Source organism: Streptomyces sp. NPDC091281, assembly GCF_044757425.1.
GTDB lineage: Bacteria > Actinomycetota > Actinomycetes > Streptomycetales > Streptomycetaceae > Streptomyces.
Window position 1 is genome coordinate 112,047 of record NZ_JBIVUY010000014.1, and the last position, 180,250, is coordinate 292,296.

The following is a 180,250-nucleotide window of genomic DNA, read 5'->3' on the forward strand; positions in this document are numbered from 1 at the left end:
ACCGTCGAGCGGCCGTATCTGCCGTTCACCCCGACCGAGTTCGCGCGGGCCCGCGCCCTGGTGGAGCTGGACGCCCGGCTCGGCCCGCGGGTCCCGCGCGGCCAGGACGTGCTGACGCTGCCGGAGGGCAACGACATCACGGTGCGCCGCGCCGACCCCGGTGACCTGGCGGCGGCGAAGGAGATGCACGAGCGGTGCTCGGCGCGCACCCTCGGCCTGCGCTACCACGGGCCGGTGGGCGACGCCGACCGCTACCTCAACCACCTGCTCAGCCCCCGTTTCGGCCGCACCCTGGCCGTGCAGTCGCCGTCGGGGCGGATCGTCGGCCTCGGGCACCTGCTCTGGGACGGGGACGAGACGGAGGTGGCGCTGCTCGTCGAGGACGCCTGGCAGCGGCGCGGCATCGGCTCGGAACTCCTCGGCCGCCTGGTCGCCCTGGCCGCCGAGGCGGGCTGCGACAGCGTGTACGCCGTGACGCAGGCCGCCAACACCGGCATGGTCGCCGCGATGCGCGGACTGGACCTCCCCCTCGACTACCAGATCGAGGAGGGCACCCTCGTCATCACCGCCCGCCTGGAACGGACCGGTTCGCCGTCGGCGGCACCGGGGGTGTCCGGCGCCCCGGGCGGCGGCGGGAGCGCACGGGACTGAGCGGGACCGTACGCGAGCGTACGGGGCTGAGCGGGAGCGTACGGGACGGGCGGCGGACCGTTCCGTACGGCGGCACGGCATGAGGGGCCCGGCGGTACGCGACCGCCGGGCCCCTCGTGCCTGTGCGTCCGGCGCCGCCCCCGTCAGGCCGGGCGTCCCCCGGCGAGGACCTGCCCCGCCGCGCCCGCGGCCCCGACCGCCGCCGCGTCCCCCGGCAGCGCGCCGAGTGCCGTGTCGAGGTCGGCCCACAGGTCCGCCGCGTCCTCCAGCCCCACCGACATGCGCAGCAGCCGGTCGCTGACCCCGGCGTTGCGGCGGTCGTCGGCGTCGACGACGCGGTGGCTGATGGACGCCGGGTGCTGGATGAGGGAGTCGACGCTGCCGAGGCTCACCGCGGGGGTGATCAGGCGGACGCCCGCGATCACCTCGTGCGGGTCGCCGTGCGTCTCGAAGGCGATCATCGCGCCGCCGATCCGCGGGTGGTGCACGCGCGCCACGCGCGGGTCGGCGCGCAGCCGGGCGACGAGGTCGGCGGCGGTCGCGGAGGCGGCCCTCACCCGCACCGGGAGCGTCGACAGGCCGCGCAGCAGCAGATAGCCGGCCAGCGGGTGCAGCACCCCGCCGGTCGCGAACCGGACCCGGCGCAGCACCCCGGCGAACTCCTCGTCGCAGGCCACGACCCCGCCGAGGACGTCGCCGTGGCCGCCGAGGTACTTGGTCGCGCTGTGCAGCACCAGCCGGGCGCCCTGCTCGGCGGGGCGTTGCAGGACCGGGGTGGCGAAGGTGTTGTCGGCGAGCAGCGGCACCGAGCCGCAGGCGTGGGCGACGGCGCGCAGGTCGACCTCGGCGAGGGTCGGGTTGGCCGGGGACTCGACCATGACGAGGCCGGTGTCCGGGCGCAGGGCGTCGGTGATCCCGGCCGGGTCGGTCCAGGTCACCTCGGTGCCGAGCAGCCCGGCGGTGAGGAGGTGGTCGCTGCACCCGTAGAGCGGGCGGACGGCGACGACGTGCCGCAGGCCCGTCGAGGCGCGCGCCAGCAGCACCGCGGTGAGGGCGGCCATGCCGCTGGCGAAGGCGACGGCGCTCTCGGTGCCCTCCAGGCGGGCGAGCGCGGTCTCGAAGCGGGCCACGGTCGGGTTGCCGAGCCGCCCGTAGACCGGCGGGCCGTCGGGCTCGGCGCCGGTCGCGGCGAACGCGTCGATCCGGGCCGCCTCGCCGCGGCTGTCGTAGGAGGGGTAGGTGGTGGACAGGTCGATCGGCGGGGCGTGCAGGCCCTGCCGCGCCAGGTCGTCGCGCCCGGCGTGCACGGCCTCGGTGGCCAGTGCGCGGGGGGCTCCGGACGGGCGTACGGCGTCGTACGCGGGCGTGCTCGCTGCGGCTGAGTCCATGGACGGCAGAGTGAACACCGAGCGGTTCCGGTGGGAAAAACACCGTGCTACGTTCGGCCGATGGCCGAATCCGTCGTACTCGATCCGGTGGACCTGCATCTGCTGCGGGTGTTGCAGAACGACGCCCGGACCACCTACCGCGACCTCGCCGCGCAGGTCGGGCTCGCGCCGTCGACCTGCCTGGACCGGGTGACCCGGCTGCGGCGGTCCGGGGTGATCCTCGGGCACCAGCTGCGGCTCGATCCGGCCAAGCTCGGGCGCGGCCTCCAGGCGCTGCTGTCGGTCCAGGTCAGGCCGCACCGGCGGGAGCTGGTCGGCCCGTTCGTGGAGCGCATCCGGGCCCTGCCGGAGGCGCTGACCGTGTTCCACCTGACCGGTCCCGACGACTACCTGGTCCATGTGGCGGTCGCCGACATGGCCGACCTCCAGCGGCTGGTGCTCGACGAGTTCACCGCCCACCGCGAGGTGGCCCGGGTCGAGACGCGGCTGATCTTCCAGCAGTGGGACTGCGGTCCGCTGCTCCCGGCGGCGCCTCCCGGCCCCCCGCATCCGGTGGCGGCGCCTCCGGTTCGCCCGGTTTCCGGACCGAAGACTTCGGGACAGACACCGTGACGTGCGACGTCGTCCCGTAAGAAGATGGTGTTCATGTCAGAGACGTCCCCCACCCTCAGTCCCCTGCCCCGTGCGGTAGCCGACGCCTACGTCGACGCCCTCATCGCCCTCGACCCGGTGACCGGCACCTTCCTCGGCGTCCCGGAGAGCTCCAGCCGGCTGCCCGACCTGTCCCCCGCGGGTCAGGACGCCCTCGCCGGGCTCGCCCGGGACACCCTCGCCCGGCTCGACGAGGCGGAGCGCGCGCCCGGCGCCGACCGTGACGTCGAGCGCCGGTGCGCACGCCTGCTGCGCGAGCGGCTGACCGCGTTCCTCGCCGTGCACGAGGCCGACGAGGGGCTGCGCGCCATCGGCAACCTGGGGACCCCCGCGCACGAGCTGCGCGAGGTGTTCACCGTGACGCCGACCGCGACCGACGCGGACTGGGCGGCGATCGCCGAGCGGCTGCGCGCCGTCCCCGCCGCCGTGGCCGGTTACCGCGAGTCCCTCGCCCTCGGCCTGGAGCGCAAGCTGTACGGGCCGCCCCGCCCCACGGCGACCTTCGTCGCGCAGCTCACCGAGTGGACCGACACCGACGGGTCGGGCCGCGGCTGGTTCGAGGACTTCGTCACCCCCGGCCCCGAGGCGCTGCGCACCGAGCTGGAGGAGGCGGCCCGCGCCGCCACCGCCGCGTTCGCCGCCCTGCGCGACTGGGTGCGCGACGTGTACGCGCCGACCGTCGAGGGCGCCCCGAACACCGTCGGCCGGGAGCGGTACGCCCGCTGGTCGCGCTACTACAACGGCACCGACCTCGACCTCGACGAGGCGTACGCCTACGGCTGGGCCGAGTACCGGCGGCTGCGCGCCGAGATGGAGCGCGAGGCGGAGAAGATCCTGCCCGGCGCGGCGACCCCGTGGGAGGCGCTGGCCCACCTCGACGCGCACGGCACGCACATCGAGGGCGTCGACGAGGTCCGCGACTGGCTCCAGGGGCTGATGGACCGGGCGATCACCAACCTGGACGGCACGCACTTCGAACTCGCCGAGCGGGTACGGGCGGTGGAGTCGCGGATCGCCCCGGCGGGCAGCGCGGCGGCCCCGTACTACACGCCGCCGACGGAGGACTTCTCCCGGCCCGGCCGCACCTGGCTGCCCACCATGGGCCAGACCCGGTTCCCCGTCTACGACCTGGTCTCCACCTGGTACCACGAGGGCGTTCCCGGCCACCACCTCCAGCTCGCGCAGTGGGTGCACGTCGCCGCCGACCTCTCCCGCTACCAGGCCTCGGTGGGCATGGTCAGCGCCAACGCCGAGGGCTGGGCGCTGTACGCGGAGCGGCTCATGGACGAACTGGGCTTCCTGGAGGACGCGGAGCAGCGGCTCGGCTACCTCGACGCGCAGATGATGCGCGCGGTGCGGGTCATCGTGGACATCGGCATGCACCTGGAGCTGGACATCCCGGCCGACTCGCCGTTCCGTCCGGGCGAGCGGTGGACGCCGGAGCTGGCCGAGGAGTTCTTCGGCGCGCACAGCAGCCGGCCCGCCGACTTCGTCGTCAGCGAGCTGACCCGCTATCTGACCATCCCCGGCCAGGCCATCGGCTACAAGCTGGGCGAACGGGCCTGGCTGCTGGGCCGGGAGCGGGCGCGCGAGCGGCACGGCGCGGACTTCGACCTCAAGTCCTGGCACATGGCGGCCCTTTCGCAGGGGTCGCTGGGGCTGGACGACCTGGTGGAGGAGTTGTCGCGGCTCTGAGCCGGACGGGCCCCGCGCGGGGCCGGTGAGGCCGGGCTCCCGGGGCGCCCTTCGAGGCTCCCGGGGCGCCGCTCGACGTCCTGGGAGCCCCGTCGGCGGTGGCGGACCGCGGTGCGTTCAGCAGCCGCAGTCCTCCGCCACGGCGGGGGCGGTCAACGGGTCGGCGGGGCGCCGCTCGTCGCCCTCCCAGGTCTCGAACGCGAAGCCCTCGCGCACCCAGTACTCGAACCCGCCGAGCATCTCCTTGACGTGGTAGCCGAGTTCGGCGAGCGCGAGGGCGGCGCGGGCGGCGCCATCGCAGCCGGGACCCCAGCAGTACGTCACCACCGGGACGTCCCGGTCCAGGAGGCGGGCCGCCTCCTCCGGGACGAGCGCGGTGGGCAGGTGGACGGCGCCGGGAACGTGGCCCTGGTCCCAGGCGGCCGTGGAGCGGGAGTCCACCAGCACGAACCCGGCGTCCCCGTCGGCCGCGAGCGCGGCGGCCACGTCGGAGACGTCGGTGTGGAAGCGGAGCGAGGCACGGAAATACGCGGCGGACTCGGCGGGGGGCGCGTAGGCGGTGCGAACGGCACCGACGGCGGAGGGGGCAGGGGAGGTCATGGTCGGGTGGGTCCTCTCGGTCTGGCCGACGGCCGGATTCCGGCCGCCGGTCGGTTCCGGTGGGGCGATGACCGAAATCTACGAGCGTGCGGGCGCCCTATGAAGGTGTGATCCACGGCAGCCGCCTTGCCTCGCCGGGGATTCCCCTGCTACATGTCGGTCATGACCGTGTATTCCCCGGACGCCACCGACTGGCGCATCCTCGATGTCCTCCAGCGCGACGGGCGGGCCAGTTTCGCCGACCTGGCGCGGGCCGTGTCCATGTCCCCGAGCGCGGTGACCGAGCGGGTGCGGCGGCTGGAGGAGGCGGGGGTCATCCAGGGGTACGCGGCGGTCGTGGACCCGGAGCGGCTCGGCCTGTCGATCCTGGCGTTCGTGCGGCTGCGCTACCCCAACGGCCACTACAAGCCGTTCCACGACCTGGTCGCCGTCACGCCGGAGATCCTGGAGGCGCACCACGTGACCGGTGACGACTGCTTCGTCATCAAGGTCGCCGCCCGCTCGATGCGGCACCTGGAGGAGGTGTCGGGGAAGATCGGCGCGCTGGGCTCGGTCACCACCAGCGTCGTGTACTCGTCGCCGCTGCCCCGGCGCCCGCTGGGCCGCTGACCCCCTCCGCCGACCCGCCCCCGTCCCCGTCCGCCCCGTGCCCGTCCGCGCCGTCAGACGCCGCCGCGCCGCCGGACCACCGACCCCGACCGCCCCTTCACGACCTCCAGTTGGGCGTGGATGCGGCGGCGCAGGTCGGCCACGTGGCTGACGATGCCGACGCTGCGGTCGCGTTCGCGCAGCGAGTCGAGGACGTCGAGGACCTCGTCGAGGGTCTGGTCGTCGAGGCTGCCGAACCCCTCGTCGATGAAGAGGGTGTCGAGCCGCACCCCGCCCGTCTCGTCGGTGACGACGTCCGCGAGGCCGAGGGCGAGGGCGAGGGAGGCGAAGAAGGTCTCGCCGCCGGAGAGCGTCGCGGTGTCCCGCTCGCGGCCGGTCCAGGCGTCCACGACGTGCAGCCCGAGTCCGCTGCGGCCGCGCCCGGCACGGTCGTCGGAGTGGACCAGCGTGTACCGGCCGGAGGACATGCGCCGCAGGCGGACGGTCGCGGCGGCGGCCACCTGCTCCAGCCGCGCGGCCAGCACATACGCCTCCAGCCGCATCCTGCGGTCGTTGTCGGCGGCGGTCCCGGCGGTGAGTCCGGCCAGGCGGGCCACCCGGTCGTGCTCCTCGCGCAGCGGCGCGAGCCGGCGGACGGCGTCGGCGGCGCGGGCGGAGAGCCGCTCCAGGTCGGCGCAGCGGCGCTGTGCGGCGTCCCGCGCGGAGGCGGCCCGGCGGAGCCGTTCGGCGGCGGCGGCCGCGGTGTGCTCGGCGGCGGCGAGGTCGGCGGGCGGGCGCGCGGCGGCGGCCGCGGTGTCGGGCTCGGCGAGGACGGCCCGTACGGCGGCCTCCTCGGAGTGCCGTTCGTCCAGGCGCCGTTGGAGCGCGCGGTGGGTGGCGGCGTCGAGGAGGGCCGCGGCGGCCGCGCGCGGGGTGTCGAACCCGGCGCGGAACGCGGCCTCGTCGAGGCGGCCGTCGGCCTCCTTGCGGCGGACGGCGCTCTCCTCGGCGGTACGGGCGGCGTCGGCGGCCTCGGTGAGCAGCGCGGCGCGGCGCTCCAGGCGGTCGGCGCGCGCCGCCACGCTGGGCGCGTCACCGCGGGCCTCGGCCAACTCCCGCTCCAGCGAGGCCCGTTCCTGCTCCAGGCGGTCACGCTGCCCGACCCGGGCCGCGACCCGTACGGCGGCCTCCCGCTGGGCGGCGACGCGCTGTTCGTGCTCCTGCTCGGCGCGGCGGAGTTCCTCGCGGGCGGGGTGCAGGTCGGATGCCTCCTGCCGGGCCAGCGCGCAGGCCGCCTCCACCTCCTGCGCCTCGGCGGCGAGTCGGTCGGTGGGGGCGTCCTCGGCTTCGGCTGCGGCGGCGGCGAGGGCCTCCCGGAGGGTGCCGAGGGCGCGTTCGTCGGCGGTGCGGTGTTCCTCGGCGCGCTGGTGGGCGGCGAGGGCCTGTTCCTCGGCGGCGCGGTCGACGTGGGCGGCGGTGCGGCGGGCGGGGGCGGGGTGGTCGGTGCCGCCGCAGACCGCGCAGGGTTCGCCGTCGCGGAGGGTGGCGGCGAGTTCGGCGGCGATGCCGTCGAGGCGCTGTTCCTTGAGGTCGAGCCAGTGGGCGCGGGCCTCCGCGGCCCGCTCGGCGGAGGCGAGGGCGCGCTGGCGGGCCTCCTCGGCCTCCTGGCCGAGGCGGTCGCGGTCGCGGGCGGCGGCCAGTCGGCGCCGGGCCGGTTCGCGTCGTTCGGCGAGCTGCTCGGCGCGGGTGGCGGCCTCCTGGGCGGACTCGATCCGCTGCCGCAGGGCGGTGCGGGTGGTCTCCCAGGCGGCGAGCCACCCTTCCGTGTCGGTGAGGGCGTCCTCGTCGGCGCGCTCCTGACGGTCCAGGCGGTCCCGTTCGGCCAGCAGGCCGGCGAGGCGCTGTTCGCCGCGGCGGGCGGCGTCGAGACCGCCCAGGTCCTGTGCGGCGCGGCGGGCCGCCGCGGCGAGTCCGGCGGCTCCCGCGTCGGCGTACTCGCGCGGCAGGCGGGCGCGGGCGCGCGCGTCGGCGTCGGTGGCGCGGCGGTGTTCGGCGTCGGCGGCGTCCCGCAGCTCCAGGGCGGGCGCCACGGCCTCCGCCTTGCGGGAGCGCTCCATCCGGGCGCGCGTCTCCTCGTACTCCCCGGCGCGCTCGGCCAACTGCCGGGCCCGCTCCCGCGCGTCGGCGAACCGCCGCTGCGACCGGGCGAGTTCGCGTACGTCCGTCAGGGCGCGGTCGGCGGCGGCACGGGCGGAGTCGGCGGCGAGCACACCGCACTCCGCGATCGTGAGGCGTTCCCGGGCGGTGCTGCGGGCCTGCGCGGCGGCGGCGAGCACGGTGTCGGCCAGTCCCGGCTCGCCCGGCGTGAGTTCGGGGAGGTCCAGGGTGCCGTCGGCGGCCTGCTGCATGCGGTGGGCGTCGGCCAGGAGCGCCGCGTCGCCCTCGCGCACCCGGGCCTCCGCGGTGCGGCGGCGGTCGGCGAGGCGCTTCTCCACCTCGGCGAAGCGGCGGGTGTCGAAGAGGCGGCCGAGCAGGCGGCCCCGGGCCTCGGCGTCGGCGCGCAGGAAGCGGGCGAAGTCTCCCTGGGGCAACAGGACGACCTGGCAGAACTGTTCGCGGCTCATCCCGAGGAGCTGGGTGATCTCCTCGCCGATCTCCTGGTGGGACCGGCTGAGGCTCTTCCAGGCCCCGGCGGCCGGGTCGTACTCGCGGAGGGTGCTCTGCGCCTTCTCGACGGTGGTGCCGGGCCTGCCGCGCTTCTTCGGGCGTTCCCAGGGGGGTTGCCGGGTGATCTCCAACCGGCGTCCGGCGACGGTGAGTTCGAGGGTGACCTCGGTGCGGGTGACGGGGTCGGCGTGGTCGCTGCGCAGGGTGAGGCCCTGGCCGTTCTGCCGGGCGCCGGGGACGGAGCCGTAGAGCGCGTAGCACACGGCGTCCAGGACGGAGGTCTTGCCCGCGCCCGTGGGGCCGTGCAGGAGGAAGATCCCGGCGGCGGAGAGGTCGTCGAAGTCGACGCTCTGCGGGCCGCCGAACGGGCCGAAGGCGGTGAGGTCGAGCCGGTGCAGCCTCATCGGGCGACCTCGCGCAGGGTGTCGTCGGCGCGGACGGCGTCGAAGGCGTCGCGCAGGACGCCGCGTTCGCGGGCGTCGGGGCCCGCGCCGCGCACGTGCGCCACGAAGTCCTCGGCGATCTCCTGGTCGCTGCGGCCCGCGAGGCGGCGCGCGTACGACACGTCCGGGTCGTCGGGGGCGCGGTCGGGGGCGAAGACGAGGCTGAGCGTGTGCGGGAAACGCTCGGTGAGCCGGGCCATGGGGTCGGCGGGGCGGACGGTGTCGGTGAGGGTGGCCTCGACCCAGTCCTCGGTGTGACGGGCGAGCGCGGTGTCGGTGAGCAGGTCGTCGAGGGTGCCGCGCAGCCGGGCCAGGCCGCGCGGGACGGGGCAGTCGACGCGCTCGGCGGCCACCGCCCCGTCCGCGCCGAGGTCGATCAGCCACACGCTCTTGCGGTGCGTGGCCTCGGAGAAGGAGTACGGCAGCGGGGAGCCGGAGTAGCGGACGCGCCCGGTGAGGGTCTGGCAACCGTGGAGGTGGCCGAGGGCGACGTAGTCGACGCCGTCGAAGACCCCGGCGGGCACGGAGTCGACGCCGCCGACGGTGATGTCCCGTTCGCTGTCGCTGGGCTCGCCGCCGGTGACGAAGGCGTGGGCGAGGACGACGGAGCGGGTGCCCGGCGGGCGGGCGGCGAGGTCGGCCCGGACGCGGTCCATGGCGGCGCCGAGCACACTCTCGTGGCCCGCCTTCTCGACGCCGAACTCGTCCTTCACCAGGGCGGGTTCGAGGTAGGGCAGGCCGTAGAACGCGACCTCGCCGAAGGCGTCCCGCAGCAGGACGGGGGTGCCCGCCCCGGCCGGGTCGGTGCGCAGGTGGATGCCCGCGCGGCCGATCAGCCCGGCGCCGACGCCGAGCCGCCGGGCGGAGTCGTGGTTCCCGGAGATCATCACGGTGGGCACACCCAGCCCGGCCAGCCGGTGCAGCGCCCGGTCGAACAGCTCGACGGCGGCGAGCGGCGGGACCGCCCGGTCGTACACGTCGCCCGACACGACGACCGCGTCCACGTCGCGCTCGCGCACGGTGGCGAGCAGGTGGTCGACGAACGCGGACTGGGCACCGAGCATGTTCACCCGGTGGAACGCCCGGCCCAGATGCCAGTCGGACGTGTGCAGGAGCCTCATGACTCCCGAGCGTAACGGGCGGGTCCGACAGGCCGGTCTCCTCCTCCGGCGATCCGGCCGTGCGCACGGGCCGCTTCGGGGCGGTGACGGTCATGGAGGGGACTGCGCTCATCGGGCCCGCCGGGCGCGTGCACGGCGCGCACAGCGGCCGACTGGTCGTCCGCGCCGCGGTACCGGCGCTTCCCGAATCTCCGACGTCAACGGTACTTTACTGTACGTCCACAGACGTTTCCCCCTACGCGAGCCAGGAGCTTCGGTGAGTGATCCGAGCGGCACTCTCCCTGAGACACTCACGCGTCTCCGCGCGCTGATCACGGAGAGAGGCCTCCGTGAGGAGGCGGTCTTCGACATCCCCGGACTGTCCCGTGCCACCCTGCTCGACGAGGCCGAGGTCCGGGCGCTGCTGGCCGGCGGGGAGCCGCACGCCGGGGGCAGCAGCGAGGAAGCGGTCAAGGAGCGTGTCCGCAACCGCCTGGCCCGCGCCTATCAGACCTATCTGGACACGGACCGGATCTCTTTCGCAGCGGGCATCCGCACCGTGGCCGCCGCGCTGGACATCTCGGAGATGTGGGCACGCCAACTGGTCAAGGGCGCCAAAGTGCCGAGCATCGGCCACCTGTCCCAGCTGGCCGAGTTCTTCGACGTCGACCTGCACGTCTTCACCGACACGGATGCCGACAGCCTGAACAGGGCCCTGCAACCGCTCCTGGGTGAACTGCGGTCGGAGGATCCGGTGGCCGAGCTGATGAGTGAGCACGGGCTGGCGGGCATCAGCTTCCGTGGACTGGCCCCCGAACGCCGCGCCATGCTCGCCGGAGTCATCAAAGCCGTTCTGGAGCCGGAGAAGTGACCATGAACCGCCGCGGCGTCTCGTCCCGACCGTACGACGGCGTCCACACCGTCCACGACTCCAGCGCACGGACCATGAGGCGGCTGACCGGCGGCATCGTCGGCCGCATGCGGCCGTTCCGAGACGACGACCTGGCCCCGGCGCTCAGCGACGCGCTCACCCGTGTGCGCGGCCGGCCGGTCCGTCTGCGCCCGGCCGCGTTCCCGCCGGAGACCGCCAGCGGCCTGTGGGTCAACGCACCCGACTTCGACCTGATCGCCTACGAGCAGAACACCGCCCCGGTGCACCAGCGCGTGATCATCGGACACGAGGTGTGGCACATGTTCGCCGGGCACTGCGATGCGCAGATGACGCACGGTGTCGCCGCGGCGCGGACCCAGGGCGGCGACCCGGCCGGCCCGCTGGAGGACCTGGTCCGGCGGATCACCCGGATCGACCACGCCGAGTCGCCGTCCGTGGAACGGATGGACCTGGGCCTGCACGTGGCCGCGCTGAGGGCCGAGAGCGCGGTCGCCGAGGAGACCGAGGCGGAGATGTTCGGTTTCCGGTTCGCCACCGCCCTGGAGGCGCTGCTCGCCGAGTCGCACACGGCATCCGACCCGGAGGGCGTCGCGGGCCGGATCCAGGTGTCGATGGCACACCGGAAGCATCCGTCCTGACGGACTCCCGGCACCCGCCTGCCACCCCGCCCGGACCCAGAAAGCGCACCCCCATGGAACACGGACCGAACAACCTCGCCTTCTACATATGCGGCTGCCTGCTTCTGCTGATCGGGCTGATCAAGCTTCCGGCGGCCGTCCGGCGCCGCCACGACACGGCGTTACGCGCGGCGGTCGCCGTCCTCGTCACCGGGGCCGCGGTCTTCTTCCTCACCGCGCCGGACTCCATCGCGCTGGTCAACCAGGTGACGGGCATCCAGAACTTCGCGGCCCCCCTGGCCTACTCGGCACTGATGGCCAACTCGGGGGCCAGTCTGCTGCTCATCATCAACTGGCGCGCGGCCCGGCCCGAGCAGACGCGTCGTGCCTCCCGGATGTGCGTCGCGGTGTCCTGCGCCGCGATCCTGGCGCTCCACGTGCTGTTCTGGCTGGGTGACGCCCCGGTGGAGCAGCGGACCCTCTTCGACGGCTACTACGCCGAGACGCCGTACATCCGCGAGATGATCCTGCTCTATCTCCTCGTCCAGGGAGGGGCGACCCTGACGGCGAGCGTTCTCTGCTGGCGTTGGTCCCGCGAGGTCACCGGCTCCCTACGGGCCGGACTGCTCATCCTCGTCCCCTCGTTCCTCCTGCACGTGGCGTACGACATCGTGAAGCTCGTCGCGGTGGTGGCGCGCTGGACAGGCCGCCACTGGGACTTCCTCATCGATCAGGTCGCCCCGCTGGCCGCCGCACCGTCCGCGCTGCTCGCCGTCACCGGCTTCGCGCTCCCCCTGGTCGGCCCCCGGCTGGCCTCGGCCCTCCACGCCGTGCGTCGACTGCGGGAGCTGACTCCCCTGTGGAAAGAACTCCAGGCCGTCCCGGCACCGGTATCGGTCCGCATCGCGCTGCCGTGGTTCTCGACACCGGCCGTACGGCTCACGGCTCGCGTGACGGCGATCTTCGACGCCCTCCTCTCCATCGCGCCCTACTACGACGCCGAGGCGCGCGACCGGGCGTTCGAGACGGCGATCCGCGGCGGAGCATCGCGTGCGCAGGCCGCGGTGAGTGCCGACGCGGCCATGATCGTCATCGCGGTGGACCGCCGACGGAGCCAGACCCGCCCGGGTGAAGCCGCGGCCGGCCCGACGTGGAGCACCGACGACGTCGTGCGCCTTTCCAGAGACCTCACGTCACCCCTTGTCCTTCAATTCCGCCGGCTGAACGGCGCTGCTGAAAGTAGATCGATATGAGCGACGCATCGTCGCGGACACCCGGAAGAGCCGTGATCATCGGCGGCAGCATCGCGGGCCTGCTCGCCGCGGCGGCGGTCGGCGGCCACTTCGACGCCGTCGACATCATCGAGGCCCACGAGCTGCCGAGCGGCCCTGAGACCACCAGGGCGGGCGTTCCGCAGGCGGCGCATTTCCACACCCTGCTCTCCGGTGGCGCGCGAGCGATCGACGAAATACTGCCAGGCACCGTCGACGAGATGGTCGCCTCGGGTGCGAATCGGGTTCCCGTCACCACGGACATGGTCATGTACTCCCCGGAAGGCTGGTACCGGCGCTGGCAGAACGCCACCCACCATCAGGTCACCGCTAGCCGCGACCTGACGGACTGGGTCATCAGGCAGCAGCTCCTCAAGAACGTGGACGTGACCATCCATCAGCGCACGAGAGTCACCGGTCTGCTCGGTGACGAGCGCCGTGTCACGGGCGTCCGGCTGCGCTCCTCCACCGGTGAGGAGCGGGAGATGTCCGCCCGGCTGGTCATCGACGCGTCGGGGCGGTCGTCCCGGACGCCCCGGTGGCTGGCGGAACGCGGCATCACCGGCCTGCGGGAGAAGCGCGTCGATTCCGGCCTCAGCTACGCGAGTCGTCTGTATCGGGCTCCTGTGCCGACGCGCGGCTGGCCCATCGTGAACGTGCAGGCGGATTTCCGGAACGGTCAGCCACGGGCGGGCTGCATCGGTCCGGTCGAGTGCGACCGGTGGCGCGTCAGCCTCTTCGGTCCCGCGATATCCGAACTGGGCCGGAACCCGGACGCGTTCGAGCAGTACGCCAGGGAGCTGCGCCACCCCGTCGTGGCCGATCTGATCGCCCGGGCCGAGCCGCTCGGCGAGGTGGTCGTCACCCGCACCACCGCCAACCGCCGCTATTTCTACGAACGTCTCCGCGGCTGGCCCGACGGGCTCGTGGTGACCGGCGACGCCGTCGCCGCCTTCAACCCCGTCTACGGGCAGGGCATGTCGGTGGCCGCGCTCAGTGCTCTCGCGATCCGGAACACCCTGTCCCGCGGCGGCTCGGAGCGCGGGCTCGCCCGTCGGGCCCAGCGTGCCGTGTCCCGTCCCGTCGACGCGGCATGGTCCCTTTCCGTCGGCACGGACATCCACCGCCCGGACATCGCGGGCAGGGGACCCAACCTCGCGGACCGCGTCCTGCAGCGGTACGTGAGCCGTCTGTCCCGCACCGCCACGGGATCCCACCTGGTCGCGACCGCGCTCACGGACGTGCTCATGCTGGAGGCACCGCCTGCCTCGCTGCTCACGCCCAAGGTGCTTCTGGCGGCGTGGCGGGGCCCCCAGCGGCCGCAGCTCGACGGGCCGCCGCTCTCGCCCGCCGAGCGGGGCGTCCTGACCGGCGACACCGTGACCGCCCCCGTGGACGGTGCCTGACCACCGGCCGGGGCCCCATCCCGCGAGCCTTGCGGGCCGCGGGACGCCTCACACGTCCCCGTACGCCTCCCCGCCCACCTCGAAGCCCGCCGTCCCCGCGGTGGCGTCCGCGAGCCAGGCACGGAAGGCGGGGACGTCGGCGTCCGGGAGGGCGATCTCGATGGTGACGTCCTCGGCGTAGCGCACGTCGCGGACGGTGCGGCCGGTGGCCCGCAGGTCGTTCTGGACCTTGCCGGCGCGCTGGTGGTCGACGGTGACCGTGGCGAGGCGGAAGCGGCGCCGGGTGCGGGTGCCGACGGCGTCCAGGGCCTCGCCGACCGCGCCGCCGTACGCGCGGATCAGGCCGCCCGCGCCGAGCTTGACGCCGCCGTAGTAGCGGGTCACGACGGCGACGACGTACCGCATGTCGCGGCGGAGCAGCATCTGGAGCATGGGGACGCCCGCGGTGCCGCCGGGTTCGCCGTCGTCACTGGCCTTCTGGACGGCGGCGTCGGCGCCGATGACGTACGCCCAGCAGTGGTGGGTGGCGGTGGGGTGCTCGCGGCGGACGGCCGCGAGGAAGTCCTGGGCCTCCCGCTCGGTGGCGGCGGGGGCGAGCGCGCACAGGAAGCGCGAGCGGTTGACCTCGGTCTCGTGCACGCCCGGGTGGGCGACGGTGCGGTACTCGTCGGGCATCCGCCCAGCTTATGCGCTGGTCGCGGCGGTGCCCGGGGCCGGGCTCAGGCGTCCTCGCGGCCCCGCGGGACCGCCGTCCAGGTGAGCCGGGCGGTGCCGGGGGTCAGGTCGGGCCAGCCGGGACCGTCCCAGGTCAGCTCGGCGACGGCGGAGGTCGGGAACTTCTCGCGGACGGCCGCCAGGCCACCGCCGGTGGCGTCCCGGTCCGGGTCGGCGAGGGCGAGGACGAGGTCCTGGAGGCCGGGGTTGTGGCCGACGAGCAGCAGGGTGCGTACGGCGGCGGGTGTCTCGTGGACGACGGCGAGGAGATCGGGCACGTCGGCCGCGTACAGGCGGGGGTCGTGGCGGACCGGGGCCGGGGTGCCGATGCGGCGGGCGGCGGCGAGGTCCCAGGTGCGGCGGGCGCGGACGGCGGTGGAGCACAGGGCGAGGTCGGGATGCCGGTCCGGGGCGGCGAGGGCGTCGCCCGCGGCGGGGGCGTCGCGCAGGCCGCGCGGTCCGAGCGGCCGCTCGTGGTCGGGCACGCCCGGCGGCCAGGCCGACTTGGCGTGCCGCAGCACGAGGAGACGGCGCGGGGTCCGGTCGCCCGCGGCGGGGGCGGGGCCGTCGGGGCCGGGGGGCGGGTCGTCCGGGGCGCGGTGCACGGTCCGAGCCTACGGGCGGTCGCGGGCGTACGCCGTGCCGCGCGGCGGAATCCGGCCCGGTCCCGCGGTGTTGTCGTGGGGGACGAGGGACGCCGGGCGGCGTCCACCGGTTGGCGTTGGCACGAGGAGGCACCAGGTGTACGGCGACGAGGCGACCATCCGCAGGATCCTGACCGAGTCCGGGGACACCTGGGCGGTGGTCGGACTGTCCACCAACCCCGAGCGGGCCGCGTACGGCGTCGCGCGGGTGCTCCAGCGGTTCGGGAAGCGGGTCGTGCCCGTGCACCCGAAGGCGGAGACGGTGCACGGGGAGCAGGGCTACGCGTCGCTCGCGGACATCCCGTTCGCGGTGGACGTGGTCGACGTGTTCGTCAACAGCGCGCTCGCCGGGGCCGTCGCGGACGAGGCGGTGGCCAAGGGCGCGAAGGCGGTGTGGTTCCAGCTCGGGGTGGTCGACGAGGCGGCCTGTGAGCGGACCCGGTCGGCGGGCCTGGACATGGTGATGGACCGCTGCCCGGCGATCGAGATCCCCCGCCTCGGCTGAGCCGTACGCGGCGCGGGCGACCGTTCCGGGCGGCGGTCGGCGCGTGCCTTCCCGGCCGCCGCCGGGGGCCTTCGGGGCATACCGGACCGGGCCCGCGACCGCCCGCCGGACCACGCTGACACCCCCGTCGGCGGGACCCATAATGTGCGGGGTGACAACGATCTCCCCCCACCCCGAATCCCGTTCTCTGCCGCATGTCCCGGTCGTCGTGGTGGGGGCGGGGCCGGCCGGCCTCACCGTCGGCACGCTCCTGCGCGACGCCGGAATCGACTGTGTGGTCCTGGAGACCGAGAGCCGCGAGACCGTCGAGACCCGGCCCCGCGCCGGGGTGTTGGAGGAGTGGGCGGTGCGCGCGCTGGAGCGGCGCGGGCTCGCCGGGCGGATCGTGGAGCGGGCCCAGGCGCACACGGCCTGCGAGTTCCGCTTCGGCGGCGAGGCGTACCGCTTCCCCTACGAGGAGTTGACGGGCCGTCACCACTACGTCTACCCGCAGCCGCTGCTGGTGGCGGACCTGGCGCGGGAGTTCGTCGACGTGCGGGGCGGCGACGCCCGTTTCTCGGTGCGCGACGTCGAGCTGCACGACCTGGAGACGGACCGGCCGTCGGTGTCGTACACCTGCTCCCGGACCGGTCAACAGCGGCTGCTGCTCTGTGACTTCGTGGTCGGCGCGGACGGGGCGCAGGGGGTGAGCCGGGCCGCGATACCCGAGGGGGCGGTGCGGATCGCCCGGCACGACTACGGCGTGGGCTGGCTGTCGCTGCTCGTCGAGGCGCCGCCGTCCAGCGACTGCGTGGTGTTCGGCATCCACCCCAACGGGTTCGCCGGGCACATGGCGCGCAGCCCCGAGGTGACCCGCTACTACCTCCAGTGCCCGCCGGGCGACAGCCCGCACCACTGGACCCACACGCGGGTCTGGCACGAGCTGCGGACCCGGCTGGAGGCGGCCGGGAGACCCCCGCTCACCGAGGGGCCGCTGATCGAGAAGCGGGTGCTGGACCTGCACGACTACGTCGTGGAGCCGATGACGTACGGGCGGCTGTTCCTGGCCGGGGACGCGGCCCATCTGGTCGCGCCGATCGCGGCGAAGGGGCTCAACCTGGCGCTGCACGACGCGTTCCTGCTGGGGGACGCGCTGGCCGCCTATCTGACCGGGGGCGACGGGGAGGGCCTGGACCGGTACTCGGAGACGGGTCTGCGGCGGGTCTGGGACTACCAGGAGTTCTCGCAGTGGCTGTCGGACGTGTACCACGGCACGTCGGGCGGCGATCCGTTCCGCGCGGGCACCACGCTGGCCCGGCTGCGGCGGCTGTTCACGTCGCCCGCCGCCGCCGCGGCCTTCGCGGAGCAGTACCTGGGCACCGCCGCGCACTACTGACAGCCGTACATCGCCATGGCGCGGGCACGGTTGACGGCCTGTCAGACCGGCAGGCCGAGGCCCTCCAGCACGACGGCGCCGGGCAGGTCGGTGAACGCCTTGCCGGGCACGAGGAGTTTGCCGCGGCGGCGTCCGCTGCCGACGAGGACGTAGGGCAGGTCGACGACGGCGGGGTCCACCAGCACGGGCCAGTCGGCGGGCAGGCCGAGCGGGGTGATGCCGCCGTACTCCATGCCGGTCTCCCCGACAGCCGTGTCCATCGGGGCGAACGAGGCCTTGCGGGCCCCGAGTTGGCGGCGGACGGCGCCGTTGACGTCGACGCGGGTGGTGGAGAGCACCAGGCAGGCGGCGAGGGTGGTCTCCCCGCCGCGCTTGCCCGCGACGACCACGCAGTTGGCGGATCGCTCCAGCAGGTCGCGCCCGTAGTGCTCGACGAAGACGGCGGTGTCGGCCCACTCCGGGTCGGTGTCGACGTAGACGATCTGCTCCGCGGGGACGGCGCCGCTCCAGTGGCGTACGGCGTCGGCGACCGGGGCGACCAGGTCGTCGAGGCGGTCGGGGGCGGGCCAGGCGTGCGCGAAGGTGCCGATCGGTGCGTCCATGGCGGCACGCTAACAGCCGCCCGGCACCCCCGGCGGACCGTCTCGCCGCGCGGGCGACGGGCCCCGCCGCGCGGGCAGTCAGGCGGGCGGCGGGGGCGGGTCAGTGCGCGGGCGGCGGTACGGAGACGGTGAGAACCAGTTCGGTGGGGACGTCGCCGGTGTTGCCGTAGACATGGGCGGCGGCGGCCTCGAAGGTGACGCTGGCCCCGGCCGGGACCCGGTACTCGGTGCCCTCGACGGTGAGGGTGAGTTCCCCGGCGGTGACGTGGGCGATCTCGACGGTGCCGGGCGGGTGCGGGTCGGAGGCGCTGCTGTCGCCGGGCATCAGCCGCCAGTCCCACATCTCCAGCGGACCGGGCGCCTCGGTGCCCGCGAGGAGGCGGCTGTAGCTGCCCGCGTCGGTGCGCCAGAGGCGGACCACCTGGTCGGCGGGGACGACCCGCACGCGGGGGCCCCGCTCGTAGTCGAGGAGGGTGGTGACGCTGATGCCGAGCGCGTCGCCGATCTTGACGACGGTGCCGATGCTCGGGTTGGTGCGGGCCTGCTCGATCTGGATCAGCATGCCCCGGCTGACCCCGGCGCGGGCGGCGAGCGCGTCGAGGGTGAAGCCCCGCTCGGCGCGCCAGCGCTTCACGTTGCGCGCCAGCGACTGGGTCAGCAGGTCGAGGTCCGCCACGTTCCGTCCGTTCCGCCGTCACGCCGTTCTCCGGGACCGGGTCCACCCCGCCGCCGCACCACCGTGCACTGCACCCGGCGGTACACCGAACTGTACTGCGGACACCGCGCCCCCGACGGCGGCGCCCAGGCGTCCGGGCAGGGTCAGCGCCGGAACCGGGACGGGCCGCGTCCGGGCAGGGTCAGCGCCGGAGCTGCGAGGGGCCGGGTCCGGGCCGGGCTCAGCGCTCCGGTTCCAGCTCCGCCAGCCGGGCCGCCGTCTCCTCGTCCAGCCCGGACAGCGCGACGAGCTGGTCCGGGGTGACCCCGTCGGGGATCGGCACCGGGGCCGGGGTGCGCAGCGGCGGCTGCCAGCCCTCGCCGGGTGTCCAGCGCCGGACGACGCGGGCGGGCGCGCCCGCCACCACGGCGTGGTCGGGGACCGTGCCGCGCACCACCGCGCCCGCGGCGACGACCACGTTCCGGCCGACGCGCGCGCCGGGCAGGACGACCGCGCCGGTGCCGATCCAGCAGCCGGGCCCGATCTCCACCGGCTCCATGCGCGGCCACTGCTTGCCGATGGGCTGGTGGGGGTCGTCGTAGGAGTGGTTCGTGGAGGTGACGTAGACGTACGGGCCGAAGTAGCAGTCGCTGCCGATGGTGACGGTGGTGTCCGCGATGACGTGGCTGCCGCGGCCCAGGACGACGCCGTCGCCGATGCGCAGGATGGGGTCCGGGCCGAGGTCGAGGTCGGGCATCAGCCCGGCCGTGAGGGTGACCTGCTCGCCGACGATGCAGTGGGAGCCGAGCCTGATCCACGGTTCGCCGAAGACGGTGCCGAGCGGGAACGCCAGCCGGGTGCCCGCGCCGATCGAGCCGAAGCGCAGCCGGCCGGGGCGCTCCGCGGTGACGGAGCCGGTGCGCTGCACCCAGGCCCAGCCCGCGTGGACGGCGCGCTGCGCGAGGCGGCTCCGCCAGGACGAGAACGTGTTCTTGCGCTTCGGCACCCGCTCACCGTACTCAGCGCGCGGCGGCCCCAGGACGCCGTCACCCTGTGATCTTCACCCCAACGGGTGCGGGTAGCGTGCGGGGGGGCGGCGGACCGGACGGCGGCCGACGACGGTGAGGAGACGGTGATGACGCACAGCGCGCTGGTCAAGGGCATCGGCGGCCGGGAACCGGACATCGACGCGGAGGCGTTCGTGGCGCCGAACGCGACGGTGATCGGGGGCGTGACGCTGGAGGCGGGCGCGAGCGTCTGGTACGGGGCCGTGGTGCGCGGCGACGTCGAGCGGATCTCCGTCGGCGCGCGCAGCAACGTCCAGGACAACGCCACGCTGCACGCCGACCCGGGGTTCCCGGTGACGATCGGCGAGCGGGTCTCCGTCGGGCACAACGCGGTGGTGCACGGGGCGACCGTCGAGGACGACTGCCTGGTCGGGATGGGCGCGACCGTGCTCAACGGCGCGGTGATCGGGGCGGGTTCACTGGTCGCCGCGCAGGCGCTGGTGCCGCAGGGGATGCGGGTGCCGCCGGGGTCGCTGGTGGCGGGCGTCCCCGCGAAGGTGCGCCGCGCACTGACGGCGGAGGAACGGGAGGGCATCACCCTCAACGGCACGCTCTACGCCGACCTGGCGAAGGCACACCGGGAGATCCACGGCTGAGGGACGCAGGGCTGAAGAACGCACAGCTGACGGACGCAGGGCTGAGGGACGCACGGCTGAGGGCCGGGTGCGGGCGGGGCGCCGGGCACGGTCGCCCTCGGCGGTCCCGCGTCAGCGGGTCGGTTCCCCGAGGGGTTCGGCGGTCCCGGCCGCGTCGGTCGTCCCGGCCGTGTCGGTCGTCGTGGCCTCTTCGGTCTTCCCGGTCGCCTCGGCGGTCTCGGCGTCCCGCACGGTCTTCGCCGCCTTGCGCTTGAGGACCAGCATCGAGGTGAGGCCGATGAGGACGGCCAGGACCAGGCCGAGCCACGAGAAGCGCTTCAGCCAGGACTCGGCGACGACGCCGACGTAGTAGATGACGGCGGTCGTGCCGCCCGCCCAGACGATGCCGCCGAGGACGTTGGCGATGAAGAACTTCCAGTACGGCATGCGCAGGACGCCCGCGAGCGGTCCGGCGAAGATCCGCAGCAGGGCGATGAACCGGCCGAAGAACACGGCCCACATGCCCCACTTCTCGAAGGACCGCTCCGCCGTGGCGATGTGCGCCTCGCCGAAGTGCCGGGGGAACTTCCCGCCGAGCCACGCGAGGAGGGGCCGGCCGCCCTTGCGGCCGATGGCGTAGCCGATGGAGTCGCCGATCACCGCGCCCGCGGTGGCGCAGGCGCCGAGGATCACCGGGTCGATCTCGCCGTGCTGGGAGGCGAGCAGCGCCGAGGAGACGAGGATGATCTCGCCCGGCAGCGGGATGCCCAGGCTCTCCAGTCCGATGACGAGGCCCACCAACGCGTAGATGGCGAGCGGTGGTACGGCCTCCAGCCACTCCTGGACGTGCACCGCAGGTTCCTCCCGTTCGCGTCCCCGCCCGACCGGCGGACCGGTGCCGCCCGGCCCCCGGCGTTCCCCGCCGCAGGGGCGCGGGGAACGCCGGGAAGCCTACCGGGTCGGCATCGCACGCCGGTCCGCCGCCCGGGGGCCCGGCGCCGACGGACGGCGCGGGGGGACGCTGGCGGCCGGGCGGCCCCTCTCGGCCCCATCCGCCTTGTCTTCCTTGCCTGCCTTACCTACCTTGCCCGCCTTCTCCGACTTCTTTGCTTTGACCGCCTTGTCTGTCTTGTCTGTGGGCGGCTTCGTCGTGGTGGGGGTGGCGGACTCCGTGGGGGCAGCGGACTCCGGGAGCTGCCGTACGGCGACGGGTACGTCGAACACCCAGCGCCGTCCGCCGGTGCCGTCCCGGTCGACGACCGCGACGGCGGTACGGGCACGGTCCGCGCCGGGGGCGAGCTGGAAGCCTCCGCCGCCCCGGCGCAGCACGAGTTCCCCGCGCACGGTCAGGTCGAACAGGACCTCGCCGGAGTGCACCAGGCACCCGGCCAGCGCGACCGTGCCGCGCACCGGGTCCGCGGCGAGGCAGAGCGCGGGCGCGCCGACGCTGCGGAGCAGCCCGTCGCCCTCGTACGACCACTGCTGCGAGGTCGCCGAGGAGCAGGCCGCGAGGACGGCGGGCGTCCCGCGCTCGGTCCGCCCGCCCGCGAGGTCCAGACACAGTTCGACGGAGGTGGCCCGCAGCCTGCCGTGGGCGACCTGGGCGGGCCGCACACCCGTGCCCGGGGAGGCGGTGGTGCCGGGCGCGGCGGAGGTCGGGCCGCCGCTCGGCGCGGTCGGTACGCCGCCCGGCATGCCCCAGGTGGGGCCGCCGCCGGGGACGCCGTGGTCGTCGGAGCCGTCACGTGTCACCAGAACCGCGGCGAGCACCACCAGGGAGGTCACACCGACCCCCACCAGCACGACCCGGGTCCGCCGGAACGGCGGGGCGGTGCGGTGCCGGCCACGGCTCCCGGACCGCCGGGACCCCCCGCGCCGGACCTGCCGTACGGGAGCGGGCCGCACCGGTGTCGGGCGCCCCGCGGCGGGCTGCGGAGAGGGGGACATGGCCGGAGCCGGAGTCCGGGGCGGAGTCGGGGCGGCGTACGGCGGGGGCGACGCGGCGGGGGCGGCGTACGGCGGCGGGGTGGGCACGGGTGCCGGGGCCGCCGCAGGGACGGCCGGTGAGGTGAAGGGCGACGCGGCCCGTCGTGGCCGGGTGTCGAACGCCCGCCGGGAACGGGCGTCGGAGGCGCGGCGCGAACGGACCTCGCCCGTACGCCGGTTGCCCCGGCCGAGGACGCCGCCGGAGAGGGCGAGCAGGGCGAGCCGCCGGTCCCGCAGCCCCGCCGAGGCCCGCCGGACGGACGCCACGCGGCCCGAACCGGCGCGCCCGGGGCGGGAGTCGAGGTAGCGGCGGGCGCCCCAGCCGAGCACGGTCTCGGCGAGCAGCACGCCCGGCGCGTCGTCGGCGAGGCTGAGTTGTTCGACGGCGTAGCGGCAGTAACGGCACCGCGAGAGATGCCGTCGCACCTCGGGCAACAGTATTTGTTTACGGCGCAGCGGAATGTCGAGGAGCCGGTTCTGAAAGCGGCATTCACCGGTCGGCGCGAGTTCCCCGTGCGCCCGTACGCACCCCGACCGGAATTCTTCGCGGGCCAGTTCGAGTCCGGCCGCCGCGGTGGCGTCGTCCATGCCGAGCAGTCCGGCGGGGACGGAGATCGGCTCGGCCTCGACCTGCGTATGCCACAGAAGGCATTGGGCGGGGGCGGACAGGAACTGGAAAGCGCGTTCGGCGAGAATCCGCCTTTCGGACGTGACCAGTCCGTCCGCGCGGGGGCCCCGGCCGCCGAAGGAGGTGCGCAGTTCGGGCAGGACGGCCGTCACGCCGTCGACCTCGGCCCAGGAGCGGACCGTCTCGCGCGCGGCGACGAGGAACTGGGGGCGCAGGGCGCCGCCGGGGCGGCCGTTCGCGAGGCGGGCGAGCACGTCGTGGAAGGCCGCGGCGGCGGCCAGCCGTGCCGTGTCACCGGGGCCGGACAGGCAGAGGGCGGCGTACTCGTGCGTCGCCCTCCAGTGCCGGGAGAAGAGCAGGGCGACGGCGCGGGGGTGACCGACGGCCCTTCCGACCCGGGCGGCGAGGTCCTGGTCGGCGTCGCCCGCGGTCCAGCCGGGCAGGGACACCCGGGGCGGGCGTGGGGGGTTGGGGGATTGCACTGAAGCATTTCCTTCCAAGCCGACGAACGGCACACGGAATGCGTTCGCCGGAAAGCAGGTGCCTGATTGGTGCGTACTTTTGGTCCGACCTGGCGTGTTGCCCATGATCCGACCGGCCCCGGGGTGGCTCACCTTTGCACAAGGGCGTGACAGGAAACAAGAAGTTCGTGAGTCCGAATGAGGAAGTCTGGTGGATTCGCGGTGAGTTGCTCGCGCGGTGAGCGCCAATGTGCCACATATGCCGGGGCGGGCCGCGTCAACTCATCTGCCCGAAAAGGCAGAAGGAACGGCACGGGCGGATTCCCGGAGGGCATGCGTACCGCAGGCGTCACGTACCGCGGGTGTCGTGTGCTGCGGGCGTCACGTACGGGAGGTGCCACGTACCGCGGGTGCCACGCACCGCGGGTCTCACGCGAAGGGCCACGACGGCAAGGGCCCCGGTCGCGGCCGGAGCCGTGACCGGGGCCCTGGTGACCCTGGCGCCCGCCGCGCGGGCGGGTGTGCTCAGCCGTTGGGGCGCAGCGTCCAGACGACCGTCATCTCGCCGGTGACGGCTCCGTCGCCCCGGCGGATCTCGATCCGCACCGGGAACTCGGGCCGCTCCCCCGCGTCGAGCTGGGCGACGACCTCGGCGGCCGGGCGCCCCAGCGTCGCCGTCGCGGTCACGGGGCCCATCGCGAGCTTGCGGTAGGCGATCTCGGCGCTGACGGCGAGCGGCACGGCCCGGGTGAGCTGGTCGCCGAACGCGGCGAGGACGATCGCGCCGCTGGCCGACTCCCCGAGCGTGAACATCGCCCCGGCGTGCGGGCCGCCCACGTGGTTGTGGAACTCGGCCTGGTCCGGCAGCGCCACCACGGCCTTCTCCGGTCCGGTCTCCACGAACTCCAGGTTGAGGGTCCGGGCCATGGGCACCGTGGCGGCGAGCATCTCGCCGATGGACATCTGGTCTGCGCTCATGACCGTGATGTTACCCACGGGTAGCGGAGACTGACCAGGGTCCCCGCGCCCGGTGTGGGACGGCTCTCCTCCCGGTAGGCCCGTTTCGGTACGTCCCTGACAAGGGGCGGTGACCCTTTCGTGTCCCGGACGGGACTAGGGTTTCTGGCCATGTGGCCAGGACAGCAGCCGCCCGGGGGAGAGCAGAACCCGCAGGCGCAGAACAATCCGTACCAGCAGCCGGGATACCAGCAGCCGAACCCGTACCAGCAGCCCGGCGCGCAGCCGCCGGGGGCTCCGCAGCCCGGCGCGCAGCCGCCCGGCTACCCGCAGCAGCCGGCTCACCCGCAGCAGCCCGGCGGCCCTTACGCGCCGACCCCGCAGTGGGGCTCCCCCGCCGTGCCGGGCGCCCCCCAGGGCGGCGGGGGCGGGAACCGGACGAAGGTGGTGGCGATCGTGGCGGCCACGGCCGTCGTGATCGCCGCCGGGGTGACCGGGTTCCTGGTGCTGGGCGGTGACGGGGACGACGACAAGCCCACGACGGCCGGTGGCGACCGCAGCGCGAGCGCGTCGGCGTCGACGCAGCCGAGCGCGTCGCCCTCCGCCTCCGCGGGCACCGACGACAACCCGCGGAGCAACGAGAAGGAGGAGCCGACCGTCGCGGGGTGGAAGGTCGTCATCAACGCGAAGTGGGGCATCGCCTTCGACGTGCCGCCCGACTGGGAGGTCCAGTCGCCGGGGCTCAGCCAGGGCTTCGAGTGGAAGGACAAGGAGAAGCCCACCGGCTACGACTCGATCATCCAGTCGGGCACGGCCGAGTACCGCTCCAAGTGGTGCACCTCGGACGAGGACAAGGACGGCAGGACCGACGACACCCCACTCGCCGTGGTCGGCAGCAAGGGTGCCGAGGGCGCGAAGAACACCGACGAGATCGCCCTCAACACCCCCGCCTGGTGGGTCTTCGGCGGGTACACCGAGCCGGACAAGAAGAGCCTCACCTTCGACAAGAAGGCCACGCCCTTCACCACCACCTCGGGAATCAAGGGCAGTTACTCGTGGGCCCGCTCGACGAACACGCCGCAGAAGGGCAAGTGCGCGAGCGACGGCAAGGCCATCACGTTCGGGTTCAAGAACTCCAACGCCGACTTCGTGTCGTGGAACCTGTACGGCGCGAAGGGCGTGAAGGACGAGGTGTCGGAGGAGACCGTCCTCAAGATCCTCGCCACGGTCCGCCTGCACGGGACGCCGACGGGCGGCTGACCGGGGCGGGTGGATTCGGCCGGTACGGGGTTTGGCAGACGGGGGCGCGGGCGGCGATAGTCGGCCCGTGACCTCCCCCACCGCCCCCGTCCCCCCGGCCGGCCGCGCCGACCGGTCACCCCGGCTGCGCCGACCCGCCTGGGCGGGGCGCAACTACAGCCTGCTCACGGGCGCCGCGTTCATCACGGGTCTCGGCAGCAACGGAGCGCTGATCGCCGCCGCCTTCGCCGTCCTGGAGGCGGGCGGCGACGGCGGGGACGTCGGTCTGGTGGCGGCGGCCCGCACGCTGCCGCTGGTGCTGTTCCTGCTGATCGGCGGTGCGGTCGCCGACCGGCTGCCGCGGCACCGGGTGATGGTCGCGGCGAACGCGCTCAACTGCGTGTCGCAGGGCGCGTTCGCGGTCCTGGTCCTCACCGGCGAGCCCCGGCTGTGGCAGATGATGCTGCTGACCGCGCTCGGCGGCACCGGTCAGGCGTTCTTCAGTCCGGCCGCCGAGGGCATGCTGCTGTCGTCGGTGGAGGGCGAGCAGGCCGGGCGGGCGTTCGCGGTGTTCCGGATGGCGATGCAGGGCGCGGGCGTCGGCGGCGCGGCCCTGGGCGGCGCGATGGTCGCGGCGACCGGGCCGGGCTGGGTCCTCGCGGCGGACGCCGCCGCCTTCGCGCTCGCCGGGTCGCTGCGGGCGTTCCTCGACGTCAGCCACATCCCGGCGCGCGGCCGGGGCGACGGGGTGCTCGCCGATCTGCGGGAGGGCTGGCGGGAGGTCAGCGGCCGTCCCTGGCTGTGGAGCATCGTGCTCCAGTTCTCGATCGCGAACGCCGTGGTGGCCGCCGCCGACGCGGTGTACGGCCCGCTCGTCGCCCGCGACCACCTGGGCGGCCCCGGCCCCTGGGGCGTCGCGCTCGGCTTCTTCGGCGCCGGGACGGTGGCGGGCGCGCTGCTGATGACGCGCTGGAAGCCCCGCCGCCTGCTGCTCGTCGGCACGCTGGGCGTCTTCCCGCTGGCCCTGCCCTCGGCGGCGCTCGCCGTACCGGCGCCGATCACGGTGCTCTGCGCGGTGATGTTCCTGACCGGCGTCACCCTGGAGGTCTTCGGGGTGTCCTGGATGACGGCCCTGCACCAGGAGATCCCGGAGGAGAAGCTCTCCCGCGTCTCGGCCTACGACTGGTTCGGCTCGGTCGCGATGGTGCCGCTGGCGACCGCGCTGACCGGTCCGGCGGAGTCCGCGTTCGGCCGTACGGCGGCGCTGTGGGGCTGCGCCGCGCTGGTCGTCGTGGTCACGGCGGCGGTCCTGTGCGTGCCGGACGTACGCGGCCTCACCCGCCGTACGAGGCCGGTGACCGGCCGGGCCGCCGCGCCGCTCACCGGGAACGGCCCGGCACCGCGACCGGGCGCCGAGGCCGACGCCGAGTCCGGGGCGCAGGCGAAGTCGGCCCGCCCACCGGCCGGTTGAGTCTCCGCCCCGCCGCACACCTCGGCCGACTCCCTCAGCCGATCCCGAAAGCCCCCGCCGGAGGCAGCGGTGACGCCACCGCCTCCGTCTCCTCCACGGGCCGGGCGTCCCCGGTGAACTCCCGCAGCGCGGACCCGTGTTCGACGCGGGCCGGGAACGGGTCGGAGGCCGTACGGCGGGCGAGGGCGGTGAGATCCAGGGGCCGGTGGGAGGCGATCAGGACGGCGTTGCCGAACCGGCGGCCCCGCAGCACGGCAGGCTCGGCGACCAACGCCAGCTCACCGAACACGGCCGCGAACGTGGCGAGTTGGGAGCGCAGGAAGGCGAACGGCGCGGAGTCCGCGAGGTTCGCGAGATACACCCCGTCGGCGCGCAGCACCCGCCCGGCCTCGCGGGCGTAGGCGAGCGTGGTGAGGTGGGCGGGCACCTGGGAGCCGCCGAAGACGTCGGCCACCAGGACGTCGGCCGTGGCGTCCGGGGCGGCCTCCAGCCAGGCCCGCGCGTCGGCCGGGTGGACGGTGACGTCCGCGTCGGCGTCGGCGTCGGCGTCGGCCGGGAACGGCAGGTGCTCCGCGACCAGCGCCGACAGCCCCCGGTCGGCCTCCACGACGTGCTGCCGGGAACCCGGCCGGGTCGCGGCCAGGTAGCGGGGCAGGGTGAGCGCGCCGCCGCCGAGGTGCAGCGCGTCCAGCGGCCGTCCGGGCTCGGCGAGGACGTCGAGGACGTGCCCGAGGCGCCGCGTGTACTCGAACTCCAGGTGCGTGGGCTCGTCGAGGTCGACGTACGACTGCGGGGCCCCGTCCACGGTGAGCAGCCAGGCCCGCTCCCGATCGACGTCCGGCATCAGCTTGGCGGTGCCGTGGTCGACGGCACGGGTCACGGGTATCGAGTCGCTCACCAGCCCATTGTGCCGCCGCCCGCCACCCCGGACGCACGGGCAGACGGGCAGACGGGCAGACGTACGGGGCGGACGTACGGCGGGGAACCGGGCCGATGGCATGGCCCGGTTCCCCGCCCGCCCTCGGGACGCGGTCGTCACGCCCCGTCTTCTTTCACAGCACGACCGTCACCGTCCCGGCCCCGACGGTCCGGCCGCCCTCGCGGATCGCGAAGCCGAGGCCCGCCTCCAGGGGCACGTCCCGTCCCAGCTCGACGGTCATCCGGACGTGCTGCCCCGGCCGGGCGGCGGCGACCTCGCCCAGGTCGACGTCCCCGACGACGTCGGCCGTCCGGATGTAGAACTGCGGCCGGTAGCCGGTGGCGATCGGCGTGGTCCGGCCGCCCTCGCGGGCCGACAGGACGTACACCTGCGCGGTGAAGCGGCGGCTGGGGACCACGCTGCCGGGGGCGGCGACGACGTGGCCGCGCCCAACCGCGTCGCGCGGGACGCCGCGCAGCAGCAGCGCCACGTTGTCCCCGGCCTGCGCCTCCTCCATCGGCTTGCCGAAGGTCTCCAGGCCGGTGACGACGGTCTCCAGCCCAGCGCCGAGCACCTCGGCCCGGTCGCCGACGCGGACCGTGCCGCGCTCCAGCGCGCCGGTGACGACCGTGCCGCGCCCGGTGATGGTGAGCACGTTCTCCACCGGGAGCAGGAACGGCGCGTCGACGTACCGCTCGGGCATCGGCACGTACGTGTCGACCGCGTCGAGCAGCGCGTCGACCGACGCCGTCCACCGCAGGTCGCCCTCCAGGGCCTTCAGCCCGGAGACCCGGACGACGGGCGCGGCGTCCCCGTCGTAGCCGTGCCGGGTGAGCAGGTCGCGGACCTCCAGCTCCACGAGGTCGGTCAGCTCCTCGTCGCCCGCGTCGGCCTTGTTGAGGGCGACGACGATGTGGTCGACGCCCACCTGCCGGGCGAGCAGGACGTGTTCGGCGGTCTGCGGCATGATCCCGTCGACGGCGGAGACGACGAGGATCGCCCCGTCGAGCTGCGCGGCGCCGGTGACCATGTTCTTGACGTAGTCGGCGTGGCCGGGCATGTCGACGTGCGCGTAGTGGCGGGTGTCGGTCTCGTACTCGACGTGCGCGATGTTGATGGTGATGCCGCGGGCCGCCTCCTCGGGCGCGCGGTCGATGCGGTCGAACGGCACGAACGTGCCCGCCCCGCGCTCGGCGAGGACCTTGGTGATGGCGGCGGTCAGGGTGGTCTTGCCGTGGTCGACGTGGCCCATGGTGCCGATGTTGAGGTGCGGCTTGGTGCGCACGTACGCGGTCTTGGACATGGCGGTTCCTGGAAGCCTCTCGGGATGCGGTGCGCGACGGCCCCGGCGGCGCGGGCGCGCGGCCGGGACGGGGACCCCGGGAACCTCACCGACCCTCCCCCTGCGGGGTCCGCCGGTCGATCCGGAGAGGGTCAGCTTCGGGCGCCGTCGGCGGCGGCCGTGTGTGCCGCGAGTGCGGTGGGAGGCGTGGGAACGGCAGCCTTCGGCGCATCCGCGAGGGCGGATGCCGCGAGGAGGAAGGCGTACCGGAACATGGTGCCGATCCTCGCCGACGCGTCGGCGGGTGTCGAACGAATTACCCGGCGGGACCGGGCGGAACCGTGAAGAACCGGCGAGGAACCGGGAGAAGGGGGCGTGGGCACGTGACGGCCGACGGCGAGGGCCGGGGCGGGCGGACGGCCGCCGAGTGGTGGGAGCTGCTCCCGGCCGGGGTGCGCGGCCAGGTGGACCGCCTGGTCCTCCAGGACGCCTGGCTGCCCGCCGTGCGCGCGGTGTGGGAGGCGGGCCGGGCCCGGGGGCTGGGGCTGGCGGAGGCGCAGTACGTGGTGCACGCACGGCTCCTGCACCACGGCGACCGGGTGGCCCGTACGCCGCCGGACCCGCTGGACGCGGAGTCGCTGGACGCGCGGGCGGCGGGCGCGCCCGGCCGGGTGGTGGCGGTGGAGGCGGTGTGGGACGGCGACACCGTGCACGACTGGTTCGTGAACCTGATCGCCCTCACCGAGGCGCCGGAGGGCGAGATGCGGCTGGCGACCGTGTACCGGTCGGCGGCGACCGCGTTCCTCGGCGACGAGGCGGCGGGGGCCCGGCATCCGTCGGCGGTGGTCGCCGCACGCGTCGGCGGGGCGCTGGCCGGGCGGCTGTCGGTGCCGTTCCACTTCGGGAGCCCGGCCGAGCCGGACGACGAGGCGCCCCGGCTGCGCCGCTGACGCGGGGGTGGGCACGGGGGGTGGGCCGACGGCGCCTCAGTCGCCGACGTGTTTGAGGGCCTCGCGGACCGACAGCGGGGCGAACCGGCCGCGTTCGCGGGCCAGGAAGGCGCGGACGGCCTCGGGGTCGGTGCGGGCGTACTGGCGCAGCGCCCAGCCGATCGCCTTGCGGATGAAGAAGTCGGGGTGCCCGGACTGGCGCAGGCAGTAGGCGAACAGCCGGTCGGCGTCGGTGCGTTCCTTGTAACCGAGCTGGTGGAGGAGGGCGGTGCGGGCCACCCACAGGTCGTCGTCGCCGATCCAGGCGTCCATCTCGGCGACGAGCCGCGGATCGGCGGCGACGAGCGGGCCGACGACGTGCGCGGCGAGCAGGTCGACGGTGTCCCACCAGGGATCCGTGGTGATCAGGCGGCGGGCGACGGGCAGGAAGCCGGAGGAGCAGCGGCCGACGTGACGGCGTACGTAGTCGACGGCGAAGTACCGGTACTCGCGCTCGGGCAGCGCCCAGCAGCGCAGCGCGATCGCCGCGCAGTCCGCCTCGTCCGGGCGGGGCGTCCCGGCCAGCACGGTCCGGGAGAGGGCCCGCCGCTCGGGGGTGGGCAGGCCCAGGAAGGGGCCCACGTCCTTCATGTAGGCCCGCATGGCGGCGGCGCGCTCGGGATCGGCCGCGGTCGGGTACGCGGCCGTCAGCCGGGCGAGGACGGTGTCGGCGAGCGGGCTGCGCGGTCCGTCCGGTGCGCTCGCGCCTGTGACGGTCATGAGACGCACCATACGGCGATCACACATGTCCTTCGGTTACTGTCGCCGGATGCTCGATGCCACCACCCGCTCTGGGGGCACCGCCACGGCCACTCCCCCGGCCGCCGCCACGGAGCCGGCCGTCCCCACGCCCTCGCTCATCCCCGCCCAGGTCACACCGGGCCGGGCCACCAGACCTGCCGCGGCGGCCACCGCGCCCGCCCCGGCGGGCTTCGCCGCCCGCTGCACCAGAACCCTGCGCTCCAGAGCCCTTCTCTCCCAGGCTCTGCTCTCCCCGTGGGCGCGCTTCGCGCTGCTGGTGGCGCTGCTCGCGGCGGCCGGGTCGTGCGTGCTCGCCTTCGAGCCGCAGAAGCTCCTGGCCGACGGCTGGCCGCCGCAGCTCGGCGGCGTCGGCGCGGTCCTGGTCTTCGCGGTGGTGTACGGGCTGTGCACGGTGGCGTTCGTGCCACGCCCGCTGCTGAACCTGGCAGCGGGGGCCCTGTTCGGCTCCCAGTGGGGTCTCGGCGCGGCGCTCACGGGCACCGTCCTGGGCGCCGGGATCGCCTTCGGCCTCGGCCGGTTCCTCGGCCAGGACGCGCTGCGGCCCCTGCTGCGGGGCCGGCTGCTGAAGGCGGCCGACGGCCAGCTCAGCCGGCACGGACTGCGCTCGATGCTGGCGGCCCGCCTCTTCCCGGGCGTCCCGTTCTGGGCCGCGAACTACTGCGCCGCCGTCTCCCGCATGGGCTGGACCCCGTTCCTCCTCGCCACCGCCCTCGGCTCGATCCCCAACACGGCGGCCTACGTCATCGCCGGAGCCAGCGCCGACTCCCCCGGCTCACCGGTCTTCCTCCTCTCGGTGGCCGCGATCGTCGTCCCGGCCCTCGCGGGCACGGCGATGGCCTGGCGGAAACGGCACCATCTGCGGGCGGCGCGGGCGCACTAGCCTCCCGGCGGGTGCGGTGGGGGGGCGAATCTCACCCTGACCCCTGGGCAGCCCCTACCCCGCCTGGCCCGCCCCTCAGCTCCGGCGCAGGCGAACCCCGCCCGCTCCCGATCCCGCTCGGCCGCGCTGCGCCCCTCACAGCGCCTCCAGAATCATCGCGTTGGCGAGGCCGCCCGCCTCGCACATGGTCTGGAGGCCGTAGCGGGCGCCGCGTGCGCGCAGGGCGTGGACGAGGGTGGTGGTGAGGCGGGTGCCGCTCGCGCCGAGCGGGTGGCCGAGGGCGATCGCGCCGCCGTGGACGTTGACCTTGCCGAGGTCGGCGCCCGTCTCCTGCGCCCAGGCGAGGACGACGGCGGCGAAGGCCTCGTTGACCTCGAAGAGGTCGATGTCGGAGAGCCGCAGGTCCGCCCGCCGCAGCACCTTCTCGGTGGCCGGGATCACGCCGGTGAGCATCAGCAGCGGGTCGGAGCCGGTGACGGCGAAGTCGCGCAGCCGGGCCAGCGGGCGCAGGCCGAGGCGGGCGGCGGTGTCGGCGGAGGCGATGAGGACGGCCGAGGCGCCGTCGTTGATCGGGCTGGCGTTGCCCGCGGTGACGTTCCACTCGATCTGGGGGAACCGTTCCGCGTAGGCGGGGTCGTGGTAGGCGGGCCGCAGTCCGGCCAGCACTTCGGGGCCGGTCCCCGGCCGGACGCTCTCGTCGCGCGCGACGCCGTCCAGCGGGGCGACCTCCGCGTCGAAGAGGCCGCGCGCCCAGGCGTCGGCGGCGCGGTGGTGGGAGGTGACGGCGAACTCGTCCATCCGCTCGCGGCCGATCGACCACTTGGCGGCGATGAGTTCGGCGCTGATGCCCTGCGGGACGAGCCCCTCGGGGTAGCGGGCGGCGATGCCGGGTCCGAACGGGTCGGCGCCGGGCGGCACGTTGGACCACATCGGCACCCGGCTCATCGACTCCACCCCGCAGGCGACGACGAGGTCGTAGGCGCCCGCCATGACGCCCTGGGCCGCGAAGTGCACGGCCTGCTGGGAGGAGCCGCACTGCCGGTCGACGGTGGTCGCGGGCACGGTCTCGGGGAAGCCCGCCGAGAGGGCGGCGTAGCGGGTGGTGTTCATGGCCTGCTCGCCGACCTGGTCGACGGTGCCGCCGATCACGTCGTCGATGAGCGCGGGGTCGACGCCGGACCGCTCGACGAGGGTGCGCAGGGTGTGGGCGAGGAGTGCGACGGGGTGGACGTGGGCGAGGGCGCCGTTCGGCTTTCCCCGGCCGATGGGGGTGCGTACGGCTTCGACGACGACTGCGTCACGCATGTGCGGGCCTCCTTGGCCGCCGGGCGGTACCGGACCGCGGGCCTCCGCCGCGGGTGCGGCGAGCGGCAGCACGATTACCGGTGAGTAGGAAATCCGGACCCACCATAGCCTGGTGAGTTGGAATTTCAAACCCTCTCCTACACTGGCCGGTATGGCCGCCCCCACCGACGTCACCGCAGCCCGCCGCGACCCCCGGAACCCCAGGGACCCGCGCCCCTGCTCGATCGCCGACGCCCTCGCCCTGGTCGGTGAGAAGTACGCGCTGCTGGTGCTGCGCGAGGTCTGCCTGGGCAACGGCCGCTTCGACCAGCTGGTCCGCAACACGGGCGCCCCGCGCGACGTCCTGGCGGCCCGGCTGCGGCGGCTGCTGGACGCCGGGATCCTCACCAAGCGCGCGTACAGCGAGCGCCCGCAGCGGTTCGAGTACCGGCCCACGCGCGCGGGCCTCGAACTGGAACCGGTCCTGATGAGCCTCATGGCCTGGGGCGACCGGCACGTCCGCCGGGGCGAGAACCGCCCGATGATCGTCGAGCACGCCTGCGGCCACGAACTGGTCCCCCAGGTCACCTGCACCGCCTGCGGCGACCCCGTACGCCACGAGGACCTCACCGCCCGCCCCCAGGCGCCGGGGTGGGACCTCAGCGGCCCCGCGCCCGCGCGCACTCCGGGCGCCGCGGAGCCCACGGCACCCTAGGTGGCCTCCGGCCAGCCCTGTCCGCCTCGCGATGCCCGGCCCGCGCTCCCGCCGCACCGCCTCCCCCGCGGGCCACGGCCCTGCCCTCTCCCCCCGCCTTCCAAACCCTGGTGACGAACCGGCCGACCGGGGGCGCTACGCTGCCTTTCGGCACATGACTTGATCACCTCGCACCATCCGTCACGTGCCGGGCACCACCCAGCGCACCACCCACCCCGCAGCACCGCCCGAGCACTTGCTCAGCGCGCGCGGCAGCCCGCCGTGAACGTCGCCTCCCCGATCGGCACTTGGACTCTCTGACCTCATGTCTTGGTTTGAATCACTCATCCTCGGACTCGTCCAGGGGCTGACCGAGTTCCTCCCCGTCTCCTCCAGCGCGCACCTGCGGCTGACCGCGGCCTTCTCGGGCTGGGAGGACCCCGGCGCCGCCTTCACGGCGATCACCCAGATCGGTACCGAGGCAGCGGTGCTGATCTACTTCCGCAAGGACATCGGGCGCATCCTCTCCGCCTGGTCACGGTCGCTCTTCAACAAGGAGATGCGCCGGGACCACGACGCCCAGATGGGCTGGCTGGTGATCGTCGGCTCGATCCCGATCGGCGTCCTCGGCGTGACCCTGAAGGACCAGATCGAGGGCCCGTTCCGCGATCTGCGGATCACCGCCACGATGCTCATCGTGGTCGGCATCATCATCGGTGTCGCCGACCGCCTCGCCGCCCGCGACGAGCAGGGCGGACGCCACCGCGCACCCAAGCAGCGCAAGGGACTTGAGGACCTCGGCGTGAAGGACGGCCTGATCTTCGGTCTCTGCCAGGCCGCCGCGCTCATTCCGGGCGTCTCCCGTTCCGGCGCCACCATCAGCGGCGGCCTCTTCATGGGCTACCGCCGCGAGTCCGCCGCCCGCTATTCGTTCCTGCTGGCCATCCCCGCGGTCCTCGCCTCCGGCACCTTCGAACTCAAGGACGCGATGGAGGGCGGCCACGTCTCGTGGGGCCCGACCGCCTTCGCCACCGTCATCGCCTTCGGCACCGGATACGCGGTCATCGCCTGGTTCATGAAGTTCATCAGCACCAAGTCGTTCATGCCGTTCGTCTACTACCGCGTGGTGCTCGGTGTGGTCATTATTGCGCTGGTCAGCGCGGGTGTCTTGAGTCCTCATGCCGCCGAATCGGCCCACTGATCCGGTCGTAGGGCGGCCCCCGGAGTGGGCAACCGGATGCGCGAGAGCGCGTAGATTCACGTAGGAGCACGCATCGAAGCGTGGGCTTTTGCGGGTCGATTCTCCCAGTGCTCTCCCATGCCGAGGCGGGAGAGAATGCAGAGCCGCCCTCCGGCCGCCCACTTGGGAGGTGGGACTTGGCAGACCGGAGGGCGGCATCGCGGCCGGCGGGCATCAATGGTGCTCGCCGGCTGCTCATTGGGGGCGGGTGAATCATCGGTGCCAGCTTGGTGCCCCATCACCTTCCCTGGCGGGCTGCTGGAACGCTTGAGATCGGCTGCGTTCACCCGAAAGAGCGAACGCGTGTTCGATGCCTGGACACTACATGGAGCCCTGCGGCATATGCCACCAGGCCGCAGGGCCTGAACCTTCACGACACCTGATCGATCAAGATCGATGAAAGCCTGGTGGTACCAGGCTGACGAATGATCATGATGGTCAGAGCGTTTGTCGGATGCAACGCGAGCTGGAGGACGACGACTGGCTGAGGAGCGAGCGCCAGCGCATCGGCCGGTCCATCAAGGCTGCCCGCGAGTACGCGGGCAAGACGCAGGAGCAGGTGTTCCTGGCGGTCCCGCTTAACCGGTCCCACTACCAGGAAGTCGAGGCCGGGAGGGCTAACCCGTCACTCAACACTCTGCTCGCCATCGCACGGGCCATTGGGGTGTCCGTGGCCGACCTCCTTAGGCAGCGTTGACGTTGAGTCAACAGCCAACATTGAGCCACACTCCGGCGCAAGATCTTCGCCGCATATATCTGAGCGGATGCTGTGCGCCCCGAGTGAAACTGTGACCCTCCGTGGAGACCCTGGCCAGGACTGACCCGGTTGCGGACTGTCCCGTCGGTCAGGAGCCGGAGGCGAGCTGCCTGGCTGCTTCGGCGGCTATCCGCCACCATTCCCGCCACAGTTCCAAGGCTGTCTCGCACTGCTGGTCGACGTCACGGCAGGCCGGACAGTTCACGGCGTGCCCCGCATAGTCGGCGTAGGCCTGCTGGGCAGGGGGGAGCCGGCTGCCCGCGACTGCAAGGGGTGTGGCGGGTTGGAGTGGTTCTCTACGCTCTTCCATGTCGACGCTCCGTTCGTCGGCTGCCTCCGGGGCTGCGCGGCCCGCGGCCTCGGAGGCTCGTGAAATTGCAGGCTACCGCTACACACTGCTTCATGCCGCTATATGGAGCACCGTGGCGCTACCTGCCGGTACGTGACGCGTCAAGCGGCTCTACGTTCGGATCATGGGTGACCAGCAGCCGATCGATCCGTCCCGGCCCGTCTACGTCTGGCAGCAGGTCGCAGACCACATTGCGCGCCGCATCCAGACTGGCGAACTGCGTGCGGGCGCCCGGCTGGAGGGTGAGCGGGAGCTTGCCGAGCATCTGGGTGTAGCGGTGGGCACAGTACGGCGCGCCATCGAGGACCTGCGGGAGCGCGGCCTGGTCGTCACGTTGGCGGCAAAGGGGACCTACATCGCCAACGATCCAGCCGAAGAAACCGGGCAGCCCTGACACACTGGCGGCATGACTGAACCCCGGCCCGGTGTGAGCCAAGACGCGATATTCCGGTGCAGCCTGGACGTCGGCGGGGAACGCGTCACAGCCCACCGGCAGGTTGCCCGCATGCTCCTGATGGCCCATCCGGAGGCGCGAGACCACGTCGAACGCGAGCTGCGCCTCGAGCTAGCCCAGGAGATCGTGAAGAAGCTGGACCCTCCGGTGGAAGAGGTCGACTGGTGCGGCCGAGAAGTCGACCGCGGGGTCAGCCGGGATGAGGCCCTTCGGCTGGCCACGACGCAGGCCCAGGCTCTCTCGCGGCTGGCTTCGCAGCTTGAGGAGGCGGGTGAGAACTACGCTCTCCCGGATGCGTGGCAGGCGCGGGATGCCGCCCTGGCGTTGGTGGCGAAGCTGGAGGGTGACGATGGCAGGCTTCCGACCGACCCGAGGTTCTGGGCTGCTCGCCGCCGCTGACAGACCCGGCCTCTAGACTGATCGGCATGACCCCCACCTGCCCGGACCGGGCTCCTGTGCGGCCTGCTGCCATGGTGGATGCGGAGATCCGTGCCCTGATGGCGGAGACGGGTGGCTGGTTGTGGGGGCCGACGCGGGCCCGGTACGAGCGGCTGCGGGATGAGTGGGTCGCGGCTGTGCGGGCGGAGGAGGTGACAGCGGCGGCGTGATGCCGTCCGGGTCCCGCCGTCGGACGGCCGCAAGGGGTGGGCGTAGGACAGCTCTCTCGTTCGAGCCCGGCCGCCGCCGGGACCCCGGTCCCCTTGCTCTTGAGGGCGCGCGCTGGCCAGCCACGCACGGGACGCCCCTACGAAGGCAGGATAGCCACAGCCGTGCCGGGCGTTCCGTCGGTTTCCGCTCGGGTGGCGCTTGGGCTGTGCCATAGTGGTCGGGCCGCCGGGCAGTTGGGCGGATACTCCCCGCGTGAGCGGGGGTGAACCGAAGCTCTAGGTTCCGGTCACGCTGTTCCCCGCCTGTGCGGGGGTGCTCCAAAGTTCCAGGCTCCCGAGCGCTGCTCCCCGCACCTGCGGGGATGGTCCAAAGTTTCAGGCTTCCAAGTCCTTGGACTGCTCCCCGCTCTCGCGGGGATACGAAAGCCCCACCCGCTCGGGTGGGGCTTCGTCACTTCCGCAGGTCGGTACGCGCACCCCGGCCGGGCCGGGCCGCCTGCGCCGCCCTCACCTCGTCCGGGTCGAACAGGCTGTAGGCGCGGCCGCGGTCGTCGATCTGCCGCTCTGTCGCCTTCACTCCCAGCCGGGAGAGCGTGCCGCGCGCGCTACCCGGCCGCACGCCGAGGTGTGCGGCCACCTCGGCGATCGTCCACAGCTTCCTCTCGGTCACAGGTCGGCCGTGATCTCGTCGATGGTCTGCTGGATCTCGGGCAGGGCACCGTCGATGAGGTCGTCATCGGCGTCGTCCCCGATCCAGTCGACGATCTCGTGTCGGCGGGCGACGATGCGACCGGCCCGCACGTATGCCTCGTCCCACACGTCCAGCTCCGGCCCCTCCGGGGAGGTCTTGACGTAGAGCACGGGGTTCTCGCTGGTGCCAGCCAAGAGGTGGCGGATGTCCGAGGCGATGACGGTGATGGCCATGGTGTTCCTTCCGTGGGGGTTGGGTCAGGCGTAGACGGCGGCGAGCGCCTCGCGGATCTCGGCGGCGGTCTCGTCGGACACGACCAGCCAATGGTGCACGTCGACGTCGGCGGTGTTGCTGGCGAGCAGCTCGGGGCGGGCGGGCCGCCGCTCCAGGATGACGGTGTCGCCGTCGGTCTCGATGATGCCGTCGAGCATGGCGTGGATGGCGTCGTGGGCGTCGGTGCGGCTGAGGCCGTAGCGCTCCTGGGTCTCGTCGAGGAGGTCGTAGCTGCTGATGGTGCGGCCGTGGGTCTGGTTGAAGATCTCGCTGGTCATGTGGTGCCCCCCCTGGGTTGGTGCCGGGGTGGTGTCCTCGGCGCTGACCCAACTATGCATCACGTGATGCGTAGTTGTCAAACGGGAGATCCCCATCATGACCGAGCCCGCAGAGGGTCGACCGCATGTCCGTCCGCAAGTGGACCGGCAAGCTCTAACGCCATACAGTCGGGAACTGCCGAGCGATCGGCGGTCCGGCCGCCGCCTCACCGGCATGCCGGTGAGGCGGCGGGTGGTTCCCGCTCCGTGACAGCGGTCGAGAACCACCATTGGCTGAGACCGGCCGTTCTTGGCACACTCATTGCGCCAAGAACGGCCATCAGGCGAAGTGGTTGATCACCCAGCCGACTACTGCAGCGAACAAGATGAGAACCAGTCGTCTCCACGTCGTCGACCCCGGACACGCGAAAGCGGCCCCGCCCTCCCGGAGGAGAGCAGGCCCGCCGCGCGGAGGAGATGACGACAGCGGCGTGATCACTTTACGGGCGTCCGTAAAGTGATCACCGCCCCCGCACGAGGGCGACCGGGGTTTCGCTCAGGCCGAAACCCTTGGAGCCCCGTCTCTCCGCGCGAGGGTGTCCGGCTGGTACGCAGATTGTGCGGGCCGCGCGGCACCCCGGTAACCCCGGCCCGTAAGATCCGCCCATGCCTGTCATCGCCCTCCCCGCCACCCTCCTCAACGTGGAGCGCGCCGCCTGGACCGAGATCCAGGCCGGACAGCTCACCGTCCCCACCGCGCACGCCGTACAGGCCGCAGTCACCCAGTTCGCGGCCGCGGGCGGACACGACCGGTACCAGGTCGAAATGGGACTCAAGCAGGCCGTGCGGCACCCGGATCAGTAGCGGCGATTCCGGAGCGGCGGGAACCGCACCTCCAACTCAGCCGGCTCGACACGCCCCCTCTCCAGCGCCTGCCGGGTCGCCTCCGGCACCTCCACGCCAGTCGCAGCGGCGGTGTCCAATGCCTGCTGCGGCACCTCCAGATCGCTCAACTGATCGATACTGAACAGCCCCGTCGCAAGGCCGATCGCGAAGGCGTGCGCGATGTTGCGGGCACCCAGCTTGGCGACCGCCGCGTTGATCACATTGGTCGCCTGGCTCGGGCCGATGCTTTCCTCCGCGCCCGCCTCCGCCCTGGTGGCGCCCTTGACGCACGCCAGCAGCAACGCGGCCTCGCGCGGGGTGAGATACAGGACCTTCACACTGCCTCCTGGCGCCGTCGGAGCGGCCATCGTGACGGGCGGCCGCGCGGATCGGCAAGAGGTCCGCTTTTCTGCGGGATCGGCTAGAACAGGTCGCGCCAGTCAGCCGGATACCCAGGTCGTTCACGGCGGATCTCCCGCCACGCGGCATCCGCCTCAGTATCCCGCGCGGCCTCGGCAGCACGCGCATCCCGGCGGGCCCGCTCCGTAGCGGCCCGCTGCTCGGCAGTCACAGGGGCAGGACGATGCCGGTACAGGTAGGCGCCGTCATCCGCCCGGCACGGCCCGCCCCATCCAACCTGCGGCTCATACTGAGCCTTCGGGATCGGGACGATCGACGACGCGCCCACAGCCCAAGCCGGGACCGGAGGGAGTTCCGGGACGAGGTACAGCGGCGGCGGCGAGACGTCCGGGATGGCGAGAGTACGACCATCAGCCGGACCATCAACGAACCTGATAGTGATACCCACAGCCCCCCTCTCGTTGCGGCCCCGCCCGGCGCTGTTCGGGCGAGGCCCCAGCAACAACAACCCGACTGCTCGTAGTGTCGGACGCGGTCAGGCTACCCGCCACCACCGACAACCCCAGCGTCCGCCGACGTGGTCGGCCACTCCGTCAGCACGGCGCCCGTCTCATCGTCAGCCAGCGCGACCCGAGCACCCGGCCTCCCGCCGTACTCGCCATACCAGGCGAGGGCCTTCCTCCGGGCCGTCGCCTCCGACGCCCACCAGCCATGCCGCGCCGGACGGCCACCCAGCCACAGCGTCACGTGAAACCGGTCGCCGGTCATACGAGGCGAATCCCGCGGGTCCGTCGCCGGTCCCGGACGATCGCGCCCTTCGCCTCCAGCTCCCGCAGGTGATAGTGCACCGTCGACCTGCTCGACAGGCCCACCGCGGTCCCGATCTCCTGCAATGTCGGCGCCTCCCCGCGGTCCGCGATCGCCTCGCGGATGTGGCGGAGGATGCGTTCCTGCATGTCAGTGGGGTGCTCGGCGCGGCGTCTTACCATCACTCCAGTAGAAACCTTGTTCGAATAATGGTGCAACCTGGAACCGTGCCCGACCTGCCACCCGACCTCCCCCGACTCCGCACACTGGAGTCCTACCTCCAGCTGCTCCTCGCCGAGGTCCAGCAGGCCATCACCCGCCGCGAACACGAAGCCGAAGCGGCCGAACGCGGCAGACAAGCACGCCCACCCAGCCCCGACTGGATGCTGTCCTTCGGAATCGGCGGACGCACCAAACCCCCCACCGCCGTCCACGAAGGCCACTGCACCATGGCCGGAGACCGCACCCGCGGCATCACCCGAGAAGACGCACTACGCTGGCTCGCCGAAGGAATCCCCGCCTGCACGTTCTGCCGCCCCGACACCGAACTCGGCTACCTCGACGGCTAGACACTGGGCCCGATGTCAGTGCCGCCCGCCACAATGCCTCCATGACCAGCACACTCCAGCACTACGGCCTCACCTGGACCGACCCCCAAGGCATTCCGCGCGCCTCCGCCGTCGGCTACGACAAGCCCTCCGCCGAACACCGCCGCACCGAACTCGCCGCCGCCGGATGCACCAGCATCGAGACCGTGCCCATCCAGCCCGGACAACTCCCCGCACCCAAGGGCTGACCCCGCGTCTCGCGTCGCCGACATGAGAACGCCCGACCCTGGAAGGGGTCGGGCGTTTACCGACACGACGGCTTCTCCCGCGAACGCCGGTAGCGGATCAGAGGATGCCCTCGCTCGCGGCGTCGGTCCACTTGTCGGCTTCGCGGATGTAGCCCCAGAAGGCGGGGCTGTTCTCGGCGTGACCGGACTGGGCTCGGATCTTCTCTTCGCGCTTGCCTGCCTTGCGGCTGGTGGTGATGAACCCGGCCCGCATGCTGTGCCCGGTGAGTCGGACGGCGACTCCGGCGCGTTCGGCGTTGCGGGCGATGATCTCGCGGACGGCTTCCGGCGAGAGGGCGCGGTTACCGAGGTGGCCCCAGACGTCGATGGGCAGGAAGGCGGGCCCGTTGGTGATGCCTGCTGCTGCCCGCCAGGTGAGCCATGCTCGGACGGGGCAGGTGTCGACGTTCTTGCCGTAGTGGACGACGACGTCGCGGGGCGGGCGACCCTTCACGGCGGGGACGTGGACTTCGAGCCCTTGGCTGACGTGGACGATGGTGTCGGCGCGGAGTTCGGCGACTTCGGCGGAGCGTCCGGCGATGCCGAAGGCCATGAGCCAGAGGGCGCGGTCGCGGAGTCCGGTGAGGCTGTCGGTGACGGCGGCGTTCATCTGGCGGAGTTGTTCGGGGGTGACGGCTGCGGCTTTCCCTCGGCCGCGCGCCATGCGTTCGGGGTCGTTCTTCATGGGCTTGAGGGCTTGCCGGGCGGCGACGGTTGCGGCTTTGGGGACTTCGACGCCGAGTCCGCGCGCGGTGACGGTGACCCCGGTGATCCGCCGGTCGATGCTCGTCGGTGCGGCGAGCTTGATGGTGTCGAGCCAGACGACGAAGCCGACGAGGGTGCCTTTGGTGACGTCGGTCAACGTGAGCGGGTGGCCGGTCTGTTCGGCGAGCCAGTCGTGGAACTCGGTCCAGAGGTTCCAGTCGTTGGCGTAGCCGCGCTTCGTGTTGTGGGGGCGGATGGCGTCGAGGTGCTTCTCGGCTGCCTGCTCCATCGCGGCGAGGACGGCGAGCGTCGCGGCGTCGCGGACGGCGGGGGTGGCGTCCGGCTGACGCGGGACGAGGTCGGTCACGGCCGCCACTCCTCGCGATAGCCGGGCCGGTCCGCGTAGGCGGCGGCGAGCACCTTCGCCGCCTCGTAGGCGCCACAGTCGAAATGATGCTCTAGTGGCGTCGTCCAATTGGTATCCGGGTTCATGGGTTCGTTGACCGGCTCGCCGCAGTTGCTGGTGCAGAACGGGCCGCCCCGCGCGATCAGCGCCCGCTTCGCGTCGACCTCCCGCAGCACCCGTGCCGGATCATGCCGGACGATGTGGCCGCCAACAGCCGACGACACCTCCTCGGAGTACCTGATTGCGAACTGCGGCAGCTCGCCGACACCCGAAGTAGTTGGCCATGTCTCACGACTACGGAGATCTACGGCCGCCTCGGCCATCTCGCCGACGTAGCTCTCTCGCTCCGGGGCCGGGACGATCTCCTCGTCGGTGGCCGTGTTCATCCAGCGCCAATGCACCCCGCCCTCGACTGACGACCCGCCGCTCCGGCGGCTCGCCTCGATAGCCCACAGCTCATCCTCGTCCAACTGCTCACCCAGCCACCACATAACATCAACGCTGGTCACAACTCGCCCCGGGTGCGAAGCTCGTCAAGATACTCGTCGGCAAGCAGGTGGCAGATGTTCTCGTGCACCTTCGGCCCGGTCTGGGCGTAGCGCTTCGCGTCCTGACTGGTTCGAGCAAGGGCTCCCCTGAGGAGCGGCGTAGGCACCGACTCGTGCGGTCGCTTCGGACGGTTGGCCATCGCGTCCTTGAGTGGATGGGGGTGCGTCATGTCGGGCTCCTTCACTGTCGTTCAGGTCGGGCATACCTCTCAATTATAACCCGCGATATGGCATGTTATCGAGAGCTGTTACTGATCAACCGGCGTGCATCACCCTTCTCCTGGGCTACCGTCCGCGCCCGGGAGATGGACCGGACGCGGCCCGGCCTCTGGATGACGGGCAAGACGATGGATCAGTGGCAGGAGGACCATCTCGGGCACCCCGTCCGGCTCGTCATCACCTGTCGGGTCGGTGACCAGGAGTGGGTGCTGGCTAGGGCCCTGCCGAACGAGCCGTGGTGACAGGTCGAGACGGCGGCACCGCGATTTGTCACGACTGAGTCACTGAGGCCCGCTACTTCCCCGCGCCGGGTCTACGGTGTGCGGACGTTCAACCTTGGGGGTTTCATGCGGGTTCGTGCCACCGTGGCCGCTACGGCACTGCTTCTGGCTGCACTCACCGCCTGCGGGAACGGCGGCGACAGCGGGGACACCGAACAGTCTGTCGCGTCGAAGCCAGCGGCGGCCGACACGAAGGCCGTCGACTGTTCCGACGAGTCGCTGAGCCAGTCCGAGTGGACCGAGAACTGCGCCGAGCAGGGCACCGGCGGGGACGGGACGGACGGTGAGGCGACGGGGTTGAAGTTCGGCGGCTCGTACACATGGCCGGATGGGTTGAAGGTGTCCGTCGTGGAGGCGCGAGTGTTCACCGATTTCGACCCCGAGGTGCTGGAGTCGCCGGAGCCGGGCCAGACGGAGTTCCGCGTCAAGCTCAAGCTGGAGAACACCGGAAAGAGCCCGGCGGCCTTGGATGACCTGTCGATGATCATTGAGGGGGCGACGAACGGCGGGGAGGCCGCACTCACCGAGTTCAGCCGCGGCTCCGCACCGCTCCAGGGCCGGCTCGCTCCGGGCGTGACCGCTGTGAAGACAGGCGACCACGTGCTGGAGACCCGCTATGGGAAGCGGATCGTGGTGACGGTGCAGCGGGCGAGCGAGGACTTCGACCTGGACTTCCCCGAGTTCGAGGGTGAGATCGTCGGCTGACTCCTCTCAGTCGCCTGTGCTGGTGCGGTGTTCGCGTTGGGCGCGGATCAGCATGCGAGTGCGCAGCACCATGAGGGTGGCGACGGCAAGGAGCAGCGTGGTGCGGAGGGCTCGGGCGACGATGACGAAGCAGCCGGTGGGCCACAGCATGACGAGCACGGTGTAGAGGCAGAGCAGCCCGACTGCGGCGGCGAACGACATCAGGTTCCACCCGATTTCTGAGCGCCACCATGTGGCGCGTAGGTGGTAGGTGATGGCGAATGCGGCGCAGGCGGTGAAGGCGAGCAGTGAGGCGGCGACGTTGGTCCATTGGTCGACGCTCCAGCTGGTCATTGGGCTGCTCCTCTGCGTGCTGCTGCGTAGGCCGCTTCGATGCGTTCGGCGAAGTGGTTTTCGGTGCGGGCTTGTCGCAGTTTGGCGACGAGGGCTTCGACGAGGGGCTGTCGTGCTTCGGCTGCTGCCCGTGCTTCGCGGGCGTGGGCGAGTGCTTCTTGGGAGGGTGTCTGTTCGTCTTCAGAGTCGCGTGCGCGGCGCCTGTTCCAGGCGATCACTGGCGTTCACCTCCTCATCGTCTGTGTTCCCTGGTCGGGGCAGGGCGGTGAGGATGTGGCCTCCGAGGCGGGCCATTTCGATGAGTTCGCCGGTTTGGTCGTGTTCGACTTTGCGGGCTGCTTCGGATTCGAGGTAGGCGGCCCGCCAGTTGTCGCGGTCGGTGATGACGTCCTCGTGGGTTTTCCTGGGGATGAGGCGTCCGGTGAGGATGAAGAGGACGACGAGGGTGAGGAGTGCGACGGCTCCAGCGTCGGTGGGGTTGACGCCGAAGATCTCGTTCACTGGAGCCTCCGCAGGTTGTGGGCTGGTGTCAGGCTGCGGACTTGACGGGACTGGCCTGTTCGAGGCGGGTGGTGGCGAGGGGCGGGGTGACGATGAAGCGTTCGATGACGGCGAGGGCGGCGGCGATGGTCGCCATCCACAGGGCCTGCCGGTCGGCGGACCAGTCGAGGCCGAGGCCAACGAACAGCGCCATGACGGCCTGGGCGGTCTGGAGGATGGCGGCGGCCCAGGCCCCGTTCTTCGCGACGAACGCGATGATGACGGCGACGACACCGGCGGCGATGGCGTTGATGGCGGTCTGGACGCCGTCGGAGACGTCGAGTTCGTAGCCGACGAGCTTCACTCCGGCGGCGATCAGGCCGAGGAGGAGAGCGGGTTCTCTGCCGAACAGCATGGTGGTGGTCCTTTCGGATCAGACGGGTTGGGCAAGGCTGCGGCAGCCGATGACGGTGCCGGTGGAGTTGCGTACTTCGCGGTACGGGACGAGGAGGTCGCTGCGTCGGTCGGCGAGGGCGAGGGCGACGACGAGGGAGACGATGTACTGGTAGCCATCCCGCTTCGGCGGGAGGTGCTGGGCGTGCCCGAACTCCACCAGCACGGGCCACATGCCGCTGCTCACCTCGGTTGTGGTGAGCCGCGCGGGCGTGTCCTCAGGCTCGATGACCTCGCGGAGGTGTGGCGTCAGGTCGTCGCTGCCGTCCTCCCGTTCCGCGGCATACAGGCGGATCGGGTGCGGGGTCAGGTTGAGGATCACGCGTCGCCCCGATCTGTCTCATGCAGCTCGCGGCCGTCCAGGGAGTTGTGTACGACCACCCAGCCGACCGAGCCGTCTTCTCGCTTCACGGGCCGTTCCGTGGGGCCGCAGACGCACGGATTGCCGCTGGTGTCGTGCTCGATCAGGTCGCCGACCGGCTCGACGTGCATTGTGGTCAAGACGCCTCCCGCGCTCGTTCGGCGAGCCAACGCCGGACTGCCTGGTTGTGGCGGGCGTCGGAGAGGGCGTTGTGCTCGCCGGACTCCTGCTTGGGCAGCTGGTCCCAGCCGATACCGAGGCGGCGGGCTTCCTGCTGGATGTCGTGGGTGAACATGGGGACGCCGGGGGGCAGGTCCGGCATGAGGCCCCACAGCCAGCAGAGGCGGACGTGGTCGTAGGCCCCGTAGTTGGCCCATAGTTCGGCGTCGTCGGTGTTCTGGATGAAGGCAGCGATTTCGGTTGCGATGGTCGTCTGATGCTTGACCCGCTCGTCGGCGTAGTGGAACAGCCAGCGCTTCGGCATGTGGATGCGCTGGTCGCCGTGCCCCTTCGGGAGGGACGGGACGACGTTCTCCATGAGCCACTTGTGCTTGCGGATGCGCCGGACGGGCATGTCGCGGTTGACCGCGTAGTACGTTCGTCCGTCGTCGGCGACGAGTGCGATGGAGATGAGGTCGATCGTGTACCGCTTCCGGAGCCAGCCGCTGCGGTACTCGACGAACTCCAGGTCGTAGTCGATGGCGGTCACGAGAAGAGTCGCCTCCACGTCTCGGGTCCGGGGTAGCCGTCGGCGTCCGAGCCGGTCCAGCCCTGCGCGCGCTGGAACGCCTCGACGGCGCGCCGGTCCGCCTCACCCCAGCGAGGTCCGGGGCCGACGGTGTAGAAGCGGCCGTAGCCCTTCTTCACCAGCTGCTTCCCGAGCTGGGTGACGTGCGCGTTGTCCGCGCCCGGCCGGAAGTACTGCTTGCCGGGGAAGGCGGGCGGCTTAGGGGTGTTGGGCTGGGTGGGCTTCGTCGGGGTGGTGGGTTCGTCGTCCTGGTCGGCTTTGGCGAGGGCGATGACGCGGGCGAAGTTCATGCTGCCGGGGTCGCCGTGGTCGTTCTCGGGGACGTGCTGGTGGCCGCACCAGCCTTTGAAGGCGCGCCAGGCGCTCATGGACATGCGGGCGGGGCTGGTGCCGTAGGAGGCGGGGGTGATGCCGGGGCGGCGGGAGTCCTTGCCGTAGGCGAGCCAGTCCTTCACGCAGGTGAGGGGGATGCCGTGGTTGGCGTTGAGCCAGCGGACGAGCCAGGCGACTTCGGCGAGTGCCCACTCGGGGGCGGTCGGCCAGTGCAGGTAGTCGACTCCGGCCTTCGCGGAGCCCCACGTCTTGGCGTACCTGTCGTCGCAGGTCCCGACCAGCTCGACCTGGAAGGCGTTCGCTGTGTTGGTTTCGACGCCGCCGAGCTTGTTGGCGAGGGCGCGGGCGGACTCGTCGACGTCGTAGTGCTGATACCAGCGGATCTTCCGCGCCTGGAAGTCGGGGACGCCCGTGACGGTGGGCGCCATCGCTCCGCGTCGGCCTTGGCTGTCGGCGTAGGTGGGTAGCGTGCGCCCCTCGGTGGTGTGGATGACGCCGCAGTTCACCTCCATGTCGGAGCCTGAGAACGTTCCGCCGCCGTAGAAGTTGGACTGGTTGGCGCCTGGGATCTTTTGGGGTCCCGTTCTGGTCATGGTGACCTCCGGTGGGCTGTGGTGCGGCAGTTGTGTCCCCTGCACAGCACTTGACCTTTGAATCATAGGCCAATGCCTGCATATAGCCTACGAATCCATGGCGCCTAGGGTATGGTGCTGGCGAGGGAGGCGACATCGGCTCATGTCCCCCCGGTGCGGCGGGCTCCTTCTGGCAAGGGGCGAGCCCGCCGCCTTCCACCCTTGCCAACGCCCTTGCCGCAGGAGTCAGCCATGACCGACACACCGGGAACCACACGCCGCCCCCGGACACCCACGCCCTATGGCGTGACGGGGCATCAGGTGGCAAACAACATCGGGAGATTGCGGAAGCGGCGCGGCCTGTCCGTGTATGCCCTCTCAGATCTGGTTCACCGACTGGGGCGCCAAGTCAGCCCGGATGCCGTCTCGAAGATCGAACACTGCAAGCGGCAGGTCACGGTGGACGACCTGTCCGCGCTGGCCGCCGCACTCGACGTGGAGCCCCAGTACCTCCTCAGTCCGCCGCCCCCGTGCGAGGCGTGCAAGGGGGCGCCGCATCCCGGCTTCACTTGCAATACCTGCGGGGTGAGTGCATGAGCACGCTGAGGCAAGGGGCGAAGGCCCTCGGGGGTGCAGGCGAGCAGGCGTCAGATCACACCCGGAGCGTCAGCCCCGCGACCGTGCACAGCGCTCTCAAGCCGACTCCACGGGAGACGGCTGATGATGGCTGCGGCGCTGAGCCCCCAGCGGACGGCACCTGGGGTGACTGCTGGTGCACCCTAGCGCCTGCGCACGACGGAGAGCACCGATGCCAACCATGCACCGAACGGTACGGCGCGCCCGGATGGACCGACGAACAGGGTGGCGTCTCGTGAGTCGGCGCCCGCCGAAGCTGCGGCTGGCCGACCTTCGCGCGCCCGCCCAGCCGGTGACAGTCGCGGAGTGGGACGTGACGCCCGGCCTGCACGCGTGGATCGAAGAGCAGATCAAGCGGCGGGAAGACGCGGCGCGGTCTCACGGAGACGGGCCGCTGTGGGAGTACGACGACTCGCTGATGATGGTTCGCGACGCCACCGAGCGCGGAGGAGCGGCGCGCGTCTTCTCTCACGGCACGGGTGATCACATCATGCTCAACGACCCCGACAGCGTCCTACGCCGCTGCGCCGCTGACCGGAAGATCCTCTCCGCCCACCCGTACACCACCCGCGTGATCAACCCCGGCTACGGCGGACACTCGGCCGGGTTCGGGTGCGAGACCTGCCACGACTGGGACGGCGTCCCCGAAGGGCGCGGCAACTGCGCCACCATCCTCGCCCTCGCCGAGGGGTACGGCCTCGAACCGGCGGACGAGGCCGACACAGAGGTGATCCGGTGATCTGGCGCAAGGTCGCAGGGGTGGCTGTGCTGTCGCTGATTCCGCTCACATTCATCACTCTCGCGGTGCTTGCTGGGCAGCTTGTCGAGCTTGCGATTGGTGCGGCGATCTCCTTCTTCCTCATGCTCTGCGCTTGGGGCGGCGTGCGGCTTCTGATCGGCAAAATCGGTAGGGGGGAGTCGCCATGACTGATGTGCACGTCAAGGTGGCTGATGGTGTCCGCGAGGTCAGTGTCGAGGTCAACGGCAGTCCATCGACCTACTGGCACAGGCATTCCCCCAACCGCCTCGGCTTCACCACCACCTGGGACACGGACTGCGCCCGCCCACGCGAGTTCTGGAACGACCGGGCCCGCCTCCTCGTCGCCAACCGGAAGCTTCCCGCCACCGCCTACATCTACGACCAAGGGCTCCGGTTCGAGTCCTGGGAGCAGACCCTCGCCGCGCTGGATGTTCCGTGAGCTACCAGCCGAACGCCGAACTGCTCCATGACGGATCACCGCTCAACGAGCCCGGATATGCGCCGAGGTATCCGCCCGTGAATGGTCAGGTCCCGGACGTAGTCTCTCGATTCGGCCCGCGCACGCAGGTCCGCTGGTTCCGGCGATTCCGGAAGCAACTCTGGGAGGAGCGGGACCGACGTCATCCAGTGGACGCCAGCGCCTTCCACGCCGAGTCACTACTGCATCGAGGTCCTTGCTGTTGGCAGTGCACCGACCATGACGATCCGAACGAGTTGTGGGACGGCCCTGAGTGCTGCTGCCGCAGCATCAGCTAGACCTGGCGCCCGATCATTCCTCAACAGGCCGTGAAGGCGACGAACGGAGCGCACCATGACCGACCAGCCTTGCCCCTTCTGTGAGATCGTCGCCGGGCGCGCGCCCGCCACCTATGTCCACGAGTGGTCGGACGTGATCGCCATCGTGCCGCTGAACCCGGTCGTCGAAGGCCACACCCTCGTCATCCCGAAGCGGCACGTTGCTGACTTCACCAGCGACCCCGCCGTCTCCGCCGACGCGATGCTCCACGCCGCGCAGCTCATGCGCTGGACGGACCGGCCCATGAACCTGATCACCAGTCGAGGTGCCGAGGCAACGCAATCCGTCTTCCACCTCCACCTGCACCTCGTGCCCCGCACCGAGGGCGACGGGCTCGCACTGCCCTGGCACAGCGGACGACGAAAGACCCACATCCACGTGCACCCCGACCCTCCCGCCATCAGGGACGCCATCCGGGACATCCGACGCCACGGGCTCCCACCCGCACGGTGAACTGCTCCCCGTAGGCGGCCCGGTACTGGTCCGGCGTGAACGCCCGCCCTTCCACGAGGAACACCGGCTCGACCCGGGCCCCTCCCGCCGCGTCAACGTCCGCGACCAGCACCCAGTCCACCACCGTGCCGCCCGGCGGGATGCCCTACACATCCGCCCCCGGCGGCGCGGCCACCAACACCGACAGGCCCGGCCCGGCAGGGACGAGACCGACGATCCCGCCCGTCACGCGGCGACACCCGCCCACACATTGTTCGCGTCCGGCGTCGCCCCCGACATCGTGAAGCTCGACGGCAGCGACGTCTGCCCCGACCCCGACCGGCAGAACCGGTAAGTCCCCGCCGTCAACCGCGCATTGCCCGGCGTGAACGCGGCACCCATCGTCGAACCGCACGCAAAAGTCGGCGACGTCGACCCGTTGACCAGCAGCGCCACGTAGTACCTCCCCGCCGCAGCCGCATACGGGGCCGTCAGCGCCATCGTCTTGTCGCCCGCCGAATTCCACACCGTCGACTGGTCCGCCGTCACCCCCACCCGCGACCCCGCCGCCGTGTACAGCCCCGCCAAGCACTGCCCCGACGTCAGCCCACTCCCCGCCGTCCCCACGAACCCGCACAGGTTTGCGATCGTCGCAGGCGCCCGCAGGATCACCTGCATGAAGTATATGTAGCCCAGGCTCAGCGTCGTCCCCGCCGCCGTGCACGAGGCAGGGTTCATCGTCCACGCCAGCATGTTCTGATCGGCTGGCCGCCACTCCCCCGGATTCACCGACGACAAGATCCGGCCCGCCCCGTCGATCTCAAACACGCTGTTGCCGTTCGGGTCCCGGAACCGGGCGATCGACGCAGCCGACGACGACAAACCGATGACGTCCAAGCCGATGCGGGCGAGGTCGGTCTGCTGAATGAACGCCCGCCCAGCGTTCAGTGCACCATTCACCGACAGCGACTCCGCGACCAGGCTGCCCACCGACAGGGCCGCCTTGAGGAGCATGCTCGCAGTCGGCCCGCCATGCGCCGCCGCATACGTGTACCCCGACACCCCGCTCAGTGCCGCATCGGCGGTGATGATGCCCTCCGTGTAGGCGGGCAGCCCATACCCGTACACCACCGCGTCGGCGCGGCGCCGCTTCCGCAGATAGACCCCGTCGCCCTCGGACGAGCCGTTGTCGTTGGTGTTAGCCTCGATCGTCCAGATGTGCGTGGCATCGTAGGCGTACACGATGCCCGTGTGATCCTGACCCGACGTCCCGTAGAACACCTGCGCGCCGACCGCCGGATACCACGACCAGCGAGACGCCGACGTGAACCAGGTGACGCCCGCCGAACAGTCCACCCCCCGCGGAAACAGCGACGGGACGCCGGCCATCATCGCCACCCACGACGTGAACGTCATGCACCACGACTGGCCCTGGTAGCCGGACAGGCCCGGTACCTCGTCGGCATAGCGGGTGACGTTGTTCCAGCCGCCCTCGGTGTAGCCCTCGCGGTAGCCGGTCTGGCTACGGGCGACAGCGATGACCTGCGGCATCTGCGGATTCGGCATAACGGGTCTCCTTAGCTTTGCAGCAGAGCCGCGAGGACGCCCGCGGTGTAGGTGTGGCCTGCGTCGGACATGTGGACGGCGTCGGTTCCTGCCGGGCCGGGGTTGGCGGGGTTGGCCCAGTAGCCGAGGCCGTTCCAGTAGTTCCACGAGTTCCGTCCGGCGCCCCACAGGTTGACGAGGGCCGCTTCGAAAGTCAGGGCGAGGCTGTGGGCGCGGTCGATGTAGTCCTGGTAGCGCTGCCCGAGGTCCGCGGTACCGATGTGCGGGAGGACGATGACGATGTCCGAGGCTCCGGTGAGGCTGCCGCCGTCGCGGGCGTTGGTGAGGAACTGGCGCGCCTGCGCCGCCCAGGAGTCGGCGCTGGTCCCGTTGGTGACGTCCTCGGGGCTGACCGCGTACACGATGAGGTCGGCCGGGTAGTTGTGGCCGCCGCTCCAGCCCGTGCGGAGCGTGGTGTTGTAGTCGGCCGCGGTCGCGTTCTTCCGGCCGAAGTTGTTCAGCACGACCCCACTCGCGTTCTCGCCGGACACACCCAGCACAGACAGGTACTGGCCTCCGCTGCCCGCGTGCTTGACGCGGACCGTGTGCGACCCCGCCGACAGGCCCGTGATCGTCCGCTTCAGCACCGCCAGTCCGGTCGTCGCCGAGTCCGTCACCGTCGTTTCGGCGCCGCCGTCGATGCTGTACGTCCACGACGGGCGGCTGCCGTCCGCGCCGAGGACGTAGACGACAGCAGTCGTGCCGCGCACCGTGAAAGTGAGGTGGGCGCCGTTGGTGGAGGCGTACAGGTAGCCCCAGCCTGGCCCCGCCGGGAAGCCGCCGATCGTCCACGTCCCGGACTGTGCGACGAGGTTGCCCGCGTTGGTCCAGGCGGTGATGGTGGCGGAGTCGTTCCCGGCGATCCCGCTCGCGCTGAACAGGGCCGAGGAGTAGCCGCTGCCGCCGTCGCTGTACGCGGTGCGCAGCGTGGCACCGAGCAGGGCGGGCCAGTTCTTCGTGACGAGGTTGCTGGCGTACCAGCCGACAGTGCTGCTCCCGCCGACGACCGCGATGGTGGCCTTGCCTCCAGTGTTGGTCGCGTCGCGTGCGGCCCGCCAGAACTGGCCCCACCCCGGCCGGACGTACAGGCCGGGCGTCTCGATCGCCGTGGACGTCTTGGGGGCGTAGTTGGTGAACCAGCTGATGTCGACCTGGCCGGGCAGGAGGTGGCCGCTCTCGTCGAGCTGCGCGTAACCGCCGGGCTGGCCGCCCTGGTCGATGAAGTCGCTGAGGACATCACCGAGGTCAGTGGCCATGAACGTGTATCGGCGGGCGTACCCGAAGTCGACGTAGCAGAAGGTGACACCGTCAGGCCCGTAGAACGCGACTTCTCCGTCGCTGCCCGCGGTGACCTCGGCGATGGGTGTGCCGGACAGGTCGGTGAGGTCGGTGATCTGCGTCCCGCCCGCGAGGGCGTCCCAGACGGTGCCGGTGACGCCTGGGCGGAGCTGGAGTTGGGTGCCGACGCGCTCTGTGGCGTAGTCGGCGGGGCTTCCGCCGAACAGGTGCCTGGCCATGCTGTCTCGCTTTCTCGGCTCAGGCGAGCCAGTAGGAGCCGTCGACGGTGAGGACGTCGCCCTCGCGGATGTTGAACGGCTGGTTCGTCAGCAGGTTCAAGCTGTTGACGGGCGAGCTGACGCTGGTGCCGCCGGATGCCGGGTAACGCAGGCGGGCGATCTTCGTCGTGGACTCCGTCGGGAAGATCATGCCGACCCCGACCGCAGACCCCTCACCGTTCCCGCTGGTGAAAATCCAGGTGAACGAGGACCGCATGCGGGGATCGCACGGCAGGCCCGGTGGCAGGGACACCCCGATCGGCTCCGGGTAGGCGGGCGGGTTCGCAGTCGGCACGACATGGATCGTCAGGTCGACGCGCTTGTTGACAGCCTGAAAGCGGCCAAGGTTGGTGGCCGAGGTGCCCCAGTGGAACGACGTCGGGCCCGCAGTCCACTTCGGCGAGTAAGTGCCGTCCTCGACACCCGCGGACGCGAGCCACCGCCAGTCGCTGCCGTCACCCACATACAGGCTGGTGCCCTCAACGAGGAGCTGGCTGCGGATGCTGGGTCGGCGCGCGCCAGGGATGGAGGGGAGCGCGCCGCGGTCGGTGAACCAGCGGCGGTCCGACACCGCGGTCGCGGCGACGACGGACGATCCGGCGGCGACGGTGCACTGGGCGAGGGGAATCTCGTAGATGCCGCTCTCGTCGGCGGCCAGGGTGGGCGGCAGGGTCCCGCCGGTTTTGTACTGGGCGGTCACGGTCTTGGCGGTCATGTCGCAGCGGAGGATGACCATGTCGGTGCGCGCTGCTCCCCCAGCGTTGGGGGTGACGTTGACGGTGCGGGGTGCGTCGTTGCTGTAGTAGAAGCCGTTCACGAACGCTTCGCCTGCGGCGACGGTGACGGTGCTGATGCCAGACGCGGTGACGCGCAGGCCGTTCTGGGTGGCGTCCTCGGCGTGGACGCCGTCGATGCCCCAGCGGCGCGCCATGCGGGACCACTGGGCTTGTGTTGCGATCGGGGAGCCGTCAAACGGCGCGGAGAACTCGGCCATGTCAGGCGGCCTTCCTTGTCTTGACGCGCCCAAGCTCCCGCTTGAGCTGGGCGATGTACTGGTAGATCCGGCTGACGGCGTTGCTGCCGGTGTCACCGCCGACCGTGGCCTTCACGGACGCTTCGGAGGCTGACGATGTGAGGGTGACTTCGCGGACGACGTCGGCGAACCAGTCGCCGCCTCGGAGTTGCGCCGCTACGGTGTCGCCGACGTTGTAGTCGCGGCCGTAGCGCAGGTTCGGGATGTCGATCGGGCTCACCGATAGGGAGCCCTGGCCTGCTCCGCTTGCTAGGGCCTCTGCTCCGGCCTGGTCCATTTGGGCGGCGAGGTCGACGGAGGCGGTATCGACGCTGGTGAGGTCGACGAACTGCTCCAGGACGAGGCCGGGAAATAGGGGGTCGGCGCGGTCGTAGGTCTTGCAGACGCGCGGCGAGGAGGAGCCGCCCGCGACGACGACGGCGCGGGTGCAGGTGGGCGGGGTGGTGGTGTAATTCGCGTCGGCAAGATTGCCGAGACCGAAGGAGAGTCTGGCTGTCCCGGACCGGTCGACGGGCGCGTACACCTGGAACTGGAGGCCGCCGCCGACTTGGATGACGCGGAAGCCGAGTCCGGCGGCGGCTGCGATGTCCTGGAGGGTGACGAGGAGGTTGTCGAACTGGTTGACCTGCCTCACCAGGGCGGGGCCGTGGAGTCCGTTGGTGGCGAGGGTGAGCAGTGGGTTCTTTCTGGTGACGAGGGCTCCGGGTCCGGCGTTGAGGTTGACGAGGTCGCGCATGCCGGTCTCCACCGCCGCCGTATTGATCTTGTAGATGGCGGCGGACTGTGAACCGATCGCCAGGGCCGGGGCGGGCCAGCAGGTGTAGCGGGCGAGGATCTCATCGTCAGAGACCGCCCCGACGGTGAGTTTGCCGCCGCCGCTGTCGGTCCTTGACCGTGACCAGTCCACGGTGCGGATCGGCCCCGACAGCACGGTCTGACCCGATGAGGTCTTCACGATCAGCCCGTTGCCCTCGACAAGCAGCGGAGCCGACGGCGAGTCCGCAGACACCTCGAGGACCATCGCGCCAATCGCGTTGAAGCGGGGCACGCACGTGATCTGGGTATGGTCGGTGACCTGTCCGAGCCGCTGAAGCGACGGGTCGCGGATGTAGACGCGGAGCGCGGTGGATTCCATCAGCCCTCCTAGGACGCCAGGTAGCGGGGCTGGTAGGTCATGGACACGCTCGTCGCCGAGGTAGCGCCGGCCACCGTCAGGTTCAGGTCGTTGATGCCTTCCTGGAGGGCCCACAGTTCGGACGCGTCGGACAGGTCCGGCCACAGGTTGGTGAGGCTGTTGAGTAGGGCGGTCTGCTGGCGGTCGCGGCAGTCGATGACGATGGTGTCCGTGCCGGTGATGGTGCGGGTGAGGACGAGAGTCTGCCCGGAGGTGTCGTTGGTGAGGGTGATGCTGGTGGCTGGGCCTTGGATGGTCCAGATGGGGTAGGCGTCGTCGTCACCGGCGTTGTCGACGGTGATTGCGCCGAGGACTTGTGAGTCGCCTACAGCTAGCGGCAGGACGGGGTAGAAGTCGCCGCCTGTGCTGATCTTCCAGGTCTGGGTGACGGTGTCGCCCACCCAGAATGGGCTTGGGCAGCCGAAGGTGATGGCGTTGATGCACCAGCGCTCCCCTGCGGCGTCGAGTGCTTCGTCTCCTTCGATGCCGCCGGTGTAGTAGGCGTCGATGCTGCGGGTGGCGCCGTCTGGTTCGGTGAGGGTGAGGGTGCCGACGCCGCGCTTGGGGTTGAGGCTTTTGATGAAGGCGCGCCGCCGGGTCTTGTATGCGGTGCGGCTGTCGTTCGAAAAAATTGCGAGCGGCAGGACGATCTCCTTGCCGGTTGCCCGGACATCGCGGAGCGCGTACCCGTCCACACCCGGTGTCTCGTCGGTGGTGAAAGCGAAGGCGGGCATGTCGAGGCCCTTGGCGCCGGGCTGGAGGAGCCACCCGTTCTCCCAGTCCGACAGATGAGTCGTCACCCCGCGGGGGTCCGTGAAGGCAACAGCCGGCATCTGGTTGATGAGGGTCGGCCACGGCACGCCCGGCTGGACTTCGGGGGGCAGGTAGGCGGGAGGGACCAGGATGGGCATGTCAGCCTCCCGTCACGGTTGTTGCGTGGAGCAGGTCGTCGATGGCGAGGGCGTCGAGGATGGACTGGCGGGGGGCGACTTCGCGGACGGCGGCGTTGTAGTGGAGGTGGCGGTCGCCGCGGTTGTTGACGGTCTGCTGGCTGTGGATGCGTGCTGCGGTCACGGCTGCGGCGGCGCGCACGGTATTGGCCATGCGGGAGGCGGCGGATGCGGCTTGGGGGACGGCGTCTTCGACACCGCGGGCGTAGCCGAGTCCGGTGAACCAGCCGAGGCGGCGGAGCTTGCGTGCAGGCGAGCGGATTTCCAGCTCCACTTCGATGGTCTTCTGGACCGCCTTGGCGAGCTTCATCATCTGGGCTTCGATCAGCTTCTGCGTGGACGCGAGGCCGGTGAGGTAGCCCTTGCCGGAGTCGACGCCCACGTCGTACATGGAGTCGGCGGCGTCTTTCCCGAAGGCGCTGGTGGCTGACGCGATCGCGGTCTGGGCGAGGTTGATGTTCTTCAGTTCGGTGGGGGTGGCGTCGACGAGAGCTTGCGCGTAGGCGGCGCCCTGCTCCGGCCCGGCGGTGATGATCTGCTGGAGGAGCGTCTTGTTGAGTCCGCGCTGCCCCAGGAGTTTGAGGTTGACGCCGAACTTCTTCAACTGGCCGAGCCGTGTGTTGAGCCCGGCGAGGATGCCTCCGGCGCCGAAGGGCTGCCCGGAGTTGGGGAGGCCGGTGAGGGCCGTGTACTGCACGGCCTGCCCCGTTGCATCGGCGGCGAGCTGGCTTGCTGCGGCGATGCTGGTTTTGATGGCGTCGCGCTGCCTGGCGAGGGCCTGGAGTTTGGTGTTGGCGGTGGAGATCTGCTTGAGGAGTTTGTCGTCGAGGCTGGTCTTGACGCCCTTGAAGGCGTTCTTCACCGCTGTGGCGACCTTGGTCATGGCGGTAGAGATCGCGGACGTGGTGCCGGTGAGCTGCTTGAGGAAGTCGCCGCCCACCGCCGCAGCGAGCGGGCCGGTACGGATGTCACGCCCGGCGACACGGATGATGCCACCTGAGGCGTAGCCGCGGCCTCGATGGATGATCCCGCCGAGAGAATAGCCGCCGGGCCGGTTGTACGCCTTGGACAGACTGCCGTAGCGGGCGAGCGCGTACCGCATGGACGCGTACACGTTCGCCATCGGGTCGACTGAGACGCCGTACAGGAACGGGCCGGTCTTCCGGTACTTGTCGGCGTAGGCGGCGAACGTGCCCTTGATGACCTGCATCAGGCCGACGCTTGGGTGTCCGGCCTTCCAGTTGGAGTCGGTGCGGTTGACGGCGCGCGGGTTGCCGCCGGACTCCTGGTTCATGCGGCGCAGCGTCGTCGACACCAGCGTCGTCGACTGCTTGAGCTGGCCGAGGGCCTGCTGCACGATGCCCGTCCACCGCTTGACGCCGCTGCCCCCGGCGTCGCTCCACCCGCCGGAGATGTAGCCCATCGGGTCGACGGAACGGCCGTTGATGCGGGCCTCGAGGTGGAGGTGGGGGCCGGTGACGTTGCCGGTGGCGCCGACGGAGCCGATGCGGGCGCCCTGTTTGATGCCCTGCCCGGCCTTGGCGACCATCGCGGACATGTGGGCGTACAGGGAGGCGAGTCCGCCACCGTGACTCACGAGGACGTGCTTGCCGTAGGGGCCGCCGGACTGGACGGACTGGACGGTGCCGTTGTCGACGGCGACTACCTTGGTGCCGGTGGCGGCGGGGAAGTCGAGGCCGGTGTGCCGGCCGGACGACCACATGCGGCCCGCGACACCGAAGCGGGTGCCGTAGGGGGCGTTGACCGGTTTCATCCAGGCCCCGGACGACGGGGGGATGTCCTGGCCGCGGATGTAGTCGATGGCCCGGTTGATGAGGTGGAGGGGGCCTCCAGCGATAGCTCCGGGCCAGGTGCCGTCCTTGCCGCCGAGGGTGCGGCGGATGCCGGAGCGGACGGGTTTGAACGCGGACTCGGCAAGGTCTGCGAGGCCGCCGCGGACTGCGCCCGCGCCCTTCTTGAGGGCGCCTCCGACTTTGGATGCGATGGCTGATCCGGCGTCGGTGATGGCGCCGAAGATGCCGCCCTCGGCGAACCCGAGCTGTGCGCGGGCGGCGGCAGGGTGTGTGCCGCGGATGGCGGCGGCGTTGAGGGCGTGGAGGCGGGCCCGCTCATACGGGTCGCGCATGACCTCGGAGACGTAGACGCCCTCGCCGCGGCGCATGGGGACGAGTTGGTCGTCTCCGTCGCGCCATGTGGACCAGCCGGGGAGGACGCCGCCGCGGGCGAAGCCCTTGGGGAGGGCCATCTTCGGCATGTCGGGGATGCCGGGGATCTTGGCGGCGGTCTGGTTCCAGACGGAGACGATGCCGCGGTTGTAGACCGTCTCGATCCAGAACCGGATGGGGGCTTTGACGAGGGCGCGGAGCCCGTCCCAGATGTCGCCGATGCCGTCGCGGGCACGACGGAAGGCGCTTTCGAGTCCTTTGGCGAAGTCGTCGAAGCCTTGCCGGACTGCTTTCCAGGCTCCCGTGGCGGTCGACCGGATGCGGGACCAGAAGGAGTCCCAGACTTTGGTGGCGCCGTTTTTGAGGTTGGTGAAGAGTTCGACGCCACGCCGCCACAGTGACGTGAACCAGGAGATGGCGCCGTTGACGATGTCGGGGATGACGGAGTGGCCGAGGAGATGGTCGTACACCCAATCGAATGCGGCGGCGATAGCGGAGGTCAGCCACTTCACTGCGTCGACAGCAGGCTGGAACGCCTTACGGAGACCGCCCAGGAAGGTGATCAGCCGGGTCAGGACCGGCACGACAATCTTGAGAATCACCCATGTGGCGAGCTGGGTGAACATCAGCGACAGCTGCGCGAGGGGCGGCACGAGCGGCAGCAGGGCGGGCAGCAGCTGGGACAGCAGCATGACCCCGACCAGCATGATCTGCGGGATCAGCGGGGCGAGTGCTACCAGGATCTGCCCTATCGACTGGGCGAGCCCGACAACGACCGGGACCAACTGCGGAATGACCGGCAGGAGCTGACGCAGCACAACCAAAAACTGGCGGGCAAAGGCTTGCGCGATCGTCACGACCACGCCTGTGAGTCCGGTGAGGATCGGCTTGAGAGCAGCCCCCAGGACGCCGGCGACGATGCGGATCACGGGGGCCAGGGCGGTGAACAGTCCGCCGATCGTGGAGATCAGCGGGACCAGTGGCGGCAGGAGTGCCGCCACCAGGTTCCCGACCACGGGCAGTAGCGGCGACAGCGCGGCGACGAGTTGGCCGATCGCCTTCGCGGTGACGACCAGGACGGGCCCGAGGGCGGCGGCGATGGGGGCGAGTGCGCCGCCCAGGTCGCTGATCAGTTGGCCGATGACCGGGCCGAGGAGCTGCGTGATCTGGACGATCGTCGGTGCGAGCGTCGCCAGCAGCGGCAGCAGCGCCTGGATGGTCTGGCCGAGGACCCCGGCGATGAGCCCGGCGACGGCGTTGATCGCGGTGAAGATCTGCGTGAGCGCCCGCTGCACCTCGGGGAGTTCGATGATGCGGCGGATTTCCTTGACGGCGGCGCCGATGACGCCGAAGAAGTCACCGCCCGCGGCGGAGGCCGCCTTGAAAATGCCGAGGAAGATTCCGCCGATGTCGGCGAGGAACCCGCCGAGTTTGACGGCGACGTCGAGGGCGGTGTTGATGGCCTCGGTGAGGCGCCCGGATTCCAGGCCCTTGGCGAGCTTGCCCATGATCCGGTCGACGGCTGATGCCGCGCCGGACGTCATCCGGTCGAACGCGGGCTGCGCCGCCACCGACAGCTGGGCGAACCCGGTGACGAGCTGGCCTGGTATGCGGCGGAGGTTGCCGAGGTTGGTGCGGATGCCGTCGAAGACCTTGCCGAGGGTGCCGGTCTTCTCCAGGTCGGATACCGCGGTGAGGGCGGTCTTGCCCATCAGGTTGGCTTCGCCCGCGACGTCTCCGAGGCCGCGGCGGACGGTGGGCAGGATGCGCGCGCCAACCTGCTCCAGGCGTGTGCCGAGTCCGGCGAACAGGCGGTCCTGAACGTCGAGTTTCATGTCGCGCCAAGCGGGTGCCATCCGTTGGAGTGTGGCGACGAATCCGCGCGCATTCGGGCTGAGCTTGGCGAGCGCGTCATCCAGCTTCGAGGTTTGGGAGGCGGCGTTCTCCTGCGCCTCGGCGACCTGCCGGACGGCGTCCGCTACGGCCTGCTGGGCGTCGGCGACCTGCCGCTGTCCTTCCGCCTGCGCCCGCGTAACACCCTGCTGAGCGTCGGCAAGAGCACGCTGGCGGTCGGTGACCTGCTCGTCGGCGGCGGCGATCTGCTGGCGGGCCTGCACCACGGCCTTCGACCCGTTGACTCCGGCCCGGTTGGCAGCAGCCGTGTCGGTTTCGAGGCGCTTGAGTTCGGCGCGCTGGTCCTCGAGGGATTGCACGGCGCGGTCGCGGGCGAGTTCGGCCTGCTGGATCTGGAGTTGTGTGGCGGCCGGGTCGGTGCGGGTCTGCTGGAGGTCGAGTTCGGCCTGCTGGACAGCGAGGGTGGCTTCCTCTTCGGAGAGGCGGCCGGACTTGAGCTGCCGCTGCATGTCTTCGAGGTCGCGGGTGGCCTGCCTGCGGGCGGCGGTGAGGTCGGCTTGTGCCTGGCGTGCGTCGCGCTGGGCACGGGAGAGGTCTCGTTCGGCGTCTGCGACTTGCCGGTTGGCTTGCGCGACACGCTCGGCGGACTGGCGTTGCGCGTCCTGTACGGAGCGTTGTGCGCGGGCGAGGGATCGCTGCGCGTTCTCGACCTGCCGGGTTGCGGTGGCGGCGGCCTTGGCTTCTCCGGCGACGGGCTGGAAGGCCGCTTTGACAGCGTCGCTGACGCCGGAGGTGCCGACCTTGATGGCGGCGAAAAGGCCGATGAGGAGGCCGAGGGCTGGGGCGGCGGTGGCGGCGAGCGGCCCCATCTGGGCTATCGCCGAACCGAGGGACGCGATGGTCGGGAGCGCGGCTATTGCGGCCCCAGCGATCATGACGATGCGGTTGGAGAGAATGCCGAGGCCGCCGCCGCCTCCGCTGCCGCCGAGGCTGGACAGGCCTGCGGTGAGGGCGCTGAGCCCGGAGGCTCTGATACGGACGTTCATGGTCCGGTCGCGGGTGAGATGGTTGAGCGCGGTGTTCGCGGCGGCGGTATCGGCGCGGGCGGCGACCGTCATCTGCCGCCGACGGGTCAGGTTGGCGAGGGAATCGGCGGCGACGCGGGTGTCGACGTCAACGCCGATGCGGACCTGGCGGCGCTGTAGGAGGTTGCGGATCTCTGCCGCACCCACGCGCGTGTCCACGCTGGCCCGGATGTTGACGACGCGGTCCTTGCACAGCTTGTCGAGAGCGGTCTCGACCTTCTTCTTGGCGGTGTCATTGAGGACCGGACTGACGTCGACCGTGACGGAGGCGTCGCGGGTCAGCTTCTTGAGTGTGAACTCGGCGCCACTGATGTCGAGGTCCGCTGTGACGTCGATCGTGCGGTCTTTGACGAGATTGTCGATCTTCTTCTTCGCGTCGGCGGTGTCGACGTCGAAGTCGATGCTGATCGTGCGGGCGCTGGTCAGCTTGTCGATGTTCTTCTTGGCGTCGCTGTCGTCGACATCGAAGCCGAGGTCGACGGTGCGCGCCTTGGTGAGCTTGTCGAGTTCGAGCTTGACGCTGGCGGTGTCGAGGCTGATGTCGACCTTGACGGTGGGGGTGAACTTGGCAAGCTTCTCTTTGATCTTGTCGGTGATTTCGTCGCCTGCGACGTCACCTGCGTCGCGGGCGGGCTGGCGAATGGCCTTCGGGAGTTCGATCTTGAGTAGGTCGCCGAACTTCGACGTGTCGGGGATCAGTGAGACGCGTGTGCGTCCGACGACTGTCGGCTCAGCCATTCCGCCCTCCCTCCGCTATCCGTGTGCGTTCAGCTCGGCAAGCCGGGCCTGCCACTGCTCGATCTCTGTCTGGTCCTGTGGCGGTGCGCCCGGCGAGAACGTGTCGAGGTACTGCTCGGCGTCCTGCCTCGCCCGCGTCTGGGCTTCGCTGTCCGTCCCGTCTCCTTCCAGTTGTGGCGGCTGGACGGGCTCCATGTCCGGCGGGCTGCCCTTGAGGTGGGCGGCCCACAAGATGCGGACCAGCATCAAGAGCGCGTTGTACTGGGCTGCTTGGAGGAAGGTGCCGCTCGTCCAGCGGCGGCCCTCGATATCGCCCGCGAGGGCCGACTTGGTTGCGGAGTCCTCCGGTAGGGCGGTGACCAGATCGCGGAGTTCGGCCCAGTTCATTGAGCCCTCCCCCCACGACATGGCCCAGAACTCCTCTAGGCGACGGCCTGGGTAGTAGCGCTGGAGGTCGGCGCGGACGGCTCCTGCGTGCTCGGCGAGGACGTCGAGGAGCCAGAGCCTTCCCCCTCCGAGGTCCCGGCCTCCGCGTCCAGTTCCTCGACGATCGCCTTCAGTTCGCCGACGGTGAGCTTGCCGACCTTGATGAGCCGGTCGAAGCTCTCGGGCGGGCGGGCGAGTTCGCGGAGCAGGCCGATGTTGGCGTCGCCGCCCTTCTCCTGGATCTCCTCGATGACCTCGACGGGCCAGTCGTCCTGGGTGGGCAGGGTGCAGACCTCGTCGACGCCGTTCTCGTTCTCGAAGTAGATGTCGACGAACTGGACCTTGGCGGCCTGGGCGCGCTGGGCGCGCATCTGCTGGAGGCGGACGATCTTCCGGTTGGGCTTGGACACGGCGTGTTCCTTCTTGGGCGGGGGGCGGGGCGGGGGCTTGTCAGGTGGCCTGTCGTGCCGCCCCCGCCCAGGGATTGGACACGGCAGGCCACCAGTCGGGGGGATCAGGTCGGCTTCGGCACGTCGGTGATGAAGTGCTGCACGGACTGGGCGCCGCCGGGAGCGGCGAGGGCGGTGAAGGTGAGCCCGTAGTTCGAGGAGTCGTCGGCGGAGTGCTTGATCGCTTCGCGGTCGGAGACGCCGCAGCGGGCGATCATGATGCGGTGCCGCTTCCCCGACATGATCACGTCGAGGCCCAGGGCGACCTCCACCGTGTCCGCCAGGCTGCCGGACCCGAAGGACAGGAACTGCTTCCGCACGGCGGGGGTCGTCGTCGCCGCCGTCGATGTCATGTTCGCAACGCTGACCTGGTAGTACAGGCTGAGGAGGTACGCGGTCGTCTGCCGGAACGTCAGCTTGAACGTCTGCGTCCGCTTCTTCGCCAGGTCGACGACCGGAGCATCCTCGCCCCACGCGTCGAGCTGAGTCCGCTCCTCGGCCAGAGCCTCCTCAAGGCCGTCCGGCGTGACGAAGCCGAGGTCGGTGAAGTCGGCCCCCCACACCTCTTCCGGGCCGGTCGGGAACGTGCTGCCGACGTCGGCCATGTAGGCCTTTCCGGCGGTGCCGACGATGATGGTGGATGCGTCGCCCACGGTGGGCCTCCTAGCTGGACACTCGGGGTGGGCAGACGCTCATCCCCAGGATCATCCCGACGCGGTAGGCGTCGGAGTTGAGGTCTTCGGGCCGGTCCTGCGGGCCGGTCTCCTGGCTGATGCCGGTGACGATTCCGTCGGCGGTGGCACGGCCGGGCAGCACTTCCCACTCGGCGCACACGCGGCGGGCGAGCTGCATCGCCTTCTCGTCGTCGGTGTCGTAGCAGTCGATGGAGAAGCGGGGGTTGTCCCGGCCGGCGGGGTCGGCCCAGCCGCGCATATCTGCGGTGCCGCCGGCGCGCAGGACACGCACCACAGGCAGAGCAGCCGTGAATGCGGCGCCCTCGGGTGTCGTCGAAGTGACGAGGACGCCATCGAGGGCTACGGCCAGGAGATCGATGGCGATCTTCTTGCCGTCCGGGAGGACAACCGGTGTGGTCATGGCTACGCCTGCGCTCCGGCGGTGGTGGTGTCGGCGTAGGTGATGAGGTCGGCCTTAGTGGCCTTGTCGGCGTCGCCGCGTTCCATGCCGAGTCCGATGGCGTAGGTGCGCCAGTCGTCGACCTTGGCTCCGTCGGCGGGCCGCGGGTACTCGGCCTGGGCGGCGGTGGGGGTGGTGGTCTCGCCGGACGGGTAGGGGTCGCCTTCCTGCACGGCGAAGCCGTCCCAGCGGTGGACTTCGTCGGCGGGGATCTCGATCACGTCGCCGGGCTTCTTGTTGTCGCGCCAGAACGTGAGCCGCATCTTCACGACGTCGCCGTCAGCCATTGGTGGTCTCCTTCGAGTCGTCTCCGGGCCGGACCACGCCCTCTTCGAGGAGCCGTGCGACGACCGCGATCATCAGGTTCTTGTTTTGCTCCGGCACATCCGCCCAGGGCTTCCGGGACGCCTCTCGGGTCTCGTAGCCATGACTGGGGGCCAGATCCTCGTAGGCCTCGTGGAACCTCTGAGCAATACGCTCGGGCGTGCTCATCAGTGGTCGCCTCCTGCGGCGTCGAGCGCGTGGATCATCGTGAAGTGGGGGCGGTGGATGGCGTGCCCGTGGCGGTCGCGCTGCGTGGTGCCGTGCTCGACGTAGATCGAGTGGGGTGCGTCGGCGTCGACGTGGCGGGTGCCGTCCGGGTCGGGCTCGTTGACGATGTGGATGCTGTCTCGGTACTCGCCCGTGTAGACCGGCGCCGTAGCGATCGCCACCGCCTCCACTCGCTTCATGCGGGCGGTGAAGTCGTCCTGCACCTGCGGATCTAGCGGCAGGTCGAATTGGATTGCTTCGTCGTCCAGTTCGACTTCGATCTCGACTTCGGTGGCCATCAGCCCGCCACCTCCTTGAGGTCGACGACCTGACCAGACAGGGGTCCTGCCGCTTCCGGGGTGGAGGGGACGCCGTCGACTTCCCAGGTGCGGCCCTGCCAGCGGACCCGCATCCACTCCGTCACCTGCGGCGCTCGCGGCGGCAGGAACAGGCGGGCGGCGGTGACCGTCTGGTCCCCGGCGGTCTTCGTCTCCGTCGACCCGCTGACGTCCACCGTGCAGCGCCGCACCACGGTCTCGACTGCGCTCGGCCAGTCCCGGACCTGCTTGTTGTAGCCGCCCGTGACGAGAGGAGCGTCGAGCACGATCACGGTCTGACGCCCGATGTGGCCCGGCATCTCAGCCCACCACCCAGGCGAAACCGTGGAAGTGCCCGCTGGTCAGGAGAACGTCCGCAGCAGACGCCGCCAGCCGGGGCGCCTTACCCGCGCCCTGGCCGGTGGTGCGGCGCACGAAGGACCGCTGACCCGTCGACATGGACTGGAGATCGTCCATGGCGCCGGTTTCGTCGTCGCGGTCGATCATCCACTGCGCCTGCTGCACACACGCGGCCAGCAGGGTCTGCTGCACATCGGGGTCGTCCCGGTCGTATGCGAGGCCGAACAGCGCACGGTCGATCGCCGTGGACGCCCTCGTCAGCAGGCGCACGGCGTTCCCCGGGGCGGGCTCAGGGTCGAGCCACGCCTCAAGGTCGCTGACGGTCGCATACGGCACAGGTCAGTCCCCCGGCCCGTCGCCGCTGTGGGCGCCTTCGTGGGTCTCCACCCAGTCCTGGAGGTCGCCCTTCGTCGAGTCGGCAGCCTCGTCGGAGGGCATGCCGAGACTGACCGCGTAGGTCCGCCACTCGTCGACTCGCGCGGTCTTGGCAGGCTTCTCCAGCAGAACCTCAGGTTCGGTGACCGCGTCATCGGCGGCGAGCGGCTTCTCGTCGCCGCGGGCGTTGTTGGGGCGGCCTTCGACACTGGCGTGCTCCGGGCCTTCCACGCCCTCACCGGCGTCACCGACCGTGCCCGTGCCGACAGCGTCGACTGCCTGCACCCACTCGATGAGCTGCTGGCGGGACATGGTGGACGCCTTCGTGGCGAGCAGCCCGAGACGCACCGCGTAGGTCGCCCAAGCGCCGGCGTGGGCGTCACGGTCGGGGAGTTCCGGGACGCCGGGGGTGTTGCGGCCGACGCGGGTTGCGGCGGGGGCGTCGGTGCCGTGCTGGATGACCTGGGGCTGCATGCTGCGGTCCGGGTCGAAGAGGGGTTCGCCGTCGTCGGCGAGGCGTAGTTCGCCCTTGTCGAACTGGGCGGCCATCTCCGGGGACAGCGGCTCGTCGAGGTGGAGTCGCATGCCGCCCGCGCCGATGTACTCGCGGGCCGCCATCACAGGCTCCGGGCCAGCTTGAGCGCGGTGATGGTGCCGGTGAACCCGGACTCGAAGTCGATGTTGAGCTTGCCGCCGTGCTGGAGGTAGCGGGCCTCCGAGAACGGGCCGAGGAAGCGGGTGCCGGAGGCGGCGACGGACACTTCGGTGTCGCCCTGGGTGCGCATCACGGCCGGGCCGTCCTTGCCGCCCGCCCGCACGGTGACCTTCTTCGCGGCTACCGCCGAGTTCGTGACCCGGAGCACTGTGCGGGACGGGTCGGCGGTGTTGATGACGACGCCGTTGGCGACGAGCGTGGAGTCGATGGTGGTGCCGGCCGGGTCGGCGACGTCGCCGCCGGACAGGCTGGTCGGGGTGAGAGATGTGCGCGGCATGATTCCTCCTGGGAGAACGCCGACGAGGATCACGGAAAGGGAGGGATCAGGCGGACGGGTCGATGTAGGCGACGGCGATGCCTTCGGGGCGCAGGAGCTTCGCGCCGTACACGTGGAGGCCGCGGACGGCGTCGGCGATCGTGGACTCCAGTCGCAGGGCCTCGGTCTCGAGGATCTGGTCGACGAAGGTGATCGCGCCGGGGTATCCGGCCTGGATGACCTGGGTGTCGCCGCTCGGGACGGGGGTGACGTTGGACTCCAGGACGTCGAATCCGGCGGCGCGGCCGACGATGCCGTTTCGGAGGCCCTGCTCGTTACCGGAGGCGTCGACGCGGACGAACCGGTCGTCCTGGAGGAGGGCGCCGGTGAACTCGGGGCTGACGACGACGTACCGGTCGAGCGCGGGCACGTTGGCCCGGTTGAGTCGGGTCCGCAGCGGGATGAGGACCTTGTCCCAGGCGTCCTTCGGGTTGGTGGTGATGTTGATTGGGGCGCCGGTGGTGCCGACGACGTTCGCCGGGGCGACGCCGGTGTAGAGGTTGGCGACGTAGGTGTCGGCCTTGGCGGCGAGCTTACGGGCGGCTCGCTGGGTGGTCTTCGCCATCGGGTTGACGGCGACCTGGGTCTTGTCGACGTCGTCGAGCTTGAACGCGAACGCGTCGCCCTGGTCGATGGGCAGGTCCAACCCCGCGGTGTCGATGTCCTCGTAGTTGATCGTGTCGCCGGACTTGTACGGGAACACGCTCGGGTCGCCGATGGTGACGATGCGGACCGACTGGCCCTGCGAGGTGATCTCGCCTTCGTAGTCGCGGTTGACGATCTGCGGCTGGGCGTAGACGAGGGCTTCGTCCAGGCCGGTGAGGATCTGGGCGGACCAGACCTGGGGCTTGAACAGCGCGACGGACATGGAGGCTTCCTATCCGGCCTTGCCGCCCAGGTAGCTGTTGAGGCGTCCTTCGGCGATGGCCTTGGAGATCTGGGGAGGAGTCATGCGGTCCACTTCCGCCGCCGTGTACTGCCGCTTGCCGCCGGGGGCCCCGTCCATGGGTGCGCCGCCCGCCGGGGTGGGGTCGGGCTGCTTGGGCTCGGGCGCCTTGGCCGCGAGCTTGGCGTTGCCGTCGACCGCCGCCTTCACGGCCTTGCCGACTGCCTCGTTGAAGTCGTCCGCGGCGGGGTCGAGCTTCGTGATGGCGGTGGCGAAGGCGCGTGAGTCGAGCAGTGCGTCGGGGTCGCCGCCGTGTTTCCCGGCCGTCTTGTAGACGGCGAGTTCGACCTGCGTCTGGCGGGCGCGATCGTCGGACGCCTTGGTCCGGGTCTGCTCCTCGGCCAGCTGCTGGGCGAGTTCTTCGGGGGTGGGCGGCTTGGCCTCGTCGGTCTCCAGGCCGAACGCCTTGGCGACCCGCTTCATCAGGTCGGTCTGGTCGTCCTTGGCCTTCTGTTCCAGGGCTTCGCGCTTGGCCTTCTCGGCTGCGACGTCGCCTCGGAGGTTTTCGACGAGCTTCTCGAACCGTGTGGGGTCGAAGTCGCCCTCGAACTTGGGCGCCTTGGCCTTGGGTTCGCCGGCGGGCTTCGGCTCGGTGGCCGGTTCGGGGGTGGCGGGTTGGGCGGGTGTGGTCGGCTCTGGCGGAGTCGGCGCGGGGGTGCCTCCGGGCGTGGGCGGGGTGTCCGGCTGGGTGCCGGGGTCCGTGGGTGCGTTCGGGGGCTGGGCGGGGGTCGTCATCGGTGCCTCCTTGGGCGGCCTGCGCGGTGTGGCGATGCCTTGATCGCGTCGCGCTGGCCATGATGTTAACCCTGAACCCGCCTCAATGCTGCACAATCAAAGGCGAAAAGGCAAGATAGCCTTAGATTCCAAGACTTAGAGGGGGTGGGTGATGGACGCCGAGCGGATCGCAGACCTCGCACAGCAGCAGACCGAACGCCTCCGCCTCCTCGAACAGCGCAGCATCGCCACCGCCACCCACCCCCTCGCCTCAGCCCTCACCGACGCCCAGGCCGCAGCCGTCACCCGCTGGGTCCACGAAGCCACCGGCGCGCAAATCCCCACCCGACTGGCCGAGTTCATCGACTGGGTGCGTGACCTCATCAACCGCGCCTTCAACAGCAAAGGCGGGCAGGCGAAAGCGGCAGCCGAGCGAGCAGCCTTCACCGCCGCCTCCCTCGCCGCCCACCAAACCGGCCAACTCGCCGCGGCCATGACCGGGCAGCACGTCCCGCCCATCGCCCCAGACGCGGGACCGGAAGCCCAAGCCGCGGCCGACCGCATCCCTGTGGCCGTCCAGGAAGAACACGGCCAAGCCATCGCCCTCCTCACCGCGGCCGGGCTCGCAGCCACCGGACTCGCCGGACTCAACAGCGCCTTCAAACGGGCACGCAGGGCCGTCGGCCGTATCGCACAGGGCGTGGCCGTAGCAGTCGGCGCCGCCGCCAGCCACGCCGTCACCCTCATCACACGCACGCTCGGTCCCGGCGTCCGCCTCCTGTGGGTGACCGAGCGCGGTGCATGCGCCGCGTGCCGCGCCTACGCCGGCCGTCACATCCGCCCCGGCGGCCAGTTCCCCGGCGGCCTGAGCCTCGATCCGCGGCGGACAGTCTTCGCCAGCCCCGTCAGCGGCCCCCCGCGCCACCCTCACTGCCGCTGCACTCTCATCCCCTGGTCTCCGGCATGGCCGGTGTCGGGGCTGCCCCTTCCTGCGGTGCTGCGGCGCCGCGCCCGAGCCGACTGGAGGCCCGCATGAGCCGAGGTTGCAGGAACCACTACGGCCTGATGCGTGAGGAGAAGTGGGACGAACTCCGGGCCCTGCACGCGCAGGGCATGTCCCGCAACGCGATCAGCCGCGAAATGGGCATCACCAACTCGGTGGTGTCCCGCACCGCCGAACACCTCGGGCTCGCCTTCGACCGCGCCGCCACCAAAGCGGCCATGGAGGCCCGCCGGATCGATCTGGCGGAACGGCGGTCGCTGCTTGCCGAGCAGTTCGTTGCGGTCGCCGAGGACTCCCTCGACCGCGTCTACGCGGAGACCACCGTGTACGCCTTCGGCGGCAAGGACAACGAGTACAACGACCACACCTTCGACGAAGCCCCGATCGCCGAACGGCAGAAGCTCGTCACCACGGCGGCGATCGCCGTCGACAAGTCGCTGAAACTCGTGCCTGCTGACGCTTCCTCCGGGGTGGATGAGGCGAAGTCGATGCTGGGCAACCTGGGCCAGTTGCTCACGGCGTACTCGCAGTCCGAGACCGATGACAGCAAGGCCGGAAGCGGCGAGGCGTAGCCGTGCTCGACACCCTTCCTCTGTCGCGGAAGCAGATCCGGTCTGTCGCTGAGTCGACGACGAAGATCTCCTGCTGGGAGGGTGCCATCCGCTCCGGGAAGACGATCGCCAGCCTGCTCAAGTGGCTGATCTTCATTGCGAATGCGCCGACTACGGGCGAGCTGGTGATGATCGGGAAGACGTCCCAGACCATCCACCGCAACCTGTTCCTGCCCATGCAGGACCCTGCCCTGTTCGGGCCGATCGCCGCCCACATCCACTACACGCCTGGCGCCCCCACAGCCGTCATCTTGGGGCGGACCGTGCACGTCATCGGCGCCAACGACGCCAAGTCGGAGCCGAAAATCCGCGGCATGACGGTGTGCGGGGCTTACGTCGACGAGGTCACCCTCGTCCCGCAGATTTTTTTCGAGCAGCTGTACGGCCGCATGTCGGTGCGTGGCGCCCAACTGCTGTGCACCACCAACCCGGACAACCCGGCGCACTGGTTCATGCGCGACTGGCTATCCCAAACCGGCAAGAAGCCCGTCAGCAGGTTCAGCTTCACGATCGACGACAACCCATTCCTCGACCCCGACTACGTCGCCGACATGAAGGCCTCCCACGAGGGCCTGTTCTACCGGCGGTTCATCCTCGGTGAGTGGGTGGCCGCAGAGGGCGCGATCTACGACTCGTGGGACCGTGAGCGGCACATCGTCACCAGCCTGCCCCGCGAAGGCATCCACAAGTGGATCAGCCTCGGCGTGGACTACGGCACGAGCAACCCGTTCCACGCAGTGCTCCTCGGTCTCGGCCGGGACCGCCGGCTGTATGCGGCGGCTGAGTGGCGGTACGAGGCGCGGCAGACGAAGAAGCAGCTCACCGACACCGAGTACTCACAGCGCCTACGCGGCTGGCTGGGCGACGTTCCTGGACTCGGCCCGGTGCGCCCGCAGTTCATCACCGTCGACCCGTCCGCTGCCTCGTTCGTCACCCAGCTCAAGCGGGACCGGCTTACCCCGACCCCGGCGAAGAATGACGTCATGGACGGCATCCGCGTCGTCAGCTCCCTGCTGGCGTCCAACAAGCTCCTCGTCCACGAGTCCTGCAAGGCGCTGATCACGGAGATCGGCGGCTACAGCTGGGACGACAAGGCCGCCCTGCGCGGCGAGGAGCAGCCCCTCAAGGTCGCCGACCACGGCGTGGACGCCCTCCGTTACGGCATCTTCACCACCCGCCCGCTTTGGCAGCGTCAGCTCGCCCTCGCCGCATAGAAGGAGTCTCCCCATGCCGCTGCCCCAGCCCGGAAGTGAAGTCGCCTGGCCGCCGACCCAGTTGGAGGTGCCGCACGCCGACATGGACGTGTGGCGTGCCTGGTATTCGGGTGACCCAAACCATCTGGCAGCCGTGTACGGCGGGGTGGCCGCCTACACGCGGAATGGGACAGCGCGCGAGTATTTCGAGGTGGACCGTCGGCGGGTCGCGGGCAGTGAGCTGCGCATGTTCTGGGGTCAGGACCCGTCACCGGGGCAGACCGCGGCGAAGCTGCATGTGCCGATCGGCGCGGACATCGCGGAGCTGTCGGCGAATCTGCTGTGGGCGGACGTGCCGCGGGTGACGGTGAACGCTGATTCGACGGACCGCGCGGAGTCGACACAGGCGCAGATCGGCCGGTACCTCGATGACCGTGGGCACGCGAAGATGCGGGAGGCGGCCGAGCTGACGGCGGGCCTCAGCAACGTGTATCTGCGGGCCGTGTGGGACACGACGCTGCGCCCGAGGCCGTGGACGGACGTGGTGCAGCCAGAGAACGTGGTGCCGACGTGGCGGTGGGGGGCGTTGGCGGAGGCGATCGTGTGGCGGGAGCTGGCCCCGGTGAGGGATGGGGGCGAGGTGTGGCGGCTGCTGGAGCTGCACACTCCCGGCTGGATCGAGTACGGCCTGTACAAGGGGCGGATTGGTCTGCTGGGCGAGCTGATGGACTTGTCGGATCATGCGGACACCGAGTACCTGGTGAAGCGGACGAACGGTCAGGGCAGGCAGGCGACGGGCATCGACCGGCTGTTGATCACGCATGTGCCGAATGTGCTGCCGAACCGGGTGTGGGACGGCATCCCCGACACTGCGCCCCTCGGCAGGTCGGACTTCTCTGGGATCGAGCCGCTGATGGACGCTCTGGACGAGACGTGGACGTCCTGGATGCGGGACCTACGCCTCGGCAAGGCTCGGGTGGTGGTCCCGCAGTCGATGTTGGACACGGACGGGCCGGGCAGCGGCGGATCGTTCGACCTGGACCGCGAACTGCTGGTGGCCCTCAACCTGCTGGGCGAGGAGACCGTGAAGGACTCCATCACCGAGGTCCAGTTCAAGATTCGGGTGGAGGAGCATGAGCAGACCGCGAAGGCTTTGCGCCGCCAGATCTTGAGCAGTGCGGGGTATAGCGCGCAGTCCGCTGGCGAGGAGGGCACCGTGGCGGTGACGGCGACGGAGGTCACTGCCCGCAAGGAGGAGTCGTTGACGACGCGCGGGACGAAGATCCTCTACCAGCGGCCTGCTCTGCTGGAGCATCTGACGGTGCTGATGATGGTCGACGTCACGCATTGCGGCGCGAAGGGTGTCGATCCGGTGGCGGAGCTGACCGCGTCGTGGCCGCAGGCTGTGCAGCCCGATCCGGAGGCGACAGCCCGCACCCTGTCGCTGCTGGACGCGGCGGGCGCCATCAGCACGTTCATGAAGGTGAAGTGGCGGTCGCCTGAGCTGACGGATGCTGAGGTGCGGGCGGAGGTGGCTCGTATCCGGACCGACCAGCGGCACACCGACTCCCCCGCCGGTGACCCGTACAACACGGGGGGCGGACAGCCCGCAGGCGGCAGCCTGGGCGAGGACGTCGAGGAGAGTGACGGTTCGGAGGCCGGCTCGGACGAGGGCCAGGACGAACCCGCGGATGAGCGCCGGCTGGAGGCGGCGTGAGTTGCGGGGCGACGCTGAAGCACGCGCACGGTACAGCAGTCTGCGACCTGGAGCAGGGGCATGGCCCCGATGAGCAGCACAGCGCGTTGTGCGGGTACTGCCTGGAATCTGATCCCGAGTACGGCGATCCGAGCGACCGGCTGCGCTGGGATAGGGATGGCGTGAGTTGGGTGGGCGGGGGCTCGCGCGGGGTTTAGCGGCGGCGGGCGCCCTTACGCGCGGGGAGTCGGCGGTAGCGGGTTACGGGCCCGCCTTTCGTGGCGTGCACCTTGTCTCGTGCGAAGCGGCGTAGCCGCGGGTTGGCAAAGAAGTACCGCCACTGCGCCTTTGATTTGAATCCGGTGTGCCTGCGTCCCGGCATTACTCCTCCTCTCGTTGGCCTTCCCTTGAGTGTGCCCGCTACCTGGGCGATCAGGGCGTGTGTGAGGGCCGCTCCCGGATGGTGGGAGCGGCCCTCGGTGGTGGTGCGGGCGGGTAGTCAGTCGCTGTCGAGCACGGTCAGGTGGACGTATGTGATCGCAACCTGCTCGTCTGCCGAGTGGTCGAACCAGTGGGCGACCCTGTCCACTTTGAACGGTTGGCGCGGGCGGGTGTTCCACAGGTCGACGCGCTGGCCGACTGCGGGGATGGGGAGGGGGCCGTCGAATACCGCGAGTTCGATGTCGTGGCGAAAGCCGTTTTCGTCGGGTCCGTCGTAGCGGAATGAGATGACGGACCGAACGTTGTACCCGTAGTCGCCTTGGGAGAGACGCTGGTCGCGTGCCTGGAGGGCTGCCTTGACCGCTTCGGGCAGGGACGGGTCGTCGTAGTCGTGGGCGAGGTCGTCGGGGTTCATGCGGCTTCCTGTCGTGTGGCAGTGGTTCGGGCGGTGTCGGTCAAGGTGCGCCCGGCAGGCTTGCGGGCCCCATCCCGACGCCTCGGCAGTTGGGGAGTCCTGTGGCGGCTTGTCCGTCGTTGTCGCGGGCCCAGTGTCGGGGGAGGAATCCGGCGCGGGTGAGTTTGTAGTCGCGGCCGCAGACTCGGCATACCCCGCGCGGCGCGGTGGACGGCTTCGACTGGTTGGTGTTCACGAGGCTCCCTTCACCCAGGCGTTCTCGTAGCGGGTCCAGCGTTGCGTGTCGACGTCCCACTGCTCGACGGTGATGCGGGTGGCGCGGCTCAGTCCTGCGCCGACCCGCTCAATGTGGTCCTGGACGGCGCGGTATGCGGCGGTCTTGGAACGGAATTTGATGTAGGCGGGCGCGCCGGGCGTGGTTACGACGAGGCGCCACGGCTGCGACGGCTTCGTCGGGGTCACTGCTTCTCCTGTTCGTTCCATTCGATGCGGAGGGCACGGAGTTGGTTGCAGATCGTGTCGTAGGTGACGCGGGCCCGGTTGAGGGTGTTCCGTGCGTCTTCGGCGTCGGCTTCGAGGCGGCGGCGCTGGGCCTCGTACTCATCGCGGGTCACTGTGTCTCCAGGATGTATCCGGTGCGGCGGGGTGCCCCGTCGCGGGTGGTGGGTGTGGTGTGGAGCTTGTCGACTCGCATCCATCGGGTTCGGATCTCACGGCCGTCGCGGGTGAGGGTGACGACCTGAACCTTCCGCATGCCGTCGAGGTCGGTGGCGCCGATCGGGGCGTTGGTGATCCGGATGCGGGTGGGCCCGTCTGACGGGTGGTGGCGGTTGCTGAGACTGCGGTAAATCTGTCCGGGCTCGATGGGCATGACGGTCCTCACTTCTCGGCGTAGGGGGTGGCTGGTCGGATCATGCGGTACGGGTCGCCAGGGAGGGGCGCCGAGGTGAAGCCGTGCCGCCGGTACCAGCGCTGCAAGTCGTCGTGGTCGAGGCCCTGCTGGCGCCATGACGGGAACGGGGCCGCGGCTAGACCGATCACGCGGGTGCTGTACTCGGCCAGAACGGCGGACAGGAGATTGTTGGCGAGTCCCTGCCCGCGGTACTCCGGAGCCACGCCGATGTGACTGATCCAGACACTGTCCCCGTCCAGCGCTTTCAGGTAAGCGGCGGCCTCGGTCGGGGTTCGAACCTCCCACTCGATGTGGGGCCAGCCTGTCTCGGTTCGGATCAACCGCAGGGTGCCCGCGCCGCGGGCGCGGAGTTCGTTCGGGGTGCTCATGGTCGGTTCCTCACGTCTCGGTGGTCGGGTGGTCGGTTGCCCGTTCGCGGCGGGCCTGTTGGCGCGCGGTGCAGTTGTGCGGGGGCAGGGTCTCCAGCGTCTTCGTGCGGACCACCGTGCCGCAGTCCGAGCACGGGATACGGCCCGTCCGCCACCAGTCGCGCTCCTCGTTCTCGGCCAGCGCATCAGCGTGCAAGCGGGCCATGATCAGGTCGGTTACTGAGTCGTTCATCGGTCCTCGCTCCGGTAGTCGGTGGGTGCGATGCCGGTGTTGATGGCGGCCCGCAGCCACAGTCGGGCCTCGGTCACGGCCTGCTCCCGGTGGGACAACGGTAGGTCGGGCCAGGGTGGGAGGCGGGTGGCTTTCTGCCGTGCCAGTTCGTGCACCGCCTCAGCCAGCCGCCGGGCACGCGGATCAGCAGGCACGGCCTAGTCCTCGTCCTCGTCTCGGTTCGCGAAGTGGTCCTCGACGGCGCATCCGCCGTTGGGGTGGAAGGGGCAGTAGTCGTCCGGAACGTCCACGTGCTCGAAGTCCTCGTAGTTGTCGTCGTCGCTCATCGGTCACTCCTCATCTCGGTCGTACTGGTCTTCCCAGTACTGGTCGTCTGCTTGGGCGGCTTGGGCGGACGTCTCCTCCCACCAGCCATAAGGCAGCGGGGCGGGCGCGGGCGGGGCAGTCACTGCGGGAACACCTCCGGGTGGGCGGCCTTCCACTCCGCCCACGGCTTGCTCGGATACTCGCTGTCCATGCCGCGGTCACGGTCCATGACCTGCGCGAGGGTGAGCGGCCCGGTCTTGACCTCGTCGTACCGGCTGCCCCGCAGGCGGGGTGCCCTGGGAACCCAGAACGGCCCGTACTGCCAGGTGTCGACTCGGTAGGACCAGTCGTTGTCGCCCCACTTGTGGAAGATGCGGGTCACGGCGTCAACGTCGAGGGGGCGTTTCATCAGCTTCGCCTTGTACGAGTCGTTGAACCAGTACTCCTTGTAGTGCTCGATGTAGGAGGCAAGCTGCGCGGCTTCGAGGTCGGTGGGGCGGGCTTCGGAGTCGCGGTCGAAGGTGGCGATGTAGCGCCACACCGGGTGGGCTCCGGTGACGGGAATACGGAGCGCGGTGAGCGGGTCGTGTTCGTCGGCGTCCGTGCCGAACGGCCAGGCGGTAGTCACTGGCCCGCCTCCGCAAGCCGCTTGAGCATGGCTGTCTGGTCGCCGCTATTGGTGACCCAGGCCCCGCCGGGGCCGTAGGCGGTGGTTCGGGTCGGCAGGTACCTTCCCCGCCCTTCCGGCGAGATCAGAAGGTGCCCTCGGAAGGCACCGTCGGTGGGCGTGCTGCCCTTGTACAGGCAGAGCCGCAGGAGGCCGAGGAAGTCGACGCCGAGGACCAGGACGTGCCCGGTCGACGTGGTGTCGTCGACGCCCGTCCAGCGGACGTCCAGGTCGATGAGCCTGATCGCGGTCACTGTGTGGTTCCCTTCTCGGCGGCGATCCACTTGCGGTACTCGCAGACGCTGCACGCCTCACCGAGGGTGTACCCGGCTCCGCACTCGGTGCAGGTCTGGATGGAGGCGGGCGTCAGCTTCTCCAACTCGGCGATGCGGCACCACGGGCATCCGCGCCCGTCGCCCTTCGCGCGCAGCCATGTCGGATGGCTCGGGTCACCGCACGCTGCGGACACTCGGCCGTCAGGGTCGCCCAGCTCCAGCGCGCGGAAGGACTCCAGCTCGGCGGTCGCGGCGGCGAGCAGTTCGTCCAGTCGGGCGTCGAGTTCGCGGGTGACGAGGCCATCCGGGTCGGACAGCATCGCGTGGACACGGGCACGGGCAGTGGACAGGTCAGACACCAGGGGCTCCCTAGGCGGTGGTGAGGCGGGCGGCGGCGGTCTTGAACTCCTGCTTGCGCGGCCGGTACAGGGCGGCGATGAGGGCGACGGCGGCGCGGGTGAAGCGGGTGCAGGCGCGGGCGGCGCCCTTCCGGAAGGTACGCCCGACCGTCCCGGCAATCCCGGCCTTGGCGGCGTTGCGGCGGAGACTGCCCGCGACGGTCCGGGCGTCCCGCGGGGTGAGGCCGACGGCGAGGCAGTGGGTGGCGAGGGTGCCGACGCCTCGGCGGGTGATGCGGCGAGCGGCGCGGGTGGCGGTGGTACGGGCCTTCACCGTGGCACGGCGAGCGCGGTTCGAGCTGATCATGCGGGTCCCCCTGGGTGCGGATGTTCGGTGGGGCGGCGGGCCCGGCCTCCCCTGGCCGGGCCCTGGGGCCGGTCAGGCCGGGATGACGGAGATGGTGTCGAGGAACGCCGGGTCCTGGATGCGGACGATGCGCAGCTGGTGGCCGTTGCGGTCGGTGACGTGCCACTCGTCGATGGTGGCCCCGCCGGCGCTGGCGATGGCGGCCTCGGTGGCGGTGAGGGTGTCGTAGCCCCAGAAGCTGCCGTGGTTGTCGTAGTTGGCGACGACGGCCGACTCGGGGGTGGCGGGCTCGGGCTGGGGCTCGGCGGGCGGGGTGTTGAGGTCGCGGATGGGCTGGGGGTCGATGGGGGCGAGGACGAGGGCGGTCCCGGCGACGACGGTGGCGGCGAGTTCGATGGTGGTCATTGCGTCTCCCTTGTCGATTCGCTTGGCGATGACTCCAAGTTAGTCCAAGCCGCTTGGACAAGCAAGCGGTCCAACAAGATTGCCCAAGCGACTTGGATTGCAATACCGTCCAGACCGGCGCGAGCCCCATGGCCATGGCCAAGCGGCTTGTGCAACCATGTGGGAATGACCGCCTACACGCCCAGCCCCGAACTGACTGAGGCTCTGACCGCCTTCGATAGGGCGCAGGAAGCAGCAGAACAAGCGCGCATCGAACTACGTGCCGCAGTCGCTGCCGAGCTGAAGTCCCACGAGGTGACCAACGACGCCCTGGCGGCCCATCTCCCCTGGTCTGGCGAGACGGTTCGCGGCATCGCCCGCGAGTACGACGTGCCTCGCAAGAGGCAGCCCACCGTCCGCTCCATCAAGCCCAAGAAACGCGTCGGGGGTAGCACCTCCGGCTGAACGGAGGACCGTGGCCAGGCACCCCGGACGCACCGCCCTGTACCGCCTATTCGATGGAGCTGGAATCAGCAGCAAGAGCGACCAGGAGGGTGAAGCATGAAGACAGTTCAGGAAGTCGACGCGTTCGCAGCTGGAGCGCACGCGGGCCAGGTCGACAAGATCGGTGTCCCATACGTCGAGCACGTCCGTGCGGTCGCGGCCGGGCTCGCACTGTTCGGCGACGACTTGGTGATGGCCGGGCTGCTGCACGATGTCATCGAGGACACCGACTGGACTGCCGAGCAGTTGCGCGGGGCTGGCGTCCCGGACTACGTGGTCGCGCTGGTGGAAGCGGTCACGAACGAGCGGGGCGTCCCCTACGAGGAGCAGGTCACGCGCATCACCGGGCGGGGGCGTGACGCAGTTCTCTTGAAGATCGCGGACAACGCCCACAACTCCCATCCCGACAGGGCCGCCCAGCTTCCCGAGGAAAAGCGGGTACGGCTGGCCGCGAAGTACCGGGCCGCCCGCGATATCCTGTGGCCCGCCGCCGACAACCGCGACATCAAGGCCATCATCGCCATCGTCAACCCGTCGCTCATCGACGAGCTTCGCGAACGACAGGCTGGGGAGGCGCAGGATGGATGAGCTGACACGCTGGCTGGGTCAGCAGCTCGACGAGGACGAGCGGATCGCGCGCCGAGCTGGTGACACCTTCTGGCAGATCGGCGAGACAGGCGTCATCGTCGCCACCGAAGGCGATCGTGCGGAGGAGTGCGCTTCCGTCAACTGGGCCGGGGTCGCCGAGCACATCGTCCGGCATGATCCGGTGCGGGTGCTGCGCGAGATCGACGCCAAGCGGCAGGCGCTCGCCCACTACGAGCAGGTCTTCCAGCAGGCGGCCGATGGTGCCGACTCCTACGTGAAGATCGTGGCAGCACTCGGCAGGCAGGTCCGCATCATGGCCTCCGTCTACGCGGACCGTCCCGGCTACCGCGCCGAGTGGCGCCCGTAGCCGTATCGGCAAACCTGCCCCGCCCAGACCGTGGGCGGGGCAGACTGCGTTCATGGGTGACGTCGTCTATATGGTGCGGGCCGCGACACGAGCCGCCTGCCAAGCCGAACTCGACCGCCTCTGCCGCCTCCTCGACGCGCAGCCTGCGACACTCCCCACCGACGCAGTCGGGCGCGGATGGACCGCCCGCGCCGTGCCCACACCCGTCGTGGCCTCGACCGTCACTGATGGCCAAGGCTCCGACAGATAGTCAGACGTCAGTCGCTGTAGCGCGGGCCGGAGATGTGCCGGGATCGCGAGCCCGTCAGGCCGTGGAGTTCCCACACCTCGGGTTCCGCGTTCAGGTCGACGGTGTACCCCTTCGCGGCGAAGTCGGGGTCGATGCTGTAGGTTCCGGCGTCCGCCTTGCGGGTGGCCTCGGCGGGGCTGGCGGCTCGTACCTTCGCGGTGATGACACCGGAGGGCCGGACGGGGCGGGTGATCGTGTAGGTGGGCATTGCGGTCTCCTAATGGTTGACGGGGCTGTCGTATTCGACGGCGTGGATTCGAGCGGTGGGGTGGTCGGGCGTCAGGTCCACTCCCAGTTCTGCCCTGCCCGTGCGGCTCGCTCGGCAGCGCCCGCGAGGAGGTTGGCGAGCTGTGCCCATTCCGGATCCATCGCCTGGCTCCGGGCCGCCTTGGCGAGTAGCACGGCGATCCGCGCCGCCTGGGCTGGCGGGGTGAAGACCGGGGTGTAGAGCCGCCCGTCGAACAGGCCGCTGACCTCCCGCCATTCGCTGCCGCTGAGGACGTGCGCCAGGTGCTGGCCGAGGTTGGCGATGGTGGTGGCGGACCGCGTCGACGGCACACCGTGGCTGATGCTGACTCCCATGCGAGTCCTCCTACTGGTTGCGGGTGTGGGCGAGGTGGGCGGCGAGGTCGAGGTAGCGGGCCGCGGCTGGGGCGGTGCCGTGGCGGTCGTTCCAGTCGGGCACGGACACGACGTGGGGCAGGTCGCGGCGGATCACCTCCAGCAGCACCGCCATCACCCCGTCGACAGGACCGGTCCCGGCTGCGGCGGCACGGATCGCCCCGTACAGGCACACCTGCCGCCCCTCGCCGCGCATCGAGCCGGCGCACCAGCCGTCGGTCTCCAGGCGGATGCGGGCGTCGTGGAGCAGTCGGGCGACGGGGGTGCTGTACGGGTTGGCGGGCGGCGGGATCGGCGCTGCGGTGATGTGCGGGACCGGGTCGCCGGCGGGCAGGTGGGCGGTGTTCACCTCGAAGGCGACCGCGGCCTGGTCGAGGCGGACGGCCATTGCCGCGTCGACGAGCGCGAGTCGGGTGTCGAGGTCGAGGTCGAGGACGGGCGGCTGGGTTGCGGGTGGTCGGGTGATCGTGGTCATGTAGGGCTGCTCTCTGTGCGCATGCGCGTAGTCGGGTGGAAGGGGCGCCCCTGGTCGCTTCCAGGCATTCGAGGGGCGCCCCGGCACAGCTAGAAGTCGATGAGTCGGGCGTTCGGCGGGAACTGCGGTTCGGGGTCCTCGATGTTGCGGATGCCGGGCGGCGGCGCGTCATACAAGGGGCCGAACCTGCGCAGGAGCGTGGCCGCGCTGTAGCCGCCAGCCGTGCACGGCGTCGCGGTGAACGGCAGGTGCCCTGTGAAGATGACCGTGTGGGCGAGGCGGGAGTCCTTCGCCCATGCCTGCTGGGTCACGTAGTAGTACTCCTTGCCGAGTTCCAGCTCGCGGCAGAAGCGCTTCTCGTCGCCGGGCCGCCAGGACTTGATCTTGGACATGGGTGATCTCCAATTCGGGTTTGGGGTGGTTTGTTCAGGCGGACATGGGACGTTTTGCCCCGGACTGCACCCCGGACAGGGGCGGGTACAGGGCGGACGGTGTCCGGACAGCGTCCGGGTGCTGTCCGGGCTTTCCGGGTGGACCGTCCGGGGCATTCCGGGCACTGTCCGGGTACCAGTCCGGGGCAAATCTCACATATCGACGGATGGATCAGTGGCCTTCGAGGAGGCTCAGCGCGTCGGCGATGTCGGATCTCTGGTAGCCGTTCACGCGCCCCACGCCGTCGATGTCGACCTTGATGGTTCCGCCCGCTCCCCCATCACGCAGAAACTTGCCGAGGCGGGTCTCCGTCATGCCGCCGCCGATGATCTCGGCCATCTCTTTCACCTGGGCCGCGTCCCGGCCGAGATCGTTCATGGCGATCAGGCAGCCCCGTAGCGCCTCCGTCTGCATGCGCTGCTCCGGCGTGTGGTTGAGGACGTTCCGCCCCGGCTGCCCGTCCCGCTTGGGGCCGCCCGCCGCCGAGGAGAGGCCGGTGGCGTTGAGGAGATGCTTCTCGATCGGGTCGTCCCACTGCCCGGCCAGACGCCCCGCAGCATCGCGGATCTTCGCAGCCTTATCCAGCAGCATGGTGATCTCGCCGCGCTCGTCCTCGTCCAGATCGAAGGAGCGGGCAAGGTCGGTGACCCCGGCGAACGGATTCACCAGCCATCCGAAGCCGGGACGCGGAGGATCAAACTTGGATGCGTCGCGTCCAGCGCCCGCCTGTCCAGCGCCGAGGATCGCGTTGGACTGGGTGGGGTTCTCCACTCGCATCGCCCACTTGGCCCCGAGGTTCGCGGACAGGGCCTGCGGGATGACGTCGACCTCCGGGTACTGGGTGATCAGTACGAGGATGATTCCGGCGCCAAGCGCGACTGCGGACAGCTCGATCAACGCTTCCAGGATCTCGTCGCGCAGCGGCTTGCCAGGCCGGGTGTAGGCGGCGACCTCGTCGATGACGACTACTTCCAGGCCGCCGATCATGTCGATGATGGGGGCGACCAGCTTGCTCTTGCCGAGGTCGTTGAGCGCCCGCTCGCGCCGATCCTTGTCGGCGAGCAGGGCCTGGAGGAGCGCCAGGAGCCGGGCCGGGTCGGGCTTGAAGTAGGTCGAGGCGACGCCGGACTTGGCGTAAGGGTTCCATTCGGCGTTCTGCTTTCCGGCGACGATCCGCAGGTTGATCCGCGGGTCGAAGCTGGCGCCGACGACCAGGTTGGAGGCACCGACGCCCTTGCCGGACCGGCTCGTTCCGGCGATGACGAAGGACTGGTTGTTGATCGCAAGCCGGATGGTGATGCCGCGCTTGTTCCAGCCGACCGGCACCCCGTCCTTCCAGGCGTCCAGCTGGGTCGGCTGCTTGATGAGCGGCGAGGGCCGGGTGTCCGCGAAAGGGTCCTTGTCGGTCATCCACAGGGATGTGCGGACCTCTGTGCCCGCCTTCTCCACGTCGACCATGGACACGTCGCGGCCGAGCGCTCCTGCCAGCTTGGGCAGCTTCTTCTTCAGTTCGGCGACGGTGGTCCGGGGCGGCAGGTCGAAGACGACGGTGGTGTTTCCGTCCGTGTCCCGCTGAGGTACCGCGAGGATCTGCAACTGCTCCTCGCCGCGCACTTCACCGATGGCGCGCAGCGCGTCGCCGAGTTCCTTGATCGTGAGCGCGGGGGGCGGTGGTGCGTTGAACTCACGCTGCCCAGGCTGCTCTTCGGGCTTCGTCATGTTGACGGGGGTGGCCAGCTGCTGCGCCTCCATGCTCGGGGCAGGGGCAGGCTGGCCGTCGCCGAAAGGGCGGCTGACGAGGTACCAGCCGTAGCCTGCGGCGGTGCCGAGGGCGGCGAGCAGCATGGGCTGACCGGCCGCGGCCTGTTCGAGTCCGGCGCCGAGGGCGGGGAGGGTGGTGAAGCCGCCGACGGCGAGGGCCGCAGCGCGTCCGGCGCGCTTGCTGGCGCGGGCCATGCCGATCTCCCGGTCGGTCGGCGGGAGAAGCGGCGTGGCCTGCATGGCGGCCAGCTTGGACTCCTCGGCAGCCACCCGGCCGGAGAGGGAGGCGAGGGTGCCGGGGCTGCTGGCTGCGGGGTTGGTGTCGGCTTGGGCTTTGGCGACGGCGAACCGCGCGTGGGATTCTGCGACGAGCCGCTGCTGCTGGGCGATCGTGCTGTTGTACTTGCGGGTCTTGGTGTCGGTGGCCAGCTGGATCGCGGTGACGGGGTCTATGTCACCGCCCTCCAGCCAGTCACGGGTACGCGCGGAGGCGTGGGCCCACTGCGCGGCGAACGCCTTGGTGGCTCGGGCTCCGCGGCTGGGCTCGGGGGTGGTGGGCGGGGTGTCGGGCTTGGGCGGGATCGCCTGCTCGACGGGCGTCGGATCGGTCTCGGTGGCCACGCGGCCTCTCCTTTCGGGTCGGGGGCGGGGCCCGGTGGTGGGCCCCGCCGTAGAGGGGTGGCTAGCCGAGGCCGCCGAGCATGGTGCCGAGCGATCCGACGAGGGAGTTGGTGAGCTGGCTGCCCATCGCGCCGATCACCGTGCCGGACAGGGCGATCCCGAAGAGGACGCCGATGGTGGCGTCGACGGGCTTGAGTCCGCTGTGCTTGACCTTGACGAACACGATGATCGCGAGGATGAGGATCGACACGATGCCGATCCCGATCGCCCCTCCCCCGGCCTGGGTCTGGATCTGCTGCGGGTATCCGATCGGCGCCTGCTGCTGGGGGCTGTTCGGGCCCTGGAGGGCGGAGCCCGCTCCCCCGTCGGGGGTGATGCCGGTGACGATCCCGGACGGGTCGGGGTCCCCGCTGGATGCGGCGATGGTGACGACCGTCGACTGCTGGGCGGGGGTGGCGTGGTGGCCGGCGGTGTCGAGTCCGGGGACGCGCATCGTGCGCCCGTCGGGGAGGGTGACGGGGGCTCCGGTTGCGTGGGTGATGCGGGCCTGGAGTTCGACGGCGGACGCGGTGTCGGGGGTGGCGACCGTGATGGCGGCGGCACCGCCGAGGAGGGCTGCGGCGGCACTGCCCGAAACGGCGATCCGGCGGACGACGGAGTTCATGACGAAGGTCTCCTGTAGGGGTGTCAGTTGGCGTTCGGGCGGGCGTTCTTGGCGGTGCTGCGGGCTGCGATCGCGGCCTGGTTCCGGGCGGCCTGTACGTACCTCTGGGTGTCGCCGGGTTGCCGCTTCGGGGGCTTGCGAGCGGGGCCTCGCTGGGCTCGGGGCATTTGGTCAGCGCGCTGCGCGTTTGTGACCTTGCTGACGGTGTTCACGGGGGTGCCGGTGAGGGCTGCGGTGACCCTCGCTTCGGCCTTGCGGCGGGCAGTGATGGACTCGATCGACTCGCCCGGATCGCAGCCCTCGACGTTGCGGTAGGCGCGCGGCCAGACAGCCGGGTCGTCGGGGCGCTTCCCGAGGGCCGCGCCGATCCTCACAGCCTCCGCCCACACCCTCGGGAACTCGCGCTGCCGGTCGTTGATGAGCCGCAGCCGCTCGACCTCCGCGGCCTCTTCGGCGGCCTGCTGGTCGGCGGCCCGCCGCGCCTCTTCGGCGGCGTTCCGCTTCGCCTCCGCCTTGGCTGCCTTTCGGGCTGCGCGGCGCTCCCGCCGCGACAGCTTCCCGTCGCGCTTGCGGATGCGGCCGTGCTCGTGGAGGTCCCACATCCCCGGCCCGGCGATGGAGGCGAGCGCCGTGCCGAACGCGGTCGCCGCGTCGTACTCGGCGAGTCCATGCACGATGTTGATCGAAGCGGCGGTGAGAGCACCCGCCCAGGCGACGGCCCGGTAGTGCCAGTGCGGGCGGCCCGCAGTGACTGCGGCGGCGGCACCGACGAGGGCGACGAGGGCGATCACCTCGATGAACACGGGGGCGATGAGGAGGTACTTGGCGGTCGGGTCGTAGAAGGCGTTCATCTGGACGGGCAGGGCGACTGCCGCACACAGCCCGTAGAAGCCGAGGGCGACGCGACGCCACCGCTTGCTCGACTTCTTGACGGCGTCGGCGCGGTCGGCTCGGCTCTGCTGCTGCTCTTCGTCCGTGCGGGCGGCGTGTTCGCGGGCGCGGTCGGCGTCGTCGCGGCGCCGCTGGTGTTCGGCGATCCGGGCGTCCGAGGCAGCCTGCTCTTCGGCTGCCTTCCTCTCGGCGCGGTCGTTGGCGAGGCGCTGCTTCCGGGCGTCCTCCTCAGCGCGGACCCGGATCGCATCCGCCTCCGCCGCAGCGAGCTGGAGTGCGGCTTCTTTCTCGGCTTCGGCGGCGAGGCGCTGCTTCTCCGAGTCGGCCCACGCCTGCGCGCGGATCGCCTCGGCCTGCGCCTGGGCGACAAGGTCACCGTCCGGCTCGGGTGCCGGGTTGGGGGTGGGGGCGGCCTGTATGGGCTGCCAGTCCCCCAGCACGGGCGGGACGGGCCGGGGGTGGCCGTTCACCTGCGGGCTGGCAGTCATGGCGGATCAAGGTCCTCTCAAGCAGGGCGGGGTGGGGTGGCTGGTCGGATGACCTGGGCGGGCGCTCCGAGGGGGGCGTCCGCCGAGGACTACCGGCCTGTCACTGGCCTTGCTGGCGCAGCGTGGCCTCGTTCATGGCCCGCATCGTCTCGTTGAGCGTTTCGCCGCCCTCGACCACGGCGTAGGCGATGGCCTTGGCGACGGCGTCAGGATCTCCGGCGGCAACGGCGGCGATCGCCTCGCGGTTCTTGTCCTCGATGAAGTCGCTGTAGGAAGACATGCGTTCTCCTTAGGGGTTAGCGGTTGACGACCGGCAGGTGCAGGTCGCGGTGGTGGATGGTGACGGTGTGGCCTCGTCGGCGGAGGCGGCGGGCCAGGGTCTCGGCGACGACGACTGACCTGTGGCGGCCTCCCGCACATCCGGACCCGACGACGATGCGGCTAGCGGCCGGGCCGGATGCGTAGGCCTGTACCTGCCGGGTTGTTGCCCGCAGGAGGCGGCGGATGCCAGGGGTGCGGAGGACGGCGTCCTGGACGAGCCGGTCGTGGCCGGTGAGCTGCCGCATCCTCGGGTCGACGTGCGGGTCACGGAAGGCCCGCCGCAGGTCGAGGGTGATGTCGGTGTCGGTGGGCGGCTGGTCGTGCAGGTAGCCGAATGACACGATGCGGATCTCCGCCACAGCCGTCACTCCTCGTCGGTCTGGTTGCGGCGCGGCGGGAGGCTCATGGAGAAGGTGACGGTGTAGTCGCCGTCCTCCTCGCGCTCGATCTCACTGCCGGTGTCGGGGTTGATCTCCTTGCCCACGGCGGGCTCCTCTCGGGGTGGCTGTCTGCTGGATGGGGGTCGTGTGGAGTTGGTCGGGGCCGTCGGCGGCGTGGTGGCCGCAGAAGCCGCAGATGGTGGCGGTGGGCGGGTTGTCGTCGCAGCCGCAGAACCAGCAGGCAGCCCGACCAGCCGTCACGGGCTGTCCGTGCGGCGGGTGACGATGCGGGCGATCTGCGCCTCGGGCAGGCTGACCGTCCAGCCGTCGGACAGGTGGACGTCGACCCAGTCCCCGGACGGGGTGAACGACTCGACGTCCAGCGCCGGGGCCCACTTGCCGCCGCCGACCAAGCCGTGGGGGACCTTGCTTCCCTTGCTGAGTACCTGGCCGTCGGTGGTGACGATCTCGAAGAAGTCGGTGCTGTCGCCCATGACGGGCTCCTTCCGTGGGTTAGCTGGAGGTGACGCGGAGGCGCCGGTTCATGCGGACGTCGATGCCCTGCCGCGATCCGTCCGCTGTCGGATGACGGCCGTTCCAGTCGTGGTCACCCGGCGCGGTAGCGGCGTTCGGGCGGGCCATTCCCGGGCGGCGGCTGTCGTCCGTGCGGCCGGCGCCGCCCTCGGACCTGTTACGCCAGCCGTCCATCAGGCGGCCCGCAGGTGCAGGTGAGCGCAGTCGGCCACCCAGTCCAGGTGGTTCGGGCAGGTGGACCGCTCCGAGTCCGGGACGCTGTACACGGTCTCCCGGTACAGCGCCCGGTCGAATTCACTGCCGAACAGGTCGGCGACGTTCGTCGTCGCACGGACCCGGCGGCCCAGATCCGTGACGGCCAGATCGGCGTTGGAGATGAACGGAGACATGGGGGTGCCCTTCAAGGGGTGATCGGAGGGTGAAAGGAGGGAAGCTTGGGGCCGTGCCGACGGGGGCCGCGGGGGATCGGAACTTCCCCGCCGACACGGCGATCTAGGGGGTGGCGCTAGCGGCGCTGCTCCGCGGCCCGACGGGCGGCCTCAGCGGCAGCAGCAGCCACCTTCGCCGCCTCCATGCTCTGCCGGGCCTGTGCGGCCAGGGACTTGGCGCGCGGCCCCTGCTCCGCCGGACTCACCGCGCACCGGCCTGCGGGTAGGGGTGCGGGCCGCGGGGACGCTGCGGCAACGGCTCCTTCGCCCGAGCGTGATCCTCGGCCATCACACGCCACCCTCGACTTCCATCGGCGGGTAGATCGCGGCCCGGATTGCCCCGCCCACGCCGTAGCCCACGGCCAGCCGAAACGTGCCATACAGGTGGACCACACCATCGGAGTCGGTGCGCTCCGGGACGGTCTTCGCGTTCAGCTGGCGGGCCCACGAGGCGAACACTTGTCGCTGCTCAGTCGGCGTCGATGTCAGCGTGTCAACGTCGCCCACCAGGGCGCCCGAGATCGGGATTGTCCACGACACGACCGGCATGCCATCCAGTGACAGCAGGGTGTTGAGCGCGGCAAGCGCATCACGCTGCCAACGCAACTTCGACGAGTTCGGCACCTCCATCACGCGCCGCCGATCAGCCGCAGCTGGCCCGCCTCGGTGAGGACTTCCCGCGCCCACGCCATCAAGTCCTCGGCGTGCGCGAGGCTCCGCGCGTCCAGCGCCGAGAGGGTGCCGGCCTCGGCGCGGGCCGCCAGCTCCGCCGCGTGCAGCGCCGCCGACTCGTGCACCGACACCGCCCGCACCAACGGAAACTGCGGCAGGAGAGACGCCAGAGCCTCGGCGGCAGCAGGCGGAAGTGGAGCCGTCGGGGCGGTCACGCCCTCACCGCCGGACCGGTCAAGTCCTGCACGCTGTCCGCGTAGACGCGGGCCTTCGCCAGCAGAGCCGGAACGCCGTCGAGGTCGTCGCCGCCCCACCCCGCGAGGACACCCCACACCTTCGGGGCCATGCCCTCGTCGCACTCGGGGTCCGTGTCGTCCGCAGTCGGGATACGGAAGGCGTCCACGTGGTAGCGCGACCAACGGTTGCCGGGCTCCTCCGACGCGACGATGAACACGGTACCGACACGCTGCACGTCGAGGATGCAAGCGTCCACCGGGACACCCATCACCGTCAACGCGCGACGGGCGATCGACTCACGGAGCCGGGAGATACGGGCGTTCGACGAGCGCGAGGCGACGGGGGTGACGGGGCGGGTTGCCGTGGCCATCAGGCCACCTCCTCAGTGGGTACGGCGGGTAGGTCCGTCGAATTCAGGACGGACTCAGGTATCCGCAGGGCACCCGCCGCCTTGTCGCCCGGCGTGTACGGCCGACCGTTCCTGTAGGCGGGAAGAAAGCCCTGGTGAATCCATCTGTAGACGGTCGCGGGATGCACTCGGAAGTGCGTCGCGACGTCACGAACTCGCAGCATTGCGCCTCCGAATGAGTGCTTCGCATCTGTCAGCAGAAGTTAATAGCTTACGTATCTAGGTAGCAAGCCTTGCGGCCCAAATCTGGCCAGCCACCACCCGGCAGGCGTAAGCATCAAGGGCATAAGGTGGGGAGGTCAGCAGCGCCGCACGCACCCGGAGAGGAGGCGCCAGAGATGGCCGATATGCAACGGCAGTCAGACTCGCTCGCCTACGTAAAGCCGCAGCAGCCCGCACACGCCGACGCCTGGACCAGCGAAACCGGGCAGCGAGGAGGACAGCGGCTCACCGCAGTGGCGGAAGCACCTCCGCCCCTGCCCGTAGCGGAGGCACTTCGCCTCTCCCCCGGCGAGCCTGCTGTCACCCGGCGCCGCGTCATCTTGCTAGACGGGGATGTGATCGAACTCGCCGACTCGTACTACCCGACGGCCATAGCTCGCGGCACGGCGCTTGCCGACGCGCGCAAGATCAAGGGCGGTGCCCCGACAGCGCTGGCGGCGCTCGGCCACAGGGCGCACTACGTCGCAGAGGACCTAGACCTCCGAGCGGCCAGCCAGCAGGAAGCTGAGGCTTTGTCAGTTGCCGCAGGCTCGACCGTCCTCAGCTTGCTCCGCACGACAGTCACCGCAGACGGGAGCCCCATCGAAGTGCAACACATGGTCATGAAGGCGCCTCGCCGCCTCCACTACGAGTTCGAGGTCGACTGACATGGCCGAACACAAGGACGGGCGCCCCCTTGGGGAGCGCATCGCCGCCGAAATCAGAAAACTGATCATGGATGGCGACCTGGAGCCTGGGGCGCCGCTTCCCACCACCGAGCAACTGTGCAAGCAGCACGACACGACGAACGTCACGATCCAGCGCGCCACAAAGATCCTCAAGGATGAAGGCCTCCTCGTAGGGCGTACTGGCGTTGGGGTCTTCGTCCGCGACGAGGGGGCGCAAGCCATCGCGCCAGCCCACAGCTTGGCACCATCCGAGCCAGGGCAGCCCTACCGCTGGCTGACCGAAGCCACGAAGAATCAACAGAGCAGCAAGTACCAGATCTTGTCTGTCGCGGAAGTGCGACCACCTAGGCAGGTCCGAAACGCTCTCGGCCTGGATGAGAGCGGGACAGCGGTGCTCCGCTCCCGCGTCGGCTACCTGGACGGCAAGCCAGCAGAACTGGTGCACTCCTACTACCCCGTCGAGCTGGCCCGCGGTACGCGGCTGGAGCAGCGGCGCCTCATTCCGGGCGGCTCACCACGCCTCCTCGAGGACCTGGGTTACCCGACTCGGTCTCAGGACGATGTACTGGGCGCGCGTCCAGCGACCACCGAGGAGTACGTGCACCTGGAGATCCCGCGCGATGTTCCGGTGATCGAGGTTTTCCGGATCGTCTACAGCGACGGCCAGAGGCCGATCGAGGTTTCGCTACTGACGAAGCCGGCCCACCGCTTCAAGATGGCCTACAGCATCGACTGCCCGTAGTTCGATGCCTGCTCTACCGCCAACCCCCGGCCCTGTCGGGGGTTTTGCGCACCCTCTCCGCCCGCTTGATACCTAGAGGATTAAGCCTTACGGTTCTGAGACGTGAGAGTGGCCGAGGCCACACGCGCCGTGAGGAGTGGCATGCCTGAACCCGCCGAGCGCACCGCGCTCTACCGCCTCTACGACGCCGACGATCGTCTTCTGTATGTCGGCATCACCAGCAACCCGAAGACTCGCTGGGGAAGACACGCCCGCGACAAGCACTGGTGGCCCGAGGTTGCCCGCAAGGCCATCGAGTGGTTCGAGACCCGCAAGAGCGCCGAACGCGTCGAGAAGATCGAGGTCGAAGAGCAGCATCCGAAGTACAACCGCACCTTCAACGGCACGCGCCGCCGGGAGCTGCAGAACGAAGACGCCAGGCGCGAGGGAAGAGTCCAGCCCGCCCACAGGGAGGCGATCCCCGAGTGGGTGTATCGATCCTGGTTCGACGAAGCCGACTAGGCGACCAGTTCCAATAGCCACTACCAGATCTGGCGCCCCGTTCTGGCCGTAGCACCTGTCTCGGCAAGCCAGGCTGCACGAATGCGGACTGCCAGACGCTGTGAAGGCCTGGCCAATCCAGACCACGGACCAGCACCTCGCTCTAAGCGCAAGCGAACGCGTCACCTCATCCCACCCTTGTTCCGTCTTTGATCTCGGGACATGCCGCTCTTCCGTCGGGTCCGCGTCCTGCGCGAGGCTGCGGATTGCAGACCCCCCGAGCGGGTGCGGTGTCTTCTGTTCTACGTTCGTGCGTAGCGGCGAGTTCCGGCCGTGCTTACTGCGGCTTGTCCACCTGCGGGTCTACGAGGGGAGTCAGGGGTGACTGTTAGCGCGTTGATCGACCACCGCCGCTGACCTGTGTTTTCGCAGGTCAGCCACCCTAACGCACCCATAGGTGCGTTGCCGGATACCGCCCGCTTGGCCCGTGGGGCAGGCTAGGTTCCTGGAACGCGAACGGCCGGACGGTCGCCACCGTCCGGCCGAAGTACCGCGAGTCGCCACTCGCGATCAATCAACCCATCCCTGAGAGAATGAGGTCTGTCATGACTTTAGCCTGCCCGGGTCCGCGTCGTCCGTCGGTGGACGAGATCCTGGATACTCCGCTCGCCGAGTTGCTGGCTGGCCTGGAGGTGGAACTCTTCGTGAGTTCGATCGCGGACCGGTCGTTCTTTGGGGCGGTGGTGGAACGCGTCGATGGGGAGCTGGCGTTGGCGCTGCCGGAGGGGCGGCCGGAGTTTGAGCGTGACACGGTGGCCCGCTATCTGCTGGCTCAGGCGTTCGGCGTGGATCTTCCGGGTCTGCCGCCGCCGTTTGTGACGTCGCGCCCGTAGCGTGCATGGCGGGCCCCACCGCTCGGTGGGGCCCGCGTCGTTTCCAACTACCTTGAGGAGGGGTCTCATGCGTCCCGAAGCGTTTCGCGACCATCTGGTCGCGCTGCTGAAGGACTCGCCGGACGTCCAGCGTGTGGCGGTGGTGGAGGGTGGCCCGCTCCCGTATGCGCTGTCCGCGATGGTGGCGGGGAGGGAGCAGGTGTGGCAGGTGATCGGGCAGCTGGCGGACGGCGCGAAGCACGACACGCCGACGGCTCCGGTCCATGGTGAGCCTGCCGTGTACACGGCGGCGTCGGTGTCGGGCGCGCCGGATGCGTGGCTGGGTGGGGTGATCGGCGCGGCGGAGGCCAGCGTGGTGGCGCGGGTCGAGGTGTGGTCGGTGCGGGGTCGGCGGTCCGCGGGGGTGACGGTGTTCTTCCACAACGGGGAGCGGGTGTTCGTCCGGCTGGTGTGACTTGGGGTTGTTGTGGGCGGTTGGTGTGGGGTTCAGTTCACTCTTTTGGCTCTACCCGTTTGCGCCGCTGGCGACCAGTGGTCTTGTTTTGGGGTGGTATGAGTTCTTTGGGTGGATGGTTGTCGAGTGGTGTGGATCTAGGTGTGGGCAAGCACACAGTCACTATCTGTTCCGGAGCGGAAGCACATCGTGTAGGCGCTATGCAGCCGTGAACACTTCTGATCGCTTTTAATCAACGTTGGACAACATGCCACTTTGAAAGTACCTTCAAAGTCATGACTACCGTGCCTGCTGAAGCGAACTTCTCGGAGCTTCTCAACAAGCCCCTGGACACCGTCGCCCGCTTGCACGTAAATGCACGCAAAGGACTACGCCTCCACCGCCGCGACGCCGAAGATCTGTACCTGACAACCGCAGCACGCGCGGACCAGGTCGTGGAGGTACTCGACACGACGACACGCATGTTCGTCGCCTTGCTCAGAGAAGGCCCGTCGTCCATCGACCTACTGGCACAGGCATTCCCGGAGGCGTTCCCCTGGGTACGGTTCCTGCCGCCTGCTGCGATGCGGGAGTTCCTCGTCGAGTTCGTGGAGACTCTGCGGGCCAGCTCCGATCTGGGCACGATCGAGCCCATCACGCAGATCATCACGGAGTGGAAGCATACGGCGGAGATCTACGCCGATCCGGAGCTGTACGCTGCCCTCACCGCCGATCACGGCGATGCTGATCATGGCGATGTGCCAGTACCGAAAGTAGCCAGTGAGTGACCCTAGGTCGAGGTGATCCAGTTCCGCCCCCGCCCGCGAAGGGCGAGTACCACATCAAGTTCGCCAACCGTCAAGCCGCCGAAGGCTGGCACGAGCTGACGAACCAGGCACCGGGCCCCACCCTGGACGCCTGGATATTGATGCGCACGGCCCCAGCCCCCGCAGTACACAATAAGCGCCACCATCCCCTCAAGCACGACCTCGCCACAGGCGTGCGTAACGGCAAGACCTACCCCCAGTGGCAGATCGAGGTCACTGGAGGCGGCCGAGTCTGGTATCTCCACGACCAGAACGGTTCCACCTGCTGGGTGACCCTCGCCAAGACAGGTCACCCGAGGCAGACCGACTGACTGTACGGCCGAAGAGCCGACATCACGTCAAGTGATGTAATGCCCCGCCCTGCGCGGGGCTTCGTCATGTCTGGGTGACCGTCCGCTCACCGCGGCTTCTCCCCCGTTGCGCTGGATGCTGGTGGGGTTGTCGGTTTGTGGCCCCGGCCACACTCGCCTCGACCTGGTTGCCGAGGTGCCGGGTTGGGCGTGAGGCTGCTGGCCCTGCCTGTTGCCGCACGCGTGAGGTTGCCGTGAACTGCCCGAGCCCCAAGTGTGGATCTTCGAACGTTCAGCTCATGTCGCTCTACTACTCGTCGCTGGCTCCGGGTGCGCCGGCCCGGAAGGACATCGCACCGCCTTCCGTCGCGGCCCCGTCGTTGGGCGCCCCACTGATGGTGGGTCTTCTCGGCATAGCTGCGGTCATCTCCGGCGCGTTCCTGATCGGCCTCGGGGCAGTTGCTGCGGCCGGCGTCTGGGGCTGGGTGGTGCGCCAGATGGCTGAGGATGTGGCGCGGCGGCGGGCGGAGTGGGAGTCGAAGCGGATCTGTGTCGCCTGCTCGGAGAAGTGGGTGCCCTGAGCCCTACGGCAGAGCGCCCCGCGGCCGTAGTGGTCGCGGGGCGCTTCACTGTGCCGGCGGGTTCACCGCCGTCTGGGCGGCCCGTAGGGGGACTGCCAGGCGGGCCGGTCGCGAGGCCGTAGGGGCTTGCCGCGGTCGTCGCAGAGTCCCGCCTTCTGCGCTGCCTGCATTACTGCGTCGACAGCGCGGACGTCTTCTTCCACGGCGGGCGCCATCCGGCGAAGCGTCTCCGCGATCACTTCGAAGAGTTCGCTGGCTTGGCGTGCTCGAGCGATCTGCGCTTGGTGAACGCTCTCGCGGAACCGGGCCCAAGTGCGTGCGAACTCGGGGTCAATCTCAGGCGGTTCGAAGTGGAGCGCACTGCTGGAGACCCTACCGACTTCCTGCCACTCCCCCGCCTCGTCCTCGATGTAGAGAGCGGGGGTGAATCCCTGGAAGGGGATTCCGCTGCTCCCTTCCTCGCGTGGCGGCTGGCTGCGCATGGCGTCTTCGCTGACGGTCCAGTCCTCGAGGGCTCCGTCGATCTGTTCGAGGATGTGGCTGGTGCTGGTCATGCGGCGCCCCTGTCGCTGCTGTCGAGTTCGTTGAGGTGGATGGCGCCTTGCTGGAGGGCGAGGATGACGGCGTGGGTTCGGGATCGGGCGCCGAGGCGGCGGGTGGCGTCTTTGAGCCGCTGGTGGATGCCTTGCTCGGTGGTGGAGAGCCGGGCGGCGATCTGGCGGCTGGTGTAGCCGTCTGCGGCGAGGCGGAGTGCGGCGATCTGGCCAGAGGTGAGGGGCTGTCCTAGGGTGCCGGGGTTTCTCATGGGCGGGTTCTCCGGTGGGTGCTGATTTGCCCCCGCCCGTTGAGGATGCCGTCGGCTTGGGCGAGGAGGCGGAGGGCGCGGCGGAGGATCGACGGGAGGGGTTCGCGGGTGCGGCTGGTGGGCTGTCCGCTGATCCACGCCTCGGACATGTCGGTCAGGCGGAGTTCGCCTAGCACGTACCCGCCGCCCTCGGCGGAACGGGTGCGGGGGAAGCCGTTCACACACGCCTCTCATGCTGCTCGTCGGCCATGGTCACTTCCCCTTCATGTACTCGTGGAGGGCATCGGCGGCGTCCGAGCGGAGGCGGTACTTCTCTCCGACGTGGCCGTCCGACGCGGCGTAGTACCACCAGCGGCTGACGCAGAACGTGATGCCCTTTCCGGCGGCGTAGCCGAAGGAGCCCGCGATGGGGTACGCCGCCATGATCAGGCCCTGGAGCGCGCCGATCGGGTGTGGGCCGCTCTTCGTCGGAGAGACCCAGCCCGTCGGGTTCTGCTGGTCCATCAGGCGCTGGCCGGTCTCCCAGCCCCACAACTTGATGAGCTGCGGATACTCTGGTTCGTCGATGCAGTACCCCTTGCCGGGGCAGGCTTCACCAGTGCGGGGATCGTCGTGGGCGCGCAGCCGCTGAGTCCGAGTCAGGATGACCTCATCGCGGCAGCCGGGGCAACGCCAACTGTTGATCATGGTCAGTTCCCCTTCATCGTGGGCAGGTTCGGTCCGACGTCGGCGAGGTTCACCTGTCCGAACACGGTAGGCGGCGAGGATGGCCGCGGATTGGTCGTCGGGCTGCCAGCGAAGCGGCGGACGCCCGGTCACGGCTGGGTCCGCTTCGGCGGGTTGAGGAGCCCAGCGTCGTCGAGGGCGCCGAGTGCCTGTCGGGCTGCCGCGTCGGGGTAGGTGTCGGCGATGGCGGGGTCGGGGGTGTGGGCGTAGGACTGGCCGCGGCTGACCCACCGGGCGACGGTGATCAGCCCGTCGAGCGCGGACAGGGGGATGCTGATCACCGCGTCATCATGTGGCGCCGGGGAGACGGACCGGATCGGTGCGGGCCACGCTTCGGGGTCGGCCATGAACGCGTGCGCCCAGTCCTGCGTGTACTCGCAGGCCGGGTCCGGGCAGATCCATCCGGAGTGCGTCGCGTCCAACGGCGGGCTCTGGTCGTGACGGTCACTGCCGCAGGTGAAGGGGTGCATGTCTCCCCGCTCTTGGAACAGGTTGAGCACGGTCACCTGCTCCGAGGTGAACGGCGCGCGGATCATCTGGGTCATTACTGCTCCCCGTGGGGGAGGTCGTCGGTGGTGGTGCGGTTGAGCCAGCCGTTGACGGGCGGTCGTCCGCCGACAGCCCGGACGTACCGGAGCACGTCCTGGATCTGCTGGCAGTCCTCGTCGCGGTCGTCGGCGTAGAGGGTGGCGGCGAGGTGGGTGAGCGCGGTGTGGAGTCCGGGGCCGATCTCGCCGGTGGCGTAGAGGCGGCTGATGGGGCCGCCGTCGCGGTGGGGGCGGAGGATGGTGCGGACCCGGGCGTCGGTGAGGTTCATGCTGTCTCCTTGCGGTAGTTCTCGTTGGCGGGTGTGCCGTGGCCTGCCGGGATGTCGAGGGCGCGGCAGCAGGGGGTGCAGCGGCGGAGTCCGAGGCGGGAGCCGATGCTGGGCATCCACCAGCGGCGTCGGAGTCCGCAGGCGGCGCGGGCGGGTATCGGCTCGTTGGTGTCGATGCTGTCGCGCATCTGGTCGCGGCTGATCCGGGCGGCGGGGATGGCGTGGAGGACCCGCCATTTGCCGGTGCAGAGCCACCAGTGGCCAGCGTTCTCGGGGATGGGGTGGCAGCTCATGGGGCGGCGCCCTCCTTCGGTTTGATCATGATGGCGAGGTCGGTGTCCAGGTCGAGCCACACAAGGAGCGTCACGAGGGCGTCTGCGTCGGGGCGGTGGCCGTCACCGATCCGGGAGAGGGTGGACGAGGACAGGTCGAGCCGGTCGGCGACCTGGCGCCAGGTGAGCCCTTGCGCCCGGCGCTTGGCGTCGAGGCGGCGGTGCAGTTCGGGCACGTCGAGTCGGTAGGTGCTCACGCTGTCTCCTTGAGGTGGTGTGCGATGAGGGCGAGGGCCTGCCGCTCCTGCCGGGTGAGGCCGCTCGGCGGCGGGGGCTCCAGGGCGCGGAGGCGTGCGAGGCGTTGCGTGGTGGCGCGCTGTCGGTGGTCGGCCCGGTAGCAGCCGGCGGCCAGGACGGCGAGGTGCGCGGCCCCGGCGGCGACGGCGATCGCGGCAGCCGGTCCGCCCGTGCTGGCGGTGTACGGGAGGGCAACCGCGAGTGCGGCCGTGGTGGTGGTGAGGGTGTGCCCTGCCACCCGCCAGCCGGTCACCGGGCGGTCCCGTTGATCTGGCGGGCGACGGCGAGGGCGGCGGCCATGTCGCAGGTGTCCGGGCTGCACCAGCGCTGGCATTCCTCGTGGTCGGCCTCGCGGGCGGAGGACAGGACGCCATCAAGGAGGGCGGCGATCGGTAGGTCGTAGTCGATGTGGATGACGAGCGCGCCGCTGCGCAACTTCTTGGCGGCGGTGCGGAGTTCGTCGGTGGGGGCCATGGTGGTCCTCGGGTTGGGGCCCGGCCTCGCCACAGGCCGGGCCCAGACGGACGGGGTGACGGTCAGGCGCCGCGGTTGCGGCGGCTGTACGTGGTCTGCCGCGGCGGTGCGGCCGGGAGCGGGTTGTCGGGCCCGTTGAGCTGGAGGCGGACCCAGTCGGCGTCGGACTCGGCGACGTGCGCCCCGGCCGAGCGGGCGACGATCAGATGGGTGGGCTGCCCGTCCCCGTCCCGGTCGGCGGCGACCCAGGCGCTCCAGGGCTGCGAGCCGCTGGTGGGCAGGGTGTGGCCGTCGGGGCAGTGCGGGCAGTCCATGTCGGGCGCGGGCTGCTCGGGGTCGTCCCAGACGATGCGGGTGTGGCCGCCGTGTCCGTGGACGTGGAGGGCGTCGTCGAGGGTGTCCCAGTGGACGGTGGAGGGGCGGTCGCCGAGCCAGCGGACGGACGCGGTGCTGTCGGTCCAAAGGATGCCGTCGGCGACGCGGCCGGTGCCGGAGACGCCGGTGATGTCCACGGTCCTTTGGAGGTGGAAGCGGCGGGGCTGGGTGCTCATGGGGTTCTCCTTGCTGGGGTTGGTGGAGGCCGTGTGTGCCGGTCAGGTGGTGATGCGGCGGACGGGGATGCCTGCGGCCTCGGCGAGGCGGGCGCAGTGGCTCGCCCCGTGGCTGGGGTGCGGGCGGGGCCTGTGGCAGCGACTGCTGGTGCAGGGTCCGATGAAAGCGATGCAGAGGTCGGCGCCGAGTTGGACCATGTGCTTGTTACGGATCGGTCCGCAGGCGGGCCACGGTCCGAAGTCCTCGGCGCGGTGGCGTTCGATGGTGAGCCCGTAGCGGCGCGCCCACTGTTCGGCGAGGGCGTCGGCTCCGCGAGGGCAGGCGCCGCTGACAAGGACGGTCTCTTGGTCGACAGGGATGGAGTGGACGGCGTCGGCAAGGGCTTCGGCGATGGCCTGTTGGTCGGTCCAGTCGCGTGAGCCTGTCACCAAGATCCTGTATGTGTTGGTCACTGTGGTCCGTTCGGTCGAGGGCGTGTGCGCCCGCGTGGCGCCCGAACTTGGGTGCCGGGCGGCTCGGGTGCGTCGGCCGGGTCTGCGGCTGCCTGTGGCCCCGTGTGGCGGTGTGGCGGGGGTGTGTGGCGGGCCGGGGCAGACCCGCCACACACATCACGGGGCGGGCGCGGTGCCCTTCGCGGCTTCGTACCGCTTCCGGGCGGCGATGAACTCGGCGGTGCTGCCGCCTCGGTCGGGGTGCGCGTCCGCCATCGCCTTCCGCAGCTCGGGCAGGGACGGCTTCGCCTTGCCGGGGAGTTTTGGCGGGACGAGGTACAGCGTCCGGGCGATGGGCCGGTAGAAGATCTCGCCGTCCGCCTCGATCCGCACGCGGTCGACGAAGGCGAGTCGGCGTCCGTCGCGCTTGAAGTAGATCCGCTTGGGTGTCTTCCTCGTGATCGGGTGCTTGCGGATCCGGTAGTTGCCGAGGGGGCCGTCGTCCCAGTTGGCGTCCCACGGCTCGTACAGGTACTCCGTCTGCTCCAGGTCAGCCACGGCCGTCCTCCTGTGTCTCGCCGCGCCCGCCGTCGCCCCGCTCCTCGGTGCGGCAGGTGTCGGGCGGCTCTACGACGGTGTCTGCGTCGAGCGCGTCTCCGGCGAGCGGAGTGACGTTCAGGTCGGGCCGGGTCTCGATCTCGGCGGCACCGAGCGCCGGGGTGCCGGGTTCGGCGGGGCACAGGAACGGGTAGGGCGGGTTGCTGCGCTCGCGGCAGGCGGGGCAGGTTTCCGCGTTCGCCCGCCCACCCACATGCACAGGCGCGGCGTCCGGCTCGTCCTGGACCTTGAGGGTGAGTGCCATGCCGAGGTAGCGGAAAGCGGCTTGGACGGTGGAGATGGGGTGGTCGCCGATGTGCTGGGCGAGCGCCCACGCGGTGGGGTTGTCCGGCTCGGTCAACTCGGCGGGCTGCTCTTCGTCTTCGAGGTGTGCGATGGCGGCCCGCATGTCGTCCGCCCACTCCGCCGGGGCGTGGAGGGGCACGTTGTCGCTGCGGCAGGGGGTGGTGGCGAGGTGGCCGTTCGTGCCGCGCCAGCACCACCAGCCGACCTGAACCAGCGGTGAGGTGTTCTCCGAGTTCAAGGTTGGCGCCGCAGCCTTGAAATCTGCCGCCCCGATTTCAAGGCTCGCGGGCTGCGCCTGCCCGTCCGGGTTGTGGGCGGAGCAGTGGTGCCCGCATCCGTCGCAGGGGCAGCGGCACGGGTTCGGGCTCGTCTCGTAGCCGGGGCAGGACGCCGGGTCGCCGTTCTCCTCGGCGGGTGTCTCCGGGGCGGCGGGCTGCGCCTCGTCGGCCATGCGGCGCAGCCTGATGGCGGCTTCGTACAGGCCCTGCGGAACGTAGTAGTCCTCGTGCTCGTCGGCCGCCTTCTCCAGGGTGTCCCCGGCTTCCCGGAGCACGGCGGCCCGGATGGCGGCCGGGCTGCCGGACGGCGCGACGGCGGGGTGGTCGGCCGTGCGGCGCAGCTCGGCACGCAGGCGGGCGTTCTCCTCATGTGCAGCCCTCAGGTTTCGCCGCCCGAGCTTGCGCCAGGTTTCATGCTCTTTCCGCAGTCGATCGGCCTCGGCGGCCGGGCTGCCGGACGGCGCGACGGGGTGCAGCGGGCAAGGGCCGCCGTTGCAGGCGCCGGTGCTGCCGCACTCCGGGCACTCGGCGGCCGGGTTGTCGTGCCCGGCGAGCAGCGCGTCGGCGAGGCGGTGGTACCGCTCGATGACGCCGCTGGGCAGGCTGCTCTTGCCGGGCCCCCAGTCGTGGCCGCCCTCACGGGCCAATGCCGCGGCGATCTCCTCGCGGAGCGCGGGCCGGGACGCGGCCGTCTTTGAGTCGACTTTGGGTCCACCCTTACCGTGCAGGTCGGCCTCAAAGGCGGCGTCGTAGGCGGCGAGGAGGGCTTCCGGCGTGTCGTGGTCGTTCAGGCTGGCGCAGTACGAGAAGTCCAGCGCGTCCAGCATCTGCTCACGCAGCGCCGCCAGAGCGGGGGTTGGCGCGGGCCGGGACGCGGGCGTGGGCGGCTCGGGCCACACGACACGCCCCTGCCCCCCATGCGCCAGCCGCACCGCCGTCTCCACGTCCGGATGCGTGGTCGTGAGGCCGAAGTGCCGGTGGTGCAGCGTCACCGCCCCGTCCGGCCACACGACGCCATCGTGCGAGGGCACCGACCCGTCGGACGCGTCGAGCCATAGCACGAAGCTACGGAGCACGGCGGACGGCGCGGGCCGGGACGCGGGCAGCGGCGGGACAGCAGCACACACCTCCGCCAGCTCGGCTACCCGCTCCAGCACCGCCTCCCACGACGCGCCCGACCCCAGCCCCAGTGCCCCGGACAGGGCGACACGGCGCGTGTCCGCTTCCTCGGTGTCACGGATGCTGGAGTCCAGGACGCGAGCGCACGAGGCGCAGGCGGTGTGCCAGGTGATCCGGTTCTCGTAGTCGAGGACGCGGGCGCGCAGTTCGGCCTGCTCGGCGTCCGCCACGGCCATCACCGCGTCGACCATGTGCTGGCCATCGTCAAGGACCCATCCGGCGTTCTCGCGGATGGCTGCCGCGTACCGGTCGCGGCGCCCGTCGGGCTGGGTGACGGGCGGGCGAACGGCGGCCTCGTCCGGGTCGACGTCGAACTCGTCCCGCAACGGGTCGATCTGGTTCGCCGCGTCACGGCACGGCCGGAAAAGTTCCGGCTCCAGGACACCGTCGGCCTTCGCGCGCCGGGTCTCCGCGCGAATCTCCTGGGCGAGCTGGTGGGCGTGCAGGGCGAGCGCGCCGTCGATGACGTCCTCCGGCAGGCCATGCCGGTACAGCAGGGCACGCGCCGTCTCGGGTCCGTGCTCGTCGGGCTCGGGCTGTGTGGGCTTGGTGGGCTGGGTCATCATCGGTTCCTCTCGATACGGTGGGGTACCGGCCGCCCCGATTCCCGCGGGGCGGCCGGCCTGCGTGCGGGGCTGTAACCGGGGCATCACCCCGCGGCGAGCAGCGGCTGCTGCCGCAGACGGCCGGCGGCGATCCGGTGACACGCCGGGTCGAGATCGGCGCCGATGTAGTCGCATCCGGTTACGGATGCGGCGACACCCGTGCTGCCGGAACCGGAGAACGGATCCAGCACCCGCCCACGCCGTGGTGACTCGTGGCCGCAGTCCGTCCAGCCGACTGTGCGGCGCGGGCCGAACGTGAACTCGCGGAAGTAGCCGCCCAGCGCCTGCTTGGCTTCCGCGGCAAGGCGCTGCACCTCGGACGAGTTGCGGCCCGTCCCCGTCTGGATCGCCTGCGCTTTGCCCGCGTCCGAGATGCCTGTCGCCCGGATCGCGGCCAGGTGCTGCTCCGTCAGCCCGGACTCCGCAGCAAGGGCCATCGCCCGCCGGGCTTGCGGGCGAGATGGGTCCAATTCGCCCGACGGGGCGAGGATCCGCTGCGCGGTGTGCCCGCACATGGTGCACACCGTGCGGGGGCAGCCCAGCAGGATCGCCCGGCGAGCCAGCTCGGTGGGGAACGGGGCCAGGTGCGGGGACAGGCTGCGTTCCGGCTCGATGTGCCACACGTCGCCGGGGTTCGCGCCGCGCCCGTATTTCTCGGCGTAGCCGGGCAGATCGTAGAAGTAGTGGCGGGGGGTGAGGTGCAGGACGTACTCGTAGCGGGGAGCGAGCCGGTCCTTCGCGGGGTCGGGGACGCCACGGGTCTTCGCCCACACGATGCGGTTGCGGAGTAGCCAGCCCGCGTCGGCGGCGGCAGCTTCGATCCGTCCGGGGATCCCGGCGAGGGCGCGCTGGCGGTAGCCGTCACCGACGTTGAGGAACACGCTGCCGGTCGGGGTGAGGACGCGTCGCCACTCGGTGAGGCAGTCGAGGATTGCTGTGGTGTAGGCGGCCGGGGTGGCCTCTTGGCCGAGCTGGTGGTGGTGGCCGTAGTCGCGCTTGCGCCAGTAGGGCGGGGAGGTGACGACGAGGTCGATGGTGGCGTCGGCAAGGGGGAGTTGGCGGGCGTCGGCGATGAGGTGTCGGATGTTGCAGGCGACGGTGATGCAGGTGTGGGGCGTGGTGGTCATGGGGTGGGCCTTTCGTGGGCGGGTGGGCGGGGGGCGGCGTAGATGCGTGCGGCTTCGTCCCACGACTTCCAGACCCAGGCTTCGGGCTCGCCCACTGGCCAGCCGATCGAGCGGCCGACCAGCTCCCAGATGCCGCCCTCTTCGTGGAGGGCCTGACTGAGGCCCGGCATCCAGGCGGTGACGTAGCGGTCTTCGGAGGTGAAGTACATGGCTTCGAGGAGTTGCCGCCGCATCGCGGGTATGTCGCTGCCGGTCATGCCGTTTCCTCGAAGGCGAGGACGCCTTGGTTGAAGTGCTGCCGCATAGCGAGTGCGTGGTAGTCGGGGTTCAGGTCGATGCCGGTGTAGCGGCGGCCGAGGCGGAGGGCTGCGGCGCCGGTGGTACCGGACCCGGAGAACGGGTCGAGGACGGTCCCGCCCGGACGGCATCCGGCGGTGATGCAGCGGATCGGCAGGTCGATCGGGAACGTCGCAAAGTGGGCCTGCGGGTTGGGGCGGGTGGCGATGGTCCAGACGTCGCCGGGGTTGCGGCCCTTGGCGTCGACCTTGTCGACGCTCCACGTGCCGGTGGCGGTGTTGGCCTTGTTGGCGGTGGTGTGGGCGCGGCGGGAGGGTGCGCGGTCCCCGGTGTATTGCTCGCGGATGCCGTCGAGGTTGAAGTAGTAGTCGGTGCCCTTGGTGAGCAGGAACAGGTGCTCGTGCCTGCCCGAGAGGCGGTCGCGGCAGGACTCGGGCATGGCGTTGGGCTTGTTCCAGATGATCTGGTTGCGGAGGGTCCAGCCGTCGGTTTGCAGGGCGAATGCCACGCGCCAGGGGGTGCCCAGTAGCTGCTTGTCGGGGCCGTAGCTGTCGCCGAGGTTGAGCCAGAGGGTGCCGTCGTTGGTGAGGACGCGTCGGGCTTCGTGGAAGGTGCGGCGGAGTTGTTCGGCGTAGGCGGTGGGGGTGGCTTCTTGTCCGTACTGGCCGGGCTGGCCGTAGTCGCGGAGGCCGTAGTAGGGCGGGCTGGTGACGATGCAGGAGACGGACTGGTCGGGAAGTTCGGCGAGCTGTTGGGTGGCGTCGCCGAGGAGCAGGGTGACCTGGTCGTCGGCGTAGTACTCGGTCAAGTCATCCTCCGGGGGCGGTTACGGGCGAGTTGGGTGGTTTGGGCGGGGCACACCGGGTCCTCGGGCTAGAGGGACCAGAGGGTGGGTTGGTGGTCGGTGAGGGGGAGCAGGGTCTGGCCGGGGATGGGCGGGGCGGCGTGTGGCCGCGTGACGGCCTGTGGGGCTGTCGCCGGGCGCGGGGCCGCCGGACGGCGTTTCCGCCCGCCTGACGCCGCTCCTGCCAGCTTCTTGGCGCATACGGGGCCGAGGCCGGAGACGGTGGGGTGAAGGAGGCGTCGACCGCACGCCCCACAGCGGGCGGTCACGCGGCTGCTCCTTCCTCGGTGCGGCGGACAGGGCTGGCGGGGGTGGGCTTGGATCGCCAGCGGTAGACCGTGCGTTCGGTGACGCCGAGGATTCGGGCTATCTCGGTGGCGGGAAGACCGATCTGGCTGAGGCCCTGGCCGACCTTGATTCGTTCGAGACGGGTGAGGCCGGGCGAGGGCCGCTGCTCCGCGATGATCAGTTCGACGTCGGCCTCGTCGGCGACCGTCCACTGCGTGAAGTGGGGGTCTCCGTAACGGGCGAGCCGGTGCCGGTGCGTGGAGCAGATGCGGCGTCCAGGGCGCGCGGCCTTGGTGCAGCCGCCGATGTTGCAGTGCCGGGTCACGCTGCCTCCTCGAGAGTGCTGGCGGTCTCGGCGGGCTGGTGGAGGCGCCGGTCCGCTTCAGCTACGAGGGCAAGAAGTGCGGGGCGGCACCGTGCCGTGTTCATGGCGCCGACGCAGTCGGTGGCGGGCGGGATGTGTCCGTTCCAGTGCTCGGGTGCCGTGAACCCGATGGGTCGCCGGGTGAGCTGTGCGGCCAGGTCGGGGTAGCGGAGTACGAGGCCGCGGCGGTGGGCGGCGGCGCGGCGGGCTTCGGCCATGTGGTGCTTGATGAAGCGGCCGATGTCGCCTTGGTCGGCGAGGGTGCGGGCGTCAGCGAAGGTCAGGGGCTCACTCATGCCGCCATCCCCTTGCGCCGGTCGTCGCCCTTGAGGGCGATGCGCTCGCACATTTCGGTGAGGCGGGAGGAGATCCGCTCCCCGAGGACATCTCGTAGCTGGGCGGGCGGCACGTTGCTGGTGAAGATGCTGGGCCTGCACTGCTCGTACCGGTGGTTGATGAGCCGGTAGGTGACCTCTTCGGTCCATTCGGTGAGCTTGGCTGCGCCGAGGTCGTCGACGAACAGGACGTCGGTGCTGGCCATCGCCTCGAAGGTGGCTTCGCTGTCGCGGCCTGTCCGGGGCCGGAGTTGGGCGTACAGGTCGGCGGCGGTGTAGGCGGACCAGCCGGTGGGTGCGCCGGTTTCGGCGATGGCGCGGAGCACTCCGTAGGCGTAGTGGGTTTTGCCGGTGCCGGTTGGTCCGACGATCAGCAGGGACCGGGTCTCTTCGGGGCTGGCGATGACGGATTGCGCCCACGCTTGGGCGATGGCAGTGGGCTGGGCGGTGCTGTAGCGGCGGGGGACCTTGTTGGTGAAGTAGGTGATGCTCTTCTGTCGTTGCTCTTCGACGCAGCGGAGGAAGTGCTGGCGGATGAAGGCGACTTCGGCGGGCTGGAGGGTGGCGAGGTCAGTTTCGCGGTGGAGCCAGGCGTCGATGCGGGCGGCGCCGTCGCGGCTGCCGTCGGGGTTCGTGAGGTAGTCGGTGGGGTCGGGCAGGGGGTAGCGGCCGGAGGGGATGCCGAGTGCGGCCAGGTCGAGGCTTCGGCGGTTCTGGCTGGGGGGAATCCACTGGTCGGGCACAGGGGCTCCTAGATGAGGGGTTCGTCGTAGACGTCGTGGTTTTCGGGGTTCTGGAAGGGCCGCCAGCCGCCGGACACGGCACGGAGGGGTGGGCGCTCGGTTCCGGGCGCGGGCATGGGAGGGAGTTCGCTCCAGCCCTTGAGGAAGTAGTTCGCAGATTCGACGTTGGTTCGGCTGGCGGCCTTGAGTGCGTGGTCGACCATGGCGGGCACGCCGCTCTTGGCGATCATTGCCAGTACGGGGAACCAGCCGTTGCCTTTGAAGGGCCAGCGGACGTAGACGCCTGCTGCTGTGATCCCGTCGACGAGGGGGCGTGCGGATTCCGGGATGCCGTCGCCGCGGTTCTGCTGCTGGCTCTCTCGCTTGCTAGCTAGAGGGGTTGTAGTTGAGGGGTTAAGAGGGGTAGGGGTCCCGGATTCCGGGACACTGACGTCCCGGATTTCCTGACACTGAGATGGCTCAGTGTCCGCGTTTCCCTGACACTGAGCGCTCGGGTCAGTGTCAGGAAATCCGGGACGCTGAGCGTCGTCAGCGTCCCGGATTCTGGGACGCTGAGAGGGCGGCTCAGTGTCAGGGATTTCGGGACGCTGAGACTCCGGGAACTCGGCGATCTGGTACTTGGCGGTCCCGTTCTTCTGTCCGGCTGCCAACTTCGCGAGAACGCCTTTGGCGGCCAGTGACTTGAGGACCGCGTAGAGCTGCGAGCGGCTGAGCTTCGCACCGCGGAGCACCTCGGGCCGCTCAACGCTGTTCCACGTGACGCGGGTGTCATCGTTGGCGTCCTCGGCCAGGACGACGAGGAGAAGCTTCTCCCTGTGCGTCAGGGCCTCGGGTGCGCTGGCGAGCACCTCGACGATCAGGCGGATTCCCACGGTGTCTTCTCTCGATCGCAACTGCTTGCAGGGCTGGCGGTGTTGGCAGGGCCGGTCCTCCGCTGCCATACTACTTTAAAGATTGGAAAGAATGGAAGGATCTACCATGGCTTACACTCTCGACATGGCGTCTGATCTGGAGCCGAAGATTGCGGAGGACGGCATTCAGGACGTGCCGCTCACTCGGGCACGCGCGCTGCTCACCCGACTCATTGAGCAAGTGCGCGAAGACGGCCTGGTCAGCGCCCTGACCGTGCGAGGGCGACGGCGCGCCTACCTGGTCACCCCAGCCGCATTCGAGACAGCGCAGGCAGACCGCCGAGTAGTTGAGGCGTTTCACCTCGCTGCTGGTGAGAGGCCCAAACCAAAGGACACCGACAGCTTCATCCAGCTGATGGGCATGAAACTCATGGAGATCGAGGACCGAGACGCAGCAGCAGCCAAGCGCTTCCAGGACTACGAACCTGACTGACATCGCCTCCTCCTTTCGTCTCCTTCGGCCCCGCTGTGCGGGGCCGTTGTCGTGTGGGCTATTGGCCGATGGGGTGGCCGCATTTCCCGCAGAAGCCGCGGTTGGGTCCGGTGGGGGCGCGGCAGCGGGGGCAGGTCATGCGGCGGGCTTCCGCTGTCGGCGGGTGCCGGTCCGCCAGTCCTGGACGATCTTCCGCACCGTCGAAATCGACACCTCACGGTTGAGGCGGTCCCGGATCTGGTCAGGGGTGTGGCCGAACTGGGCGAGATGGATGACCTCCTCGCGGCGGAGTGCGGCGAGCTGATGCATGTCGAGGGGTTCGTCGCGGTACGGCCCGGCGGCGGGGTCGTCGATGGTGTCCGCATCCCAGGCTTCTGGCCCAGGCCAGTCCTTTGCCGCTGCCGCTATCCGGGCCGGGCTGGATGGTCCGGGGGACGCTTCGTGGCGGCGGTACACGTCAGCGAGGCGGGCGGCGATCGCAGCGTTGACCTCGGCGACTGTGCCGTTGAGGATTTCGAAGATGTAGCGGTTGGAGCAGCCGGATTGCTGGGCGGTCCAGACGATCGGGTATCCGGCGCGGGCGAGGGCGCGGATTCGTCGGATGCTTCCGGTGGCCGGGCGGCGGTGGTTGTTGCGGGGGGTGACGGCAAGGAGGCGGAGGGCGTTGTCTCGCTGGACAGTGGGCTGGCCAGCGAGGATGTAGTGGATGGTCCGGTAGGAGACAGTGGTTTGAGCTGCGATCTCCAGTCGGGTCCACCCGGAGCTGATGCAGGTGTGGAGGTGTGCGGCGACGGTGGCTCCGGGGATGAGTCCGGGGATGCCTTGTTCGCGGCGGATGCGGGCTCGCTTGTGGCTGGGGTGCTTGACGCGGTTGGGGCTCATGGCTGGTCCTCCGTCCGGTGTGGGTGGGTGCGGTGTGCGGGGTGGTTGGCGAAGTGTTCGAGGCGGCGGAGGCCGTTGCGGCGGTCGCGGCGCTGTTCGTACCTGTGGAGTGCGGCGCCGAGTCCGCACCAGCCCGCGAGGATGGCCGCGGCGTGCACTGCGGCGAAGCCGGCGGGGTTTTCGGCGAGGAGGAGCAGGTAGCCCCAGAACACGCTGTCGGCGGTCTCCCTCACGGCTGCCTCCGCTTCCTGCGGGCGGCTTGTGCGGCGAGGACGGCGACGGCGATGCACACGATGGTGAGGGAGCCGACGACCACGGCCAGGCCCGCCATCATGCTGCGGTCCTTCTGGCTGCGGTGGTGCCGCGCCAGGTGCGGACGCCGGAGTGATGGGTGGTGGGCCGGTCGGAGCACGCCCATCCGGCGGTGCGGATGTAGCCCTCGTCTTTGAGGAGGGTCATCAACCTGCCCCAGTGAGCCTGGGGGTTGGGCGGCGTGGGGAGCCGGTGGGTGTCGGCGATCTGGTAGGTGGTGAAGGTGCGGCCCGTCGCGGCGGCGGCTATGAAGATCGGCCAGACTTCGGCGAGCCACGTCTCGTAGTCCTCGGCCTGACGCTGGACCTTCGTCTGCCGCGGGGAGGGGACGCTGCCGTCGAGAGCCGGCTGCACAGGAGCAGTCATGCTGCACCGCCGTCCAGCGCCGAGCGACCGATCGCGTCGAGCTCCAGCGCCGTCTGTATCCCGACCTGCGCCTCGGCGAGGCGGTACAGCTCCCTCGTCACGCGACCAGCGAGGATCGGCAGGGCGTGCGCGTGGATGTCGAAGCGGCGGCCGACCGGCCAGAACAGGTCGCGGTACTCCTTGCAGGGGACGCCGCTCTGGCGGAGGATGCCGGCGTCCATGAGGCGTTCGCGCATCTCCATGGCGTCGTCGATGGGGAGGCCGTAGCGCTGGCGAAGGTGTGCGGCGGCGCTGTCCCAGTTGAGTACGACTGGCTCAGGGAAGTTCCCGGGGACCATGGGAGCGGTGTACTGGCCGGTCTTCCGGAGAGACGGAAGGACATCGTCGTAAATCCAGTCCTGGAACCGCTCGACTTGCCCACGGATCAGCTCGTTCTTGATGTGCATGGGCTTGCGTTGACCAAGCGCTCGGTAGAACCCGGACTCCGTGACGTGCCATACCTGCTGGTCACCGCCAGGGGTGGGCACCAGCGCCCACCCTTTGTGCCGGTCGGGGATGCTGCGCAGCATGTCCTTCGCGCTGCCGTAGCCCAACCCGCGGGCGAGCCCTGGCGCGAGGACGATGAACGATCCCTCCCGGGGCAGGACTTCGATGTCGAACTCGGCGTTGGTGAAGCGTTCGATGTTCATGACGCGGACTCCTCGGTCGTGCCGTGCTGCTCCAGCTCGGCGTCGGTCATCAGCGGGTGCGGGATCTGGCCGGTGCACAGGACGTCGCGCAGGTCGACGGCTGCGGTGCGGTAGGTGTGAGCGCGTTCGATGCGTGCGGACTCGGCGGGCGTGACCTCGTCGACGAAGAGCCCTTCGCTCGGGTCTGGCGCCGGGCCGGCCATCTGGTCCCACCGCTCGGCGAGCTTGGTGAGCGTGCTTCGCAGGTCGGCTTCCGTCTGGTGCATGGTCTTCGCGGGCACTGCGTGGTCTCCTGTCTGGTGGCGACCGGCCCTATTTCGGGTAGGGCCGGCCGCCGAATCGGGTGGGGTTACTGGTTGCTGTCGACGAGCTCGACGGGATAAGCGCCGTCCTGATCGGGGCCGGGGGCCTCCGCCTTCTTGCGGTCGGAGATTTCCTTGAGGTCCGCGATCAACGCGTCGTTGAGGTGGCCGGCCGCGTTCGCCTGGCGGTACACGTCGCCGACGTCGTCCGGGGTGAGGGCGCCTTCGGCGAGGGCCACGTAGTCCGGGCGAGGCGCCTCAATCGCGGCGACCGCTTGACTGGCGATGCCCGGGTCGAGGGCTACCGCGGTCGGCAGCGGTCCGGCGAGGGCCTGCCGCGGGGTGACCCCGCGCAGCTCGACCACGACGACCGGGAACTTCTTCGTCTCCCCTTCGCGAACGACCTGCCGGGGTTCGATCCGCAGGGTCACCGGCACGAAGCCGCGGCCGTCGGTCCCGGCGAGGACCATGTCGACCATGCCGCCCCACTCGGACGCGGCATAGAAGGAGTGGGTCTCAGCCCGCCACATGCCCATCCCGGATAGGTCCGGGAGCATGACGTTCAGGCGTGACGTGGTCGAGCAGACGACGCCCTTCCTCTGCTGGTGCCAGTTCTCACCGAACCGGGCCGCGCACAGGCACGCCTGCCGCGAAAGAAGTTCGGTCTCGCCGTCGCAGCGGCGCTGGCATCCGCCCTTCGTCCACAGCTCGTTGTACTGGTTGAGCGGGTCGCCGGGCGTGATCAGCGCTTCGATCGAGGCCGCCTTCGTGATGACGCGCCACTGCTGGATCGTCGAGTTGAGCGGCGCCCACTGCTCGGGCTTGCCGCCCCACAACTCGGCGGCGGTACGGACGTGCTCCTCGGAGTGCGAGGTGACGACCCAGGTTGCGGACCGCATGGGCCGGTTGCCCTGCGTGTAGCCGGTGCGGAGCCGGCCGTGCTCAGCGGCGCGCGCCTGGATGTTGCGGAGTCGGGAGCCCACGGTCAGGCCACCTTTCGGAAGTTGCGCCACCGGGCCGGGACCGGCTGGTCGGGGGCGAGGAGAGCGGGGTAGGAGGACGGGGCCGCGTGGTGCCAGAGCGCGTTGACGAGGGCGCCGCGGAACGCTTTGTGCGCGTCGCGTCCGGCGGGCATCTCGACGAGGGCGTGGGACTTGGCCCGCAGGTTGAGGACGCCGGTCTTCTGGATCTGCGGCATCGGCTGCTCGGTGTCGTCGGGGAGCAGGACGGTCTCGCAGTAGCGGAGCGCGGCGAGCTGCTGCGTGTTCTCCGGGTAGACGGACTTCGCGGAGCGGGTTGCCGACGTCTTGAAGTCGATCAGCCACAGTTCGAGTTGGCGTCCTTCGCCGGTGGGCAGCCAGATCATGAGGTCGGCGGTGCCGGCGTAGCCGAGGCGGCGGTGCAGGCAGGTGATCTCGGCGGCTTCGACGTGCTTGTCGATGTCGACGCCCCAGAAGGCGAGGAACCGTTCGAGCTGGTGGAGGTAGGGGGCGACCTCGCGGGACACGGCGAACGGGGCGCCGAGGAGTCGCTTCTCCGCGGCTTGGTGGATGACTGTTCCGAGGTCGGAGGCGGTGTCGCGGGCGTCGACGTGGATCTGCTTGAGCTGCTTGGTGAGTTCGGCCCGGTCGGTGATGGCACGGCGGGCGACTTCCATGCGGTGGTCGAGGATCCATTCGACGGTGAGCTTGACGGCCCACGGCATCAGGGCGTGCTTGTGGACGCTGGTGCCGAGGACGTTGGTGACGGAGACGAGGTCCGGGCCGCCGGTCGGGTCTGTGTAGTACCGGCCGTTGTCGGTTTCGTGGGCGTGGCGGGGCTCGGTCATTCGTTGTCCTCGGTCTGGGTGTCGGCGCAGTCTTCGCAGCGGCCGTCGGCGGTGAAGGGGCCAGTGGTGTCGCCGCACTTGCGGCAGGCGAGGGGCGGCATCAGAAGGGGTTCTCCCGCCGGTTGGCTCGGGACCAGAGTGGGATTCGCCAGGTCCGGAGTTGCCTGCCGCAGGTGCAGTCCTCCCAGTCGGCGTCGCCGGTCTCCGTGATCCACCCGTGTCCGCCGCTTCCGAGGCAGTAGGCGCACGCCGGGTCGGGGCGCGGGTGACGGGTGATGTGGATTGCCCGCTGCTCGTACTCGATCTGAACGGGGCCGATGGTGTGAGTGAGGTACATGTGACCTGCTTTCAGGTGTGCCGAGTGGGGGCCGCCAGCCCCCGAGGGGGGTGGTTGGGGCTGGCGGCCCTGGGAAGGCCGTGGAGCGGGAGGGCGCTCACACGGCAGGCTGAGAAGTCACGCCGCGGTGTCCGCCGAGATCGGCTCAGGCTCGGGCTGGTCCTCCCGCACACCCGTGAAGTGGTAGCGGCGGACCACCGCCTTCAGCGCCGCCTTCGACCTGTCCGTGAACTGGTCGGCGTCCGCGTCCATCCAGTCGATGTACGGCAGGACCCGCGCGATCGCGGCAGCAGCGCGAGCCGCGTCGTCCCGCGCCCACCACCCGGAGACCAAGCGCCACCCCGAGCCGGTGACGATGGCCCACTCCTCACCGAAGAAGCCGTTGTTGGACGCGCGCAGGAACAGACCGTCGACGTCGGTCTTGTACGCAAGCTGCCAGAACTGGCGGGGCTCCGGGTCGTCCCCGTCGTGGCCGAACATCAAGATCGGGACGGCGCCCTGCGTGTCGGCGTCGAAAGTCGTCCGCAGGAGGCAGGCGATGGCGACCCCCATGACGCGGACCTCTTCGTTCTCGGTGAGTTCGTCGGCCTTCTTGCCGTAGATGGCGTGGGCGAGCGGCGCGTGGAGCGGCTGGTGCGGCAGGAGCCGGTCGGTGGAGGCGTTCGGCGAGTGGACGTAGGGCCGGTAGCCGGGCGGCAGGTCTGCGGCGTCCTTCGGCTCCTGCGAGGTCTGCCAGGCGTCGTAGCCGTCGGCGAGGGTGCGGTACTCGTCGCCGCTGAGGATGACGGCGATCCGGTTGTCGTTCTCGTCGTAGACGCTGCGGCTGTACCGGTTGCCGCGGCTGTCGACGGCGTCCTTGCCCGTGAGGAATTCGTCGAGGGCCTGGTGCGCCTTGTCGAGGGAGAAGCTGATCTGGGGCATGGGTGTCTCCTGTGGAATCCTGGGATTGGACCCCCGTCGGCTTGGCCCCGGCGGGGTTCTTGCGTGGTCGCCGCACGCGGGCCCGGTCGTCATCCGGCGGGCGGCGGGTCAGAGGGCGCGGGCCCAGGCGGGGACGTGGGCCTGCGGGGAGTGGTGGAGGCTGCGGACGGGCCCGTCGGCGAACCGGGCGCGGAGGCTCCGCACGTCGAGTTCCTGGGTGGCGGTGACGACGTTCTCGGCGTGAGCGCGGACAGCTGCCGTGCGCTTCAACCGGGCGATCTCCTCGTCTCGGAGCCGGATCGCCTTCTCCGCCTGCTCCAGTTCGGCCTCGGCTGTGGTGCGCCGCTCGCGTTCGTCGGTGAGTTCGCCGCTGACGAGGGTGAGTTGGCCAGAGATGAAGGCGATGAAGTCGTCGGCTGCCGCTTCACGGATGCGGAGGCGTTCCACCTCATCGACTGCGCGGCGGCGACCGGGGCCCCGAAACATGCTCACTGCCGCTCCTTGCTGATGCGGTTGCAGAAGTCCTCGAAGGACTCGGTGAAGCCGCCGTCGATGGATGCCTGGAAGTCGGGGTCGGCGGGGCGGGTGACGCCGAGGGCGCGAAGCAGGCCGGGGGCGAGGATCGGGTCGGCGTCGTCCGGCATCGGGGGCAGGTCGAGGATGCTCACGACGTCACCACCCAGCCGGGGTCGAGGCGGGCCGCGTCGAGTCGCAGCAGGTACTCGCGGTGCTGGCCGGGCGTCCACACGCTCTCGTCCGGCCCGAACTCGCGGTGCACTTCGGTCCATACGGCGGCGAGGGCGTCCTCCACCACATCGGCGGCCACGGTCGGCGACGCCATCTCAGGCCACCGCCTTGAGGGCCCGCGCTCGGGCGTCGGCGGCGGCTCGCGCGGTGACGACGGCCAGCTTGTCGAGGGCTTCCAGGCTGGACAGGCTCAGCGCCAGTGTCACGTGGCCGAGGACGATGAACGTCTGGCCCATCTGTTCCTCGAACTTGATGGCGTCGGGGTTGTCGCCGAGGGCCAGGAGCTGGTTGAGCATGCGTGTGGGGTTGTCACTCATTTCGTCTCCTGGGGGTTGGTGGGTGCGAGGAGTTGCTGGAGGCGGCGCGCGGACTGTTCGGCGGCAGCCTCCCGCTGGCGGGCGACCAGGTCCCGGATCTGCTCGCGGAGGGTGGGGAGGGGCACGTCGAGGTCGGCGATCGGGCGCGTCACGAGACGGCCTCCGTCCCGGCTGCCTCGTCGCGGGCGGTCGCCTCGTAGGCGGCGTGCGCGATCAAGATCTCCTGCACGCGCGGCAGGTCCTCCTTCCGGAGGGCTGCCACCCGCAGGTCCCTCACCCGCGCCCGCAGCCGCTGGAGTTCGCCGGGGTACGCCTCGCCGTCGGGCAGCCGGTAGTCGGCGATGTCTTCCAGCGTGCGGATGCAGTCCTTCCAGCCCTCGCCGTACCAGATCGGGCCGGTGAGGGCGGTGCAGTCGACGGGGATGGCTTGGAGGCGGGCGATGGCATGGCCGATGGCCTCGGCGGCGTGGGCGTCCAGCTTGCGCTGGGCCATGGCGCGGTTGCCGTCCTCGTGGACCTTGCCGACCATCGCGAACAGGTAGAGGTCGTCGCGGGCGCTCACGCGGCACCGCCCTTCTGGCGGCGGGCCTGCTTGCGACGGGCTGGCCGCAGACGACCGACGCGGCCTGCCCGTCGGATTCAGCCCCACACGATCCGGAGACGACGGCTCCGGCTGCTTCTTGTCGGTCGTCACGACGCCTCCCCCAACTGCTGCTGGGCGGGGTAGCGGTCGGAGTAGAACTCGCTCCAGACCTTGTCGAACATGGGGCGGTCCGCCTCCGTGTACGACTTCACCGCGCGCTCGCGGCCATCGACCAGGCCGATCGAGTCCTTCGGCTTCTCGCCGTGCTGCATCTCGTAGGCCAGCGAGACGCGGCGACCGAACGAAGAACGCACCGAGCGGCGCTCATCAGACGACAGGCCACGGTCCTTGAGGTACGTGTCGACGAGCAGCGCCCTGTCCTCCGGGGCGATCTCGGCGACCTCGCCGGCCGCCTCCGCGTAGTGGTGCAGCTGCCGTGAGCGCTTCCACTTCGGGTCGACGTTGCCGTCCATCGCGGCGATCAACTGGACCAGGCCGAGTGCGCGACGGATGCGACGCTCCTCGATCCGCTGCTCCAACGCGTCGAGCTGATCGTCCGTGGCGTTCGGGTTGATGGCGCCGCCCCGCGTCCAGTACGCCTCGATCGCGTCCGCGGTCTCACCCTGGAAAGCGATCAGCGTCTTGCGCAGATCCTTGGCGACGCGATTTTCGTTGATGGTCGCCAGCAGCATCAGGAAGGTACGGACCGGGACGATAACCATGGCGCGCACCTGGTCATCGCCCGGCATCTGCATGGGGCTCTGCCCCACGGAGGCCCACGAGCGAGTCTTCAGCTTGGCCAGTTGGGTCGAGTAGTCGAGGCCGAGTTCCTCGATCGCGGGCTTCAAGACGATCTGGGGGGCGCCATCGACCATTACGGTCTGGACGGAGCCCGCGGTGAGGTCGAGTTTCACGACCTCGTGGGAAGATGTGGACAAGGTCCACTCCTGTTCTCTCAGGGATGTGGGTGGATCGCGCGGCCTAGCCGCTAGCCCCGGCTGCCGGTGTGTCAGAGCCCGGTAGACGGGGCGACACACGCCGCTCAGGCGGCGCGGGCCGAGGGCCTGGGCTTCGCCGTCGACCGGCGAAGCCGCGAGATCTTCGCCGGCTCGGCCGGGATGCGGCAGAGCTTCCGGATCTCCTCGCGGTCTTCGGGGCTGAGCCACTTCGCCCGGCCCATGCGGGTGTGAGGGAACCCGTGGCGGTTGAGGCCGTCGAGGAGCCAGCGCTTGCCGCAGCCGAGGTCTCGGGCGGCTTCGTCGGGCGGGAGGTATCCGTCGCGCCGCATCATGCTCTCGGCGTCGGGGGTGGGGGTGGACATGATCACCTCTCTTCGGTGGGTATCTCGGGTGGGGGTGAGATTTGGTCGTTCGTGGCGTTGAGGGCTGTGCGGAGCCGGGTGTAGCGCTTGGGTCCCATCCGCTCCCGGATGCCGGTCTCCAGCCGCTGGAGGTAGCTGCGGGAGATGCCTGCCTTGTCAGCGGCTTCCTGGACTGTGAGGCCGAGCGCCATGCGCCGTTTACGGAGCGATGGCCCGTGCACCGGATAGGTGGCGGCGGGTTGTTCCATGGAGAGAACCTACGCGTTCCTACGCGTTTCTGCTACCCGTACCAATCAGTAACACGCTGGATCGCGCAGAAACACGTAGGCACAGCCACTTGAAAAGCCTCAAGGCAGATCACGGTTCAAGCCAGAAACGGAAGTGTTCCTAGCTGTTCCTACGTGCTCCTGCGATGATGTGCGACATGGCACCCCAGTCGACCGAAGCCGCACGTCAGAGGCTTGCGCTCCTCGTGAAGAAGCGCCGCACACTCCTCGGCCTGTCCAAGAAAGGCGCCGCCGACGCCGCAGGCATGCAGGTCAACACCTACAGCCGTGTCGAAGACGGCCTCTCTGTCGACCCGAAGACCTACGCAAAGATCGAACCCGTCCTCGGCTGGACAGCCGGGACCTGCCTCGACGTCATCGAAGGCACCACGGATCAACCCAGCCTCACCGGAGACTCAGGACCGGCACTGATCTCGCCCGTCCACACGGAAGACCTCGCCGCAGATGTAGCGGTCGCCGTGCAGAACGCGGCGGTCGCCGTCAGCGACGGCCTGACAGCCGCCGAGATCCGGGCGCTGAAGCAGCGAGCGGTCTCCGAGGTCCTGAAGTTGTGGGAGAAGCGCGGAATTGACCGCAATTGATCAGCCCCGCCGTACAACCTTTCGCCTATACCGTTTCGTAACCTGATCTCTAGCGTCACTTAGGGCCAACCCGGTCACAACAGGGCGTCAACGTGGCAGCATCGACCAGTACTTGGGAGGTTCCCTCTCACCCGAAAGGGGGGACCATGCACGAACTGCTCACGGTCGACCTAGGCCCGGACTTCTACGGATTCCACGGCCAAGTCACTGGGAGAATCGTGTGTGTTGCGACGCCGAGAGTCGAACACGACGTAGAAGCACGACGCGCCGTGCGGCAACTCATCGAGCGTCAAGGAGGCGACTGCGCCGCCTGCAAGGCCTGCATCATCGGCCAGCACGCGTAACGCAGCCGCAGCGGAGGGGCCGGCGGCAGGGGTGCCAGCCGGCCACCCGCACCCGGACCCAAGGGGCAGCCCATGGCCTACGTCGAGTGGCGCGGCGGTACGTGCCGCGTTGTATGGAACACCCGCAAGAAAGACGAACGCGGCAAGTGGATCTACGACCAGAAAGGCGGCTTCACCGACGAGACCGCGGCCAAGAACTACGGCCTCGACCGCGAAGCCGAGATCCGCAACGATGACTACATCTCCCGCCGCGACGGGTCCGTGACCGTCGGCGAGTACGCAAAGACGTGGGTCGACACCCTCGATGTCGGACACCTCCGCGACAAGGCCATCCGTTCCATGCTGCGGCTCTACATCGAGCCCCGGTGGGGCGAAACGGCTGTCGCCGACGTGCAGCCCACCACGTACCGGGCGTGGAAGAAGCAGCTCAAGGCCCTGCCCAGCGTGGGCGAGAAGTACAGCGAAGAGATCCTGACCGTGTTCTCCATGCTCATGGATGACGCAGTGGACGATGGGCTCCGAAAGGCCTCTCCCGTCCCCAAGGGCCGCAAGCAGCGCCGCGGCCGGTACAAGAAGAAGCCGCGGGAGCGGAAGCGCGAGATGCGCATCGAGGACGTCCATCAGCTGGCCTGCAACGGGCTCGCCTTCTGGGGACTCGACGGCTTCGTGTTCATCTGGACGATGGCCACCACCGGCATGAGACCCGCAGAGCTGTACGCGCTGCGCCGCGTCTACTGCCACCCCGCCTGGCCGTCCTCGGACCCGCTGGACGACCCTGAAGAGCCCGACCGCGATGAACGGCATGCCGAGGACGTTGAGCGCTACGGCCCGGACCTGATGCCCGCACTGCGTGTGCAGTGGCAGCACCAGCGGGAGGACGGTGTACTCAAGGAGTTCCCGCCCAAGTACGAGTCACGGCGCACGCTAGTTGTCCCGCCCTTCTTGGCGGACCTGCTTGAGCTGCTGCTTGCAAGCCACGATGACGCCTACGTGTTCCGGTCCATCAGTGGTGGGCTGCTGGCCAACGCCAATGTCACCTACTACTACTGGCGGCCCATCGCTGGCGGGCGGGAAGCATCCAAGGACTTCGAACGGATCCGGCTCGGCAGGCACCAGACCGTGGTGTCGAGACGGCCACTCCCGGAAATCCCGGCAACGGTGTACGCGCGCAAGCGGCTCTACCTCCTCCGGCACGGGCACAAGGAGTGGATCGATGAGGCCGGGGGCGAGCACGCGCGGATCGCGGTGGAGACCCGCATGGGGCACGAGGTGGCGGGCGTGGAGGGCCTGTACGCGAACGTGACAACTGCTATGGAGCGGCGGATGATGGACTCGCTGCAGGATCGCTTCGAGCGATTCGCTCGGGAGACCAAGTGGGATGCGGCCACTGCTTCTCCCAGTGCTCTCCCAGATGGCCTCGCCGAGTGGTGGAAACGGCAGGTCAAGTCGCCCGTAGAGGCGGACTGATGTACTGGTTCATGAAGTTCATCAGCACCAAGTCGTTCATGCCGTTCGTCTACTACCGCGTGGTGCTCGGCATCGTGATCATCGTGCTGGTCGCTACGGGCGCGCTGAGCCCGCACGCGGCCGAGTCCGCGGGCTGACGCGAAAGCGCCCCCGAAGGACCCCGCGCGATCGAAGGGCCCGTACAGCAAAGGCTGTACGGGCCCTTCCGCACGAACTCCCCCTCGTCCTCGCCCCGTTCTCCCCCTCGCCACGTCGGACGTGACCGAGTCCATACGGTCTGTGTAGCGACTCGGTGGCGCAGTGTCAGTACCTGGCCCTAGGCTGGTCCGCATGTCCCCCAGTTCCATGGCCTCTGGTTCCCTGCGCTCCGCAGCCGAGTTGAACGAGCTGATCCGGGCGCTGTGGCTGCGCGCGGGCGGTTCGCTGTCCGCCGAGGAGCGCGCGGAGTACGAACGGCTGGTCGTGGCATGGGCCGCCGCGATCCGGGGCGACCTGCTCCAGGCGGCCTGAGCTTCGCCCCGTCCCAGCGGCGGGACGGCTACGACAGGACGGCCGCCGGAGCCCCCGGCTCACCCGGTCCGGGCACCGGGTCGGTCCCGGCGTCGGGACGGCCGGGCCCCGCGCCGGACGACGGATCGGGGCCGGGCCCGGAGGACGGATCGGGGGCGGCGTCGGCGTCCGGTTCCGTCAGCTGTTCCCGTACGTAGTTCCAGACCACCGCGATCAGCGCCGCGACCGGCACCGCGAGCAGGCTGCCGACGATGCCGGACAGGCTGCCGCCGAGCGTCACCGCGAGCAGGACGACCGCGGCGTGCAGACCGAGCCCCCGGCTCTGGATCATGGGCTGGAAGACGTTGCCCTCCAACTGCTGCACCACCACGATGATCGCCAGCACGATCAGCGCGTCGGTCAGCCCGTTCGACACCAGCGCGATCAGCACCGCCACGAACCCGGCGAACAGCGCGCCCACGATCGGCACGAACGCGGTCACGAACGTCAGCACCGCCAGCGGCAGCACCAGCGGCACGTCCAGAATCCACAGACCGAGACCGATCAGCACCGCGTCGAGCAGACCGACCACCGCCTGCGACCGGACGAAAGCCCCCAGCGTCTCCCAACTGCGGGCCGCCACCTCGGGGATGTCCGTGGCGAGACGGCCCGGCAGCTGACGGCCGAGCCACGGCAGGAAACGCGGGCCGTCCTTGAGGAAGAAGAACATCAGGAACAGGGCGAGGACGGCCGTGATGAGACCGTTCACCACCGTGCTCACCCCGGTCACCACCGCCGAGACCGCGCTGCCCACGCCGTCCTGGGCCCGGTCCACCGCCGAGTCGAACGCCTTGCTGATCTGGTCGTCGCCGATGTTCAGCGGCGGCCCCGCGGCCCACTCCCGCAGCCGCTGGATGCCCTCGACCACCCCGTCCGTCAGCTCCCCGGACTGCGAGGACACCGGCACCGCGATCAACGCCACGACACCGGCCGCGACCACCAGGAAGAGCACGGTCACCACCGAGGCCGCGAGCGCGGGCGGCCAGCCGCGCCGCCGCAGGAACCGCGCCGGCGGCCAGGTCAGCGTCGTCAGCAACAGTCCGACGGTGAGCGGCCAGACGACCGACCACATCCGTCCCAGCAGCCACAACGCCACCGCGAGCACCACGAGGATCAGCAACAACTCGACGGAGAGACGCGCCGATGTGCGCAGGGCGACCCGCGTGCGCGTGGAACTCAACCTGGCAGACATGGAGATCACCCTATGGGTACACCGGCCCGACTCCGGCCGCCCGGGCCACGAACCCCGCTGACCAGACCCGCGCACCCGTCGCTCCCGCCCGTCGACGGGGCGCCCGATCCGCCGGTCGTACCCGCACGGCCCTTGGCGTCGCGGGCGTGATGCCCAACACTCGGGCCATGACGCAGCGTGTGGAGCTCGCCACCGTGATGGACCGGCTGGCCGTCGACAGCCTGATCACCGACTACGCGATCGCGGTCGACGACGGCGACTGGCCGTCGTACCGGGACCTGTTCACCCCCGACGGGCGGGCGGACTACCGCTCGGCGGGCGGCATCGAGGGCAGCGCCGACGAGATCACCGCCTGGCTCGCGGAGAGCCTGCGCGTGTTCTCGATGCGGCAGCACCTCATCGTCAACCGGCGGGTCCTCTTCGGGGTCCTGGAGCAGGACCGCGGCGACACCGCCCGCGTGCAGGCCGACTACGTCAACCCGATGCGGCTCGCCGAGGGCGGCGCCCCGGGGACCGGGCCGGACTTCGTGTGCGGCGGCCGGTACGTGTTCGGCCTGCTGCGCACCGACGACGGCTGGCGGCTGCGCGAGGTGGCCGTCACCGAGAAGTGGCGCCGCCCGCCGGGAGGCAACAGCGCGGGGTGACCGGAATGCGTTCCTCCCGGCCGCCGGTGCGCCGAGGCCATCTGGTCGGAGATCGATTCGGGCGCGCACACTGAAGGCACCAGCGGGAAGGGGTGCCGTATGACAACGTTCGGTCACTGGCTCTCCTCACCGTGGCGGCGTTCGGCGGTCGTGGCGCTGGCGGGGGCGTTGCCCGTGCCCGCCTACCCGGTGCCCGCCCTGTGGTGGTGGGCGCCGGTCGCCCTGGTGCCCTGGCTGCTGCTCGCCCGCACCGCGCCGACCGGCCGCCGCGCGCTGTACGACGGCTGGAGCGGCGGCTTCGGGTTCATGCTGGGCATGCACGTGTGGCTGGTGCCGAGTCTGCACGTCTTCACCCTGCTGATCGCCGCGCTGATGGGCGCGCTGTGGGCGCCCTGGGGCTGGCTGGTGCGCCGGTTCCTGGGCGGGCTGCCCTCGGGCGGGCGGGTCGCGGCGGCGCTGGTGGTGCTGCCGTCGGGCTGGCTGGCGATCGAGCTGGTCCGCTCCTGGCAGGCGCTCGGCGGACCGTGGGGCATGCTCGGGTCGAGTCAGTGGCAGGTGGAACCGGCGCTGCGGCTGGCGTCGGTGGGCGGGGTGTGGCTGCTGAGCCTGCTGGTGGTGGCGGTGAACGTCGCGGTGGCGGTGCTGGTCGCCGTCCCCGCGCACCGGATGCCGGGGGTGGCCGGGGTGGTGACGGTGGCGGCCGTGACGTCGGCCGCGTGGACGGGGGCGCCGCGGCCCGACTCGGGGGGCCGCACGGTCCGGATCGCCGTGGTGCAGCCGGGGGTGATCGACGGGGCCGACGCCCGCTTCGACCGCGAGGAACAGCTCACCCGCCGCCTGGTGGGCGAGGACGTCGACCTCGTCGTGTGGGGCGAGAGCAGCATCGGCTACGACCTGGACGACCGCCCGGACCTGGCGCGGCGGCTCGCGGCGCTGTCCCGGGCGACCGGCGCGGACCTCGTCGTCAACGTGGACGCCCGGCGCTCCGACCAGCCCGGCATCTACAAGAGTTCGATGCTTGTCGGACCGGAGGGCCCGACCGGTGACCGGTACGACAAGATGCGGCTGGTGCCGTTCGGGGAGTACGTGCCGGCCCGCTCGCTGCTGGGCTGGGCCACCTCGGTCGGCAAGGCGGCGGGCGAGGACCGCAGGCGGGGCACGGCGCAGGTCGTGATGAACACCTCGGCCGGGGTACGGATCGGGCCGATGGTCTGTTTCGAGACAGCCTTCCCCGACATGAGCCGGCATCTCGTCGAGGACGGGGCGTCGGGGGCGGGCGGCGCGGGCGGCGGCTCGGACCTGCTCGTCGCGCAGTCCTCGACGTCGACGTTCCAGCACAGCTGGGCCCCCGCCCAGCACGCCTCGCTCGGGGCGCTGCGCGCGGCGGAGACCGGACGCCCCTTCGTGCACGCCACCCTGACCGGCGTGTCCGCCGTCTACGGCGCGGACGGCAGGCGGCTCGGGCCGTGGCTGGGCACCGGGGCGAGCACCACCGAGGTCTACGAGGTGCCGCTGACGACGGGCGTGACACCGTACGTCCGCTTCGGGGACTGGCCGGTCCAGGTGGCGCTGCTGGTGCTGCTGGCGACCGCGCTGGTGGAGGGCGCGCGGTCGGTCAGGACGCGGCGGAGCGCTCCCGCACCGCTCGGACCACCTGCTCGCAGAGGGCGTGCGTGGCCAGTGCGTCACGGGCGCTGAGCACCTTCCCGGCCCGTACGGCGTCCAGGAAGGCGAGGACGGCCTGTTCGATGCCGCGCTGGCGGGCCACCGGCACCCAGTCGCCGCGCCGCCGCACCGTGGGCTGGCCCTTGTGGTCGACGATCTCGGCGAGGTTGACGACCTGACGCTTGGTGTCCTGGCCGGAGACCTCCAGGATCTCCTCGTTGGAGCCGCTGAGCCGGTTCATCACGCCGAGCGCGGTGAAGCCGTCCCCGGCGAGCTGGAGCACCACGTGGTGCAGCAGCCCGTCCACGACCCGGGCCCGCACGGTGACGTCGTCCACGGGGCCGGGGGCGAGGAAGCGCAGGGTGTCGACGACGTGGATGAAGTCGTCGAGGATCATGAGGCGGGGCTCCTCGGGCAGCCCGACGCGGTTCTTCTGGAGGAGGATCAGCTCGCGCGGATGCTCGGCGCACTGCGCGTAGCCGGGCGCGAACCGCCGGTTGAAGCCGACGGCGAGGGACACCCCGGCGTCCTCGGCGAGACCCACCAGCCGCTCGGAATCGGCGAGTTCGTACGCGAGCGGCTTGTCGACGTACGTGGGGACGCCCGCCGCGAGGAGACGGGCGACGATCTCGGGGTGGGCGGCGGTGGGGGCGTGCACGAACGCAGCGTCGAGGCCCTGCGCGAGGAGCGCGTCGAGGTCGCGGTGGCGCTGCCCGGCCGGGAGGCGCAGGGTGTCGCCGACCTGGTCGAGGGTGGCCGGGGTGCGGGTCTGGAGATGGAGTTCGAGGCCCGGCAGCGCGCCGAGCACCGGCAGGTACGCCTTCCGCGCGATGTCACCGAGTCCGATGCAGCCGACCTTCACGGGGGCTCCTTCACTGCTGGTCCGCGCCTGCTCCTGCCTGCACCGCAGCATACGGGGGCCGCCGGGAGGGGCCGCGGGCGGCCGGAAAACCGTTGGTGGGCGCGGGCGCGGTGGGTGATCATGCGGGGATGACGACTCAGCGCCGCGAACCCGCCCAGAACGCCGACGAGCGCACGATGCTGGAGGGCTGGCTGGAGTACCACCGGCAGACCCTGGCCTGGAAGTGCGAGGGCCTCACCGACGAACAGCTCCGCACGGCGTCGGCGCCACCGTCGACGCTCTCTCTGCTGGGGCTGGTGCGTCACATGGCGGACGTGGAGCGGGGCTGGTTCCGCCGCGTCCTGGTCGGCGAGGACGCGGGCCCGATCCACTACAGCGACGAGGACCTGGACGGCGAGTTCCGGCTGACGGAGGCCGACACCTGGCAGGAGGCGCACGCGACCTGGCAGGCCGAGATCGACGCGGCCCGGCGCAACGCCGCCGGGTTCGGCCTGGACGACCTGTCGCACGGCAGGCACCGGCACTCCGACGACCCGTTCAACCTGCGCTGGATCTACACCCACATGATCGAGGAGTACGCCCGCCACAACGGCCACGCCGACCTGCTGCGCGAACGCATCGACGGCGCCACCGGCGACTGAGACGCCCTGGCGCGGGGTCACCCGTGCGGGGCAACCTCCGCCTGTCCGGCCGGTCCGGGCGGGCCCGACCCAGCAGAGTGGCGCGCGTGCAGCGAACGACGACCACCGCAACGCTCCTGCTGACCGTGACCGTCTCGGCCCTCGCCGGATGCGTGACCGTTCAGCACCCGCCCGCGCCCGGCGCGTCCGGCACCCCGGACCGGCCGTCCGTGCCCCGGACCGACGGCCGCGCCGGCACCCGGGTCGTGCAGGCCCCGGCGCAGGAGGCCCTGGAGAGGGTCGCCCCGGAACGCCGGGCCGCCACGGTCGCGACCCCGGCCGCACCGCCCTCCCCCGCGCCCCCGCCGCGCCCCCACCGGGCGGCCCCGGCCGCCCCGCACCACGAGCGCCGCACCCACCCGGACGTCCGCCTCCCGGACGCCGACGCCCTCCGCGACCAGGTCCGCCGCACCACCGACGTCTGCGCCCTCGGCGAGCAGTACGGCGGCTGGCGGGCGGACAGCCCGGAGGCGGTGATCTGCGGGGAGACGTACGGGCGGTGAGAGAGGGGCGTGCAGCGGCGGTGGCGAGTTCGTGGGCTACTCCGCCCGCAGGTTCTCCAGGCCCCCCTCGCCGAGTCTGAGTTCCATGCGGCTGATGGCGCCGCGGACGCCGTCGGCGTAGGGGTCGTCGCCGAGGGAGCGGGCGGCTCGGCGGGCCTTGCGGACATGGGTGCGGGCGGCTTCGGTGCGGCCGAGTTTGACGTAGTCGGCGGCGAGGTTGAGGTGAAGCGAGGGGTAGAGGGAGCGGACCTCGGGGGATCTCTCCCGTTCCTCGGCGGCGGTCAGGGCGCGCAGGTCCCAGGCGAGTTCGTCGAAGGGGTCGTCCTGGGTGTCGGCGAGGTAGTGGGCGACGGTGCAGCGGTGCAGCGGGTCGCCGTCCTCGCCCAGTTCGGTCCAGAGGGCGAGCAGGCGCCGCCGGGCCTCCTCGCGGTCCCCGCCGTGGTGCAGCATCACGATCTGGCCGATGCGGGTGAGCACCGGGTCCGGCGCCGTCCGCTCCTGTCCATGCTCCACCACGAGCCCTCCTTGCGTAGATGCGACGACGCTAGCCGCAGGCGGCGGGATTCCCGGTCAGGCGGCACCGGGCCGGTCCGGGGGGACCGGCCCGGCGGTGGTCAGGCCAGGTTCGGGACGGTCCAGTCGATCGGGTCGTGGCCCTGCCGCGCGACCGCCTCGTCGATCTGGGTGAAGGGGCGGGAGCCGAAGAACTTCTTCGCCGACAGCGGCGACGGGTGGGCGCCCTTGACGACGACGTGGCGGGTCTCGTCGATCAGGGGGAGCTTCTTCTGCGCGTAGTTCCCCCACAGGACGAAGACGGCCGGGTCGGGGCGGTCGGCCACCGCGCGGATCACGGCGTCCGTGAAGCGCTCCCAGCCCTTGCCCTTGTGGGAGTTGGCCTCGCCGGACCGGACGGTCAGCACCGCGTTGAGCAGCAGGACGCCCTGCTGGGCCCACGGCATGAGGTAGCCGTTGTCCGGGACGGGGGTGTCCAGCTCGGCGTGCATCTCCTTGTAGATGTTGCGCAGCGACGGCGGGATCTTCACGCCGGGCCGCACGGAGAAGCACAGCCCGTGCCCCTGCCCCTCGCCGTGGTAGGGGTCCTGGCCGAGGATCAGGACCTTCACCTGGTCGTACGGCGTCGCGTCGAGCGCGGCGAACACCTCTTCGCGCGGAGGATAGACGGGCCCCTTCGCGCGCTCCTCCTCGACGAACTCCGTCAGCTCCTTGAAGTAGGGCTGCTGCAGCTCGTCACCCAGCACCCCGCGCCAGGACTCGGGCAGCATGGCGGTGTCGGTCACGTCAACGTCCTTTGTCGTGCGGTCACTTCCAGGACACAGAACCTACAGGTGACCACTGACAACGGGGGCCCCGTCCGGAGACCGGGCCCCCCGGGGACGGCTACCAGCTCGTCTTGCGGCTCAGTTCCCACACCATCATGATCGTGGAGGGGTCGAGGGAGCGTTCGCCGCCGGAGACGTCCTCGTTGGCGGCGATGTACTGCTTGCCCTGCCACAGCGGCAGCAGCCGGGCGTCGTCCACGAGGATCTGCTGCGCCTCCTGGAAGTCCTTGACCACGTTGGCGCGGTCGCTCTCCTGCCGGGAGCGGGGCAGCAGCACCTGGGTGATCTTCTTCGCCGGGTAGGGGGTGCCGAGGGCGTTCTGCTCGCCGACGAACGGGGCGATGAAGTTGTCGCCGTCGGGGAAGTCGGGGGCCCAGCCGCGGCCGAACACCGGGTACTCGCCCTTCTGGTAGCCGACGACGTAGGTGTTCCAGGGGCGGCTCTTGAGGGTGACCGTGAACAGCTTGGAGGCCTCCAGCTGCGCCTTGATCTCCTTGAACTCCACGGCGGTGTCGGAGCCGTAGCGGTCGGTGGTGTACCAGAGGGTGAGCGGGACGGGCTCGGTGATGCCGGCGTCGGTGAGGATCTCGCGGGCCTTGGCGGTGTCGGGGTCGCCGAAGTCGTCGAAGAAGGCGGTGGTGTGGCCGGTGAGGCCCTTGGGGACCATCGAGTACAGCGGGTCGACGGTGTCCTTGTAGACCTTGTGGGCGATGGCGGCGCGGTCGACGACCTGGGCGACGGCCCGGCGGACGGGGAGTTTCTCGGCCCACGGGTCCTTCGGGTTGAACACCAGGTAGTTGATGTTCGTGGCGGCGCCCTCGACCAGTTGGAGACCTTCGTTGCCGGGGCCCTCGTTCTCCAGGGCGACGATGTCGTCGGCGGCGAGGCCCTGGTAGGTGATGTCGATGTCGCGGGCGCGCAGGGCCTTGACCATCTGCGCGGAGTCGGTGAAGTAGCGGATCGTCACCGCGTCGTTGCGGCGGTCGGCGGCGCCCTTGTAGCGGCCGTTGCGCGCCAGTTCGGACCGCTTGCCCTGCTCGTACGTCTTGAGGGTGTAGGGGCCGGAGCCGACGATGCCGTCGCCCTTGCGGAGCTTCTTGGCGGGGTACTCGTCGGGGTCGACGAGGGAGAGGCCGGGGGTGGCGAGAACGAACGGGAAGGTGGCGTCGGGCTTGTTGAGGTGGAAGACCACCTGGTGCTCGTCGGGTGCCTCGACGCGGTCCAGGCTGCCGAGCAGTCCGGCGGGGCCGGTGGCGGCGTTGATGGCGAGGATCCGGTCGACGGAGTGCTTCACGGCCTCGGCGTCGAGCTTGTCGCCGTTGGAGAAGGAGAGGTCGTCGCGGAGTTCGCAGCGGAAGACGCGGTTGGCGGAGTCGGTGAACTCGCATCTTCGGGCCGCGTCGGGCTGCGGTGTGGTCGCGCCGTCCGGGTAGGACAGCAGGGTCTGGTAGACGTTGCGGAACAGTTCCCAGGAACCGTCCCAGGCGGCGGCCGGATCGAGGGTGCTGGGCGCGCTGGTGGTCCCCACGACGATGGGTCCGGAGTCGTCGGAGCCGTCGGCGCCCAGGAGGCCGCATCCGGCCACCATGGATATGGACACGATCGCCGCGACCTGCTGCAAGGATCGCTTCCGGTTGAACACGTGCACGCTCCTCGATCTGCCTTGCCAAGGGTTGGCAGACCATACCGCAGCGCCGGGGGCCCTGAATGCCCCTGTCTCAGCACATCTTGATCACTTCCGCGGTGACGACGTTGTCATAGATACGTGTACAAGTCGCCCACACGGCGAGGGCGCCCCTTCCGCTACGGAAGAGGCGCCCATGTCCCTTATGCGGCCGGGGTGTCGGTCAGCCCACACCGGCGTTGAGGAAGATGCCGCCGTCGACGACGAGGGTCTGTCCGGTGACCCAGTCCGACTGCTCGGAGGTGAGGAACGCGGCGGCCCCGCCGATGTCGGAGGGGACGCCGAGCCGGCCCAGCGGGTAGGAGGCGGCGGCCTCCGCCTCCCGGCCCTCGTAGAGCGCCTGGGCGAACTTGGTCTTCACCACGGCCGGGGCGATGGCGTTGACCCGCACCCGGGGCGCGAACTCGTGGGCGAGCTGCTGGGTGAGGTTGATCATCGCGGCCTTGCTGACGCCGTACGCGCCGATGAAGGGCGAGGCCGAGAGGCCCGCGACGGAGGCGATGTTGACGATGGCGCCGCCGTTGTCCTTCTGCCAGGCGTGCCAGGTGCGCTGGGCGAAGCCGAGCGCGGAGACGACGTTGGTCTCGAAGACCTTGCGCGCCACGTTGAGGTCGAGGTCGGCGATGGCGCCGAACACCGGGTTGGTCCCGGCGTTGTTGACCAGGTGGTCGACGCGGCCGAAGGCCTCCATGGTGCGGTCGACGGCGGCGGCCTGGTGGGCCTCGTCGTGGGCCTTGCCCGCGACGCCGATGACGCGGTCGGCGCCGAGCCGTTCGACGGCCTCCTTGAGGGCGTCCTCGTTGCGGCCGGTGATGCAGACCCGGTCGCCGCGGGCGAGGAGGGCCTCGGCGACGCCGTAGCCGATGCCGCGGCTGGCGCCGGTGACGAGGGCCACCTTGCCGGAGAGCGGGGGGAGTTCAGTCATGGTCGGAATCCCTGGTGAGTGCTAGTCGAGCGGTCCGCCGGCCACGTACAGGACCTGGCCGGAGACGAAGCCGGCGGCCTCGCCCGTGAAGAACGCGATGGCGTTGGCGATGTCGTCGGGCTCGCCGACCCGGGCCACCGGGATCTGGGTGGCGGCGGCGGCCTTGAAGTCGTCGAAGTCCATGCCGACGCGGGCGGCGGTGGCGGCCGTCATGTCGGTGGCGATGAAGCCGGGGGCGACGGCGTTGGCGGTGACGCCGAACTTGCCGAGTTCGATGGCGAGGGTCTTGGTGAAGCCCTGGAGACCGGCCTTGGCGGCGGAATAGTTGGCCTGGCCGCGGTTGCCGAGGGCGGAGGAGGACGACAGGTTGACGATCCGGCCGAACCCCGCGTCGACCATGTGCTTCTGGACGGCCTTGGTGACGAGGAACGAGCCGCGCAGATGGACGCCGAGGACGGTGTCCCAGTCGGCGGCGGTCATCTTGAACAGCAGGTTGTCGCGGAGGACGCCCGCGTTGTTGACGAGGATCGTCGGGGCGCCCAGCTCCGCGACGACGCGCGCGATCGCGGCCTCGACCTGGGCCTCGTCGGAGACGTCGGCACCGACCGCGACGGCCCGGCCGCCCGCCGCGGTGATCGTCTCGACGGTGTCCTTGCAGGCGGCCTCGTCGAGGTCGACCACGGCGACCGCGCGGCCCTCGGCGGCCAGCCGTACGGCGGTGGCGGCGCCGATGCCGCGCGCCGCGCCGGTGACTACTGCGACCCGCTGTTCGGTGGTGGACATGTGCTGGATCTCCTCGCCGTCGAGAAAGCCGGAACGCCTGCCGGTCCGCGCGGCTCCCGCTCCGCCCCTTCGGTGAGCGACCGCTTAGTACCTTCGGCACAGGTGACGCTAGAAGCCATGGCACCCGGTGTCAACGGCACACCCTGACGGTGTGATCCATTACCTCACCAGGAGGTCCAGCAGCCGCCCAATCTCGGCCTCGGGGTCGGCGGTGAGCCCGGTGTGCACGGGGCCCGGCCGGACCACCGTGGAGCGGGGCGCGATGAGCCAGCGGAACCGGCGCCCGGCGTCGTCCCCGGCGGCCTGTCCGGCGCCGTCGCCGCCCGCGCAGACCTTCTCGACCGCAGCGAGGGCGGCCCGGATGCCGGCCGTGTCGGCCGCCGGGTCCAGGGCGCGCAGCCGCGCCTCGTCGAGATGGGTGCGGGCGGCGACGTAGCCGAGGGCGCGGCAGTAGACGAGGACGCCCGCGTTGATGCACTCGCCGCGCTCGACGCGCGGGACGACCTGGAGGACGGCGTACTCGTAGACGTCGCGGTCGTTGGCCTCGCTGGGCCGGATGATGTGGCGCTCGGTCATGCGGCGACTCCCTGGACGCGGGTGTGGATGACGGCGGCGCGCGCGAGGAGGGGGGCGGCGTGGGCCCGGCGGAGCGCGTCGGGGGTGTCGAAGCCGGGCTCGTCGGCCAGCCAGGCGTCGGGGACGCGGGCGGTGACCTCGGCGAGCAGGTCGGCGGTGACCAGGGGGGCCAGTTCGGCCGCGGCGGCGGCCACGTCGGGCCGGAAGCGGGCGAGGGCGTGGTCGGAGGCGTCGTAGGGGCGGGCGGCGGAGGTCTCGGCGGCGGGCCAGTTGTGGTGCCAGATGAGGGTGGCGCCGTGGTCGACGAGCCAGAGGTCGCCGCGGTGCATCAGCAGGTTGGGGTTGCGCCAGGAGCGGTCGACGTTGTTGACGAGGGCGTCGAACCAGACGATCCGCCCGGCCTCGCGGGGGTCGACCGTGAAGGCGAGCGGGTCGAAGCCGAGCGCGCCGGAGAGGAAGTCCATGCCGAGGTTGAGGCCGCCGCTGGAGCGCAGCAGCCCCTGCACCTCCTGGTCGGGCTCGCCGAGTCCCAGCACCGGGTCGAGCCGGACGGCGGCCAGTCCGGGGACGCGCAGTCCGAGGGCGCGGGCCAGTTCGCCGCAGACGACCTCGGCGACCAGGGTCTTGCGGCCCTGTCCGGCGCCGGTGAACTTCAGGACGTACAGGCCGAGGTCGTCGGCCTCGACCAGTCCCGGCAGCGAGCCGCCCTCGCGCAGCGGCGCGACGAAGCGCGTCGCGGCGACCTCCTTCAACGTCTTCCCAGGCCCCACAGCTCGTCCGCCCCGCCTTCCTCGCCTCCGTCACGGAGGTGATCCGGAAAGACAGTGAGCATAGTGGGCGGCCGGGGTCAGCGGATCGGGCGGCCCGCGGCGCGGCGGGTCCAGCGGAACGCGGCGAGGGCGAGGGCGCCGACCAGGACGACGACGCCGATGACCAGCAGGTAGCCGAGGCCGTGGGCGGCGACGCCGATGATGCCGAGCACGACCGCGACGAGGACGAGGAACAGGAACAGCGCCATGACGCCCGTGTCTCCTTCGGCGGGGGCCGGTCAGCGGCGGGCGAGCTTGCGCGCGCCGTCCGGGGAGGTCTCGTAGGCGAGGTCGTAGTGCTGGAAGATCGCCGCCTCGTCCTCGGCGGGCAGGACGTCGTCCATGCCGATGGAGGGCGCCTTCTTGACCAGCGCCTTGTCGTAGGGGACCTCGACGTAGTCCGGGCCGAGGACCGCGTCGGTCACGGGGACGAAGCTCAGCCGGTGCCGGGTGGGCAGGCCGGTGCGCACGGTCACCATGGCGGGCAGGTCGGTGAGGGTGTCGACGTAGACGGCCTCCAGTTCGCCGATCCGGTGCCCCTCGGGGTCGCGGACGTCGTGGTTGCGCCACTCACGGATGTCGGCCGCACGGATCATGTTCCGCCTCCTGGGCTGGTGGGTCCGGTGCGCCGGGAGGGCCGGACCCTGGGGGTGATGCCTCACGGGTTCCCCGGTCGGCGCCTTCTGATACGGGTCCGGACGGGGCCTGTCCCGGGGCGGCGGCCGCGGTCCGGGGGGACGGGGGCGGGCGGGGCGGTGTCCGGGCCGGGTCGGGATCGGGTGGGGCGGGGGCTGAACAGGTGGCGTCCGGGTGCCGTACCTCTCGGCAGATGTTCGATCTTTCAAGCAGTGGACGGATCTCCGAAAGGAACGCTTCGATGACCAGCGCATTCCTCGAACCGGGGCCCGAGCCCGGCTCCGGTGTCCCGGCCCGCTCCGGCGGCCCCGCCGCGGGACCGGGCCGCCGTACGGTGGTCGCGGCGGCCGGGGCCGCGGGGCTCCTCGTCGCGCTCACCGCGTGCGGGGGCTCCGACGGGTCCGACGACTCCTCGGACGCGGTGGACGGCTCGGGCTCCACCGGCGGCGCGGGGGCCGGGGCGGGCGCGCTCGCCGCGACGGCCGACATCCCCGAGGGCGGCGGGAAGGTGTTCGCCGAGCAGAAGGTGGTCGTGACCCAGCCGACGGCGGGCGACTTCAAGGCCTTCTCGGCGATCTGCACCCATCAGGGCTGCGCGGTGACGAGCGTGGCCGACGGCGTCATCCGCTGCCCCTGTCACAACAGCGACTTCTCGGTGGCCGACGGCAGTGTGCGCGGCGGCCCGGCGACGAAGCCGCTGCCCGAGGTGCGGATCAAGGTCGACGGGGACGCGATCAGCCTGGCCTGACGGGTGCCGCGCGGGTGGTGCCGGAGGCGGCGCCGGACGCGGTGAGGCACGCGAGGACCTCGTCCGTGGTCGCGACCGTGGCGACCAACGCGAGGGTGTGCCGGATCATCGCGGCGGTGTACTCCGCCGGGACGCCCGCGACGGCGTCGGCCGGGACGACGGCGGTGTATCCGCGGTTGACGGCGTCGAAGACGGCGTTCGGGATCGCCACGTTGGCCGAGACACCGGCGACGACGAGCGTGCGGCAGTACAGGTTGCGCAGCAGGGCGTCCACGTCGGTGCCCTGGATGGGCGACAGCCCGTGCAGCCGCCGTACGACGAGGTCGTCGTCGGTGACCTCGATCGGCGGGGCGACCTCCACGGCGGGGGTGCCGGTGAGCTGGCGGACCGGCAGCCGTTCGGCGGCGCGGAACAGGCGGGCGTTGCGGTTGGCGCCGCGTCCGTCGGGGCGGCGTTCGGCGACGGCGTGGACGACCTGGACGCCGTGCGCGTGGGCGGCGGCGACCAGACGGGCGACGTTGGCGAGGGCGCCCGACGCGCGTGCGGCGTGGGCGAGTTCGGGCAGCGCGGCGTCGGGTCCGACGACACCGCGCTGGCACTCCACCGTCAGCAGGACGGTGCGGCGGGGGTCGACGAGGTCACCGAGGCGGGTGGGTGACGGCATGGCTCCCCCAGGGTGCCGGACGGGTCGCGGTCGGTCGGTGCGGGTCGGGTCGATTCGGGCCGAGTCGGGTGAGGATAGCGACCGTTGCGCGAGGCGGGAAGACGATTCATCCTTCTCGGGCGACCTGATATGACGAGGCGTCAGAAACCGTCTCGGTCTCCGGCACGAACAGCGAGAACGATGTGAACAGAGAGCGGAATGAGGGCTGAATGACCGTGACACAGCGCCGTGGCCGGAAGATCATGATGTCGCCGGGTGAGGTGAGCGCGTTCCTCACCACCCAGCGCACCTGCCGGGTGGCCACCGTGTCGGCGGGCGGTGCCCCGCATGTGAGCGCCCTGTGGTTCCTGTGGGACGGCTCGGCGCTCTGGCTGTACTCGGTGGTGCGCAGCAGGCGTTGGGCGGATCTGCGGCGCGACCCGCGGGTGGCGATCGTGGTGGACACGGGCGAGGAGTACGAGTCGCTGCGGGGCGTCGAGCTGTCCGGCGCCGTGGAGTTCGTGGGCGAGGTCCCGCGCACGGGTGAGCTGTGCGCCGAACTGGACTCCGTGGAGACGCTGTTCGCGCGCAAGAACTTCGGGCTGGACGCGATGCCGCACGACGGACGGCACGCGTGGGCGCGGCTGCGGCCCGAGAAGATCGTGTCCTGGGACTTCCGCAAGCTCAACGACGGGTGAGGGCGGGTGCGGCGGGTGGGGTGACGGGCGGGGCGACGCGGGTCAACCAACGCTTCCGGCCGCCGACTTGAGCGCCGCGACGGCCGCCCGGATGGAGGGGCGGCGGTCGGCGTCTGCGCGCCACACGGCGTAGACGTGGCGCCGCACCCGCTGCCGCAGCGGGACCGTGACGACGCCCTCGGGCACCGGATCGCGGCCGAGCTGCGGGGCGATGCACACCCCCAGTCCGGCGGCGACCAGGGCGAGTTGGGTGTGGGTCTCGGCGGCGCGGTGGCCGACGAAGGGCTCGACGCCGCGTGAGCGGAGCGTGAACATCAGCCACTCGTGGCAGAACTCGCCCTCCGCCCAGGTGATCCACTCGTCCTCGGCGAACTCCCCGAGGTCCACCTCCTCCCGCCCGGCCAGGGGGTGCCCGGCGGGGAGCGCCACGTCGGCGGGGTCGTCGAGGATCGGCGCCTTCACCAGCCCGTCGGGCAGCGGCATCGGCTTGTTGTACCAGTCGAGGACGACCGCCAGGTCGAGGTCGCCGCGGATCACCTGGGCGATGCCCGCCTCCGGCTCCAGCTCGCAGGAGCGCAGCCGCAGTCCGGGGTGGGCCTTGCGCAGTTCGGCGAGGGCGGTGGGGAACAGCCCGCGGGCCGCGGTGGGGAACGCGGACAGCCGCAACTCCCCCACCACCTGGCCGCGTTGGGCCTCCAGATCGGACTGGGCGAGGGCCACCTGGGACAGGATGCGGGCCGCGTGGTCGGCGAGCAGCCGTCCCGCGTCGGTGAGCCGCACCCCCCGCCCGTGCTTGGCCAGGAGCTGCTGTCCGGCCTCCCGTTCCAGCTTGGCCAGCTGCTGGGAGACCGCCGACGTGGTGATGTGCAGTCCGGCGGCGGCGGCGCTGACCGAGCCGTGCCGGGCGAGGGCGTCGAGGGTGCGCAGGCGCTCCAGGTTCAACATGTAAGCGATGCTACGAGATAACCCTCGCACATTCTCGCTTGTGCTACGAGGTGTGAGGGGAGGACCGTGGTGACCATGACCAGCACCACGCCCGCAGCCGCTTCCGGCGCCCCGACCGCGAACCCCCCGACGACACCCGCCGACGTCCGTCACCCCGGCCCGCGCCGCGGTCTCGACTGGCGGCTGCGCTTCGGCTTCCTCTCCCTGATCTGGGGTTTCAGCTTCCTGCTGATCAAGGTGGGCACGGACGGCTACGCGCCGTTCCAGGTGACCCTGGGCAGGCTGGTGTTCGGGACGGCGGTGCTGGCGGCGGCGATCGCGGTGAAGCGGGAGCGGCTGCCGCGCGGGGCCCGCACCTGGGCGCGCCTGACGGTCGCCGCGCTCCTGCTCAACGCGCTGCCGTTCTCCCTCTTCGCGTACGCCGAGCTGACGATCCCCTCCACGCTGGCGGGCATCTGCAACGCGACCTCACCGCTGTGGGGCATGGCCCTGTCGCTGGTGGCGCTCTCCGAGGACCGGCCGACCCGGGTCCGGGTCGCGGGCCTCGGCCTCGGCTTCCTCGGGGTGCTCACGGTGCTGGGCGCCTGGCAGGGCTTCAGCGGTCTGGACGCGCGCGGCACGGCCCTCGCGCTGCTGGCCTCGCTCTGCTACCCGGTCGGCTGGATCTACGTCCGCCGCACCCTGGCGGGCACCGGCGCCTCGGCGCTCTCCATGACGGGCGCGCAACTGTTCCTGGCCACGCTCCAACTGGCCGTGGTGACACCGCTGTTCACCGCGTTCCCGGCGCGGTTCGCGGCCGTTCCGCTGCTCGCGATCGCCGCCTTGGGCGCCCTCGGCACCGGCCTGGCCCTGCTGATCCAGTACGGCCTGGTCACCGAGGTCGGCCCCACGACGGCGCAGATGGTCACGTACTTCATCCCGGTCGTCGCGACGGCCGCGGGCGTCACCCTCCTCGGCGAACCCCTCTCCTGGTCCACCCCCGTGGGGGCGGTCGTCGTCCTGGCGGGCGCGGCACTGACCCAGGCACGGGGCGGAAGCCGGAGCGTGAGCAAGAGCGGAAGCGTGAGCCCGAGCGGGAGCGTGAGCCGGAGCCGTTCGGACGACGCCCCGACCGCCCCCACCGACCCGACCCCCGTGACCGCCCATAGCCCGAGCACCGCCCCCAGCCCCGGTCCCGACTCCAGCCCCAGCCCCAGCCCCAGCAGGCCCTAGACGGCCCCTCGCCCGGCCGTCGCCCGTACGGCGGCGGCCACCTCGTCGGCCAGGGCCACGACCTCGGTCGCCACCGAGCCGACCCCCGTCCCCGGTCCCATCCCCGACGCCCCGGACCCCCCGCCCAACCCCGACACCGTGATCCTGATCCCCGGGGGCGCGGCGAGCCGGAAGCGGGCGCCGGGGGCGACCGCCCATCCGGCGTGCAGCAGCCGGGCCACCGCGCCGGTCTCATCGGGGACGGGGACCCACACGTTCATGCCCGAGCGCCCGTACGCCGCGACCCCGCGTTCGGCGAGGGCGGCGATCAGGGCGTCCCGGCGGGCGCCGTACGACGCGGCGACCGCGCGGACGTCGACCGCGCCGTCGGCCCAGAGCCGGGCCACCGCGCGCTGGGTGATCCGGCTGACCCAGCCGGGCCCGAGCCGCTGGCGCCCGCGGACCCGGTCGAGGGTGACGGTGTCGCCCGTGAGGACGGCGAGGCGCAGGTCGGGGCCGTAGGCCTTGGCGGCGGAACGCACCAGGGCCCAGTGGGTGGTGGCGCCGACGAGGGGGTGCAGCGGGAGGTCGACGATGCGGTGCCCGTGGTCGTCCTCGATGAGCAGGGTGCCGGGGTGGCGGCGGAGCACGGCGCGCAGGGCGCGGGCCCGTTCGGCGCCGATCGCGGCGCCGGTCGGGTTCTGGGCCCGGCCGGTCACCACGAGGGCGCGCGCGCCGCCGTCCAGGGCGCGGGCCACGTCGTCGGGGAGCGGGCCGTCGTCGTCGAGCCGGACCGGGACGGTGCGCAGGCCGAGGGCGGGGACGAGGTCCAGCAGGGCGCCCCAGCCGGGGTCCTCGACGGCGACGGTGTCGCCGGGGCGGAGGTGGGCGGCGAGGACCCGCTCGATGGCGTCGAGGGAGCCGGAGGTGACGGCCAGCGGCCCGTCGGGCACGCCGTCGGCGGCGAGTTCGGCGCGGGCCAGGCGCTCCAGTTCGGGCTCGACCGGGTCGTCGCCGTAGAGCACGGGCCGCCGGTCGGCCTGCGCGGCGGCCCAGGCGAAGGCGGGTCCGAGGGCGGGGAGCAGCGCGGGGTCGGGGTTTCCGGCGGCCGCGTCCCGGACGCCGTCGGGGACCTCGACCCGGATGAACTCCCGCCCGGTGGTGGCGGGTCGGGCTCGCACCCGGCTGCCGCGGCGGCCGTCGGTCTCGATCACGCCGCGCTCGCGCAGGACGCGGTACGCGGCGGCGACGGTGTTCGGATTCACCGCCAGCCGCTCCGCCAGTTCCCGCATCGGCGGCAGCACCGCGCCGGGCTCCAGTTCCCCGGAACCCACCGCGCGTTCGACGCTCGCGGAAATGTCGGCGGCACGGCGCCCCTGGATCGGATACTCTTCTAGCACAAACCTTATTATGCACTAGTGCAATGGAGAACGCCAATGCGGCCACAGTCCACCCAGGACAGCCAGGACACCCAGGACAGCCCCGCGGCGACGGCCGCACAGGGCGCGTACGCCCCGACCGACCGCACGGTCCCGACCCGCTCCGCCGACCGGGCCGCCTACGACCGCGCGCTGGTCCACGCGATACTCGACGAGGGCTACGTCTGCCACCTGGGCTTCGTCCGCGACGGCGCGCCCGTCGTCCTGCCCACGCTGTACGCGCGGGTCGGCGAGACGCTCTACGTGCACGGCTCGACCGGCTCCCGCCCGCTGCGGATGACCGGCGCGGCGGACCCGGGGCTGCCGGTGTGCCTGACGGTGACCCACGTGGACGGTCTGGTGCTGGCCCGCTCGGCGTTCCACCACTCGATCAACTACCGCTCGGTGGTGGTGCACGGCCTCGCCCACGACGTGACGGACCGCGACGAGAAGCGGGCCGCGCTGGACGCCCTGGTGAACCATGTCGTGGCGGGCCGCGCCGCCGACTCCCGGCCCGCGAACAAGAAGGAACTCGCCGCCACCGCCGTCATCCGCCTCGACCTCACCGAGGTGTCGGCCAAGACCCGTACCGGCGGCGTCAACGACGAGCCCGAGGACCTCGCCCTCCCCCACTGGGCCGGTGTGCTCCCGCTGCGCAAGGGCTACGGCGCTCCGCTCCCCGACGCGGACCTGGCCCCCGGCACCGGGCTGCCCGCCTATCTGGCGGCGCTCTGAGACGCCCCCTCGCGTCGCCCAGGCAGCGGGCCGGCGGCGCTGCGGGGCGTCAGGTGGCGGTGCCCCGGGCCGACAGTTCGCGCTCGGGGCTGCCCCCGGTGACCGGCCTGCCGTCCCCGGGTTTCGCGGGCGCGGACGACTGGGCGATGAACGCGCCGAGCAGCACCACCGCGCCGCCCGCGATCTGCGGTGCCGACAGGTGCTCGCCGAGCAGCACCCACGCCAGGACGGTCGCGATCACCGCCTCCAGACAGGCCACCACCCCCGCGACCTGCGGGGAGAGCCGCCGTACCGAGACGACTCCGGTGGCGTACGCGAGGACGGTGGCGATGAGGACGATCCAGACCAGCAGCAGCCAGGCCGGTACGTCGGTGCCGTTCATCCCGGCGCTCCCGGCGAGGACCGACCAGTCCATGCCCCAGGGGCGGGCCACGACGGTGAGGACGACGGCGCCGACGAGGAGGCCGTACGCGATGACCCCGAGCGGGTCCGGGGCGTCGTCGGCGGAGTCGGTGCCCTGGTCGGACAGGACGAAGTAGCCCACCTGGCAGCAGGCCGCGGCCAGGGCGAGGAGCAGTCCGAGGGCGTCGAAGCCGAGCCCCGACCAGACCTCGACGACGCAGGCGAGCCCGCCGACGGCGAGGACCACGCCGAGCGCGGCGGCCCGGGTGACCGGCCGCCGCTGCACGAACCGCACCCAGCCGAGGACGAGGGCGGGCGCGAGGTACTCGACGAGCAGCGCGACGCCCACCGGGATGCGGGAGATCGAGGCGAAGTAGAAGGCCTGCACCCCGGCCACGCCGAGCAGGCCGAACCCGGCGAGCAGGGCGGGGCGGCGGCGCAGGAGCGAGCGGTGGCGCACGGCGAGCGGCAGCATCACGAGGGCCGCGCCGGTGACGCGCAGCCACACGACGTGCAGCGGGTCGAGGCCCGCCTCGATGAGCGGCTTGGCCGCCACCCCCGACCCGCCGAAGGCGAGGGCCGATCCGAGCGCCAGCGAGAGCGCGACGGCCCTCGCACGGTTGTTCCGACTGCTCACAGACATACGCACGGGCACATGATGGCAGGCGAGGACATGAGCGTCATCCCCGTTGACTCCTGTCTCAGCGGCTGGACGGGGCGGAGCCGGGACCGGGCCCGCGGGGAGGTCAGGAGGTGCGGTCGCGGCCGGGCCGCTCCTGGTGGGCGACCGGCTCCCACGGCGGGAGCACGGCGGGCAGGTCGATCCCGGCCCGGGTGAGCACCTCGACCGCCCGCGCCTGCGGATCGGCGACGATCGCGGCGAGCAGGTCCATCCCCCGGGCGCGGACGTCGCCCGTCTCGGGGTCGCCGGGGCGCGGAGGGCCGTCGTGGGGGCGTACGCCGTGGAGGTGTTCGGCGCGCTCGGCGGCGCGGTCGCGCGCGTGGCGCAGGGCCTGCGCGGCGAGTGGCGAGAAGCCCTCGGCGGCCGCGACGACGGGCAGGGCGCCGGAGTCCTCGACGCCGCCCTGCCAGCGCAGGCCGTAGCCGATGCTGCGCTGGACGAGGTAGCCGAGGAGCCGGGCCAGTCGCGGGCCCTCGCCGAAGGCGTCGCGGACCTCGGGGTCGTGTTCGAGGAGGGAGTGCAGGAGGTGGGCGGTGTCGGTCTGCCGGTCCCCGTCGCGGACCGCGCGGCGGCGCGCGCCCGCGACCGCCGCGGCCAGCTCGGCGCTGAGCCCGGCCTCGTCGTCCGGGGCGGGGGCCGCGTGGCCGGGTACCGGCTGCCGGGGGATCTGGGGTCGCACGTACTCCACCTCATCAGCCCCGCCCGTCCGGGGCATCCACGGCGCGAACCATTCCGGCGTGCCACGAGGAGGGGACGCGGGAGGGCGAAATCTCCTCCTCACGGATGAGATCCAGCCGCGTGGCCGCAACGCACGCGTTACAGCCGCCCGACGGGAAATTTTCTGACGGTCCGTCAGTCTTGAATGGTGCGACCGCCGGAGCTATGTTCCGCGACACCGGCGACCGAGGGGCCCGGCGGGCCCGTCCGACGAGGGGGACGCATGGCAGAGGTCAGCGCGGAGGCACGCATCCAGGCACGGGCGGGCAAGGTGTGGGCGCAGCTCACCGACTGGCCGGCGTACGGGGCGTGGAACGCGACGCACACCGACTTCCCGCAGGGCGGGCCCGCGGTGCTGGAGGTCGGGGCGACCTTCCGGGAGAACATGCGGCTGATGGGCTTCCCGGCCGAGGTCGAGTGGACGGTGGAGGAGCTGGAACCGGCGCGGGTGCTGGCGATCCGGGGCCAGGGGCCGATGGCGGTGACGGTGGCGACCCGCTACACCCTCACCCCCGACGGCGACGCCACCGGGCTGCGGATCGACGGGGAGTTCACGGGCGCGGCGGTGTCGCTGATGGCGGGGCGCCTGAAGGACTCGGCGACGGCCGCGCTGCACGAGTCACTGCGCCGCCTGGAGACCCTGACGACGCCCGCGCCCTGAGCGGACGACCACCCCGGACGACGACAAGGCGCCCCACGGTCGTATTCCGTGGGGCGCCTTGCCGTCGGTGCCGGTCGGCCCGGCAGTGCCGTCAGTCCTCGTCGGCGAGGATCAGGTACAGCTTCTTGCGCGCGTCGTTGATGACCGTGAGGGCCTTCTCGCGCTGCTCCTTGCTGCCGGTCTTCCAGACCTGCCCGAAGGCCTCCATCAGACCGAACCCGGCCTGCCGGATCTCCCCGAGGGCCTCCCAGTCGACCCCGCGGGAGGCTTCCTCCCAGGGGGCGTCCGGCCCTTCCTCCGCCGCGGTGCGGCCCGCGTCGGTGAGCGAGAACAGCTTCTTGCCGCCCTCGGAGGCACTGGCGATCAGGCCCTCGTCCTCCAGCAGCTGGAGCGTCGGGTAGACCGAGCCGGGGCTCGGCTTCCACGCGCCGCCGCTGCGTTCGGCGATCTCCTGGATCATCTCGTAGCCGTGCATGGGCCGGTCCCGCAGCAGGGCCAGGATGGAGGCCCGTACGTCACCGCGCCGCGCCCTCCCCCGGGGCCCGCCGCGCCCCCGGCCGCCCCACGGCCCGGGGCCGAAGCCACCGAAACCGCCGGGCCCACCGAACCCGCCAGGTCCGCCGGGGCCACCCGGCCCTCCGGGTCCGAACGGCCCGAAGGCGGCCCGTCGCCCCTCGAACCCGCCGCGCCACCCGGGACCGTCCTGGCCCCGACCACCGCGACCGCCACCATGTCCGCGCTCGTATCCGTGTGCGTGCATCACAACCACTCCATTCATTCCATCGTTGATCTGTCGTGATGCGTCAACGATATATCGGAACCGATCGGATGGCAACACCTTGGTGCGGCGGAGCGGCTGTCCGGCAGCACTGTCCGGCGGGGAGTTACGGACGCGCGTCGCGCTCCGCGTTCCGTCGACGGACGTCGTGCACCGCCTGGGCGACGAACCCGGTGCCGAACGCGATCGGGCTGCCACAGAGCAGAAGCGGGCCCACGTCGGGGAGCCAGTCCCCGATGGCGAGAGCCGCGACGACGTCGATGTAGCAGAACAGGAGCAGCGCCCCCGCGCCGAGCTTCGTCATCGCCCGTCCCCCCTGTGGCCGCCACGCTTCGCCCATGGCATGCCCGGCCCGTCCTGGTCCGACACCGCGGGCGCCGGACTCCGGGCCGGTCCGACGTCGGGGGCAAGACGTCGGGGGCAAGCGGTCCACCGTCGATGTCACCGGTCGGCGCCCCACCACGCGTGCGGGTGAGATTCCGTGTCCCTGCCCCCGGGGGCGTCCGCCGGACGGTGAGACTGGCGGCGCCAGACCGATACGGACCCGGAGGACCACCGCCATGGCCGAAGAGCTGTACGCGACGCTGAAGACGAACAAGGGCGACATCGAGATCCGGCTGCTGCCGAACCACGCCCCGAAGACCGTGAAGAACTTCGTGGAGCTGGCCGAGGGACAGCGGGAGTGGATCGACCCGAACACGGGACAGCCGAGCCGGGAGCGCCTGTACGACGGCACGGTCTTCCACCGGGTCATCGAGGGGTTCATGATCCAGGGCGGCGACCCGCTGGGGAACGGGACGGGCGGGCCCGGCTACGAGTTCGCCGACGAGTTCCACCCCGACCTGGCCTTCACCCAGCCCTATCTGCTGGCCATGGCCAACGCCGGTCCGGGCACCAACGGCTCCCAGTTCTTCATCACCCTCGGGCCGACCACGTGGCTCACGGGCAAGCACACCATCTTCGGCGAGGTGACCGACGAGGCGAGCCAGAAGGTCGTCGACGCCATCGGCACCACGGAGACCAACCCGCGCAACGACCGTCCCGTGCAGGACGCGGTCATCGAGTCGGTCGTCATCCAGACTCGCTGACCCCGCCCCTCCCGGAGCCACCGCCCCCAGCCCCGGCTCCCCCGACCCGCGGCCGAGGTCCCCGCGGACACGCCCTAAGGTGCGGGCATGACCTCGCAGAACCGCACCCCGGACGACCTCGACCACCTCGCGGCGCTCTCCGCGCTCTTCTCGCTCGACGGCCGGGTCGCCCTGGTGACGGGCGGGAGTTCAGGAATCGGCCGGGCCATCGCCGGGGCGCTCGCGCGGGCCGGGGCGAAGGTCGTGGTCGTGGCCCGGCGCGAGGCGGAACTGGCCGCCACGGTCGAGGAGTTGACGGCCGACGGCTGCCGGGCCGCCTGGGTGGACGCGGACCTGGGCAGCCGCGCCGGGGTGGCTGAAGCCGCCGAACGGGCGGTGGAGGCGTTCGGCGAGCCCGACATCCTGGTCAACAGCGCCGGGATCAACCTGCGCCCGCCGATGGCCGAGTTGGACGACGACGTGTGGGACGCCACGATGGCGCTGAACCTGGAGGCGCCCTTCCTCCTGGGCCGCCGCTTCGGGCCCGGCATGGCCGAGCGGGGCTACGGCCGGATCATCCACGTCAGTTCGCAGCAGGCGCACCGCGCGTTCGTGCAGAGCGGTGCCTACGGCGTCTCCAAGGGCGCCCTGGAGTCGCTGGCCCGCTCACAGGCCGAGGCGTGGTCGCCGTACGGCGTCACCTGCAACACCCTCGTCCCCGGGTTCGTGATGACGCCGCTCAACGCGCGGCTGGCGTCCGACCCGGAGCGGGTCGCGGCGCTCGCGGCGCGGACCATGACGGGACGCAACGGGCTGGCCGAGGACTTCGCCGGGGCCGCCGTGTTCCTGGCCGGTCCGTCCTCCGCCTACATCACCGGCCAGTCGCTCTTCGTCGACGGCGGTTTCTCCGTCCACTGACCGCCGGCTCTCTGCGGGTGGCCGACCGGCGGGAACAGGACCCGCTCCGCTACGCCGCCCGCGGTGCGAACGGGTGCATCTCGTCGCCGCCGGGCCCGACGACGCCGTACGTGCTCTCGGGGACCTCGTTCCACGCGCCGGGCAGGTCGCCGAGGGGCTCGGAGACGATGAGGCGGGACGTGTCGGACACCTCGCGCAGGAACGCCAGGTCGGGGTGGAGGGCGCGCAGGGTGTCCACGCGGGTGCTGTAGAAGAGGGACCGCGAGGACCGCGCGCTGGAGTAGCGGAAGGCCCACAGGGTGCGCCCGTCGGTCACGGCGACCGTCATCTGCATCGGGTCCCGCACCCCGTACGCCCGCCCGGTCCGCTCCACCAGGCCCGTCATCCGGGCGACGGCGGACGGCGGGTCCTCCTCCAGGCCGAGGGTGAGCGCCAGGTAGAACATCATCTCCGAGTCGGTCGCCCCCTCCATGTCGAGGAACAGCTCCGGGTCGACGGCCAGGGCGAGGTCGCGCCGCATGCGGTGGAAGCCCTCGACGGCCCCGTTGTGCATCCACATCCAGCGGCCGTGCCGGAACGGATGGCAGTTGGTCTGCTGCACCGCGGTGCCGGTCGAGGCGCGGATGTGGGCGAAGAAGAGGGAGGAGCGGACGTGTCCGGAGATCTCCCGAAGGTTCCGGTTGCTCCAGGCGGGCCCGGTGTCCCGGACGACGGCCGGGGTGCTGAGGGACGGCTCCCGCCCGTGGGGGCCCGGCTGCCCGTCGGGGCCGTACCAGCCGACCCCGAACCCGTCGCCGTTGGTGGTCTCCACGCCCATCTTCGAGTGGAGGCTCTGGTCGATGAGGGAGTGGGCGGGCCGGTAGAGGATCGTGTCGAGCAGGACCGGTGTCCCCGAGTACGCCAGCCAGCGGCACATGGCGCGCCCACCACCCTTCCGTGTCGGATCGCGGTGCCGGTCGGCCCGCCCGTGGTCAGCCGCCGTAGCGGGCCGAGGTGTCCGAACGCGACACGCACAGGCCCCAGATGACGAACGCGGAGAAGGCGATCATCACGACCGACCACACCGGGTAGTACGGCAGGGAGAGGAAGTTGGCGATGATGATCAGCCCGGCGATGGCCACCCCGCAGATCCGGGCCCACAGCGCGCTCTGGAAGAGACCCACGCTGACGATCACCGCGACCGCGCCGAGGGCGAGGTGGATCCAGCCCCAGCCGGTCGTGTCGAAGCGGAACACGTAGTCGGGCGTCGTGACGAACACGTCGTCCTCGGCGATGCCCATGATCCCGCGGAAGATGTCGAGCAGGCCCGCCAGCAGCAGGATCACGGCGGCGAAGGCGGTCAGGCCCACGGCCCACTGCTGCTTTCCGGACGGCGTGTGGTGGCTGTGCGTCGTGGTCATTCCGGTGCCTCGATTCGCTGTCGTACGGGGTCAGCCGGCCGAGCCGGCCGCGTGCCTGCCGTGGGCGGTCCCGGCGCCGTGGCCGCTGAGGACCAGTTCCTTCGCGCGCTGGAACTCGTCGTCGGTGATGTCGCCGCGCGCCTTGATCTCGGAGAGCTTGGCCAGCTCGTCGGCGCTGCTGGGGCCGGTGCCGCCCTTGGCGGTCTCCCGGACGTAGTCGTCGAAGGCCTTCTGCTGCGAGCGGACGTGCGCGGCCTCCCGGCGGCCCATGTTGCGGCCGCGGGCGACGACGTACACGAAGACGCCGAGGAAGGGCAGGAGGACCACGAGGACCAGCCAGGCGGCCTTGACCCCGCCGCTCAGGTCGTCGTCGCGGAAGATGTCCACGACCACCCGGAAGAGCAGCACGAACCACATGATCCACAGGAAGAACAGCAGGATGGTCCAGAAGGCGCTCAGCAACGGATAGTCGTAGGCGAGGTACGTCTCCCCACTCATCTCTCTCCTCCGTTCCGGGCCGGAGCCCGAACAGCGCGTCGGTTGCCGTTCCAGCGTGCGCGCGCGGGCCGCGCCGCGCCTCACCCCCGGCGGGTGATCCGGTCAGCCGGGCGGGGGCCGCCGTCCGGCGGCGGCGCGGCGCAGGGCGGACCGCCAGGCGAGCGCCACGGCCACCTCGACGAGGCCCAGCAGGACGAGCCAGAGTCCGAGCAGCCGGGTCAGCGCCCGCGCCGACTCCGACGGCAGCGCCAGCACGACGACGCCCGCGACGACGGCGAGCAGCGCCCCGGCGAGAACGGCCCCGCGGTGGGGCAGGTCCGGGGTGGCGAGCGCCGTGTAGAGGGTGAGGATGCCGGACGCCAGCCAGACGACGCCGACGATGAGGGAGAGCGCGGTGATGGTCTGGAGCGGGTCGCGCAGGCAGAGGACGCCGCCGAGGACGTAGACCACGGACAGCAGCAGGCCGGGCAGGCGTTCGCCGTGCTCCTCGCGGGCAAACGCGCCGACGAAGCGGAACGCGCCGGTCGCCAGCAGGCAGAGCCCGACGATGACGGCGAGGACGTGCAGCGTCTCGTCGGGCCAGACCAGCACCAGGACGCCCGGCACGAGGGTGACGGCGGCCGACCCGAGCATCCAGGTCCAGGAGCGCCCGACCACGGCCAGCAGATCGGCGGGACGGCCCGTCGCCACCAGGACGGACCCGCCGTAGGGGTCGCGGGCGTCGTACGGGTCGGCGTCGTGCGGGTCACGGCCGCCGCCCGGCCGGCCGCCGTCGTGCGGGTCGCGGGCGTCGTCCGGGGTGCGCGGACGGGGGTCCGCCCCGCCGGGGGGATGCTCCGGTCCGGGGCGGGACGCCGGATCACGCGACACGGTCATGGCTCCTCCTCGCGTGGCCGGGATGCCCGCCCGCGGGCCTCCGGCGGGGCGGTGCGGGGACCTCACCGCTCGGGGGACCCCACCGCTCCAGCGTGCCGCGCGGGCGCGGGCGCCGGTTCACCCCCCGCGGGTGAGCCGCGGCGCGCGGGCGGTGGGGTGAGGTGGAGGGGCCCGACGACGTCGCGGAGGTGTGCGCCATGCCCGTACAGACAGCGTTGACCGCTCTCACCCCGGCCGAGCGGGCGGCGCGCGGGAAGGACGCGCGGGCCCGTGCGTCGCGGTCCTCCCACGGCGTGTTCGCGCCGGGCGGCGACCGCCCCGACCCGCTGGAGGTGATCGGGCGGCAGTCCGAGCAGCGGGTGCCCGAGCTGGTGCCGATCCGGTACGGCAGGATGCTCGAATCGCCGTTCCGCTTCTACCGGGGCGCCGCGGCGATCATGGCGGAGGACCTCGGACCCGCACCGGACACCGGCCTGACGGTCCAGCTCTGCGGCGACGCCCACCTGCTCAACTTCCGGCTGCTGGCCTCCCCGGAACGCCATCTGGTGTTCGACATCAACGACTTCGACGAGACGTACCCCGGCCCCTTCGAGTGGGACGTCAAGCGGCTGGCGACGAGCTTCGCGATCGCGGGCCGCGCGAACGGCTTCCCGGTGCGGGAGCAGGACGACATCGTGCGGACCTGCGTACGGGCGTACCGGCGGCGCATGCGGGAGTTCGCCGGGATGCGCGCCCTCGACATCTGGTACGCGCAGGACGACGCCGACCGGATGCGCGATCTCCAGGCGTCGTCGATGAGCCGCGAGGCCCGGCGGCGGACCGCCCAGGCGACCGCGAAGGCGCGCGCCCGCACCGGACTCCAGGCCTACGAGAAGCTCACCCGGCTGACCGCGGAGGGCCGCCGGATCGCCGCCGACCCGCCGCTGATCGTCCCGCTGCGGGAGCTGGTCGCCGGTTCCGGCGAGGAGATGAAGACGCTCCAGGCCGTCCTGGAGGGCTACGTCGACACGCTGTCCTCGGAGCGCCGGCACCTGCTGCGGCAGTACCGGCTCGTCGACATGGCCCGCAAGGTCGTCGGGGTCGGCAGCGTCGGCACCCGGTGCTGGATCGTGCTGCTGCTCGGCCGGGACGACGACGACCCGCTGCTGCTCCAGGCGAAGGAAGCCGGGGAGTCGGTGCTGGCCGCGCAGACCGACGGCGAGCTGTTCGACAACGAGGGGCGGCGCGTGGTGACGGGGCAGCGGCTCATCCAGACGACCAGTGACATCTTCCTGGGCTGGACCCACACCGTCGGCCTCGACGGACGCGACCGGGACTTCTACGTACGGCAGTTGCGGGACTGGAAGGGCATCATGCGGCCGGAGACGATGGACCCGGCGCTGATGCGGCTCGCCGCCGGACTGTGCGGAGGGAGCCTGGCCCGCGCCCATGCGCGGTCCGGGGACCCGGTGGCCATCGCCGCCTACCTGGGCGGCGGCGACCGCTTCGACCGCGCGCTCGCCGAGTTCGCGCAAGGCTACGCCGACCAGAACGAGCGGGACTTCCAGGCGCTGGGAGAGGCGGCGCGGGCGGGGCGGGTCGAGGCGAAGAGCCTCTAGGCGCCGTGTTCGCCATGTCTGCCGTGCGCCGGTGACGGGTCCCGCCTGTCACCGGCTCGGTCGTTCACCGGCTCGGTCGTTCATCGGCGCGGTCGTTCACTCGGGCAGGCGGCGCATCTCCAGGAGGCGCAGGCCGAGGGACTGGCAGCGGGCCAGCAGCCCGTACAGGTGGGCCTCGTCGACGACGTGCCCGAACAGCACGGTCTGACCGGACATCACCACGTGGTCCAGCTCCGGGAAGGCCCGTGTCAGCGTCTCCGACATATGGCCGTCGACGCGGATCTCGTAGCGCATCGGCTGCTCTCCCCCGGTGGCCTGGGACAGGCGGACTGCGCCTCTTGCCCCGATCCTCCCGCGCGGGGGGTGCGGGTGGCCTCACCCCGTGGGTGTGAGTGTGGGCCGGAAGGCCGTCAGGAGGGCGGGCGGTGAGGGCGGGACGGGCGTACGGAAGCCCGTGCTCGCGGGCTCACAGCAGTCCGTGCTCGCGGGCCCGGCGCACGGCGTCGCCGCGGCGGTTGACTCCCAGCTTCCGGTAGGCGCTCTTGAGGTGGGTCTTGACCGTGTTGACCGAGACGTACAGGTCGGCGGCGATCTCCTCGGTGGACATCATCCCGGCGAGCCGCCGCAGCACGTCCCGCTCGCGCCCGCTCAGCCGCTCCACGACGGGCGGGGCGGGCTCCTTCCGGGCACCGGCCGCCCGGTCGGCTCCGACGGACGGCCGGTGATCATGGGGCGCGGGGAGCGCGGGCGCCGCGTGCGGCACGGGGTGCTTGTGCGGCATGGGGGGCGTGTGCGGCGCGGGTGCGTGGGGCTTGGGTGCGTGGGGCGCGGGTGCCGGGGTGAGCCAGTCGGCGGCCGGGCCGCGCAGCGGCGGGCGGGCCAGCAGCGGCCGGAGCCAGGGGCCGGCCTCGCGGAAGGGGCGCCGCAGCCGTTCGGGCCGGGCCTCGTGGAGGGCGTGGGCCAGGAACCGCCGCGCCGCCGCCGGATCGCCGGTCCGTTCGGCGGCCTCGGCCCGGATCAGGGCGGCCCGTACGGTCACGGCGGGACCGGCGTGCCGTTCGGGACGCAGCGCGTCGAGCAGTTCGACGGCGGCACGCGGGCGGCCCTGCGCGAGCCGGACGCGCGCGGCGCCGACCGCGCAGGCCGCCGGATCACCGGAGACGGCCCGCAGGACGGCGGCGGCGACCTCGGGGCGACCCTCCGCGAGGTGGGCGGCGGCCACGACGAGCGCGGTCTGCGCCTCCGCCCACGGCGACGGCACCTCCGCGGCCACGCCCGGCCCGGCGGCCCGCAGTACGGCCGCCGTGTCGCCGCGGGCCAGGTGCAGACGGGCGGTGACCAGGGCGTGGGCCGCCTCCAGGACCGGGTCGCGCAGTACGGCGGGCGATCCGGCCGCCGCGTCGAGGTGGGCGCGCGCGGGCGCCAGGTCGTCGCGTTCGACGGCGACGGCGGCCAGGACGAGCTGTCCGACGCCGGAGCCGGACGGCTGGGGCAGGCCGAACCGTTCCGTCTCCGTCACGGCCGCCCGCGCCCGGCGTTCGGCCTGGCCGAGCCGCCCGTCGAGGAGGTCGATGAGGGCGAGACGGCCGAGGGAGTCCGCGCGCGGCAGCGCGGTCGCGGCCCCGCCGGTGGCACGGGTCGCGGCGGTGAACGCGGCCTCCGCCTCCTCGAACCGGCCCGCCCAGAGACGCGCGGAACCGAGGTGACTGAGGAGGAGGGCGGTGAGTTCGGGGTGCCGGTCCAGAACGGCGGCGGGCACCCGCCGGGTCAGCTCGTCCGCGACGGCCGCCGCCCGCTCGGCACGGGCCGGGGAGCCGGTGAGCCGCGCGGCCAGGGCGTCGAGAAGAGCACAGCTCAGCCGGGCGGCCACGTCGGGATCGACGGGTGCGGCGGGTGCGGCGGGTCCAGGTGCAGCGGGAACGGGTGCGGCGGGGACGGGTGCGGCCTCGACCCCGGCTCCGGCTCCGGCGGCTGGATCGCCGACCGCGCCCGGCACCGGCGCCCGGTCGAAGCCGCCGTACGCCACGGCACCGGCGGCGTACGCGGGCGGCACACCCGCCAGGCCGTGGCGGCGTGGGGCGAGCCCCCGCCTGGCGGCCCGCAGGTGGACGAGCCCGTGGCCGAGGTCGTGGGCGGCCAGCGCGCGGGCCGCCCGGACGAGGTCGGCGGCGGGGCCCCCGGCCTCGGGTCCCATCCGGGAGAACAGCGCGGCCAGGTCGCCGGAGCGCAGCCCGGTGAAGAGCTGGCCGAGGGCGAGGTCGTCGACCAGGGCACGGGCGGTGAACTCCCAGTCGCCCGCGGCGGCACCGTGGCCAAGGGTCTCGGTGAGGGACCCGGAACGGCGCAGCCGGTGCGCGGCGCGCCGGTGCAGCTCGGGTTCGAGACCGGGGGCGCGTTCGCGCAGGTGGGCGCGGAGGATCTCGGCGAAGAGCGGGTGCAGCCGGTAGCGGCCGTGCCCGAGGTGTTCGACGAAGGCGTTCTCCCGGGCCAGCCGCGCGAGCAGCGGCCCGGCGTCGGTGTGCCCGGTGAGCGCGTCGGCCAGCTCGGGCCGGAACCGGCCGAGGACGCTCACCCGCAGCAGGAGGTCCTGGGTGCGGGGCGGCTGCCGCTTCAGGACCTCGGCGAGCAGGAAGTCGGCGACGGTGCTGTGGTCCGCCTCGAACTCCTTGAGGTACGTCTGCGGATCGGGGCTCTCCCGCGCGGCGAGGGCGCACAGCCGGAGCCCGGCGGCCCAGCCGCGGGTGCGGTCGACGAGGGTGCGGGCGGCGGCGCCGGGCAGGCGCAGCCCGTGCCGCTCCAGCAGGTCGGCGGCCTCCTCGGGGGTGAAGGCGAGCGCCGCGTCCCGGATCTCGGTCAGCTCGCCCGCGGCCCGGTAGCGGTGCAGGGGCAGCAGGGGCTCGGTGCGGGTGACCAGGACCAGGCGCAGGCCGTCCCCGGCGTGGTGCAGGACGAACTCCAGCTGCTCCGCGATCCGGGGGTCGGTGACCCGGTCGTACTCGTCGAGGACGAGGGTGAGGGGCCGTTCGCGGTCGGTGAAGGCGGCGGCGAGCCGAGCCAGCAGGGCGTGCGGGGCGCGGCCCGCGTCGGCGGGACAGCCGATGCCGTCGGGAAGGGCGAGCCCGGCGGCGCGCAGCGACTGGAGGAGGTAGGCCCAGAACATGCCGGGTCCCTGGTCGGCGGCGTCGGTGGTGAACCAGGCGACGGGCCCCGCGCACCCGGCCGCCCAGTCGGCCACGAGCAGCGTCTTCCCCGCGCCCGCGCAGCCGTTGACCATGGTCAGGGGGGTGCGGGGGGTCGCGTCGAGACGGCGTACGAGGCGTTCGCGCCGCAGGAACGTCAAAGGGAGTGCCGGTCGGGCGAACCGTGTCCGCAGATACGGGTCGCCCCGCGGATCGGCCTCCGGCTCTGTCGGCGAACCGCTCTCCTCCGGCCCAGCCATGGCGCTCACCGCCACTGGTCGTCGAGGTCGCTGATGTCGTCGGGAAGGTGGGGGACGTCGGGAATCGGGGCCGCCCGGGGTGGGGAGGTGCGAGCGGGGTCGAGCGGGTGACGCGGTCCGGACGCGGGCGACCGGACGTGGGGGCGGCCGCTTCCAGCATCTCAGCGTTCCGGTCGGCGCGCCCGGCGGAAGACCACCGGCACGGGCTGAAGCCACCGGCCCCTGTGTCCGCCCGCTGCATGCGCCGGGGCGCTGCCACCCCGTCGACCGCAATGCCCCGACAAGCGGAGACCGCCGCCGGACGGGCCGGGGATCAGCGGGCGGTGACGGACACCCGGCTCTCCGGACGGGACGCGCGCTCCTGCCGGGCGCGACGGCCGCGCCGGGTGAGCCCCCAGGGCTTGAGGATCGAGACGACGGTCATGAAGAGGTACGCGCCGAGGGAGACCGCGGGCCCGAACAGCACGTCACCGGTGTCCGGCAGCGGTCCGCCCCCGGCGACTGCGGCCTCGGCGGCGTGCACGGCGGGACGCAGGGCGAACACGGTGGCGGTGATCGTCGCCAGGGTCAGCCAGAACTTGGTGGCGACCCAGCGGTGCCGGACCAGGCCCCACGGGGTGCCGAGGGAGAGCACCAAGCCGCTGAGGAGGGTGAGCGCGGCGACGGGCAGCAGCAGCCAGTCGGCGAACAGGGTCATGGCCCGCACGGAGGCCTCCACGGTCGGCGCGTCCCCGGAGACGGCGGCCGCGATCCCGAGGGCGAGCAGGCCCAGGGTGACCCCGAGCCAGCTCGCGGAGGCGACCACATGGACGACGAGGAAGACCTGGCGCACCGGGCGAGTCAGCTTCACCCTCCCCACGGTGCCGACGACCGGCCCGGCGGTCGTCCCACGAGGGGAGTAACCCGCCGTACGGGGCTCGGCGTACGGCAGGCTCCGCCGACGGCACGGCCGACTCGCGGCACCGGCCACACCAGCCGGACCGACCGCGACTGCCGGCCCGACCGGCACCACCGTCGGACCAGTGCCGCCACCAGACAGCCCCGCCGCACCGCCCCCTCAGGTCAGCCGCCCTGCCCCCGATACCACTCCGCCGCCCCCGCCAGCCGAGCGAGCGGACCGGGCCCCGGCTCCTCTCCCGTCAGCCGCCACAGCTCCTCCGCGCGGTACCAGTGGTCCCGGGCGACCAGCGCGAACTGCCGTTCCGAGGCCCGGCCGGGCGTGGCTCTCAGGCGCTCCAGACAGACCGGCCAGGGCCAGTCCTCGCGGGGCCGGGGCGGCAGCACGCCGAGCGCGGCCAGTTCCGCCAGCAGGTCGCCGATCCGTACCGGCTCGGGGTGGGCGGCGTGCCGGACGCTGGGCGGCACCGGGCGCGGGCCGGTGGCGACGGCGGCGATCAGGCGCCCCAGGTCACCCGCGTCCACGACCGACAGCAGCGCCCGCCCGCCGTCCCACTCGGCGGGCACCCGCGCGACCAGTTCCCTGAGACCGGGCACGACCCAGCGGTCCCCGGCGCCCAGCACGATCCCGGGGCGCAGGACGACGGCCCCCGCCTCCAGCGCGTACGCCTCCCCGGCGAGCCGGGTGCGGCTCACGGCGGAGACGGGTGCGGGCACGATCTCGTCGACCTCGATGCCCCGGTGCGGGCCCGCGCCGTAGACCGCCGCGGTCGACAGGTGCACGATCCGGGCCACCCCGGCGCGCCGGGCCTCCGCCATCAACGCGCGCGTGGCGTCGACGTTGACCGTCTCGCAGAGCCGCTCGTCCCCGCCGATGTACGACGCCAGGTGCACCAGCGCCGAGGCCCCCTCGCAGAGGCCCCGTACGGCCTCCGGGTCGGTCAGGTCACCCCGCACCCACTCCACCCCGGACGACGCGGACACCGCCGCACCGCCACTGCCTCTGCCCCCGCCTACGCCTACGCCTACGCCCCCGGTACCGCCGACACCCTCGGCACCGCCCTCGGGCACACGCCGGACCAGTGCGCGCACCCGCGCCCCGCGCACCAGCTCCCGCAGCGCGTGCGACCCGATGAATCCGTTGGCACCGGTCAGCACCACCGGCCCACCACCGGCCGCGCCGCCACCACCGTCCGCACGGACACGCTCCCCGCCGTCGCTCACCTCGTCACCGCTCCCCACCTCGTCGCTCCCCACCTCGTCGCCGTTCAGCGGTACGTCCCTCCTCGGGCCACCGCCCGGCCGGGGCGCCCCGCGCGCCCCACCCGGCTCTCGTGCTCCGCCAACGTCCCGTCCGCCGCCTCCGGTTCCCGGCCGGTCCAGAAACCCCCGATTGGCCTTGGCGCGGCCCCCGCCCCACCCCCTACGGTCGCCCCATGCGCATCCGGATCGTCGACGCCTTCACCGACCGCCCCTTCACCGGGAACCCCGCCGGGGTCCTGCTCCTCGACGCCTTCCCGGACGACGCGCGGATGCGGGACGTGGCGCGGGAGGTCAACCACGCGGAGACGGCGTTCGCCCACCCGCTCCCGGCGGGCGGCGAGGCGGACTGGGCGCTGCGCTGGTTCACCCCCGCCGCCGAGGTCGCGCTGTGCGGCCACGCCACCCTCGCCACCGCGCACGTCCTGCACAGCACCGGCGCCCACCGGGGTCCCGTACGGTTCCTCACCCACAGCGGTGTCCTCGTGGCGACGCCCGCCGAGGACGGGTCGGTGGTCCTGGACTTCCCGACCGCGCCGCTCACCGAGGTGCCGATCCCGGCGGGTGTCGCCGAAGCGCTCGGCGCGCAGCCGGTCACCGCGTACGACACCGGGCCGAACGTCGGCGACCTGCTGGTGGAGCTGGCCGACGAGGCGACCGTCCGCGCGCTGCGCCCGGATCACCGCGCGCTCGGGGCGCACTCCGCGCGCGGCGTCATCGCCACCGCCCGCGCCGCCGACCCCGACGCCGGCCACGACTTCGTCTCGCGCTGCTTCTTCCCGAACGTCGGTGTCGACGAGGACCCCGTCACCGGCAGCGCGCACACCGCGCTGGCCCCGTACTGGTCGGCGCGCCTGGGCCGTACCGCGCTGACCGGGCTCCAGGCGTCGCAGCGGCCCGGACGCGTCCGCACCGAGCTGCGCGGCGACCGTACGCTCCTCGCGGGCAGCGCGGTGACCGTCGTCGAGGGCGAACTGCTGGTGTAGGGCGGGGCGGCGGGGCTCAGGCGGTGGGCAGCCAGTCGACCTTGCCCGCGAGCAGCGCGTAGCCGACGAAGGCACCGATGTCGAGCAGCGTGTGGGCCACGACGAGCGGGCCGACGCGGCCCCAGCGGCGGTAGAGCCAGACGAAGACGACGCCCATGACCATGTTGCCGACGAAGCCGCCGATGCCCTGGTAGAGGTGGTAGGAGCCGCGCAGGACGGAGCTGCCGACGAGCGCGGCCGTCGGCGACCAGCCCAGCTGGTCCAGTCGGCGCAGCAGATAGCCGACGACGATGACCTCTTCGAGGACGGCGTTCTGCGCGGCGGACAGGATGAGGACGGGGTACTTCCACCAGACGTCGGGCAGCGCCTCGGGGACGACGGTGAGGTTGAAGCCGAGGCCGCGGGCCGCGAGGTAGAAGGCGATGCCCGTGCTGCCGATGACGGCGGCGATCGCGGCGCCCCGGCCGAGGTCGGACCAGGGGCGGGTGCGGTCGAAGCCGAGGATGCGCAGGCTGCGGCCCTCGCGGATCAGGAAGTGGGCGACGAGCAGGACCGGGATGAGCGAGGTGGTGATCCCGAAGAGCTGCCAGGCCAGGTCCAGCCAGGGGCGGCCGGGCGCGGCCGAGGCGTTGAGGGTGGCCGCCTGGTCCTTGAGGCCACCGGGCCGGGTGACCGAGCCGACGAAGCTGATGAGGGCGGACACCCCGCTCGCGCCGAGCGACAGCCCCAGGACGAGGAGGGTCTCGTCCCGGAAGATCCGTCGGGACGACCGCTCCTGCGGAATCGACTCAGCCACCTGCCCGGCCTCCACCTTCACGCCTGTTCACCCCTGCCGCCCGTCGTGCGGGTCCGCGCCTCGCGGTCGTCGGAGGTCACAGCTTGCCCGATGGGGGCGGTGCGGACACGGGCGACCCCCGGGAGCGGGGTCCCGGGGGTCGGCGCCGGACGGCGTACGTCACCCGTGCGCGGGGTGGGCGCGGGGGCCGCTCACCCGGCCGCCACCGGCTCCGGGAGCCCGACCGGCCAGGTGTGCGCGGGGTCGCCGTGCCGCATCAGCTCGGCATACCGCCGGGTCATCGCGGCGAACGCCGCGTCCCGCGACAGGCCCGACTCCAGGGCCCGGTGGAAGGTCTCGACCTGCCAGCTCGCCCCGTTGGTGCGGCGGCGGCACCGCTCGTCGATGACGCCGAGGTAGAGGTCGCGGTCGGCGGGTTCCACACCCCAGGCGTCGAGGCCCGCCTCGGCCAGCGGGAGCAGTTCGTCGCGGACGAGGCTCACCGCGTCGACCTCGGTGGTGCCACCCAGCCTGCCGCGCCGGGGCCAGTGCAGGCGGGCGTCGATGCCGTGGCGGCAGGCCGCGTCGAAGTTGGCGGCGGCCGTCTCGAAGGGCAGCCGGGTCCAGACGGGCCGGGACTCCTCGGCGAGGGCGCGGACGACGCCGTAGTAGAAGGCCGCGTTGGCGACGACGTCGGTGACCGTGGGTCCGGCCGGCAGGACCCGGTTCTCCACCCGGAGGTGGGGGACGCCGTCGGCGACGTCGTAGACGGGGCGGTTCCAGCGGTAGACGGTGCCGTTGTGCAGGACCAGTTCGGAGAGGCTCGGGGTGCCGCCCGCCGCGATGACGGCCAGCGGGTCCTCGTCGTCGCAGATCGGCAGCAGCGCCGGGAAGTAGCGGAGGTTCTCCTCGAACAGCTCGTGCGCGGAACCGATCCAGCGCTCGCCGAACCAGGTGCGCGGCCGGACGCCCTGGCTCTGGAGCTCGGGCGGGCGGGTGTCGGTGGCCTGCTGGAAGAGCGGTGGCCGGGACTCCCGCCACAGCTCACGGCCGAAGAGGAACGGGGAGTTGGCGCCGATGGCGACCTGGGCGGCGGCCACGGCCTGGGCGGCGTTCCACACGTCGGCGAAGCGGCCCGGCGTGACCTGGAGGTGGAGTTGCACGGAGGTGCAGGCGGCCTCCGGGACGATCGACTTGGAGGTGCAGGAGAGGTGTTCCACGCCCTCGATGTCGAGGGTGAACTCCTCGCCCCGCGCGGCGACGATCTGGTCGTTGAGGAGGGTGTAGCGGTCGACGTCCGAGAGGTTGGAGGAGACGAGGTCGTCGCGGTCGAGAGTCGGGAGAATTCCGATCATCACGATTCCCGCGTCGACTTCGCCCGCCTTTCGATGGGCATATGCCAGGGACGTACGGAGTTCTTCCGCGAGCTGGTCGAAAACGCGGCCGCCCAATCGGTGGGGGGCTATGTTGACTTCCAGGTTGAACATGGCGAGTTCTGTCTGGAAATCCCGGCTGGCGATCCTCTCCAGTACCTCTCCGTTCAACATTTTCGGCAGTCCGTCAGCGCCCGCGAGATTCAGCTCGATCTCCAGCCCCATCAGATTCCTGGGGCGGTCGAAGCGCTGCTGGGCCAGGAGCCGCTCCAGCCCCGTCAGGCACTGACGCAGCTTGTCGCGGTAGCGCTTGCGGTCGGACAGGTCGAACCCGTCCGCCACGACCTTCTCCCCCATCGAACCGTCCCTCCTCGTCTGGGCGGGCCGACGCACGGCCGCCGACCTGCCGGGGTCAGGGGGGATGATGCCCAGCCCCGCCCGTCGATAACGTCTCCTGCCCGCCGAGCGACCCGTTACTCTGACCGATGGAGACCGCTGGCACATTCACCGGGCATGACGCCTGCATTGTTTCGGCCGTAAGCATCTCGTGAAAAACGCCGACGAGAATAGGCCGACCGCGGCGCCGCTCTTTTCTGAGGTCATGGCCGTGCGGCCGACTGCGCAGCAGGAAGAGGGAGTTGTTCCGACGTCCTGATGTCCCCTTGCCGGGTGTCCGGGGAGCGACTAGCCGAAACACGAACAGAACACGTGTCGTATAAACTCCGCGGAGAAGGCAGAGAAGGCGGGCCGCCCTCGGTCGGAAGAAGCCTGTCGTCCCCCGCGTGACGGACGGCGGGCCATCCGTGCACCTCGTTGTCCCACGACCCCGGCCCCCGCCTCTCCGACCTCCCCCAAGAGCTGACAGCGCCGTCCGCCCCACGCCCTCGCGCCACTTGTGCCTGCCTGATGAGAGGCGACCCACCATGCCGCTGCATGTCCCCCCGGCTCCCGCGCCCGCCCTGCGCTCCGTCCTCACGGCACTCGGTTCCCCCTCCGCGGTCCGCGAGGCCCGCACCCCGTCCCTGCGTACCGCGCAGGGGCCCGCGACCCCCGAACTCCCGTTGCCCCTGCACGTCCTGGACCGGATCACCCCCGACGGCGGGTCGGTGACCCGGCTGGCGGGCTGGCGGTTCCTGATCCGCTGCGGGGACCGGGCGGTCGCCGCCGCCGAGACCCGGCTGACCGCGGACGGCTGGGCCTTCTCGCACTTCTTCGAGGGCCCGTACATCGCCTCGACCGAACGGGCGCTGCGCCAGGCGGAGTCCACGGCGACGGACCAGCCGTACCAGGCGCGGCTGCTGTCCGTGCCCGGCCTGTACATGCTGACGCTGTGGCTGCACGGGGACTGCGCCTCCGACGGCACCACCGGCCATCCGGCCGCGACCGACCTCCTGGTGCCGCTGGCCCCGGCGCCGCCCGGCATCGCCGCGCACCGCCCGCACCGGGTCGCCGAACTCCTCCCGGTGCTCACCCTCCGCGTCCCGCCGGACCCCGGCCCCCTCCTCGGCTCACCGGCCTGACCTCCCGTCACGAACCGGCCTGACGGCCCGCCACGGACCGGCCCGACCGCGGCCCACCAACCGGGCCGGGCACCGGTCACGGACCGGGCCGGACACCGGTCACGGACCGCTGCGCGAACGCACTCTGCGTCAGCGGGTCAGACGGTCCTAGTCCCTTGTGACCAGCGATAACCACCCGAAGGGACGGTGGAGTCGGACTGAACCACCCGCGAGGGTGATGCGTCCTGAACCTGTGACAAGCGGTGCCGCGAAATGCCTGCGGAACGAGGCCCGTGGGGCAACACTGGGGTACCGACCGACTTATCACAACGGGGGCGGCCATGAACGACGTTTCACGCCGCGGGACAGAGACCACGCACCTTCCGACCGTCACGACAGAGCGAAAGATCCCTGCCATGTGCCAGCACCAGCCACCGTGCCCGTCCGCCGACTCCGCCGACCGGGAATCCGCCCGGCTCGCGGCGCACCACCCGGAACAGGGCTGGAGCCTGCTGTGCAACGGCGTCCTGCTCTTCGAGGACACCGGTGAGATCCTCCCGGACGGCAGGATCATCGCCCCGCACCGCCCGCTGACCGGCGGCCGGGTCGTCACGGCCGCCTGAGGCACCGCGCACGCCCGGTCCGGGCAGCCCCCAAAAGGCCGCCCGGACCGACACCGCCGCCGTGAGATTCAGCGGCCGGATATCAACTCCCGCAGCGCCACGTTGAGTTCGAGCACGTTGACCCGCGGCTCCCCCATGAACCCGAGCGTACGGCCCTGGGTGTGCCGGGCGACCAACTGCTCGACACGGGCGACGGGAAGGCCGTTGCGGTCCGCGACGCGGTGGACCTGGAGCCGCGCGTACTGCGGGGAGATGTCCGGGTCCAGTCCCGAGCCGGAGGAGGTCACCGCGTCGGCCGGCACCTCGGCGGGCCGGACCGGGTGACCGGGCACCGAGTTGTCCTTCACGACGGCCGCCTTGGCGGCCTTCACCCAGTCCACCAACTCCTGGTTGTCGGCGGCACGGTTGGTCGCGCCGGACAGGATCAGCTCGTACCGGGTGTTGACGCTGTTGACGCCGAGCCCGTTCTGCGGGCGGCCCTGGAACCACTTCAGATCGGGCGCCGGGGTCTCCTGGCCCTTGCCGAGCGGCAGGTTGTAGGCCTGGCCGATCAGGGACGAGCCGACGACCTTGCCGTCCGCCCTGACCTCGGAGCCGTTCGCCTTGTCGCCGAACAGGCCCTGGGCGATGCCGGTGACGAGCAGCGGATAGAGCACGCCCGTCACCAGGGTGAGCACGAGCAGGGCGCGCAGGCCCGCGCCGAGCAGCCGCGCGGTGTTCGAGACGGAGTTGTTCATGGCGATCAGCCGATTCCGGGGATGAGGGACAGGAGCAGGTCGATGAGCTTGATCCCGACGAAGGGCGCGACGAGCCCGCCGAGACCGTAGATCCCGAGGTTGCGCCGCAGCAGCCGGTCGGCGCTGACGGGCCGGTAGCGCACGCCCCGCAGGGAGAGCGGCACCAGCGCCACGATGATCAGCGCGTTGAAGATCACCGCGGAGAGGATCGCGGAGTCCGGCGACGACAGGCCCATGATGTTGAGTCTGTCGAGGCCCGGATAGACGGCCGCGAAGAGCGCCGGGATGATCGCGAAGTACTTCGCGACGTCGTTGGCGATGGAGAACGTGGTCAACGCGCCCCGTGTGATGAGCAGTTGCTTGCCGATCTCGACGATCTCGATGAGCTTGGTGGGGTTGGAGTCGAGGTCGACCATGTTGCCGGCCTCCTTGGCGGCCGACGTGCCCGTGTTCATCGCGACCCCGACGTCCGCCTGGGCCAGCGCGGGCGCGTCGTTGGTGCCGTCGCCGGTCATCGCGACGAGCTTGCCGCCCGCCTGCTCGCGCTTGATGAGGGCCATCTTGTCCTCGGGGGTGGCCTCCGCGAGGAAGTCGTCGACGCCCGCCTCCTCGGCGATCGCCCGCGCGGTCAGCGGGTTGTCCCCGGTGATCATGACGGTGCGGATGCCCATGCGGCGCAGTTCGTCGAACCGCTCGCGCATGCCCTCCTTGACGACGTCCTTGAGGTGGACGACGCCCAGCACGCGGGCGCCGCGCCCGTCCTCGACGGCGACCAGCAGCGGGGTGCCGCCCGCCGCGGAGATCCGGTCGGTCAGCTCGCCCGCGTCCGCGGCGACGCTCCCGCCGCGCTCACGGACCCAGGCCAGCACCGAACCGGCGGCGCCCTTGCGGACCGTACGCCCGCCGAGGTCCACGCCGGACATGCGGGTCTGCGCGGTGAACGCGATCCACTCGGCGCCGGCCAGTTCGCCCTCGTGCCGCTCGCGCAGGCCGTACCGCTCCTTGGCGAGGACGACGATGGAGCGGCCCTCGGGCGTCTCGTCGGCCAGCGACGACAACTGCGCGGCGTCGGCGAGTTCGGCCTCCGTCGTCCCGCGCACCGGCACGAACTCGGCGGCCTGCCGGTTGCCGAGGGTGATGGTGCCCGTCTTGTCGAGGAGGAGGGTGGAGACGTCACCGGCGGCCTCCACCGCGCGGCCCGACATGGCGAGCACGTTGCGCTGCACCAGCCGGTCCATGCCGGCGATACCGATCGCGGAGAGCAGCGCGCCGATGGTGGTCGGGATGAGGCAGACCAGCAGCGCCACGAGGACGACGAGTGTGAGGTGGGTGCCCGCGTAGTCGGCGAGCGGCGGCAGGGTGGCGCAGGCGAGGAGGAAGACGATGGTCAGCGAGGCGAGCAGGATGTTCAGCGCGGTCTCGTTGGGCGTCTTCTGCCGGGAGGCGCCCTCGACCAGGTTGATCATGCGGTCGATGAAGGTCTCGCCGGGCCGGGTGGTGATCCGGATGACGACCCGGTCGGAGAGGACGCGGGTGCCGCCGGTGACGGCGCTGCGGTCGCCGCCGGACTCGCGGATCACGGGCGCCGACTCGCCGGTGATGGCGGACTCGTCGACGGAGGCGACGCCTTCGACGACGTCGCCGTCGCCGGGTATGACGTCGCCCGCCTCGCAGACGACGAGGTCGCCGATCATCAGCTCGGTGCCGGGCACCGTGGTCCCGTCGGCGCGGCGCGCCACGGTGTCGGTCTTGGCCCGGCGGAGGGTGTCGGCCTGCGCCTTGCCGCGGCCCTCGGCGACCGCCTCGGCCAGGTTGGCGAAGAGCACGGTCAGCCAGAGCCAGGCGCTGATGGTCCAGCCGAACCAGTCGCCGGGGTCGGTGAAGGAGAAGACGGTGGTCAGCAGCGAGCCGACCCACACCACGAACATGACGGGCGACTTCACCATCACCCGCGGGTCGAGCTTGCGGAAGGCCTCCGGCAGCGACCGCAGCAGCTGCCGCGGCTCGAACAGCCCGGCCCCCACCCGCCCGGAGGGCGCGGGGTGCCCGGCGGTCCCGCCGGGGTGCGGCGCGCGCGCCGGGGCGTCGGTCGGGACGGGCGGCATGGACGACATGGACATCGCGTCCTCGTGCTTCGTTACGTCGGCGCTCATGCCGCCAGCCCCTCGGCGAGCGGCCCGAGCGCGAGGGCCGGGAAGTAGGTGAGACCGGTGATGATCAGGATCGCGCCCACCAGCAACCCCGTGAACAGGGGTTTCTCGGTGCGCAGGGTGCCGGCGGTGGCGGGGACGGGCCGCTGTCCGGCGAGCGAACCGGCGAGCGCCAGCACGAACACCATCGGCAGGAACCGGCCGAGCAGCATGGCCAGGCCGAGGGTGCTGTTGAACCACTGGGTGTCCGCGTTGAGCCCGGCGAAGGCGGAGCCGTTGTTGTTGGCGGCGGACGTGTAGGCGTAGAGGATCTCGGAGAAGCCGTGCGCGCCGGAGTTGGTCATCGAGTGGCCCGGTGTGGGCAGTGCCATGGCCGCCGCCGTGAAGACCAGGACGAGCGCCGGGGTGACGAGGATGTAGCAGGCGGCGAGCTTGATCTCGCGGGTGCCGATCTTCTTGCCCAGGTACTCGGGGGTGCGGCCGACCATCAGACCGGCGATGAACACCGCGATGACGGCCATGATGAGCATGCCGTAGAGGCCGGAGCCGGTGCCGCCGGGGGCGATCTCGCCCAGCATCATGCCGAGCATGGTGATGCCGCCGCCGAGGCCGGTGAAGGAGGAGTGGAAGGAGTCCACCGCGCCGGTGGAGGTGAGCGTGGTCGACACCGCGAAGATCGACGAGGCGCCGACGCCGAAGCGGACCTCCTTGCCCTCGGTGGCGCCGCCCGCGATCTGGAGGGCGGTGCCGTGGTGGGCGAACTCGGTCCACATCATCAGGGCGACGAAGCCGAGCCAGATGGTCGCCATGGTGGCGAGGATGGCGTAGCCCTGCCGTACCGAGCCGACCATCAGGCCGAAGGTCCGGGTCAGCGCGAACGGGATCACCAGCAGGAGGAAGATCTCGAAGAGGTTGGTGAAGGGCGTCGGGTTCTCGAAGGGGTGGGCGGAGTTGGCGTTGAAGTAGCCGCCGCCGTTGGTGCCCAGCTCCTTGATGACCTCCTGGGAGGCGACCGCGCCGCCGTTCCACTGCTGGGTGCCGCCCGTGAACTGGCCGACCTCGTGGATGCCGGAGAAGTTCTGGATCACTCCGCAGGCGACCAGGACGACGGCGCCGACGACGGCCAGCGGCACCAGCAGCCGGACCACTCCGCGCACCAGGTCGGCCCAGAAGTTGCCCAGCTCGCCGGTGCGCGCGCGGGCGAAGCCCCGCACCAGGGCCACGGCCACGGCGATGCCGACGGCCGCGGAGACGAAGTTCTGCACGGCGAGCCCGGCGGTCTGCACGACGTGGCCCATGGCCTGCTCGCCGTAGTAGGACTGCCAGTTGGTGTTGGTGACGAAGGAGACGGCCGTGTTGAAGGCCTGGTCCGGGTCGATCGACCGGAAGCCCAGCGACAGCGGCAGGACGCCCTGGAGGCGCTGGAGGAGGTAGAGGAAGAGGATGCCGGCCCCGGAGAAGGCGAGGACGCCGCGCAGATACGCGGTCCAGCCCATCCGGGTGTCGGGGTCGGCGCCGATGCCTTTGTAGATCCACCGCTCGACCCGCCAGTGCCGGTCGGAGGAGTAGACCTTGGCCATGTACGTGCCGAGGGGGACGTAGGCGAGTGCCAGCGCGCCGATCAGGGCGAGCAGTTGCAGTACGCCCGCGAGTACGGGACCCATGTCGGTGCTCAGAACCTCTCCGGGAAGATCAGGGCGAGGACGAGATAGCCCAGCAGGGCGACGGCCACGATCAGGCCGACGACGTTCTCGGCGGTCACAGCTTCGTCACCCCCTTGGCGACGAGGGCCACCAGCGCGAGAGCCGCGATCGTGGTGACGACGAAGGCCAGGTCGGCCATCGTGAGCTCCTGGAGTAGAGGTCGGTTCGGGTCGGTCGTCCGGTCGGTTTCGGCCGGACCGGACGGCTTCGAGGAAACAGCCCTCCTGACCGGATTCGACCGCTGTTGACGACTCCCTGACGCCGCCCCGCCCGCCCTTGACGGCTCCCATACGCCGCGAGGCCCCCCGCGCCGCCGAGGGGCCCGTACGGCGCAATCCCGCTCCCCCACCTGCTCAGGGGTGTCCTCGCAGGCCGCCGCGCCGGTCTTGACGCAACCCTGACGCCCCCGGCCCGCCCGGACCGGGGCCCGCGGCGCACGCCCCGCATACGCTGGGCCCGTCGCCCTCGGGACGGCCGGGACCCCGCCGCGGCCACCCCGTCCCCCACGCGCGGGGCGCGTCCCCAGGAGCCTCAGGAGCACGTCGATGGCCCTCACCCAGCCGCCACCGCAGCCACCGCCACCGCCGAGCCGCCTGCGCACCTGGATGCTGGAGGGCGCCTCCGACATGGGCCGGCCCGGCGGCATCGAGGGCCCGCACGCCGCGCCGCAGCCGCCCGACCGGGGCCGCCGCTGGTACCGCGTGATGTGCCTGACCGGCGTCGACTACTTCTCCACCCTCGGCTACCAGCCCGGCATCGCCGCCCTCGCCGCCGGTCTGCTGTCCCCGCTCGCCACCGTCGTCCTGGTGGTCGTCACCCTGGCCGGGGCGCTGCCGGTCTACCGCCGGGTCGCCGAGGAGAGCCCGCACGGCGCGGGTTCGATCGGCATGCTGGAGCGGCTGCTGTCGTTCTGGCAGGGCAAGCTGTTCGTCCTCACCCTGCTCGGCTTCGCCGCCACCGACTTCCTGATCACCATCACCCTGTCCGCGGCGGACGCCTCCACCCACCTCATCGAGAACCCCCACCTCACCGGCGCGCTGGAGGACCGCCAGGTCCTGATCACGCTGATCCTGGTGGCGCTGCTCGGCGCGGTGTTCCTCAAGGGCTTCCAGGAGGCCGTGGGCATCGCGGTCGTCCTGGTCGGGGTGTACCTCGCGCTGAACGCCGTCGTCGTGGTGACGGGCCTGGCGCACGTGGCGACCGAGGGGCACGTCGTCACCGACTGGACGACCGCGCTGACCGCCGAGCACGGCAACGTCCTCGCGATGGTCGGCGTGGCCCTGATCGTCTTCCCGAAGCTCGCGCTCGGCCTCTCCGGCTTCGAGACCGGCGTGGCCGTCATGCCGCACGTCAAGGGCGACCCCGGCGACACCGAGGACCGCCCCGCGGGCCGCATCCGGGACACGAAGAAGCTGCTCACCACGGCCGCCCTGATCATGAGCTGCTTCCTGATCACCACCAGTTTCATCACCACCCTGCTCATCCCGGAGAAGGAGTTCGAGCCCGGCGGCGCGGCCAACGGCCGCGCCCTGGCCTACCTGGCGCACGAGTACCTCGGCAACGCCTTCGGCACGGTCTACGACGTCTCCACCATCGCCATCCTGTGGTTCGCGGGCGCCTCCGCGATGGCGGGCCTGCTCAACCTGATGCCGCGCTACCTGCCCCGCTACGGCATGGCCCCGCACTGGGCCCGCGCGGTCCGGCCGATGGTCATCGTCTTCACGCTGATCGCGTTCCTGGTCACCTGGATCTTCGACGCCGACGTCGACGCCCAGGGCGGCGCCTACGCGACCGGCGTGCTGGTGCTGATCAGCTCCGCCGCGATCGCCGTGACCATCGCCGCCCACAAGGCGGGGCAACGGCGCCGGCGGGCCGGGTTCGCCGTCATCTCGGTGGTGTTCCTCTACACGACGGTCGTCAACGTCGTCGAACGCCCCGAGGGCGTCAAGATCGGCGCCTGCTTCATCGCGGGCATCATGCTCGTGTCGTTCCTCTCCCGGCTGGCCCGCGCCTTCGAACTGCGCGTGACGAGCGTGACGCTGGACCCGTTGGCGCAGCGGTTCGTCCGGGACATGGCCAGCCGCAAGATCCGGCTCATCGCCAACCAGCCCGACGCCCGCGACCTGGCCGAGTACCGCGCCAAGATCGAGCAGATCCGGCAGGACAACGACATCCCCGGCCAGGAGGACTTCGTCTTCGTGGAGGTCACGGTCCTCGACCCGTCCGAGTTCGAGGCGGGTCTGACGGTGCGCGGGGAGGTCCTGCACGGCCGCTACCGCGTCCTGACCCTGGAGTCCTCCTCGGTCCCCAACGCCCTCGCCGCGCTCCTGCTGCACATCCGGGACTCCACCCACTGCATCCCGCACATCTACTTCGAGTGGACCGAGGGCAACCCCTTCGCCAATTTCCTGCGCTTCTTCCTGTTCGGCCACGGCGAGGTCGCCCCGGTCACCCGCGAGGTCCTCCGCAAGGCCGAACCGGACCGCGCCCGCCGCCCCCGCGTCCACACCGGCTGACGGGCCGACGGGCCGCCTGGGCTGCCGCGCTGACACGGGCTCACTCACGGGAGCGCCGCCCCACCGTGTCGCCGTAAGAACCCCGTCAACCCGGCCCCGCCCGGCGTCAGAGGCCCGTCAACGGCCCTTCCGGCGCCGGGCGGGCGGCCTACGGTCGAAGCATGTCCCCCTTGGCACCCACGCGACCGGTCGCCCACCGGCAGCGCCGCCCCACCGACCGGCACCGGCGCTCCGAGGCCCGCCTCGCGACCGGCTGCGCGCTCGGCTTCGGCGCGCTCACCTTCCTGATCGACTGGGACGCCCGCACACTCACCCTCCCGCGCGGACTGCTGTGGACGGCCCTGTCCGCCGCGCTGTTCCTCGTCCTCCTGCCGCCCCGGCTCACCGTCGCCCACGGCCTGCTCACGGCACGCGGCCCGCTCCGGCGGCGCGTGGTCCGCACCGACGCGCTGCGGTCCGTGCACCAGTACCCCGGTGTCTCCGCCCACGTGGTCCTGCGCGACACCGACGGACACCGCCTGGAACTCGACCCCCGCGCCCTGGTCGGCAACCCCCTGCTCTGGCACGAGCTGGACACCGGCGCCCGCCGCTCCCAGGCACGGGGCACCCTCACCGAGGGCACGGCCGTACTGGAACGGCTCCGCCACGAGATCGACGACACGATCCTCCGCGACCTGACGGACCCGCCCCGGCACCCCTGACCCGGCCCACCGGCCTCACCCCCGCCCAGGCGGTACCTCCCCCGTCTCCCCGAGTCCCCGCCTGCGCCTATCGTGATCGGCATGCAGTCCTACACCATCGGCCAGGCGGCGCGCCTGCTCGGCGTGAGCCCCGACACCGCCCGCCGCTGGGCGGACGCGGGCCGGGTCGCGACCCACCGCGACGACACCGGACGACGTCTGATCCACGGCACCGACCTCGCCGCGTTCTCCGTGGAGCTGGCCGGGACCCCCGCGGGCGACGAGCCCGCCACCACCTCGGTCCGCAACGCGTTCCCCGGCATCGTCACCGCGATCAAGCTCGGTGACGTGGCCGCCCAGGTCGAGATCCAGGCGGGCCCGCACCGCCTCGTCTCGCTCCTCACCCGCGAGGCGGTGGAGGAACTCGGCCTGGAGGTCGGCATGGAGGCCACCGCCCGCGTCAAGGCGACGAACGTCCACATCGACCGCACCTGACCGCCGGAGACACGGGCACCACCGGAACCGGCACGAGCACCCAGCGGACCGCACATAACGGTCATAACACCCGGCAAGCTCTACGGTGAGTGCCCATGACCCCGAGCACCCCCGGCACCCCGGAACACGCCGCGTCCACCCTGTCCATCCGCAACCGCCTCCCCGGCACCGTCACGGCCGTCGTACCGGGTGAGGTGATGGCGGTCGTCACCGTCAGGCTCACCTCCGGCGAGACCCTGACCGCCGCGATCACCCGCGAGGCGGTCACCGACCTCGCCCTCGCCGAGGGCAGCGCCGTGCACGCGCTGGTGAAGTCGACGGAGGTCGCCCTCGCCACCGGCCCGGTCAAGGGCCTCTCGATCCGCAACCGGCTCCCCGGCACCGTCACGGCCGTGACCACCGGCGGTGCGATGGCCTCGGTGAAGCTGACCGCCGGGGGCGGCGAGCTGACCTCCGTGATCACCCGGGAGGCGGTCACCGACCTCGGTCTCGCCCCCGGCTCCGCGGTCGTCGCGCTGATCAAGTCCACCGAGGTCTCGGTCGCGACCCCCTGACACGGCGAGGGGCCCCCGCCCTTCCCGGACAGGGGCCCCCTCGGCGCACGGCGATCAGTCCTCGTACGCGTCCAGCGGCGGGCAGGAGCAGACCAGGTTGCGGTCGCCGAACGCCTGGTCGATCCGGCGGACCGGCGGCCAGTACTTCTCGGCGGCGGACACCCCGGCCGGGAACACGGCCTCCTCGCGGGTGTACGCGTGCTCCCACTCCCCGCCGAGCGCGGCGGCGGTGTGCGGGGCGCGGGCGAGCGGGTTGTCCTCGGCGGGCCAGACGCCCGAGCCGACCTTCTCGATCTCGGCACGGATGGCGATCATCGCCTCGCAGAAACGGTCCAGCTCGGCCAGGTCCTCGGACTCGGTCGGCTCGATCATCAGCGTGCCCGCCACCGGGAACGACATGGTCGGCGCGTGGAAGCCGTAGTCGATGAGGCGCTTCGCCACGTCGTCCACGGTGACGCCGGTCGCCTTGGTGAGCGGCCGCAGGTCGATGATGCACTCGTGCGCGACGAGCCCGCCGGGGCCGGTGTAGAGCACGGGGTAGTGCGGCTCCAGCCGCTTGGCGACGTAGTTGGCGGAGAGCACGGCCACCTGCGTGGCGCGCTTCAGGCCCTCGCCGCCCATGAGGCGCACGTACGACCAGGAGATCGGCAGGATGCCCGCGGACCCCCACGGCGCGGCCGAGATCGGGCCCACGCCGGTCTCCGGTCCGGCGGACGGCTGGAGCGGGTGGTTGGGCAGGTACGGCGCGAGGTGCGAACGGACGGCCACCGGGCCGACGCCGGGACCGCCGCCGCCGTGCGGGATGCAGAACGTCTTGTGCAGGTTCAGGTGGGAGACGTCGCCGCCGAAGTGGCCCGGCTTGGCGAGCCCGACCAGGGCGTTGAGGTTGGCGCCGTCGACGTAGACCTGGCCGCCCGCCTCGTGGACCTGGGCGCAGATGTCGGCGACGTGCTCCTCGAACACGCCGTGCGTCGACGGGTAGGTGATCATCAGCACGGCCAGCTCGTCGCGGTGCTGCTCGATCTTCGCCCGCAGGTCGTCCACGTCGATCTCGCCGTCCTCGGCGGTCTTCACGACGACGACCTTCATCCCGGCCATCACGGCGCTGGCCGCGTTGGTGCCGTGCGCGGAGGACGGGATGAGGCAGACGGTGCGCTGCTCGTCGCCGTTGGCGCGGTGGTAGCCGCGGACCGCGAGCAGTCCGGCGAACTCGCCCTGGGAGCCGGCGTTCGGCTGGAGGGAGACCTTGTCGTAGCCGGTGACCTCGGCGAGCCGGTCCTCCAGCTCGTGGATGAGCGTGAGGTAGCCCTCGGCCTGCTCGGCGGGCGCGAAGGGGTGCAGCTGACCGAACTCGGGCCAGGTGACCGGCTCCATCTCGGTGGTCGCGTTGAGCTTCATGGTGCAGGAGCCGAGCGGGATCATGCCGCGGTCGAGCGCGTAGTCCCGGTCGGCGAGGCGGCGCAGGTAGCGCAGCATGGCCGTCTCGGAGCGGTGCTGGTGGAAGACGGGGTGGGTGAGGACCTCGTCGGAGCGCAGCAGCGCGGCGGGCAGCGCGTCGGCGGTCGCGGCGTCGAGCGCCTCGATGTCACCCTCGACGCCGAAGGCGTTCCAGACGGCCGTGAGCTGGTCGCGTCCGGTGGTCTCGTCGCAGGCGACGGAGACGTGGTCGGCGTCCACGCGGTACAGGTTGACGCCGTGGTCGCGGGCCGCGGCGACGACCTCGTCGGCCCGGCCGGGCACCCGCAGGGTCAGCGTGTCGAAGTAGGCGCCGTGCACGACCTCGACGCCGCCCGCGGTGAGCCCGGCGGCGAGGATCGCGGCGTAGCGGTGGGTGCGGCGGGCGATCGCGCGCAGCCCGTCGGGCCCGTGGTAGACGGCGTACATGCCCGCCATGACGGCGAGGAGGACCTGCGCGGTACAGATGTTGCTGGTGGCCTTCTCCCGGCGGATGTGCTGCTCCCGCGTCTGGAGCGCGAGCCGGTAGGCGCGGTTGCCGTCGGCGTCGACGGAGACGCCGACGAGGCGGCCGGGGAGGCTGCGGGCGAACTTCTCGTGGACGGCCATGTATCCGGCGTGCGGCCCGCCGAAGCCCATGGGCACGCCGAACCGCTGGGTGGTGCCCACCGCGATGTCCGCGCCCAGCTCGCCGGGCGAGGTGAGCAGCGTCAGCGCGAGCAGGTCGGCGGCGACGGTGACCAGCGCGCCCAGCCCGTGCGCCTGCTCCACGACGGCCTTGATGTCGCGGACGGCCCCGGAGGCGCCGGGGTACTGGATCAGGACGCCGTTGATCTCGCGGGCGGCGAGGTCGGCGGGGATGCCGTCGGTGAGGTCGGCGACGACGACCTCGACGCCGGTCGGTTCGGCGCGGGTGCGGATCACGGCGACGGTCTGCGGCAGGGCGTCCGCGTCGACGAGGAAGAGGCCCTTCTTGTTCTTGCCCATGCGCCGGGACAGCGCCATCGCCTCGGCGGCGGCGGTCCCCTCGTCCAGCAGGGAGGCGCCGGAGGTCGGCAGGCCGGTGAGGTCGGCGACCATGGTCTGGAAGTTGAGCAGCGCCTCCAGGCGGCCCTGCGAGATCTCCGGCTGGTAGGGCGTGTACGCCGTGTACCAGGCCGGGTTCTCCATGACGTTCCGCAGGATCACCGGCGGGGTGAAGGTCCCGTGGTAGCCGAGGCCGATCATGGGGGCCAGGACCTGGTTGCGGTCGGCCAGGGACCGCAGCTCGGCCAGCACCTCGGCCTCGGTGCGCGCGCCCGGCAGGTCCAGCGCGTCGGCGTTCTTGATGACCTCGGGGACGGCGGCGGCGGTCAGCTCGTCCAGGGAGCCGTATCCGACCTGCGCGAGCATCTTGGCCCGCGCCTCCTGGTCGGGCCCGATGTGGCGCTGCTCGAAGGGGATGCCCTGTTCGAGTACGGAGAGCGGTGTGCGAGGGGCGGTCATTGCGGAGGCCTCCTGGTCTGACGCGACCTTCGAGGGGTACCACTGGCGCGGGTACCCGGACGGCCTCCCCCTCTGTCATCTCAACCTGAGAGTTTCACCGGCCGCCCGCGGGCACCCGGCTTTCACCGTCGGTGAGAGCGGGGGCTTGCGCCACCGCTCTGCTTTCCAGAGTGACCTCGTCCGTGCGGTACGTGGGCCTGAGAGATTCCGGGGAGGATTTGCTCCTTCGGCGCCTCCGATGGTGTCCGGAGGACTCTCCCGCACGGGGTCAGCAGCCGCTGCCAGACTACCAGCGAGGTCAACGGGGCCTCTTTCGAGTGGCCGCGGTCTCCATTGTGCTCTTTTGTAGTGCTTACAGGTGAGTGGCGAGCGAGTGGGAGGGCTCCGTGCAGACCGACATCGATCCGCGCAGTCTGATCGGCCGCAAGGCGTTCGACCGCAACGGCACCAAGATCGGCACCGTCGACGAGGTCTACCTCGACGACGCGACCGGCGTGCCGGAGTGGGCGGCCATACGCACGGGCCTGTTCAGCCGGGACGCGTTCGTCCCGCTGGAGCCCAGCGAACTCGTCGAGGGCACGCTCCGCATCCCGTTCGAACGGGCCCTGATCAAGGACGCCCCGGACTTCGGCGTGGGCCGCCACCTCTCCCCCGAGCAGGAACTCCAGCTCTACCACCACTACGGCCTCGACGTATCCGCCCCTCCCGCGCTGCCGGACCACGACTTCGGCAAGCTGGCGGGCACGGACGACAGCTGAGCGCGGACCACCAGAACGCCCGCTCCTTCCCCGCGCGCCTGTAGCCGCGGGCCTGCCTCACGCCCCGTGCGCGCTGCCCTGACCGGACCGGGCGGCGGGCCCCGCGGCGTCCCGCGCCGTCTCCGCCGGGTCCAGCGCCCGCGCCTGCGGCGGGTCGCCCTCCTGGGCGTCCGGTCTTCGCCGCACCAGCGGCAGCGGGTCGGCCGCCGCCAGTTCCGGATCGTCGACCCGGAAGGTCCGCACCCGCCCGACCTCCGACTGCGGCGTCTCGAACCGCACGGTGACCCGCCCCAGGCCGCTGCCCTGCACCCACCCGTGCCCCAGTCCGGCATGGCGTACGTCGTGGCCGGGCCGCCACCGGTGCTCGGGCGGCACCGCCTCCTCCGGGGCGGGCAGGTCGGGCAGCGCCTCCTCCGCGCCGCCGTCCCCGCGGTCCTCGGCGGCCTGCGCGAACAGGTCCTCCTGCGTGAAGTCGGCGAGCCCGCTCACCCCGACGCCGAGCAGCCGGACCCCGCCGGTGGTGTCCACGGAGTCCAGCAGCCGCTGCGCCGCCTCCCGCACCACCGCGGGGTCGTCGGTGGGCCCGCGCAGGGTCTCGGAGCGGGTGAGGGTGGAGAAGTCGTAGCGCCGGACCTTGAGCACGATGGTCCGGCCGGACAGACCGGCGTCGCGCAGTCTGCGTACGCACCGGTCCGCCAGCCGCCGTACCTCCAGCTCGACCCGGACCCGGTCGTGGATGTCGACGTCGTAGGTGTCCTCGACGGAGACCGACTTGGTCTCGCGCTCGGCCACCACGGGCCGGTCGTCGCGGGCCAGCGCCATCGCGTACAGGGCGTGCCCGTGGGCCTTGCCGAGCAGCCGGACCAGCTCGTCCTCGCCCGCCTCCGCCATGTCGTCGACGGTGGTGATGCCCGCGCGGCGCAGGTGGTCGCCGGTGGCGGGGCCGACCCCGGGCAGGGTGCGCACCGGCATCGGGGCGAGCAGCCCCCGCTCGGTGCCCGGGTCGATCAGCACCAGGCCGTCCGGCTTGGCCTGCTCGGAGGCGATCTTGGCGAGCATCTTGGAGGCGGCGAGGCCCACCGACCCGGTGAGCCCCGTGACCTGCCGTATGTCCGCGCGCAGCCGGACGCCGGTAAGCCGCGCCGACTCGGTGTCCCAGGCCGCCCCACCGGCTTCCAGGTCCACGAACGCCTCGTCCAGGCTGAGCGGCTCCACCAGCGGCGACAAGGCCCGCAGCAGGCCCATGACCTGCTCGCTGATCGAGCGGTAGAACGCGAAGCGGGGCACGAGGTAGGCGGCGTTCGGCGCCAGCCGGCGGGCCTGGGCCATCGGCATCGCCGAGTGCACTCCGAAGACCCGCGCCTCGTAGGAGGCGGTCGCCACCACCCCGCGGGGCCCGAGGCCGCCCACCACGACGGCCTTCCCGCGCAGACTCGGCTTGGACGCCTGCTCCGCCTGGGCGAAGAAGGCGTCCATGTCGAGATGCAGGACGGTGGGCGCGTTTCTCACATCTCCGATGCTGCACCACACCACTGACAACGCGGTCACACGGCGACGCACCACGCCGGGCGGGAGACGGAACGCTCCGGAACGGTCCGGAGTGCCGGGAGGAGCGTCAGACCGCCCGGTTGCGGCGGCGCGCGAGTTCGTCGGCCGGGTTGGGCCCGACGAGTGTCTCGCCGGTGTCGACGCGCTCGCCGTGCAGCTGGGACAGGGCGCCCTCGACGTCCCGCCAGACCACGCCCACGGCGATCCCGAAGATGCCCTGACCGCCCTGGAGCAGTGCGTGGACCTCGTCCGGCGAGGTGCACTCGTAGACCGTGGCGCCGTCGCTCATCAGCGTCATGCGCTCCAGATCGCTGAACCCGCGCTCCCGCAGGTGCTGCACGGCGGTGCGGATGTTCTGGAGGGACACCCCGGTGTCGAGGAACCGCTTGACGATCTTCAGGACGACGACGTCCCGGAAGCTGTAGAGGCGCTGGGTTCCGGACCCGTACGCGGGCCGCACGCTCGGCTCGACGAGCCCGGTGCGCGCCCAGTAGTCCAACTGGCGGTAGGTGATCCCGGCGGCCGCGCAGGCCGTGGGACCCCGGTATCCGATCTCCTCGGACGCGCCGGGCGCCGCCGCCCCGCCGGCGTCCGGCGCGGACGCCGGGCGCTGCGGAGCGGGTTCGGCCGCGGTGCTGTGCTGGGGATAGGCACCCCCCGCACGCAGCCGTGAGCCAGGGGATGCGTACGGACCGCTTCCCCCGACACCGAGTCCGGGGGCACCCCCCGCCGTACCGTCGCCGCTGCTTCTCACGCCGACCTCCGTCCTTGACCTGCCTTGTCGACGGTAGGCAGTCACCAGGGGTGCGTCAACGATCGCCACACTCGCCACGCCGGGTGATAATCACCCAAGGAGTGGTTTCCCGCACCCCACTGCGGGGAAAGGCTAGCCGAATGCGCTCGGTGAGGGTCGCAGGACGCTCTCACACGCCGCTGGCAATTGCCGCGGCACGCGGCCCACGAAGTCCCTCGCACCGCCGCCACCGACCGGGCTGCCGACCTGTCAGCGGCCCTCCGTGCCTGGCCCACCGGTGGCCGACGCTCCGGTTCACCGGAGTCCTGACGGCCAGGCCCTGACGGCCGCTCTACTGGTTGCTGGTGCCGAAGTCCTCCGGCGAGATCTGGTCGAGGAACTCGCGGAACTTCTCCACCTCGTCCTCCTGCTCGTCCGGGATGGCGATCCCCGCGTCGTCCAGCACCGTGTCGCTGCCGTAGATGGGCGTGCCCGTGCGCAGCGCCAGCGCTATGGCGTCGGACGGGCGCGCGCTCACCTCGACCCCGCTGGCGAAGACCAGCTCCGCGTAGAAGACCCCTTCGCGCAGGTCGGTGATGCGCACTTCGCTGAGCTCCTGGCCGACGGCCTCCAGCACGTCCTTGAACAGGTCGTGGGTCAGCGGCCGCGCCGGAGCCATGCCCTGCTGGGCGAAGGCGATCGCGGTCGCCTCGCCGGGCCCGATCCAGATGGGGAGGTAGCGGTCGCCTCCCACTTCACGCAGCAGCACGATCGGTTGGTTGGAGGGCATCTCGACCCGGACACCTACGACATCGAGCTCGTTCACACAGCAACCCTAGGCCGTGCTCGGGACGTTTGGGTAGTCGGGCTGGGAACGGGTGACCGAAGCGGGGACCCTCGCCGCTGCCCCGGAGGTCCCTCTCAGGGCAGGCGGACGCCCAGCGCGGACCGCACGAGCGCCGCGTGCAGCCGCACCGCGAGGTCGGCCAGCTCCTTGGCGCGGGCCTCGGCGTGTGCCCTGGTCTGGGGGTTGCGGTGCCGTCTCAGCGGGGCCACCACCTGGTCGACGAGACCCGCCTCCCGGTCGGCCGCGGCCTTCATGACCCGCAGATGCCGGGGCTCGATCCCGAAGCGGCCCAGCTCGGCGACGAGCGCGACGACGGTGGCCGCCTCGGCGTCGTACACCCCCTCCGCCAATGGGGCGACGAGGCCGTACGACTCCCACTCGCGGAGTTCGTCCTCGTCGATCCCGGCGGCGGCCAGCAGCTCGGCGCGGCCGATGCGGGCGGCGGTCGGGGCCTCGGAGGGTTCGGGGACGGGTTCGCCGTCCCGCTGGCGGCCCACCGTGGGCAGGGGCGCCGCCTCGCCGCGCTCCATGGCGTCCAGGTGCTCCCGGATCACCTTGAGCGGCAGATAGTGGTCGCGCTGCATCCGCAGGACGTGACCCAGGCGCTCCACGTCCCGCGCGCTGAACTTGCGGTACCCCGACGGGGTCCGCTGCGGCTCGACGAGCCCCTCCGACTCCAGGAAGCGGATCTTGGAGATGGTCACTTCGGGGAACTCGTCGCGCAGCACGTTGAGCACCGTGCCGATGCTCATCGGATCACCGTCCAGGGCGGCGGTGCCGGGTCCGGCACCGCCCCTCGGTGTGCGCAGCATGGGCCTTCCCTCGGGGTTCCCCCGGACGGGTCCGGGGGGTCAGTAGCCTCGCTGGCTCGCGTAGAAGACCAGCCGGTACTTGCCGATCTGCACCTCGTCGCCGTTCGACAGCGGGACCTCGTCGATCCGCTCCCGGTTGACGTACGTGCCGTTCAGGCTGCCGACGTCGGCGACCGTGAACGAGCCGTCCTGGGCGCGGCGGAACTCCACGTGGCGCCGGGAGACGGTGACGTCGTCCAGGAAGATGTCGCTCTGCGGGTGCCGGCCGGCCGTCGTCAGGTCGCCGTCCAGCAGGAAGCGGCTGCCCGAGTTGGGACCCCGGCGCACCACCAGCAGGGCGGAGCCCAGCGGCAGCGCGTCGACCGCGGCCTGCGCCTCGGGAGAGAGCGACGGCAACTGGGTCTGGCCGGTGACCTCGGAGTCGTAGGCCTCCAGGCCGGAGATGGAGATCGTGGAGGTCGTCTCCGACGCGCGCTCCGGCGTCAGACCGGGCCTCAGCGGCGCGCCGCAGTTGGAGCAGAAGCGGCTGTTCTCCGCGTTGCGGTTACCGCACCTCGTACACACCAGGGCTGACATAGGGGAAAACCCTCCACCCGTACTTGAGGTTGACGGTTGTCCGAAACCTATGCCGCCGGGCTGCGCAGGGTCAACCGACGCCCCGCCCTGGCCTCCGGAAATGTCGCCGCCCGGACCGGGTACCTGGTCCCGGAACAGCGGTCGCTGGCCTTCCGCGTCGGGCTGGGCGCGGTGGCGGGCCGTCGCGTTCTCCCCGCTCTCTCGCGCGCTCTTGCCGAACAACTTCGCAAACAACTTCACGGGCGATTCCCCTTGACCGAAACAGACCCGCCCGTGGGGCAGGACGAACCCTGACTGATTACACCGGCCGAGCCGGACACCTTCACAACGTCCGTATCCGCCAGACAGTTTCCACCACGCACCACCCGATCGGTGCGCCGACCCCCCGCAACCTCATGCCCCTGCCCGACGGCCGCCATGCACCGTCGGTTCACCGGGACGACGACCGAGCGTAGTCAGGCTGCTTCGCTGCCCGCAAGGCATCCACGACGATCTTGGTGGATCGCTCGACGACCACGGTGGCCTGCTCCTTCTCCAGAGTCTGCACCACGCCTCCAGGGATGTTGAGCGCCGGTTCGAGGTCCTGCGGCTTGCCGATGACCTTGAAACGATAGGGGGCGTTGATCTTGTTCCCGTCCACGCCCACGCCGTTGCCCGAATCCGTCAGGAACGTCCCGGCCACGACCCGTACGCCGTTCACCTGGATCGCCTCGGCGCCGGCCGCGCGCAGTTCCTGGACGGCGTCGAGCAGCATGTCGGGCTCGACCGTTCCCTTGGTGTCCTCGATCGTCATGGTGATACCGGGCCCCTCGGCGGCCACCGTGCCCGCCAGGATGCCGAGTTGCTTCTCCTTCTCGACCGTCTGCTTCCGGGCCTCCTCCGCCTGGTCGGAGCTGTTCTCCAGCTCCTCCCGCTGCTTCTCCAGGCCCTGCTTCTCGTCTTCTAGACGCTGACTCCGGTCGTCGAGTTCATCCAGGATGCGGACAAGATCTTCCTGGCGCGCGCCGCGCAGGGCGTTGCCGTCGTCGCTGGTGGACGCGACCTGCACGGCGAGCCCGAAACCGAGACCGAACAGCAGCAGCGCGACGATGAGTTGGGCGCGGCTCACGCGCGGCGGCCAGAGGCCCTGCGCGAGCCGCTGCCGCCCCGTCACCTCCGGTCCGGCCGGGGCCGACGGCGCCGGTTCCTCGGGGGCGGTCGCGGCGACCTCGGGCGGCAGCTCCTTGCGCAGCCTGGCGGTCGGCTCGTCCTCGTGCCCCGTACCGGCCCGGCGGGGCGCGTCGGGGTGCGGCTGGTCGCGGCGCGGCTCGTCGTGGTCGTTCATCGGCGTCACGCCCGGAAGACGTGGCGGCGGATCGCCGCGGCGTTGGAGAAGATCCGGATGCCGAGGACGACCACGACACCGGTCGACAACTGGGCGCCCACGCCCAGCTTGTCGCCGAGGAACACGATCAGCGCGGCCACGACCACGTTCGACAGGAACGACACCACGAAGACCTTGTCGTCGAAGATGCCGTCCAGCATGGCGCGCAGCCCGCCGAACACGGCGTCCAGCGCCGCCACGACGGCGATCGGCAGATACGGTTCGACGACCGCCGGAACCTCGGGCCGGACCAACAGTCCGGCCACGACGCCCACGACGAGGCCCAGTACGGCGATCACGATGTGCCCTTGCCCTTCTCGGTGCTCGGCTGTGCGGTGCGTACGATCACACTCGGTGCGGCGGGCACCTGGACGTCCTTCTCCACGGAGATGGCGGTCCGGATGCCGAAGTTCTCCTGGAGGGCGTGCAGGTACAGCCCGTCCGCGCTGTCCTGGAACCGGGTGCTCAGGTTCTTGCCGTCCCCCACCGCGAGCACCGTGTACGGCGGCACCAGCGGTTTGTTGTCGACCAGTATCGCGTCGCCCGCGGCCCGGATCGCCGACAGGGCGGTCAGCCGCTGTCCGTTGACGGAGACGGCCTCGGCGCCCGACGCCCACAGTCCGTTCACGACGCGCTGCATGTCGCGGTCGCGGACCCGCCCGGTGTCGGAAAACCCGGTGGTCTCGCGGGGGTCGCCGTCGCCGCCCGTGGAGGCCTCCTCGGCGTCGTCCACGACCAGCTTCACGCCGGGTCCGTGGACGGCCACCGATCCGGCGAGCATGCCGGTCAGGTCGGAGTGGCCGCCCCCGCCGCTGGCCCGCAGGGCCTCGCGCTGGCGGGCGCCGACGTCTTCGCGGAGCTTGTCGACGGTGCCTTCGAGCTTGTCGGCCGCGTCGGTCTCCTGGTCGATGCGGTCGATCAGTTCCTCGCGCTCCTTGGCGACGACGGGCGCGGCGACGCGCGCCTGGGCGGCGCCCACGGTCACCACGAGCGCCGCGAGCACCAGCCCGGCCGCGAGTCCCAGCTTGGCCCGCAGCGGCTTGGGCACCCCGCCCGCGCCCGCGGCCCGTCTGCGCGCGGCGGCCTCGGCGTAGCCCTCGTCCAGGCTGTGGTCCATGACGTTGGTGAGCAGCGACATGGAGGCGTCCGGGCGCGACACGCGCGCGGGTGTGCTCCGAACGGGGGGCTGCTGCGGCATGCCGCACATCGTCGCACGTCGTGCCCGCTACCTCCGAATGGCCCCACGCGCGCGTGCCGGACACGCTCCCCGGAGGGTACGTGCCCGGCATGCGCGCGTGCGCGAGAGCCGCGGGCCGCCTACGGACGAGGCGGGAGCGCGACCCGGTCAGTCACCGGCGCTGTCGACCACGGCCGCCCACTCGTCGAGCAGGGCCTGCGCCGAGGCGTCGTCGGGGCCCTCGGCCCACAGGTGGGTGACGGCCTCGGCGGGGTCCGGCAGGACCATCACCCAGCGGCCGTCGGTCTCGACGACGCGGACTCCGTCGGTGGTGTCCACGAAGCGGTCCCCGGCGGCCTCGACGACCCGCCGCATCACGAGGCCCTTGACGGCCCACGGGGTCGCCAGGTCCCGCTTGAGGACGTGCGCCTTCGGGATGCGCGCGTCGATCTGGCTGAGCGTGAGCTGCGTCCGGGCCACCAGCCCGATCAGCCGTACGAAGGCGGCCGTGCCGTCGAACACGCTGCTGAACTCGGGGACGATGAAGCCGCCCTTGCCGTCGCCGCCGAAGATGGTCGACTCGTCGCGTCCGACGCGGGTGAGGTCGTCGGGTGACGTCGTCGTCCACTCCACCTGGGTGCCGTGGTAGGCGGCGACCTGCTCGGCGATCCGGGTGGTGGTCACGGGCAGCGCGACGCGCCCGCTGCGCCGCTCGGCGGCGACCAGGTCGAGCAGGACGAGGAGGGCCCGGTCGTCCTCGATGATCCGGCCCTTCTCGTCGACGAGGGAGAGCCGCTCGCCGACGGGGTCGAACCGCACGCCGAAGGCGGCTCGCGAGGACGCGACGATCTCCCCGAGCCGTACCAGCCCGGACCGCCGCTGGTCGGCGGTCTCGGTGGGCCGGGCCTCGTTGAGGCCGGGGTTCACGGTCAGCGAGTCCACCCCGAGCTTGCCGAGGAGGCTCGGCAGCACCAGACCGGCACTGCCGTTCGACGCGTCGACGACGACCTTCAGTCCGGATTCCGCGATCCCGGTGGTGTCCACGTTCCTCAGCAGCGACCCGGTGTACGAGTCGAACACGCTGGCCGGGAAGTGCAGGTCCCCGATCTCGCCGGGGAACGCGCGCCGGTACTCCTGGCGCGAGTAGACCCGGTCCAGCTTCCGCTGGCTGCCCTGCGACAGGTCGGCGCCCCGCCCGTCGAAGAACATGATGTCGACGGAGTCCGGTACCCCGGGCGAGGTCCGGATCATGATCCCTCCGGCGCTCCCCCGAGCGGTCTGCTGCCGCGCCACGGGCAGCGGTACGTTCTCCAGGTCGCGTACGTCGATGGCGCTGGCCTGGAGCGCGGAGATGACCGCCCGCTTGAGCGCGCGGGCGCCGCGGGAGTGGTCGCGGGCCGTGGTGACCGTCGACCCCTTCTTGAGGGTCGTGGCGTAGGCACCGGCGAGGCGGACGGCGAGTTCGGGGGTGATCTCGACGTTCAGGATGCCGCTGACCCCGCGGGCTCCGAAGAGCTGCGCCTGACCGCGCGACTCCCAGATCACGGAGGTGTTGACGAAGGCGCCGGCTTCGATGGTCTTGAAGGGGTAGACCCGGACGTTGCCCTGCACGATCGATTCTTCACCGATCAGGCATTCGTCTCCGATGACGGCGCCGTCCTCGATGCGGGCGGCCCGCATGATGTCGGTGTTCTTGCCGACGACGCAGCCGCGGAGATTGCTCTGCTGTCCGACGTAGACGTTGTCGTGCGTGACGGCCTTGTGCAGGAAGGCGCCGGACTTGACGACGACGTTGGAGCCGATGACGGTGTGTTCCCGGATCTCGGCCCCGGCTTCGACCTTGGCGTAGTCGCCGATGTAGAGGGGGCCGCGGAGTACGGCGTCGGGGTGGACCTCGGCGCCTTCGGCGACCCAGACGCCGGGCGAGATCTCGAATCCGTCGAGGTCGACGTCGACCTTGCCCTCCAGGATGTCGGCCTGGGCCTTCACGTAGCTCTCGTGGGTGCCGACGTCCTCCCAGTAGCCTTCGGCGACATAGCCGTAGATCGGCTTGCCTTCCTTCATCAGCTGGGGGAAGACGTCGCCGGACCAGTCGACGGACACGTCGGCTTCGACGTAGTTGAAGACCTCGGGTTCCATGACGTAGATGCCGGTGTTGACGGTGTCCGAGAAGACCTGTCCCCAGGTGGGCTTCTCCAGGAACCGTTCGACCTTGCCCTCTTCGTCGACGATGGTGATGCCGAATTCGAGGGGGTTGGGTACACGTGTCAGACAGACGGTGACGAGTGCGCCCTTTTCCTTGTGGAAGCGGATCAGGTCGGTGAGGTCGAAGTCGGTGAGGGCATCGCCGGAAATGACGAGGAAGGCGTCGTCCTTCAACGCCTCTTCGGCGTTCTTGACGCTTCCGGCGGTACCGAGTGGCTTCTCCTCGTTGGCATAGGTGAGCTCCATACCGAGCTCTTCACCGTCGCCGAAGTAGTTCTTGACCAGCGAGGCCAGGAACTGCACGGTCACGACGGTCTCGTTGAGTCCATGCCTTTTGAGCAGCCGCAGGACATGCTCCATGATCGGCCGGTTGGCCACCGGCAGGAGCGGCTTGGGCATGCTCGAGGTCATCGGGCGAAGGCGTGTGCCTTCGCCTCCGGCCATCACGACGGCCTTCATGTCGGAAGCGTCCTCCTTGAAGAGACGGTCTAGCCGACTTCACCCGTCCAGATTGTCCCGCACTTTTCCACGTCGGGCCATCGAGCCTGTTCCGGCCGCCGATCGGCGAGCTCAGTCGGACGTGGCGTCCGCTCGGACCAGGCGGCGGACTTGTACCACGTACAGCACTCCTGCCCACCAGTACAGGGTTGTACCCCATCCTGCGAACGCCCATCCGAAAATGGCTGCGAGTGACGCCAGCCAGCCGCTTCCGTCACTGAGGAGGAGAAGGGGGAAGGCGTACATGAGGTTGAACGTGGCGGCCTTGCCGAGGAAGTTCACCTGGGGCGGCGGATAGCCGTGGCGCCGGAGGATGCCGACCATCACCAGGAGCATCAGTTCCCGGGCGAGAAGTACAGCCGTCAACCAGAGGGGGAGAATCTCGCGCCAGGTCAGTCCGACCAATGTCGAGAGAATGTAGAGCCGGTCGGCTGCGGGGTCGAGGAGGCGGCCGAGGTTGCTGATCTGGTTCCAGCGCCGGGCGAGCTTCCCGTCGAGGTAGTCGCTGATCCCGCTGAGGGCCAGCACCAGCAGGGCCCACCCGTCGCTCTGCGGGCCTCCGAACTCGGGTCGGAGAATCAGCCACAGGAAGAGGGGCACGCCGGCGAGGCGCGCCATGCTGAGGATGTTGGGGATGGTGAGGACCCGGTCGGTCTGAACGCGGGTCTCCTGGACCTCCACCCGGGGGCCTCCAGTAGAAAATGAGCCAACGATGCCCCCTGACCCTACCTCAACGCAAAAAAGCTCTGGCTCTTGGGCGGTGTGCCCAAGAGCCAGAGCTGTAAAAGGAGTTCGGCGGCGTCCTACTCTCCCACAGGGTCCCCCCTGCAGTACCATCGGCGCTGTAAGGCTTAGCTTCCGGGTTCGGAATGTAACCGGGCGTTT

General features: G+C 71.4%; 225 protein-coding genes, 1 rRNA gene, 2 pseudogenes and 1 riboswitch (1 of these 229 running past the window's edge). Of the genes and pseudogenes, 68 read left to right on the plus strand and 160 right to left on the minus strand.

What is annotated here, in order from left to right; genetic code table 11:
- On the plus strand, window positions 1-651 hold the 3' portion of the coding sequence (locus ACIQPQ_RS30810; protein WP_401310243.1) for a GNAT family N-acetyltransferase. Its footprint begins 789 nt before the window's first position; 651 of the gene's 1,440 nt are visible here — the last part of the coding sequence; its start codon lies off the left edge, out of view; it ends in the stop codon at window positions 649-651.
- A 143-nt stretch (window positions 652-794) separates the two neighbouring features.
- On the opposite strand, the gene ACIQPQ_RS30815 is transcribed toward ACIQPQ_RS30810, so the two are convergent.
- A complete protein-coding gene (locus tag ACIQPQ_RS30815; protein WP_401310246.1) occupies window positions 795-2,039 on the minus strand; it encodes a trans-sulfuration enzyme family protein in 1,245 nt (414 codons plus the stop codon).
- 60 nt (window positions 2,040-2,099) lie between these two features.
- Here ACIQPQ_RS30815 and ACIQPQ_RS30820 point away from each other — a divergent pair, with 60 nt between their 5' ends.
- Both ACIQPQ_RS30820 and ACIQPQ_RS30825 read left to right on the plus strand, forming a co-directional pair.
- The gene (locus ACIQPQ_RS30820) at window positions 2,100-2,651 is read left to right on the plus strand and encodes an Lrp/AsnC family transcriptional regulator (RefSeq protein ID WP_401310249.1); all 552 of its coding nucleotides are present in this window, start codon (window positions 2,100-2,102) and stop codon (window positions 2,649-2,651) included.
- 33 nt (window positions 2,652-2,684) lie between these two features.
- Window positions 2,685-4,385, plus strand: a complete 1,701-nt coding sequence (locus ACIQPQ_RS30825; protein ID WP_401310252.1) for a DUF885 domain-containing protein — start codon at window positions 2,685-2,687, stop codon at window positions 4,383-4,385.
- A gap of 117 nt (window positions 4,386-4,502) precedes the next feature.
- On the opposite strand, the gene ACIQPQ_RS30830 is transcribed toward ACIQPQ_RS30825, so the two are convergent.
- Window positions 4,503-4,985, minus strand: a complete 483-nt coding sequence (locus ACIQPQ_RS30830; protein ID WP_401310255.1) for a rhodanese-like domain-containing protein — start codon at window positions 4,983-4,985, stop codon at window positions 4,503-4,505.
- Between the two features lie 162 nt (window positions 4,986-5,147).
- Between ACIQPQ_RS30830 and ACIQPQ_RS30835 the strand changes: the two genes are divergently transcribed.
- Window positions 5,148-5,594 (plus strand): Lrp/AsnC family transcriptional regulator, encoded by a 447-nt coding sequence (locus tag ACIQPQ_RS30835; RefSeq protein ID WP_383771023.1) that lies wholly within the window; start codon window positions 5,148-5,150, stop codon window positions 5,592-5,594.
- Window positions 5,595-5,647: 53 nt separating this feature from the next.
- Here the strand turns inward: ACIQPQ_RS30835 and ACIQPQ_RS30840 are convergent, their stop codons facing one another.
- Window positions 5,648-8,644 (minus strand): AAA family ATPase, encoded by a 2,997-nt coding sequence (locus ACIQPQ_RS30840; protein WP_401310258.1) that lies wholly within the window; start codon window positions 8,642-8,644, stop codon window positions 5,648-5,650.
- Window positions 8,641-9,804 carry an exonuclease SbcCD subunit D gene (locus tag ACIQPQ_RS30845; RefSeq protein ID WP_401310261.1) on the minus strand — a complete coding sequence of 388 codons (1,164 nt, stop codon included), beginning with the start codon at window positions 9,802-9,804 and terminating at the stop codon, window positions 8,641-8,643. The genes ACIQPQ_RS30840 and ACIQPQ_RS30845 overlap by 4 nt, the downstream gene beginning before the upstream one ends.
- Window positions 9,805-10,060: 256 nt before the next feature.
- Between ACIQPQ_RS30845 and ACIQPQ_RS30850 the strand changes: the two genes are divergently transcribed.
- The 4 genes from ACIQPQ_RS30850 to ACIQPQ_RS30865 are packed head-to-tail and all read left to right on the plus strand — an operon-like array spanning window position 10,061 to window position 13,969.
- Complete coding sequence (locus ACIQPQ_RS30850) at window positions 10,061-10,654, plus strand: hypothetical protein (RefSeq protein WP_401310264.1); 594 nt, start codon at window positions 10,061-10,063, stop codon at window positions 10,652-10,654.
- A 2-nt stretch (window positions 10,655-10,656) separates the two neighbouring features.
- Window positions 10,657-11,313: a toxin-antitoxin system, toxin component gene (locus tag ACIQPQ_RS30855; RefSeq protein ID WP_401310267.1), complete on the plus strand. Its 657-nt coding sequence runs from the start codon at window positions 10,657-10,659 to the stop codon at window positions 11,311-11,313.
- A gap of 53 nt (window positions 11,314-11,366) precedes the next feature.
- Window positions 11,367-12,545 carry an MAB_1171c family putative transporter gene (locus tag ACIQPQ_RS30860; protein ID WP_401310270.1) on the plus strand — a complete coding sequence of 393 codons (1,179 nt, stop codon included), beginning with the start codon at window positions 11,367-11,369 and terminating at the stop codon, window positions 12,543-12,545.
- Window positions 12,542-13,969 carry an NAD(P)/FAD-dependent oxidoreductase gene (locus tag ACIQPQ_RS30865; RefSeq protein ID WP_401310273.1) on the plus strand — a complete coding sequence of 476 codons (1,428 nt, stop codon included), beginning with the start codon at window positions 12,542-12,544 and terminating at the stop codon, window positions 13,967-13,969. Before ACIQPQ_RS30860 ends, ACIQPQ_RS30865 begins: the two co-directional genes overlap by 4 nt.
- Window positions 13,970-14,017: 48 nt before the next feature.
- Here ACIQPQ_RS30865 and ACIQPQ_RS30870 read toward each other — a convergent pair whose 3' ends face one another.
- Together ACIQPQ_RS30870 and ACIQPQ_RS30875 are read right to left on the minus strand one after the other, a co-directional pair.
- Window positions 14,018-14,644: a YigZ family protein gene (locus ACIQPQ_RS30870; RefSeq protein ID WP_401310276.1), complete on the minus strand. Its 627-nt coding sequence runs from the start codon at window positions 14,642-14,644 to the stop codon at window positions 14,018-14,020.
- A gap of 44 nt (window positions 14,645-14,688) precedes the next feature.
- Complete coding sequence (locus tag ACIQPQ_RS30875) at window positions 14,689-15,288, minus strand: SixA phosphatase family protein (RefSeq protein WP_401310279.1); 600 nt, start codon at window positions 15,286-15,288, stop codon at window positions 14,689-14,691.
- 136 nt (window positions 15,289-15,424) lie between these two features.
- Here ACIQPQ_RS30875 and ACIQPQ_RS30880 point away from each other — a divergent pair, with 136 nt between their 5' ends.
- Together ACIQPQ_RS30880 and ACIQPQ_RS30885 are read left to right on the plus strand one after the other, a co-directional pair.
- Window positions 15,425-15,832 carry a CoA-binding protein gene (locus tag ACIQPQ_RS30880; protein WP_401310282.1) on the plus strand — a complete coding sequence of 136 codons (408 nt, stop codon included), beginning with the start codon at window positions 15,425-15,427 and terminating at the stop codon, window positions 15,830-15,832.
- A 151-nt stretch (window positions 15,833-15,983) separates the two neighbouring features.
- Window positions 15,984-17,207 carry a 4-hydroxybenzoate 3-monooxygenase gene (locus ACIQPQ_RS30885; protein WP_401310285.1) on the plus strand — a complete coding sequence of 408 codons (1,224 nt, stop codon included), beginning with the start codon at window positions 15,984-15,986 and terminating at the stop codon, window positions 17,205-17,207.
- A gap of 41 nt (window positions 17,208-17,248) precedes the next feature.
- Here ACIQPQ_RS30885 and ACIQPQ_RS30890 read toward each other — a convergent pair whose 3' ends face one another.
- From ACIQPQ_RS30890 to ACIQPQ_RS30900, 3 genes are all read right to left on the minus strand, one after another.
- Window positions 17,249-17,809, minus strand: coding sequence for a YbaK/EbsC family protein (locus ACIQPQ_RS30890; protein ID WP_401310288.1), 561 nt, complete (start codon window positions 17,807-17,809; stop codon window positions 17,249-17,251).
- A 100-nt stretch (window positions 17,810-17,909) separates the two neighbouring features.
- Complete coding sequence (locus ACIQPQ_RS30895; RefSeq protein ID WP_401310291.1) at window positions 17,910-18,485, minus strand: helix-turn-helix domain-containing protein; 576 nt, start codon at window positions 18,483-18,485, stop codon at window positions 17,910-17,912.
- 220 nt (window positions 18,486-18,705) lie between these two features.
- On the minus strand, window positions 18,706-19,470 hold the full coding sequence (locus ACIQPQ_RS30900; RefSeq protein ID WP_401310294.1) for an acyltransferase: 765 nt from the start codon (window positions 19,468-19,470) through the stop codon (window positions 18,706-18,708).
- Window positions 19,471-19,599: 129 nt separating this feature from the next.
- Here ACIQPQ_RS30900 and ACIQPQ_RS30905 point away from each other — a divergent pair, with 129 nt between their 5' ends.
- Complete coding sequence (locus tag ACIQPQ_RS30905) at window positions 19,600-20,127, plus strand: gamma carbonic anhydrase family protein (RefSeq protein WP_401310297.1); 528 nt, start codon at window positions 19,600-19,602, stop codon at window positions 20,125-20,127.
- Window positions 20,128-20,238: 111 nt separating this feature from the next.
- Here ACIQPQ_RS30905 and ACIQPQ_RS30910 read toward each other — a convergent pair whose 3' ends face one another.
- The 3 genes from ACIQPQ_RS30910 to ACIQPQ_RS30920 form a co-directional block, all read right to left on the minus strand.
- Window positions 20,239-20,958, minus strand: a complete 720-nt coding sequence (locus ACIQPQ_RS30910) for a DedA family protein (protein ID WP_401310300.1) — start codon at window positions 20,956-20,958, stop codon at window positions 20,239-20,241.
- Between the two features lie 99 nt (window positions 20,959-21,057).
- Complete coding sequence (locus tag ACIQPQ_RS30915; RefSeq protein ID WP_401310302.1) at window positions 21,058-23,202, minus strand: RICIN domain-containing protein; 2,145 nt, start codon at window positions 23,200-23,202, stop codon at window positions 21,058-21,060.
- 504 nt (window positions 23,203-23,706) lie between these two features.
- Window positions 23,707-24,144 carry a DUF4442 domain-containing protein gene (locus tag ACIQPQ_RS30920; RefSeq protein WP_383771271.1) on the minus strand — a complete coding sequence of 146 codons (438 nt, stop codon included), beginning with the start codon at window positions 24,142-24,144 and terminating at the stop codon, window positions 23,707-23,709.
- A gap of 165 nt (window positions 24,145-24,309) precedes the next feature.
- Between ACIQPQ_RS30920 and ACIQPQ_RS30925 the strand changes: the two genes are divergently transcribed.
- Both ACIQPQ_RS30925 and ACIQPQ_RS30930 read left to right on the plus strand, forming a co-directional pair.
- Entirely contained in the window at window positions 24,310-25,398 is a 1,089-nt protein-coding gene (locus ACIQPQ_RS30925; protein ID WP_401310305.1) for a hypothetical protein, read from the plus strand.
- Between the two features lie 67 nt (window positions 25,399-25,465).
- On the plus strand, window positions 25,466-26,848 hold the full coding sequence (locus ACIQPQ_RS30930; RefSeq protein ID WP_401310308.1) for an MFS transporter: 1,383 nt from the start codon (window positions 25,466-25,468) through the stop codon (window positions 26,846-26,848).
- A gap of 34 nt (window positions 26,849-26,882) precedes the next feature.
- Here the strand turns inward: ACIQPQ_RS30930 and ACIQPQ_RS30935 are convergent, their stop codons facing one another.
- Together ACIQPQ_RS30935 and tuf are read right to left on the minus strand one after the other, a co-directional pair.
- Complete coding sequence (locus ACIQPQ_RS30935) at window positions 26,883-27,746, minus strand: spermidine synthase (RefSeq protein ID WP_401310310.1); 864 nt, start codon at window positions 27,744-27,746, stop codon at window positions 26,883-26,885.
- A gap of 154 nt (window positions 27,747-27,900) precedes the next feature.
- Entirely contained in the window at window positions 27,901-29,070 is a 1,170-nt protein-coding gene (gene tuf, locus ACIQPQ_RS30940) for an elongation factor Tu (RefSeq protein WP_401310313.1), read from the minus strand.
- Window positions 29,071-29,432: 362 nt separating this feature from the next.
- Here tuf and ACIQPQ_RS30945 point away from each other — a divergent pair, with 362 nt between their 5' ends.
- Window positions 29,433-29,999, plus strand: coding sequence for a hypothetical protein (locus ACIQPQ_RS30945; protein ID WP_401310315.1), 567 nt, complete (start codon window positions 29,433-29,435; stop codon window positions 29,997-29,999).
- A 36-nt stretch (window positions 30,000-30,035) separates the two neighbouring features.
- Here ACIQPQ_RS30945 and ACIQPQ_RS30950 read toward each other — a convergent pair whose 3' ends face one another.
- Entirely contained in the window at window positions 30,036-30,758 is a 723-nt protein-coding gene (locus ACIQPQ_RS30950) for a DNA alkylation repair protein (protein WP_401310318.1), read from the minus strand.
- A gap of 49 nt (window positions 30,759-30,807) precedes the next feature.
- Here ACIQPQ_RS30950 and ACIQPQ_RS30955 point away from each other — a divergent pair, with 49 nt between their 5' ends.
- Window positions 30,808-31,680: a TVP38/TMEM64 family protein gene (locus ACIQPQ_RS30955; RefSeq protein ID WP_401310321.1), complete on the plus strand. Its 873-nt coding sequence runs from the start codon at window positions 30,808-30,810 to the stop codon at window positions 31,678-31,680.
- A gap of 135 nt (window positions 31,681-31,815) precedes the next feature.
- On the opposite strand, the gene ACIQPQ_RS30960 is transcribed toward ACIQPQ_RS30955, so the two are convergent.
- Window positions 31,816-32,985 carry a thiolase family protein gene (locus tag ACIQPQ_RS30960; protein ID WP_401310324.1) on the minus strand — a complete coding sequence of 390 codons (1,170 nt, stop codon included), beginning with the start codon at window positions 32,983-32,985 and terminating at the stop codon, window positions 31,816-31,818.
- A gap of 151 nt (window positions 32,986-33,136) precedes the next feature.
- Here ACIQPQ_RS30960 and ACIQPQ_RS30965 point away from each other — a divergent pair, with 151 nt between their 5' ends.
- From ACIQPQ_RS30965 to ACIQPQ_RS30985, 5 genes are all read left to right on the plus strand, one after another.
- Window positions 33,137-33,679, plus strand: a complete 543-nt coding sequence (locus ACIQPQ_RS30965; protein ID WP_401310326.1) for a winged helix-turn-helix transcriptional regulator — start codon at window positions 33,137-33,139, stop codon at window positions 33,677-33,679.
- A 304-nt stretch (window positions 33,680-33,983) separates the two neighbouring features.
- A complete protein-coding gene (locus ACIQPQ_RS30970; protein WP_401310329.1) occupies window positions 33,984-34,859 on the plus strand; it encodes an undecaprenyl-diphosphate phosphatase in 876 nt (291 codons plus the stop codon).
- A 493-nt stretch (window positions 34,860-35,352) separates the two neighbouring features.
- On the plus strand, window positions 35,353-35,595 hold the full coding sequence (locus ACIQPQ_RS30975; protein ID WP_401310331.1) for a helix-turn-helix domain-containing protein: 243 nt from the start codon (window positions 35,353-35,355) through the stop codon (window positions 35,593-35,595).
- Between the two features lie 533 nt (window positions 35,596-36,128).
- On the plus strand, window positions 36,129-36,398 hold the full coding sequence (locus ACIQPQ_RS30980; RefSeq protein ID WP_401310332.1) for a winged helix-turn-helix domain-containing protein: 270 nt from the start codon (window positions 36,129-36,131) through the stop codon (window positions 36,396-36,398).
- A 12-nt stretch (window positions 36,399-36,410) separates the two neighbouring features.
- Complete coding sequence (locus ACIQPQ_RS30985) at window positions 36,411-36,857, plus strand: hypothetical protein (protein WP_401310335.1); 447 nt, start codon at window positions 36,411-36,413, stop codon at window positions 36,855-36,857.
- A gap of 660 nt (window positions 36,858-37,517) precedes the next feature.
- Here ACIQPQ_RS30985 and ACIQPQ_RS30990 read toward each other — a convergent pair.
- Genes ACIQPQ_RS30990 through ACIQPQ_RS31000 form a run of 3 tightly spaced genes read right to left on the minus strand, consistent with a single transcriptional unit; the run spans window position 37,518 to window position 38,308 of the window.
- Window positions 37,518-37,736, minus strand: a complete 219-nt coding sequence (locus ACIQPQ_RS30990) for a hypothetical protein (RefSeq protein WP_401310338.1) — start codon at window positions 37,734-37,736, stop codon at window positions 37,518-37,520.
- Complete coding sequence (locus tag ACIQPQ_RS30995; RefSeq protein WP_401310340.1) at window positions 37,733-37,990, minus strand: hypothetical protein; 258 nt, start codon at window positions 37,988-37,990, stop codon at window positions 37,733-37,735. Before ACIQPQ_RS30995 ends, ACIQPQ_RS30990 begins: the two co-directional genes overlap by 4 nt.
- Window positions 37,991-38,014: 24 nt before the next feature.
- Window positions 38,015-38,308 (minus strand): hypothetical protein, encoded by a 294-nt coding sequence (locus ACIQPQ_RS31000; RefSeq protein ID WP_401310343.1) that lies wholly within the window; start codon window positions 38,306-38,308, stop codon window positions 38,015-38,017.
- Window positions 38,309-38,953: 645 nt separating this feature from the next.
- On the opposite strand from ACIQPQ_RS31000, the gene ACIQPQ_RS31005 reads away from it, so the two are divergent.
- Entirely contained in the window at window positions 38,954-39,151 is a 198-nt protein-coding gene (locus tag ACIQPQ_RS31005; RefSeq protein ID WP_401310346.1) for a hypothetical protein, read from the plus strand.
- Here the strand turns inward: ACIQPQ_RS31005 and ACIQPQ_RS31010 are convergent.
- Both ACIQPQ_RS31010 and ACIQPQ_RS31015 read right to left on the minus strand, forming a co-directional pair.
- Window positions 39,145-39,510 (minus strand): hypothetical protein, encoded by a 366-nt coding sequence (locus tag ACIQPQ_RS31010; RefSeq protein ID WP_401310349.1) that lies wholly within the window; start codon window positions 39,508-39,510, stop codon window positions 39,145-39,147. The two genes, ACIQPQ_RS31005 and ACIQPQ_RS31010, sit on opposite strands and share 7 nt — an antisense overlap.
- A gap of 786 nt (window positions 39,511-40,296) precedes the next feature.
- Complete coding sequence (locus ACIQPQ_RS31015) at window positions 40,297-40,488, minus strand: LexA family protein (protein WP_401310352.1); 192 nt, start codon at window positions 40,486-40,488, stop codon at window positions 40,297-40,299.
- Between the two features lie 78 nt (window positions 40,489-40,566).
- On the opposite strand from ACIQPQ_RS31015, the gene ACIQPQ_RS31020 reads away from it, so the two are divergent.
- Window positions 40,567-40,908 (plus strand): DUF6233 domain-containing protein, encoded by a 342-nt coding sequence (locus tag ACIQPQ_RS31020; RefSeq protein WP_401310353.1) that lies wholly within the window; start codon window positions 40,567-40,569, stop codon window positions 40,906-40,908.
- A 41-nt stretch (window positions 40,909-40,949) separates the two neighbouring features.
- Complete coding sequence (locus tag ACIQPQ_RS31025) at window positions 40,950-41,135, plus strand: hypothetical protein (RefSeq protein ID WP_401310356.1); 186 nt, start codon at window positions 40,950-40,952, stop codon at window positions 41,133-41,135.
- 97 nt (window positions 41,136-41,232) lie between these two features.
- On the opposite strand, the gene ACIQPQ_RS31030 is transcribed toward ACIQPQ_RS31025, so the two are convergent.
- From ACIQPQ_RS31030 to ACIQPQ_RS31040, 3 genes are read right to left on the minus strand one after another with little or no spacing between them, the layout of a single operon-like run.
- Complete coding sequence (locus ACIQPQ_RS31030) at window positions 41,233-42,246, minus strand: tyrosine-type recombinase/integrase (RefSeq protein WP_401310359.1); 1,014 nt, start codon at window positions 42,244-42,246, stop codon at window positions 41,233-41,235.
- Complete coding sequence (locus tag ACIQPQ_RS31035; protein WP_401310362.1) at window positions 42,243-42,794, minus strand: DUF6221 family protein; 552 nt, start codon at window positions 42,792-42,794, stop codon at window positions 42,243-42,245. The genes ACIQPQ_RS31030 and ACIQPQ_RS31035 overlap by 4 nt, the downstream gene beginning before the upstream one ends.
- Window positions 42,791-43,003: a hypothetical protein gene (locus tag ACIQPQ_RS31040; RefSeq protein WP_401310365.1), complete on the minus strand. Its 213-nt coding sequence runs from the start codon at window positions 43,001-43,003 to the stop codon at window positions 42,791-42,793. The genes ACIQPQ_RS31035 and ACIQPQ_RS31040 overlap by 4 nt, the downstream gene beginning before the upstream one ends.
- Window positions 43,004-43,372: 369 nt before the next feature.
- On the opposite strand from ACIQPQ_RS31040, the gene ACIQPQ_RS31045 reads away from it, so the two are divergent.
- Window positions 43,373-44,038: a hypothetical protein gene (locus ACIQPQ_RS31045; RefSeq protein WP_401310368.1), complete on the plus strand. Its 666-nt coding sequence runs from the start codon at window positions 43,373-43,375 to the stop codon at window positions 44,036-44,038.
- A 6-nt stretch (window positions 44,039-44,044) separates the two neighbouring features.
- Here the strand turns inward: ACIQPQ_RS31045 and ACIQPQ_RS31050 are convergent, their stop codons facing one another.
- The 7 genes from ACIQPQ_RS31050 to ACIQPQ_RS31080 form a co-directional block, all read right to left on the minus strand.
- Window positions 44,045-44,371: a hypothetical protein gene (locus ACIQPQ_RS31050; RefSeq protein WP_401310370.1), complete on the minus strand. Its 327-nt coding sequence runs from the start codon at window positions 44,369-44,371 to the stop codon at window positions 44,045-44,047.
- Window positions 44,372-44,551: 180 nt separating this feature from the next.
- On the minus strand, window positions 44,552-44,872 hold the full coding sequence (locus tag ACIQPQ_RS31055; protein WP_401310373.1) for a hypothetical protein: 321 nt from the start codon (window positions 44,870-44,872) through the stop codon (window positions 44,552-44,554).
- 28 nt (window positions 44,873-44,900) lie between these two features.
- Window positions 44,901-45,266 (minus strand): hypothetical protein, encoded by a 366-nt coding sequence (locus ACIQPQ_RS31060; RefSeq protein ID WP_401310376.1) that lies wholly within the window; start codon window positions 45,264-45,266, stop codon window positions 44,901-44,903.
- An 18-nt stretch (window positions 45,267-45,284) separates the two neighbouring features.
- On the minus strand, window positions 45,285-45,626 hold the full coding sequence (locus ACIQPQ_RS31065; RefSeq protein WP_401310379.1) for a hypothetical protein: 342 nt from the start codon (window positions 45,624-45,626) through the stop codon (window positions 45,285-45,287).
- Window positions 45,623-45,805 (minus strand): hypothetical protein, encoded by a 183-nt coding sequence (locus ACIQPQ_RS31070; protein ID WP_401310382.1) that lies wholly within the window; start codon window positions 45,803-45,805, stop codon window positions 45,623-45,625. Before ACIQPQ_RS31070 ends, ACIQPQ_RS31065 begins: the two co-directional genes overlap by 4 nt.
- Window positions 45,802-46,374 (minus strand): 3'-5' exoribonuclease domain-containing protein, encoded by a 573-nt coding sequence (locus tag ACIQPQ_RS31075; RefSeq protein ID WP_401310385.1) that lies wholly within the window; start codon window positions 46,372-46,374, stop codon window positions 45,802-45,804. Before ACIQPQ_RS31075 ends, ACIQPQ_RS31070 begins: the two co-directional genes overlap by 4 nt.
- The gene (locus ACIQPQ_RS31080) at window positions 46,371-47,339 is read right to left on the minus strand and encodes a peptidoglycan-binding protein (RefSeq protein WP_401310387.1); all 969 of its coding nucleotides are present in this window, start codon (window positions 47,337-47,339) and stop codon (window positions 46,371-46,373) included. The genes ACIQPQ_RS31075 and ACIQPQ_RS31080 overlap by 4 nt, the downstream gene beginning before the upstream one ends.
- Window positions 47,340-47,570: 231 nt before the next feature.
- Between ACIQPQ_RS31080 and ACIQPQ_RS31085 the strand changes: the two genes are divergently transcribed.
- The 5 genes from ACIQPQ_RS31085 (at window position 47,571) to ACIQPQ_RS31105 (ending at window position 49,963) form a co-directional block, all read left to right on the plus strand.
- Window positions 47,571-47,915: a helix-turn-helix domain-containing protein gene (locus tag ACIQPQ_RS31085; protein WP_401310390.1), complete on the plus strand. Its 345-nt coding sequence runs from the start codon at window positions 47,571-47,573 to the stop codon at window positions 47,913-47,915.
- Between the two features lie 274 nt (window positions 47,916-48,189).
- The gene (locus ACIQPQ_RS31090) at window positions 48,190-48,693 is read left to right on the plus strand and encodes a DUF6221 family protein (protein WP_401310392.1); all 504 of its coding nucleotides are present in this window, start codon (window positions 48,190-48,192) and stop codon (window positions 48,691-48,693) included.
- On the plus strand, window positions 48,690-48,881 hold the full coding sequence (locus ACIQPQ_RS31095) for a hypothetical protein (protein ID WP_401310395.1): 192 nt from the start codon (window positions 48,690-48,692) through the stop codon (window positions 48,879-48,881). The genes ACIQPQ_RS31090 and ACIQPQ_RS31095 overlap by 4 nt, the downstream gene beginning before the upstream one ends.
- Window positions 48,878-49,153, plus strand: a complete 276-nt coding sequence (locus ACIQPQ_RS31100) for a hypothetical protein (RefSeq protein ID WP_401310398.1) — start codon at window positions 48,878-48,880, stop codon at window positions 49,151-49,153. The genes ACIQPQ_RS31095 and ACIQPQ_RS31100 overlap by 4 nt, the downstream gene beginning before the upstream one ends.
- Window positions 49,154-49,525: 372 nt before the next feature.
- Window positions 49,526-49,963, plus strand: coding sequence for an HIT family protein (locus ACIQPQ_RS31105; protein WP_401310401.1), 438 nt, complete (start codon window positions 49,526-49,528; stop codon window positions 49,961-49,963).
- A 225-nt stretch (window positions 49,964-50,188) separates the two neighbouring features.
- Here ACIQPQ_RS31105 and ACIQPQ_RS31110 read toward each other — a convergent pair whose 3' ends face one another.
- The 19 genes from ACIQPQ_RS31110 to ACIQPQ_RS31200 all read right to left on the minus strand — a co-directional run bounded on the left by ACIQPQ_RS31110 (window position 50,189) and on the right by ACIQPQ_RS31200 (window position 68,427).
- Window positions 50,189-51,508 (minus strand): CHAP domain-containing protein, encoded by a 1,320-nt coding sequence (locus ACIQPQ_RS31110; RefSeq protein ID WP_401310404.1) that lies wholly within the window; start codon window positions 51,506-51,508, stop codon window positions 50,189-50,191.
- An 11-nt stretch (window positions 51,509-51,519) separates the two neighbouring features.
- Window positions 51,520-53,064, minus strand: coding sequence for a hypothetical protein (locus ACIQPQ_RS31115; protein ID WP_401310407.1), 1,545 nt, complete (start codon window positions 53,062-53,064; stop codon window positions 51,520-51,522).
- Between the two features lie 19 nt (window positions 53,065-53,083).
- Window positions 53,084-54,097, minus strand: coding sequence for a hypothetical protein (locus tag ACIQPQ_RS31120; protein WP_401310410.1), 1,014 nt, complete (start codon window positions 54,095-54,097; stop codon window positions 53,084-53,086).
- Window position 54,098: 1 nt separating this feature from the next.
- A complete protein-coding gene (locus ACIQPQ_RS31125; RefSeq protein WP_401310413.1) occupies window positions 54,099-55,271 on the minus strand; it encodes a siphovirus ReqiPepy6 Gp37-like family protein in 1,173 nt (390 codons plus the stop codon).
- 8 nt (window positions 55,272-55,279) lie between these two features.
- Window positions 55,280-56,221, minus strand: coding sequence for a phage distal tail protein (locus tag ACIQPQ_RS31130; protein ID WP_401310416.1), 942 nt, complete (start codon window positions 56,219-56,221; stop codon window positions 55,280-55,282).
- A 1-nt stretch (window position 56,222) separates the two neighbouring features.
- Window positions 56,223-62,123, minus strand: coding sequence for a peptidoglycan DD-metalloendopeptidase family protein (locus tag ACIQPQ_RS31135; RefSeq protein WP_401310419.1), 5,901 nt, complete (start codon window positions 62,121-62,123; stop codon window positions 56,223-56,225).
- A 15-nt stretch (window positions 62,124-62,138) separates the two neighbouring features.
- Window positions 62,139-62,510 carry a hypothetical protein gene (locus tag ACIQPQ_RS31140; protein ID WP_401310421.1) on the minus strand — a complete coding sequence of 124 codons (372 nt, stop codon included), beginning with the start codon at window positions 62,508-62,510 and terminating at the stop codon, window positions 62,139-62,141.
- A gap of 35 nt (window positions 62,511-62,545) precedes the next feature.
- Window positions 62,546-62,959 carry a hypothetical protein gene (locus ACIQPQ_RS31145; protein ID WP_401310424.1) on the minus strand — a complete coding sequence of 138 codons (414 nt, stop codon included), beginning with the start codon at window positions 62,957-62,959 and terminating at the stop codon, window positions 62,546-62,548.
- Between the two features lie 104 nt (window positions 62,960-63,063).
- On the minus strand, window positions 63,064-63,651 hold the full coding sequence (locus tag ACIQPQ_RS31150; protein ID WP_401310426.1) for a phage tail protein: 588 nt from the start codon (window positions 63,649-63,651) through the stop codon (window positions 63,064-63,066).
- A 10-nt stretch (window positions 63,652-63,661) separates the two neighbouring features.
- Window positions 63,662-64,093: a hypothetical protein gene (locus ACIQPQ_RS31155; protein ID WP_401310429.1), complete on the minus strand. Its 432-nt coding sequence runs from the start codon at window positions 64,091-64,093 to the stop codon at window positions 63,662-63,664.
- A 2-nt stretch (window positions 64,094-64,095) separates the two neighbouring features.
- On the minus strand, window positions 64,096-64,419 hold the full coding sequence (locus ACIQPQ_RS31160) for a hypothetical protein (protein WP_401310432.1): 324 nt from the start codon (window positions 64,417-64,419) through the stop codon (window positions 64,096-64,098).
- Window positions 64,412-64,624, minus strand: a complete 213-nt coding sequence (locus ACIQPQ_RS31165; protein ID WP_401310435.1) for a hypothetical protein — start codon at window positions 64,622-64,624, stop codon at window positions 64,412-64,414. The genes ACIQPQ_RS31160 and ACIQPQ_RS31165 overlap by 8 nt, the downstream gene beginning before the upstream one ends.
- On the minus strand, window positions 64,624-64,962 hold the full coding sequence (locus ACIQPQ_RS31170; RefSeq protein WP_401310438.1) for an HK97 gp10 family phage protein: 339 nt from the start codon (window positions 64,960-64,962) through the stop codon (window positions 64,624-64,626). The genes ACIQPQ_RS31165 and ACIQPQ_RS31170 overlap by 1 nt, the downstream gene beginning before the upstream one ends.
- The gene (locus ACIQPQ_RS31175) at window positions 64,962-65,300 is read right to left on the minus strand and encodes a head-tail adaptor protein (RefSeq protein WP_401310441.1); all 339 of its coding nucleotides are present in this window, start codon (window positions 65,298-65,300) and stop codon (window positions 64,962-64,964) included. Before ACIQPQ_RS31175 ends, ACIQPQ_RS31170 begins: the two co-directional genes overlap by 1 nt.
- Window position 65,301: 1 nt before the next feature.
- Window positions 65,302-65,676, minus strand: a complete 375-nt coding sequence (locus tag ACIQPQ_RS31180; RefSeq protein ID WP_401310444.1) for a hypothetical protein — start codon at window positions 65,674-65,676, stop codon at window positions 65,302-65,304.
- A gap of 3 nt (window positions 65,677-65,679) precedes the next feature.
- Entirely contained in the window at window positions 65,680-66,333 is a 654-nt protein-coding gene (locus tag ACIQPQ_RS31185; RefSeq protein ID WP_401310447.1) for a hypothetical protein, read from the minus strand.
- On the minus strand, window positions 66,333-66,707 hold the full coding sequence (locus ACIQPQ_RS31190; protein ID WP_401310449.1) for a hypothetical protein: 375 nt from the start codon (window positions 66,705-66,707) through the stop codon (window positions 66,333-66,335). The genes ACIQPQ_RS31185 and ACIQPQ_RS31190 overlap by 1 nt, the downstream gene beginning before the upstream one ends.
- A gap of 46 nt (window positions 66,708-66,753) precedes the next feature.
- Window positions 66,754-67,614: a P22 phage major capsid protein family protein gene (locus tag ACIQPQ_RS31195; protein WP_401310452.1), complete on the minus strand. Its 861-nt coding sequence runs from the start codon at window positions 67,612-67,614 to the stop codon at window positions 66,754-66,756.
- A gap of 9 nt (window positions 67,615-67,623) precedes the next feature.
- Window positions 67,624-68,427 (minus strand): hypothetical protein, encoded by an 804-nt coding sequence (locus ACIQPQ_RS31200; RefSeq protein ID WP_401310455.1) that lies wholly within the window; start codon window positions 68,425-68,427, stop codon window positions 67,624-67,626.
- 151 nt (window positions 68,428-68,578) lie between these two features.
- Between ACIQPQ_RS31200 and ACIQPQ_RS31205 the strand changes: the two genes are divergently transcribed.
- Genes ACIQPQ_RS31205 through ACIQPQ_RS31220 form a run of 4 tightly spaced genes read left to right on the plus strand, consistent with a single transcriptional unit; the run spans window position 68,579 to window position 72,930 of the window.
- On the plus strand, window positions 68,579-69,442 hold the full coding sequence (locus ACIQPQ_RS31205; RefSeq protein ID WP_401310458.1) for a hypothetical protein: 864 nt from the start codon (window positions 68,579-68,581) through the stop codon (window positions 69,440-69,442).
- Complete coding sequence (locus tag ACIQPQ_RS31210) at window positions 69,439-69,981, plus strand: hypothetical protein (RefSeq protein ID WP_401310461.1); 543 nt, start codon at window positions 69,439-69,441, stop codon at window positions 69,979-69,981. The genes ACIQPQ_RS31205 and ACIQPQ_RS31210 overlap by 4 nt, the downstream gene beginning before the upstream one ends.
- A gap of 2 nt (window positions 69,982-69,983) precedes the next feature.
- Window positions 69,984-71,234 (plus strand): PBSX family phage terminase large subunit, encoded by a 1,251-nt coding sequence (locus ACIQPQ_RS31215; protein ID WP_401310463.1) that lies wholly within the window; start codon window positions 69,984-69,986, stop codon window positions 71,232-71,234.
- Between the two features lie 13 nt (window positions 71,235-71,247).
- The gene (locus ACIQPQ_RS31220; RefSeq protein ID WP_401310466.1) at window positions 71,248-72,930 is read left to right on the plus strand and encodes a hypothetical protein; all 1,683 of its coding nucleotides are present in this window, start codon (window positions 71,248-71,250) and stop codon (window positions 72,928-72,930) included.
- A gap of 478 nt (window positions 72,931-73,408) precedes the next feature.
- On the opposite strand, the gene ACIQPQ_RS31225 is transcribed toward ACIQPQ_RS31220, so the two are convergent.
- The 13 genes from ACIQPQ_RS31225 to ACIQPQ_RS31285 form a co-directional block, all read right to left on the minus strand.
- Entirely contained in the window at window positions 73,409-73,765 is a 357-nt protein-coding gene (locus ACIQPQ_RS31225) for a hypothetical protein (RefSeq protein WP_401310469.1), read from the minus strand.
- Between the two features lie 231 nt (window positions 73,766-73,996).
- Window positions 73,997-74,227 (minus strand): hypothetical protein, encoded by a 231-nt coding sequence (locus ACIQPQ_RS31230; protein WP_401310472.1) that lies wholly within the window; start codon window positions 74,225-74,227, stop codon window positions 73,997-73,999.
- On the minus strand, window positions 74,224-74,379 hold the full coding sequence (locus ACIQPQ_RS31235) for a hypothetical protein (RefSeq protein WP_401310475.1): 156 nt from the start codon (window positions 74,377-74,379) through the stop codon (window positions 74,224-74,226). Before ACIQPQ_RS31235 ends, ACIQPQ_RS31230 begins: the two co-directional genes overlap by 4 nt.
- Complete coding sequence (locus ACIQPQ_RS31240; protein WP_401310477.1) at window positions 74,376-74,636, minus strand: hypothetical protein; 261 nt, start codon at window positions 74,634-74,636, stop codon at window positions 74,376-74,378. Before ACIQPQ_RS31240 ends, ACIQPQ_RS31235 begins: the two co-directional genes overlap by 4 nt.
- 8 nt (window positions 74,637-74,644) lie before the next feature.
- Window positions 74,645-75,046, minus strand: a complete 402-nt coding sequence (locus ACIQPQ_RS31245) for a GNAT family N-acetyltransferase (protein WP_401310480.1) — start codon at window positions 75,044-75,046, stop codon at window positions 74,645-74,647.
- 10 nt (window positions 75,047-75,056) lie between these two features.
- Entirely contained in the window at window positions 75,057-75,278 is a 222-nt protein-coding gene (locus ACIQPQ_RS31250) for a hypothetical protein (protein WP_401310483.1), read from the minus strand.
- Window positions 75,275-75,472 (minus strand): hypothetical protein, encoded by a 198-nt coding sequence (locus ACIQPQ_RS31255; protein WP_401310486.1) that lies wholly within the window; start codon window positions 75,470-75,472, stop codon window positions 75,275-75,277. The genes ACIQPQ_RS31250 and ACIQPQ_RS31255 overlap by 4 nt, the downstream gene beginning before the upstream one ends.
- Window positions 75,473-75,475: 3 nt before the next feature.
- A complete protein-coding gene (locus tag ACIQPQ_RS31260; RefSeq protein WP_401310489.1) occupies window positions 75,476-75,604 on the minus strand; it encodes a hypothetical protein in 129 nt (42 codons plus the stop codon).
- Window positions 75,605-75,723: 119 nt separating this feature from the next.
- Window positions 75,724-76,212, minus strand: coding sequence for a hypothetical protein (locus ACIQPQ_RS31265; RefSeq protein WP_401310492.1), 489 nt, complete (start codon window positions 76,210-76,212; stop codon window positions 75,724-75,726).
- Window positions 76,209-76,505: a hypothetical protein gene (locus ACIQPQ_RS31270; RefSeq protein WP_401310495.1), complete on the minus strand. Its 297-nt coding sequence runs from the start codon at window positions 76,503-76,505 to the stop codon at window positions 76,209-76,211. The genes ACIQPQ_RS31265 and ACIQPQ_RS31270 overlap by 4 nt, the downstream gene beginning before the upstream one ends.
- Window positions 76,502-76,885: a hypothetical protein gene (locus ACIQPQ_RS31275; protein ID WP_401310498.1), complete on the minus strand. Its 384-nt coding sequence runs from the start codon at window positions 76,883-76,885 to the stop codon at window positions 76,502-76,504. The genes ACIQPQ_RS31270 and ACIQPQ_RS31275 overlap by 4 nt, the downstream gene beginning before the upstream one ends.
- A gap of 10 nt (window positions 76,886-76,895) precedes the next feature.
- Window positions 76,896-77,231, minus strand: coding sequence for a hypothetical protein (locus ACIQPQ_RS31280; protein ID WP_401310501.1), 336 nt, complete (start codon window positions 77,229-77,231; stop codon window positions 76,896-76,898).
- A gap of 72 nt (window positions 77,232-77,303) precedes the next feature.
- A complete protein-coding gene (locus ACIQPQ_RS31285; RefSeq protein ID WP_401310504.1) occupies window positions 77,304-77,636 on the minus strand; it encodes a hypothetical protein in 333 nt (110 codons plus the stop codon).
- Window positions 77,637-77,801: 165 nt separating this feature from the next.
- Here ACIQPQ_RS31285 and ACIQPQ_RS31290 point away from each other — a divergent pair, with 165 nt between their 5' ends.
- From ACIQPQ_RS31290 to ACIQPQ_RS31300, 3 genes are all read left to right on the plus strand, one after another.
- Window positions 77,802-78,080, plus strand: coding sequence for a hypothetical protein (locus ACIQPQ_RS31290; RefSeq protein ID WP_401310507.1), 279 nt, complete (start codon window positions 77,802-77,804; stop codon window positions 78,078-78,080).
- Window positions 78,081-78,176: 96 nt separating this feature from the next.
- A complete protein-coding gene (locus ACIQPQ_RS31295; RefSeq protein WP_401310510.1) occupies window positions 78,177-78,707 on the plus strand; it encodes an HD domain-containing protein in 531 nt (176 codons plus the stop codon).
- Complete coding sequence (locus ACIQPQ_RS31300; protein WP_401310513.1) at window positions 78,700-79,074, plus strand: DUF6221 family protein; 375 nt, start codon at window positions 78,700-78,702, stop codon at window positions 79,072-79,074. The genes ACIQPQ_RS31295 and ACIQPQ_RS31300 overlap by 8 nt, the downstream gene beginning before the upstream one ends.
- Window positions 79,075-79,331: 257 nt before the next feature.
- Here the strand turns inward: ACIQPQ_RS31300 and ACIQPQ_RS31305 are convergent, their stop codons facing one another.
- From ACIQPQ_RS31305 to ACIQPQ_RS31375, 15 genes are all read right to left on the minus strand, one after another.
- Window positions 79,332-79,571 carry a hypothetical protein gene (locus ACIQPQ_RS31305; RefSeq protein WP_401310516.1) on the minus strand — a complete coding sequence of 80 codons (240 nt, stop codon included), beginning with the start codon at window positions 79,569-79,571 and terminating at the stop codon, window positions 79,332-79,334.
- A 71-nt stretch (window positions 79,572-79,642) separates the two neighbouring features.
- On the minus strand, window positions 79,643-79,945 hold the full coding sequence (locus ACIQPQ_RS31310; protein WP_401310519.1) for a hypothetical protein: 303 nt from the start codon (window positions 79,943-79,945) through the stop codon (window positions 79,643-79,645).
- 10 nt (window positions 79,946-79,955) lie between these two features.
- Window positions 79,956-80,459, minus strand: coding sequence for a hypothetical protein (locus ACIQPQ_RS31315; RefSeq protein ID WP_401310522.1), 504 nt, complete (start codon window positions 80,457-80,459; stop codon window positions 79,956-79,958).
- A gap of 89 nt (window positions 80,460-80,548) precedes the next feature.
- A complete protein-coding gene (locus ACIQPQ_RS31320; protein WP_401310525.1) occupies window positions 80,549-80,851 on the minus strand; it encodes a hypothetical protein in 303 nt (100 codons plus the stop codon).
- A gap of 211 nt (window positions 80,852-81,062) precedes the next feature.
- Window positions 81,063-83,273 (minus strand): hypothetical protein, encoded by a 2,211-nt coding sequence (locus tag ACIQPQ_RS31325; protein ID WP_401310528.1) that lies wholly within the window; start codon window positions 83,271-83,273, stop codon window positions 81,063-81,065.
- Window positions 83,274-83,334: 61 nt separating this feature from the next.
- Entirely contained in the window at window positions 83,335-83,937 is a 603-nt protein-coding gene (locus ACIQPQ_RS31330) for a hypothetical protein (protein WP_401310531.1), read from the minus strand.
- Between the two features lie 23 nt (window positions 83,938-83,960).
- The gene (locus ACIQPQ_RS31335; RefSeq protein WP_401310533.1) at window positions 83,961-85,316 is read right to left on the minus strand and encodes a hypothetical protein; all 1,356 of its coding nucleotides are present in this window, start codon (window positions 85,314-85,316) and stop codon (window positions 83,961-83,963) included.
- Between the two features lie 100 nt (window positions 85,317-85,416).
- A complete protein-coding gene (locus tag ACIQPQ_RS31340) occupies window positions 85,417-85,596 on the minus strand; it encodes a hypothetical protein (RefSeq protein ID WP_401310536.1) in 180 nt (59 codons plus the stop codon).
- A gap of 16 nt (window positions 85,597-85,612) precedes the next feature.
- Window positions 85,613-85,996 carry an ATPase gene (locus ACIQPQ_RS31345; RefSeq protein WP_401310539.1) on the minus strand — a complete coding sequence of 128 codons (384 nt, stop codon included), beginning with the start codon at window positions 85,994-85,996 and terminating at the stop codon, window positions 85,613-85,615.
- Between the two features lie 278 nt (window positions 85,997-86,274).
- Window positions 86,275-86,511, minus strand: a complete 237-nt coding sequence (locus tag ACIQPQ_RS31350; RefSeq protein ID WP_401310541.1) for a hypothetical protein — start codon at window positions 86,509-86,511, stop codon at window positions 86,275-86,277.
- Between the two features lie 213 nt (window positions 86,512-86,724).
- The gene (locus tag ACIQPQ_RS31355; RefSeq protein WP_401310544.1) at window positions 86,725-86,940 is read right to left on the minus strand and encodes a hypothetical protein; all 216 of its coding nucleotides are present in this window, start codon (window positions 86,938-86,940) and stop codon (window positions 86,725-86,727) included.
- A 327-nt stretch (window positions 86,941-87,267) separates the two neighbouring features.
- Window positions 87,268-87,612, minus strand: coding sequence for a hypothetical protein (locus ACIQPQ_RS31360; RefSeq protein ID WP_401310547.1), 345 nt, complete (start codon window positions 87,610-87,612; stop codon window positions 87,268-87,270).
- Window positions 87,609-87,782, minus strand: coding sequence for a hypothetical protein (locus ACIQPQ_RS31365; RefSeq protein ID WP_401310549.1), 174 nt, complete (start codon window positions 87,780-87,782; stop codon window positions 87,609-87,611). Before ACIQPQ_RS31365 ends, ACIQPQ_RS31360 begins: the two co-directional genes overlap by 4 nt.
- 80 nt (window positions 87,783-87,862) lie before the next feature.
- Window positions 87,863-88,258, minus strand: coding sequence for a hypothetical protein (locus ACIQPQ_RS31370; protein WP_401310552.1), 396 nt, complete (start codon window positions 88,256-88,258; stop codon window positions 87,863-87,865).
- Window positions 88,258-88,461: a helix-turn-helix domain-containing protein gene (locus ACIQPQ_RS31375; RefSeq protein ID WP_401310555.1), complete on the minus strand. Its 204-nt coding sequence runs from the start codon at window positions 88,459-88,461 to the stop codon at window positions 88,258-88,260. Before ACIQPQ_RS31375 ends, ACIQPQ_RS31370 begins: the two co-directional genes overlap by 1 nt.
- Before the next feature lie 174 nt (window positions 88,462-88,635).
- On the opposite strand from ACIQPQ_RS31375, the gene ACIQPQ_RS31380 reads away from it, so the two are divergent.
- From ACIQPQ_RS31380 to ACIQPQ_RS31410, 7 genes are all read left to right on the plus strand, one after another.
- A complete protein-coding gene (locus tag ACIQPQ_RS31380; RefSeq protein WP_401310559.1) occupies window positions 88,636-89,166 on the plus strand; it encodes a UTRA domain-containing protein in 531 nt (176 codons plus the stop codon).
- 1 nt (window position 89,167) lies between these two features.
- Window positions 89,168-89,929 (plus strand): GntR family transcriptional regulator, encoded by a 762-nt coding sequence (locus ACIQPQ_RS31385; RefSeq protein ID WP_401310562.1) that lies wholly within the window; start codon window positions 89,168-89,170, stop codon window positions 89,927-89,929.
- A gap of 141 nt (window positions 89,930-90,070) precedes the next feature.
- Window positions 90,071-90,430, plus strand: coding sequence for a GIY-YIG nuclease family protein (locus ACIQPQ_RS31390; protein ID WP_401310564.1), 360 nt, complete (start codon window positions 90,071-90,073; stop codon window positions 90,428-90,430).
- A 620-nt stretch (window positions 90,431-91,050) separates the two neighbouring features.
- The gene (locus ACIQPQ_RS31395; RefSeq protein WP_401310567.1) at window positions 91,051-91,302 is read left to right on the plus strand and encodes a hypothetical protein; all 252 of its coding nucleotides are present in this window, start codon (window positions 91,051-91,053) and stop codon (window positions 91,300-91,302) included.
- A 67-nt stretch (window positions 91,303-91,369) separates the two neighbouring features.
- A complete protein-coding gene (locus ACIQPQ_RS31400; RefSeq protein ID WP_401310570.1) occupies window positions 91,370-91,756 on the plus strand; it encodes a hypothetical protein in 387 nt (128 codons plus the stop codon).
- Between the two features lie 275 nt (window positions 91,757-92,031).
- A complete protein-coding gene (locus ACIQPQ_RS31405; protein ID WP_401310573.1) occupies window positions 92,032-92,523 on the plus strand; it encodes a hypothetical protein in 492 nt (163 codons plus the stop codon).
- Window positions 92,524-93,151: 628 nt separating this feature from the next.
- Window positions 93,152-93,433: a hypothetical protein gene (locus tag ACIQPQ_RS31410; protein ID WP_401310576.1), complete on the plus strand. Its 282-nt coding sequence runs from the start codon at window positions 93,152-93,154 to the stop codon at window positions 93,431-93,433.
- Between the two features lie 62 nt (window positions 93,434-93,495).
- Here ACIQPQ_RS31410 and ACIQPQ_RS31415 read toward each other — a convergent pair whose 3' ends face one another.
- From ACIQPQ_RS31415 to ACIQPQ_RS31515, 21 genes are all read right to left on the minus strand, one after another.
- Entirely contained in the window at window positions 93,496-93,987 is a 492-nt protein-coding gene (locus ACIQPQ_RS31415; protein WP_401310578.1) for a hypothetical protein, read from the minus strand.
- The gene (locus ACIQPQ_RS31420; RefSeq protein WP_401310581.1) at window positions 93,984-94,238 is read right to left on the minus strand and encodes a helix-turn-helix transcriptional regulator; all 255 of its coding nucleotides are present in this window, start codon (window positions 94,236-94,238) and stop codon (window positions 93,984-93,986) included. Before ACIQPQ_RS31420 ends, ACIQPQ_RS31415 begins: the two co-directional genes overlap by 4 nt.
- Window positions 94,235-94,459 carry a hypothetical protein gene (locus ACIQPQ_RS31425; protein WP_401310584.1) on the minus strand — a complete coding sequence of 75 codons (225 nt, stop codon included), beginning with the start codon at window positions 94,457-94,459 and terminating at the stop codon, window positions 94,235-94,237. The genes ACIQPQ_RS31420 and ACIQPQ_RS31425 overlap by 4 nt, the downstream gene beginning before the upstream one ends.
- Window positions 94,460-94,490: 31 nt before the next feature.
- A complete protein-coding gene (locus ACIQPQ_RS31430; protein ID WP_401310587.1) occupies window positions 94,491-94,925 on the minus strand; it encodes a hypothetical protein in 435 nt (144 codons plus the stop codon).
- Between the two features lie 128 nt (window positions 94,926-95,053).
- Window positions 95,054-95,509: a hypothetical protein gene (locus ACIQPQ_RS31435; RefSeq protein ID WP_401310590.1), complete on the minus strand. Its 456-nt coding sequence runs from the start codon at window positions 95,507-95,509 to the stop codon at window positions 95,054-95,056.
- Window positions 95,509-95,781, minus strand: a complete 273-nt coding sequence (locus tag ACIQPQ_RS31440) for a hypothetical protein (protein WP_401310593.1) — start codon at window positions 95,779-95,781, stop codon at window positions 95,509-95,511. Before ACIQPQ_RS31440 ends, ACIQPQ_RS31435 begins: the two co-directional genes overlap by 1 nt.
- Window positions 95,778-96,074 (minus strand): hypothetical protein, encoded by a 297-nt coding sequence (locus ACIQPQ_RS31445; protein ID WP_401310596.1) that lies wholly within the window; start codon window positions 96,072-96,074, stop codon window positions 95,778-95,780. Before ACIQPQ_RS31445 ends, ACIQPQ_RS31440 begins: the two co-directional genes overlap by 4 nt.
- Window positions 96,071-96,310 (minus strand): helix-turn-helix domain-containing protein, encoded by a 240-nt coding sequence (locus ACIQPQ_RS31450; protein ID WP_401310599.1) that lies wholly within the window; start codon window positions 96,308-96,310, stop codon window positions 96,071-96,073. The genes ACIQPQ_RS31445 and ACIQPQ_RS31450 overlap by 4 nt, the downstream gene beginning before the upstream one ends.
- A complete protein-coding gene (locus tag ACIQPQ_RS31455) occupies window positions 96,307-96,588 on the minus strand; it encodes a hypothetical protein (RefSeq protein WP_401310602.1) in 282 nt (93 codons plus the stop codon). Before ACIQPQ_RS31455 ends, ACIQPQ_RS31450 begins: the two co-directional genes overlap by 4 nt.
- 11 nt (window positions 96,589-96,599) lie before the next feature.
- The gene (locus tag ACIQPQ_RS31460; protein WP_401310605.1) at window positions 96,600-96,824 is read right to left on the minus strand and encodes a hypothetical protein; all 225 of its coding nucleotides are present in this window, start codon (window positions 96,822-96,824) and stop codon (window positions 96,600-96,602) included.
- A gap of 62 nt (window positions 96,825-96,886) precedes the next feature.
- Complete coding sequence (locus tag ACIQPQ_RS31465) at window positions 96,887-97,375, minus strand: hypothetical protein (RefSeq protein ID WP_401310608.1); 489 nt, start codon at window positions 97,373-97,375, stop codon at window positions 96,887-96,889.
- A gap of 42 nt (window positions 97,376-97,417) precedes the next feature.
- A complete protein-coding gene (locus tag ACIQPQ_RS31470; protein ID WP_401310611.1) occupies window positions 97,418-97,804 on the minus strand; it encodes an SLOG family protein in 387 nt (128 codons plus the stop codon).
- A 180-nt stretch (window positions 97,805-97,984) separates the two neighbouring features.
- Window positions 97,985-98,365: a hypothetical protein gene (locus ACIQPQ_RS31475; protein ID WP_401310614.1), complete on the minus strand. Its 381-nt coding sequence runs from the start codon at window positions 98,363-98,365 to the stop codon at window positions 97,985-97,987.
- Window positions 98,358-100,730, minus strand: a complete 2,373-nt coding sequence (locus ACIQPQ_RS31480) for a hypothetical protein (RefSeq protein ID WP_401310617.1) — start codon at window positions 100,728-100,730, stop codon at window positions 98,358-98,360. Before ACIQPQ_RS31480 ends, ACIQPQ_RS31475 begins: the two co-directional genes overlap by 8 nt.
- Before the next feature lie 86 nt (window positions 100,731-100,816).
- Window positions 100,817-101,899, minus strand: a complete 1,083-nt coding sequence (locus tag ACIQPQ_RS31485; RefSeq protein ID WP_401310619.1) for a DNA-methyltransferase — start codon at window positions 101,897-101,899, stop codon at window positions 100,817-100,819.
- A complete protein-coding gene (locus tag ACIQPQ_RS31490; protein ID WP_401310622.1) occupies window positions 101,896-102,156 on the minus strand; it encodes a hypothetical protein in 261 nt (86 codons plus the stop codon). Before ACIQPQ_RS31490 ends, ACIQPQ_RS31485 begins: the two co-directional genes overlap by 4 nt.
- Window positions 102,153-103,004: a DNA-methyltransferase gene (locus tag ACIQPQ_RS31495; protein ID WP_401310625.1), complete on the minus strand. Its 852-nt coding sequence runs from the start codon at window positions 103,002-103,004 to the stop codon at window positions 102,153-102,155. The genes ACIQPQ_RS31490 and ACIQPQ_RS31495 overlap by 4 nt, the downstream gene beginning before the upstream one ends.
- Before the next feature lie 301 nt (window positions 103,005-103,305).
- Window positions 103,306-103,653, minus strand: coding sequence for a helix-turn-helix domain-containing protein (locus tag ACIQPQ_RS31500; RefSeq protein WP_401310628.1), 348 nt, complete (start codon window positions 103,651-103,653; stop codon window positions 103,306-103,308).
- Window positions 103,650-103,988, minus strand: a complete 339-nt coding sequence (locus tag ACIQPQ_RS31505; RefSeq protein WP_401310631.1) for a hypothetical protein — start codon at window positions 103,986-103,988, stop codon at window positions 103,650-103,652. The genes ACIQPQ_RS31500 and ACIQPQ_RS31505 overlap by 4 nt, the downstream gene beginning before the upstream one ends.
- Entirely contained in the window at window positions 103,985-104,770 is a 786-nt protein-coding gene (locus ACIQPQ_RS31510; protein ID WP_401310634.1) for an ATP-binding protein, read from the minus strand. Before ACIQPQ_RS31510 ends, ACIQPQ_RS31505 begins: the two co-directional genes overlap by 4 nt.
- A gap of 8 nt (window positions 104,771-104,778) precedes the next feature.
- Window positions 104,779-105,642: a hypothetical protein gene (locus ACIQPQ_RS31515; protein ID WP_401310637.1), complete on the minus strand. Its 864-nt coding sequence runs from the start codon at window positions 105,640-105,642 to the stop codon at window positions 104,779-104,781.
- A 124-nt stretch (window positions 105,643-105,766) separates the two neighbouring features.
- On the opposite strand from ACIQPQ_RS31515, the gene ACIQPQ_RS31520 reads away from it, so the two are divergent.
- Window positions 105,767-106,114, plus strand: a complete 348-nt coding sequence (locus ACIQPQ_RS31520; RefSeq protein WP_401310640.1) for a hypothetical protein — start codon at window positions 105,767-105,769, stop codon at window positions 106,112-106,114.
- Between the two features lie 135 nt (window positions 106,115-106,249).
- Here the strand turns inward: ACIQPQ_RS31520 and ACIQPQ_RS31525 are convergent, their stop codons facing one another.
- The 17 genes from ACIQPQ_RS31525 to ACIQPQ_RS31605 all read right to left on the minus strand — a co-directional run bounded on the left by ACIQPQ_RS31525 (window position 106,250) and on the right by ACIQPQ_RS31605 (window position 114,967).
- Window positions 106,250-106,996, minus strand: coding sequence for a hypothetical protein (locus tag ACIQPQ_RS31525; RefSeq protein WP_401310643.1), 747 nt, complete (start codon window positions 106,994-106,996; stop codon window positions 106,250-106,252).
- Window positions 106,993-107,229, minus strand: coding sequence for a hypothetical protein (locus tag ACIQPQ_RS31530; RefSeq protein ID WP_401310646.1), 237 nt, complete (start codon window positions 107,227-107,229; stop codon window positions 106,993-106,995). The genes ACIQPQ_RS31525 and ACIQPQ_RS31530 overlap by 4 nt, the downstream gene beginning before the upstream one ends.
- A gap of 97 nt (window positions 107,230-107,326) precedes the next feature.
- Complete coding sequence (locus tag ACIQPQ_RS31535; protein ID WP_401310653.1) at window positions 107,327-107,674, minus strand: hypothetical protein; 348 nt, start codon at window positions 107,672-107,674, stop codon at window positions 107,327-107,329.
- Window positions 107,671-108,363, minus strand: coding sequence for a Bro-N domain-containing protein (locus ACIQPQ_RS31540; protein ID WP_401310656.1), 693 nt, complete (start codon window positions 108,361-108,363; stop codon window positions 107,671-107,673). The genes ACIQPQ_RS31535 and ACIQPQ_RS31540 overlap by 4 nt, the downstream gene beginning before the upstream one ends.
- Window positions 108,360-108,644 carry a hypothetical protein gene (locus tag ACIQPQ_RS31545; RefSeq protein WP_401310659.1) on the minus strand — a complete coding sequence of 95 codons (285 nt, stop codon included), beginning with the start codon at window positions 108,642-108,644 and terminating at the stop codon, window positions 108,360-108,362. Before ACIQPQ_RS31545 ends, ACIQPQ_RS31540 begins: the two co-directional genes overlap by 4 nt.
- A gap of 68 nt (window positions 108,645-108,712) precedes the next feature.
- The gene (locus ACIQPQ_RS31550) at window positions 108,713-109,648 is read right to left on the minus strand and encodes a hypothetical protein (protein WP_401310662.1); all 936 of its coding nucleotides are present in this window, start codon (window positions 109,646-109,648) and stop codon (window positions 108,713-108,715) included.
- 2 nt (window positions 109,649-109,650) lie between these two features.
- Complete coding sequence (locus tag ACIQPQ_RS31555) at window positions 109,651-110,493, minus strand: hypothetical protein (RefSeq protein WP_401310665.1); 843 nt, start codon at window positions 110,491-110,493, stop codon at window positions 109,651-109,653.
- Window positions 110,494-110,947: 454 nt separating this feature from the next.
- Window positions 110,948-111,751 (minus strand): hypothetical protein, encoded by an 804-nt coding sequence (locus tag ACIQPQ_RS31560; protein ID WP_401310668.1) that lies wholly within the window; start codon window positions 111,749-111,751, stop codon window positions 110,948-110,950.
- Between the two features lie 108 nt (window positions 111,752-111,859).
- On the minus strand, window positions 111,860-112,243 hold the full coding sequence (locus tag ACIQPQ_RS31565; protein ID WP_401310671.1) for a hypothetical protein: 384 nt from the start codon (window positions 112,241-112,243) through the stop codon (window positions 111,860-111,862).
- Window positions 112,240-112,419 (minus strand): hypothetical protein, encoded by a 180-nt coding sequence (locus ACIQPQ_RS31570; RefSeq protein ID WP_401310673.1) that lies wholly within the window; start codon window positions 112,417-112,419, stop codon window positions 112,240-112,242. Before ACIQPQ_RS31570 ends, ACIQPQ_RS31565 begins: the two co-directional genes overlap by 4 nt.
- On the minus strand, window positions 112,416-112,592 hold the full coding sequence (locus ACIQPQ_RS31575; protein ID WP_401310675.1) for a hypothetical protein: 177 nt from the start codon (window positions 112,590-112,592) through the stop codon (window positions 112,416-112,418). Before ACIQPQ_RS31575 ends, ACIQPQ_RS31570 begins: the two co-directional genes overlap by 4 nt.
- Window position 112,593: 1 nt before the next feature.
- Window positions 112,594-112,815 (minus strand): hypothetical protein, encoded by a 222-nt coding sequence (locus tag ACIQPQ_RS31580; RefSeq protein ID WP_401310678.1) that lies wholly within the window; start codon window positions 112,813-112,815, stop codon window positions 112,594-112,596.
- Window positions 112,812-112,967, minus strand: coding sequence for a hypothetical protein (locus ACIQPQ_RS31585; protein WP_401310680.1), 156 nt, complete (start codon window positions 112,965-112,967; stop codon window positions 112,812-112,814). Before ACIQPQ_RS31585 ends, ACIQPQ_RS31580 begins: the two co-directional genes overlap by 4 nt.
- A complete protein-coding gene (locus tag ACIQPQ_RS31590) occupies window positions 112,964-113,377 on the minus strand; it encodes a hypothetical protein (RefSeq protein ID WP_401310683.1) in 414 nt (137 codons plus the stop codon). The genes ACIQPQ_RS31585 and ACIQPQ_RS31590 overlap by 4 nt, the downstream gene beginning before the upstream one ends.
- 128 nt (window positions 113,378-113,505) lie before the next feature.
- On the minus strand, window positions 113,506-114,312 hold the full coding sequence (locus ACIQPQ_RS31595) for a phage antirepressor N-terminal domain-containing protein (protein ID WP_401310686.1): 807 nt from the start codon (window positions 114,310-114,312) through the stop codon (window positions 113,506-113,508).
- A 128-nt stretch (window positions 114,313-114,440) separates the two neighbouring features.
- Window positions 114,441-114,719, minus strand: a complete 279-nt coding sequence (locus ACIQPQ_RS31600) for a hypothetical protein (RefSeq protein WP_401310688.1) — start codon at window positions 114,717-114,719, stop codon at window positions 114,441-114,443.
- A 2-nt stretch (window positions 114,720-114,721) separates the two neighbouring features.
- The gene (locus ACIQPQ_RS31605; RefSeq protein ID WP_401310691.1) at window positions 114,722-114,967 is read right to left on the minus strand and encodes a helix-turn-helix domain-containing protein; all 246 of its coding nucleotides are present in this window, start codon (window positions 114,965-114,967) and stop codon (window positions 114,722-114,724) included.
- 176 nt (window positions 114,968-115,143) lie between these two features.
- Here ACIQPQ_RS31605 and ACIQPQ_RS31610 point away from each other — a divergent pair, with 176 nt between their 5' ends.
- The 4 genes and pseudogenes from ACIQPQ_RS31610 to ACIQPQ_RS31625 all read left to right on the plus strand — a co-directional run bounded on the left by ACIQPQ_RS31610 (window position 115,144) and on the right by ACIQPQ_RS31625 (window position 117,908).
- Window positions 115,144-115,587, plus strand: coding sequence for a multiprotein-bridging factor 1 family protein (locus tag ACIQPQ_RS31610; protein ID WP_401310694.1), 444 nt, complete (start codon window positions 115,144-115,146; stop codon window positions 115,585-115,587).
- 416 nt (window positions 115,588-116,003) lie between these two features.
- Entirely contained in the window at window positions 116,004-117,398 is a 1,395-nt protein-coding gene (locus tag ACIQPQ_RS31615; RefSeq protein ID WP_401310697.1) for an integrase, read from the plus strand.
- A gap of 5 nt (window positions 117,399-117,403) precedes the next feature.
- Window positions 117,404-117,535 (plus strand): annotated as a pseudogene (locus tag ACIQPQ_RS31620) (undecaprenyl-diphosphatase); the annotation flags it as partial.
- A 193-nt stretch (window positions 117,536-117,728) separates the two neighbouring features.
- Window positions 117,729-117,908, plus strand: coding sequence for a hypothetical protein (locus tag ACIQPQ_RS31625; RefSeq protein WP_401310700.1), 180 nt, complete (start codon window positions 117,729-117,731; stop codon window positions 117,906-117,908).
- A 28-nt stretch (window positions 117,909-117,936) separates the two neighbouring features.
- Here ACIQPQ_RS31625 and ACIQPQ_RS31630 read toward each other — a convergent pair whose 3' ends face one another.
- A complete protein-coding gene (locus ACIQPQ_RS31630) occupies window positions 117,937-119,139 on the minus strand; it encodes an AI-2E family transporter (RefSeq protein WP_401310703.1) in 1,203 nt (400 codons plus the stop codon).
- A 167-nt stretch (window positions 119,140-119,306) separates the two neighbouring features.
- Here ACIQPQ_RS31630 and ACIQPQ_RS31635 point away from each other — a divergent pair, with 167 nt between their 5' ends.
- Window positions 119,307-119,783: a nuclear transport factor 2 family protein gene (locus ACIQPQ_RS31635; RefSeq protein ID WP_401310705.1), complete on the plus strand. Its 477-nt coding sequence runs from the start codon at window positions 119,307-119,309 to the stop codon at window positions 119,781-119,783.
- 99 nt (window positions 119,784-119,882) lie between these two features.
- Window positions 119,883-121,481, plus strand: coding sequence for an apolipoprotein N-acyltransferase (lnt, locus tag ACIQPQ_RS31640; RefSeq protein WP_401310707.1), 1,599 nt, complete (start codon window positions 119,883-119,885; stop codon window positions 121,479-121,481).
- Here the strand turns inward: lnt and ACIQPQ_RS31645 are convergent.
- Window positions 121,399-122,310, minus strand: coding sequence for a Gfo/Idh/MocA family protein (locus ACIQPQ_RS31645; protein WP_401310710.1), 912 nt, complete (start codon window positions 122,308-122,310; stop codon window positions 121,399-121,401). The genes lnt and ACIQPQ_RS31645 overlap by 83 nt on opposite strands.
- Window positions 122,311-122,438: 128 nt before the next feature.
- Here ACIQPQ_RS31645 and ACIQPQ_RS31650 point away from each other — a divergent pair, with 128 nt between their 5' ends.
- Entirely contained in the window at window positions 122,439-122,951 is a 513-nt protein-coding gene (locus tag ACIQPQ_RS31650) for a DinB family protein (protein WP_383770922.1), read from the plus strand.
- 86 nt (window positions 122,952-123,037) lie between these two features.
- Window positions 123,038-123,493, plus strand: coding sequence for a hypothetical protein (locus tag ACIQPQ_RS31655; protein ID WP_401310714.1), 456 nt, complete (start codon window positions 123,038-123,040; stop codon window positions 123,491-123,493).
- 36 nt (window positions 123,494-123,529) lie between these two features.
- Here ACIQPQ_RS31655 and ACIQPQ_RS31660 read toward each other — a convergent pair whose 3' ends face one another.
- The 9 genes from ACIQPQ_RS31660 to ACIQPQ_RS31700 form a co-directional block, all read right to left on the minus strand.
- Window positions 123,530-124,006, minus strand: a complete 477-nt coding sequence (locus tag ACIQPQ_RS31660) for a hypothetical protein (protein WP_401310864.1) — start codon at window positions 124,004-124,006, stop codon at window positions 123,530-123,532.
- 101 nt (window positions 124,007-124,107) lie between these two features.
- Window positions 124,108-124,791: a uracil-DNA glycosylase gene (ung, locus tag ACIQPQ_RS31665; RefSeq protein WP_401310717.1), complete on the minus strand. Its 684-nt coding sequence runs from the start codon at window positions 124,789-124,791 to the stop codon at window positions 124,108-124,110.
- Window positions 124,792-124,891: 100 nt separating this feature from the next.
- Window positions 124,892-126,475, minus strand: coding sequence for an ABC transporter substrate-binding protein (locus ACIQPQ_RS31670; protein WP_401310720.1), 1,584 nt, complete (start codon window positions 126,473-126,475; stop codon window positions 124,892-124,894).
- Between the two features lie 205 nt (window positions 126,476-126,680).
- Window positions 126,681-127,442, minus strand: a complete 762-nt coding sequence (locus tag ACIQPQ_RS31675; protein WP_401310723.1) for an SDR family oxidoreductase — start codon at window positions 127,440-127,442, stop codon at window positions 126,681-126,683.
- A 21-nt stretch (window positions 127,443-127,463) separates the two neighbouring features.
- On the minus strand, window positions 127,464-128,225 hold the full coding sequence (gene fabG, locus ACIQPQ_RS31680; protein WP_401310726.1) for a 3-oxoacyl-ACP reductase FabG: 762 nt from the start codon (window positions 128,223-128,225) through the stop codon (window positions 127,464-127,466).
- Window positions 128,226-128,384: 159 nt separating this feature from the next.
- Window positions 128,385-128,801, minus strand: a complete 417-nt coding sequence (locus ACIQPQ_RS31685; protein WP_401310729.1) for a DUF3037 domain-containing protein — start codon at window positions 128,799-128,801, stop codon at window positions 128,385-128,387.
- Window positions 128,798-129,553: a HipA family kinase gene (locus ACIQPQ_RS31690; protein ID WP_401310732.1), complete on the minus strand. Its 756-nt coding sequence runs from the start codon at window positions 129,551-129,553 to the stop codon at window positions 128,798-128,800. Before ACIQPQ_RS31690 ends, ACIQPQ_RS31685 begins: the two co-directional genes overlap by 4 nt.
- A 95-nt stretch (window positions 129,554-129,648) precedes the next feature.
- A complete protein-coding gene (locus tag ACIQPQ_RS31695) occupies window positions 129,649-129,819 on the minus strand; it encodes a hypothetical protein (RefSeq protein WP_401310734.1) in 171 nt (56 codons plus the stop codon).
- 30 nt (window positions 129,820-129,849) lie between these two features.
- Entirely contained in the window at window positions 129,850-130,206 is a 357-nt protein-coding gene (locus tag ACIQPQ_RS31700) for a PRC-barrel domain-containing protein (protein WP_401310736.1), read from the minus strand.
- 281 nt (window positions 130,207-130,487) lie between these two features.
- Here ACIQPQ_RS31700 and ACIQPQ_RS31705 point away from each other — a divergent pair, with 281 nt between their 5' ends.
- Window positions 130,488-130,994 (plus strand): Rieske (2Fe-2S) protein, encoded by a 507-nt coding sequence (locus ACIQPQ_RS31705; RefSeq protein WP_401310739.1) that lies wholly within the window; start codon window positions 130,488-130,490, stop codon window positions 130,992-130,994.
- Here the strand turns inward: ACIQPQ_RS31705 and ACIQPQ_RS31710 are convergent.
- On the minus strand, window positions 130,981-131,658 hold the full coding sequence (locus ACIQPQ_RS31710) for a cysteine hydrolase (protein ID WP_401310742.1): 678 nt from the start codon (window positions 131,656-131,658) through the stop codon (window positions 130,981-130,983). The genes ACIQPQ_RS31705 and ACIQPQ_RS31710 overlap by 14 nt on opposite strands.
- Before the next feature lie 209 nt (window positions 131,659-131,867).
- On the opposite strand from ACIQPQ_RS31710, the gene ACIQPQ_RS31715 reads away from it, so the two are divergent.
- Window positions 131,868-132,335 (plus strand): pyridoxamine 5'-phosphate oxidase family protein, encoded by a 468-nt coding sequence (locus ACIQPQ_RS31715; protein ID WP_383770887.1) that lies wholly within the window; start codon window positions 131,868-131,870, stop codon window positions 132,333-132,335.
- 42 nt (window positions 132,336-132,377) lie between these two features.
- On the opposite strand, the gene ACIQPQ_RS31720 is transcribed toward ACIQPQ_RS31715, so the two are convergent.
- Window positions 132,378-133,280: a LysR family transcriptional regulator gene (locus tag ACIQPQ_RS31720; protein WP_383770884.1), complete on the minus strand. Its 903-nt coding sequence runs from the start codon at window positions 133,278-133,280 to the stop codon at window positions 132,378-132,380.
- Window positions 133,281-133,355: 75 nt separating this feature from the next.
- Between ACIQPQ_RS31720 and ACIQPQ_RS31725 the strand changes: the two genes are divergently transcribed.
- Window positions 133,356-134,492: a DMT family transporter gene (locus tag ACIQPQ_RS31725; protein ID WP_401310746.1), complete on the plus strand. Its 1,137-nt coding sequence runs from the start codon at window positions 133,356-133,358 to the stop codon at window positions 134,490-134,492.
- Here the strand turns inward: ACIQPQ_RS31725 and ACIQPQ_RS31730 are convergent.
- Window positions 134,489-135,871 (minus strand): aminotransferase class I/II-fold pyridoxal phosphate-dependent enzyme, encoded by a 1,383-nt coding sequence (locus ACIQPQ_RS31730; RefSeq protein ID WP_401310749.1) that lies wholly within the window; start codon window positions 135,869-135,871, stop codon window positions 134,489-134,491. The two genes, ACIQPQ_RS31725 and ACIQPQ_RS31730, sit on opposite strands and share 4 nt — an antisense overlap.
- Window positions 135,872-135,907: 36 nt before the next feature.
- Here ACIQPQ_RS31730 and ACIQPQ_RS31735 point away from each other — a divergent pair, with 36 nt between their 5' ends.
- On the plus strand, window positions 135,908-136,624 hold the full coding sequence (locus ACIQPQ_RS31735) for a pyridoxamine 5'-phosphate oxidase family protein (RefSeq protein WP_401310752.1): 717 nt from the start codon (window positions 135,908-135,910) through the stop codon (window positions 136,622-136,624).
- Window positions 136,625-136,673: 49 nt separating this feature from the next.
- Here the strand turns inward: ACIQPQ_RS31735 and ACIQPQ_RS31740 are convergent, their stop codons facing one another.
- Together ACIQPQ_RS31740 and ACIQPQ_RS31745 are read right to left on the minus strand one after the other, a co-directional pair.
- Window positions 136,674-137,681, minus strand: a complete 1,008-nt coding sequence (locus tag ACIQPQ_RS31740; protein ID WP_401310755.1) for an EamA family transporter — start codon at window positions 137,679-137,681, stop codon at window positions 136,674-136,676.
- A gap of 91 nt (window positions 137,682-137,772) precedes the next feature.
- On the minus strand, window positions 137,773-138,387 hold the full coding sequence (locus tag ACIQPQ_RS31745; protein WP_401310758.1) for a Clp protease N-terminal domain-containing protein: 615 nt from the start codon (window positions 138,385-138,387) through the stop codon (window positions 137,773-137,775).
- Window positions 138,388-138,648: 261 nt separating this feature from the next.
- Here ACIQPQ_RS31745 and ACIQPQ_RS31750 point away from each other — a divergent pair, with 261 nt between their 5' ends.
- Window positions 138,649-139,086, plus strand: a complete 438-nt coding sequence (locus tag ACIQPQ_RS31750; protein ID WP_401310761.1) for an SRPBCC family protein — start codon at window positions 138,649-138,651, stop codon at window positions 139,084-139,086.
- A gap of 91 nt (window positions 139,087-139,177) precedes the next feature.
- Here the strand turns inward: ACIQPQ_RS31750 and ACIQPQ_RS31755 are convergent, their stop codons facing one another.
- Together ACIQPQ_RS31755 and ACIQPQ_RS31760 are read right to left on the minus strand one after the other, a co-directional pair.
- Window positions 139,178-139,846 (minus strand): PadR family transcriptional regulator, encoded by a 669-nt coding sequence (locus ACIQPQ_RS31755; protein ID WP_383770865.1) that lies wholly within the window; start codon window positions 139,844-139,846, stop codon window positions 139,178-139,180.
- A 124-nt stretch (window positions 139,847-139,970) separates the two neighbouring features.
- On the minus strand, window positions 139,971-140,168 hold the full coding sequence (locus ACIQPQ_RS31760; protein WP_401310763.1) for a hypothetical protein: 198 nt from the start codon (window positions 140,166-140,168) through the stop codon (window positions 139,971-139,973).
- Window positions 140,169-140,424: 256 nt separating this feature from the next.
- Between ACIQPQ_RS31760 and ACIQPQ_RS31765 the strand changes: the two genes are divergently transcribed.
- A complete protein-coding gene (locus tag ACIQPQ_RS31765) occupies window positions 140,425-140,952 on the plus strand; it encodes a peptidylprolyl isomerase (RefSeq protein WP_401310766.1) in 528 nt (175 codons plus the stop codon).
- Window positions 140,953-141,039: 87 nt separating this feature from the next.
- The gene (locus ACIQPQ_RS31770; RefSeq protein WP_401310769.1) at window positions 141,040-141,849 is read left to right on the plus strand and encodes an SDR family NAD(P)-dependent oxidoreductase; all 810 of its coding nucleotides are present in this window, start codon (window positions 141,040-141,042) and stop codon (window positions 141,847-141,849) included.
- Window positions 141,850-141,898: 49 nt separating this feature from the next.
- Here ACIQPQ_RS31770 and ACIQPQ_RS31775 read toward each other — a convergent pair whose 3' ends face one another.
- From ACIQPQ_RS31775 to ACIQPQ_RS31790, 4 genes are all read right to left on the minus strand, one after another.
- Complete coding sequence (locus ACIQPQ_RS31775) at window positions 141,899-142,765, minus strand: class II glutamine amidotransferase (protein ID WP_401310772.1); 867 nt, start codon at window positions 142,763-142,765, stop codon at window positions 141,899-141,901.
- 55 nt (window positions 142,766-142,820) lie between these two features.
- A complete protein-coding gene (locus tag ACIQPQ_RS31780; RefSeq protein WP_401310775.1) occupies window positions 142,821-143,249 on the minus strand; it encodes a hypothetical protein in 429 nt (142 codons plus the stop codon).
- Window positions 143,250-143,279: 30 nt separating this feature from the next.
- On the minus strand, window positions 143,280-143,747 hold the full coding sequence (locus tag ACIQPQ_RS31785) for an SHOCT domain-containing protein (RefSeq protein WP_401310778.1): 468 nt from the start codon (window positions 143,745-143,747) through the stop codon (window positions 143,280-143,282).
- Window positions 143,748-143,849: 102 nt separating this feature from the next.
- Window positions 143,850-144,623, minus strand: coding sequence for an HdeD family acid-resistance protein (locus ACIQPQ_RS31790; RefSeq protein WP_401310781.1), 774 nt, complete (start codon window positions 144,621-144,623; stop codon window positions 143,850-143,852).
- A gap of 197 nt (window positions 144,624-144,820) precedes the next feature.
- Between ACIQPQ_RS31790 and ACIQPQ_RS31795 the strand changes: the two genes are divergently transcribed.
- Window positions 144,821-146,221 carry a DUF2252 domain-containing protein gene (locus ACIQPQ_RS31795; RefSeq protein ID WP_401310784.1) on the plus strand — a complete coding sequence of 467 codons (1,401 nt, stop codon included), beginning with the start codon at window positions 144,821-144,823 and terminating at the stop codon, window positions 146,219-146,221.
- A gap of 96 nt (window positions 146,222-146,317) precedes the next feature.
- On the opposite strand, the gene ACIQPQ_RS31800 is transcribed toward ACIQPQ_RS31795, so the two are convergent.
- The 4 genes from ACIQPQ_RS31800 to ACIQPQ_RS31815 form a co-directional block, all read right to left on the minus strand.
- Entirely contained in the window at window positions 146,318-146,515 is a 198-nt protein-coding gene (locus ACIQPQ_RS31800) for a hypothetical protein (RefSeq protein WP_383770826.1), read from the minus strand.
- A gap of 172 nt (window positions 146,516-146,687) precedes the next feature.
- On the minus strand, window positions 146,688-149,660 hold the full coding sequence (locus ACIQPQ_RS31805; protein ID WP_401310787.1) for a LuxR C-terminal-related transcriptional regulator: 2,973 nt from the start codon (window positions 149,658-149,660) through the stop codon (window positions 146,688-146,690).
- A 313-nt stretch (window positions 149,661-149,973) separates the two neighbouring features.
- The gene (locus ACIQPQ_RS31810) at window positions 149,974-150,510 is read right to left on the minus strand and encodes a DUF2269 family protein (RefSeq protein WP_401310790.1); all 537 of its coding nucleotides are present in this window, start codon (window positions 150,508-150,510) and stop codon (window positions 149,974-149,976) included.
- 212 nt (window positions 150,511-150,722) lie between these two features.
- Window positions 150,723-151,799: an NAD-dependent epimerase/dehydratase family protein gene (locus tag ACIQPQ_RS31815; RefSeq protein ID WP_401310792.1), complete on the minus strand. Its 1,077-nt coding sequence runs from the start codon at window positions 151,797-151,799 to the stop codon at window positions 150,723-150,725.
- Between the two features lie 194 nt (window positions 151,800-151,993).
- On the opposite strand from ACIQPQ_RS31815, the gene ACIQPQ_RS31820 reads away from it, so the two are divergent.
- Window positions 151,994-152,803 carry a PhzF family phenazine biosynthesis protein gene (locus tag ACIQPQ_RS31820; RefSeq protein ID WP_401310795.1) on the plus strand — a complete coding sequence of 270 codons (810 nt, stop codon included), beginning with the start codon at window positions 151,994-151,996 and terminating at the stop codon, window positions 152,801-152,803.
- A gap of 16 nt (window positions 152,804-152,819) precedes the next feature.
- On the opposite strand, the gene ACIQPQ_RS31825 is transcribed toward ACIQPQ_RS31820, so the two are convergent.
- Both ACIQPQ_RS31825 and ACIQPQ_RS31830 read right to left on the minus strand, forming a co-directional pair.
- Entirely contained in the window at window positions 152,820-153,620 is an 801-nt protein-coding gene (locus ACIQPQ_RS31825; protein ID WP_401310798.1) for a CPBP family intramembrane glutamic endopeptidase, read from the minus strand.
- A 170-nt stretch (window positions 153,621-153,790) separates the two neighbouring features.
- On the minus strand, window positions 153,791-155,308 hold the full coding sequence (locus tag ACIQPQ_RS31830; protein WP_401310800.1) for a glutamate--cysteine ligase: 1,518 nt from the start codon (window positions 155,306-155,308) through the stop codon (window positions 153,791-153,793).
- A 566-nt stretch (window positions 155,309-155,874) separates the two neighbouring features.
- On the opposite strand from ACIQPQ_RS31830, the gene ACIQPQ_RS31835 reads away from it, so the two are divergent.
- Both ACIQPQ_RS31835 and ACIQPQ_RS31840 read left to right on the plus strand, forming a co-directional pair.
- On the plus strand, window positions 155,875-156,471 hold the full coding sequence (locus ACIQPQ_RS31835) for a hypothetical protein (RefSeq protein WP_383770810.1): 597 nt from the start codon (window positions 155,875-155,877) through the stop codon (window positions 156,469-156,471).
- Window positions 156,472-156,866: 395 nt separating this feature from the next.
- Window positions 156,867-157,073 (plus strand): DUF5999 family protein, encoded by a 207-nt coding sequence (locus ACIQPQ_RS31840; protein WP_383770807.1) that lies wholly within the window; start codon window positions 156,867-156,869, stop codon window positions 157,071-157,073.
- 68 nt (window positions 157,074-157,141) lie between these two features.
- On the opposite strand, the gene ACIQPQ_RS31845 is transcribed toward ACIQPQ_RS31840, so the two are convergent.
- The 4 genes from ACIQPQ_RS31845 to kdpF are packed head-to-tail and all read right to left on the minus strand — an operon-like array spanning window position 157,142 to window position 161,722.
- A complete protein-coding gene (locus tag ACIQPQ_RS31845) occupies window positions 157,142-157,810 on the minus strand; it encodes a potassium-transporting ATPase subunit C (RefSeq protein ID WP_401310803.1) in 669 nt (222 codons plus the stop codon).
- Window positions 157,811-157,815: 5 nt separating this feature from the next.
- Window positions 157,816-159,963, minus strand: a complete 2,148-nt coding sequence (kdpB, locus tag ACIQPQ_RS31850) for a potassium-transporting ATPase subunit KdpB (RefSeq protein WP_401310806.1) — start codon at window positions 159,961-159,963, stop codon at window positions 157,816-157,818.
- A complete protein-coding gene (gene kdpA / locus ACIQPQ_RS31855) occupies window positions 159,960-161,624 on the minus strand; it encodes a potassium-transporting ATPase subunit KdpA (RefSeq protein ID WP_401310809.1) in 1,665 nt (554 codons plus the stop codon). The genes kdpB and kdpA overlap by 4 nt, the downstream gene beginning before the upstream one ends.
- A gap of 8 nt (window positions 161,625-161,632) precedes the next feature.
- Window positions 161,633-161,722 carry a K(+)-transporting ATPase subunit F gene (gene kdpF / locus ACIQPQ_RS31860; protein WP_018566520.1) on the minus strand — a complete coding sequence of 30 codons (90 nt, stop codon included), beginning with the start codon at window positions 161,720-161,722 and terminating at the stop codon, window positions 161,633-161,635.
- 486 nt (window positions 161,723-162,208) lie between these two features.
- On the opposite strand from kdpF, the gene ACIQPQ_RS31865 reads away from it, so the two are divergent.
- From ACIQPQ_RS31865 to ACIQPQ_RS31880, 4 genes are all read left to right on the plus strand, one after another.
- A complete protein-coding gene (locus ACIQPQ_RS31865; protein WP_401310813.1) occupies window positions 162,209-164,179 on the plus strand; it encodes an amino acid transporter in 1,971 nt (656 codons plus the stop codon).
- Between the two features lie 161 nt (window positions 164,180-164,340).
- Window positions 164,341-164,880 carry a hypothetical protein gene (locus ACIQPQ_RS31870; protein WP_401310816.1) on the plus strand — a complete coding sequence of 180 codons (540 nt, stop codon included), beginning with the start codon at window positions 164,341-164,343 and terminating at the stop codon, window positions 164,878-164,880.
- 81 nt (window positions 164,881-164,961) lie between these two features.
- On the plus strand, window positions 164,962-165,354 hold the full coding sequence (locus tag ACIQPQ_RS31875; protein WP_383770791.1) for a molybdopterin-binding protein: 393 nt from the start codon (window positions 164,962-164,964) through the stop codon (window positions 165,352-165,354).
- 95 nt (window positions 165,355-165,449) lie between these two features.
- On the plus strand, window positions 165,450-165,908 hold the full coding sequence (locus tag ACIQPQ_RS31880) for a molybdopterin-binding protein (protein WP_401310819.1): 459 nt from the start codon (window positions 165,450-165,452) through the stop codon (window positions 165,906-165,908).
- Window positions 165,909-165,962: 54 nt separating this feature from the next.
- Here ACIQPQ_RS31880 and gcvP read toward each other — a convergent pair whose 3' ends face one another.
- Window positions 165,963-168,848, minus strand: coding sequence for an aminomethyl-transferring glycine dehydrogenase (gcvP, locus tag ACIQPQ_RS31885; RefSeq protein ID WP_401310822.1), 2,886 nt, complete (start codon window positions 168,846-168,848; stop codon window positions 165,963-165,965).
- A 175-nt stretch (window positions 168,849-169,023) separates the two neighbouring features.
- Window positions 169,024-169,119, minus strand: a riboswitch (glycine riboswitch).
- A gap of 115 nt (window positions 169,120-169,234) precedes the next feature.
- Here gcvP and ACIQPQ_RS31890 point away from each other — a divergent pair.
- The gene (locus tag ACIQPQ_RS31890; RefSeq protein WP_401310825.1) at window positions 169,235-169,606 is read left to right on the plus strand and encodes a PRC-barrel domain-containing protein; all 372 of its coding nucleotides are present in this window, start codon (window positions 169,235-169,237) and stop codon (window positions 169,604-169,606) included.
- Here the strand turns inward: ACIQPQ_RS31890 and ACIQPQ_RS31895 are convergent.
- The 11 genes and pseudogenes from ACIQPQ_RS31895 to rrf all read right to left on the minus strand — a co-directional run.
- Window positions 169,528-171,115 (minus strand): annotated as a pseudogene (locus tag ACIQPQ_RS31895) (DNA polymerase IV). The gene ACIQPQ_RS31890 and the pseudogene ACIQPQ_RS31895 overlap by 79 nt on opposite strands.
- Window positions 171,116-171,221: 106 nt before the next feature.
- Window positions 171,222-171,908, minus strand: a complete 687-nt coding sequence (locus ACIQPQ_RS31900) for a MerR family transcriptional regulator (RefSeq protein ID WP_383770776.1) — start codon at window positions 171,906-171,908, stop codon at window positions 171,222-171,224.
- Between the two features lie 331 nt (window positions 171,909-172,239).
- Entirely contained in the window at window positions 172,240-172,713 is a 474-nt protein-coding gene (locus ACIQPQ_RS31905; protein WP_093771173.1) for a bifunctional nuclease family protein, read from the minus strand.
- Between the two features lie 95 nt (window positions 172,714-172,808).
- A complete protein-coding gene (locus ACIQPQ_RS31910) occupies window positions 172,809-173,546 on the minus strand; it encodes a MerR family transcriptional regulator (RefSeq protein ID WP_401310830.1) in 738 nt (245 codons plus the stop codon).
- A 39-nt stretch (window positions 173,547-173,585) separates the two neighbouring features.
- A complete protein-coding gene (locus ACIQPQ_RS31915) occupies window positions 173,586-174,470 on the minus strand; it encodes an FHA domain-containing protein (RefSeq protein ID WP_383771260.1) in 885 nt (294 codons plus the stop codon).
- Between the two features lie 82 nt (window positions 174,471-174,552).
- On the minus strand, window positions 174,553-175,446 hold the full coding sequence (locus ACIQPQ_RS31920; RefSeq protein WP_401310833.1) for a DUF881 domain-containing protein: 894 nt from the start codon (window positions 175,444-175,446) through the stop codon (window positions 174,553-174,555).
- Window positions 175,447-175,451: 5 nt separating this feature from the next.
- The gene (locus tag ACIQPQ_RS31925) at window positions 175,452-175,784 is read right to left on the minus strand and encodes a small basic family protein (RefSeq protein WP_003988855.1); all 333 of its coding nucleotides are present in this window, start codon (window positions 175,782-175,784) and stop codon (window positions 175,452-175,454) included.
- Window positions 175,781-176,623, minus strand: coding sequence for a DUF881 domain-containing protein (locus ACIQPQ_RS31930; protein ID WP_383771257.1), 843 nt, complete (start codon window positions 176,621-176,623; stop codon window positions 175,781-175,783). Before ACIQPQ_RS31930 ends, ACIQPQ_RS31925 begins: the two co-directional genes overlap by 4 nt.
- A 207-nt stretch (window positions 176,624-176,830) precedes the next feature.
- Window positions 176,831-179,326: a sugar phosphate nucleotidyltransferase gene (locus ACIQPQ_RS31935; protein ID WP_401310836.1), complete on the minus strand. Its 2,496-nt coding sequence runs from the start codon at window positions 179,324-179,326 to the stop codon at window positions 176,831-176,833.
- Window positions 179,327-179,437: 111 nt separating this feature from the next.
- Window positions 179,438-180,046: a CDP-alcohol phosphatidyltransferase family protein gene (locus ACIQPQ_RS31940; RefSeq protein WP_383770763.1), complete on the minus strand. Its 609-nt coding sequence runs from the start codon at window positions 180,044-180,046 to the stop codon at window positions 179,438-179,440.
- Between the two features lie 109 nt (window positions 180,047-180,155).
- Window positions 180,156-180,250 (minus strand): 5S ribosomal RNA (gene rrf, locus ACIQPQ_RS31945); the annotation flags it as partial.

What these genes read in the sequence shown, in the direction of transcription:
- ACIQPQ_RS31920 (WP_401310833.1), bottom strand. Translation starts at nt 175,446, where the DNA reads ATGAACGACCACGACGAGCCGCGCCGCGACCAGCCGCACCCCGACGCG.
- ACIQPQ_RS31315 (WP_401310522.1), bottom strand. Translation starts at nt 80,459, where the DNA reads ATGACCACGATCACCCGACCACCCGCAACCCAGCCGCCCGTCCTCGAC.
- ACIQPQ_RS31440 (WP_401310593.1), bottom strand. Translation starts at nt 95,781, where the DNA reads ATGAACCTCACCGACGCCCGGGTCCGCACCATCCTCCGCCCCCACCGC.
- ACIQPQ_RS30820 (WP_401310249.1), top strand. Translation starts at nt 2,100, where the DNA reads ATGGCCGAATCCGTCGTACTCGATCCGGTGGACCTGCATCTGCTGCGG.
- ACIQPQ_RS31295 (WP_401310510.1), top strand. Translation starts at nt 78,177, where the DNA reads ATGAAGACAGTTCAGGAAGTCGACGCGTTCGCAGCTGGAGCGCACGCG.
- ACIQPQ_RS31280 (WP_401310501.1), bottom strand. Translation starts at nt 77,231, where the DNA reads ATGATCAGCTCGAACCGCGCTCGCCGTGCCACGGTGAAGGCCCGTACC.
- ACIQPQ_RS31560 (WP_401310668.1), bottom strand. Translation starts at nt 111,751, where the DNA reads ATGCCCCAGATCAGCTTCTCCCTCGACAAGGCGCACCAGGCCCTCGAC.
- ACIQPQ_RS31575 (WP_401310675.1), bottom strand. Translation starts at nt 112,592, where the DNA reads ATGGCGTCGCCGACCGTGGCCGCCGATGTGGTGGAGGACGCCCTCGCC.
- ACIQPQ_RS30965 (WP_401310326.1), top strand. Translation starts at nt 33,137, where the DNA reads ATGGCCGCCCCCACCGACGTCACCGCAGCCCGCCGCGACCCCCGGAAC.
- ACIQPQ_RS30825 (WP_401310252.1), top strand. Translation starts at nt 2,685, where the DNA reads ATGTCAGAGACGTCCCCCACCCTCAGTCCCCTGCCCCGTGCGGTAGCC.
- ACIQPQ_RS30970 (WP_401310329.1), top strand. Translation starts at nt 33,984, where the DNA reads ATGTCTTGGTTTGAATCACTCATCCTCGGACTCGTCCAGGGGCTGACC.
- fabG (WP_401310726.1), bottom strand. Translation starts at nt 128,225, where the DNA reads ATGTCCACCACCGAACAGCGGGTCGCAGTAGTCACCGGCGCGGCGCGC.
- ACIQPQ_RS31160 (WP_401310432.1), bottom strand. Translation starts at nt 64,419, where the DNA reads ATGGCTGACGGCGACGTCGTGAAGATGCGGCTCACGTTCTGGCGCGAC.
- ACIQPQ_RS30860 (WP_401310270.1), top strand. Translation starts at nt 11,367, where the DNA reads ATGGAACACGGACCGAACAACCTCGCCTTCTACATATGCGGCTGCCTG.
- ACIQPQ_RS30855 (WP_401310267.1), top strand. Translation starts at nt 10,657, where the DNA reads ATGAACCGCCGCGGCGTCTCGTCCCGACCGTACGACGGCGTCCACACC.
- ACIQPQ_RS31250 (WP_401310483.1), bottom strand. Translation starts at nt 75,278, where the DNA reads ATGAACGACTCAGTAACCGACCTGATCATGGCCCGCTTGCACGCTGAT.
- ACIQPQ_RS31710 (WP_401310742.1), bottom strand. Translation starts at nt 131,658, where the DNA reads ATGCCGTCACCCACCCGCCTCGGTGACCTCGTCGACCCCCGCCGCACC.
- ACIQPQ_RS30925 (WP_401310305.1), top strand. Translation starts at nt 24,310, where the DNA reads ATGTGGCCAGGACAGCAGCCGCCCGGGGGAGAGCAGAACCCGCAGGCG.
- ACIQPQ_RS31615 (WP_401310697.1), top strand. Translation starts at nt 116,004, where the DNA reads ATGGCCTACGTCGAGTGGCGCGGCGGTACGTGCCGCGTTGTATGGAAC.
- ACIQPQ_RS31005 (WP_401310346.1), top strand. Translation starts at nt 38,954, where the DNA reads ATGCCTGTCATCGCCCTCCCCGCCACCCTCCTCAACGTGGAGCGCGCC.
- ACIQPQ_RS31780 (WP_401310775.1), bottom strand. Translation starts at nt 143,249, where the DNA reads ATGACCACGACGCACAGCCACCACACGCCGTCCGGAAAGCAGCAGTGG.
- ACIQPQ_RS31775 (WP_401310772.1), bottom strand. Translation starts at nt 142,765, where the DNA reads ATGTGCCGCTGGCTGGCGTACTCGGGGACACCGGTCCTGCTCGACACG.
- ACIQPQ_RS30865 (WP_401310273.1), top strand. Translation starts at nt 12,542, where the DNA reads ATGAGCGACGCATCGTCGCGGACACCCGGAAGAGCCGTGATCATCGGC.
- ACIQPQ_RS31200 (WP_401310455.1), bottom strand. Translation starts at nt 68,427, where the DNA reads ATGACGACCCCCGCCCAGCCCCCGAACGCACCCACGGACCCCGGCACC.
- ACIQPQ_RS31350 (WP_401310541.1), bottom strand. Translation starts at nt 86,511, where the DNA reads ATGGGCGACAGCACCGACTTCTTCGAGATCGTCACCACCGACGGCCAG.
- ACIQPQ_RS31050 (WP_401310370.1), bottom strand. Translation starts at nt 44,371, where the DNA reads ATGACCAGCTGGAGCGTCGACCAATGGACCAACGTCGCCGCCTCACTG.
- ACIQPQ_RS31685 (WP_401310729.1), bottom strand. Translation starts at nt 128,801, where the DNA reads ATGACCGAGCGCCACATCATCCGGCCCAGCGAGGCCAACGACCGCGAC.
- ACIQPQ_RS31830 (WP_401310800.1), bottom strand. Translation starts at nt 155,308, where the DNA reads ATGGGGGAGAAGGTCGTGGCGGACGGGTTCGACCTGTCCGACCGCAAG.
- ACIQPQ_RS31750 (WP_401310761.1), top strand. Translation starts at nt 138,649, where the DNA reads ATGGCAGAGGTCAGCGCGGAGGCACGCATCCAGGCACGGGCGGGCAAG.
- ACIQPQ_RS30960 (WP_401310324.1), bottom strand. Translation starts at nt 32,985, where the DNA reads ATGCGTGACGCAGTCGTCGTCGAAGCCGTACGCACCCCCATCGGCCGG.
- ACIQPQ_RS31320 (WP_401310525.1), bottom strand. Translation starts at nt 80,851, where the DNA reads ATGTCCAAGATCAAGTCCTGGCGGCCCGGCGACGAGAAGCGCTTCTGC.
- ACIQPQ_RS31695 (WP_401310734.1), bottom strand. Translation starts at nt 129,819, where the DNA reads ATGGCGCTGTTCCTGTTCCTCGTCCTCGTCGCGGTCGTGCTCGGCATC.
- ACIQPQ_RS31835 (WP_383770810.1), top strand. Translation starts at nt 155,875, where the DNA reads ATGCCGCTGCATGTCCCCCCGGCTCCCGCGCCCGCCCTGCGCTCCGTC.
- ACIQPQ_RS31485 (WP_401310619.1), bottom strand. Translation starts at nt 101,899, where the DNA reads ATGACCACCACGCCCCACACCTGCATCACCGTCGCCTGCAACATCCGA.
- ACIQPQ_RS30905 (WP_401310297.1), top strand. Translation starts at nt 19,600, where the DNA reads ATGACGCACAGCGCGCTGGTCAAGGGCATCGGCGGCCGGGAACCGGAC.
- ACIQPQ_RS31865 (WP_401310813.1), top strand. Translation starts at nt 162,209, where the DNA reads ATGGCCCTCACCCAGCCGCCACCGCAGCCACCGCCACCGCCGAGCCGC.
- ACIQPQ_RS31870 (WP_401310816.1), top strand. Translation starts at nt 164,341, where the DNA reads ATGTCCCCCTTGGCACCCACGCGACCGGTCGCCCACCGGCAGCGCCGC.
- ACIQPQ_RS31410 (WP_401310576.1), top strand. Translation starts at nt 93,152, where the DNA reads ATGTCGCTCTACTACTCGTCGCTGGCTCCGGGTGCGCCGGCCCGGAAG.
- ACIQPQ_RS31700 (WP_401310736.1), bottom strand. Translation starts at nt 130,206, where the DNA reads ATGATCCGTGCGGCCGACATCCGTGAGTGGCGCAACCACGACGTCCGC.
- ACIQPQ_RS31340 (WP_401310536.1), bottom strand. Translation starts at nt 85,596, where the DNA reads ATGTCTTCCTACAGCGACTTCATCGAGGACAAGAACCGCGAGGCGATC.
- ACIQPQ_RS30985 (WP_401310335.1), top strand. Translation starts at nt 36,411, where the DNA reads ATGACTGAACCCCGGCCCGGTGTGAGCCAAGACGCGATATTCCGGTGC.
- gcvP (WP_401310822.1), bottom strand. Translation starts at nt 168,848, where the DNA reads ATGACCGCCCCTCGCACACCGCTCTCCGTACTCGAACAGGGCATCCCC.
- ACIQPQ_RS31370 (WP_401310552.1), bottom strand. Translation starts at nt 88,258, where the DNA reads ATGGCCACGGCAACCCGCCCCGTCACCCCCGTCGCCTCGCGCTCGTCG.
- ACIQPQ_RS31290 (WP_401310507.1), top strand. Translation starts at nt 77,802, where the DNA reads ATGACCGCCTACACGCCCAGCCCCGAACTGACTGAGGCTCTGACCGCC.
- ACIQPQ_RS31610 (WP_401310694.1), top strand. Translation starts at nt 115,144, where the DNA reads ATGGCACCCCAGTCGACCGAAGCCGCACGTCAGAGGCTTGCGCTCCTC.
- ACIQPQ_RS31115 (WP_401310407.1), bottom strand. Translation starts at nt 53,064, where the DNA reads ATGGCCAGGCACCTGTTCGGCGGAAGCCCCGCCGACTACGCCACAGAG.
- ACIQPQ_RS31805 (WP_401310787.1), bottom strand. Translation starts at nt 149,660, where the DNA reads ATGGCTGGGCCGGAGGAGAGCGGTTCGCCGACAGAGCCGGAGGCCGAT.
- ACIQPQ_RS31525 (WP_401310643.1), bottom strand. Translation starts at nt 106,996, where the DNA reads ATGAGCCCCAACCGCGTCAAGCACCCCAGCCACAAGCGAGCCCGCATC.
- ACIQPQ_RS31305 (WP_401310516.1), bottom strand. Translation starts at nt 79,571, where the DNA reads ATGCCCACCTACACGATCACCCGCCCCGTCCGGCCCTCCGGTGTCATC.
- ACIQPQ_RS31085 (WP_401310390.1), top strand. Translation starts at nt 47,571, where the DNA reads ATGACCGACACACCGGGAACCACACGCCGCCCCCGGACACCCACGCCC.
- ACIQPQ_RS31225 (WP_401310469.1), bottom strand. Translation starts at nt 73,765, where the DNA reads ATGAACCCCGACGACCTCGCCCACGACTACGACGACCCGTCCCTGCCC.
- ACIQPQ_RS31505 (WP_401310631.1), bottom strand. Translation starts at nt 103,988, where the DNA reads ATGAGTGAGCCCCTGACCTTCGCTGACGCCCGCACCCTCGCCGACCAA.
- ACIQPQ_RS31795 (WP_401310784.1), top strand. Translation starts at nt 144,821, where the DNA reads ATGCCCGTACAGACAGCGTTGACCGCTCTCACCCCGGCCGAGCGGGCG.
- ACIQPQ_RS31220 (WP_401310466.1), top strand. Translation starts at nt 71,248, where the DNA reads ATGCCGCTGCCCCAGCCCGGAAGTGAAGTCGCCTGGCCGCCGACCCAG.
- ACIQPQ_RS31520 (WP_401310640.1), top strand. Translation starts at nt 105,767, where the DNA reads ATGGCGTCTGATCTGGAGCCGAAGATTGCGGAGGACGGCATTCAGGAC.
- ACIQPQ_RS31580 (WP_401310678.1), bottom strand. Translation starts at nt 112,815, where the DNA reads ATGAGTGACAACCCCACACGCATGCTCAACCAGCTCCTGGCCCTCGGC.
- ACIQPQ_RS31165 (WP_401310435.1), bottom strand. Translation starts at nt 64,624, where the DNA reads ATGAGCACGCCCGAGCGTATTGCTCAGAGGTTCCACGAGGCCTACGAG.
- ACIQPQ_RS31210 (WP_401310461.1), top strand. Translation starts at nt 69,439, where the DNA reads ATGAGCCGAGGTTGCAGGAACCACTACGGCCTGATGCGTGAGGAGAAG.
- ACIQPQ_RS31170 (WP_401310438.1), bottom strand. Translation starts at nt 64,962, where the DNA reads ATGGCCACCGAAGTCGAGATCGAAGTCGAACTGGACGACGAAGCAATC.
- ACIQPQ_RS31380 (WP_401310559.1), top strand. Translation starts at nt 88,636, where the DNA reads ATGGCCGATATGCAACGGCAGTCAGACTCGCTCGCCTACGTAAAGCCG.
- ACIQPQ_RS31705 (WP_401310739.1), top strand. Translation starts at nt 130,488, where the DNA reads ATGACCAGCGCATTCCTCGAACCGGGGCCCGAGCCCGGCTCCGGTGTC.
- ACIQPQ_RS31190 (WP_401310449.1), bottom strand. Translation starts at nt 66,707, where the DNA reads ATGCCGCGCACATCTCTCACCCCGACCAGCCTGTCCGGCGGCGACGTC.
- ACIQPQ_RS31490 (WP_401310622.1), bottom strand. Translation starts at nt 102,156, where the DNA reads ATGACCGGCAGCGACATACCCGCGATGCGGCGGCAACTCCTCGAAGCC.
- ACIQPQ_RS31405 (WP_401310573.1), top strand. Translation starts at nt 92,032, where the DNA reads ATGACTACCGTGCCTGCTGAAGCGAACTTCTCGGAGCTTCTCAACAAG.
- ACIQPQ_RS30890 (WP_401310288.1), bottom strand. Translation starts at nt 17,809, where the DNA reads ATGGACGCACCGATCGGCACCTTCGCGCACGCCTGGCCCGCCCCCGAC.
- kdpA (WP_401310809.1), bottom strand. Translation starts at nt 161,624, where the DNA reads ATGGGTCCCGTACTCGCGGGCGTACTGCAACTGCTCGCCCTGATCGGC.
- ACIQPQ_RS30950 (WP_401310318.1), bottom strand. Translation starts at nt 30,758, where the DNA reads ATGACCGTCACAGGCGCGAGCGCACCGGACGGACCGCGCAGCCCGCTC.
- ACIQPQ_RS31420 (WP_401310581.1), bottom strand. Translation starts at nt 94,238, where the DNA reads ATGAGAAACCCCGGCACCCTAGGACAGCCCCTCACCTCTGGCCAGATC.
- ACIQPQ_RS31770 (WP_401310769.1), top strand. Translation starts at nt 141,040, where the DNA reads ATGACCTCGCAGAACCGCACCCCGGACGACCTCGACCACCTCGCGGCG.
- ACIQPQ_RS30980 (WP_401310332.1), top strand. Translation starts at nt 36,129, where the DNA reads ATGGGTGACCAGCAGCCGATCGATCCGTCCCGGCCCGTCTACGTCTGG.
- ACIQPQ_RS31260 (WP_401310489.1), bottom strand. Translation starts at nt 75,604, where the DNA reads ATGAGCGACGACGACAACTACGAGGACTTCGAGCACGTGGACGTTCCG.
- ACIQPQ_RS31105 (WP_401310401.1), top strand. Translation starts at nt 49,526, where the DNA reads ATGACCGACCAGCCTTGCCCCTTCTGTGAGATCGTCGCCGGGCGCGCG.
- lnt (WP_401310707.1), top strand. Translation starts at nt 119,883, where the DNA reads ATGACAACGTTCGGTCACTGGCTCTCCTCACCGTGGCGGCGTTCGGCG.
- ACIQPQ_RS31785 (WP_401310778.1), bottom strand. Translation starts at nt 143,747, where the DNA reads ATGAGTGGGGAGACGTACCTCGCCTACGACTATCCGTTGCTGAGCGCC.
- ACIQPQ_RS31385 (WP_401310562.1), top strand. Translation starts at nt 89,168, where the DNA reads ATGGCCGAACACAAGGACGGGCGCCCCCTTGGGGAGCGCATCGCCGCC.
- ACIQPQ_RS31435 (WP_401310590.1), bottom strand. Translation starts at nt 95,509, where the DNA reads ATGACCCAGATGATCCGCGCGCCGTTCACCTCGGAGCAGGTGACCGTG.
- ACIQPQ_RS31285 (WP_401310504.1), bottom strand. Translation starts at nt 77,636, where the DNA reads ATGACCACCATCGAACTCGCCGCCACCGTCGTCGCCGGGACCGCCCTC.
- ACIQPQ_RS31605 (WP_401310691.1), bottom strand. Translation starts at nt 114,967, where the DNA reads ATGGAACAACCCGCCGCCACCTATCCGGTGCACGGGCCATCGCTCCGT.
- ACIQPQ_RS31725 (WP_401310746.1), top strand. Translation starts at nt 133,356, where the DNA reads ATGACCAGCACCACGCCCGCAGCCGCTTCCGGCGCCCCGACCGCGAAC.
- ACIQPQ_RS31845 (WP_401310803.1), bottom strand. Translation starts at nt 157,810, where the DNA reads ATGAACAACTCCGTCTCGAACACCGCGCGGCTGCTCGGCGCGGGCCTG.
- ACIQPQ_RS30975 (WP_401310331.1), top strand. Translation starts at nt 35,353, where the DNA reads ATGCAACGCGAGCTGGAGGACGACGACTGGCTGAGGAGCGAGCGCCAG.
- ACIQPQ_RS31430 (WP_401310587.1), bottom strand. Translation starts at nt 94,925, where the DNA reads ATGATCAACAGTTGGCGTTGCCCCGGCTGCCGCGATGAGGTCATCCTG.
- ACIQPQ_RS30920 (WP_383771271.1), bottom strand. Translation starts at nt 24,144, where the DNA reads ATGTCCATCGGCGAGATGCTCGCCGCCACGGTGCCCATGGCCCGGACC.
- ACIQPQ_RS30835 (WP_383771023.1), top strand. Translation starts at nt 5,148, where the DNA reads ATGACCGTGTATTCCCCGGACGCCACCGACTGGCGCATCCTCGATGTC.
- ACIQPQ_RS30955 (WP_401310321.1), top strand. Translation starts at nt 30,808, where the DNA reads ATGCTCGATGCCACCACCCGCTCTGGGGGCACCGCCACGGCCACTCCC.
- ACIQPQ_RS31675 (WP_401310723.1), bottom strand. Translation starts at nt 127,442, where the DNA reads ATGACTGAACTCCCCCCGCTCTCCGGCAAGGTGGCCCTCGTCACCGGC.
- ACIQPQ_RS31040 (WP_401310365.1), bottom strand. Translation starts at nt 43,003, where the DNA reads ATGACGCACCCCCATCCACTCAAGGACGCGATGGCCAACCGTCCGAAG.
- ACIQPQ_RS31800 (WP_383770826.1), bottom strand. Translation starts at nt 146,515, where the DNA reads ATGCGCTACGAGATCCGCGTCGACGGCCATATGTCGGAGACGCTGACA.
- ACIQPQ_RS31390 (WP_401310564.1), top strand. Translation starts at nt 90,071, where the DNA reads ATGCCTGAACCCGCCGAGCGCACCGCGCTCTACCGCCTCTACGACGCC.
- ACIQPQ_RS31840 (WP_383770807.1), top strand. Translation starts at nt 156,867, where the DNA reads ATGTGCCAGCACCAGCCACCGTGCCCGTCCGCCGACTCCGCCGACCGG.
- ACIQPQ_RS31125 (WP_401310413.1), bottom strand. Translation starts at nt 55,271, where the DNA reads ATGGAATCCACCGCGCTCCGCGTCTACATCCGCGACCCGTCGCTTCAG.
- ACIQPQ_RS31880 (WP_401310819.1), top strand. Translation starts at nt 165,450, where the DNA reads ATGACCCCGAGCACCCCCGGCACCCCGGAACACGCCGCGTCCACCCTG.
- ACIQPQ_RS31000 (WP_401310343.1), bottom strand. Translation starts at nt 38,308, where the DNA reads ATGACCAGCGAGATCTTCAACCAGACCCACGGCCGCACCATCAGCAGC.
- ACIQPQ_RS31415 (WP_401310578.1), bottom strand. Translation starts at nt 93,987, where the DNA reads ATGACCAGCACCAGCCACATCCTCGAACAGATCGACGGAGCCCTCGAG.
- ACIQPQ_RS31630 (WP_401310703.1), bottom strand. Translation starts at nt 119,139, where the DNA reads ATGTCTGCCAGGTTGAGTTCCACGCGCACGCGGGTCGCCCTGCGCACA.
- ACIQPQ_RS31720 (WP_383770884.1), bottom strand. Translation starts at nt 133,280, where the DNA reads ATGTTGAACCTGGAGCGCCTGCGCACCCTCGACGCCCTCGCCCGGCAC.
- ACIQPQ_RS31195 (WP_401310452.1), bottom strand. Translation starts at nt 67,614, where the DNA reads ATGTCCGTCGCGCTGTTCAAGCCCCAGGTCTGGTCCGCCCAGATCCTC.
- ACIQPQ_RS31025 (WP_401310356.1), top strand. Translation starts at nt 40,950, where the DNA reads ATGACCAGCACACTCCAGCACTACGGCCTCACCTGGACCGACCCCCAA.
- ACIQPQ_RS31790 (WP_401310781.1), bottom strand. Translation starts at nt 144,623, where the DNA reads ATGACCGTGTCGCGTGATCCGGCGTCCCGCCCCGGACCGGAGCATCCC.
- ACIQPQ_RS31635 (WP_401310705.1), top strand. Translation starts at nt 119,307, where the DNA reads ATGACGCAGCGTGTGGAGCTCGCCACCGTGATGGACCGGCTGGCCGTC.
- ACIQPQ_RS31935 (WP_401310836.1), bottom strand. Translation starts at nt 179,326, where the DNA reads ATGAAGGCCGTCGTGATGGCCGGAGGCGAAGGCACACGCCTTCGCCCG.
- ACIQPQ_RS31130 (WP_401310416.1), bottom strand. Translation starts at nt 56,221, where the DNA reads ATGCCCATCCTGGTCCCTCCCGCCTACCTGCCCCCCGAAGTCCAGCCG.
- ACIQPQ_RS31650 (WP_383770922.1), top strand. Translation starts at nt 122,439, where the DNA reads ATGACGACTCAGCGCCGCGAACCCGCCCAGAACGCCGACGAGCGCACG.
- ACIQPQ_RS31140 (WP_401310421.1), bottom strand. Translation starts at nt 62,510, where the DNA reads ATGAACTGGGCCGAACTCCGCGATCTGGTCACCGCCCTACCGGAGGAC.
- ACIQPQ_RS31355 (WP_401310544.1), bottom strand. Translation starts at nt 86,940, where the DNA reads ATGTCTCCGTTCATCTCCAACGCCGATCTGGCCGTCACGGATCTGGGC.
- ACIQPQ_RS31310 (WP_401310519.1), bottom strand. Translation starts at nt 79,945, where the DNA reads ATGGGAGTCAGCATCAGCCACGGTGTGCCGTCGACGCGGTCCGCCACC.
- ACIQPQ_RS31015 (WP_401310352.1), bottom strand. Translation starts at nt 40,488, where the DNA reads ATGCAGGAACGCATCCTCCGCCACATCCGCGAGGCGATCGCGGACCGC.
- ACIQPQ_RS30995 (WP_401310340.1), bottom strand. Translation starts at nt 37,990, where the DNA reads ATGGCCATCACCGTCATCGCCTCGGACATCCGCCACCTCTTGGCTGGC.
- ACIQPQ_RS31205 (WP_401310458.1), top strand. Translation starts at nt 68,579, where the DNA reads ATGGACGCCGAGCGGATCGCAGACCTCGCACAGCAGCAGACCGAACGC.
- ACIQPQ_RS31445 (WP_401310596.1), bottom strand. Translation starts at nt 96,074, where the DNA reads ATGAGCTGCCACCCCATCCCCGAGAACGCTGGCCACTGGTGGCTCTGC.
- ACIQPQ_RS31060 (WP_401310376.1), bottom strand. Translation starts at nt 45,266, where the DNA reads ATGCTGTTCGGCAGAGAACCCGCTCTCCTCCTCGGCCTGATCGCCGCC.
- ACIQPQ_RS31910 (WP_401310830.1), bottom strand. Translation starts at nt 173,546, where the DNA reads ATGCTGCGCACACCGAGGGGCGGTGCCGGACCCGGCACCGCCGCCCTG.
- ACIQPQ_RS31875 (WP_383770791.1), top strand. Translation starts at nt 164,962, where the DNA reads ATGCAGTCCTACACCATCGGCCAGGCGGCGCGCCTGCTCGGCGTGAGC.
- ACIQPQ_RS30830 (WP_401310255.1), bottom strand. Translation starts at nt 4,985, where the DNA reads ATGACCTCCCCTGCCCCCTCCGCCGTCGGTGCCGTTCGCACCGCCTAC.
- ACIQPQ_RS31110 (WP_401310404.1), bottom strand. Translation starts at nt 51,508, where the DNA reads ATGCCGAATCCGCAGATGCCGCAGGTCATCGCTGTCGCCCGTAGCCAG.
- ACIQPQ_RS31185 (WP_401310447.1), bottom strand. Translation starts at nt 66,333, where the DNA reads ATGGCGGCCCGCGAGTACATCGGCGCGGGCGGCATGCGACTCCACCTC.
- kdpB (WP_401310806.1), bottom strand. Translation starts at nt 159,963, where the DNA reads ATGAGCGCCGACGTAACGAAGCACGAGGACGCGATGTCCATGTCGTCC.
- ACIQPQ_RS31735 (WP_401310752.1), top strand. Translation starts at nt 135,908, where the DNA reads ATGCGGCCACAGTCCACCCAGGACAGCCAGGACACCCAGGACAGCCCC.
- ACIQPQ_RS31555 (WP_401310665.1), bottom strand. Translation starts at nt 110,493, where the DNA reads ATGACCGAGCCCCGCCACGCCCACGAAACCGACAACGGCCGGTACTAC.
- ACIQPQ_RS31175 (WP_401310441.1), bottom strand. Translation starts at nt 65,300, where the DNA reads ATGCCGGGCCACATCGGGCGTCAGACCGTGATCGTGCTCGACGCTCCT.
- ACIQPQ_RS30845 (WP_401310261.1), bottom strand. Translation starts at nt 9,804, where the DNA reads ATGAGGCTCCTGCACACGTCCGACTGGCATCTGGGCCGGGCGTTCCAC.
- ACIQPQ_RS31135 (WP_401310419.1), bottom strand. Translation starts at nt 62,123, where the DNA reads ATGGCTGAGCCGACAGTCGTCGGACGCACACGCGTCTCACTGATCCCC.
- ACIQPQ_RS31155 (WP_401310429.1), bottom strand. Translation starts at nt 64,093, where the DNA reads ATGACCACACCGGTTGTCCTCCCGGACGGCAAGAAGATCGCCATCGAT.
- ACIQPQ_RS31245 (WP_401310480.1), bottom strand. Translation starts at nt 75,046, where the DNA reads ATGAGCACCCCGAACGAACTCCGCGCCCGCGGCGCGGGCACCCTGCGG.
- ACIQPQ_RS31625 (WP_401310700.1), top strand. Translation starts at nt 117,729, where the DNA reads ATGTCCCCCAGTTCCATGGCCTCTGGTTCCCTGCGCTCCGCAGCCGAG.
- tuf (WP_401310313.1), bottom strand. Translation starts at nt 29,070, where the DNA reads ATGTCCAAGACCGCGTACGTGCGCACCAAGCCGCACCTCAACATCGGC.
- ACIQPQ_RS31330 (WP_401310531.1), bottom strand. Translation starts at nt 83,937, where the DNA reads ATGAACTCCGTCGTCCGCCGGATCGCCGTTTCGGGCAGTGCCGCCGCA.
- ACIQPQ_RS31820 (WP_401310795.1), top strand. Translation starts at nt 151,994, where the DNA reads ATGCGCATCCGGATCGTCGACGCCTTCACCGACCGCCCCTTCACCGGG.
- ACIQPQ_RS31300 (WP_401310513.1), top strand. Translation starts at nt 78,700, where the DNA reads ATGGATGAGCTGACACGCTGGCTGGGTCAGCAGCTCGACGAGGACGAG.
- ACIQPQ_RS31930 (WP_383771257.1), bottom strand. Translation starts at nt 176,623, where the DNA reads ATGTCGCTGCTCACCAACGTCATGGACCACAGCCTGGACGAGGGCTAC.
- ACIQPQ_RS31465 (WP_401310608.1), bottom strand. Translation starts at nt 97,375, where the DNA reads ATGAGCACCCAGCCCCGCCGCTTCCACCTCCAAAGGACCGTGGACATC.
- ACIQPQ_RS30840 (WP_401310258.1), bottom strand. Translation starts at nt 8,644, where the DNA reads ATGAGGCTGCACCGGCTCGACCTCACCGCCTTCGGCCCGTTCGGCGGC.
- ACIQPQ_RS31755 (WP_383770865.1), bottom strand. Translation starts at nt 139,846, where the DNA reads ATGCACGCACACGGATACGAGCGCGGACATGGTGGCGGTCGCGGTGGT.
- ACIQPQ_RS31765 (WP_401310766.1), top strand. Translation starts at nt 140,425, where the DNA reads ATGGCCGAAGAGCTGTACGCGACGCTGAAGACGAACAAGGGCGACATC.
- ACIQPQ_RS31540 (WP_401310656.1), bottom strand. Translation starts at nt 108,363, where the DNA reads ATGAACATCGAACGCTTCACCAACGCCGAGTTCGACATCGAAGTCCTG.
- ACIQPQ_RS31335 (WP_401310533.1), bottom strand. Translation starts at nt 85,316, where the DNA reads ATGACTGCCAGCCCGCAGGTGAACGGCCACCCCCGGCCCGTCCCGCCC.
- ACIQPQ_RS31120 (WP_401310410.1), bottom strand. Translation starts at nt 54,097, where the DNA reads ATGGCCGAGTTCTCCGCGCCGTTTGACGGCTCCCCGATCGCAACACAA.
- ACIQPQ_RS31400 (WP_401310570.1), top strand. Translation starts at nt 91,370, where the DNA reads ATGCGTCCCGAAGCGTTTCGCGACCATCTGGTCGCGCTGCTGAAGGAC.
- ACIQPQ_RS31080 (WP_401310387.1), bottom strand. Translation starts at nt 47,339, where the DNA reads ATGACCAGAACGGGACCCCAAAAGATCCCAGGCGCCAACCAGTCCAAC.
- ACIQPQ_RS31480 (WP_401310617.1), bottom strand. Translation starts at nt 100,730, where the DNA reads ATGACCCAGCCCACCAAGCCCACACAGCCCGAGCCCGACGAGCACGGA.
- ACIQPQ_RS31600 (WP_401310688.1), bottom strand. Translation starts at nt 114,719, where the DNA reads ATGTCCACCCCCACCCCCGACGCCGAGAGCATGATGCGGCGCGACGGA.
- ACIQPQ_RS31460 (WP_401310605.1), bottom strand. Translation starts at nt 96,824, where the DNA reads ATGGCCCCCACCGACGAACTCCGCACCGCCGCCAAGAAGTTGCGCAGC.
- ACIQPQ_RS30870 (WP_401310276.1), bottom strand. Translation starts at nt 14,644, where the DNA reads ATGCCCGACGAGTACCGCACCGTCGCCCACCCGGGCGTGCACGAGACC.
- ACIQPQ_RS31240 (WP_401310477.1), bottom strand. Translation starts at nt 74,636, where the DNA reads ATGCCCATCGAGCCCGGACAGATTTACCGCAGTCTCAGCAACCGCCAC.
- ACIQPQ_RS31715 (WP_383770887.1), top strand. Translation starts at nt 131,868, where the DNA reads ATGACCGTGACACAGCGCCGTGGCCGGAAGATCATGATGTCGCCGGGT.
- ACIQPQ_RS31375 (WP_401310555.1), bottom strand. Translation starts at nt 88,461, where the DNA reads ATGCTGCGAGTTCGTGACGTCGCGACGCACTTCCGAGTGCATCCCGCG.
- ACIQPQ_RS31100 (WP_401310398.1), top strand. Translation starts at nt 48,878, where the DNA reads ATGACTGATGTGCACGTCAAGGTGGCTGATGGTGTCCGCGAGGTCAGT.
- ACIQPQ_RS30815 (WP_401310246.1), bottom strand. Translation starts at nt 2,039, where the DNA reads ATGGACTCAGCCGCAGCGAGCACGCCCGCGTACGACGCCGTACGCCCG.
- ACIQPQ_RS31535 (WP_401310653.1), bottom strand. Translation starts at nt 107,674, where the DNA reads ATGACTGCTCCTGTGCAGCCGGCTCTCGACGGCAGCGTCCCCTCCCCG.
- ACIQPQ_RS31760 (WP_401310763.1), bottom strand. Translation starts at nt 140,168, where the DNA reads ATGACGAAGCTCGGCGCGGGGGCGCTGCTCCTGTTCTGCTACATCGAC.